Annotated in this window: 219 protein-coding genes (1 of these 219 cut by a window edge); 107 read left to right on the top strand and 112 right to left on the bottom strand. The window is 68.8% G+C overall.

The window, feature by feature from the left end:
- The 4 genes in view from C3942_RS04820 to C3942_RS04805 are tightly spaced (at most 34 nt apart) and all read left to right on the top strand, a layout consistent with a single transcriptional unit that may run on beyond the window.
- Positions 1–670, top strand: the 3' portion of a protein-coding gene (locus tag C3942_RS04820) for a DUF1365 domain-containing protein (RefSeq protein ID WP_104229229.1). 95 nt of this gene lie to the left of the window's left edge; only the last 670 of its 765 coding nucleotides appear in the window; the start codon falls outside the window, past its left edge; the stop codon is at positions 668–670.
- 34 nt (positions 671–704) lie between these two features.
- On the top strand, positions 705–2,009 hold the full coding sequence (locus C3942_RS04815; RefSeq protein WP_104229228.1) for an SAM-dependent methyltransferase: 1,305 nt from the start codon (positions 705–707) through the stop codon (positions 2,007–2,009).
- Entirely contained in the window at positions 2,006–2,368 is a 363-nt protein-coding gene (locus tag C3942_RS04810; protein ID WP_104229227.1) for a DUF1475 family protein, read from the top strand. Before C3942_RS04815 ends, C3942_RS04810 begins: the two co-directional genes overlap by 4 nt.
- On the top strand, positions 2,365–2,871 hold the full coding sequence (locus C3942_RS04805) for a DUF2062 domain-containing protein (RefSeq protein WP_104229226.1): 507 nt from the start codon (positions 2,365–2,367) through the stop codon (positions 2,869–2,871). Before C3942_RS04810 ends, C3942_RS04805 begins: the two co-directional genes overlap by 4 nt.
- A gap of 404 nt (positions 2,872–3,275) precedes the next feature.
- On the opposite strand, the gene tatC is transcribed toward C3942_RS04805, so the two are convergent.
- The 9 genes from tatC to dtd all read right to left on the bottom strand — a co-directional run bounded on the left by tatC (position 3,276) and on the right by dtd (position 8,651).
- Positions 3,276–4,058: a twin-arginine translocase subunit TatC gene (gene tatC, locus C3942_RS04800; protein ID WP_104229225.1), complete on the bottom strand. Its 783-nt coding sequence runs from the start codon at positions 4,056–4,058 to the stop codon at positions 3,276–3,278.
- A 112-nt stretch (positions 4,059–4,170) separates the two neighbouring features.
- On the bottom strand, positions 4,171–4,503 hold the full coding sequence (tatB, locus tag C3942_RS04795; RefSeq protein WP_104229224.1) for a Sec-independent protein translocase protein TatB: 333 nt from the start codon (positions 4,501–4,503) through the stop codon (positions 4,171–4,173).
- Positions 4,504–4,530: 27 nt separating this feature from the next.
- Positions 4,531–4,755 carry a Sec-independent protein translocase subunit TatA gene (tatA, locus tag C3942_RS04790; protein WP_104229223.1) on the bottom strand — a complete coding sequence of 75 codons (225 nt, stop codon included), beginning with the start codon at positions 4,753–4,755 and terminating at the stop codon, positions 4,531–4,533.
- A gap of 17 nt (positions 4,756–4,772) precedes the next feature.
- Positions 4,773–5,096, bottom strand: coding sequence for a phosphoribosyl-ATP diphosphatase (locus tag C3942_RS04785; protein ID WP_104229222.1), 324 nt, complete (start codon positions 5,094–5,096; stop codon positions 4,773–4,775).
- A gap of 50 nt (positions 5,097–5,146) precedes the next feature.
- Complete coding sequence (gene hisF, locus C3942_RS04780) at positions 5,147–5,917, bottom strand: imidazole glycerol phosphate synthase subunit HisF (protein ID WP_104229221.1); 771 nt, start codon at positions 5,915–5,917, stop codon at positions 5,147–5,149.
- 31 nt (positions 5,918–5,948) lie between these two features.
- On the bottom strand, positions 5,949–6,674 hold the full coding sequence (gene hisA / locus C3942_RS04775) for a 1-(5-phosphoribosyl)-5-[(5-phosphoribosylamino)methylideneamino]imidazole-4-carboxamide isomerase (RefSeq protein ID WP_104229220.1): 726 nt from the start codon (positions 6,672–6,674) through the stop codon (positions 5,949–5,951).
- Between the two features lie 142 nt (positions 6,675–6,816).
- The gene (hisH, locus tag C3942_RS04770; RefSeq protein ID WP_104229219.1) at positions 6,817–7,455 is read right to left on the bottom strand and encodes an imidazole glycerol phosphate synthase subunit HisH; all 639 of its coding nucleotides are present in this window, start codon (positions 7,453–7,455) and stop codon (positions 6,817–6,819) included.
- A 20-nt stretch (positions 7,456–7,475) separates the two neighbouring features.
- The gene (gene hisB, locus C3942_RS04765) at positions 7,476–8,069 is read right to left on the bottom strand and encodes an imidazoleglycerol-phosphate dehydratase HisB (RefSeq protein ID WP_104229218.1); all 594 of its coding nucleotides are present in this window, start codon (positions 8,067–8,069) and stop codon (positions 7,476–7,478) included.
- Between the two features lie 144 nt (positions 8,070–8,213).
- Entirely contained in the window at positions 8,214–8,651 is a 438-nt protein-coding gene (dtd, locus tag C3942_RS04760; RefSeq protein WP_104229217.1) for a D-aminoacyl-tRNA deacylase, read from the bottom strand.
- 9 nt (positions 8,652–8,660) lie between these two features.
- Between dtd and C3942_RS04755 the strand changes: the two genes are divergently transcribed.
- The 7 genes from C3942_RS04755 to C3942_RS04725 all read left to right on the top strand — a co-directional run bounded on the left by C3942_RS04755 (position 8,661) and on the right by C3942_RS04725 (position 14,801).
- Positions 8,661–9,533, top strand: a complete 873-nt coding sequence (locus C3942_RS04755; protein ID WP_104229216.1) for a lysophospholipid acyltransferase family protein — start codon at positions 8,661–8,663, stop codon at positions 9,531–9,533.
- 93 nt (positions 9,534–9,626) lie between these two features.
- The gene (locus C3942_RS04750) at positions 9,627–10,571 is read left to right on the top strand and encodes an ABC transporter ATP-binding protein (protein ID WP_104229215.1); all 945 of its coding nucleotides are present in this window, start codon (positions 9,627–9,629) and stop codon (positions 10,569–10,571) included.
- Complete coding sequence (locus tag C3942_RS04745) at positions 10,568–11,317, top strand: ABC transporter permease (RefSeq protein WP_104229214.1); 750 nt, start codon at positions 10,568–10,570, stop codon at positions 11,315–11,317. The genes C3942_RS04750 and C3942_RS04745 overlap by 4 nt, the downstream gene beginning before the upstream one ends.
- 10 nt (positions 11,318–11,327) lie before the next feature.
- Positions 11,328–12,674 (top strand): GldG family protein, encoded by a 1,347-nt coding sequence (locus tag C3942_RS04740; RefSeq protein ID WP_104229213.1) that lies wholly within the window; start codon positions 11,328–11,330, stop codon positions 12,672–12,674.
- Between the two features lie 10 nt (positions 12,675–12,684).
- Positions 12,685–13,572, top strand: a complete 888-nt coding sequence (locus C3942_RS04735) for a DUF4340 domain-containing protein (protein WP_104229212.1) — start codon at positions 12,685–12,687, stop codon at positions 13,570–13,572.
- A 3-nt stretch (positions 13,573–13,575) separates the two neighbouring features.
- Positions 13,576–14,394: a bifunctional DNA-formamidopyrimidine glycosylase/DNA-(apurinic or apyrimidinic site) lyase gene (gene mutM, locus C3942_RS04730; protein WP_104229211.1), complete on the top strand. Its 819-nt coding sequence runs from the start codon at positions 13,576–13,578 to the stop codon at positions 14,392–14,394.
- Positions 14,391–14,801 carry a hypothetical protein gene (locus C3942_RS04725; protein WP_104229210.1) on the top strand — a complete coding sequence of 137 codons (411 nt, stop codon included), beginning with the start codon at positions 14,391–14,393 and terminating at the stop codon, positions 14,799–14,801. The genes mutM and C3942_RS04725 overlap by 4 nt, the downstream gene beginning before the upstream one ends.
- Here C3942_RS04725 and C3942_RS04720 read toward each other — a convergent pair.
- A complete protein-coding gene (locus C3942_RS04720) occupies positions 14,798–15,346 on the bottom strand; it encodes a glutathione peroxidase (protein ID WP_104229209.1) in 549 nt (182 codons plus the stop codon). The genes C3942_RS04725 and C3942_RS04720 overlap by 4 nt on opposite strands.
- Before the next feature lie 138 nt (positions 15,347–15,484).
- Between C3942_RS04720 and C3942_RS04715 the strand changes: the two genes are divergently transcribed.
- Positions 15,485–16,783 (top strand): NADH:flavin oxidoreductase/NADH oxidase family protein, encoded by a 1,299-nt coding sequence (locus C3942_RS04715; RefSeq protein WP_104229208.1) that lies wholly within the window; start codon positions 15,485–15,487, stop codon positions 16,781–16,783.
- A 91-nt stretch (positions 16,784–16,874) separates the two neighbouring features.
- On the opposite strand, the gene apaG is transcribed toward C3942_RS04715, so the two are convergent.
- Together apaG and sufT are read right to left on the bottom strand one after the other, a co-directional pair.
- Entirely contained in the window at positions 16,875–17,261 is a 387-nt protein-coding gene (gene apaG / locus C3942_RS04710; RefSeq protein WP_104229207.1) for a Co2+/Mg2+ efflux facilitator ApaG/CorD, read from the bottom strand.
- A gap of 14 nt (positions 17,262–17,275) precedes the next feature.
- Positions 17,276–17,824 (bottom strand): putative Fe-S cluster assembly protein SufT, encoded by a 549-nt coding sequence (gene sufT, locus C3942_RS04705; protein ID WP_104229206.1) that lies wholly within the window; start codon positions 17,822–17,824, stop codon positions 17,276–17,278.
- Positions 17,825–17,901: 77 nt separating this feature from the next.
- Here sufT and C3942_RS04700 point away from each other — a divergent pair, with 77 nt between their 5' ends.
- The 3 genes from C3942_RS04700 to C3942_RS04690 all read left to right on the top strand — a co-directional run bounded on the left by C3942_RS04700 (position 17,902) and on the right by C3942_RS04690 (position 20,337).
- Positions 17,902–18,627 carry an SIMPL domain-containing protein gene (locus C3942_RS04700; RefSeq protein ID WP_104229205.1) on the top strand — a complete coding sequence of 242 codons (726 nt, stop codon included), beginning with the start codon at positions 17,902–17,904 and terminating at the stop codon, positions 18,625–18,627.
- A gap of 154 nt (positions 18,628–18,781) precedes the next feature.
- Entirely contained in the window at positions 18,782–19,249 is a 468-nt protein-coding gene (gene purE / locus C3942_RS04695; protein ID WP_104229532.1) for a 5-(carboxyamino)imidazole ribonucleotide mutase, read from the top strand.
- Positions 19,246–20,337, top strand: coding sequence for a 5-(carboxyamino)imidazole ribonucleotide synthase (locus C3942_RS04690; protein WP_104229204.1), 1,092 nt, complete (start codon positions 19,246–19,248; stop codon positions 20,335–20,337). The genes purE and C3942_RS04690 overlap by 4 nt, the downstream gene beginning before the upstream one ends.
- Positions 20,338–20,470: 133 nt before the next feature.
- On the opposite strand, the gene C3942_RS04685 is transcribed toward C3942_RS04690, so the two are convergent.
- The 8 genes from C3942_RS04685 to C3942_RS04650 all read right to left on the bottom strand — a co-directional run bounded on the left by C3942_RS04685 (position 20,471) and on the right by C3942_RS04650 (position 27,967).
- On the bottom strand, positions 20,471–21,217 hold the full coding sequence (locus tag C3942_RS04685) for a ParA family protein (protein WP_104229203.1): 747 nt from the start codon (positions 21,215–21,217) through the stop codon (positions 20,471–20,473).
- Positions 21,218–21,260: 43 nt separating this feature from the next.
- Positions 21,261–22,202 carry a DegV family protein gene (locus C3942_RS04680; protein ID WP_104229202.1) on the bottom strand — a complete coding sequence of 314 codons (942 nt, stop codon included), beginning with the start codon at positions 22,200–22,202 and terminating at the stop codon, positions 21,261–21,263.
- 91 nt (positions 22,203–22,293) lie between these two features.
- On the bottom strand, positions 22,294–22,821 hold the full coding sequence (gene aroK, locus C3942_RS04675) for a shikimate kinase AroK (protein WP_104229201.1): 528 nt from the start codon (positions 22,819–22,821) through the stop codon (positions 22,294–22,296).
- 70 nt (positions 22,822–22,891) lie between these two features.
- The gene (locus C3942_RS04670; RefSeq protein ID WP_243393517.1) at positions 22,892–25,054 is read right to left on the bottom strand and encodes a type IV pilus secretin PilQ; all 2,163 of its coding nucleotides are present in this window, start codon (positions 25,052–25,054) and stop codon (positions 22,892–22,894) included.
- A gap of 13 nt (positions 25,055–25,067) precedes the next feature.
- Entirely contained in the window at positions 25,068–25,598 is a 531-nt protein-coding gene (locus C3942_RS04665; RefSeq protein ID WP_243393516.1) for a pilus assembly protein PilP, read from the bottom strand.
- 13 nt (positions 25,599–25,611) lie between these two features.
- On the bottom strand, positions 25,612–26,289 hold the full coding sequence (locus C3942_RS04660; RefSeq protein WP_104229200.1) for a type IV pilus inner membrane component PilO: 678 nt from the start codon (positions 26,287–26,289) through the stop codon (positions 25,612–25,614).
- The gene (locus C3942_RS04655; protein ID WP_104229199.1) at positions 26,286–26,882 is read right to left on the bottom strand and encodes a PilN domain-containing protein; all 597 of its coding nucleotides are present in this window, start codon (positions 26,880–26,882) and stop codon (positions 26,286–26,288) included. The genes C3942_RS04660 and C3942_RS04655 overlap by 4 nt, the downstream gene beginning before the upstream one ends.
- Positions 26,879–27,967, bottom strand: a complete 1,089-nt coding sequence (locus tag C3942_RS04650) for a pilus assembly protein PilM (protein ID WP_104229198.1) — start codon at positions 27,965–27,967, stop codon at positions 26,879–26,881. The genes C3942_RS04655 and C3942_RS04650 overlap by 4 nt, the downstream gene beginning before the upstream one ends.
- Positions 27,968–28,178: 211 nt before the next feature.
- On the opposite strand from C3942_RS04650, the gene C3942_RS04645 reads away from it, so the two are divergent.
- Together C3942_RS04645 and C3942_RS04640 are read left to right on the top strand one after the other, a co-directional pair.
- Positions 28,179–30,581, top strand: coding sequence for a penicillin-binding protein 1A (locus C3942_RS04645; protein ID WP_104229197.1), 2,403 nt, complete (start codon positions 28,179–28,181; stop codon positions 30,579–30,581).
- Positions 30,582–30,689: 108 nt separating this feature from the next.
- Positions 30,690–31,274: a hypothetical protein gene (locus C3942_RS04640; RefSeq protein WP_104229196.1), complete on the top strand. Its 585-nt coding sequence runs from the start codon at positions 30,690–30,692 to the stop codon at positions 31,272–31,274.
- Positions 31,275–31,457: 183 nt separating this feature from the next.
- Here C3942_RS04640 and C3942_RS04635 read toward each other — a convergent pair whose 3' ends face one another.
- The 7 genes from C3942_RS04635 to rph all read right to left on the bottom strand — a co-directional run bounded on the left by C3942_RS04635 (position 31,458) and on the right by rph (position 37,435).
- Complete coding sequence (locus C3942_RS04635; protein ID WP_104229195.1) at positions 31,458–32,753, bottom strand: citrate synthase; 1,296 nt, start codon at positions 32,751–32,753, stop codon at positions 31,458–31,460.
- Positions 32,754–32,845: 92 nt separating this feature from the next.
- The gene (locus C3942_RS04630; protein ID WP_104229194.1) at positions 32,846–34,105 is read right to left on the bottom strand and encodes a malic enzyme-like NAD(P)-binding protein; all 1,260 of its coding nucleotides are present in this window, start codon (positions 34,103–34,105) and stop codon (positions 32,846–32,848) included.
- A gap of 163 nt (positions 34,106–34,268) precedes the next feature.
- The gene (locus C3942_RS04625; protein WP_104229193.1) at positions 34,269–34,514 is read right to left on the bottom strand and encodes a type B 50S ribosomal protein L31; all 246 of its coding nucleotides are present in this window, start codon (positions 34,512–34,514) and stop codon (positions 34,269–34,271) included.
- A gap of 196 nt (positions 34,515–34,710) precedes the next feature.
- Entirely contained in the window at positions 34,711–34,896 is a 186-nt protein-coding gene (locus tag C3942_RS04620) for a CPXCG motif-containing cysteine-rich protein (protein ID WP_104229192.1), read from the bottom strand.
- Positions 34,897–34,932: 36 nt separating this feature from the next.
- Positions 34,933–36,117 (bottom strand): radical SAM family heme chaperone HemW, encoded by a 1,185-nt coding sequence (hemW, locus tag C3942_RS04615; protein WP_104229191.1) that lies wholly within the window; start codon positions 36,115–36,117, stop codon positions 34,933–34,935.
- 3 nt (positions 36,118–36,120) lie between these two features.
- Positions 36,121–36,714: an RdgB/HAM1 family non-canonical purine NTP pyrophosphatase gene (gene rdgB, locus C3942_RS04610; RefSeq protein ID WP_104229190.1), complete on the bottom strand. Its 594-nt coding sequence runs from the start codon at positions 36,712–36,714 to the stop codon at positions 36,121–36,123.
- A gap of 4 nt (positions 36,715–36,718) precedes the next feature.
- Positions 36,719–37,435 carry a ribonuclease PH gene (gene rph / locus C3942_RS04605; RefSeq protein WP_104229189.1) on the bottom strand — a complete coding sequence of 239 codons (717 nt, stop codon included), beginning with the start codon at positions 37,433–37,435 and terminating at the stop codon, positions 36,719–36,721.
- Positions 37,436–37,551: 116 nt separating this feature from the next.
- Here rph and C3942_RS04600 point away from each other — a divergent pair, with 116 nt between their 5' ends.
- A complete protein-coding gene (locus tag C3942_RS04600) occupies positions 37,552–40,038 on the top strand; it encodes a penicillin acylase family protein (protein ID WP_104229188.1) in 2,487 nt (828 codons plus the stop codon).
- Positions 40,039–40,190: 152 nt separating this feature from the next.
- Here C3942_RS04600 and msrQ read toward each other — a convergent pair whose 3' ends face one another.
- Together msrQ and msrP are read right to left on the bottom strand one after the other, a co-directional pair.
- Positions 40,191–40,811 (bottom strand): protein-methionine-sulfoxide reductase heme-binding subunit MsrQ, encoded by a 621-nt coding sequence (msrQ, locus tag C3942_RS04595; RefSeq protein ID WP_104229187.1) that lies wholly within the window; start codon positions 40,809–40,811, stop codon positions 40,191–40,193.
- A complete protein-coding gene (msrP, locus tag C3942_RS04590) occupies positions 40,811–41,782 on the bottom strand; it encodes a protein-methionine-sulfoxide reductase catalytic subunit MsrP (protein ID WP_104229186.1) in 972 nt (323 codons plus the stop codon). Before msrP ends, msrQ begins: the two co-directional genes overlap by 1 nt.
- Before the next feature lie 113 nt (positions 41,783–41,895).
- Here msrP and C3942_RS04585 point away from each other — a divergent pair, with 113 nt between their 5' ends.
- Genes C3942_RS04585 through C3942_RS04565 form a run of 5 tightly spaced genes read left to right on the top strand, consistent with a single transcriptional unit; the run spans position 41,896 to position 45,404 of the window.
- Complete coding sequence (locus C3942_RS04585) at positions 41,896–42,315, top strand: SufE family protein (protein WP_104229185.1); 420 nt, start codon at positions 41,896–41,898, stop codon at positions 42,313–42,315.
- Positions 42,316–42,360: 45 nt separating this feature from the next.
- Positions 42,361–43,311 (top strand): SPFH domain-containing protein, encoded by a 951-nt coding sequence (locus C3942_RS04580; protein WP_104229184.1) that lies wholly within the window; start codon positions 42,361–42,363, stop codon positions 43,309–43,311.
- Positions 43,312–43,329: 18 nt separating this feature from the next.
- Positions 43,330–43,758 carry an NfeD family protein gene (locus C3942_RS04575; protein WP_104229183.1) on the top strand — a complete coding sequence of 143 codons (429 nt, stop codon included), beginning with the start codon at positions 43,330–43,332 and terminating at the stop codon, positions 43,756–43,758.
- On the top strand, positions 43,755–44,471 hold the full coding sequence (trhA, locus tag C3942_RS04570; RefSeq protein WP_207765995.1) for a PAQR family membrane homeostasis protein TrhA: 717 nt from the start codon (positions 43,755–43,757) through the stop codon (positions 44,469–44,471). The genes C3942_RS04575 and trhA overlap by 4 nt, the downstream gene beginning before the upstream one ends.
- A 42-nt stretch (positions 44,472–44,513) precedes the next feature.
- Entirely contained in the window at positions 44,514–45,404 is an 891-nt protein-coding gene (locus C3942_RS04565) for a PPK2 family polyphosphate kinase (RefSeq protein ID WP_104229182.1), read from the top strand.
- Between the two features lie 132 nt (positions 45,405–45,536).
- On the opposite strand, the gene C3942_RS04560 is transcribed toward C3942_RS04565, so the two are convergent.
- Entirely contained in the window at positions 45,537–46,187 is a 651-nt protein-coding gene (locus tag C3942_RS04560) for an NAD(P)H-binding protein (RefSeq protein WP_243393513.1), read from the bottom strand.
- 97 nt (positions 46,188–46,284) lie between these two features.
- On the opposite strand from C3942_RS04560, the gene C3942_RS04555 reads away from it, so the two are divergent.
- From C3942_RS04555 to C3942_RS04515, 9 genes are all read left to right on the top strand, one after another.
- Positions 46,285–46,755 carry an HIT domain-containing protein gene (locus tag C3942_RS04555; protein ID WP_104229180.1) on the top strand — a complete coding sequence of 157 codons (471 nt, stop codon included), beginning with the start codon at positions 46,285–46,287 and terminating at the stop codon, positions 46,753–46,755.
- A 293-nt stretch (positions 46,756–47,048) separates the two neighbouring features.
- The gene (locus tag C3942_RS04550) at positions 47,049–49,448 is read left to right on the top strand and encodes a hypothetical protein (protein WP_104229179.1); all 2,400 of its coding nucleotides are present in this window, start codon (positions 47,049–47,051) and stop codon (positions 49,446–49,448) included.
- Positions 49,449–49,455: 7 nt separating this feature from the next.
- On the top strand, positions 49,456–50,100 hold the full coding sequence (locus C3942_RS04545) for a hypothetical protein (protein WP_104229178.1): 645 nt from the start codon (positions 49,456–49,458) through the stop codon (positions 50,098–50,100).
- Positions 50,097–51,815 carry a hypothetical protein gene (locus C3942_RS04540; protein ID WP_104229177.1) on the top strand — a complete coding sequence of 573 codons (1,719 nt, stop codon included), beginning with the start codon at positions 50,097–50,099 and terminating at the stop codon, positions 51,813–51,815. Before C3942_RS04545 ends, C3942_RS04540 begins: the two co-directional genes overlap by 4 nt.
- Before the next feature lie 11 nt (positions 51,816–51,826).
- Positions 51,827–52,585 (top strand): hypothetical protein, encoded by a 759-nt coding sequence (locus tag C3942_RS04535; protein ID WP_104229176.1) that lies wholly within the window; start codon positions 51,827–51,829, stop codon positions 52,583–52,585.
- 1 nt (position 52,586) lies between these two features.
- A complete protein-coding gene (locus C3942_RS04530; protein ID WP_104229175.1) occupies positions 52,587–53,444 on the top strand; it encodes an Aq_1264-related membrane protein in 858 nt (285 codons plus the stop codon).
- Between the two features lie 126 nt (positions 53,445–53,570).
- Positions 53,571–54,539, top strand: a complete 969-nt coding sequence (locus C3942_RS04525; RefSeq protein WP_104229174.1) for an outer membrane beta-barrel protein — start codon at positions 53,571–53,573, stop codon at positions 54,537–54,539.
- Positions 54,540–54,816: 277 nt separating this feature from the next.
- Positions 54,817–55,125, top strand: coding sequence for an SH3 domain-containing protein (locus C3942_RS04520; RefSeq protein ID WP_104229173.1), 309 nt, complete (start codon positions 54,817–54,819; stop codon positions 55,123–55,125).
- A gap of 126 nt (positions 55,126–55,251) precedes the next feature.
- Positions 55,252–57,234, top strand: a complete 1,983-nt coding sequence (locus tag C3942_RS04515; RefSeq protein WP_104229528.1) for an SDR family oxidoreductase — start codon at positions 55,252–55,254, stop codon at positions 57,232–57,234.
- Positions 57,235–57,323: 89 nt separating this feature from the next.
- On the opposite strand, the gene C3942_RS04510 is transcribed toward C3942_RS04515, so the two are convergent.
- Positions 57,324–58,388, bottom strand: coding sequence for a 3-deoxy-7-phosphoheptulonate synthase (locus C3942_RS04510; RefSeq protein ID WP_104229172.1), 1,065 nt, complete (start codon positions 58,386–58,388; stop codon positions 57,324–57,326).
- Positions 58,389–58,593: 205 nt separating this feature from the next.
- On the opposite strand from C3942_RS04510, the gene C3942_RS04505 reads away from it, so the two are divergent.
- Entirely contained in the window at positions 58,594–59,556 is a 963-nt protein-coding gene (locus C3942_RS04505) for a DUF3187 family protein (RefSeq protein WP_104229171.1), read from the top strand.
- Positions 59,557–59,695: 139 nt separating this feature from the next.
- Here C3942_RS04505 and C3942_RS04500 read toward each other — a convergent pair whose 3' ends face one another.
- Positions 59,696–60,394 carry a pirin family protein gene (locus C3942_RS04500; protein WP_104229170.1) on the bottom strand — a complete coding sequence of 233 codons (699 nt, stop codon included), beginning with the start codon at positions 60,392–60,394 and terminating at the stop codon, positions 59,696–59,698.
- A gap of 104 nt (positions 60,395–60,498) precedes the next feature.
- On the opposite strand from C3942_RS04500, the gene C3942_RS04495 reads away from it, so the two are divergent.
- Entirely contained in the window at positions 60,499–61,413 is a 915-nt protein-coding gene (locus C3942_RS04495; RefSeq protein ID WP_104229169.1) for a LysR family transcriptional regulator, read from the top strand.
- A 5-nt stretch (positions 61,414–61,418) separates the two neighbouring features.
- On the opposite strand, the gene C3942_RS04490 is transcribed toward C3942_RS04495, so the two are convergent.
- A complete protein-coding gene (locus C3942_RS04490; protein WP_104229168.1) occupies positions 61,419–62,027 on the bottom strand; it encodes a TetR family transcriptional regulator C-terminal domain-containing protein in 609 nt (202 codons plus the stop codon).
- Positions 62,028–62,121: 94 nt separating this feature from the next.
- On the opposite strand from C3942_RS04490, the gene C3942_RS04485 reads away from it, so the two are divergent.
- The 3 genes from C3942_RS04485 to C3942_RS04475 all read left to right on the top strand — a co-directional run bounded on the left by C3942_RS04485 (position 62,122) and on the right by C3942_RS04475 (position 64,600).
- Positions 62,122–63,303, top strand: coding sequence for a magnesium transporter (locus C3942_RS04485; RefSeq protein ID WP_104229167.1), 1,182 nt, complete (start codon positions 62,122–62,124; stop codon positions 63,301–63,303).
- 140 nt (positions 63,304–63,443) lie between these two features.
- Positions 63,444–64,190: a sulfite exporter TauE/SafE family protein gene (locus C3942_RS04480; RefSeq protein ID WP_104229166.1), complete on the top strand. Its 747-nt coding sequence runs from the start codon at positions 63,444–63,446 to the stop codon at positions 64,188–64,190.
- Between the two features lie 2 nt (positions 64,191–64,192).
- Positions 64,193–64,600, top strand: a complete 408-nt coding sequence (locus C3942_RS04475) for a PaaI family thioesterase (protein WP_104229527.1) — start codon at positions 64,193–64,195, stop codon at positions 64,598–64,600.
- A gap of 6 nt (positions 64,601–64,606) precedes the next feature.
- Here C3942_RS04475 and C3942_RS04470 read toward each other — a convergent pair whose 3' ends face one another.
- The 3 genes from C3942_RS04470 to C3942_RS04460 are packed head-to-tail and all read right to left on the bottom strand — an operon-like array spanning position 64,607 to position 66,904.
- The gene (locus C3942_RS04470) at positions 64,607–65,233 is read right to left on the bottom strand and encodes a transglutaminase-like domain-containing protein (protein ID WP_207765969.1); all 627 of its coding nucleotides are present in this window, start codon (positions 65,231–65,233) and stop codon (positions 64,607–64,609) included.
- Position 65,234: 1 nt separating this feature from the next.
- Positions 65,235–65,978, bottom strand: a complete 744-nt coding sequence (locus tag C3942_RS04465; protein WP_104229165.1) for a DUF2238 domain-containing protein — start codon at positions 65,976–65,978, stop codon at positions 65,235–65,237.
- Positions 65,975–66,904, bottom strand: coding sequence for a LysR family transcriptional regulator (locus C3942_RS04460; protein ID WP_165797320.1), 930 nt, complete (start codon positions 66,902–66,904; stop codon positions 65,975–65,977). Before C3942_RS04460 ends, C3942_RS04465 begins: the two co-directional genes overlap by 4 nt.
- A 126-nt stretch (positions 66,905–67,030) precedes the next feature.
- Here C3942_RS04460 and C3942_RS04455 point away from each other — a divergent pair, with 126 nt between their 5' ends.
- The 3 genes from C3942_RS04455 (at position 67,031) to C3942_RS04445 (ending at position 68,618) form a co-directional block, all read left to right on the top strand.
- The gene (locus tag C3942_RS04455; RefSeq protein ID WP_104229163.1) at positions 67,031–67,252 is read left to right on the top strand and encodes a hypothetical protein; all 222 of its coding nucleotides are present in this window, start codon (positions 67,031–67,033) and stop codon (positions 67,250–67,252) included.
- Positions 67,253–67,356: 104 nt separating this feature from the next.
- Entirely contained in the window at positions 67,357–67,737 is a 381-nt protein-coding gene (locus C3942_RS04450) for a nuclear transport factor 2 family protein (RefSeq protein ID WP_104229162.1), read from the top strand.
- A gap of 29 nt (positions 67,738–67,766) precedes the next feature.
- Complete coding sequence (locus C3942_RS04445; protein WP_104229161.1) at positions 67,767–68,618, top strand: alpha/beta fold hydrolase; 852 nt, start codon at positions 67,767–67,769, stop codon at positions 68,616–68,618.
- Positions 68,619–68,704: 86 nt separating this feature from the next.
- On the opposite strand, the gene C3942_RS04440 is transcribed toward C3942_RS04445, so the two are convergent.
- The 13 genes from C3942_RS04440 to trkA all read right to left on the bottom strand — a co-directional run bounded on the left by C3942_RS04440 (position 68,705) and on the right by trkA (position 79,087).
- Positions 68,705–69,238 carry an RBBP9/YdeN family alpha/beta hydrolase gene (locus tag C3942_RS04440; protein WP_104229160.1) on the bottom strand — a complete coding sequence of 178 codons (534 nt, stop codon included), beginning with the start codon at positions 69,236–69,238 and terminating at the stop codon, positions 68,705–68,707.
- Complete coding sequence (locus tag C3942_RS04435; protein ID WP_104229159.1) at positions 69,235–69,540, bottom strand: antibiotic biosynthesis monooxygenase family protein; 306 nt, start codon at positions 69,538–69,540, stop codon at positions 69,235–69,237. The genes C3942_RS04440 and C3942_RS04435 overlap by 4 nt, the downstream gene beginning before the upstream one ends.
- A 16-nt stretch (positions 69,541–69,556) precedes the next feature.
- The gene (locus C3942_RS04430) at positions 69,557–69,967 is read right to left on the bottom strand and encodes a GFA family protein (protein WP_104229158.1); all 411 of its coding nucleotides are present in this window, start codon (positions 69,965–69,967) and stop codon (positions 69,557–69,559) included.
- A 76-nt stretch (positions 69,968–70,043) separates the two neighbouring features.
- Positions 70,044–70,649 (bottom strand): hypothetical protein, encoded by a 606-nt coding sequence (locus tag C3942_RS04425; RefSeq protein WP_104229157.1) that lies wholly within the window; start codon positions 70,647–70,649, stop codon positions 70,044–70,046.
- A 3-nt stretch (positions 70,650–70,652) separates the two neighbouring features.
- The gene (locus C3942_RS04420) at positions 70,653–71,105 is read right to left on the bottom strand and encodes a hypothetical protein (protein WP_104229156.1); all 453 of its coding nucleotides are present in this window, start codon (positions 71,103–71,105) and stop codon (positions 70,653–70,655) included.
- Positions 71,106–71,182: 77 nt separating this feature from the next.
- Entirely contained in the window at positions 71,183–71,542 is a 360-nt protein-coding gene (locus tag C3942_RS04415) for a nuclear transport factor 2 family protein (RefSeq protein WP_104229155.1), read from the bottom strand.
- Complete coding sequence (locus C3942_RS04410; protein WP_104229154.1) at positions 71,539–71,982, bottom strand: hypothetical protein; 444 nt, start codon at positions 71,980–71,982, stop codon at positions 71,539–71,541. Before C3942_RS04410 ends, C3942_RS04415 begins: the two co-directional genes overlap by 4 nt.
- Positions 71,983–72,017: 35 nt before the next feature.
- The gene (locus C3942_RS04405; RefSeq protein WP_104229153.1) at positions 72,018–72,341 is read right to left on the bottom strand and encodes a hypothetical protein; all 324 of its coding nucleotides are present in this window, start codon (positions 72,339–72,341) and stop codon (positions 72,018–72,020) included.
- Between the two features lie 25 nt (positions 72,342–72,366).
- Positions 72,367–73,668, bottom strand: a complete 1,302-nt coding sequence (locus C3942_RS04400) for an MFS transporter (protein ID WP_104229152.1) — start codon at positions 73,666–73,668, stop codon at positions 72,367–72,369.
- A gap of 165 nt (positions 73,669–73,833) precedes the next feature.
- Positions 73,834–75,126, bottom strand: a complete 1,293-nt coding sequence (locus C3942_RS04395; protein ID WP_104229151.1) for an MFS transporter — start codon at positions 75,124–75,126, stop codon at positions 73,834–73,836.
- Between the two features lie 44 nt (positions 75,127–75,170).
- Positions 75,171–76,109 (bottom strand): homoserine kinase, encoded by a 939-nt coding sequence (locus C3942_RS04390; RefSeq protein ID WP_104229150.1) that lies wholly within the window; start codon positions 76,107–76,109, stop codon positions 75,171–75,173.
- A 114-nt stretch (positions 76,110–76,223) separates the two neighbouring features.
- Entirely contained in the window at positions 76,224–77,714 is a 1,491-nt protein-coding gene (locus tag C3942_RS04385) for a potassium transporter TrkG (protein WP_104229149.1), read from the bottom strand.
- Positions 77,714–79,087 carry a Trk system potassium transporter TrkA gene (gene trkA / locus C3942_RS04380; RefSeq protein WP_104229148.1) on the bottom strand — a complete coding sequence of 458 codons (1,374 nt, stop codon included), beginning with the start codon at positions 79,085–79,087 and terminating at the stop codon, positions 77,714–77,716. The genes C3942_RS04385 and trkA overlap by 1 nt, the downstream gene beginning before the upstream one ends.
- A 273-nt stretch (positions 79,088–79,360) precedes the next feature.
- Between trkA and C3942_RS04375 the strand changes: the two genes are divergently transcribed.
- From C3942_RS04375 to C3942_RS04365, 3 genes are all read left to right on the top strand, one after another.
- Positions 79,361–81,172 carry a hypothetical protein gene (locus C3942_RS04375; RefSeq protein WP_133164230.1) on the top strand — a complete coding sequence of 604 codons (1,812 nt, stop codon included), beginning with the start codon at positions 79,361–79,363 and terminating at the stop codon, positions 81,170–81,172.
- Positions 81,169–84,114, top strand: coding sequence for a neutral/alkaline non-lysosomal ceramidase N-terminal domain-containing protein (locus tag C3942_RS04370; RefSeq protein WP_104229146.1), 2,946 nt, complete (start codon positions 81,169–81,171; stop codon positions 84,112–84,114). The genes C3942_RS04375 and C3942_RS04370 overlap by 4 nt, the downstream gene beginning before the upstream one ends.
- 355 nt (positions 84,115–84,469) lie before the next feature.
- A complete protein-coding gene (locus C3942_RS04365; RefSeq protein ID WP_165797319.1) occupies positions 84,470–86,788 on the top strand; it encodes a GH92 family glycosyl hydrolase in 2,319 nt (772 codons plus the stop codon).
- 193 nt (positions 86,789–86,981) lie between these two features.
- Here C3942_RS04365 and C3942_RS04360 read toward each other — a convergent pair whose 3' ends face one another.
- From C3942_RS04360 to C3942_RS04345, 4 genes are all read right to left on the bottom strand, one after another.
- The gene (locus C3942_RS04360) at positions 86,982–87,212 is read right to left on the bottom strand and encodes a hypothetical protein (RefSeq protein WP_133164229.1); all 231 of its coding nucleotides are present in this window, start codon (positions 87,210–87,212) and stop codon (positions 86,982–86,984) included.
- 355 nt (positions 87,213–87,567) lie between these two features.
- Positions 87,568–87,774, bottom strand: coding sequence for a hypothetical protein (locus tag C3942_RS04355; RefSeq protein WP_104229143.1), 207 nt, complete (start codon positions 87,772–87,774; stop codon positions 87,568–87,570).
- A gap of 30 nt (positions 87,775–87,804) precedes the next feature.
- Positions 87,805–88,446, bottom strand: coding sequence for a TetR/AcrR family transcriptional regulator (locus C3942_RS04350; protein WP_165797318.1), 642 nt, complete (start codon positions 88,444–88,446; stop codon positions 87,805–87,807).
- 115 nt (positions 88,447–88,561) lie between these two features.
- Positions 88,562–90,490, bottom strand: a complete 1,929-nt coding sequence (locus tag C3942_RS04345) for a DUF1302 domain-containing protein (protein ID WP_165797317.1) — start codon at positions 90,488–90,490, stop codon at positions 88,562–88,564.
- Between the two features lie 256 nt (positions 90,491–90,746).
- Here C3942_RS04345 and C3942_RS04340 point away from each other — a divergent pair, with 256 nt between their 5' ends.
- Entirely contained in the window at positions 90,747–91,301 is a 555-nt protein-coding gene (locus tag C3942_RS04340; protein ID WP_104229140.1) for a DUF1003 domain-containing protein, read from the top strand.
- An 8-nt stretch (positions 91,302–91,309) separates the two neighbouring features.
- On the opposite strand, the gene glmS is transcribed toward C3942_RS04340, so the two are convergent.
- The 6 genes from glmS to C3942_RS04310 are packed head-to-tail and all read right to left on the bottom strand — an operon-like array spanning position 91,310 to position 100,546.
- On the bottom strand, positions 91,310–93,142 hold the full coding sequence (gene glmS / locus C3942_RS04335; protein ID WP_104229139.1) for a glutamine--fructose-6-phosphate transaminase (isomerizing): 1,833 nt from the start codon (positions 93,140–93,142) through the stop codon (positions 91,310–91,312).
- A gap of 33 nt (positions 93,143–93,175) precedes the next feature.
- Positions 93,176–94,171: an NAD-dependent epimerase/dehydratase family protein gene (locus tag C3942_RS04330; protein ID WP_104229138.1), complete on the bottom strand. Its 996-nt coding sequence runs from the start codon at positions 94,169–94,171 to the stop codon at positions 93,176–93,178.
- Positions 94,168–95,355 (bottom strand): HlyD family secretion protein, encoded by a 1,188-nt coding sequence (locus tag C3942_RS04325; RefSeq protein ID WP_104229137.1) that lies wholly within the window; start codon positions 95,353–95,355, stop codon positions 94,168–94,170. The genes C3942_RS04330 and C3942_RS04325 overlap by 4 nt, the downstream gene beginning before the upstream one ends.
- Positions 95,336–97,798: a TolC family protein gene (locus tag C3942_RS04320; protein ID WP_165797316.1), complete on the bottom strand. Its 2,463-nt coding sequence runs from the start codon at positions 97,796–97,798 to the stop codon at positions 95,336–95,338. The genes C3942_RS04325 and C3942_RS04320 overlap by 20 nt, the downstream gene beginning before the upstream one ends.
- Positions 97,795–99,129: a glycosyltransferase family 2 protein gene (locus tag C3942_RS04315; protein ID WP_165797315.1), complete on the bottom strand. Its 1,335-nt coding sequence runs from the start codon at positions 99,127–99,129 to the stop codon at positions 97,795–97,797. The genes C3942_RS04320 and C3942_RS04315 overlap by 4 nt, the downstream gene beginning before the upstream one ends.
- Position 99,130: 1 nt before the next feature.
- Positions 99,131–100,546 carry a TackOD1 domain-containing metal-binding protein gene (locus C3942_RS04310; protein WP_104229134.1) on the bottom strand — a complete coding sequence of 472 codons (1,416 nt, stop codon included), beginning with the start codon at positions 100,544–100,546 and terminating at the stop codon, positions 99,131–99,133.
- 365 nt (positions 100,547–100,911) lie between these two features.
- On the opposite strand from C3942_RS04310, the gene C3942_RS04305 reads away from it, so the two are divergent.
- The 3 genes from C3942_RS04305 to C3942_RS04295 are packed head-to-tail and all read left to right on the top strand — an operon-like array spanning position 100,912 to position 104,121.
- The gene (locus C3942_RS04305) at positions 100,912–102,351 is read left to right on the top strand and encodes a sensor histidine kinase (RefSeq protein WP_104229133.1); all 1,440 of its coding nucleotides are present in this window, start codon (positions 100,912–100,914) and stop codon (positions 102,349–102,351) included.
- 28 nt (positions 102,352–102,379) lie between these two features.
- Positions 102,380–102,754: a hypothetical protein gene (locus C3942_RS04300; RefSeq protein WP_104229132.1), complete on the top strand. Its 375-nt coding sequence runs from the start codon at positions 102,380–102,382 to the stop codon at positions 102,752–102,754.
- Entirely contained in the window at positions 102,754–104,121 is a 1,368-nt protein-coding gene (locus tag C3942_RS04295) for a sigma 54-interacting transcriptional regulator (RefSeq protein WP_104229131.1), read from the top strand. Before C3942_RS04300 ends, C3942_RS04295 begins: the two co-directional genes overlap by 1 nt.
- A gap of 262 nt (positions 104,122–104,383) precedes the next feature.
- Here C3942_RS04295 and C3942_RS04290 read toward each other — a convergent pair whose 3' ends face one another.
- Positions 104,384–105,748, bottom strand: coding sequence for a sigma-54-dependent transcriptional regulator (locus C3942_RS04290; protein ID WP_104229130.1), 1,365 nt, complete (start codon positions 105,746–105,748; stop codon positions 104,384–104,386).
- Between the two features lie 174 nt (positions 105,749–105,922).
- On the opposite strand from C3942_RS04290, the gene C3942_RS04285 reads away from it, so the two are divergent.
- Positions 105,923–106,090: a DUF1328 domain-containing protein gene (locus tag C3942_RS04285; RefSeq protein WP_104229129.1), complete on the top strand. Its 168-nt coding sequence runs from the start codon at positions 105,923–105,925 to the stop codon at positions 106,088–106,090.
- Between the two features lie 110 nt (positions 106,091–106,200).
- Here C3942_RS04285 and C3942_RS04280 read toward each other — a convergent pair whose 3' ends face one another.
- The 3 genes from C3942_RS04280 to C3942_RS04270 are packed head-to-tail and all read right to left on the bottom strand — an operon-like array spanning position 106,201 to position 107,728.
- Positions 106,201–106,407, bottom strand: coding sequence for a CsbD family protein (locus C3942_RS04280; RefSeq protein ID WP_104229128.1), 207 nt, complete (start codon positions 106,405–106,407; stop codon positions 106,201–106,203).
- 38 nt (positions 106,408–106,445) lie between these two features.
- On the bottom strand, positions 106,446–106,883 hold the full coding sequence (locus C3942_RS04275; RefSeq protein ID WP_104229127.1) for a PA2169 family four-helix-bundle protein: 438 nt from the start codon (positions 106,881–106,883) through the stop codon (positions 106,446–106,448).
- 44 nt (positions 106,884–106,927) lie between these two features.
- Complete coding sequence (locus C3942_RS04270) at positions 106,928–107,728, bottom strand: BON domain-containing protein (protein WP_104229126.1); 801 nt, start codon at positions 107,726–107,728, stop codon at positions 106,928–106,930.
- A 375-nt stretch (positions 107,729–108,103) separates the two neighbouring features.
- Here C3942_RS04270 and C3942_RS04265 point away from each other — a divergent pair, with 375 nt between their 5' ends.
- Both C3942_RS04265 and C3942_RS04260 read left to right on the top strand, forming a co-directional pair.
- Entirely contained in the window at positions 108,104–108,544 is a 441-nt protein-coding gene (locus C3942_RS04265) for a hypothetical protein (RefSeq protein WP_104229125.1), read from the top strand.
- 187 nt (positions 108,545–108,731) lie between these two features.
- Positions 108,732–108,947 carry a hypothetical protein gene (locus C3942_RS04260; protein WP_104229124.1) on the top strand — a complete coding sequence of 72 codons (216 nt, stop codon included), beginning with the start codon at positions 108,732–108,734 and terminating at the stop codon, positions 108,945–108,947.
- A 25-nt stretch (positions 108,948–108,972) separates the two neighbouring features.
- Here C3942_RS04260 and C3942_RS04255 read toward each other — a convergent pair whose 3' ends face one another.
- From C3942_RS04255 to C3942_RS04245, 3 genes are all read right to left on the bottom strand, one after another.
- Complete coding sequence (locus tag C3942_RS04255) at positions 108,973–110,418, bottom strand: alpha,alpha-trehalose-phosphate synthase (UDP-forming) (RefSeq protein WP_104229123.1); 1,446 nt, start codon at positions 110,416–110,418, stop codon at positions 108,973–108,975.
- A complete protein-coding gene (otsB, locus tag C3942_RS04250) occupies positions 110,415–111,146 on the bottom strand; it encodes a trehalose-phosphatase (RefSeq protein ID WP_104229122.1) in 732 nt (243 codons plus the stop codon). The genes C3942_RS04255 and otsB overlap by 4 nt, the downstream gene beginning before the upstream one ends.
- A gap of 222 nt (positions 111,147–111,368) precedes the next feature.
- Positions 111,369–111,521, bottom strand: a complete 153-nt coding sequence (locus C3942_RS04245) for an entericidin A/B family lipoprotein (protein WP_243393512.1) — start codon at positions 111,519–111,521, stop codon at positions 111,369–111,371.
- Positions 111,522–111,743: 222 nt separating this feature from the next.
- Between C3942_RS04245 and C3942_RS04240 the strand changes: the two genes are divergently transcribed.
- On the top strand, positions 111,744–113,888 hold the full coding sequence (locus C3942_RS04240) for a hybrid sensor histidine kinase/response regulator (RefSeq protein WP_104229121.1): 2,145 nt from the start codon (positions 111,744–111,746) through the stop codon (positions 113,886–113,888).
- Positions 113,885–114,997 (top strand): hybrid sensor histidine kinase/response regulator, encoded by a 1,113-nt coding sequence (locus C3942_RS04235; RefSeq protein ID WP_104229120.1) that lies wholly within the window; start codon positions 113,885–113,887, stop codon positions 114,995–114,997. Before C3942_RS04240 ends, C3942_RS04235 begins: the two co-directional genes overlap by 4 nt.
- A gap of 456 nt (positions 114,998–115,453) precedes the next feature.
- On the opposite strand, the gene glnA is transcribed toward C3942_RS04235, so the two are convergent.
- Positions 115,454–116,863, bottom strand: a complete 1,410-nt coding sequence (glnA, locus tag C3942_RS04230) for a glutamate--ammonia ligase (RefSeq protein WP_104229119.1) — start codon at positions 116,861–116,863, stop codon at positions 115,454–115,456.
- Positions 116,864–117,181: 318 nt separating this feature from the next.
- Between glnA and glyQ the strand changes: the two genes are divergently transcribed.
- A complete protein-coding gene (gene glyQ / locus C3942_RS04225) occupies positions 117,182–118,075 on the top strand; it encodes a glycine--tRNA ligase subunit alpha (RefSeq protein ID WP_104229118.1) in 894 nt (297 codons plus the stop codon).
- Between the two features lie 69 nt (positions 118,076–118,144).
- Here glyQ and C3942_RS04220 read toward each other — a convergent pair whose 3' ends face one another.
- On the bottom strand, positions 118,145–119,053 hold the full coding sequence (locus tag C3942_RS04220; protein ID WP_165797314.1) for an aspartyl/asparaginyl beta-hydroxylase domain-containing protein: 909 nt from the start codon (positions 119,051–119,053) through the stop codon (positions 118,145–118,147).
- Positions 119,054–119,239: 186 nt separating this feature from the next.
- On the opposite strand from C3942_RS04220, the gene C3942_RS04215 reads away from it, so the two are divergent.
- Positions 119,240–120,313 (top strand): NHL repeat-containing protein, encoded by a 1,074-nt coding sequence (locus C3942_RS04215; RefSeq protein ID WP_104229116.1) that lies wholly within the window; start codon positions 119,240–119,242, stop codon positions 120,311–120,313.
- Positions 120,314–120,418: 105 nt separating this feature from the next.
- Here C3942_RS04215 and C3942_RS04210 read toward each other — a convergent pair whose 3' ends face one another.
- Entirely contained in the window at positions 120,419–120,847 is a 429-nt protein-coding gene (locus C3942_RS04210; RefSeq protein WP_104229115.1) for an organic hydroperoxide resistance protein, read from the bottom strand.
- A 75-nt stretch (positions 120,848–120,922) separates the two neighbouring features.
- Positions 120,923–123,097 (bottom strand): catalase/peroxidase HPI, encoded by a 2,175-nt coding sequence (gene katG / locus C3942_RS04205; RefSeq protein ID WP_104229114.1) that lies wholly within the window; start codon positions 123,095–123,097, stop codon positions 120,923–120,925.
- A 197-nt stretch (positions 123,098–123,294) separates the two neighbouring features.
- Between katG and glyS the strand changes: the two genes are divergently transcribed.
- Both glyS and C3942_RS04195 read left to right on the top strand, forming a co-directional pair.
- Positions 123,295–125,361, top strand: a complete 2,067-nt coding sequence (gene glyS / locus C3942_RS04200; RefSeq protein WP_104229113.1) for a glycine--tRNA ligase subunit beta — start codon at positions 123,295–123,297, stop codon at positions 125,359–125,361.
- A gap of 234 nt (positions 125,362–125,595) precedes the next feature.
- Positions 125,596–126,153, top strand: coding sequence for an HAD-IIIA family hydrolase (locus tag C3942_RS04195; RefSeq protein WP_104229112.1), 558 nt, complete (start codon positions 125,596–125,598; stop codon positions 126,151–126,153).
- A 202-nt stretch (positions 126,154–126,355) separates the two neighbouring features.
- Here the strand turns inward: C3942_RS04195 and folB are convergent, their stop codons facing one another.
- The gene (folB, locus tag C3942_RS04190; RefSeq protein ID WP_104229111.1) at positions 126,356–126,730 is read right to left on the bottom strand and encodes a dihydroneopterin aldolase; all 375 of its coding nucleotides are present in this window, start codon (positions 126,728–126,730) and stop codon (positions 126,356–126,358) included.
- Between the two features lie 12 nt (positions 126,731–126,742).
- Positions 126,743–127,768 carry a tRNA (adenosine(37)-N6)-threonylcarbamoyltransferase complex transferase subunit TsaD gene (gene tsaD, locus C3942_RS04185; RefSeq protein WP_104229110.1) on the bottom strand — a complete coding sequence of 342 codons (1,026 nt, stop codon included), beginning with the start codon at positions 127,766–127,768 and terminating at the stop codon, positions 126,743–126,745.
- Positions 127,769–127,873: 105 nt separating this feature from the next.
- On the opposite strand from tsaD, the gene rpsU reads away from it, so the two are divergent.
- The 6 genes from rpsU to C3942_RS04155 all read left to right on the top strand — a co-directional run bounded on the left by rpsU (position 127,874) and on the right by C3942_RS04155 (position 133,913).
- Entirely contained in the window at positions 127,874–128,089 is a 216-nt protein-coding gene (gene rpsU / locus C3942_RS04180) for a 30S ribosomal protein S21 (protein WP_104229109.1), read from the top strand.
- Between the two features lie 81 nt (positions 128,090–128,170).
- Entirely contained in the window at positions 128,171–128,617 is a 447-nt protein-coding gene (locus C3942_RS04175; RefSeq protein ID WP_104229108.1) for a GatB/YqeY domain-containing protein, read from the top strand.
- A gap of 231 nt (positions 128,618–128,848) precedes the next feature.
- Entirely contained in the window at positions 128,849–129,157 is a 309-nt protein-coding gene (locus tag C3942_RS04170) for a hypothetical protein (protein ID WP_104229107.1), read from the top strand.
- 76 nt (positions 129,158–129,233) lie between these two features.
- Positions 129,234–130,997 (top strand): DNA primase, encoded by a 1,764-nt coding sequence (gene dnaG / locus C3942_RS04165; RefSeq protein WP_104229106.1) that lies wholly within the window; start codon positions 129,234–129,236, stop codon positions 130,995–130,997.
- A gap of 103 nt (positions 130,998–131,100) precedes the next feature.
- Positions 131,101–132,999: an RNA polymerase sigma factor RpoD gene (rpoD, locus tag C3942_RS04160; protein ID WP_104229105.1), complete on the top strand. Its 1,899-nt coding sequence runs from the start codon at positions 131,101–131,103 to the stop codon at positions 132,997–132,999.
- A 200-nt stretch (positions 133,000–133,199) separates the two neighbouring features.
- Positions 133,200–133,913, top strand: a complete 714-nt coding sequence (locus tag C3942_RS04155; RefSeq protein WP_104229104.1) for a hypothetical protein — start codon at positions 133,200–133,202, stop codon at positions 133,911–133,913.
- Between the two features lie 63 nt (positions 133,914–133,976).
- Here C3942_RS04155 and C3942_RS04150 read toward each other — a convergent pair whose 3' ends face one another.
- From C3942_RS04150 to C3942_RS04130, 5 genes are all read right to left on the bottom strand, one after another.
- A complete protein-coding gene (locus C3942_RS04150; RefSeq protein WP_104229103.1) occupies positions 133,977–134,591 on the bottom strand; it encodes an outer membrane beta-barrel protein in 615 nt (204 codons plus the stop codon).
- 175 nt (positions 134,592–134,766) lie between these two features.
- Positions 134,767–135,384 (bottom strand): outer membrane beta-barrel protein, encoded by a 618-nt coding sequence (locus C3942_RS04145; RefSeq protein ID WP_104229102.1) that lies wholly within the window; start codon positions 135,382–135,384, stop codon positions 134,767–134,769.
- 256 nt (positions 135,385–135,640) lie between these two features.
- Positions 135,641–136,252: an outer membrane protein gene (locus tag C3942_RS04140; protein ID WP_165797313.1), complete on the bottom strand. Its 612-nt coding sequence runs from the start codon at positions 136,250–136,252 to the stop codon at positions 135,641–135,643.
- Positions 136,253–136,416: 164 nt separating this feature from the next.
- The gene (locus C3942_RS04135; protein WP_104229100.1) at positions 136,417–136,761 is read right to left on the bottom strand and encodes a c-type cytochrome; all 345 of its coding nucleotides are present in this window, start codon (positions 136,759–136,761) and stop codon (positions 136,417–136,419) included.
- 9 nt (positions 136,762–136,770) lie between these two features.
- Positions 136,771–137,094 carry a c-type cytochrome gene (locus C3942_RS04130; protein ID WP_104229099.1) on the bottom strand — a complete coding sequence of 108 codons (324 nt, stop codon included), beginning with the start codon at positions 137,092–137,094 and terminating at the stop codon, positions 136,771–136,773.
- A gap of 285 nt (positions 137,095–137,379) precedes the next feature.
- Here C3942_RS04130 and C3942_RS04125 point away from each other — a divergent pair, with 285 nt between their 5' ends.
- Positions 137,380–138,906 carry a Ppx/GppA phosphatase family protein gene (locus C3942_RS04125; RefSeq protein WP_104229098.1) on the top strand — a complete coding sequence of 509 codons (1,527 nt, stop codon included), beginning with the start codon at positions 137,380–137,382 and terminating at the stop codon, positions 138,904–138,906.
- Between the two features lie 162 nt (positions 138,907–139,068).
- Here the strand turns inward: C3942_RS04125 and ppk1 are convergent, their stop codons facing one another.
- Together ppk1 and C3942_RS04115 are read right to left on the bottom strand one after the other, a co-directional pair.
- The gene (gene ppk1, locus C3942_RS04120) at positions 139,069–141,132 is read right to left on the bottom strand and encodes a polyphosphate kinase 1 (protein WP_104229097.1); all 2,064 of its coding nucleotides are present in this window, start codon (positions 141,130–141,132) and stop codon (positions 139,069–139,071) included.
- An 80-nt stretch (positions 141,133–141,212) separates the two neighbouring features.
- Complete coding sequence (locus tag C3942_RS04115) at positions 141,213–141,872, bottom strand: glutathione S-transferase family protein (protein ID WP_104229096.1); 660 nt, start codon at positions 141,870–141,872, stop codon at positions 141,213–141,215.
- Positions 141,873–141,984: 112 nt separating this feature from the next.
- On the opposite strand from C3942_RS04115, the gene C3942_RS04110 reads away from it, so the two are divergent.
- The gene (locus C3942_RS04110) at positions 141,985–142,587 is read left to right on the top strand and encodes a hypothetical protein (RefSeq protein WP_104229095.1); all 603 of its coding nucleotides are present in this window, start codon (positions 141,985–141,987) and stop codon (positions 142,585–142,587) included.
- Positions 142,588–142,680: 93 nt separating this feature from the next.
- Here the strand turns inward: C3942_RS04110 and C3942_RS04105 are convergent, their stop codons facing one another.
- On the bottom strand, positions 142,681–143,400 hold the full coding sequence (locus C3942_RS04105) for a glycerophosphodiester phosphodiesterase (protein ID WP_104229094.1): 720 nt from the start codon (positions 143,398–143,400) through the stop codon (positions 142,681–142,683).
- Positions 143,401–143,415: 15 nt separating this feature from the next.
- The gene (gene pyk / locus C3942_RS04100; protein WP_104229093.1) at positions 143,416–144,849 is read right to left on the bottom strand and encodes a pyruvate kinase; all 1,434 of its coding nucleotides are present in this window, start codon (positions 144,847–144,849) and stop codon (positions 143,416–143,418) included.
- A 79-nt stretch (positions 144,850–144,928) separates the two neighbouring features.
- On the opposite strand from pyk, the gene purT reads away from it, so the two are divergent.
- Complete coding sequence (purT, locus tag C3942_RS04095) at positions 144,929–146,131, top strand: formate-dependent phosphoribosylglycinamide formyltransferase (protein WP_104229092.1); 1,203 nt, start codon at positions 144,929–144,931, stop codon at positions 146,129–146,131.
- A 16-nt stretch (positions 146,132–146,147) separates the two neighbouring features.
- Here purT and C3942_RS04090 read toward each other — a convergent pair whose 3' ends face one another.
- On the bottom strand, positions 146,148–147,074 hold the full coding sequence (locus C3942_RS04090; RefSeq protein ID WP_104229091.1) for a GGDEF domain-containing protein: 927 nt from the start codon (positions 147,072–147,074) through the stop codon (positions 146,148–146,150).
- 186 nt (positions 147,075–147,260) lie between these two features.
- On the opposite strand from C3942_RS04090, the gene typA reads away from it, so the two are divergent.
- Positions 147,261–149,099: a translational GTPase TypA gene (typA, locus tag C3942_RS04085; RefSeq protein WP_207765968.1), complete on the top strand. Its 1,839-nt coding sequence runs from the start codon at positions 147,261–147,263 to the stop codon at positions 149,097–149,099.
- Between the two features lie 63 nt (positions 149,100–149,162).
- On the opposite strand, the gene C3942_RS04080 is transcribed toward typA, so the two are convergent.
- The 3 genes from C3942_RS04080 to C3942_RS04070 form a co-directional block, all read right to left on the bottom strand.
- The gene (locus C3942_RS04080; RefSeq protein WP_133164228.1) at positions 149,163–149,825 is read right to left on the bottom strand and encodes a hypothetical protein; all 663 of its coding nucleotides are present in this window, start codon (positions 149,823–149,825) and stop codon (positions 149,163–149,165) included.
- Between the two features lie 179 nt (positions 149,826–150,004).
- Positions 150,005–151,174 carry an acyl-CoA desaturase gene (locus C3942_RS04075; protein ID WP_104229089.1) on the bottom strand — a complete coding sequence of 390 codons (1,170 nt, stop codon included), beginning with the start codon at positions 151,172–151,174 and terminating at the stop codon, positions 150,005–150,007.
- Positions 151,175–151,348: 174 nt separating this feature from the next.
- Entirely contained in the window at positions 151,349–152,314 is a 966-nt protein-coding gene (locus C3942_RS04070) for an SPOR domain-containing protein (protein ID WP_165797312.1), read from the bottom strand.
- A gap of 240 nt (positions 152,315–152,554) precedes the next feature.
- Between C3942_RS04070 and C3942_RS04065 the strand changes: the two genes are divergently transcribed.
- The 4 genes from C3942_RS04065 (at position 152,555) to C3942_RS04050 (ending at position 156,424) form a co-directional block, all read left to right on the top strand.
- The gene (locus C3942_RS04065; RefSeq protein ID WP_104229087.1) at positions 152,555–154,027 is read left to right on the top strand and encodes a RimK family ATP-grasp domain-containing protein; all 1,473 of its coding nucleotides are present in this window, start codon (positions 152,555–152,557) and stop codon (positions 154,025–154,027) included.
- Positions 154,027–154,470 carry a GNAT family N-acetyltransferase gene (locus tag C3942_RS04060; RefSeq protein ID WP_104229086.1) on the top strand — a complete coding sequence of 148 codons (444 nt, stop codon included), beginning with the start codon at positions 154,027–154,029 and terminating at the stop codon, positions 154,468–154,470. The genes C3942_RS04065 and C3942_RS04060 overlap by 1 nt, the downstream gene beginning before the upstream one ends.
- 86 nt (positions 154,471–154,556) lie before the next feature.
- A complete protein-coding gene (locus C3942_RS04055) occupies positions 154,557–155,909 on the top strand; it encodes a DUF1329 domain-containing protein (protein WP_104229085.1) in 1,353 nt (450 codons plus the stop codon).
- Positions 155,910–155,986: 77 nt separating this feature from the next.
- Complete coding sequence (locus C3942_RS04050; RefSeq protein WP_104229084.1) at positions 155,987–156,424, top strand: DUF4124 domain-containing protein; 438 nt, start codon at positions 155,987–155,989, stop codon at positions 156,422–156,424.
- Between the two features lie 95 nt (positions 156,425–156,519).
- On the opposite strand, the gene bamJ is transcribed toward C3942_RS04050, so the two are convergent.
- Complete coding sequence (gene bamJ, locus C3942_RS04045) at positions 156,520–157,347, bottom strand: BamJ family beta-barrel-assembly machinery protein (protein ID WP_243393510.1); 828 nt, start codon at positions 157,345–157,347, stop codon at positions 156,520–156,522.
- Positions 157,348–157,467: 120 nt separating this feature from the next.
- Positions 157,468–159,984 (bottom strand): glycerol-3-phosphate 1-O-acyltransferase PlsB, encoded by a 2,517-nt coding sequence (plsB, locus tag C3942_RS04040; protein ID WP_104229083.1) that lies wholly within the window; start codon positions 159,982–159,984, stop codon positions 157,468–157,470.
- Between the two features lie 58 nt (positions 159,985–160,042).
- Here plsB and C3942_RS04035 point away from each other — a divergent pair, with 58 nt between their 5' ends.
- Positions 160,043–160,537, top strand: coding sequence for a DUF4112 domain-containing protein (locus C3942_RS04035; RefSeq protein ID WP_165797311.1), 495 nt, complete (start codon positions 160,043–160,045; stop codon positions 160,535–160,537).
- A 70-nt stretch (positions 160,538–160,607) separates the two neighbouring features.
- Here the strand turns inward: C3942_RS04035 and C3942_RS04030 are convergent, their stop codons facing one another.
- A complete protein-coding gene (locus tag C3942_RS04030) occupies positions 160,608–161,930 on the bottom strand; it encodes an MATE family efflux transporter (protein ID WP_104229081.1) in 1,323 nt (440 codons plus the stop codon).
- Between the two features lie 50 nt (positions 161,931–161,980).
- Entirely contained in the window at positions 161,981–162,646 is a 666-nt protein-coding gene (locus C3942_RS04025) for a hypothetical protein (protein WP_104229080.1), read from the bottom strand.
- Positions 162,647–162,667: 21 nt separating this feature from the next.
- On the opposite strand from C3942_RS04025, the gene C3942_RS04020 reads away from it, so the two are divergent.
- Positions 162,668–162,940 carry an acylphosphatase gene (locus C3942_RS04020; RefSeq protein WP_104229079.1) on the top strand — a complete coding sequence of 91 codons (273 nt, stop codon included), beginning with the start codon at positions 162,668–162,670 and terminating at the stop codon, positions 162,938–162,940.
- Between the two features lie 286 nt (positions 162,941–163,226).
- On the opposite strand, the gene C3942_RS04015 is transcribed toward C3942_RS04020, so the two are convergent.
- Positions 163,227–164,210, bottom strand: a complete 984-nt coding sequence (locus C3942_RS04015) for an acyl-ACP desaturase (RefSeq protein WP_104229078.1) — start codon at positions 164,208–164,210, stop codon at positions 163,227–163,229.
- Positions 164,211–164,347: 137 nt separating this feature from the next.
- The gene (gene folE / locus C3942_RS04010; protein WP_104229077.1) at positions 164,348–164,914 is read right to left on the bottom strand and encodes a GTP cyclohydrolase I FolE; all 567 of its coding nucleotides are present in this window, start codon (positions 164,912–164,914) and stop codon (positions 164,348–164,350) included.
- A 49-nt stretch (positions 164,915–164,963) separates the two neighbouring features.
- Here folE and C3942_RS04005 point away from each other — a divergent pair, with 49 nt between their 5' ends.
- Together C3942_RS04005 and C3942_RS04000 are read left to right on the top strand one after the other, a co-directional pair.
- Positions 164,964–165,764 carry a ParB/RepB/Spo0J family partition protein gene (locus C3942_RS04005; RefSeq protein ID WP_104229076.1) on the top strand — a complete coding sequence of 267 codons (801 nt, stop codon included), beginning with the start codon at positions 164,964–164,966 and terminating at the stop codon, positions 165,762–165,764.
- Between the two features lie 253 nt (positions 165,765–166,017).
- Complete coding sequence (locus tag C3942_RS04000) at positions 166,018–166,776, top strand: M48 family metallopeptidase (protein ID WP_104229075.1); 759 nt, start codon at positions 166,018–166,020, stop codon at positions 166,774–166,776.
- A 321-nt stretch (positions 166,777–167,097) separates the two neighbouring features.
- On the opposite strand, the gene C3942_RS03995 is transcribed toward C3942_RS04000, so the two are convergent.
- From C3942_RS03995 to C3942_RS03970, 6 genes are all read right to left on the bottom strand, one after another.
- A complete protein-coding gene (locus C3942_RS03995; RefSeq protein WP_104229074.1) occupies positions 167,098–167,931 on the bottom strand; it encodes a hypothetical protein in 834 nt (277 codons plus the stop codon).
- Between the two features lie 98 nt (positions 167,932–168,029).
- A complete protein-coding gene (locus C3942_RS03990) occupies positions 168,030–169,409 on the bottom strand; it encodes a tetratricopeptide repeat protein (protein ID WP_104229073.1) in 1,380 nt (459 codons plus the stop codon).
- Entirely contained in the window at positions 169,393–170,223 is an 831-nt protein-coding gene (locus C3942_RS03985) for a D-alanyl-D-alanine carboxypeptidase family protein (protein WP_104229072.1), read from the bottom strand. Before C3942_RS03985 ends, C3942_RS03990 begins: the two co-directional genes overlap by 17 nt.
- Positions 170,224–170,371: 148 nt before the next feature.
- Entirely contained in the window at positions 170,372–170,941 is a 570-nt protein-coding gene (locus C3942_RS03980; protein ID WP_104229071.1) for a hypothetical protein, read from the bottom strand.
- Between the two features lie 110 nt (positions 170,942–171,051).
- Positions 171,052–172,944: a tRNA uridine-5-carboxymethylaminomethyl(34) synthesis enzyme MnmG gene (mnmG, locus tag C3942_RS03975; protein ID WP_104229070.1), complete on the bottom strand. Its 1,893-nt coding sequence runs from the start codon at positions 172,942–172,944 to the stop codon at positions 171,052–171,054.
- 212 nt (positions 172,945–173,156) lie between these two features.
- A complete protein-coding gene (locus C3942_RS03970; protein ID WP_104229069.1) occupies positions 173,157–173,468 on the bottom strand; it encodes an Mpo1-like protein in 312 nt (103 codons plus the stop codon).
- 289 nt (positions 173,469–173,757) lie between these two features.
- Between C3942_RS03970 and C3942_RS03965 the strand changes: the two genes are divergently transcribed.
- From C3942_RS03965 to C3942_RS03930, 8 genes are all read left to right on the top strand, one after another.
- The gene (locus C3942_RS03965; protein WP_243393509.1) at positions 173,758–174,198 is read left to right on the top strand and encodes a putative ATP-dependent zinc protease; all 441 of its coding nucleotides are present in this window, start codon (positions 173,758–173,760) and stop codon (positions 174,196–174,198) included.
- Positions 174,195–175,097, top strand: a complete 903-nt coding sequence (rimK, locus tag C3942_RS03960) for a 30S ribosomal protein S6--L-glutamate ligase (RefSeq protein ID WP_104229068.1) — start codon at positions 174,195–174,197, stop codon at positions 175,095–175,097. Before C3942_RS03965 ends, rimK begins: the two co-directional genes overlap by 4 nt.
- Before the next feature lie 172 nt (positions 175,098–175,269).
- Positions 175,270–176,325 carry a succinylglutamate desuccinylase/aspartoacylase family protein gene (locus C3942_RS03955; RefSeq protein ID WP_104229067.1) on the top strand — a complete coding sequence of 352 codons (1,056 nt, stop codon included), beginning with the start codon at positions 175,270–175,272 and terminating at the stop codon, positions 176,323–176,325.
- A 217-nt stretch (positions 176,326–176,542) separates the two neighbouring features.
- On the top strand, positions 176,543–178,360 hold the full coding sequence (locus tag C3942_RS03950) for an ABCB family ABC transporter ATP-binding protein/permease (RefSeq protein WP_104229066.1): 1,818 nt from the start codon (positions 176,543–176,545) through the stop codon (positions 178,358–178,360).
- A gap of 90 nt (positions 178,361–178,450) precedes the next feature.
- On the top strand, positions 178,451–179,302 hold the full coding sequence (locus C3942_RS03945) for a lysophospholipid acyltransferase family protein (protein WP_104229065.1): 852 nt from the start codon (positions 178,451–178,453) through the stop codon (positions 179,300–179,302).
- The gene (locus tag C3942_RS03940) at positions 179,302–180,264 is read left to right on the top strand and encodes an SDR family oxidoreductase (protein WP_104229064.1); all 963 of its coding nucleotides are present in this window, start codon (positions 179,302–179,304) and stop codon (positions 180,262–180,264) included. The genes C3942_RS03945 and C3942_RS03940 overlap by 1 nt, the downstream gene beginning before the upstream one ends.
- 88 nt (positions 180,265–180,352) lie before the next feature.
- Entirely contained in the window at positions 180,353–180,847 is a 495-nt protein-coding gene (locus C3942_RS03935; RefSeq protein WP_104229063.1) for a Dps family protein, read from the top strand.
- A 229-nt stretch (positions 180,848–181,076) separates the two neighbouring features.
- Positions 181,077–182,066 (top strand): ABC transporter ATP-binding protein, encoded by a 990-nt coding sequence (locus C3942_RS03930; protein WP_104229062.1) that lies wholly within the window; start codon positions 181,077–181,079, stop codon positions 182,064–182,066.
- Between the two features lie 148 nt (positions 182,067–182,214).
- Here the strand turns inward: C3942_RS03930 and C3942_RS03925 are convergent, their stop codons facing one another.
- Positions 182,215–182,988 carry a M48 family metallopeptidase gene (locus tag C3942_RS03925; RefSeq protein WP_104229061.1) on the bottom strand — a complete coding sequence of 258 codons (774 nt, stop codon included), beginning with the start codon at positions 182,986–182,988 and terminating at the stop codon, positions 182,215–182,217.
- A 182-nt stretch (positions 182,989–183,170) separates the two neighbouring features.
- Here C3942_RS03925 and C3942_RS03920 point away from each other — a divergent pair, with 182 nt between their 5' ends.
- Positions 183,171–183,383, top strand: a complete 213-nt coding sequence (locus C3942_RS03920) for a cold-shock protein (RefSeq protein WP_104229060.1) — start codon at positions 183,171–183,173, stop codon at positions 183,381–183,383.
- 53 nt (positions 183,384–183,436) lie between these two features.
- Here C3942_RS03920 and C3942_RS03915 read toward each other — a convergent pair whose 3' ends face one another.
- Both C3942_RS03915 and pdxH read right to left on the bottom strand, forming a co-directional pair.
- Complete coding sequence (locus tag C3942_RS03915) at positions 183,437–184,249, bottom strand: SDR family oxidoreductase (protein ID WP_104229059.1); 813 nt, start codon at positions 184,247–184,249, stop codon at positions 183,437–183,439.
- 34 nt (positions 184,250–184,283) lie between these two features.
- Positions 184,284–184,904, bottom strand: coding sequence for a pyridoxamine 5'-phosphate oxidase (pdxH, locus tag C3942_RS03910; protein ID WP_104229058.1), 621 nt, complete (start codon positions 184,902–184,904; stop codon positions 184,284–184,286).
- 60 nt (positions 184,905–184,964) lie between these two features.
- On the opposite strand from pdxH, the gene C3942_RS03905 reads away from it, so the two are divergent.
- The 3 genes from C3942_RS03905 (at position 184,965) to C3942_RS03895 (ending at position 189,832) form a co-directional block, all read left to right on the top strand.
- The gene (locus tag C3942_RS03905; protein ID WP_104229057.1) at positions 184,965–185,957 is read left to right on the top strand and encodes a YhdH/YhfP family quinone oxidoreductase; all 993 of its coding nucleotides are present in this window, start codon (positions 184,965–184,967) and stop codon (positions 185,955–185,957) included.
- A gap of 312 nt (positions 185,958–186,269) precedes the next feature.
- Positions 186,270–189,152 carry a parallel beta-helix domain-containing protein gene (locus C3942_RS03900; RefSeq protein ID WP_104229056.1) on the top strand — a complete coding sequence of 961 codons (2,883 nt, stop codon included), beginning with the start codon at positions 186,270–186,272 and terminating at the stop codon, positions 189,150–189,152.
- 239 nt (positions 189,153–189,391) lie between these two features.
- Positions 189,392–189,832, top strand: a complete 441-nt coding sequence (locus C3942_RS03895; protein WP_104229055.1) for an acyl-CoA thioesterase — start codon at positions 189,392–189,394, stop codon at positions 189,830–189,832.
- Positions 189,833–189,878: 46 nt separating this feature from the next.
- Here C3942_RS03895 and C3942_RS03890 read toward each other — a convergent pair whose 3' ends face one another.
- From C3942_RS03890 to C3942_RS03880, 3 genes are all read right to left on the bottom strand, one after another.
- Positions 189,879–190,307: a cupin domain-containing protein gene (locus C3942_RS03890; RefSeq protein WP_133164227.1), complete on the bottom strand. Its 429-nt coding sequence runs from the start codon at positions 190,305–190,307 to the stop codon at positions 189,879–189,881.
- Positions 190,304–190,807: a hypothetical protein gene (locus C3942_RS03885; RefSeq protein ID WP_104229053.1), complete on the bottom strand. Its 504-nt coding sequence runs from the start codon at positions 190,805–190,807 to the stop codon at positions 190,304–190,306. Before C3942_RS03885 ends, C3942_RS03890 begins: the two co-directional genes overlap by 4 nt.
- 254 nt (positions 190,808–191,061) lie before the next feature.
- Complete coding sequence (locus tag C3942_RS03880) at positions 191,062–192,516, bottom strand: aldehyde dehydrogenase family protein (RefSeq protein ID WP_104229052.1); 1,455 nt, start codon at positions 192,514–192,516, stop codon at positions 191,062–191,064.
- Positions 192,517–192,768: 252 nt separating this feature from the next.
- Between C3942_RS03880 and C3942_RS03875 the strand changes: the two genes are divergently transcribed.
- Entirely contained in the window at positions 192,769–194,169 is a 1,401-nt protein-coding gene (locus C3942_RS03875) for a WS/DGAT/MGAT family O-acyltransferase (protein ID WP_104229051.1), read from the top strand.
- 142 nt (positions 194,170–194,311) lie between these two features.
- Here the strand turns inward: C3942_RS03875 and C3942_RS03870 are convergent, their stop codons facing one another.
- On the bottom strand, positions 194,312–195,325 hold the full coding sequence (locus C3942_RS03870; RefSeq protein ID WP_104229050.1) for a ParM/StbA family protein: 1,014 nt from the start codon (positions 195,323–195,325) through the stop codon (positions 194,312–194,314).
- A gap of 79 nt (positions 195,326–195,404) precedes the next feature.
- Between C3942_RS03870 and C3942_RS03865 the strand changes: the two genes are divergently transcribed.
- Complete coding sequence (locus tag C3942_RS03865; protein ID WP_104229049.1) at positions 195,405–196,301, top strand: haloalkane dehalogenase; 897 nt, start codon at positions 195,405–195,407, stop codon at positions 196,299–196,301.
- A gap of 169 nt (positions 196,302–196,470) precedes the next feature.
- On the opposite strand, the gene C3942_RS03860 is transcribed toward C3942_RS03865, so the two are convergent.
- Positions 196,471–196,863 (bottom strand): VOC family protein, encoded by a 393-nt coding sequence (locus C3942_RS03860; RefSeq protein ID WP_104229048.1) that lies wholly within the window; start codon positions 196,861–196,863, stop codon positions 196,471–196,473.
- 119 nt (positions 196,864–196,982) lie between these two features.
- On the opposite strand from C3942_RS03860, the gene dapF reads away from it, so the two are divergent.
- The 7 genes from dapF to C3942_RS03825 all read left to right on the top strand — a co-directional run bounded on the left by dapF (position 196,983) and on the right by C3942_RS03825 (position 202,288).
- The gene (dapF, locus tag C3942_RS03855; protein ID WP_104229047.1) at positions 196,983–197,822 is read left to right on the top strand and encodes a diaminopimelate epimerase; all 840 of its coding nucleotides are present in this window, start codon (positions 196,983–196,985) and stop codon (positions 197,820–197,822) included.
- Positions 197,810–198,514 (top strand): DUF484 family protein, encoded by a 705-nt coding sequence (locus tag C3942_RS03850; RefSeq protein ID WP_104229046.1) that lies wholly within the window; start codon positions 197,810–197,812, stop codon positions 198,512–198,514. The genes dapF and C3942_RS03850 overlap by 13 nt, the downstream gene beginning before the upstream one ends.
- Complete coding sequence (locus C3942_RS03845) at positions 198,514–199,437, top strand: tyrosine recombinase XerC (RefSeq protein ID WP_104229045.1); 924 nt, start codon at positions 198,514–198,516, stop codon at positions 199,435–199,437. Before C3942_RS03850 ends, C3942_RS03845 begins: the two co-directional genes overlap by 1 nt.
- A 126-nt stretch (positions 199,438–199,563) precedes the next feature.
- Positions 199,564–199,818 (top strand): hypothetical protein, encoded by a 255-nt coding sequence (locus C3942_RS03840; protein WP_104229044.1) that lies wholly within the window; start codon positions 199,564–199,566, stop codon positions 199,816–199,818.
- Positions 199,819–199,958: 140 nt separating this feature from the next.
- Positions 199,959–200,501: an ATP-dependent protease subunit HslV gene (hslV, locus tag C3942_RS03835; RefSeq protein WP_104229043.1), complete on the top strand. Its 543-nt coding sequence runs from the start codon at positions 199,959–199,961 to the stop codon at positions 200,499–200,501.
- Positions 200,502–200,516: 15 nt separating this feature from the next.
- Positions 200,517–201,875, top strand: a complete 1,359-nt coding sequence (gene hslU / locus C3942_RS03830; RefSeq protein WP_104229042.1) for an ATP-dependent protease ATPase subunit HslU — start codon at positions 200,517–200,519, stop codon at positions 201,873–201,875.
- On the top strand, positions 201,872–202,288 hold the full coding sequence (locus C3942_RS03825; protein WP_104229041.1) for a gamma-butyrobetaine hydroxylase family protein: 417 nt from the start codon (positions 201,872–201,874) through the stop codon (positions 202,286–202,288). Before hslU ends, C3942_RS03825 begins: the two co-directional genes overlap by 4 nt.
- 111 nt (positions 202,289–202,399) lie before the next feature.
- On the opposite strand, the gene C3942_RS03820 is transcribed toward C3942_RS03825, so the two are convergent.
- Positions 202,400–204,550, bottom strand: a complete 2,151-nt coding sequence (locus C3942_RS03820) for a putative bifunctional diguanylate cyclase/phosphodiesterase (protein WP_165797309.1) — start codon at positions 204,548–204,550, stop codon at positions 202,400–202,402.
- Positions 204,551–204,683: 133 nt separating this feature from the next.
- On the opposite strand from C3942_RS03820, the gene ubiE reads away from it, so the two are divergent.
- Genes ubiE through ubiB form a run of 3 tightly spaced genes read left to right on the top strand, consistent with a single transcriptional unit; the run spans position 204,684 to position 207,689 of the window.
- On the top strand, positions 204,684–205,463 hold the full coding sequence (gene ubiE / locus C3942_RS03815; RefSeq protein ID WP_104229039.1) for a bifunctional demethylmenaquinone methyltransferase/2-methoxy-6-polyprenyl-1,4-benzoquinol methylase UbiE: 780 nt from the start codon (positions 204,684–204,686) through the stop codon (positions 205,461–205,463).
- 4 nt (positions 205,464–205,467) lie between these two features.
- Positions 205,468–206,079 (top strand): ubiquinone biosynthesis accessory factor UbiJ, encoded by a 612-nt coding sequence (locus C3942_RS03810; protein WP_165797308.1) that lies wholly within the window; start codon positions 205,468–205,470, stop codon positions 206,077–206,079.
- On the top strand, positions 206,076–207,689 hold the full coding sequence (ubiB, locus tag C3942_RS03805) for a ubiquinone biosynthesis regulatory protein kinase UbiB (protein ID WP_104229037.1): 1,614 nt from the start codon (positions 206,076–206,078) through the stop codon (positions 207,687–207,689). The genes C3942_RS03810 and ubiB overlap by 4 nt, the downstream gene beginning before the upstream one ends.
- 164 nt (positions 207,690–207,853) lie before the next feature.
- Here ubiB and C3942_RS03800 read toward each other — a convergent pair whose 3' ends face one another.
- The 3 genes from C3942_RS03800 to C3942_RS03790 all read right to left on the bottom strand — a co-directional run bounded on the left by C3942_RS03800 (position 207,854) and on the right by C3942_RS03790 (position 211,399).
- The gene (locus C3942_RS03800; RefSeq protein ID WP_104229036.1) at positions 207,854–208,798 is read right to left on the bottom strand and encodes a divergent polysaccharide deacetylase family protein; all 945 of its coding nucleotides are present in this window, start codon (positions 208,796–208,798) and stop codon (positions 207,854–207,856) included.
- Complete coding sequence (locus C3942_RS03795; RefSeq protein WP_104229035.1) at positions 208,795–210,135, bottom strand: S41 family peptidase; 1,341 nt, start codon at positions 210,133–210,135, stop codon at positions 208,795–208,797. The genes C3942_RS03800 and C3942_RS03795 overlap by 4 nt, the downstream gene beginning before the upstream one ends.
- Positions 210,136–210,196: 61 nt before the next feature.
- Positions 210,197–211,399, bottom strand: coding sequence for a murein hydrolase activator EnvC family protein (locus C3942_RS03790; protein WP_104229034.1), 1,203 nt, complete (start codon positions 211,397–211,399; stop codon positions 210,197–210,199).
- 55 nt (positions 211,400–211,454) lie between these two features.
- On the opposite strand from C3942_RS03790, the gene C3942_RS03785 reads away from it, so the two are divergent.
- From C3942_RS03785 to C3942_RS03770, 4 genes are read left to right on the top strand one after another with little or no spacing between them, the layout of a single operon-like run.
- Positions 211,455–211,877, top strand: coding sequence for a rhodanese-like domain-containing protein (locus C3942_RS03785; protein WP_104229033.1), 423 nt, complete (start codon positions 211,455–211,457; stop codon positions 211,875–211,877).
- Positions 211,878–211,879: 2 nt separating this feature from the next.
- On the top strand, positions 211,880–212,143 hold the full coding sequence (gene grxC / locus C3942_RS03780) for a glutaredoxin 3 (protein WP_104229032.1): 264 nt from the start codon (positions 211,880–211,882) through the stop codon (positions 212,141–212,143).
- Entirely contained in the window at positions 212,140–212,658 is a 519-nt protein-coding gene (gene secB, locus C3942_RS03775; protein WP_104229031.1) for a protein-export chaperone SecB, read from the top strand. Before grxC ends, secB begins: the two co-directional genes overlap by 4 nt.
- Complete coding sequence (locus C3942_RS03770; RefSeq protein WP_104229030.1) at positions 212,633–213,673, top strand: NAD(P)H-dependent glycerol-3-phosphate dehydrogenase; 1,041 nt, start codon at positions 212,633–212,635, stop codon at positions 213,671–213,673. The genes secB and C3942_RS03770 overlap by 26 nt, the downstream gene beginning before the upstream one ends.
- Before the next feature lie 172 nt (positions 213,674–213,845).
- Here C3942_RS03770 and C3942_RS03765 read toward each other — a convergent pair whose 3' ends face one another.
- Together C3942_RS03765 and C3942_RS03760 are read right to left on the bottom strand one after the other, a co-directional pair.
- The gene (locus tag C3942_RS03765) at positions 213,846–214,316 is read right to left on the bottom strand and encodes a tRNA (cytidine(34)-2'-O)-methyltransferase (RefSeq protein WP_104229029.1); all 471 of its coding nucleotides are present in this window, start codon (positions 214,314–214,316) and stop codon (positions 213,846–213,848) included.
- Positions 214,313–214,618, bottom strand: a complete 306-nt coding sequence (locus C3942_RS03760; RefSeq protein WP_104229028.1) for a putative signal transducing protein — start codon at positions 214,616–214,618, stop codon at positions 214,313–214,315. Before C3942_RS03760 ends, C3942_RS03765 begins: the two co-directional genes overlap by 4 nt.
- A 96-nt stretch (positions 214,619–214,714) precedes the next feature.
- Here C3942_RS03760 and C3942_RS03755 point away from each other — a divergent pair, with 96 nt between their 5' ends.
- Entirely contained in the window at positions 214,715–215,008 is a 294-nt protein-coding gene (locus tag C3942_RS03755) for a hypothetical protein (protein ID WP_104229027.1), read from the top strand.
- 200 nt (positions 215,009–215,208) lie between these two features.
- Here the strand turns inward: C3942_RS03755 and C3942_RS03750 are convergent, their stop codons facing one another.
- A complete protein-coding gene (locus tag C3942_RS03750) occupies positions 215,209–217,962 on the bottom strand; it encodes a M16 family metallopeptidase (RefSeq protein WP_104229026.1) in 2,754 nt (917 codons plus the stop codon).
- A gap of 92 nt (positions 217,963–218,054) precedes the next feature.
- On the opposite strand from C3942_RS03750, the gene ampD reads away from it, so the two are divergent.
- From ampD to C3942_RS03730, 4 genes are all read left to right on the top strand, one after another.
- Positions 218,055–218,609: a 1,6-anhydro-N-acetylmuramyl-L-alanine amidase AmpD gene (gene ampD, locus C3942_RS03745; RefSeq protein ID WP_366516589.1), complete on the top strand. Its 555-nt coding sequence runs from the start codon at positions 218,055–218,057 to the stop codon at positions 218,607–218,609.
- Positions 218,606–219,475: a regulatory signaling modulator protein AmpE gene (gene ampE, locus C3942_RS03740; RefSeq protein WP_104229024.1), complete on the top strand. Its 870-nt coding sequence runs from the start codon at positions 218,606–218,608 to the stop codon at positions 219,473–219,475. Before ampD ends, ampE begins: the two co-directional genes overlap by 4 nt.
- Positions 219,475–220,317, top strand: coding sequence for a cobalamin-binding protein (locus C3942_RS03735; RefSeq protein WP_104229023.1), 843 nt, complete (start codon positions 219,475–219,477; stop codon positions 220,315–220,317). Before ampE ends, C3942_RS03735 begins: the two co-directional genes overlap by 1 nt.
- Before the next feature lie 244 nt (positions 220,318–220,561).
- Positions 220,562–221,146: helix-turn-helix domain-containing protein (locus tag C3942_RS03730; RefSeq protein ID WP_165797307.1), on the top strand; the 585-nt coding region annotated here is incomplete at its 3' end.

Raw genomic sequence — 221,146 nt, 5'->3', positions numbered from 1 at the left:
CCTGCTGGTGGACATCGACCGGCTGGGGGAACTGCAGGGCCGCCTGCGCTTCTTCTCCTTCGAGCGCTTCAACCTGCTGAGCCTGCGCACGCGGGACTACGGCGACGGCCGCGGCCTGCGGCCCTGGGCGGAAGACCTGCTGCGCCGCCGCGGCATCGAGCTGGAGGGCGGCCGCATCCGCCTGCTGACGCTGCCGCGGGTGCTGGGCTGGGCCTTCAACCCGATCAGCCTCTGGTACTGCGAGCACCGTGACGGCAGCCTGCGCGCGGTGATCGCCGAGGTCCGCAATACCTTCGGCGAGAAGCACTGCTACCTGCTCGCATCCGGCGGCGCGCCGATGCCGTATGGACAGGTGCATGACAAGGACAAGTGCTTCCACGTCTCGCCCTTCCTGGATCGCGCGGGCCGCTATCGCTTCGAACTGGGCGAGCCCGGCGAGCGCCTGCGCGTGGCGATCCGTGAGAGCCGCGACGGCGCGCCGGTGATGGATGCCACGCTGGCCGCCGAGCGCCGTGCACTGTCCGACGCGGCCCTGCTGCAGCAGGTGCTGCGCATGCCCTGGATGGCGGTCAAGGTGATGGCCGGCATCCACTGGGAAGCATTGAAGCTGTGGCTGCGCGGCGCCGGCTACCGGCCCAAGCCGGCGCAGCTGCCGCAGGACCTGTCCTGAACCCCACGAACAACAACAGAACGAGCCGAGCACCATGAGCCAGGGACCCGAAGACAAGCGGCAGGAAGGACTCGACGATCCGCTGCAGCGCGTGCTGGGGCGCGACGGCTTCTCGCCGGACCTGCCGGCAGCGCTGGCGCCCCGCGCCGGCTCCCGGCGCCTGGGCCTGCGCCTGCAGCTGATGCTCTACATGCTGCGCGGCCTGCACTACGGCCAGCTCGAGGTGAACCTGCCCAACGGCGAGCGCCGGGTGTTCCGCGGCCAGGAGCGGCTGGAGCTGCGCGGCGTGCTCAACATCCGCAGCGAAGGCTTCATGGCGCATGTGCTGCGCGGGGGCGAGGTCGGCTTCGGCGAGGCCTATCTCGACGGCTGCTGGGACTCGCCGGACCTGGCGCCGCTGCTGGCGGTGATGTATCTCAACGAGCCCTACTACAAGGGTCCCTTCGAGGTGAACTGGCTGGGCAAGGTCTACGGCTGGTGGCAGCACCGCCGCCGCGCCAACACCCGTGCCGGCTCGCGCGAGAACATCCAGTACCACTACGACCTCGGCAACGGGTTCTACGAGCTGTGGCTGGACGAGACCATGGCCTACAGCTCGGCGATGTTCGCCGAGCCCAACCAGACCCTGCGCGACGCGCAGCTCAACAAGTTCCGGCTGATGCATGAGCGCCTGGACCTTCAGGCCGGGCACCACCTGCTGGAGATCGGCTCCGGCTGGGGCGGCTTCGCGATCTACGCCGCCCAGCATTCCGGCTGCCGCGTCACCAGCATCACCCTGTCCGAGGAGCAGCTCAAGGAGGCGCGTCGGCGCGCCGAGCAGGCCGGGGTCGCCGACCGCGTGCGCTTCGAGCTGCGCGACTACCGCGACATCGAAGGACAGTACGACCGCGTGGTGTCCATCGAGATGTACGAGGCGGTGGGCGCCGAGTACTGGCCGGCCTACTTCGCCGCCATCGAAAGGGCGCTGAAGCCCGGCGGCCGTGCCGCGATCCAGGGCATCACCATCGACGAGTCGATCTTCGCGCACTACCTGACCAAGCGCGACTTCATCCAGAAGTACATCTTCCCCGGCGGCATGCTGTGCCCGCCGCAGCGCTTCATGGACCTGGCGCGGAAGGCCGGCCTCCAGGCGCGGGACCCGCGCTACTTCGGCCGCGACTACGCCGATACCCTGGCGTACTGGCACCGCAACGTGCTGGCCGTGCGCGACCAGGTGGTGTCGCAGTTCGACGAGCGCTTCCTGCGCATGTGGCGCTACTATCTGGCCTATTGCGAATGCGGCTTCCGCGTGGAGCGCATCGACCTGATGCAGGTGACGCTGGAGAAGGGGCAGTCATGAGCGTGCGCGGCGGTTTGTTGCTGTGGTCCCTGCTGGTGCTGGCGGGCCTGGTCGGCGTTTCGGCCTGGGCCACCGGCATCGTCAGCATCGTTCCCGCGATCCAGGACCTGCTGCAGAATCCCGCCGCCGGCTACAACCCCTGGACCATCGCCACCCTGTTCGACGCCTACTTCGGCTTCCTGTGGTTCTGGCTGTGGATCGCCTACCGCGAGCGCAGCCTGGCGGCGCGTATCGCCTGGCTGCCGGCCGTGCTGCTGCTCGGCAACATCGCCATGGCCTGCTACATGCTGAAGGTGCTGTGGTCGCTGCCGCCGGGCGCCGGCGTGCGCGAGCTGCTGCTGCGTCCCGGATCGGCATGACGAGGGAGAGCTGGCGCGCCCGCATCCGGCGGGTGGTGGTGGCGCAGCTCACCCAGGGCGTGACGCCGCGCCGCGTGGCCTTCACCGTGGCGCTGGGCGCCCTGCTCAGCGTCTTCCCGATCTTCGGCGCCACCACCGCGCTGTGCGCGCTGGCCGCCTGGCTGCTGCGCCTCAACCAGCCGCTGATGCAGCTGGTCAACGCGCTGCTGGCGCCGGTGCACATCCTGCTGCTCTATCCCTACTACCGTGCCGGCGAGCATCTCTTCGGCCGCGAACCGGCGCCGCTGCTGGCGGTGACGGAACTCGCCGAGCGTTTCGCCAGCAGCCCCAAGCAGTTCGTGCTGGACTACGGGATGATCGCGGTGGGCGGCAGCGTGGTGTGGCTGCTGAGTGCGCTGGTAGCGGTGCCGCTGATGTACGTGATCCTGCGGCCGGTGCTGGAGGGCTTGGCGCGGGGCGTGAAGGCGGGGCGCGAGAAGATGCGCAGCGGCAACCTTGCCTGATCCAGGCGTTCCCTGCTCCCGCTTGCGGGAGAGGGGCAGGGGCCGAGGGCATGGATGCCCGAGGTAGGGCAACGCAGGATCAGTTGCCGACAAGGGCGGGATGCCCGCAGGTAGGGCAACGCAGGAGCAGTTGCCGACAAGGGCAGGACGCCCGCAGGTAGGGCAACGCAGGAGCAGTTGCCGAGAGCGGGAGCACATTCGCGGTAGCCATCCATGGCGGGACTTCACTCCCTGTATCGCGCCCCGGGGCATGTCTGGCTTACTTCGGCATGACATTGAGTCATGCCTCAGCAGGGCCAGACATTCCATGGCCTGCGATGGAGCACCCGTTCGCCCTGCCAGAAGTAGGCGCCTCCAGGCGAGCCTGTCGAAGGGTGAACGCTTCCGGGGAAGCCTCAGCGGGACTACTCGCCGCCCGACTTCTGCGCCTCGCGCTGCGCATCCACCGCTTCCGTCCCCGGCACCATCCAGCGGGCCGCGACGATGCCGACCTCGAACAGCAGGTAGACCGGGATCGCCAGCATCAGCTGCGAGATCACGTCCGGCGGAGTGAAGATGGCGCCCAGCACGAAGGCGCCGACCAGCACGTACTCGCGGTTGTCGGCCAGCTGCTTGGGCGTGACGAAGCCGGTCTTGACCAGCAGCACCAGCGCCACCGGCGTCTCGAAGGCCAGGCCAAAGGCCACGAAGATGGTCAGGACGAAGTCCAGGTACTTGCTGATGTCCGTCATCACCGACACGCCCTCGGGGGCGGCGCCGATGGTGAAGTGGAAGACCGTGGGCAGCACCAGGAAGTAGGCGAAGGCGATGCCGGCGTAGAACAGCAGGGTGCTGGACAGCATCAGCGGCGCCACCAGGCGGCGCTCGCTCTTGTACAGGCCCGGCGCCACGAAGCCCCAGACCTGCCACAGCACCCAGGGCATCGCCAGCACGAAGGCGAAGACGCCGGCGAACTTGATCGGGGTGAAGAACGGCGAGGCGACCTCGGTCGCGATCATCGTGGTGCCGGCGGGCATCAGTTTCAGCAGCGGCCGCGCCAGCAGGGCGTAGATGTCCTTGGCGACGAAGGCCAGCGGCAGGAACAGGGCGATCACGCCCAGCACGGCGTAGAGCAGGCGCTGGCGCAGTTCCAGCAGGTGGGCGATCAGCGGCTGCTCGGTGTCCTGGGAGGAATCCTGGTCGGTCATGGCGTCGGGAGCAGCGTGGAGGGCCCCGATGCAAGGCATGGGGATCCTGGCGTCGAGAGTCGACGCGGCCATGAAAGCAAAGGAGAAAACCGCCTGACAGGAAGCGAGGCTTTCATGGCCGCGGATCGCTGTCCTTGGCCAGCTGCTCCACCTCGGTCCGGGCGTCCTGGATGGACTCCTGGGCGGGCTTCATCAGCTTCTCGACGCCGGCCTTGGCCTCCTGGGCCTGCTCGGACAGCAGCTTCTGCGCTTCCTCGACCTGCTTCTTGAGTTCCATCAGGCGCGATTCACGATCCAGCTCGGTCGTGAGGTTGCGCATGTAGACCTTGGCCTGGCCGCTCCAGCGGCCGACGGTGCGCGCCAGCTTGGGCAGGCGCTCGGGGCCGAGCACCACCAGGGCGACGATGAAGCAGAGCAGCAGCTCGGAAAAGCCGACGTCGAACATGGATCAGGGCCTATCCCGCGGGCGGGCTCAGACCTTGGTGTTCTGCTCGGAGGAGGCGCTGTTCTGCTTCTGCTGTTCGGCGAGCTGGGCCGGGGTCTTGGCCGCGTCTTCCTCGCCTTCCTTCATCGCCTGCTTGAAGTTCTTGATCGCGCCGCCCAGGTCGCCACCGGCGCCGCGCAGCTTCTTGGTGCCGAAGACCACCAGAACGATGGCCAGGACGATGAGCCAATGCCAGATGCTGAAGGAACCCATGTTGCTATCCTCGTCGGTTACTTGCTGCGGGCGGCCTTCTCGGCCAGCCCGGATTGCCCGAAACGCCGGGCCAGTTCATCGGTCAGTGCGGTGAGCGGCAGGTCCTTGTGGGCCAGCAGCACGAGGCTGTGGAACCACAGGTCCGCCAGTTCATAGACCAGCGGGGCGGACTCGGGGTTCTTGGCCGCGATGATGGTCTCCGCCGCTTCCTCGCCGACCTTCTTGAGGATCGCGTCGGTGCCCTTGGCGTACAGGCTGGCGATGTACGAGCCCTGCGGGTCCGCGTTCTTGCGGGCCTCCAGGGTGGCGTACAGCTGGGTCAATACGTCGCCGGGGTTCATCAGGCTAGCCGTCCAGGGTTACAGGTTGGCGACAGTGTAACCCCTGGGGGCTACAGGCGGATGCGGACGCCCTTGTCTGCGAGATACTTCTTGGCCTCGCCCACGGTGTAGGTGCCCTGATGGAAGATGCTGGCGGCCAGCACGGCGTCGGCGCCGCCGGTGGCCAGGCCCTGGTAGAGGTGCTCCAGGTCGCCCACGCCGCCGGAGGCGATCAGGGGCACGCTGACGGCGGAGGAGATCGCGGCCAGCAGTTCGTTGTCGTAGCCGCTCTTGGTGCCGTCGCGATCGATGCTGGTCACCAGCAGTTCGCCGGCGCCCTTGCGCACCATGGTCTTGGCCCACTCGACGGCGTCCAGGCCGGTGGCGCGGCGGCCGCCGTGGGTGAAGACCTCCCAGCGCGGCGGCTCCTTCTTCTTGCTGACGCGCTTGGCGTCGATCGCCACGACGATGCATTGCACGCCATAGCGGTCGCCGGCTTCGGTGACGAAGTCGGGGTTTTCCACCGCGGAGGTGTTGATGCTGACCTTGTCGGCGCCGGCCGACAGCAGGGCGCGCACGTCGGCGCAGCTGCGCACGCCGCCGCCGACGGTCAGGGGGATGTAGATCTGGCGCGCCACCGCTTCCACGGTCTGGAACAGGGTGGGGCGGTCGTCAACGCTGGCGGTGATGTCCAGGAACACCAGCTCGTCGGCACCCTGGGCGTCGTACTTGCGCGCCACCTCGACCGGATCGCCCGCGTCCTGCACGTCCTCGAACTTGACGCCCTTGACCACGCGCCCGCGGTCGATGTCGAGGCAGGGAATGATGCGTTTGGCGAGCATGTTCGAAACAGCCTGTATCGTGAAAGGCGGCTCAGCCGCGTGCGACCCTGACCGCGTCGGCGAGCTTGAGCGTGCCTTCGTACAGCGCGCGGCCGATGATGGCGCCGGCGACGCCCTCGCCCTCGATTTCCTTGAGGCGGTGGATGTCGTCGATGGTGCTGACGCCGCCGCTGGCGAAGACCGGGGTCTTGATGGCGCTGGCGAGGTTGCGGGTGGCCTGGGCGTTGAAGCCCTGCATCATGCCGTCGCGGCCGATGTCGGTGTAGATGATCGCCTCGACGCCGTCGCGCTCGCAGTGGACCGCGGTCTCGATGACGTCGTGGCCGGTGATCTTGGTCCAGCCGTTGAGCGCCACGCGGCCGTCCTTGGCGTCCAGGCCGACGATGATGTGGCGCGGGAATTCCAGGCAGAGGTCGTGCAGGAAGTGCGGCGTGTTCACGGCCTTGGTGCCGATGATGACGTACTGCACGCCGGCGTTGAGGTACCGCTGCACGGTCTCCTCGTCGCGGATGCCGCCGCCGATCTGCACGGGGATGCTGATTGCCGCGGCGATCTGCTCCACCACCTTGATGTTGACCGGCTCGCCTTTGACGGCGCCGTCCAGGTCCACCAGGTGCAGACGCTCGGCGCCCTCGTCGACCCACTTCTGGGCCATGGCCACGGGGTCATCGGAGAAGACGGTGACGTCGTCCATGCGGCCCTGGCGCAAACGCACGCACTTGCCGCCCTTTAGATCAATCGCAGGAATCAACAGCATGAGCTGTGAGAACCATCAGGTAGGTTGCTGGAGGAGAGACCGGGAGAGGGCGTTTTGGGCGTGCGGCCTGGATCGGTGTGGAAAAACTCTGCCACCAACCCCTGCCGGGTGCAAGCCGTGTCTGTGGGGTGCCTGTCGTTGCTCAGGGGTCCCACTGGACGAAGTTGGCCAGCAGCGTCATGCCGGTGTTCTGCGACTTCTCGGGGTGAAACTGGAAAGCCACCAGGTTGTCCCGCGCCAGGGCGCAGGCAAAGGTCTTGGTGTAGTCGGAGGTGCCCAGCACGTGGTCGGCGCAGGCCGGCTCGGCGTGGTAGCTGTGCACGAAGTAGAACCAGGCATCGTCCGGGACGCCGTCCCAGATAGGGTGCTGCCGGGTCTGGCGCACGCGGTTCCAGCCCATGTGCGGCACCTTGAGGCGGTCCAGGGCGCCGGTTTCCGGCGGGTCCGGGAAGCGGGTGACCTTGCCCGGGAACAGGCCCAGGGCCGGCACGCCGCCGTTCTCGTCGCTCCACTCCAGCATGACCTGCATGCCCAGGCAGATGCCCAGCATGGGCTTCTTGCGGGCGGCCTCGATCACCAGCTGGTTCAGTTCCAGGCGCTGCAGTTCGCGCATGCACTCGCGCACGCCGCCCACGCCGGGGAGGACCAGGCGGTCGCACTTGAGGAGGGTCTCGGGGTCGTAGCTGATGACCACCCGCGTGCCCCCGGCGACGCGTTCCAGCGCCTTGCCGAGCGAGTGCAGGTTGCCCATGCCGTAATCGATGATGCCGACGGAAGCCATCTGAATCCCTGGAGGCTTTTCTACAGAGTGCCCTTGGTGGATGGCATCACGTCGCCGAGGCGGGTGTCGCGCTCCACGGCCATGCGCAGCGCGCGGCCGAAGGCCTTGAACACGGTCTCGATGATGTGGTGCGCGTTGCGGCCACGCAGGTTGTCGATGTGCAGCGTGACCTTGGCGTGGTTCACGAAGCCCTGGAAGAACTCGCGGAACAGGTCCACGTCGAACTCGCCGATGCGGGCGCGCGGGAACTCCACGCCGTACTCCAGGCCGGGACGGCCGGAGAGGTCGATCACCACGCGCGACAGGGCCTCGTCCAGCGGGACGTAGGCATGGCCGTAGCGGAAAATGCCCTTCTTGTCGCCCACGGCCTTGTCGAAGGCCTGGCCGAGCGTGATGCCGATGTCTTCCACCGTGTGGTGGTCGTCGATGTGCCGGTCGCCGTTGGCTTCCACGACGATGTCGATCAGCCCGTGGCGGGCGATCTGGTCGAGCATGTGATCCAGGAACGGAACGCCGGTCTGGAAGCGGGACTGGCCGCTGCCATCGAGGTTCAGTTCGACGCGGATCTGGGTCTCGCGCGTGTCGCGCGTGACGCTGGCTTTGCGTGCGTTCATTGACGCCGGCTGGCGAAAAGGGGCGACAAGGATACCCTGCACTGCAGCAAACTCAAAGCTGGCGCGCATTTGCGCCATTCCGGTGCGGATGAACGGTGGTTCCCCCCGGAGCGCCAAGGCCATGAAAACCGGCCCGAAACCGGTTCAGGCCTCCAGCCAGAAGGTCACCGGGCCGTCGTTGACCAGGGCCACCTTCATGTCGGCGCCGAAGCGGCCGCAGGCCACGGTGGGGTGCAGGTGGCGGGCCCGGTGCACCAGCCAGGCGAACAGGTCCCGCGCCATGTCCGGAGGCGCGGCGGTGGAGAAGCCGGCGCGGGTGCCGCTGCGGGTGTCCGCGGCCAGCGTGAACTGGCTGACCAGCAGCAGGCCGCCGCCGGTGTCGCGCAGGGAGCGGTTCATGCGGCCCTGGTCGTCCTCGAACACGCGGTAGCCCAGCAGGCGCTCCAGCAGGCGCTCGCCGCGGGCCTCGCTGTCGTCCGGCTGCACGCCGACCAGCACCAGCAGGCCGGGACCGATGCGGCCGATGATCTCGCCGTCGACCGTCACGGAGGCTTCGCTGACGCGTTGCAGCAGTCCAATCATAATGTGGCGATGAAATCCCTGACCCGGTTCCTGCTCAAGGCGCTCGGCTGCCTGCCGCTGCCGCTGCTGCATGCCATGGGCGCCCTCCTGGGAATGCTGCTGTGGTGGCTGCCGAACGGCCTGAAGGCGGTCACGCTGCGCCACCTGGAGCTCTGCCTGCCGGAGCTGGACCGGGAGCAGCGCCGGCGGCTGGCCCGCCAGAGTCTAGTCCAGTCCATGCAGGCCGTGCTGGAGGCCCCGGCGATCTGGTACGGGCCGGAGCGCCGCCTGCGGCGCTGGGTCGACGCGCCGGCCGCGCGCGACGAGCTGCTGGCGGCCTCGCGCCAGGGCGCGATCATCCTCTGCCCGCACATCGGTTCCTGGGAACTGGCCGGGATGTTCTGCGCCGCCCATGGCGGCATTGCCTCGCTGTACAAGCCGCAGAAGGGCGTGATGGACGAGCTGATCCTGGAAGGCCGCAGCCGGCTCGGCGCCAGCCTGGTGCCGACCAGCGCCGCCGGGGTCAAGGCATTGCTGCAGCAGCTCAAGAGCGGCGGCAAGATCGGCGTGCTGCCGGACCATGACCCGCCGGCGGGTTCCGGCGGCTTCGCGCCGCTGTTCGGCATCCCGGCCCATACCACGGTGCTGGTGTCGAAGCTGGCCGGGCGCATCGGCCTGCCGGTGTGGTTCTGCTATGCCGAGCGCCTGCCGGGCGGCCGCGGGTTCCGCATCCACCTGCGGTCGGCGCCGGACGGGGTGGCGCAGGACGGGGAGGCGGGCCTGGCCGCCCTCAACCAGGGCATCGAGAGCGTGATCCGGCACTTGCCGGGACAGTACTGGTGGAGCTACAAACGCTACCGTCGCCGGCCCCCCGGGGGCGGGAACCTCTACGCCGGGCTGTAGCCGGCCGGTCCTCGGCCCCGCGGAACTCCGGTCCCGGGCGGCCAGTCATACCGGCGCCCGGCACACCCGGTCCAACATTCCTAGAAAGAGAGCATGGAAAGCGAAGTCCTCATCGAGGCGCGCGCACTGACGCGGCGCTATGGCCCGACGCTTGCCGTCGATGGCCTCCATCTGACCCTGCGCAAGGGGGAGATCCTCGGACTGCTCGGCCCCAACGGCGCCGGCAAGTCCACCACCATGAAGATGCTGACCGGCAACCTCGCGCCCTCCGCGGGCGAGGTGCTGATCGGCGGCAAGTCGCTGCGCGAGGACGCCAAGGCGGCCAAGCGGGCGCTGGGCTACCTGCCCGAGCAGCCGCCGGTCTACGGCGAGCTGACCGTGGACGAGTACCTGGACTACTGCGCCAGCCTTCACGGCATCGCACGCAAGTCGCGTCCCGAGGCCGTGGCTTCCGCCAAGCGCGACTGCGGCCTGGCCGACGTCAGCCGCCGGCTGATCGGCAACCTGTCCAAGGGCTACCAGCAGCGCGTGGGCCTGGCCCAGGCCATCATCCACCGCCCGCCGGTGATCATCCTGGACGAGCCCACCGTGGGCCTGGACCCGATCCAGATCCGCGAGATCCGCGCGCTGATCGCGGCGCTGGGCCGCAACCATTCGGTGATCCTGTCCTCGCACATCCTGCCGGAGATCCAGGCGGTCTGTTCGCGCGTGATGATCATCAACCGCGGCCGTGCCGTGTACAACGAGCCGGTGACGGCGGTGAAGTCCGCCGCCTTCGGCGCCATCGCCGCGGTGTTCCGCCAGCTGCCCGATGCCCGCACGCTGGAGACGCTGGCGGGCGTGCGCCGCGTGCTGGCGCTGGGCGAGGGCCGCTACCGCATCGAGGTGGATGGCAGCGCCGACCCGCGCGAGGCCATCGCCGGGGCCGCCGTCGAAGGCGGCTGGGGCCTGCTGGAACTGCGCGCCGAAGCGCAGACGCTGGAAGAAATCTTCGTCGAGCTCACCTCGCGCGACGCCGCGCTGGCGGAGGCCGCATGAGCAACATCCTCAACATCGCGCGCACCGAGCTGAAGCGCATCTTCCTGTCGCCGCTGGCCTGGGCCGTGCTGGCGGTGGTGCAGTTCATCATGGGCTTCGTGTTCATCAACCTGCTGGTGGACTACGCCAACAATGCCGGCATGCAGCCCGACGACAGCATCGGCGTGTCGGACTACGTCGCCGGCTCGCTCTACGGCTTCGCCACGATCCTGCTGCTGCTGGTGATGCCGCTGATGACCATGCGGCTGTTCGCCGAGGAGCGCAAGGGCAACACCCTGGTGCTTCTGACCTCCGCGCCGGTGTCGATCACCGAGGTGGTGCTGGGCAAGTTCCTGGGCCTGCTCGGCTTCGTGCTGGCGGTGGTGCTGCTGATGGCGGCCATGCCGCTGGCGCTGCACTGGAGCACCAACCTGGACTGGGGCCGCGTGGCCGCCGGCCTGCTGGGCCTGTTCCTGATGATGATGGCCTTCGGCGCCGCCGGCCTGTTCGTGTCCTCGCTGACGCGCGAGCCGACCATCGCCGCGGTCGGCAGCTTCGGCTTGCTCCTGGTGGTGTGGCTGCTCAACATCCTGGCCTACAACGACAGCATCCCCTTCCGCGAGGTCTTCAACTACCTCTCGCTGATCGGCCACTACGACAGCCTGCGCCGCGGCATCTTCAACAGCGCCGACATCGTCTACTACCTGCTGTTCAGCGGACTGTTCCTGTGGCTGACCGTGCAGCGCCTCGACATGGAACGCAACTAAGAACAAGACCATGACCAGGAAACAGACCCTCATCCAGCAGATCGTCAGCGGCCTGCTGTTCCTCGCCGCCATCGTGCTGGTCGGCGTGCTCACCACGCGCTACAAGACCGAATTCGACTGGACTGCCGGCAACCGCAACACGCTGACCGGCGCCAGCCTCAAGCAGCTCCAGGCGATGCCCGGCCCGATCGTGTTCACCGTGTTCGCGCCTTCCGGTGCCGATGTGCGCCGCGAGATCGAGACCGACCTGGGCCGCTACACCCGCGCCAAGGCCGACATCCGCATCGACTTCATCGACCCCTCCGCCAACCCGCAGAAGGTCAAGGAGTACAACGTCTCCTCGGTCGGCGAGATCGTGGTGGACTACCAGGGCCGCCGCGAAAGCCTGCGCGCCACCACCGAGCCGGTGGTGACCAGCACGCTGCAGCGCCTGGCCTACGGCGGCGAGCAGTGGGTGCTGTTCCTGGAAGGCCATGACGAGCGCGCCTGGGAAGACGCCCAGAACCCGGCGGCGCTGGGCCGCTTCGCCCAGGTGCTGCGCGACAAGGGCCTGAAGGTCCGCGGACTCAACCTGGTGAAGGAGGCGCGCATCCCCGACAACACCAGCGTGCTGGTGATCGCCTCCCCGGCCAAGCAGCCGCTGGCGGGCGAGGCGCAGCTGCTGAAGGAGTACGTCGAGAAGGGCGGCAACCTGCTGTGGCTGGCCGACCCGGAGACCCCGGCCGGCATCGATCCGCTGGCGCAGGCCCTGGGCGTGGTCTGGCAGAACGGCATCGCGATCATGCCGGAGTACCAGGTGATCGGCACCGGCCACCCCGGCTTCTTCGCGGCGGTGGGTTATCCGCAGAACGCCGTGACGCAGGGCTTCGACCAGATCACGCTGTTCCCCTTCGCGCGTTCGCTGGTCGGCAACCCCGCGGCCGGCTGGTCGCTGGCGCCGCTGCTGATCAGCTCCGAGGCGGCCTGGCTGGAAACCGGCGACATCAGCGGTGGCAGCGTCGCGCAGGATGACAGGGACGTGCACGGCCCGCTGACCATCGGCCTGACCCTGACGCGCGAGCGCAAGGGCGCGGACGGCAAGGCGACCACGCAGCGCATCGCCGCCATCGGCGATGCCGACTTCCTGGCCAATGCCTATCTCGGCGAAGTGGGCAACCAGCAGCTGGGCCTGAACCTGCTGCAGTGGCTGGCCTCGCGCGACGCGCAGCTCAACGTGGACGTGCCCAAGGCGCCGGACACTTCGCTGCTGCTGCCGGGCTGGGCGCTGACGACCATCGCCGCGGTGTTCGTGCTGCTGCTGCCGCTGGGCCTGCTGGGCTGGGGCGTGGCGCGCTGGATGATCCGCCGCCGCCGCTGAGCCCGCGCCGATGAATCGCACCCATCTGAACCTGCTGCTGCTGGTCGCCGTCGCCGGGCTCGGCGCCGGCGTGTACTTCAGCCAGAAGAAGGAAGAGCCGGTCGTGCCGCTGACGGCGCTCACCGCCGATGTGCTGACGCGCATCGCCCTGGAGCATCCGGGCCACCCGAAGCTGGTGCTGGAGAAGCAGGGCGCCACCTGGAAGATCGTGGAGCCGGTCAAGGCCGACACCGACGAACTGGAGGTGTCCGCCCTGACCAACCTCGCCACGCTGGGCGCCAGGCGCAAGCTGCCCCTGGCCGAGGTGAAGCTGGCCGACCTGGGCCTGGCGCCGCCGGCCTACCGCATCACGCTCAACGACGTGGCGCTGGATTTCGGCGCGCAGGAGCCGATCGAGGCGCGCCGCTACGTGCTCACCGGCGGCGAGGTGGCGCTGGTGGACGATCCGCCCAGCGCCGCGCTGGACGCCGACTACTCCGACCTGGTGGCCAAGCCGCCGGTGCCGGCCGATGGCGAGATCGTGAAGATCGAGCTGCCTTCCGGCGTCAGCGTGGTGCTCGGCGCCGACGGCAAGAGCTGGGAAGCCGCTCCGCTTCAGCCCGACATCAGCGCCGATGCACCGCAGAAGCTGGCCCACGCCTGGAAGGACGCGCGCGCCATGTGGATGGCCGCCGACCTGCCCGAGGGCTCGCAGGGCGAGACCGTGAAGCTCACGCTCAAGGATGGCCGCGAGTTGCGCTTCGTCGTCGCCGAGCGCGATCCGCAGGTGGTGCTGGCCAGCCCGGAGCTGAAGGTGCGCTACGTCATGTCCAAGGCGCTGGAAAGCGAGTTGCTGCAGTTGCACAAGGCGGCCGTTGCGCCGCCTCCCGGCGCCACGCCGGCCTTGCCGAAGTTGTAGTCGATGCCTGAACTGCCCGAAGTCGAGACCGTACGCCGCGGCGTCGAGCCGCACGTGCTGGGCCGGCGCATCGGGCAGGTCATGGTGCGCGACGCGCGCCTGCGCTGGCCGGTGCCGGAGAATCTCCCCGTGCTGCTGCGCGGCCGGCGCATCGAGTCCACCTCGCGCCGCGGCAAGTACCTGCTGCTGCACCTGGACAATGGCGACCGCCTGATTGTGCACCTGGGCATGACCGGCCGCCTGCTGGTGCTGCAGCCGGGACACCCGCTGCGCAAGCACGACCATGTCGACATCGAACTGGAAGGCGGCGTGCTGCTGCGCTACCACGATCCGCGCCGCTTCGGCGCGGTGCTGCCCTGGAGCGCGGCCGAGGCGACGCACGAGTTGCTGGCCGGCATGGGGCCGGAGCCCTTTTCCGAGGAGTTCAGCGGCGACTACCTGTTCGCCCTGTCGCGCGGGCGCAGTGCGCCGCTGAAGAACTTCGTGATGGACGGCCGCGTCGTGGTGGGCGCGGGCAATATCTACGCCGCCGAGGCCCTGTTCCGCGCCGGCCTGCGCCCGGGCCGCGCCGCCGGACGGGTTACGCGCGCGCAGTATCAGGCACTGGCGGAGAAGATCCGCGAGGTACTGGCAGCGGCGATCGAGCAGGGCGGCACCACGCTGCGCGATTTCGCCGGGGCCGACGGCGAGTCCGGATACTTCCAGCAGAAGCTCTACGTCTACGGCCGCGAGGGCGAGGCCTGCCTGGTCTGCGGCAGCACGATCAAGCGGCTGGTGATCGGCCAGCGCTCGTCCTGCTTCTGTCCCGGATGCCAGAAATGAATGTCACCGAGCAGTGGCTGGGCCAGTTCCTGCTGCTGCTGGCCGCTGGCCACGTCGCACTGGGCCTGGCCATGCCCTTCGCGCTGCCGCTGTTGCCTGGCGTGCTGGCGCAGATGCCCTATGCCGAATCCGCCGAGGCCGCGCGCTTCTGGTCGCGCGTGTTCGGACCCACCGTCGCCGCCTGGGGCATGCTGGCCTTCTTCGTCGTGCGCCACGGCGTACAGCGACGCGAGCGCTGGGGCTGCGACGCGCTGATTTTCAGCGTGCTGTGCTGGGCGCCATTGGATGCCTGGCTGTGCTGGCAGGCGGGGTTCGCGGCCGGGATCGTGCTGGATGCCGTGGTGTCGGCGGCGATCCTGGGGCCGGCGCTGTGGATGAGACAGCGCTTCCCCGCCGCGTCCTGCTAGGCCTTCTTCGCCAGCTCCGCCTCGATCGCCGCCACCAGGCGCGGATCTTCGGCCGTCACATCCGGCGCGAAGCGGCCCACCACCTCGCCGTTGCGGCCGACCAGGAACTTCTCGAAGTTCCACATCACCTCGCCGTTGTCCGGCGCGTCGATGCCGTAGCGCTTCATGTTCTCGCGGAAGGGTTCGGCGCCCACGGCCTTGGGCTGCACGCCCGTCAGAGCGGCGTAGAGCGGATGCTGATCCACGCCCTTGACCGAGATCTTCGAGAACAGCGGGAAGTGCACGTCGTAGGTCGTGGAGCAGAAGTCCTTGATCTCGGCATCGCTGCCCGGCTCCTGGCCCATGAAGTTGTTGGCCGGGAAGCCCAGCACTTCCAGGCCCTGGGCCTGCCGGCCCTGGTAGAGCTTCTCCAGCCCGGCGTACTGCGGTGTCAGGCCGCACTTGGAGGCGACGTTGACCACCAGCATGACCTTGCCGCGGTAGTCGGCGAGGCGGGCGTCCGTGCCGTCGATCTTCTTCACGGGGATGTTCTGGAGCTGCGTCATGATCCGGCTCGCTGCTGGTGTGGGAGCGCTAGATTACCGGCCCCCCGATTCCCGGCAAGCCGCATCCGGACGATGTGAGGGATTTGCCATCGATCTCCTCGTTACATACTATTTGGTATGTAACGAGGAGATCCGACGATGACCGCCCTGCTGGCCCAGCCCTTCAAGCTTCCCTGCGGCGTGACGCTGCCCAACCGCCTCTGCAAGGCGGCGATGACCGAGGGCCTGGCGGACCCGCTGCTGCGGGCGACGCCGCGCCACGCCACCCTGTACCGGCGCTGGAGCGAGGGTGGGGCGGGCCTGCTGATCACCGGCAACGTGATGATCGACCGCCGCGTGCTGGAGCGTCCGGGCAACGTCGCCATCGACGGCAACGGTGGCCTCGACGAACTGCGGGCCTGGGCCCGGGCCGGTACGGTGGCCGGCAACCAGCTGTGGATGCAGATCTCGCATGCCGGACGCCAGTCGCCGCGCTACGTCGTCAGCCATCCCATGGGACCCTCCGACGTGCAGCTGGACCTGCTGGGCGGCTATGGCCGGCCCCGCGCGCTGACGGAGGACGAGATCCTGGACTTCATCCAGCGCTTCGCCCGCGTGGCGGTCACGGCGCGGGAAACCGGCTTCACCGGCGTGCAGATCCACTCGGCGCACGGCTATCTGCTCAGTTCCTTCCTGTCGCCGGTGACCAACCGCCGCACGGACGCCTGGGGTGGCAGCATCCAGAACCGCTCGCGCTTCCTGGTGGAGGCGGTGCGTGCCACGCGCAAGGCGGTGGGGGCCGACTTCCCGATCGCGATCAAGCTGAACTCCGACGACTTCCGCAAGGGCGGATTCACGCACGAGGACTGCCTGCAGGTGGTGCAGATCCTCAACGGCGAGGGCGTGGACCTGCTGGAGATTTCCGGCGGCACCTACGAGCAGCCGCGGCTGCTGGGCTTCGAGGGCCGAGCCGAGGATGCCACGCCGCGCCGCGAGTCGACCAGGCTGCGCGAGGCCTATTTCCTCGAGTATGCCGAGGCGATCCGCAAGGTCGCGCGCATGCCGCTGATGGTGACCGGCGGCTTCCGTACGGCTGCCGGCATGGAACTGGCGCTGCAGGGCGGCGCCGTGGACGTGATCGGACTGGGCCGCCCGCTGTGCACGCATCCGGACGTGCCGAAGCAATTGCTCAGCGGCGCGATGCAGGAAGCGCCGGCCTACGAGAAGCAGCTGGTGATGGCCAGGAGCGGTCTGCTCTCGCCGACCTCGCCGGTGCTGCTGCTCAAGCTGATCAACGTGCTGGGCGGACAGGGCTGGTACTACCACCAGCTCTACCGACTGGCGGACGGCAAGCCGCCGCGCCTGGGACTGGGGGTGTTCGGGTCCTTCCTGCGCTACTGGGTGGCGGAACTGGGGACGGCGATGAAGCTGCGGCGCGACAAGATAGGCGCTGCGTAGGCGGGACCTTGTAGGAGCGGCTGCCGGCGGCGGGCCAGGGCCAGGTTGTCAGCCGTCGTTCGCGGCTGACAGCCGCTCCTAGGAGTGGCAGCTAATTCAACGACCGCGGCGCCGCCAGCGTGAACGGGCTGATCAGTGCGTCGAAGGATTCCCGGGTGTCCGGCACGACCATGTTGAACTCGCCGTGCATGGTGCCCACCGGCGTGCCCAGCGGACAGCCGCTGGTGTACTGGAACTGTTCGCCCGGCTGCAGCACCGGCTGGTAGCCAACCACGCCGGGGCCGCGTACTTCCTCCACGTGGCCCTCGCCGTTGGTGATGACCCAGTGGCGCGAGAGCAGCTGCACGGTACGCTCGCCCTCGTTGCGGATGGTGATGTGGTAGGCGAACAGGTAGTGGCCCGCGGCCGGGTCGGACTGGTCGGCCACGTACTGCGGGCGCACGATGATGCGGATGCCTTGGGTGACGGTTTCCGACATGGGGAGCCTGTCCGCTAGAACATCCCGGTGGCGAGGCGGGCTTCCTCGGACATCATCGACTGGTCCCAGGGCGGATCGAAGGTCAGCTCCACGTCGGCTTCCGCCACGCCGGGGATGGCGGTGACCTTGGTCTTGACGTCGTCGACCAGGATATCGCCCATGCCGCAGCCGGGCGCGGTCAGCGTCATGCGGATCTTCGCGCGGCGCCGGCCGTCGTCGGTGCGCTCGAGCCTGCTTTCGTAGATCAGGCCCAGTTCCACGATGTTGACGGGGATTTCCGGGTCGAAGCAGGTACGCATCTGGTCCCACATGGCCTTTTCGATCTCTTCGTCGCTGGCGTCGGGGGAGATGTCGGGGCCGCGCACCACTTCCTTGCCGATGGCGTCGGCGTCCTTGCCGTCGATACGGAACAGGTGGCCCTCGACCTGGACGGTGAAGCTGCCGCCCAGGGCCTGGGTGATGGCGCCATTGGCGCCTTCCGGAAGCTCGACCTTGGTGCCCTGGGGGATCAGGATGCCGATGACGTCGCGCGTCAGGGTGACGGGTTCGTAGGTGTGACTCATGACAACTCGGGAGACAAGGAACTTAGTTTAAGCTCCCCCCGTCTGAGGCGCATCTGCCCCCTGCCCGAGAACAAAAAATGAACAAAGTCGCCGCCGCCCTGATGTCCCTGCCGCTGCTGGCCAGCGCCGCTGCCTACGCCGACCCGCCGCCGCAGCGCCGCAGCGTCAACGTCAGCGGCCAGGGCGAGGTCGCGGTGCGCCCGGACCGTGCCAAGCTGAATGTGGCCGTGGACACCATCAACGCCGACCCGAAGGCCGCCGAGGCGGAGGTCAACAAGGTGGTGCGGGCCTACGTGGCCGAGGCGCGCCAGCTCGGCGCCAAGGACGCCGACATCTCCACCGCCGGCATCAGCCTGACCCCGGAATACGTCTGGGACGACAAGGCCCGCCGCAACCGCCTGACCGGCTACCGCGCCCGCCGCGACATCACGGTGACGGTGACGGACCTGAACAAGCTGGGCGACTACGTGCTGCGCGCCACGCAGGTGGGCGTCAACAACGTTTCCCCGCCGACGCTGGAGGCCTCCAACGCCCGGGAGCTGTCGCGCGAGGCCCTGGTCAAGGCCACCGAGGATGCCCGCGGCAAGGCGCAGCTGCTGGCCGACACGCTCAAGGTGAAGCTGGGCGGCATCTACGCCCTGAACGCCAGCGAAGGCTATTCCCAGCCGCCGATGCCGATGATGGCCCGCGGCATGGCCAAGGCCGAGGCCTTCGACAGCGGCAACAGCCAGATGGGCCTGGAGCCGGGCGAGATCAAGTACACCGCCACGGTGAACGCGGATTTCGACCTGATCGCCCCGTAGCACGGGACCTGGGCGGTGGCGCCGGGGATCGCCCGGCGTCACCGACCGGTGGTACTACCCCCGACGTCGGTTTTTGCGATAATCCGCCCCTTTCCCGGCCGTACAGGCAGAGAAAGTGGCAAAAAAGCAAGCTAAGCCGCTGGTCGGCGTGATCATGGGCTCCCGTTCGGATTGGGAGACGATGGCGCACGCCGTCCAGACGCTGGAAGACCTGGGTGTGCCCTGCGAGGCGCGCGTCGTCTCCGCGCACCGTACCCCCGACCTCCTCTTCGAATACGCCGGCAGCGCGGTGAGCCGCGGGCTGCGCGTGATCATCGCCGGCGCCGGCGGTGCCGCCCACCTGCCGGGCATGTGCGCCGCCAAGACGCGGCTGCCGGTGTTTGGCGTGCCGGTGCAGTCCAAGGCGCTCAACGGCCAGGACTCCCTGCTGTCGATCGTGCAGATGCCGGCCGGCATCCCGGTGGGCACGCTGGCCATCGGCCGCGCCGGCGCCACCAACGCGGCCCTGCTGGCCGCCGCCGTGCTGGCCACCACCGATGCCGCGCTGGCCAGACGCCTGGACCGCTTCCGCGCCGAGCAGACCGCCAAAGTATTGAACGACGAGCCGCTGAAGCTGCCATGAAGATTGGTATCCTGGGGGCGGGTCAGCTCGGACGCATGCTGGCCCTGGCGGGTTATCCGCTGGACTTCGACTTCGTGTTCCTGGACCCGGCCACCGAGGCCTGCGCCGCGCCGCTGGGCGAACACATCCACGCCGACTACCAGGACGAGCGCGCCCTGGCCGAGTTCTGCGTGGCGGTGGATATCGCGACCTACGAGTTCGAGAACGTGCCGGCGAAGACCGCGGAGTTCGTCGCCGGCCGCATCCCGCTGCTGCCGGCGCCGGTGGCTCTGACGGTCGGCCAGGATCGCCTGTCCGAGAAGCAGCTGTTCGACAAGCTGAAGATCCCGGTGCCGCGCTACATGCCGGTGGCTACGCGCGAGGCGCTGGAACTGGCGGTGAAGAACGTGGGCCTGCCGGCGGTGCTCAAGACGCGCCGCCTGGGCTATGACGGCAAGGGCCAGGCCGTGCTGCGCAAGCCGGAAGACCTCGATGCGGCCTGGGGCCGCTTGGGCGGCCAGCCGCTGATCCTGGAGGCCTTCGTGCCGTTCCAGCGCGAGCTGTCCTGCCTGGCCGTGCGCGGCAAGGGCGGCGAGATGCGCTTCTACCCGGTGGTGGAGAACGTGCACCGCGACGGCATCCTGCGCGTGGCGATCCCGCAGGCCAGCGATCCGCTGCAGGCCGAGGCCGAGGACTACGCCCGCCGCGTGGTGGAGCACCTGGGCTATGTCGGCGTGCTGGCTTTCGAGTTCTTCGTGGCCGACGGCCGGCTGCTGGCCAACGAGATCGCGCCCCGCGTGCACAACTCCGGGCACTGGAGCATCGAGGGCGCGGTCTGCTCGCAGTTCGAGAACCACCTGCGCGCCATCGCCGGCCTGCCGCTGGGCGACACCGGGCTGCGCGGACATTCGGCAATGGTGAACTTCATCGGCGATGCGCCGGCCAACGAGGCCCTGGCCGCGATCCCCGGCGTGCACATTCACCACTATGGCAAGACGCCCAAGCCGCAGCGCAAGGTGGGGCATGCCACCGTGACGGCGGCCAGCGCCGAGGAACTGGCGCAGCGCGTGGCCATCGTCAGCCAGCTGGCGGATTCGGTCGGGGACTAGAGGCCGCGAATAAACCTGCTGTGCTGTCCGATCTTGCATCTCCGGTGCTGGCCGAACCTCGGTACGGCTCCGCTCCTCGATGCAACCTCGGGCATGCTCGCTACGGTTTCCTCGCATCCTCCGGGCAGAGGGTCTACAGCCCCAAGTCCCGCTTCAGCTCCAGCCACAGCTCCGCGTAGGCCAGCAGCGCCGGCTCGTCCGAGCCCGCGTAGGCGGCCAGCGGGGCGCGATGTTCGCCCATGCGCTCCACCGCCGAGGCATAGGGAATCACGGCTGGATAGCGCCGCGCCATCGCGGCGGGCGGGTTCTCCAGCAGTTCGCGGTGCAGCGAACGCCGCCGGTCGGCCATCGAGTAGAACGGGCGGATCTTCTTCGGCTCGAAACCCTCTGTCCTGAAGTAGGCCTGCACCTGTTCCAGCGCGCGCAGCGACAGCCAGGTGGGTACCGCCGGCACCAGCACGCGGTCCGCGGCGGCGAAGACGTTGTCGGCCAGGTGCGACAGGCTTGGCGGGCAGTCCAGCACGGCCAGCGCGTATTGCTCGGAGAACGGTTTGAGCAGGCGCCTGAGCGCTTCGCGCGGCGGCTCGACCTTCTTGAGGATGATGTCGAGGTAGCGGTAGGACAGGTCCGCCGGGATCAGCGAGAGCTGCTTGTAGGGCGAGGGCTTCACCAGCCGCCCGGCAGGCGAGGTGCCCTCGAAGACCTTCCTTGCCTTCAGTTCTTCCGCCTCTCCATGGAAGTACCAGCTGGAGGCGCCCTGGGGATCGAGGTCCCAGAGCAGGGTGGGGATGCCGTGGGCCGCGGCGAGATAGGCCAGGTTGACCGAGGCGGCGGTCTTTCCGACACCGCCCTTCAGGTTGTACAACGCGATGCTGCGCATGCCGGAACGCTCCTGCTGCGAATGCCGCGAAGATGACCGCTTTTCAGGCGAAGGGGTTCAGCTCTCCGCCCCAGGCGACGGCCACGCAGCCGCCGCCGGTGTTCACCGCGGCGGTGGCCGACATGATGCTGGTGAGAATCTCGATGCCGTGCGTGCGCGCGGCCTTGGCCAGCTCGTCGTAGCCGGGCAGGGCGGCAACCTGGTCGAGCGGACCGCCGTAGCTGATGCACAGGTGCTGGGTGCCGATGCCGCGCCGGATTTCGCCGGCCACGTGGCGGAACATCTTCTCCACCGCCTGCCTGTAGCCCCGGACCTTGGCCACCGGCTGTGTTTCGCCGCGGTAGCACAGGATGACCGGCTTGATGTCCAGCGCGGAGCCGATCGCATAGGTCAGCAGGCCGATGCTCTTCTCGCCCTTCTTGATGCCCCGGTTGCGGATGTAGTACAGGTCGTTGGGAACCATGTAGCCGACGATGTTCTCGCGCAGTTCGTCCAGGCGCTTGCGGATTTCGTTGGCGCCCACGCCGGAGCGTGCCAGCTTCGCGGCCTCGGCGGCCAGCACGCCGGTGCCGCAGAACATGCTCTTGCTGTCGACCACGCGCAGCGCGAAGGGGCCGCTGACGCCCTGGCGCGCACGCGCGTTCTTGTAATCGTTGAGGATCGCGAACGAGGCCTTGGTGGCATTCTCGAAGATCGCGCTGCGCGTGGAGGTGATCGTCACGCAGAAGACGTAGTCGTACTCCAGCACGATGTCCGCCAGGAATTTCTCGCGAATCTGCTCGGCGGTAAAAGGTACCGTGTGGGCATCCAGTCCCTTGGACGCCAGCTGGTCGGCATAGAAGCGGAGCGTGGCGTCAGGATCGCGCACGTCGTTGAGCACCTCGTCGCCGAGATGGATGGCCACGGGCAGGACGCCGATCTTGTGCTCCTGCAGGAACTCATGCGGCAGATCGCAGGTGGCGTCCGCAACGACTCCGATGCGCATGGCTCCCTCCCTCGGCCCGACGGGGCTATTTCTGGCTGTACTTTCCTATTATGCACAGCCGCGCAGGATCGCGTGGCTTCCGGTTCCGGATTCAGCTGTCGGGATCGGCCAAGCGGTCCTGGATTTCCTTGACCAGGGCCTTGGCGCTGCGCTCGTCGGTATCCAGGACCAGGTCGGCGATTTCCCGGTACAGGGGGTCGCGCTGGCTGAACAGCGTCTCCAGCACCTCGCGGCGGTTGGCGCTGTTCTTCAGCAGGGGGCGGTTGTCGGAGCGGGCGGTGCGGGCCAGCTGCTGGTCCACGCTGGCGTGCAGGTACACGACGAAGCCCCGTCCCGCCAGGCACTGGCGGTTGTCCGGGTCCAGCACGCTGCCGCCGCCTGTGGCCAGGACGATGCCGCTGCGCAGCGTCAGGTCGGCGATCACGGCCTTTTCGCGGCGCCGGAAACCGGGCTCGCCTTCCTTCTCGAAGATGTAGGGAATGTCGACCCCGGTGCGCAGTTCGATCTCGTGGTCGCTGTCGATGAATTCCAGCGCCAGGGTTTCGCCCAGCCGCTTGCCCACGGTGGTCTTGCCGGCGCCCATCGGGCCGACCAGGAAGATGCTCGCTTTCTTGTTCATGCGGCGGGCGGGGCAGGAAGCGTGCCGCGGAAGCGCCGGGGCCGGCTTCAAGCCGGCCCCGGGGATGCCGTCAGTTGACGCGCAAGCCTTCCTGCAGGACCTTCGGCGTGACGAAGATCAGCAGTTCACGCTTGATCGAGCTCTTGGAGTCGTTGCGGAACAGGCGGCCGAGCATCGGCACGTCGCCCAGCAGCGGGACCTTGGTCTGGTCATTGCTGCTTTCCTGGTTGAATACGCCGCCGAGCACCACGGTTTCGCCGCTGCGGACCAGCACCTGGGTGTTGAGGCGGCGGGTATCGATGGCCGGCGCGGTGCCGAGGCCCACGGCCACGTTCTGGCCCTGGCTGTCGTTGGTGATCGCAAGGTCCATGACGACGCGGTCGTCCGGGGTGATCTGCGGCGTCACCAGCAGGGACAGGACGGCCTTCTTGAAGGAGATGGTCGCGGCACCGCTGGAGGCCGATTCCTGGTAGGGAATCTCGCGGCCCTGTTCCACCGAGGCCTGCTTGCCGTTGGCGGTGACGACGCGCGGGGTCGACACCACCTCGCCGCGCCCCTCGGTCTGCAGGGCCGAGAGCTCCAGGTCCACCAGGTAGTCGGCGCCCAGGATCGCCAGGCCAAAGGAGCCGGCCGGATCGGTGACCGGCAGGTTGACGTTGTAGCGGTCATTCTGCGCGCCCAGGGTCACCGGGAAGCCGCCGTTCTGCAGGAAGCTGCCGACCGTGGTATTGGTTGCGGCGTTGGAGCCCGAAGTGGTGACCACGCCGCTATTGCCGTTGCGGGCGACGGTGGACACGCCGAAGCGCACGCCGAGCTGCTTGGAGTAGTCATCGTCGGCGATGACGATGCGCGATTCGATCAGCACCTGGCGCACCGGGATGTCGAGGCGCGAGACCAGGTTGCGGATTTCCTCGATCTTCTCGCGGGTCTCCAGCACGATCAGGGTGTTGGTGCGCTCGTCCACCGACAGGCGGCCGCGCTCGCTCAGCATGGAGGCGTTCTTGTCGCCGGCACGGACCAGGGCCGACATGTCCGTGGCCTTGGCGTAGTTCAGCTGGATGATCTCGGAGCGCAGCGGCGACAGCTCGCTCTTCTGCTTGGCGGATTCCAGCTCCACACGTTCACGGTTGGCCAGTTCCTGCAGCGGCGCCACCAGCATGACATTGCCCTGCTGCCGCAGGCCCAGGCCCTTGGTGCGCAGGATGATGTCCAGGGCCTGGTCCCAGGGCACGTTCTGCAGGCGCATGGCGATGTCGCCCGTGACCGAGTCGCTGACCACCATGTTGGTGCCGGCGACGTCGGCGATGATCTGCAGCAGGGCCCGGACGTCGATGTTCTGGAAGGACAGGCTGATGCGTTCGCCGGTGAACTGCGGCTGCTCCTTTTTCTTCTGCTCGACCTTCTCCGGTGTCAGCGCCTGGATTTCCAGCGTGAACTGGTCGCCTGTCTGGTAGGCGGCCTGCTCGTACTCGAGACCCGCGGCCGGCGTGACGCTGATCACCACGTTGCCGCCTTCGCGGCGGGTGTCGACGAATTTGACCGGAGTTGCGAAATCAAGCACGTCGAGGCGCTTGAGCAGGCGTTCGGCGATGCTGGCATCGCGGAAGGTCGCGATGACCTTTCCGCCTTCCTCGCGCACATCGACCGGTGTGCGGGCATTGGCCAGCTGCACCACGACGCGGCCTTCCCCGCGCTCGCCGCGACGGAAGTCGATGCTGCGCAGCGCGGCGCCGCTGCTCTCGGAGGCTGCGGAAAGCGTAGTGGCCGAGGTCAGCCGGGCGACCGGCGCGCTGGGGGCCGCGCCGCCGCCAGCCGTGGAACTGGCAGCAGACCCTTCCAGCACCACAAGGACCTTGTTGCCCTCCACGCGCAGGTTATAGGGGGTGAGCTGGCCCAGTTCCACGACGACGCGGGTGCGGCCCTTGGCTTCGGCGGCGGCGACGGAGCGGACATTGCCGACGTTGACCTTCTTGTAGCGCTCCGGGAGCGCGACCTGGGTTTCCGGCAGGTCCAGCGACAGCCGGGCCGGCTTGTCGATGGTGAACACCACCGGCTCGGGGGCGGCCGCCGACAGCGTCATCGTCAGCAGGACACGGTCACCGTCTTGGGTCGTGAAGTCGATGGACTGCAGGGCGCGTGCGCCCTGGGCCTGTGCGCCGCCGCCCAGCAGCAGGGCTGCCGACGCGATGGCAGCCCGCAGGGCCGCTTTGGTCATCTCACTGAGCTTGAACATCGCCAGTCACTCCCTATTGCTTTTGTTCCGCCAGCGTCAGGGACGCCGGGCGTTGAATCCATCCGCCGAAACCGTCCGCGACCAGCTCCATCAGGCCGACCTCGGCCTCGGAAATGGAAACGATCTCGCCGTAGTTCTGTCCCATGTGGTTCTTGACCGTGACCCGGTGCACGACGCCGTCCGGTGCCTTGATCAGCGCGAACACCTTGCCCTTGGTGTCGACGGTGCCGACCATGCGCAGGCCGTCCAGCGGGAACTCTTCCAGCGGTTCCTTGTTGCGGTTCAGGTCGGGCTTGATGCCGCTGTTGCTGGCCTGGCGCGAGGGCTGGATCGATGCGAACGGATCGCGCCGGCCGGCGGCGTCGTAGGTGAAGGATTCGTACTGCTTCATCTGCGGGATCGGTTCGATCGGCGCGGGCGGCCGGGCTTTGACTTCGGTGACCCAGGCTTCCAGGTCCTTTTGGCCATTGCCGCAGGCGCTTAGCATCGCGACCGACAGCAGCAAGGCGAGTGTGCGGAGTTTCTTCAGCTGTGCTGGCTTCACGGCTCCGTCTCCCCTACTTGGCCTTAGCCTTGGACTTGGAGCTGGCTTGGTCTTCTTCGACCTCTTCAGCCGCGAGCTCATCTTCATCGAGATAGCGATAGGTCTTGGCCAGAGCCTGCATGCGGAGAGTGCCCTCCGACATCTGCGTCTTTTCGTTCTTGCCCGGAACCGTGATCTCGACCTCTTCGATCGTTACGATGCGGGGCAGGGCTGCGACCGCGCTGACGAAATTGCCCATTTCGTGATAGCTGCCGGTCACAATGATCCGGTTTGGAATTTCCGCATAGAACTCTCGAGGATTGTCCGGCTGCGGTTGGAACAATTCCTCCTCCAGGCTGGACGCCACGCGAGCCTGGGAGATGTCGTTTAACAGATTTGCCACTTCGCTCTTGCTCGGCAACTGCTTGAGCATGGTGCCAAAGCTCCTTTCCATTTCAGCGAGCTGTGCCTTGAAGGCATCCAGCGCCGCGGCCTTGGCCTGGTTCTCCTCAAAGGCCTTGCGCAGCGTCAGTTCCTTGGCCTCCTCCCCCTTGAGCTCGTCATAGACCGGCTTGACCATGAAATAGATGCCAGCTGCGAGGACCAGCAGGCCTGCCAGCACCGAGGCAGCGATGCGAATCCACAGCGGCCAAGCACCGGGGTTGCGGGTATCCAGCGTCTGCAGTTCTGCAACGGCCTGCTGGACGTTCATTGCACAACCTCCTCGCCGCCGGCCTCGGCTGCGGCACTGCTATCGGAGGGAATCTTCAGCGCCTTCACCCGGAGCTGGAAGTCGCCACGCCGCAGCTGTTCCTGCTCACTGGTCTTGATCACCACCAAGCGCGGATCTTGGAACCAAGGCGAGGCTTCGAGGTTCTTCATATAGGTGGAGACACGGCCGTTGGACTCCGCCGTGCCATCAATGGTCACGCCTTCCGGGGTCTGCTTGATCGTGCGCAGGCTCACGCCTTCCGGCAAGGTGCTGACGAGTTCGTCGAAGAAATGCACCGAGGCGGATCGGCTGGCCTGCAGTTCCTCGATTACGCGCATGCGTGCCAGCAGGTTGTCGCGGACCTTCTCGAGCTCCTCGATCTCCTTGATCTTCTGCTCGGTTTCGTCGATCTGCCGCTGCAGGAAATTGTTACGCTCTTGTTGAGACGTTACAGCGCTGCTGACTGTACTCCAGGCCAAACCGACGATAGTGGCGCTGGCCAACATGCCTATGCCGAGCATGCTCAGGAACTGCTGCTTACGCTTCGCACGCCGCTCGGCGCGCCAGTCCAGTAGGTTGATGCGCGTCGTCATTTCGGCACCTCGTCAAACGCGCGGTAGGCCAGGCCACAGGCGATCAGCAGCGAGGCCTCTTCCTTGGCCAGCACGGCGGGCTTGGCCTTGGAGGAGACGCTCATGCCGGCGAAGGGCTTGGCGACCACGGTCGGGATGCGCAGCCGGTCCTGGATCGCGGCGTCGATGCCGGCGATATGGGCCGAGCCGCCCGCCAGGATGATCTGGTCGATCGTGTTGTACTGCGAGGCCGACGAGAAGAAGAACTGCAGTGATCGATCGATCTGCTGCGCCATGTCGCTGATGAAGTGCGTCAGCACCTCGGTCTGGTAATCGTCCGGCAGGTTGCCGAACTTCTTGGCCTTGCCGGCTTCGTCGAGGCTCATGCCGTAGTGGCGCATGATGTCCTCGGTGAGCTGCCGGCCGCCGAAGTTCTGGTCGCGGGTGTAGACGGTCTTGAGGTCGTGCAGGATCAGCACGGAAGTGGTCGTGGCGCCGACGTCCACGATGGCGACGGTGCGGCGCACGCCGCGGTCCGGCATCTGGTGCTGCAGGAACTGGCAGGCGTTCTCGAGCGCATAGCTCTCGATGTCGACGATCTTGGGCTTGAGGCCGGCGATCTCCAGCGCCGCGGCGCGCTGTTCGACCTGCTCCTTGCGGCAGGCCGCGAGCAGCACGTCGACGTTGTCCTTGGCCTTCTCGCTGTCTCCCAGCACCTCGAAGTCGATGCTGACTTCCTCGATGGGGTAGGGGATGTACTGGTCGGCCTCGACCTTGATCTGCTCCTCCATGTCGTCTTCCGACAGGCCCTTGGGGAGCTGGATGACCTTGCTGATGACGGACGCGCCGGCCACGGCCACCGCCGCGTTCTTGGTGCGGGTGCCGGCGCGGCTGAGCGCGCGCATGACGGCTTCGCCGACGACCTTCGGATCAGTGATCTGCTTGTCCGTGACGGCATTGGCCGGCAACGGTTCCACGGCATAGGTCTCGACGTGGAATTTTTCGCCCCTGCGCGACAGCTCAAGCAGCTTCACGGCACTGGAACTGATGTCCAGACCGATGAGCGCCTGATCTCCCCCGCCTAACAGCGATTGCACTATGGACATATCGCCTCACAGACTCGCGTTGACATTCCCCCCACGGGAATCGTGTGGAATTCCCTTGCAGGAATCGTGGTGACTCCTCCCGCATTGAGCCTTACTATAACGCAAACATTCTGCGATGCAACTATAAGTAGTGGCTCCAACTATCTGATAGTGCTTCATAAGCTGGAATGCGTTTCTGTAGGTTTTTGACGCCCCGGAAGGTAAGGATTCAATGAAGTGGAAGCTGTTGCTGTCGGTCCTGGCGGGCTTGCTGGTGGCCGGCGTCCTGGCGCTCTGGGGCGGGTTCCTGATCGCCCGGTCCTATTTCGAACCCGAGTTGCCGTCCGTGCAGAGCCTGCGCGAGCTGCAGCTGGCCCTGCCGCTGCGGATCTACTCGTCCGACGGCAAGCTGCTGGGTGAATTCGGCGCCGAGCGCCGCGCCCTGCTCAAGTACGACCAGTTCCCGCCGCGCGTGGTGCAGGCCTTCCTGGCCGCCGAGGACGACCGCTTCTTCGACCATCCGGGCGTGGACTGGATGGGTCTGGCCCGCGCCGCTTTCAGCCTGGCCGTGACCGGCCAGAAGTCGCAGGGCGGCAGCACCATCACCATGCAGCTGGCCCGCAATGTCTTCCTGTCCAGCGAGCGGACCTACGGCCGCAAGTTCAAGGAAATCCTGCTGGCGCTGAATATCGAGAAGGAGCTGAAGAAGGAGGAAATCCTCGAGCTCTACCTCAACAAGATCTACCTGGGCGAGCGCGCCTATGGCGTCGGCGCGGCGGCCTTGATCTATTTTGGCAAGAACATCAATGACTTGCGGGTTTCGGAGGCGGCGGTCATCGCCGGCTTGCCGAAGGCGCCGTCGCGCGACAATCCGATCGCCAACCCCGAGCGGGCCAAGGAGCGGCGCAACTACGTGCTGCGCCGCATGCACCAGCTGGGCTATATCTCGGCCGAGGAGTTCAAGGCCGCGACCGAGGAGCCCCTGATCGTCAAGCCCTACCGCGCCAAGGCCGAGGTCGATGCCTACTACGTCGCCGAGATGGTGCGCCAGGACATCCTCACCCGCTACGGCGAGGAGGCGGCCTACACCCAGGGCTTCACCGTCACCACCACGGTCGATTCCTACCGCCAGCTGGCGGCCAACGCCGCCCTGCGCAAGGCCCTGGACGACTACAGCGAGCGTCACGGCTGGCGTGGGCCGGAGGCGAAGATCGACCCGGCGCTGCTGGCCCCGGGCCAGGAGCAGAAGCTGATCGACGCCCTCGACGCCCGGCCCCAGGTGTCCGGCCTGTTGCCGGTGGTCGTGCTGTCCTACAACCCCCAGAAACTGTCCCTGCGGGCCCGTGACGGCGACGTGGACCTGGCGCCCGAGCATTTCAAGTGGGCCGGCTTCACGGCCAAGCGGGCACCGGCAGTAGGCGACCTGCTGCGCATCCGCGCCGGCGGCAAGGACGGACGGGAATGGGTGCTGGGGCAGCTGCCGCAGGCCCAGGGCGCCCTGGTGGCGCTGGATCCCCGTGACGGCTCGGTCCAGGCCCTGGTCGGCGGCTACGATTTCTTCCAGGGCAAGTTCAACCGCGTCACGCAGGCCCGGCGCCAGGCCGGGTCGGGATTCAAGCCCTTCCTGTACGCTGCGGCCATGGCACGGGGCTACACGCCGGCCTCGATCTTCCTGGACGCCCCCGTGGTGTTCAGCGTCCGCGGCCAGAAGGACTGGCGCCCGGAGAACTATGGCGGCGATTTCAAGGGGCCGATGACCCTGCGCGAGGCCCTGGTGCAGTCGCGCAACCTGGTGTCGATCCGCGTGCTCGAGGCCATCGGCGTCGACTACGCCCGCGACTACATCGCCCGCTTCGGCCTGCCCAAGGACCACATGCCGCGCAACCTGACGATGTCGCTGGGCACCGGCGACTTCACCCCGCTGGAGATGGCCCGCGGCTTCTCCACGATCGCCAACGGCGGCTTCCTGGTCGAGCCCTACTTCATCGAGAGCATCCGCGACGGCGCGGGCAAGTTGCTGTTCAAGGCCCAGCCGAAGATCGCCTGCTTCGAATGCGAGCAGCTGCCGCCCCCGCCGGAAAGCGCCGAGGACGATCCTTCCGCCAACGAATCCGAGGCCCCGCCGCCCGACATCCCGGAGAACGGCGCGCCGCGCATGATCGACGCGCAGACCATCTGGATGATCACCGACATCCTTCACGACGTGACCGTGCGCGGTACCGCCGCCAAGGTCAACGAACTGGGCCGCAGCGACCTGGCCGGCAAGACCGGCACCACCAACGACGAGACCGACGCCTGGTTCAATGGCTTCCAGAAGACCCTGGTGGCCACCGCCTGGGTCGGCCGCGATCAGCCCGCTCCCCTGGGCAAGGGCGAGGTCGGCGGCCGCGCCGCCCTGCCGATGTGGATGGATTTCATGCGGGCCGCGCTCAAGGACGTGCCGCAGGGCATGCTGCCGCGTCCCGCCGGGCTGGTCAGCGTGCGGATCGATCGCCGCAGTGGCAAGCTGGCGGGCGAGGAGGGGGACGCCGTGTTCGAGGTGGTCCCCCAGGACCGCATCCCCGACGCCGCCGACGCCCCGGCCGCCGAGGAAGAAGGCCGTCCGTCCGCCGGAGGGGTCGAAGAGCTGTTCTAGGCCGTTCGCGGAAAGCCCATCGTCTCCTTTCGAGGCCTCCGAAAGGGCGTGGTACTTCTGCGCCAAGCGCTGTGACTGCCCGCCGAGCGTGGGCCCGAAGGTGACGCCGTGCAATACAGCATCGTGCAGGAAGCCGCGCGCATCATCTGCGAGGAGCAGGTGACCGATTACCGCATGGCCAAGCAGAAGGCGGCCGAGCGCCTTGGCCTGCCGACGCGAACGGGATTGCCGGATAACGCCCAGGTGCAGCAGGCGGTGATCGAGTACCAGCGCCTGTTCGGCGGCGAAGCCTACCGCGAACGCCTGCGCCGCATGCGGCGCACCGCGCTGAGGGTGATGCGCCAGCTCGCCGAGTTTTCGCCGCGCCTGGTCGGCGGCGCCGTCAGCGGCGCCATCACCGATGCCCACCGGCTGCAGCTGCATGCCTTCGCCGACAAGCCGGAGGCCATCGACATCTTCCTGCACGACCGCCGCATCGACTTCGACCAGGACGAGCGCCGCTATCGCTACCCCGACGGCAAGGAGCAGCGCATCCCGCTGGCCTGCTTCGAGGTGGAGGGTGTGGGCGTGGACCTGGCGGTGTTTGCCGAGAACGAGCAGCGCCGCGCGCCGCTGAGCCCGGTGGAGGGGCAGCCGTTCCGCCGCGTGGACCCTGCGCAACTGGAGAAGATCATGGCGACGGAAGGTGACTAGCCGCGCTTTGGCGATGACTAAATGTCATCGCCTGCGGCTGGTCACGGGCGGCCATGGATGGCCGCCCCGTGGGTAGATAGGATGGCTGAGGTCCCGCCATGGATGGCGCCGACAAGTCCAGACTTCGCACCCTAACGAAAAAGCCCTCCGTAAGGAGGGCTTTTTCTTGCACCGCTGCTTCGCTCAGCGCTGCGCGATCGGCGTCACGTTGCGGTCGCCGGCACCGGTGTAGACCTGGCGCGGACGGGCGATACGCATCGTCGGGTCGGCGACCATCTCGATCCAGTGAGCCACCCAGCCGACGGTGCGGGCGATGGCGAACATCGGCGTGAACATGTTCACCGGGATGCCCAGGGCCTTGTAGATGATGCCCGAGTAGAAGTCGACGTTCGGGTACAGCGAGCGGGCCTTGAAGTAGTCGTCCGACAGGGCGATCTCCTCCAGCTTCATCGCCAGCTCCAGCTGCGGATCGCTGTCCTTGCCCAGGTGCTTGAGCACCTTGTGGCACTGCTCGCGGATGATCGTGGCGCGCGGGTCGAAGTTCTTGTAGACGCGGTGGCCGAAGCCCATCAGGCGCACGCCCGAGGTCTTGTCCTTGACCTTGGCCATGAAGGCCGGAACGTTCTTCACGTCGCCGATCTCCTCCAGCATCTTCAGCACGGCCTCGTTGGCGCCGCCGTGCGCCGGGCCCCAGAGGGCGGCGATGCCCGAGGCGATCGCGGCGTAGGGATTGGTGCCGGTGGAGCCGGCCATGCGCACCGTCGAGGTGGAGGCGTTCTGCTCGTGGTCGGCATGCAGGATGAACAGCACGTCGAGCGCCTTGGCGGCGATCGGGTCGACGTGGTACGGCTCGGCCGGCACGGCGAACATCATGTGCAGCAGGTTGCTGCAGTAGTCCAGGTGGTTCTGCGGGTAGACGAACGGCTGGCCGTAGTACTTCTTGTAGGCGGCGGCGGCGATCGTCGGGATCTTGGCGATCATGCGGTGCGCGAAGATCTCGCGGTGCCGCGCATCCTTGTTGTTGGTGGTGTCGTGGTAGAAGGCGGACAGCGAGCCGACGATGCCGGTCAGCATGGCCATCGGGTGGGCGTCGTAGTTGAAGCCGCCGAAGAACCCCTTGAGGTTCTCGTTGATCATGGTGTGCTTGCGGATGTTCATGTCGAACGCCGCGAGCTGGTCCTTGTTCGGCAGTTCGCCGTTGAGGATCAGGTAGGCCACCTCGATGAAGCTGCAGTGCTCGGCCAGCTGGGCCACCGGGTAGCCGCGGTACAGCAGCACGCCCTTGTCGCCGTCGATGTAGGTGATGGCCGACTTGGTCGAGCAGGTGGAGCTGAAGCCGGGGTCGTAGGTGAAGACGTCGAGCTTGTCGTAGACCTTGCCCACGTCGAGGCCGACCGGGCCGAGGGTGCCGCCGATGGCCGGCAGATCGGTCTTCTCACCGGTGGCGTTGTTGACCAGACTGTAGCTGACGTCGCTCATGCTTGCTCCGCAATACTTTTGTGGCGAATCCTGAAGCGAGAACCGTGCCGGCCCGCGCTCCCCCAGACGTTTCCCTGGTGACGAAGTCTTCCTCAGGCCGGATAGTGCGCGGGATAGGGCAGGCGGGCAGCGCCGCTGCTCACCGCCGCGCGCGCCACTGCCGGGGCGACACGGTCGCGCAGGCGGGGGTCGAGCGGCTTGGGGATGATGTAGTCGGGGCCGAAGGATAGCGACTTTTGCCCATAGGCCGCCAGCACTTCCTGCGGAACCGGCTCCCGGGCCAGGGCCGCGATGGCCCGGACCGCGGCGGTTTTCATGGCCGCGTTGATGTAGCGGGCCCGCACGTCCAGGGCGCCCCGGAACAGGAAGGGGAAGCACAGGACGTTGTTGACCTGGTTGGGGTAGTCGCTGCGGCCGGTGGCCATGATCAGGTCCTTGCGGACCGCCAGGGCGTCCTCCGGACGGATCTCCGGGTCCGGGTTGGACAGGGCGAAGATGACGGGCTTTTCCGCCATCAGCATCAGCCATTCCGGCTTCATCAGGCCCGGGCCGGACACGCCGATGAACACGTCGGCACCGGCCAAGGCGCCCGCCAGGCTGCGGCGCTCGGCTGCCGCGGCCGAGGCGAACTCCAGCTTTTCCTTGTTCAGCGAGGAGAAGTCCTCGCGGTCGCGGTGGATCACGCCCTTGCGGTCCACCAGCAGCATGTTCTCGCGGCGCGCTCCCAGGTCCACCGCCAGGCGCATGGAGGCGATGCCGGCCGCGCCGGCACCCAGGCAGACGATGCGGGCGTCCTCGATCTTCTTGCCCACCAGTTCCAGGGCGTTCAGCAGGCCCGCGCAGAGCACGATGGCGGTGCCGTGCTGGTCGTCATGGAACACCGGGATGTCGCAGCGCTCGATCAGCTTTTCCTCGATCTCGAAGCAGCTGGGCGCGGCGATGTCCTCCAGGTTGATGCCGCCGAAGGTCGGGGCGATGCGCGCCACCGTGTCGATGAAGTCCTTCGGCTCCTTCGCATCCACCTCGATGTCGAAGACATCGATGTCGGCGAACTTCTTGAACAGGACCGCCTTGCCCTCCATGACCGGCTTGCCGGCCAGGGCCCCGCAGTCGCCCAGGCCCAGCACGGCGGTGCCGTTGGAGATCACCGCCACCAGGTTGCCCTTGGCGGTGTAGCGGTAGGCGTTCTCGGGATCGGCCTGGATCTCGCGTACCGGCTCGGCGACGCCGGGGGTGTAGGCCAGCGACAGCTGGGCGGCCGTCTCAAAGGGCTTGGTAATGGCGATGCCGAGCTTTCCGGGGCTCGGAAACTCGTGATAGTCCAGAGCGGACTTCTTCAGCTGGTCGTTCATGCGCGCAGTGCCTTCTGCCTGGATACGCGTGGATGGAACGGCGGCTGGAACCTGGCCGGTACAGCGGTACTGCCCGGCAGGGTTCGGCTGCCGTGGTTTGAAGCGGGGGGTACAAACGGCAAGGCCGCCCAGGGGGCGGCCTTGCGTGAAGCTCGGGTGCGGCTTAGGACTTGCGCGCGTAGCGGGCGTTGAACTTGCCCACGCGGCCACCGGTGTCCACCACCTTCTGCTTGCCCGTGTAGTGCGGGTGCGAGGCGCTGGAGGTATCGAGGTTCACCAGGGGGTATTCCTGGCCGTCGAGGGTGATCTTGTCCTTGGTCTTCACGGTCGAACGGATGATGAAGTTCTGGCCGATGGACGAGTCGCGGAACACGACCGGGCGGTATTCGGGGTGGATGCCTTCTTTCATGACAGCAGCTTCCGGCAAAACTAAAAGGGCGCGCAGTGTAATGGTAAGGGCGGGCGGAGGCAAGGTGAGGCGGAGAAGGCGAAGGTCCAGCGGACCTTCGCCCCGTCGAAGCCCGGCCACGAAGGGCCGGGCCGCGGCCGGACCCGGTGATGAACTTCCGCCCTGGATGGCGCCCCGAGGGCCTCGACCGGGCGGCTCAGCCTTCTTCGGCTTCCACCTGCACCTCGAACCCGCCGTCTTCGCCTACCGTCAGCCGGACCGTCATCGGCCGGCAGCAGACAGGGCAGTCCTCGGCGTAAACCGCTGATCCACCGGACAGATCGAGCTCCAGCACGATCTGTTCCCAGCAAGCCGGGCAGGTGACGACGGCTTCTTCGAGCATGGTGTTCTCACAGCCGGCCGTGCGGCCGATTCTGGCTCAGAGGAACAGCTCCAGCAGCCGGTTCAGGTGCCGGTGCCCCAGCGCCGTGGGCCGCAGCAGGGCCGGATCGGCCTCCATCAGGCCCCGGCGACGGGCCTCGGCCAGGGGCAGGTCCAGGGCCGACAGCGGCAGGCCGGTGCGCTGTTCCCAGAGGCTTGCCGCCACGCCGGCGTTCAGGCGCAGCACGTTGAGCATGAATTCCACCGGCATTTCCTGGGCGGAGAGCCGGCGCTGCTCCTGCACGGCGGCCGGGGTCCCGGCGGTCTCCTGGTAGCGCCTCGGATGCTTGTGCCGGGCGCGGCGGACGACGCCGGCCGGGCCGCTGCGCTTGCCATGGGCGCCGGCGCCGATGCCCAGGTAGTCGCCGAACTCCCAGTAGTTCAGGTTGTGCCGGGCGCGGCGGCCGGGGCGGGCATAGGCCGAGACCTCGTATTGCGCGTAGCCGGCGTCGGCCAGGCGCTGCTGGCCGGCGTCGAACATCGCTGCCACGGCATCGTCGTCGGGCAGCGGCGGCGGGCGCGCGGCGAACTCGGTGTTGGGCTCCAGCGTCAGCTGGTACCAGGAGACGTGCTCCGGCTGCAGGGCCAGCACCCCGTCCAGGTCGGCCAGGGCCTCGGTTTGCGTCTGCTGCGGCAGCGCGAACATCAGGTCCAGGTTGATGTTGTCGAAGCCGGCGGCCCGGGCCAGGCGCAGCGCGTCCACGGCCTGCCCGGGATCGTGGATGCGGCCCAGCTTCTTCAGCTGCGCGGCATCCAGGCTCTGCGCGCCGATGGAAAGGCGGTTCACCCCGGCGGCGCGGTAGCCGCGGAAATGCGAGGCGTCGGCGGTGCCGGGGTTGGCCTCCAGCGTGATTTCGATGCCGGGCGCGAAGCTCAGGCGCCTGCCCACCTCTTCCAGCACGCGGCCGATGGCGCGTCCGGAGAACAGGCTGGGAGTGCCGCCGCCCATGAAGATCGAGGCCAGCGGGCGTCGCTCGCCGTCCTGCAACTCATGCTCCAGGTCGCGGACCAGGGCCTCGACGTAGGCGTCCTCGGGCGTCTCGCCGCGCAGGGCGTGGGAGTTGAAGTCGCAATAGGGGCACTTCTGGACGCACCAGGGGAAGTGCAGGTACAGCGCCAGCGGGATCGCCGGGTCTGGACCGGGGACGGGAGCTGCGCCGGGGCCGGCGGCGCCGGGGTTCATGTCTCAGTCACGCAGCATGTCGAGCAGCTCGGCCGCGGCCTGGGCACGGTGCGAGAGGCGGTTCTTCACGGCGGGGTCGAGCTGGGCGGCGCTGCAGTCATGGCCCGGCACCCAGAACAGCGGGTCATAGCCGAAGCCGCCTTCGCCCTGCGGCGTGTGCAGGATGCGGCCGCGCCAGGCGCCCTGGGCGATCAGCGGCGTGGGATCCGCCGCGTGGCGCAGGAACACCATCACGCAGACGAACTGCGCGCCGCGATCCTGCTCGGCCACGCCTTCCAGGGCCCCCATCAGCTTGCGGTTGTTGGCGCGGTCGCCGGCGCCCTTGGCGGCATAGCGCGCGGAATGCACGCCGGGCTGGCCGTCGAGGAAATCGACCTCGATGCCGGAGTCGTCGGCGATCGCGGGCAGGCCCGAGACCTTCGAAGCGTGGCGCGCCTTGATCAGCGCGTTCTCGATGAAGGTCGGCGCGCTTTCCTCCGGCTCCTCGTCGCTGAAGTCGGTGACCAGGCGCAGCTCCCAGCCCAGCGGCGCCAGCAGGGCCTGCATCTCCTTGAGCTTGCCGGCATTGCGGCTGGCGAGGACGACTTCGGTGGGCATGCCGCTACGCCTTCAACGCCTCTCGCTGCAACTCGATCAGCTGGAGGATGCCGGCCGTGGCCAGGTCCAGCAGGGCGTCGAGTTCCTCGCGGCGGAAGGCGTGGCCCTCGGCCGTACCCTGTACCTCGATGAACTGGCCGGCCTCGTTCATGACCACGTTCATGTCGCATTCGCAGCCCGAGTCCTCGGCGTAGTCCAGGTCCAGCACCGGCTGGCCGCCGGAGATGCCCACGGACACCGCGGCCACCTGCCCGAACAGCGGGTTCTTCTTGATCTGGCCCTTCTTCAGCATGGCGTTCACCGCGTCGGCCAGCGCCACGTAGGCGCCGGTGATCGCGGCGGTGCGGGTGCCGCCGTCGGCCTGCAGCACGTCGCAGTCCAGGGTGATCGTGTAGTTGCCCAGCGCTTCCAGGTTGACGCAGGCTCGCAGCGAGCGGCCGATCAGGCGCTGGATTTCCTGGGTGCGGCCGGACTGCTTGCCCTGCGCGGCCTCGCGGCGACCGCGGGTATGGGTGGCACGAGGCAGCATGCCGTATTCGGCCGTGACCCAGCCGCCTTCCTTCTTCCAGGCCGGGCCGCGCTCCTCCACGCTGGCGGTGCAGAGCACGCGGGTGTCGCCGAAGCTGACCAGCACCGAACCTTCGGCGTGGCGGGTGAACTGGCGTTGTATCGAAACCGGACGGAGCTGGTCCGGCGTGCGGCCGGAGACACGGGTGGGCATATGTAAATCTCGCCTAAGGGCCGCGAATTATACGGCGGGCGCGCCGGGCAGCGGCTATGATCGTGTCAGAAACATGACAGACCCCCGAAGGTCTGCAGTATTCCGAGGAGAGATTCATGCGCAAGGGGTTGGTGGGCGGCCTGGTGGCCGCGGTGGTGCTCGTGGGCGGTTGCAGCCGGTCCGATGAAAAGACCGCCACGGAAGGGCCCGGTCCGGGCGGGGTGAAGTACGGCGTCGACATCACCCGCACTTCCCTGGGCATTCCCCACATCAAGGCACAGGACTTTGGCAGCCTGGGCTATGGCTACGGCTATGCCTTCGCGGAAGACAACCTCTGCGTGATGCAGGAGGACTTCGTCACCATCCGCGGCCTGCGGGCGCGCTACTTCGGCCGCGACGGCAGCTATACGATCCAGCCCAACGGCACCACCGCGAACAACGTCGACAGCGACTTCTACTGGCGCAGCAGCGCCACCGACGAAGCCATCGCCCCGGCGCGCGACCACACCCTGCCGGACTACAAGGCCGTCACCAGGGGCTTCGTCGACGGCTACAACCGCTACATCCGCGAGCTGAAGGCCGGCGGCCACGAAGGGCGCCATGCCGCCTGCCGCGGTGCCGACTGGCTTTTCGAGATCGAAGAGAACGACATGTACCGGCGCTACTACCGCCTGGCGCTGATCGCTTCCGGCTCGGTCTGGATCAACGAGATCGCCACCGCACAGCCGCCGCCGCTGTCTCTGCCGGCCGCCAGCGCCGCCGCGGCGCGGGCCCGGCCGGCCGCCGAGCCCACGGCGGAGCAGAAAGCCGCCGCGCTGCGCAGCGATCCGGGCCCGTTCCGCTTCTTCCAGAAGGACCGGAAGTTCGGCAGCAACATGTACGCCCTGGGCAAGGACGCCACCACCGACGGGCGCTCGGTGGTCTACGGCAATCCGCATTTCCCCTGGATCGGCACCGAGCGGCTGTACCTGGCCCATGCCACGATCCCCGGCAAGTTCGACATCATGGGGGCCTCGCTCTACGGGGTGCCGGCGATCCTGATCGGCTTCAACGACCACGTTGCCTGGAGCCACACGGTCTCCACTGCCTACCGCTTCACCTTCTACGAGCTGACGCTGAATCCGCTGAACCCGACGCAGTATCTCTACGACGGTCAGATGCGCGACATGACGGCCGTGCCGCTCACCATCGACGTGAAGAACGGCGACGGCAGCCTCTCGCAGGAAACGCGCACGCTGTACAAGACCCACTACGGCCCGGTGCTGGTGCTGAAGGCCGCCGGCATCCCGATCCTGGGCTGGAACAACCTCAAGGCCTACGCGCTGCGTGACGCCAATGCCGAGAACGACAGCCTGATCAACCAGTTCGCGCGCTGGAACCAGGCGGCGAGCCTGGACGAGTTCATCCGCCTGCACGGCGAGGTGCTGGGCATTCCCTGGGTCAATACCGTGGCCAGCGGCCCCGGCGGCAAGGCCTACTACGGCGACATCAGCGTGGTTCCCAACGTCCCCGACTCCAAGGTCACCACCTGCCAGGCGGTGCCGCTGCACCAGGTGGTGCAGCTGCTGGCGCCGGGCCTGCCGCTGCTGGACGGCTCGCGCTCGGCCTGCGAATGGGACACCGACGAGGATGCGCCGCGGCCGGGCATCTTCGGCCCCTCGAACCTGCCGAAGATCCAGCGCGACGACTGGGTGCACAACTGCAACGACAGCTACTGGCTGACCAACCCGGCCGAGCCGCTGGAGGGCTACGCCGGCATCATCGGCTCGGAACGCAGTGCCCGCTCGCTGCGCACGCGCCTGTGCATCCAGCAGATCACCCGGCGTCTCGGCGGCACCGACGGCCGGCCCGGCAACCGCTTCGACATTCCCACGCTGCAGGACGTGGCGCTGTCCAGCCAGATCCTGTCGGCGCAGATGGAGCGCGATACGGTGGTGGGCACGCTCTGCCGCCTGCCGACCCTGGTGGGCAGTTCCGGCCCGGTGAACGTGGCCGCCGCCTGCGAGGCGCTGCGCAACTGGGACCTGAAGGCCAATCTGGATTCCAGGGGTGCGCATGTCTGGCGCGAGTTCTACCGCCGCGTCGCCGGCCCGCTGCTGCCGCTGCCGATCGGGCCCGAGAACCCGCTGCTGTACCTGACGCCGTTCTCGGCCAGCGACCCGGTCAACACGCCGCGCGGCATCAACGTGCTGCTGCCGACGGTGAGCGTGGCCTTCGCCGACGCGGTAAAGGCCGTTGCCGATGCCGGCTTTGCGCCGGATGCCCCGATGGGCGAGATCCAGCATCCCGGCTTCATCGACAAGGCCATCCCGATCTTCGGCGGCGAGGACTTCGAGGGTGCCTTCACCGTGGTGGTCGCCGGCCCGATCTCCGAAGAGGGCTACAACATCGACTACGGCAACAGCTACATCCAGACCGTGACCTGGGGCGAGGACGGCGTGGAGGCCGAGGGCTTCCTCACCTACTCCGAGTCCACCGATCCGGCCAATCCGCACTTCTCCGACTACACCCGCGAATACTCGGCCAAGCGCTGGCACAAGCTGCCGTTCAGGGCGGAGCAGATCGAGGCGGATGCGATCCGGAAATACCGGTTGAGCGAATAAGCGAAAGCTCCAGGGCCTGCCATCCCTTCCCCCGTCGCAGCGACGGGGAAAGGGATGGCAGGCCCCAGGAGTCCGTTCGTACCGAGACGGTCGAGGTACGGACGGATTCCATCGCCGGCGGTCAACGGGTTCCCGTCCACGGTCCGGCAGGCTCAGCGTGAACGGGAACCCTGCGCGTCCGAGGGGGCCTTGCCCCGCCGCCCCAGCCTGGCGGCAAGCAACACGGCCAGAATCCCCAGATACATCGCCGGCTCCCGCACATCCGACTTCACCAGCCACAGGAAATGCAGGCAGGCCAGGATCGCCGCCGGGTAGACCAGCCGGTGCAGCAGGGTCCAGCGGCGCCTGAGCCGCCGCTGCCAGCCGCGCGTGGAGGTCAGTGCCAGCGGCAGCAGCAGCAGCCAGGCCGAAAAGCCCAGGGTGATGTAGCTGCGCTTCACCAGGTCCTTGGCCAATTGCGCCGTCGACCACTCGAGGTCGAAGGTCAGATAGATCGCGAAGTGCAGGGTGATCCAGGCATAAGCCCAGAGGCCCAGCAAGCGACGGACCTGGATCGCCTCGGAGCGGCCGCTCAGCCGGCGCAGCGGCGTCATCGCCAGCGTGGCCAGCAGCAGGCGCAGCGACCAGAGGCCGGTCTGGTGTTCCAGGAATTCCACCGGGTTGGCGCCCAGGCGGGCCGTGGCCACGCGCCATGCCAGCCACAGCAGCGGGGCTCCGCCCAGCGTCCAGGCGGCCAGCCGCCACCACAGCAGCGGTCGCCGGAATGCCGCCATCAGTAGAGCTTCTTCGGATCCATGCCGGCGTAGAGCGGGGCCACCTCGGGATAGCCGTTGAAGGGCAGGGTCTTGCGCTTGAACAGCTCGCCCAGGCGCCGCTCCGTGGCCTGGCTCCAGCGCGGGTGGTCCACGGCCGGGTCCACGTTGGAGTAGAAGCCGTATTCCTGCGGCGCCATCTGGTTCCAGGTGGTGACGGGCTGCCTCTCGGTGAAGCGGATGCGTACCACCGACTTGATGCTCTTGTAGCCGTACTTCCAGGGAATGGTGAGGCGCAGCGGCGCGCCGTTCTGGTTCGGCAGGACCTTGCCGTACATGCCCACCGAAACGAAGGCCAGCGGGTGCATGGCCTCGTCGATGCGCAGGCCCTCCCTGTAGGGCAGATCCAGGCCGCTCCAGCGCGCCAGCGGCATCTGCTCCTTGTCGTACAGGGTCTCGAAGGCGACGTACTTCGCCTTCGAGGTCGGCTTGAAGCGCTTCAGCAGGTCCGCCAGCGGGAAGCCCAGCCAGGGCACCACGATGCTCCAGGCCTCCACGCAGCGGTGGCGGTAGATGCGCTCCTCCAGGGCGTGCGGCCGGATCAGCGCGTCCAGGTCGATGCGGCCCGGCGCCTCGCATTCGCCGTCCACCGCCACCGACCAGGGGCGGGTGCGCAGGCTGTGCGCGCTGCGCGAGGGGTCGCCCTTGTCGGTGCCGAATTCGTAGTAGTTGTTGTAGGTGCTGGTGGTCTCGAACGGGGTCACCGTCTCGCCGCCGGCCTGCTCGCTGCGGCGGGCGATCTTCAGGCCCGCGGCCGTGTTCGCGGGGGCGGCCGGAGCGGCGGGCGCCGCGGCGTCCCCGCAGCCGGCGGCCAGCAGCGCCGCCGCGCCCAGGCCCATGCGGGCCAGGATCTCGCGGCGCCGGTAGTAGGCCGGTTCCGGCGTGATGTCGCTGGGCGGTACGGCGGACGGCGGCAGGATACGGATCAGCATGGACGCTCCGGGCGGCTTCCTGGATGGCGCCAGTGTGACACCGCCGGATGCCCGCCGTTCGTCGCTGTCATAATGTCCGGACGCTGCAGCATGAAACGCGGACGAACGAGCATATGGAGCTGGACGAACTGATCGAAACCTTCGAGTTCCTGGGCGACTGGGAGGAGCGCTACCGCTTCCTGATCGACCTGGGGCGCAAGCTGCCGCCGATGCCGGCGGAGGAGCACACGGAGGCCAACAAGGTGCGAGGCTGCATGTCGCAGGTCTGGTTTGCGCACAGCCTGAGGCCGGGGACACCCCCCACCCTGGAATTCCGCGGCGATTCCGATGCCCATATCGTCAAGGGCCTGATCGCATTGCTGTTTGCGGTGGTTTCCGGCAAGACGCCGCGGGAGATCGCGGATTCCGACATCGGCGAGATCTTCACCCGCCTCGGACTGGAGAACCATATCACGATGAACCGCCGCAATGGCTTCTATTCTATGGTCGAGCGGATCCAGAACATCGCGCGCCAGGAGCTTGCGCGCGCGTAACACAGGGCCGATAGAATCGGCTCCATCCACAAAGGAGTAGCGGCGATGGGCGTCTTCTTCTTCTATGCACTGGTGATCTTCGCGATCGTCACCCTGTTCAAGGGTGTAGTCACCGTGCCGCAGGGCAAGGAATACACGATCGAGCGCTTCGGCAAGTACCGCGCCACCTTCACCCCCGGACTGCACTGGCTGGTGCCCTGGGTGGACCGCGTCGGCCGCAAGCTGTCGCTGATGGAGCAGGTGCTGGACGTGCCCTCGCAGGAGGTCATCACCAAGGACAACGCCATGGTCGGCGTGGACGGCGTGGTGTTCTTCCAGATCCTGGACGCGCCGAAGGCGGCCTACGAGGTGCAGAACCTGGAATTGGCGATCATGCAGCTCACCATGACCAACCTGCGCACCGTGATGGGGTCCATGGACCTGGACGAGCTGCTGAGCCAGCGCGACCACATCAACGCCAAGCTGCTGTCGGTGGTGGACGAGGCGACCACGCCCTGGGGTATCAAGGTCACCCGCATCGAGATCAAGGACATCCGTCCGCCGACCGACCTGGTCGATTCCATGGCGCGCCAGATGAAGGCCGAGCGCGAGAAGCGCGCCAACATCCTGGAAGCCGAAGGCTTCCGCCAGGCCGCGATCCTCAAGGCCGAGGGTGAGCGCCAGTCGCAGATCCTGATCGCCGAGGGCGAGAAGCAGCAGGCCATCCTGGATGCCGAAGGCCGCAAGGAAGCCGCCTTCCGCGACGCCGAGGCGCGCGAGCGCCAGGCCGAGGCCGAGGCCCGTGCGACCATGATGGTGTCGCAGGCCATCGAGAAGGGCGACGTGCAGGCGATCAACTACTTCGTCGCCACCAAGTACATCGAGGCACTGGGCCGCATCGCCACCAGCCCCAACGAAAAGCTGGTGCTGATGCCACTGGAAGCCGGCAACGTCATCGGCGCCCTCGGCGGCATCGCCGAGTTGACCAAGAAGGCCGCTTCGGGCGCCCCGAAGTAAGCGCAGCGGAGAGACGCGATGGACGTGCTTTACTGGCACTGGTGGGTCCTCGGGCTGGTGCTGCTGGTGGCAGAGATGCTGCTGCCCACCGGCTTCGTGCTGCTGTGGATCGGGGCTTCGGCGATCATCGTCGGTGCGCTGAGCTGGGTGCTGCCGCTGAACTGGGAGCTGGAGCTGGTGCTGTTCGCGGCACTGTCGCTGGCCAGCTTCCTGGTGTGGAAGAAGTTCCGTCCGCCGGCGCAGGAAAGCGACCAGCCCATGCTCAACCGACGCGGCCAGTCCTACATCGGCCGCAACTTCACGCTGAAGGACCCGATCGTGAACGGCGTCGGCAAGCTGCGCGTGGATGATTCGCAGTGGCGCATCACCGGCCCCGACGTGCCCGCCGGCACGCAGGTGCGGGTCACCCGTGCCGATGGCGCCACCCTGCACGTGGAGCCGGCATAATCGAGCCCGAACACGCCAAGGGCACCCCGCTGCGGCATCCGCTGCAGCCGCCGCACATCACCGGCGCCGAGAACCTGTACTCGCTGGGGGAGGAGATCAGCCATGCCGTGACCCATGGCCTGGGCGTCGTGCTGTCGATCGTCGGGCTGGTGGTGCTGGTGGCCAAGGCCACCCTCTACGGCGACGCCTGGCATATCGTGGCGGCGGCGATCTTCGGCAGCACCCTGGTGCTGATGTACGCCGCCTCCACGCTGTACCACTCGATCCCGCTGCCGGGTGCCAAGCGCGTACTGCGGGTGATCGACCATTCCCTGATCTACTTCCTGATCGCCGGCACCTACACGCCGTTCACGCTGATCACCCTGCGCGGACCCTGGGGCTGGGGCCTGTTTGCCTTCACCTGGGGGCTGGCCCTGGCCGGCGTGGTGTTCAAGATCTTCGCCACCGGCAAGTTCGAGAAGGTCTCGCTGGCCATCTACCTGCTGATGGGCTGGTGCGCGCTGGTGGCGATCAAGCCGCTGCTCGTGGCGCTGGAGCCGGCGGCGCTGTGGCTGGTGTTCGCGGGCGGGCTGACCTACAGCGGCGGCGTGGCCTTCTACACCTGGACCAGCCTGCGCTACCACCATGCGGTATGGCACCTGTTCGTGCTGGCCGGCAGCGTGCTGCATTTCTTTGCGATCCTGTTGTACGTGATTCCCGGGCCCCAGGACTGAGCGGCCGCAGGGCCCCAGACTCCCGGCAGAAGAGGAGAGCCCATGCCCAAGAACGGTTTCGCCGCGGTCCGCAGTCCCTACCTCGTCCCCTACGACGGCACGTTCCGCGTGGCCCGCGCGGCCACCAGGCCGCCGGCCAAGCGCGCCGACAAGGAGACCTGCAAGCTCTGGCTGGCGGAAGCGGTGGAGGAACTGTCGGCGCTGCAGCACATCCTCTACGCCAACGACTATCACAGCGTGCTGCTGATCTTCCAGGCGATGGATGCCGCCGGCAAGGACAGCACCGTCCGCGCCGTGCTCACCGGCGTGGACCCGGCCGGCTGCGACGTGCATTCCTTCAAGCGTCCCTCGCTGCAGGAGCTGGACCACGATTTCCTCTGGCGTACGTCCGCGCGCCTGCCGGAGCGCGGACGCATCGGCGTGTTCAACCGCAGCTACTACGAGGAGGTCCTGGCGGTGCGCGTGCACCCGGAGTTCCTCAAGTACCAGAAGCTGCCGCGCATCCCCAAGAAGCTGGACGATCTCTGGGAGGAGCGCTACGAATCGATCCGCGACCACGAGAAGCACCTGGCGCGAAACGGCACGCTGATCCTCAAGTTCTGGCTCAACGTGTCGCGCGAGGAGCAGCGCCAGCGCTTCCTCGCCCGCCTGGACGAGCCGGAGAAGAACTGGAAGTTCGAGAGCGGGGACATCACCGAGCGCGGCTTCTGGCGCGAGTACATGAAGGCCTACGAGGCCGCGCTCAATGCCACCTCGCGCCCCTGGGCGCCCTGGTACGCGATCCCGGCGGACAACAAGCCCTTCATGCGTGCCACCGTGGCCGAGCTGATCGTCTCCAGCCTCAAGAAGCTGGACCTGCGCTACCCCGAGCTGGAACCGGAGGAGAAGCTGCGCTTCGACGAGATGCGGGAGAAGCTGCGCAAGGATCGGTAGCCGGCCTGAGCCGCAGAGCGGAGCATCCCGCCTTCCGCGACAGGCGGGGACTCCCGCCCTCGTGGATCCGCGCATGTGATACGACGGCGCGGTGTCCGCCCTTAAACCCGACAGCGGAATGTGCCCCGGTGCTTATCCCCGCAGCGGCAGCGTATGAATCCTTGTCCCCTGGTAAGGCCGCCGCGACAGCGTCAGCAGCGCCTCGGCCACCGCCTGCGTCGTGATCGGCCGGTACTTGGCCAGCGGCCCCGCCAGCAGAGGCGACAGCAGGGGACTGAGCTTCTGGGCGAAGGCCTCGCCGGGGCGGTGCTCGTCGCGCTCGCCCAGCAGCAGCGAGGGTTGCACGATGCGCAGCGAGGGGTAGCCCAGTGCCGCCAGGCCCTGCTCCATGCGGCCCTTCACGCGCGAATAGAACGAGGGCGAATGGACCGAGGCGCCGATGGCCGACACGACCAAGAACTGGCGGGCGCCCTGTGCCAGGGCGGCGGCGGCCAGGGCCAGTACGTAGTCATGGTCCACCCGCTCCAGGCCGTCACGGCCGGCCTTGCCCTGGGTGGTGCCCAGGCAGCAGTAGACGTCGTCCGCCGCCAGGCTCGCGCCCAGCGCCGGCAGGTCGCCGAAGTCGCTGCTGATCGCTTCCAGCTTGGGATGGCGCTGGGCCGGCGGTCGGCGGCCGATCACCTTGATCCGGCCGTAGTCGGGGGAGGCGAGCAGCAGCGGCAGCAGCTTCTGGCCGACGGCGCCGGTGGCCCCGGCCAGCAGGGCGGTCTTGGTCTCGTTCACGGTGCTATCCTCAATCGATGGCCGGCAGTGTAACCGCCGGTATTGAAACTGCGGCGGCGTCGGCTGGTCAAAAGCGGCCTGACGCCAAGGATGGCCCATGACTTCCGTGTCCTTCACCCTTCATCCCCGACTCAACGCCGACTGCATCGTGGCCGGCGACTGGCCGCTGTCGCGGCTGCTGCTGATGAACGACAGCCGGTATCCCTGGTACATCCTGGTGCCGCGGCGCAACGACGTCCGCGAGATCCACGAGCTGGATGCGGCCGACCAGACCCAGCTGTTCCGGGAATCGATGATCCTGAGCCGCGCCCTGGCGCAGGCCTACAAGGGCGACAAGCTCAACATCGCGGCGCTGGGCAACGTGGTGCCGCAGCTGCACATGCACCATATCGTGCGCTTCACCACCGACGCCGCCTGGCCCTCTCCGGTCTGGGGCAAGCACCCGGCCAAGCCCTACTCGGAGGGCGAGGCGCTGGCGCAGATCGAGCGCCTGCTGCCGCGGCTGGAACTGCCGCTGATGCCGCTGCGCACGGTGGCTCCCGCCGTCACTCCGCCGGCCGACCAGTAGGGACCGTCAACTCCGCCGCGCTCGCTGCGACGGAGATCGTTTCGGCGCAGGGCGGCGCCCCGGGGCCGCTGATGTACGTCTTGTCCGCCGCGCGTCTCGGGATGCCGCCCTGCGCCAAGGCGGTCGCCCCGAAGGCTGCCCGCAGGGCGGCGCACCGATGGCGGCAGGGTTGGCAGTCCCTTGGCTTGCTTCCCCCCGTGGCGGGTCCCTAGACTGGCCCGGCACCGCCCGTCCGAGGCGGGCCAGGGCCATCCGGCTCCAGCACACCAAGAACGAAAGACGAGGGGATTGGCATGGTCAAGCGGCTGCTGTGGGCGCTGTTGCTGTCTTCACCCGTGGCGCTGGCCGCGCCGCCCGCCGCTCCCGCGCCCTATGCCTCGCCCGGGGGCGCCGGCCTCTATCCGGTGCCCGATGCGCCCTACACCGCCACCTACCGGTCCATTTCCCTGGACGACCTGGTCCGGCTGAACCTGACCACCGGCACCTGGCAGGGTTCGCCCAAGGTGCAGAAGGACCGCGCCTGGTACGACGCCCATTTCTACGACACCCTGGCCGCCCGCAAGGTCTGGCGCGACGGCAGCTCCCCGCCGCACTACCCGCCGTTCCAGGGGCCGATCACCTGGGACATCGTGCCGATCCCGCAGGCGCCGCCGCCGCCCTGCGACCAGCCGCAGCCCACCGGCTACGACGCCGAGTCCTGCCGCTACGTCAACCAGCTGTTCAAGGACCTGGCCAAGACCAACCCCGCCGCGGCCCAGCTGGCGCGCGAACAGGTGCGTCGCGGCCGCGACGTCTGGTTCAAGGGCAGCTTCGGCAACCAGGACGAGGAATACCTGCACACCACGCGCACCGTGGGCAAGGACAACGTCTGGTATCCCTGGCTCGATACGCGCGAGCGCAAGCACCGCTTCACCAAGTGGGGAATGATCAACGACCCGGATTGCACGGAAGGCGACGCCAGCACCCACTGGTACGACCGCTGCCCCGACGCCCACAGTTCCGGCGTGCTGGGCTACCGCAAGTACTACCAGGACCCGACCCGGGACGCCTCGGGCAAGGTGACCTTCGATCCGGCCACTTCACCCTACCGCAAGGACGAGCTGCAGAAGAACCTGCGCTACGTGCTGGGCGGGCCCTGCGTGCAGTGCCACGTGGCCTTCGACCCCACCAACCCGCCCAAGGACCCCAACCAGCCCAGGTGGGAGAACATCCACGCCACCATCGGCAACCAGTACACCATGCAGCCGATGCAGTACGTGATGGGCACGCCGCAGGACTCGCTGTCGCGGCAGGTGCTGGGCCTGGGTCATCGCGTGGGCACCATCGACACTTCGCTGGTGGCCACCGACTTCCAGCACAACCCCGGCACCCAGAACAACATCATGGACTTCTCGAACAAGCGGCTGTTCGAGGAGCAGATGAAGGATCCGGTCACCGGCAAGATCTCCAAGGCCCGCACGCGCCACGTGCTCAAGGGCGGCGAGGACAGCGTCGGCGAGCACCTGGCGCTGATCCGCGTCTACGTCAACATCGGCATGTGCACCGAGGAATGCTGGACGCCCAAGTTCCCCAAGCCGGGCACGTTCTTCGGCGACCAGGCGCGCCAGAAGCCCTTCGACATCGCGCAATGCGCCAAGGACTGCGAGGCCTGGAACTACGCCGACGCCAAGATGCCGGAGCTGGCCTCCTTCCTGATGACCGGCGGGCCGACCTACCTGCTGAAGGCCACGGACGTCGACGGCACGCCCGGCTCCGCCTTCATCGACCTGGCCAGGGTGCCGCAGGGGCGCAAGGTCTTCGCCCGCGAATGCGCCGGCTGCCACAGCTCCAAGTTCGCGCCGGACAATGTGCGTGCCGACAAGGCCGCGCTGGAGCGCTACTACGAGGGCCATGTCTTCGGTGCCGAGGACTACTGGCAATACGAGTTCAGCGAGGCCGAGCGCAACTCGGCGGCCTTCCAGGCCAAGTACCTGGCCAAGGACCCGCAGAGCGGCAGGCTGCGCCCGCGCCAGTTCGTCGGCAAGGATTTCCTCGGCCAGGACTGGCTGGCCAACGACGAGCCGGTGCCGTTCAACATCATCGGCACCAACATGTGCCGCGCGATGCATGACAACCACAACGCCGGGCACATCTGGGAGCAGTTCGCTTCCGAGACCTTCCGCCAGCGGCCCTCGCCGGGCTCGGTGCCACAGGTGCTCAACCGCATGGTCCCGGGGCTGGGCGGGCGCGTGATGGGCGAGAAGAAGATCGAGGGCGGCAGCGGCTACCTGCGCAATTTCTCGCTGCTGTCGGCCTGGGCCACCGCGCCGTTCCTGCACAACAATGCCATCGGCGAGCTGACGCACCTGAAGAACGGCGCGATCGACTACACCGTGCGTGGCCGCGTGAAGCAGTTCGAGATCGCCTTCGACGAGCTGCTGACCTCGGACAATCCCAACGTCACGCCGCACCGTCCGCAGAAGATCAGCGTCACCGACCGCGACATCAAGCTGGCGCCGCGCGAGGACCAGCAGGGCCCGATCCGCCTGACGGTCAAGAAGGGTACGCCGATCGCCGCCTTCACCTCCTCCGATCCGCACTCGCCGCTGTTCATGAAATGCGACGACCTGGTGGAGAACAAGGGGCACCAGTTCGGCGTGTCGCTGTCGAAGGACGACAAGCTGGCGCTGCGCGAATTCCTCAAGCTGATGTAGCGGACGCATGTTCGTCGGCCACTACAGCGCCGCCTTCGCGCTCAAGGCCTCGCAGCCGAGGGTGCCGCTGTGGGCGATGTTCCTCGCCGTGCAGGCGGTGGACATCGGCTGGGCGCTGCTGGTGATGGCGGGCATCGAGAAGGCGCGGGTGGTCCCGGGCTTCACCGCGGCCTTTCCGGTGGACCTCTACTACATGCCCTATACGCACAGCCTGCTGGCGACGGCGGCCTGGGCCGCGGCCCTGGGCCTGGCCTGGCATGCCCTGCGGCGCGGCGACGGCCGTGCGGCGGCGCTGGCGGTGGCGGCCGCGGTGGCCTCGCACTGGTTCCTGGACCTGCTGGTGCATGCGCCGGACCTGCCCCTGTACGGCAACCAGCACAAGCTCGGCCTGGGCCTGTGGAACTACCCGGTGCCGGAGCTGGCTCTGGAGCTGGTCCTGTTGCTCGGCAGCACGGCGCTGTACGCGCGGACCTTGCCGCGGCACGCGCGGCGTGCCTGGACGCTCGCCGCGGTGCTGTCGGTGGTACAGGCCGCGCATACGTTGGGACCCTGGCTGATGGACGATGCCCGCGCCGTCGCCGCGATGGCCTTGGCCGGCTACCTGGCCTTTGCCGCCGCCGCGGCCTGGGCCGAGCGCGGGAGCGCGGCATGAAGCGCGCCCTCGTGCTGCTGGTCGCTGCGCTGGGCGTCGCCGCCTGGCTGTGGCTGCGCCCGGCGCCGGGGCCGCGCGGGCCCGACATCGTCGCGCGCAGCGCGCAGCAGCCGGCGCAGGCCGCGCCGCGGCTGAGCGCGAAGCTGATCGCCAGCGAGGATCTGCCCCCGGCCGGCACGCGCTCGCTGTTCGACCACCTGGTGGCGCAGAACGACGGCTTGCCGTATCCCTTCGAAAAGCTGGTGGAGATGCTGCGCAAGCAGGATCCGGAAGGACGCATGCCGGTGACCCTGATGATCCCGCAGGGCCGCTCACTGCTGAAGGCACAGGCGGACTTCCGCCATCCGCGCGTGCTGGTGGCGGCCGATTTCCAGGCGCCGGGCACGCCGGCCTCGCTGGGCCTGGCGCCGCGCGGCCAGCTGTTCCTCGGCTTCGTCGAGGAGGCCAACGAGATCGAGGTGCTCAGCTACAACGAGGCGGCGGGCCGCTTCGAGTTCCAGCTGGTGCAGGACTACTCCGCCACCGGCGCGCGCCGCATCGTCTACGCGCGGCGCGCGGTCTGCACCACCTGCCACCAGGGCGCCACGCCGATCTTCCCGCAGCGTCCCTGGGCCGAGACCAACGGCCAGCCCGAGATCGCCGCGCAGATCGCCGCGGCGCGCCGCGGCGAGCCCTATCTCGGCATGCCCACCGCCCAGCCGCTGGCTTCGCCGGAGCGCTTCGATGAACTGACCGACACCGGGGCCTTCGTCGCGGTGACGCAGCAATTGTGGATCGACGCCTGCGGTGCCGGGGGCGCGGATTGCCGGCGCCTGATGCTCAAGCTGGCGCTGCGCTACCTCTCCGACCCCGGCAGCTTCGACGCGCAGGGGTCGCAGGCCGCAGAGCTGCGCCGGATGCAGGCCGCGGCCTGGCCTGCCGAAGGCATCGCCGTGCCGGAGTCCGACCTGCGCAACCGCGATCCGCTGGCTGAGCGGCGCGGCCTGCGCAACCGCATCCGCGGCCTGTTCACCCCGGAACCGAAGCCGGGCGAGGGCGCGCGCAACAACGAGGACCTGGTGGCCTTCGACCGCCTGCCGAAACTGCCTGCGTCCCTGGACCCGCTGACGCCGCGCCCGCCCAAGCGCCTGCTGACGGCGGCTGACATCGACGGCATCTATGGCCTGGCGGCGCTGTTCAGCGAGGGGGACCGCCGTCGCCTGGAGCAGGCCGGCGGCCTCGGTCCCGAGGCGCTGGAGGCCGCCGTGGACCGCCTGGACCCGGCACTGTTCCGCCCTGGCCCGTTCTCGCGGGTGAAGACGATGCAGGCCTTGCTGACCGTGCTGGGCGAGAAGACGGCGCCGGCCTACTGCTGCCTGGCCACCGCCGAGATGTCGCCGCCGCAGGCCAGCGGCGGCCCGCCGCTGAAGCTGGCCGCGGATTCGCCGCTGCATCCCTTCGAGGAGTACTGTTTCAGCTGCCATCGCGGCAACCCCGCCAGGCGCCTGGACTTCATGGGCGGGCGCAGCGAGGCCGAGGTGCTGGAGCAGGTCAGGGCCACCGCCAAGATCCGCGACGTGCTGGACTGGGAGCGCTACCGCGGCAGCGACAAGGCCCATACGCTGATGCCGCCGGCGGATTCGCCGCAGCGCACCGCGCTGGAGGCGGCGCTGAAGAAGGACCCGCAGCTGCTGGAGCGCATGCGCGCCACGGTGCCCGGGCTGTTCGATTTCTGAGGAGGGACGCGGTGAAGCGTTTGTTGCCCCTGCTGCTGGTTCTCGCGTTCCCCCAGGCCCAGGCCGAACCCGCCTTCGCCCGGATGTACAAGGCCGAGTACGGCTATGCGCCGTCCTGCAACGCCTGCCACAAGGACGGCGGCGGCACGCCGCTGAACGCCTACGGACAGCAGTTCAAGACTGCCGGCATGAACGCCGGGTCCTTCGCGAAGATCGCCGGCAACGATGCCGACGGCGACGGTGCCGCCAATGGCGCCGAGGCCCAGGCCCGCGCCAATCCCGGCAACCGAAGTTCCACGCCGGCCAGCAAGGGTGACTGGCTGGATACCGCCAGCCTGATCCCGCGCGAGGTGCAGGCTGCCTTCCCCGGCGTGCGCGAGTACCTGCCGCGCGACGCGATCCTGACCGAGGCCGACATCGCCCGGGCCAAGACCCTGGGCGCCGTCCTGGGCAAGGCCGACGAGAACACCATCTACGTGCCGCTGCAGGACAAGCGCCCGGCCGGTACCGCGCTGATCTTCCCGGCGGAGTTCAAGGGCAAGACCTTCTTCCTGCTGCTGGTGACCGACCGCCAGCTCAAGGTCACTCAGGTCAGGGCGATGAACAGCAGCCAGGTGCCCGCCGCGGCGCAGAGCAAGGTCTACGCGAAGTTCAGCGGCGTGGCCGTGGACCAGTTGCCCGCCGCGGCCGGCAGCGACCTGGACGCGGCGATCACCGCGGCGGTGAAGAAGGCCGGCACGCTGCTGTACGTGAGGCTCAAGAATGCGTAGCGTGCGGCCGGCCGGGAAGGGCGCCGTGCGCCTGTTCGAGTTCGGCGTGGCCGCCTTCTTCCTCGCCGTGTTCCTGCTGGCGCGCAGCCTCGCCGTGTCGGCGGCCGAAGCGGATGCCGCGCCGCCCGCGGCGGCGGAGCAGCAGGAGACGCCCGCCGGCGACGACTTCGACTTCTTCAGCGACAAGCCGGTGGAGAGCACGGCCATCGTCGAGTTGCCGCCCGAGAAGCCGCTGTGGCTGACCGTGGGCGGGCCGCTGGCGCTGATCGCGGTGTTCTTCGTGATCCTGGCGGCGGTCTGGTGGTTCATCCCCTTCGAGTCCCACAGCGTCGAGCTGAACCTGCGCGAGCTGCCGCCGGCGGCCAAGCGCGGCATCGCCATGGCGGTGGTGATGTTCGGCATCGCCTTCTGCTTCGGCGCCTCCGAGATCTGGTACCAGCTGCGCCTGCACGGCACGGCCCAGGCCTATTTCGAGCAGATGTCGCTGGGCAAGCTGATCGCCTTCACCCACGCCCACCTGTTCGGCTTCACCACCAGCTTCTTCATCATCGGCATCCCCTTCTCGATGCAGTTCAACCAGCTCCAGTCCTACCAGTGGATCTTCCCGGTGGGCCTGACCGCCTCGGTGGTGGACGTCATGTCCTGGTGGGGCATCAAGTACGTGGCGCCGAGCTTCGAATGGGTGTCGATGTTCTGCGGCCTCCTGTTCAGCTTCAGCTACCTGTTCATGCTGGTGGGCCTGCTGCGCGTGCTGCTGTTCCCCGACGTGATCTGGCGCTCGGACAAGGACCGGGCCCAGCGCCTGCGGCAGCGGGCCGAACTGCGCGAGGCGGCGAAGCACCACGAGGGCGACTACTGACGGAAACCACCCCGGCCGGGTTCCGGCGTATTAGCCATCCGGCTAGCTGTTTTTCCGACGTTATGACGGCAAGATAGAGTTGCGAAAAATCAGATCTGGCCGTCAGGCCATTCACCGGGGGGATGCATGAAGTTCGTGAACTGGCTGGGGCTGGGTGCCCTGGCGATGAGCGGCGTGGCGGTGGCGGGGCCTTATGTCGGCGGTGCCGGCACCTTCAGTCAGTACGAATACGAAGACGTGGACGACGCGACGAGCTTCGCGGCATTCGCGGGTTACCGGTTCGATCAGGTGCCGCTGATGCTGGAGGTGGCCTACACGGATGCCGGCAAGCACGATATCAGGGGACTGCCGTCTGGCGTGGGCCTCAAGTTCTCGGGGGTGCGCGGATCGCTGGGCTACTTCGCCAAGCTCGACTCCAAGGGCTCCGGCGTATGGCTCAAGGGTGGTTACTACGATGGCGATGCCGATCTGGAGCTGACCAATACCCCCTTTGCCGACAGGTCGGCTTCCTCCAGCGGATTCACTTACGGCCTCGGCGGTGACTGGAAGCTCACGCCCTGGTTCGGCCTGCGTTTCGATCTCGAGAACTATGTCGACGTCAGGGACTTCAGCGATTTCCCGGATAGCGATGCAGGGGAAAGCAACGTCACTGTTATAAGCCTGGGCGTGGTGCTGGAGCTTCCCAGCGGCACGTCGCGGCTGCCGTCCAGCTATGCGCCGGCACCTGCTCCGGCGTACCAGCCGGCCTACCCGCCTGCTGCGGCCCCGGCGCCGGTTGTTCCTGCCATCCAGTCCCAGCCGCCGCATCCTGCAACGGCCGCCCCCACCTCGATTCCGGCGGCTTCGCAACCCACGTCCGCTTCCAGCACCATCAAACCCGATCTGCCCGGCGGCATGGTGGCGGCCGGCGTACGCCTGACGGCCCAGCCCACCATGTTGCTGCGCCAGCCGCGCTCGGGTGCCCCCATCGACGGCAGTATCCCGGCTGGTGCCGAGCTGCAGCTGCTGCAGCGTGTGCCCAACGCTCAGGGTGTCTGGTGGTATGCGTCCTACAATGGCATGTCCGGCTGGGTCAGCGAAAGCGCGCTGAAGTAAACCGCGCAGGCGGCCCGCCATCCGGAGGGCCGCCTGCGCCGAGCCGACGGCGGCGGCCTGGGCGCGGTATCGCCCCTCGATGCCCTTCGATCCGCTCAGGCCCCCTGGCCACGGTGAACATCAAGCAGCGCCTGCCGAACGCCGGCGGTGCCTGGTGGTTCGAGGACTACAACGGCAGCACCGGCTGGCTGAGCGACAGCGCCCTCGTGCAGTAATAAGCTGTCGGGGCGGCCCGCCGGGGGGCGGGCCGCTTCAGACAACAAGCGGGGAGAACATCGTGAAGAGAATCCTGTGGGCCGCCGTGCTGGCGGGCCTGGTGCTTCCGGCGCAGGCGCGGCTGCCGGTGATGATCGTGGCGCCGCCGGTGGTCGCGCCGCCGCCGGCCCTGATGCCGGGGCCGGCGAAGACCCGGCAGGCCACCGTGCTGCGTGCGCGGCCGCAGCATCAGTCCACCGTCGAAGGACCGGTGCCGGCCGGCGCGGGCCTCAAGCTGCAGGTCCGCCAGTCCAATCGCGACGGCGCCTGGTGGTACACCGAGTACCAGCACTACAGCGGCTGGGTCCAGGAGTCCGCACTGTCACAGTGATCGCTGCAGGGTTCGTTTTACCAGCGCCGGCGGAAACCCCGCCGGCGTTTGTGTCTCTGCGGCCATGTCCTTCGGTAATATCGATCTCCCAGAATGAACCCAACATCACTTCGAGGGAGGTTGGCCGTGAACTATTTCGTGACGGGGGCGACAGGTTTCATCGGCAAGTTCCTGCTGGAACAGCTGCTGCGCCGGCCCGAGGCGCAGGTGCATGTCCTGGTGCGCGAGTCGTCCAAGGACAAGTTCGCGGCGCTGCAGGAACGCTACGGCGAAGCCGGCTCGCGGCTGCATGCGGTCTATGGCGACATCACCACGCCGGGCCTGGTCTCCGCGGCCGATTTCAAGAAGCTGCAGGGCAAGATCGATCACGTCTTCCACCTGGCGGCCGTCTACGACATGGGCATGGACGACGCCACCGGCGACCGCATCAACAACGAGGGCACGCGCAACCTCGTGGCCTTCGTCAACGATCTCGGCGGCGCGGTGAAGCTGCACCACGCGTCCAGCGTGGCGGTGGCCGGCGGCGACTTCAACGGCCGCTTCACCGAGGACATGTTCGACGAGGGCCAGCGCGTCGCGCACCCGTACTTCCGCACCAAGTTCCAGTCCGAACAGATCGTCCGGGAGGAATGCAAGGCGCCGTTCCGCATCTACCGCCCGGGTGCCGTGGTCGGCAGTTCCGAGACCGGCGAGATGGACAAGATCGACGGCCCCTACTACTTCTTCAAGACCATCCAGAAGCTGTCCTACGCGGTGCCCAAGTGGCTGCCGCTGCTCGGCATCGAGGGCGGCCGCGTGCCGCTGGCGCCGGTGGACTACGTGGCCAGGGCCATGGACCACATCGCGCACAAGGATGGCCTAGACGGCCAGGTCTTCTGCCTGATCCAGTCGGACTCGCCCACGGTCGGCAGCCTGCTGCAGACGCTGATGGAAGCGGCCCATGGCCCGCAGTTCGCCGCCAAGTTCGAGCTGCCGGCGATCCCGGCCGCCGCGCGCAACCTCGCCAACCGGCTCGGCGAGCGCATCCCGTCCTCCGTCGGCAAGAACATCTCCAAGGCCATCGGCGTGCCGGTTTCGGTGTTGGGCTACGTCACCAACCCGGCGGTGTTCGACGACAAGAACGCGCGCCGTGCCCTCAAGGGCTCGGGCATCAACTGCCCGGACATCAAGGATTACGCCGACAAGCTCTGGGCCTACTGGGAACAGTTCCTCGACATCCACGCCAAGGTGCCGAAGGGCGCCGAGCGCAAGCTGGCCGGCAAGGTCGTGGTCATCACCGGCGCTTCCTCGGGCATCGGCTTCATCTCCGCCAAGAAGTTCGCCGCCGCCGGCTCCAAGGTGATCCTGGTGGCGCGTACGCGCGAGAAGCTGGAGGAGACGCAGAAGATCATCCAGATGGCCGGCGGCGAGGCGCATGTCTATCCCTGCGACCTCAACGACATGCAGGCCATCGACAACTGCTGCGCCGAGATCCTGAAGGACTTCGGCCACGTCGACATCCTGATCAACAATGCCGGCCGCTCCATCCGCCGCGCCGTGTTCGAGTCGCTGGACCGCTTCCACGACTTCGAGCGCACGATGCAGCTGAACTACTTCGGCGCGATCCGCATGATCCTCAACTTCCTGCCGGGGATGGCCAAGCGCCGCGACGGCCACATCGTCAACATCAGTTCGATCGGTGTGCTGACCAACGCCGCGCGCTTCTCCGCCTATGTCGCCAGCAAGGCGGCGCTGGACGCGTTCAGCCGCTGCCTGTCGGCCGAGGTGAAGCATCGCGGCATCGAGGTCACCGCGATCTACATGCCGCTGGTGCGCACGCCGATGATCGCACCGACCAAGCTCTACGACTACGTGCCGGCCTGGTCGCCGGAGAAGGCCGGCGATACCGTGCTGGAGTCGGTGCTGCGTCGGCCGAAGTCCATCGCCACGCCGCTGGGTACCGTTGCCGCCGTGTCCTACGCGCTGTGGCCCAAGCTCAACGACAGCATGCTCAACCGCGGCTTCCGCCTGTTTCCCTCGTCCACCGCGGCGAAGGGACGCAAGGAAGGCGGCAAGCCGACGCTGGAGCAGGTGGTGTTCGCCAACGTGTTCAAGGGGGAGTATTTCTAGCCAGACCGTCCTGCCTCTCCCGGAGGGAGAGGGGGAAACGCAAAAGGCCCGCGAAAGCGGGCCTTTTGCTTGCAGCGAAGCAAAGACGGCTAGGCGCTCTTCACCAGCCGCTTGCCGCGCTTGGCCACGCTCGCCGCCAGGCCGCCCAGCACCTGGGTGGTGTCGTCCCAGTGGATGCAGGCGTCGGTGATCGACTGGCCGTAGACCATGTCCGGGCCGATGTCCTGGCGGCCTTCCACCAGGTGCGATTCGATCATCACGCCGACGATGCGCTCGTCGCCGCCGGCGATCTGGTGCCCCACGTCCTCGCCGACGTTGACCTGGCGCTTGTGCTGCTTCTGGCTGTTGGCGTGCGAGAAGTCGATCATCACCTGCGGCTTCAGGCCAGCCTTGGTCAGCGCGGCGCAGGCCGCGTCCACGCTCTTGGCGTCGTAGTTGGTGCCGCTGCTGCCGCCCCGCAGGATCACGTGGCAGTCGGCATTGCCGGCGGTCTCGAAGATCGAGATCTGGCCGTCCTTGGTCAGCGACAGGAAGCGGTGCGGGCTCTGCGCCGAGACGATGGCGTCCACCGCCACCTTCACGCTGCCGTCGGTGCCGTTCTTGAAGCCCACCGGGCAGGAGAGGCCCGAGGCCATCTCGCGGTGCAGCTGCGACTCGGTGGTGCGCGCGCCGATGGCGCCCCAGCTCACCAGGTCCGCCAGGTACTGCGGCGTCAGGATGTCGAGGAACTCGACGCCGGCCGGCACGCCCATGTCGTTGAGCGTCACCAGCAGCTTGCGCGCCACGCGCAGGCCCTGCTCGATGTCGTAGCTGTCGTTGAGCTTGGGGTCGTTGATCAGGCCCTTCCAGCCCACCGTGGTGCGCGGCTTCTCGAAGTACACGCGCATCACCACCAGCAGGTCGTCCTTCACCTGTTCACGGAAGGCCTTCAGGCGCGCGGCGTACTCCAGCGCGGCCTGGGGATCGTGGATCGAGCAGGGCCCCACGATCACCAGCAGGCGGCTGTCGCGGCCGTGCAGGATGTCCTGGATTTCCTTGCGGGTCTCGAACACCGTCCGGGCCGCATTCTCGGTCAGCGGGAACTCGGCCTGGACCTGGGCCGGCGTGGAGACGGGGCGGACGGAGCTGATCCGCGTATTTTCGGTGGCAAACATCGGCTAACCGCTTGTCAAGCAAAAGGGGAGGGCGATGCTATAGCAAAGGCCGGGGGGCGGCAAAACGCGCGGGGGCGGTTCCGTCGCCGGCTTGCGGCATACTGCGGCGGCGGCGCCGCCGCGCGGTGCTCCGCACAGGACCTTGCCGCTCGAGATTAAAAGAAATCATTTGATTCATTAATCAATAAATAATCACAGGAACCCCATGATCCGTCCGATCCTGCCGCTTGCGGCCCTGCTGGCGGCGCTGGCCCCGGCGGCCCAGGCCGCCCCTTTCGATACCAACAACCAGGGCGCGCTGGCGCAGGGCTTCGCCCTGCCGGTGATCGGCCATGGCCACGTGCTGGCGGAGGGCGACAGCGCCAGCCGCTTCAGCCTGGACCTGACCAGCGAATACACCACCGACACGGCGGGCACCGAAACCATCACCCTGGACGGCGAGACGGCCCGCCTCACCGGCCGCTACCGCGCCGGCCTCGGCGGCGGCTGGGAGTGGGGGGCGGAGCTGTCGGCGGTGCACGTCGGGGGCGGCTTCATGGACAGCTTCATCGAGGGCTGGCACGACTTCTTCGGCCTGCCCAACGGCGGCCGCGAGCTGGTGCCGCAGGACCGCTACCAGTACCGCTACGAGAAGGACGGCGCGGTGCGGCTGGACCGCACGGAAGAGGGCTGGGCCCTGGGCGACGTCCGCGTTTCCGGCGGCTGGGCCGCCAGCGAGAACCTCGCCCTGCGCGCGGAACTCAAGCTGCCCACCGGCGACGAGGACAAGCTCACCGGCGGCAACCTCGGCGGCGCGCTCTGGGCCGACTGGGCTCTGCCCTTCGATATCGACAGCCGCTGGAGCGGCTTTGCCTCGGCGGGCCTGTCGCTGAACCAGAAGGGCGACGTGCTGGAGGACCAGCAGGAAACCCTGGTGCCCTTCGGCGGCGCGGGGGCCTTCCTGCGCGCCACCCAGGAGATCGAACTCGGCGCCCAGCTCTATGCCCACGGCCCGCTCTACAAGGACTCCGCCCTGGACCAGCTCGACCGCGCCGGCCTGCAGCTGGTGTTCGGCGGGCGCTGGATCGAGAAGACCTGGGCCCTGGACATCGCCTTCCAGGAAGACCTGATCACCAAGTCCTCGCCGGACTTCTCGGTCCACGTCGGGCTGACGCTGGCGCCGCGGTAGGTGCTTGGAACATCATGAACCGTTCATGCCGAGTAGCCTCGTGAGCGCAGCGAGCGTGCGTATCGAGGCACGCGCCATGCGCACCTCGATGCGCGACGCTTCGCGGCGCTACCCGGTGTGAACGGCCCGGTTGTCGTCATCACGCCAAGTCGAACAGCAGCACCTCCGCCTCCCCGCGGCCCGTCACCGCCAGCTTCGCCTCGTCCTTCAGCGCCAGGGCATCGCCGGCCGAGAAGGTCTCGCCGTTGATCACGACCTGGCCGCGCGCCACGTGCAGGTAGTACAGCCGCTGCGCGTCCAGGGCCTTCTCCGCCACCTGGCCGTCGGCCAGCCAGGCGATGTCCAGGCGCGCGTCCTGGTTGATCTGGAACGGCGCGCCGCTGCCCTTCGGCCCCACCGCGGTGGCAAAGCCGCGGCGCAGCGCTTCGGCATCCAGCGGTGCCTGCTCGTAGCCGGCGGCATGGCCTCGGCGGTCGGGCTGGATCCAGATCTGCAGCAGGTGCGTGCGCTCCTGCGCCGAGGGATTGATCTCGCTGTGGGTGATGCCGCCGCCGGCATGCATCACCTGCAGTTCGCCATGGCGCAGGTCGCCGCTGCCGCCGGTGGAGTCGCGGTGGCGGATCGTGCCCTCCAGGACATAGGTGATGATCTCCATGTCCTGGTGGGAGTGCGGCGGGAAGCCCGCCGTGGGCACGATGATGTCCTCGTTGATCACGCGCAGGGCGCCAAAGCCCATGCGCTGCGGGTCGTAGTAGTCGCTGAATGAAAAGCTGTGCCAGGACTCCAGCCAGCCGCGGTCGGCGTGGCCGCGTTCATCGCTGCGTATCAGGGCTTGCATGGCGGGGCTCCGTCAATGAGTTTGAATGGTCAAACCCAATGTATGACTTGACCTAAGGTCAAAAAAGCGGAAAGTTTCGAAGCGAACATTCAAACGAGCTGAATATGCGCCTGACGCTGGAAGCCCTGGAGACGCTGGACGCCATCGAAGAGCACGGCAGCTTCGCCCGCGCGGCCGAGGCGCTGCACCGCGTTCCCTCCGCCGTGACCTACACCGTGCAGAAGCTGGAGTCGGACATGGGCGTCCCGCTGTTCGACCGCAGCGGCCGCCGCGCCAAGCTGACGGCGGCGGGCCGCGTGCTGCTGGAGCGCGGGCGCGAACTGCTGCGCCAGGCCGAGAGCCTGGAGAACTCGGTCAAGCGCGCCGGCCACGGCTGGGAGACGCAGCTGGTGATCGCGGTGGACGACATCATCCCCATCGAAGCCCTGTTCCCGGTGATCTCCGCCTTCGACGCGCTGATGACCGGCACGCGGCTGCGCTTCACCCAGGAGATCTTCGGCGGCACCTGGGACGCGCTGATCGACCGGCGTGCCGACCTCACCGTGGGTGCCGGCGGCGACGCCCCGCATGGCTACGGCCTGCTGACCCGGCAGATCGGCATCATTCCCTTCGTCTTCGTGGTGGCGCCGCATCATCCATTGACCGACGCGCCGGAGCCGCTGCTGCCGGAGATCGTGGCGCGCTACCGCAGCATCGCCGCGGCCGACTCCTCGCGCCGCCTGCCGGCGCGCAGCAACGGCATCCAGCCGGGGCAGGAGGTGCTGGTGGTGTCTTCGCTGGCCGCCAAGGCCGCGGCGCAGATCGCCGGCCTGGGCGTGGGATACCTGCCCGAGCACCTCGCCCGCCCGCACATCGAGGCCGGGCGGCTGGTGGAGCGGCAGGTGGCCGCCGAGCGCTCGCCGGTGACCATGCACCTGGCCTGGCGCTCCGGCGAGGAGGGGCGCGCGCTGCAGTGGTTCCGCGACCGCATCCTGGAGGAGCCGGCCATCCGGGCCCTGATGGGGCGTCAGCCGCCCTGAGGCGCTCAGGCGCGCAGTTGCTCCAGGTAGTCTCCGAGCCCGCGCATCACCGACTGCACGACCTGCGGCGACTGGCTCAGCTTGGCCAGGCCGAAGCCGCCCTCGATGCAGGCGATGACGAAGTCCGCCGCGGCATTCGCGTCGAAACCGCGGCGCAGCTGGCCGCGCTTCTGCGCCAGGCGCAGCGCTTCGGCAAGGCCTGCGCGCCAGTCGTCCAGGATCGACTCCAGGCGCGTGCGGAAGCCCTCGTCCACCGGCGCCATCTCGTTGATCAGGTTGTTCAGCGGGCAGCCGTAGGCCAACACCTTGTCGCCGCGCTCGCGCAGCAGGTCGCGGCTCAGGGCCAGCGCCGTACCGACGATGTCGTCGGTACCGATCAGGGGGCGCCAGCTCTCCTCGATCCAGGGGCGGACGATCTCGTCCACCACGGCATAGCCCAGCGCCGTCTTGTTGTCGAAATGGTGGTAAAGCGCGCCTTTGGTCACGCCGGAGTCGCGCAGGATCGCGTCGAGGCTGGCGGCACGGAACCCGCATCGGTATATCTCGTCGAACGCACATTCCAGCAGGCGCTGGCGGGTGACGTCGGGCTGGCGCTTAGGCGCGGCGGCGGGCATGTGGAAAATCCTGCATACCGGCTAGTATCTGGCCTGCCGCGACGATGTCAATGCTGCCCGGCATAATCCGGAAAACAGAGGGGAAAACAGCCTCATGGAAACCTCGTCGCATTCGCATACGGAGCTGCTGCGCGCTGTCCGCACGCGCGTCCCCCTGGATGCCGCCCAGCTGCTGAGCCGCGAGTCGGTGGAGACGGTGGCGGAAGTCCTGCGCGAGCTGCCGGCCCAGCTCGCCGCGGAGATCCAGCAGCACCTGCCGGATCACCTCTGCCCCGACGGACGCGGCGAGACCACCACGGAACTGGAGATTCCCGGCACCGTGGCCGAGATGATGGAGCCCGCGGTGGGCGTGCTCGACGCCGGCACCACGGTGGAGGCGGCCATCGCCTACCTGCGCGGGCACGACAACCCGCAGCAGATCACCTACCTCTACGTCACCCGCGGCAAGCGCCTGGCGGGCATGGTGGTGATCCGCGACCTGCTGCTGGCGCAGCCTGGGCAGACGCTGGCCAGCGTGATGCTGCCCGATCCCTTCGCGCTGACGGCCGACATGCCGGCCGGCGACGCGATCAAGGCCGCGGTCTACCGCCACTACCCGGTGTATCCGGTGGTGGACGCCGAGGGCGGGCTGACCGGCATCGTCCGCGGCTGGAAGCTGTTCGAGCGCCAGGCGGTGGAGATCAGCGCGCAGTCGGGCACCATGGTCGGCCTCGACAAGGAAGAGCGCGTGCAGACGCCGCTGTGGCAAGCCTTCCGGCAGCGCCATCCCTGGCTGCAGATCAACCTGCTCACCGCCTTCCTCGCTGCCTTCGTGGTCGGCGCCTTCGAGGACACCATCTCCAAGGTCGTGGCGCTCGCCGCCTTCCTGCCGGTGCTGGCCGGCCAGAGCGGCAACAACGGCTGCCAGACGCTGGCGATCACCCTGCGCGGCCTGACGCTGGGCGACATGGACGGCTTCCCGCTGCGCAAGCTGCTCGGCAAGGAGATGCTGCTGGGCGGGCTCAACGGCTTCCTCACCGGCCTCGTCGCCGGCGCCGCCATGTGGTGGACCGCCGCGCGCGACGGCAACGAGCAGGCGCCGCTGCTGGGCGCGGTGATCCTCGCCGCCATGACCGGCGCCTGCGTGCTCAGCGGCCTGTTCGGCGTGATGGTGCCGCTGACGCTGCGCCGCTTCGGTGCCGACCCGGCCACGGCCTCCAGCATCTTCCTGACCACCGGCACCGATATCGCCGGAATGGGCCTGATGCTGGGCCTGGCGGCGGCCTTCGTGCTCTAGAATATGCGCTGTGATTCCCCTCTCCCTCCGGGAGAGGGGCAGGGGTGAGGGACACGCTTGAATCCAGACGTTGTAGCCAGATCAGGCCGAGCCCCTCACCCGGCCTGCGGCCACCCTCTCCCGGCGGGAGAGGGCAAGACATGACCGACCTCCCCCTCATCGCCGTCATCACCCTCGCCGGGTTCCTGACCTCCGCGCTGTCCGGCGCCGCCGGCCTCGGCGGAGGCACGATCCTGATCGGCTTGTTCTACGCCATCGGCATGGGCACGGCCGAGGCGGTGCCGCTGTTCGCGGCGGTGCAGTTCGTCTCCAACACCTCGCGCACCGTGGCCTACGTAAGGCACGTGGAGTGGAAGGCCGCCGGCTGGTTCCTGCTGGCCGCCGTGCCCACCACCTTCCTCGTGGCGCCCCATGCCGTGGGGGTGGACGCCAACTGGGTGCAGTTGCTGCTGGCCGGCCTGATCCTGGCCTCGCTGGCGCCGGGGCGCGGCGACCGGGCGCTGATGCCGCCGACGCCGGCTTTTCTTACCGCGGGCGCGCTCAACGGCGTGCTCGGCATGTTCGTCGGCGCCACCGGCCTGTTCGTGGGGCGACTGTTCTTCCTGCCGCAGTGGCGCAAGGAAACCGTGATCGGCACGCTGGCGCTGACCCAGATGTTCGGGCATGGGCTGCGCGTGGCGGCCTTCGGCTGGGTCGGCTTCAGCGCGCTGGCGCAGCCGGAACGGCTGCTGCCGCTGTGCGCCTCGGTGATCGCCGGCACGGCGCTGGGCAAGCATTTCAATGGACGCATCGACCAGACGCAGTTCGACCGGATCTTCAAGCTGATCCTGGTCGTGCTGTCGCTGAAACTCTTGTGGGACGCATCGAGGGGATTGGGGTGGATCTGAAGCTGACGGCGGAACAGGTGCAGGCGCTGATTCGCGGCGGCCTGCCGGCGGTGGGCAACAGCGGCTTCACGGTGGAGGAGGTGCGTCCGGGCTATGCGCGCGTGCGCCTGCCCTTCCACGAGAAGATGCTGCGGCCCGGCAACGTGATCTCCGGCCCCACGCTGTTCAGCGCCGCGGACTCGGCGATGTACGCCCTGGTGCTGTCGCACGTCGGCCCCGAGCTGATGGCGGTGACGTCCAATCTCAACATCAACTTCCTCAACAAGGGCCGGCCGGGCGACGTGCTGGCCGAGGCGAAGCTGCTCAAGCTCGGGCGCCGGCTCGCGGTGATGGAAGTGTCGATCACCACCGGCGGCGACCCGATGCCGGTGGCGCATGTGACGGGGAGCTACGCGTTGCCGGTGAAGTGATGCGGCTCAGGCGGGCTTGAGCCCGAGCGACCCGTACTCCCCCGGCTCCACGTCCGGTAGCCGCTTCAGCATCGCGTCCCAGCTGGTTCCCGCCTGCAGCGCCTGCACCACCACCGGCAGCGGCTCCGCCAGCACGTTGGCGAAGGTGCACTCCCCGTACAGCTTGCCGCCGAAGGCCAGGGAGTCGTTCGGCGGATCGAAGCGCGTGTCGAGGCCGGGCCGGTTGCCGCGGGCATCCACGCGCACCCAGCCCCAGGGCTGCAGGTAGAGCGCGTTGAAACCGTGCAGGGAGTAGGGCGCGCCGTCGTCGTTGATGCTGAGGCGCAGGTAGCAGAAGCCGGCGGGGATGTGGTTGGCGCGCAGCAGCGCGGCCAGCAGGTGGCTCTTGGCGTAGCAGTAGCCGGTGCGGTGCTGGATCACCTCCGAGGCGGTGCAGGTGACCGGGTTGCGGCGGTGGTCCGCGCTGTGCAGCACGCGGTCGCGGACCCACTCGAAGCAGTGGCGCGCGGTATCCACGGGCTTGGCGGCGGACAGGGTGCGGGCCTGCGCCAGCACCTGCGGCTGCTGCCAGTCGATCACGGCCGTGGGCCGCAGGTAGGGCTGCAGGTGCGGTTCGGCGATCAGCGCGGCCAACTCAGGGGCCCTCCACCCGCTCGTCGAGCATGCGCTTGATCTCGTTCTCGCCGTAGGGGCGCGAATCCTTCACCTTGAGGCTGTTGCTCCAGTCGCGGGCGAAATCGCGCTGCAGGGCGCGATTGATCGCGGCGGTTATCAGCATCGCCAGCAGGGCGCCGCTGCCGGCCAGGGCCATGTCCTTGTGCGCGTCCCAGATGTCGCCCTGGGTGCCGAGGTAGGCGGCGCCCAGCTCGCCGCCGAAGACCTCCGCGGCGGCCCATTCGATCAGCTCGTAGATCGCCGAGGTGGCCAGCGTGAATTCCAGCGGCAGGAAGTAGCCCCAGAAGCCGCGCGCTTCCGCCACGCGCAGGAAGATCTCGCGCAGCGGATAGGCCAGCAGCAGGCCATAGGAGAAGTGCACCAGCCGGTCGAAGTGGTTGCGCTCCCAGCCGAACAGGCTGTTGAAGGTATGGCCGGTGAGGCTCTCCCACCACTGGTCGTAGGGCACCATGGCATAGGTGTAGTGCGACCCGATGGAGTGCAGGCACAGGAACACGAAGATCAGCGTGTAGGACACGCGCGAGAACACGAAGGCCCGGCGGCTGGCCCACAGCGCCACGCCGAAGACCAGCACCAGCACGTTCTCCAGGATCCAGTCCTTGCGGTGCAGCGGGGCGATGCCCAGCCACAGCCACAGCAGGGAGTAGGCGACGATCAGGCCGCCGACATAGTTGCGCCAGGCTTGCGTGCGTTCGACTCTCATGCGGCCCCCTTGCTGATGTCCAGCCCCCGGTCCCAGTACGGCGGATCGCCGATGCACTGCTGCAGGTAGTCGACGAAGGCCCGCAGCTTGGGCGAGCCGTAGCGGTTGGGCAAGTGCACGGCATAGACCGAGGTGGCGTCGGAGCCGTACCAGCCGCGCAGCGGCGCCACCAGGCGCCCCGCGGCGAGGTCGGGGCCGATGCAGTAGGTCGGCAGCAGCGAGATGCCGGCGTGGGCCAGCAGCACGGTGCGCAGCGCGTTGATGTTGTTGACGCGGAAGTTGCCGGCGATGGGCACGGTGAAGGCCTCTCCGTCGCGCAGGAAATGGAAGTTGCGCTCCAGGGGACTGGGGAAGCCCAGGCAATTGTGGCCGCGCAGGTCGTCCGGGTGCTGCGGCGTGCCGTGGCGGGCCAGGTACTCCGGCGTGGCGCAGACCACGAAGTGGATCGGCGCCAGCTTGCGCGCCACCAGCAGCGGGCCCGGCGCATGAGCCAGGCGCAGCGCCATGTCGAAGCCTTCCTCGGCCAGGTCCACGGTGCGGTCGTTGGTGACGATCTCCAGCTCGATCTTGGGATAGCGCCGGAAGAACTCCGGCAGCAGCGGAGCCACCACCGCGTCGACGAAGGAGTTGAGGCTGCTGACGCGCAGCTTGCCGCTGGGCTCGGCCTGCAGCCGCGCCACGGCATGCTGCGACTGCTCCAGTTCCTCCACGATGCGCGCGCAATGCTCGAAGTAGGCGCTGCCGGCATCGGTCAGCGAGAGCTTGCGCGTGCTCCGCTGCAGCAGCCGCGCGCCCAGGGATTTCTCCAGCTTGGCGACATGCTTGCTGACCACCGAGGGCGCCAGCTTCAGGCGCTCGCCGGCGGCGGCGAAGCTGCCGGCCTGCACCACGCGGGTGAAGGTCAGCACGTAGTTCAGGTCTTCCATGGTCCCCACTCCCGATCCTGCCGGATCATTCATTCCATGGCGGAAACAATAAAAGTCTTATACCCCATCTTATCAATGCTGCGGAAGTAAATAGTCTAGGCATCAGTCCGAACCCGGAGTGACGCCATGACCCGCAACCTGTTGACCGTGACCGGAGCTGCCGCAGGGCTGGTCCTGCTGACCCTGGCGGCCGCGGAGGCCAGCGCCGCCGAGCCGACGGCGGCAGCGGCGGGCGGCGCCGACTCCGTGACCGTGGTCCGGGGCCCCGACGACCGCCTGCAGCAGGCGCGCACCCGCCGCGAGCAGGTGATCCGCCGACTGTCGCCGGCTTTCCAGATCGTTCCCTGACCCATCCCTTTCCCGCCCGGTCCGCCCACGCCGACCCTCCTCCTCTCTCCCCCGCGTCTGCGCGGGCGGGCCGGACCGGAAACCCGACGAGATCCAGAAATCCCATGCCTCATCGCGAACGTGTCGCCGCCCTGGTCGCCCTCGTCGAGGAGGGCATGCTGATCGACGCCCTGCACGAGTTCTACGCCGAGGACGCGCGGTCGCAGGACAACCAGGAGCCGCCGCTGCTGGGCCGCCACCGCCTGATCGCCAACGCCCAGCACCTGCTGCGCTCCGTGCGCGGCCTGCGGGTCCGGGCCGCGGACTGGATGCTCGACGGCGACCGCACGCGGATCCGCTGGATCTACGAGTTCACGGGCCACGACGGCCGCCGCCACCGCCAGGAGGAAGTCGTGCATCAGCACTGGCGCGGCGACCGCATCGTCGAGGAACACATCCAGTACGACCCGGCGCAGCCGGCCGCGGTCGCCCTTCAAGTCGCGTGAAAGAGGTTCTCGGTAACCGGAGCATCGCCATGGCCAGTCTCAGCACCCTGCAGACCTATCACACCCTTGCCGGCCTGTTCGCCCCGCAGTTCGCGGTGCGCTCGGCGCGCCGCCTGATGATGCGGCCGCGGCGCCTGCCGCCGCGGGACTGGGAGCAGCCGGCGCTGGCCGCGGCACAGCGTATCCATTTCCGCTTCGGGCTCTCGGGCCTGCGCTGGGGCAAGGCCGGGGACCCGGTGGTACTGATGCTGCACGGCTGGGAGGGCCGCCCCTCGCAGTTCGGGCGCTTCGTGGCGCCGCTGCTCGCCGCCGGCCGCCAGGTGATCGCGCTGGAAGGCCCGGCGCATGGCCAGTCGCCGGGCGACGAGGCCAACGTCGTCAGCTTCGCCTATGCCCTGATGGAGGTGGTGCCGGAGATCGAGAAGCTGGAGGCCGTCGTCGGGCACTCGATGGGTGCCGGCGCCGTGGTCTACGCCCTGGGCCAGGGGCTCAACGTGGATCGTGTCGTGCTGCTGGGCGGCCCGTCCTCGCTGCGCGGCGTGCTGCACCGCTTCGCCGGATTCGTCGGCCTGCCGCAGGCGGCGCACGCGCGCTTCCTGCAGGAAGTCGAGGACTACACCGGCGTGCCGCTGGACGACCTCGACGGCGTGCGCACCGCGCCGCGGCTCAGGCCTGCCGCGCTGATCGTGCATGACCGCGACGACGACACCGTGCCCTACGGCGACGGCGCCGCGCTGGCGTCGGCCTGGCCGGGTGCGGAGCTGTACAGCACCAGCCGCCTCGGCCACTGGCGAATCCTCACCGACGAGCGCGTAGTGCAGCGGGTGATGGCCTTCCTGGCGCCCGAGCGGGTTGCGCCGGAGTTGCCGCGCGCCGCCTGATCCTTTGTCCCTCGCGCGCGTCGCACCGCGCGGACTCCTCTCCCGCCCGTTCCTGCTCATCGTCAGGCCGGGCGGGTTCCTTTTTTTCAGCTCGCGCTCAGTTCCCAGAGCAGCATGCGGCCGGCTTTCCAGTGGCCCAGGCCGCTGGCCGCGTTGATATGCCCGCAGGGGCCCACCGAGCGGTACAGGCTGCCCCAGGCGCGGGCGGCATTGCGCGAGAAGGCGATGCTGCCGTAGGGGTCGTTGCTGCTGGCCACGACCATGCTGGGGAAGGGCAGCCTCTGCTGCGGCAGGGGCGCGAAGCTGCGCGCCGCGGCGGGGAAGGCGGGCCCCGAAGGGTCCGGCGGCGCCACCAGCATCGCGCCGGCGATCTTCCGCCGGGTCTGGAGGCCCCAGTGCGCCACCAGCAGGCAGCCCAGGCTGTGCGCCACCAGGATGGCGTCGCCGGCGGTGCCGGCCACCGCGGCTTCCAGGGCCTCCTGCCAGTCCTTGAGCTGCGGCTGCTCCCAGTCGTGCTGGCCCACGCGGCGCATGCGCGGCTCGGCCTGCTGCCACAGCGTCTGCCAGTGGTCGGGCCCGGAGTTGCCGATCCCGGGAAGCAGCAGGATCGGCTGGCTCACGGCGACCCGTACTCCCGCTGGATCGCGGCCACCTGCACGCGGTACGAGCCGTACCAGCGCTCGCGGCCGAGACGCTGGGCCATCAGGTGGTCGGCCTGCGCCTTCCAGCGGCGGATGTCGGCCTCGTCGCGCCAGTACGACAGTGCGATCTCCTGGTCGCCCTCGGTGGCGGCGACGAATTCCAGGCAGCCGAATTGCGACAGTGCCAGCTCGCGCAGCTGGGCCGCCAGCGCGCCGTACTCCGCGTCCATCCGGCGGACGCGGGCGCGGAAGATGACCACATGGCGGGCGGCGGGATTCATCGGCAATCGCAGCGGCTCATTCGAACGGCGGCAGCTCCGGGAAGCGCGGCAGGCCGTCGGCGAATTCGACCCAGCCCAGGTGTTCCGAGTGCCAGTAGTGCAGGGTCGGCGCCACCGCCTCGGGGCGGTCCAGGCTGCCGATGGTGATGTCGATCAGTCCCGGCAGGAAGCTGGCGGTGAAGCTGATCTGCGTGCCGCAGCGCGGACAGAAGCCGCGCCGCGCTTCGGGCGACGACGCGTATGGCTGGGGCTGTTCGCCGGTGAAGCGCACCTGATCCTGCGCGTACATGGCCCAGGCCACTGCGGGGGCGGCGTTGGCGCGCCGGCACATCGTGCAGTGGCAGATGGCGGCCAGCATCGGATCGCCGCTGATCCGGTAGCGGATGTTGCCGCACTGGCAACCGCCCTCGCGTCCTTGCTGCTCCATGGCGCTCCTGCTGGTCTGGTGCCGGAAAGTGTTTGAAGTTCAGCATGCCGCAGGCAGGCCGTCCAGCCCGTTGCCGTCAGGTCCGGAAGGTTCGCGCGCCAGGTCCGGCCGGCGGGCCGCGGCGGCGCCAGGCCAGCAGGATGACCAGCGCCACGCAGGCCAGGCCCACCGCCGCCGGGAACAGCGCGGTGGTCGCGGAGCAGCGCTCCAGCGCCAGCAGCACCAGCAGGTTGCGGACGGCCCCCAGCGCGTAGAACCACAGCGGCTCCTCGCATGGCCGTTGCCAGGCCTTGCGGAAGGTGGGGCCGAAGCCGGCAAGGTCCACGCCGGTCAGGATCACCACCGCCCACAGCGGATCGGAGGTCAGCAGCCAGCAGGGCAGGGCGGCGAGCGCCGCGGCGAAGAACAGCCGGTCGCCGCGCGTGATCTCCAGGTCCGCGCGCCGCCGCCAGGCCAGCACCGCGATGGCCATCGTGATCAGGCCCGACACGCCGATGGGCCAGGCGCCGATGCCGGCACCGCCGGCCAGCTGGGCCAGGAACACCACGAAGGTGCCCAGCGCCCAGATCACCCAGGAGAACACATGCGGCCGGGTCCGGCCGCGGTGGACCGACAGGGCGTACGGCAGGAAGATCGCCAGCGTCAGGGCGATGCCGGCGGCGCTGAGCAGCTCCTTGGACACGGCCTACTCCCGGACGGCGATTTCCGCCTGGATCGGCTTGCCGCCGGTGCTCAGTTCCTGGTGGGAGTTGGCATTGAGCGTGACGCGCAGCCGGTGTTCGCCCGCGCCGAGCGCTTCCAGGTGGAACCAGGGCGCATAGAGGCGCGCGCGCTTCACGCCGTCGACGTAGAGATGGGCATGCCCTTCGCCGGGGACATTGGCCTGGTTCACGTGCTCCGGCGCGAAGCGGAAGCCCGGCGTATCGATGCGCAGGTTCCAGCCGCCCATCGGATCGCGCTCTGCCTTCAACGAGACGGAAGGTGCGCTCTTCGCGTCCAATTCGAGCGCGCTGTGGTCGTGATGATGATGTTCATGCCCCTGGGGCGCTTCGCCCGCCGGGGTGGCGGCGGCCCAGGCCAGGGCGACCCCTGCGAGCAGGCAGGCAGAGGGCAGCATCATGCGGCGGATGGCAGGCATCGGGAGTTCTCTCGGTCGAAGGCTCTTGGACGGCAGATGATGTAGCAGATTGGCTGCCGGACGACGGGTCTGCCGGTTCAGTCCGCGTACTGCGCCGCGGAGCGGATCACCTTGCCGTCCGCGCCGAACTCGAACCACTCCGCCGAGCGGCGACCGTCGAAGCGCCGGTAGAAGATCACCAGGCTGTGCATGCCGCGCAGCACCGACTCTCGCTCGAAGCGCAGGTCCGGGATGCGCTGCAGGGCCGCGGCCCAGTAGGCGCCCACCGCGGCATGGCCGCGCAGGCGCCCCGAGGGTTCGCCCGCGATCTGCACGATGAAGGGCGAGGAGAACTCGAAGTCCTCGGCGTAGTGCGACAGGATGCGCGCCAGGTCATGGCTGTTCCAGGCGGCGATCCATTCGGCGGCAAAGGTCTCGGCCTGCTCGGGGGAGATCATGGCGCGGTTCCGGCCTCGTCCGCGGCGATGTAGGCCTCGATGCGCGGCGCGACCACGGGGGCCTTGTCCTTCATCAGCGCGCTGCAGCGCTCGGAGCGCGACTGCAGGAACCGCAGCACGGCTTCCTCGCCCTGGGCGTCGGCCTGCCGCAATTCCTCGGAGAAGCCGTTGCGGGCCACGGACGAGGCCAGCCGCGCTTCGTCGCGGCCGACCAGGGCCAGCGCCGCCAGGCGGCTGAAGTTCTCCAGCTCCTTGACGCTGGCGAGCTGTTCGCCCTGCGCATTCCGGTCGGACAGCGAAGGCAGCAGCGCGAAGTAGTAGCCGCAGTCGAGGAACCGGGCGGCCAGGCCGGCATCGTCCTGGCTGGCCGGGGCCTGCGCGGCGGCGGGCAGGGAGAGCGCGAGCAGCAGCGCGGCAACGGGAGGGAAGGATCGGGACATGCGTTTCCTGGGTGTCGGGAGTGGCGGGAGCGGCATCAGCCCAGCTCGGCGATGCGCTGCTCCGCCTTCTGGGCCGTGGCTTCCTCGCTGGGCGAGCCGAAGCCCTCGTCGCGCAGCCGGCGGCGCATCTCGCGCTTCCAGGACTCGGCGCTGCGGTCCTCCGTCTCCAGCGCGCGCGTGTAGCGCTCCTCCAGGCGGTGGAAGGCCGCGATATCGGCGTAGGCCTGCAGCAGCCTGCGCTTGTAGCGCTCGCTCTGCTCCTGCTTCACGGAGGTGATGTAGGTGAACCAGCCGGTGACCAGGCTGCCGAGCACGGCGAAGCCTCCTGCCACCAGCGCCAGCGTCAGTCCTTCGCTCATGCGCACTCCCTTGCCGTGGGCGGCGTCAGTCCGCCAGCCGCTGTCCCTTCGTCTCGATCACCCAGGGCATCATCAGCAGCGCCGCCAGCGGCACCACGCCCACCCAGAACAATACGCCCACCGCCGCATCGACACCCCGCGCGGCGATGATGCCCACCAGGAAGGGGCCGGCGGCGGCGAACACGCGGCCGGCGTTGTAGCAGAAGCCGGCGCCGGTGCCGCGCAGGCGCGTCGGGAACAGTTCCGGCAGGTAATAGGTGAAGCTGCCGAACACGCCGAACACCGACAGGCCGATGGCGAAGTACATGTAGAGGCGCGTCTCGCCCGGCAGGTCCAGGCCGAAGACGGCGAAGATCGCGGCGGCGGAGGCGGCGAAGTAGATCGCGAACATCGCGCGGCGGCCGAGCAGCTTGGCGGCCGGGATGGTCAGCAGCGTGCCGACCAGTCCACCGAAGTTGAAGGCGGCGGTGGCGGTGAGCTTCCAGCTTTCCACCAGCGCCAGCGTGCCGGCCTTGTCCAGGCCGCGCAGCGCGGCCTCGCTCTGCGCCAGGCCGGCGGAGACCACCGGGATGAAGGCGTTGCAGCTCCACCAGGTGATCAGCGCCACCAGGGCCATGAGAAAGCCGCTGAGGGTGTAGCGCCGCACGGAGGGGCCGAACAGCTCGGCGATGCGCGGCGGCCGCGTGTTCTCGCGCGCCTGCGTCCAGCGTTCCGGCTCCTTCAGGAACAGGCGCACCAGGAAGGCGATGGCGGCGGGCAGCAGGCCGAACAGGAAGACGTAGCGCCAAGAGGTCTCGGGGCTGGCGGCCATCCAGTTGCCGGCCACCTGGAAGTTGACGAAGGTGGCCAGGAACAGGCCGAAGGGCGCGGCGGTGTAGAGCAGGGCGCCGGCCTCCACGCGCTTGTCCTCCGGCACCACCTCCGCGACCATCGAGGCGCCCGCCGCCCACTCGCCGCCGATGCCCAGGCTGGCGACGATGCGGAACGCCAGCAGCATCCAGATGTTGTCGGCGAAGGCGCAGGCCGCGGTGCCCAGCGCGTACATCAGCATGGTCAGCAGCAGCGTGCGGGTGCGGCCGATGCGGTCGCAGACCCAGCCGAACAGGATGCCGCCGGCGGCCCAGCCCAGCAGCAGCACCGAGGTGAGGATGCCGGTCCAGTACAGCGTGGCCTGCTTGGCCTCGGGCGATCCGATGGTCAGGCCCAGCAGCGTCGGCACGCAGTTGGGCGCGACGTAGTTGAACAGCAGGCTGTCGAAGATGTCGAAGCCCCAGCCCAGCCAGGCGGCGAACAGGACGGTCCACTGGTAGCGGGTCATGTTGAGCATTGCGCTGGTATCTGGCTGCTGGTGGTATCCGCAGGAGGACCGTTCACCCCGGGTAGCGCCGCGCAGCGTCGCGTATCGAGGGGCGGCGCCAGTGCGGCTCGATACGCACGCTCGCTGCGCTCACGAGGCTACTCGCCATGAACGGACCGGCTGCGATGGAGGGGCTCAAAGCACGTCGTCCTTGGTCTCGCGCGTGGCCCACAGCGCGGCCAGCGTCAGCAGCGCGGCGGCGCTGAGATACCAGCCCACGGTGTGCAAGCCGTACTTCGTCGCCAGCGTGGTGGCGATGTAGGGTGCCAGCGAGGCGCCGAAGATGCCGGCGAGGTTGAAGGTCAGCGAGGAGCCGGTGTAGCGCACGGCGGTCGGGAACAGTTCCGACAGCACGGTGCCCAGCGGGCCGTAGGTCATGCCCATCAGCGCCAGGCCCAGCGCCAGGAAGGCCAGCACCCCGGCCAGGCTGCCGCTGCCGAACAGCGGCGTGAACAGCAGGCCGAAGCCGGCGATGGCGGCGCTGACCCACATCAGCGTGCGGCGGCGGCCGTGGCGGTCCGCCAGCACGGCGGACAGCGGGATGGTCAGCGCGAAGAACAGCACGCCGAACAGCTGGATCATCAGGAATTCCTGGCGCTTGTAGCCCAGGGCGCTGGTGCCCCAGGTCAGCGCGAACACCGTCATCAGGTAGAACAGCACGAAGGTGGCGATGGCCACCACGGTGCCCAGCACCAGCGCGCGGCCGTGTTCGCGGAACACCGTGAGCATCGGCACTTCCACGCGCTCGGCGTGGTCGATGGCCTTCTGGAACACCGGCGTCTCGCTGATCGACAGGCGCACCCACAGGCCCACCAGCACCAGCAGGCTGCTGGCGATGAAGGGGATGCGCCAGCCCCAGCCGAAGAACTGCTCGTCGGTCAGCGTCTCGGCCAGGATCAGGAAGGAGCCGCCGGAGAGGATGAAGCCCAGCGGCGCGCCCAGCTGCGGGAACATGCCGTACCAGGCACGCTTGCCCGGCGGGGCGTTCTCGGTGGCCAGCAGCACCGCGCCGCCCCACTCGCCGCCCAGGCCCAGGCCCTGGCCGAAGCGGCACAGCGCCAGCAGGACCGGGGCGAGCACGCCGATCTGCGCATGGGTCGGCAGCAGGCCGATGACGACGGTGGACAGCCCCATGGTCAGCAGCGCCGCCACCAGGGTGGCCTTGCGGCCGATGCGGTCGCCGAAATGCCCGAACAGCGCAGAGCCCACCGGCCGCGCGAAGAAGGCGATGGCGAAGGTGGCCAGCGACTGCAGCGTCGCCGAGGTGGGATCGGCGGCGGGGAAGAACAGCTTGGGAAACACCAGCACCGCGGCGGTGGCGTAGATGTAGAAGTCGAAGAACTCGATCGTGGTGCCGATCAGGCTCGCGAACAGCACCTTGGCCGGAGAGTTGCCGGACGGCGCCGCGCCTGCTGCAGTGTTGCTCATCCCTTGTTCCCCTCAGATCCGTGTCTTGCGCCTCTCGGGGCGTTTCAGAATGCCGGCGGCGGCGTATTGCGGTGATGCTCCAGGATCCGGCGGTACTGGTTGGGGTCCTTGATGTGCACCATGTCGCCGCCGCGCGGGAACACCCAGTCGTACAGGCGCGACAGCCAGAAGCGCAGCGCGGCCGCGCGCAGCACCAGGGGCCAGGCGGTACGCTCGGCGGCGGTCAGCTCGCGGCGGCCGCGGTAGGCGGAGAGCATCGCGTCCCAGCGTGCCGGGTTCAGCTCGCCGTCGGGTTCGAAGCACCAGTCGTTGAGCGTCACGGCCAGGTCGTAGGCCAGCGAATCGTTGCAGGCGTAGTAGAAGTCGATCACGCCCGTCAGCCGCTGGTCCACGAACAGCACGTTGTCGCGGAACAGGTCGGCATGGATCACGCCTTGGGGCAGGGTCGACAGGTCCAGCTTCTGCTGGGCCGCCAGCTCGTCCTCGATCAGGGCCCGGGCGCCGGCGTCCACCTTGGGGGCGATCAGGCGGCCGGTTTCCAGGCGCCAGGCCGCGCCGCGCGAGTTCTCGCAGCGGCCGGCATAGGACTGGCCGTCGATGTGCAGTTCGGCCAGCGCCCGGCCCACCTGCCGGCACTGCTCGATGTCCGGGAACAGCACGCTCTGGCCGGTCAGGCGGCGCACCAGGGCGGCCGGCTTGCCGTTGAGCGTGGTCAGCGACTTGCCCTCGTGGGTATGGGCCGGCATGGCGCCCGGGAAGCCGCGGGTGGCCAGGTGCTCCATCAGGCCCAGGAAGAAGGGCAGGTCGGCGTAGTTGAGGCGCTCGAACAGGGTCAGCACCCAGCGTCCGTCGCTGGTATCGACGAAGTAGTTGGTGTTCTCGACCCCCTCGCCGATACCCTGGAAGCCCAGCAGTTCCCCCACGGGGTACTGGCGCAGGAATTCCTGCAGTTCGCTGTGGCTGACCTTGGTGAAGACGGACATAAAAAGGGGGCGGATGGCCGGGGAGAGGCCGAATTAGAGCAAAGTCCCCCTTGGTTCGTCACCCGCGCCGGCCGTTTCCGCCGTTTCGTCCCCTTACGAGGGGCATGCCGGCTGCTACCGCCGCCAGAACGCCGGGGTGAACAGCACCAGCAGGGTGAAGACCTCCAGGCGGCCGGCCAGCATGGCGAAGATCAGCACCCACTTGCCGAAGGGGGTGACCGTGGCGACGTTGGCGCTGACCTCGCCCAGGCCGGGGCCGGCGTTGTTGATGCTGGCCGCCACGGCGGAGAAGGCGGTGATGCCGTCCATCCCCGTGGTCAGCATCAGGCCGGTCAGGGCCAGGGTCATGCCGATGTAGACCGAGAAGAAGCCGCCCACGGCGTAGACCACGTCGTTGGGCACCACCTTGCCGTCCAGCTTGATCGAGACCTCGGCATTGGGGTGCACCAGCAGCTTCAGCTCGCGGAAGGCCTGGCGCACGAACAGCATCAGGCGCACCACCTTGACGCCGCCGCCGGTGCTGCCGCCGCAGCACATCATGAAGGTGCACATCACCAGCAGCAGCGGCACGTACATCGGCCAGGTCGTGGGGTTGTCGGTGGCGAAGCCCGCCGTACTGCCGTAGGCGATGACCTGGAACATGCCATGGCGCACGGCCGTCAGCGGGTCGTCGTAGGGGCCCGCCAGGATCAGCGGCACGCAGACCAGCACGCCCATGGCGAAGTAGAGCGACAGGAAGACGCGGAACTCGCCGTCCCGAAGGTAGCTGCCCAGGCTGCGGCGGCTGAAGGCGATGTAGTGGAGGGCGAAGTTGGTGGCGCCCACCAGCATGAAGAACATCGCCACCAGTTCAACGCGCAGGGTGCCGTAGTGGCCGATGCTGTTGTCGTGGGTGGAGAAGCCGCCATTGGCGATGGTGGAGAAGGCGTGGCAAAGGGCGTCGAAGGGCGTCATGCCCGCCCACCAGTAGGCCAGTCCGCAGGCAATGGTCAGGGCCAGGTACACCAGCCAGAGCGCGCGCGCCGTGCTGGTGATGCGCGGCGTCAGCTTGGCATCCTTCATGACGCCCGGCGTCTCCGCCTTGTACAGGCCCATGCCGCCGACGCCCAGCATCGGCAGCACCGCCACCGCCAGCACGACGATGCCCATGCCGCCCAGCCAGTGCAGCTGGCTGCGGTAGTACTTCAGCGAGTGAGGCAGTTCATCCAGGCCGTTGGCGATGGTGGTGGAGCCGGTGGTGGTCAGGCCGGACACCGACTCGAACACCGCCTCGGAGATGCTGTGCCAGCCTTCATCGGAGAAATAGAAGGGAATCGAGCCGAACAGGCCCAGCACCGCCCAGAACAGGGTGGTGATGAGGAAGCCGTCGCGCACCTTCAGCTCGCTGCGCTCGTGGCGCACCGGCCACCATAGCAGCGCGCCGGTGGTGAGGGTGATCCACAGGCCGCCGAGGAACGGCGTGGTGGTCTCCTCCGCCCAGAACAGGTCCATGGCCAGCGGCGGCAGCATGGACAGGCTGAACACCATGAGCAGGATGCCCATGATGCGCTGCACGCCCGCGTAGCGGTGGTAGCGGGGCCGGCCGTTGGACAGGGTGCGCGGCATCAGAGGAAGCGCAGGCCCAGCTGGAACAGCTTCTCGACCTCGCGCGCGTGCTTCTTGTCCACGATGAACAGGATCACGTGGTCCTCCGCCTCGATCACCGTGTCATGGTGCGCGATGATCACCTCGTCGCCGCGCACGATGGCGCCGATCGTGGTGCCCGGCGGCAGCTTGATCTCGTCGAGCCGGCGGCCAACCACCTTGGAGTTGTGGCGGTCGCCGTGGGCCACGGCCTCGATCGCCTCGGCGGCGCCGCGGCGCAGCGCGTGCACCTTGACCACGTCGCCGCGGCGCACGTGCGCCAGCAGGGCGGAGACCGTGGACTGCTGCGGCGAGATCGCGATGTCGATCGAGCTGCCCTCCACCAGGTCCACGTAGGACACGCGGTTGATCAGGCACAGGGCCTTGCGCGCGCCCAGGCGCTTGGCCAGCATCGCCGACAGGATGTTGGCCTCGTCGTCGTTGGTCACCGCGCAGAACACGTCGATGTCCTCGATGTTCTCCTCGCGCAGCAGCGCCTCGTTGGCGGCGTCGCCGCAGAGCACGATGGCGTGGTTGAGCTGGCCGGAGAGATGCCGCGCGCGGTCGCGCGAGCGCTCGATCAGCTTGACCTGGATCTTGTCCTCCAGGCCGCGCGCCAGGCGCAGGCCGATGTTGCCGCCGCCGGCCAGCATGATGCGCTTCACCGGCTTGTCCTGGCGGCGCAGCTCCGCGATGATCTTGGGAATGTGGTCGCGCGCGGCGACGAAGAACACCTCGTCGTCGGACTCGATCACGGTGTCGCCCTCCGGGATGATCGGGCGGCCGCGGCGGTAGATCGCGGCGACGCGGGCATCCACGCCCGGCAGGTGGCCCGGCAGCTCCTTGAGCTGGCGCGACACCAGCGGGCCGCCGAAATGCGCCTTGACGCCCACCAGCCGCACCTTGCCGTCGGCGAAGTCCACCACCTGCAGCGCGCCCGGGTACTCGATCAGGCGGCGGATGTAGTCGGTGACCAGCTGCTCGGGCGAGATGTGCATGTCCACCGGCAGCGCGCCGGGGCCGAACAGCCGCGGCTCCTTGAGGTACTCGGCGGCGCGCACGCGCGCGATCTTGGTCGGCGTCTGGAACAGCGTGTAGGCGATCTGGCAGGCGAGCATGTTGGTCTCGTCGCTGTCGGTGACCGCGATCAGCATGTCGGCGTCGTCGGTGCCGGCGCGGCGCAGCACGTCCGGATGCGCCGCGTTGCCCTCCACCGTGCGGATGTCCAGCCGCTCCTGCAGGTCCTCCAGCGAGGACACGCTCTGGTCGACGACGGTGATGTCGTTCTGCTCGCTGGCGAGATTCTCGGCCAATGTCGTGCCGACCTGTCCCGCACCAAGGATGATGATTTTCACGACAGGGACTGTCCCATCATGCCGTCAAGGGCGCGCACGTTAATCCTCTTGTTGCACCGCCGCAAGAACCCAGGCGCCGAATGGCGGCTCGCCTTCGAGGTCGAATTTACTATGTGACGCCCCCCGGCGGCGACCTAGACTCCCTTGTAACAAAAAGAGAATTCCGCGGCAGGACGGCGCGGAAGCGGGCGGCCCCGGGCCGTCATCAGAAGATCCAGAGGGGGCGACCGGCGGCGATCCGCGGCGTACCCCCGCGCTGGGGGAGAACTCAGGATGCGGATGTTGCGGATGGGGGCGGCCCTGTCGCTGGCGATGCTGGCGGGCTGTCACAGCAGTGAGCCCGTGGACGGCGCCGCCGGCCACGGGGCGGCGGCCACGCCCTGCGAGGCGGGCGCTTGGTGCGTGGGGGCGGCCAGGGCCATCGTCAGTCCCAGCCAGGAGCAGATCGACGGCATCGAGGAATCGCGCCTGTTCCTCGGCACCAAGCTGCAGCAGTTCAACCTGGGCGGCTACGGCATCAACCCGATCCAGAACCTGCCCAACCCCTTCGCGCAGCTCGGGCCCAGCCTGACCCAGCCGGCGCAGGAGCGGGTGCACCGCAGCCCGCGCTACCGCGACGACGAGCACACCTGGCTGCGCCTGGCGGTGGTGGAGCAGGGCGGGACGCGCATCGCCTTCGTCACGCTGGACGCCATCGGCGCCGGCAACCTGATCCAGGACGGCCTGCGCGCCGCCGTGGTCGAAGCCAGCTGTGCGCTGGAATGGTGCATCGAGGCCGACCACGTGGTCTTCGGCCAGACCCACACCCATGCCGGCGCCGACCTGCAGGGCCTCTGGGGCGGCGTGCCGCAGCAGTGGATCACCGACGTGCTCTATGCCGGCGCCGCGCAGGCGACGAGGGAGGCCATCGCCGGCCGCGCCCGCGCCAGGGCCAGCCTGGGCCAGGGCATCAACTCCGACTTCAACAACTACCGCCGTCCGCGCGTGAACCCGGCGGACGATGCCGATCCGGCGGTCAGCCTGCTGCGCTTCGAGGATGCGCGCAGCCGCCGGCCGATCCTGCAGATCCTGCAGTACGCCGCGCACCCCACCAGCATCGACGAAGACCCGCGCATCCCGCATGCCGACTATGTCTACGGCGCGATGAAGGAGCTGGAGCGCCAGGGCGGCGTCGGCCTGTACTACAACGGCCCCATCGCCGACGCCTCGCCGCGCGGCGGCGAGTGTCCCTTCGCCGAGCCCGATGCCTACGAGAGCGTGCGCTGCCGCGGCCGCGACCTCGCCGCCTTTGCCCTGAAGCAGCCGCGCCGCGAGCTGGCGCCGGAACTGTCGCTGCGCAACGCCAACGTCATCCTGCCCGTGACCAACCCGCTGTTCGCGGTGGCCGCGCCGCTGGGCGCCTTCAACCGCTACTACGACTTCACGCCGCGCCAGCTCACCGACATCCCGGTGCTGCACGAGATCCTCGGCACGGTCACCACGCAGATCGGGCAGGCGCCGCTGACAGCGGAGACGCTGGTGACGCGCATCAGCCTGGGCGGCGCCGGGGGGCTGGAGATCGCCACCATCCCCGGCGAGGCCACCAACACCTTCGGCCAGTTCATCCGGGGCCTGGCGGAAGGCGCCAACCCCGGCGCCGGCGTGATGCTGTTCGGCCTCACGCAGAACTCCTTCGGCTACATCCTGCCGGAAGAGGAGTTCAGCTACATCGACGCCTCCGGCGACACCGGCTTCCTGATCCCCTTCACCGGCTACGAGGAGTTCGTGTCGATGGGCCCGCTGACGGCGCCGCTGCTGCGCCTGCAGGGCTACCTGCCGCTGTTCGACGCCTCGCCCATCGAGTACCTGCCGGCCAACCTCCGCGCCTGCACCGCGCCGGGCAGCGGCGACTGCATCGTCAGCGACATCGCCCTGCAGCTGGAGTACGTGCAGACGCAGTTCGCGCAGAACTGCATCGACGCCGGCGCGCCGGAAGCCTTCTGCGGCCTGATCGATCCGAAGCTGCCCGTCACCAGCCTCTGCAGCCTGCTGAGCCTGTCGCCGGCGATCTGCGGCCTGCTCGACGACGACGAGTCGCTGCAGTGAACGCCGAGGCGACCCGCGGCCATGGCCTCCTGCTCCCGGAGGGAGAGGGGAGACGTGCGCGCTGGCTGGTTTCAGCGCTCTGTGCCACGGCGCTCGCGCTCGCCGCCTGCACCGGCCGCAGCGACTCCGTGAGCGGCGAGGACAGCGGCCAGCCGCCGGCCGGTGCCCCGAAGGTCCGGGCCGGCGTCGGCGTGGCCGACATGACGGCGGACATCGGCTACTGCGCCGGCCAGTACTGCGAGTACGCCACCGACACGCTCGGCGGCCTCATCAACGGCGACTTCGATCCCTTCCTGACGCACAAGCTCAAGCACGCCAGCTATGGCGTGCAGTCGCGCCCCACGGCGCGCGCCATCGTGGTGGAAGGCAGCAACGGCAAGCGCATCGCGCTGCTGAAGACCGACAACTACCTGGCGCAGGACATGCTGCTGCGCCGCGTCGGCCAGCTGCTGGACCAGGGCGATTCCGGCATCGGCTACGACCAGATCCTGTACCACGTCACCCACGACCACAGCTCCGCCTACGCCTCGACGCTGGCGGTGGGCCTGTTCGTGTTCCAGGACGTGTTCGACGCGCGCTTCTTCGAGCACCAGGCCCGGGCCATGGCCAGCGCCATCGAGAGCGCGGCGGCCAGCCTCAAGCCCGCGCGCATGGGCGCCACAGAGATCCGGCACCGCGTCTACAAGGGCAATGTCGTGCGCACCGCCACGGCCGACGACGGCACGCCGGCCGGCTATCCGCGCGAGTACAACGACCACGGCCTGGTGGTGATGCGCTTCGACGACCTCAGCAATCCGGCGCAGCCGAAGCCGCTGGCGGTCTGGGTCAACTGGGGCGAGCACCCCGAGAGCCTGGACCCGCACGACCTGCACAGCGCCGACTACCTGGGCCCCCTGGAGCGCTTCATCGACCGCGAGATCGGCGCGCCGCTGGTATTCAGCCAGGGCGACGTCGGCAGCGCCGAGAATAGCGGCGACCCGGAGGAGATGCTCGACGACCGGGCCCGCGTCTGCGGCCGCTGGAAGGGCGACGCCGAGGCGCCGGAGCGCAACGGCTGCCCGCCTGGCCAGGGCGTGATCCGCGACTGGCAGCACTCGGGCTACGTGCAGACCGAGCGCAATGCCCGCTATCTCGCCGATGACATCCGCAAGGCCTGGCAGCAGATCGGCGGTCCGCAGGCGCGGGTGCCGCTGTCCGGCGACTTCGAGGTGGACCACCTCACCGCCTGGGTGCCGGGGCCGCTGTCGCATCCCTATCCCAGCGTCTCCAACTGCCGCACGGAACCCACCGCGGGGGGGGACATCGGGGTGCCGGTGATCGGCCTGCCGGACTGCACGCGCATCCAGATCCCGGGCGCCGACCCGATCCTGGGGCGCGCCGGCCAGCTCTACGCCCTGCTGAAGGCCGAGAACATCCCGGTGCCGGACCACTACGACGCGCCCTCGGCCGGCGTGGTCGAGGAGAACCTGCGGCTCAAGCTGCAGACCTTCCGGCTCGGCGACGTGCTGCTGGCGTCCTGTGCCTGCGAGGCGCAGTCCGACCTCATCCTCAACCTGGAATCGCGCCTCAACCGCAGGCGCGGCGACATCTACGCCGGCTTCGACTGGGCCTGCCTGATCCCGGAGTTCAAGGACGATCCGGCCTATGCCGCCGCCTGCGCGATCCAGGAGTCCTACTTCGATCCGGCCGATCCGGAGAACGCCACGGCCATCCCCGGCGACAACTTCGCGCCGGAGGCCATCGCGCGCATGCGCGCCCAGGTGCACAACGATGCCCGCGGCTGGGACCTGCCGCAGAACGCGCTGGCCGCCAACAGCGAGCCCGCGGACATCACCCGGATCTGGGGCAACTTCACGCGCGAGGAAGTGCAGGACCTCGACGCGCCGGGCTACAAGCTGGCCGTGGGCATCGGCCATGCCGGTGACTACAACGGCTACACGCTCAGCTACCGGGAGTACATGAACCGCGACAGCTACCGCAAGGCGCTGACCTCCTACGGCGCGCACACGGCCGACTACATGGTCACGCGCCTGGTGCGCATGGCGGCCTACATGCAGGGCGGCGCGGCGCTGTCCGGCGAGCTGCTCGACCCGCTGGCGGCGGTGGACGAACTGCGACAGCAGATCGTCTCGACCACCGTGGGCGCGCTCAGCGGCGCGGCCTACGAGGCCTGGAACGCGGGCTTGCCGAACGACGCCGGTACCCCGGAGGCGCTGCAGCAGCCGCAGTCCATCACGCGCTTCCAGGCCGCGCACTTCCAGTGGCGCGGCGGCTCCACCGCGGTGGACAACCCGCGCGTGCGGGTGGAGCGCGAGTCCGCACCCGGCGTGTGGCTGCCGCATGCCGACCAGAGCGGCGAGATTCCCGTGCGCGTCGAGTTCCCCGACGGCCTGCCCGGCGTGCTGCGCACCTACACCGGCATGCAGGAATGGGTCTGGAGCGCCAGCTACGAGGCCTACACCGCCTTCCCGGCGCGGCTCGGCAGTACCGCGCCCGGCCACTACCGCTTCTGCGTGGAAGGCAAGTCGCGCCAGTCCTTCAGCACCGTACCCTACGCCTTCTGCTCCGAACCCTTCGCCGTCACGGTCTGGGACGGCATCGGCTTCGCCAACGTCTCGGCCGGTGCCGACGCGGTGAGCTTCGACGTGGCGGACATCGTCTACCCGCGCAGCTACGAGGGCAGCCCCTTTCCCTTCGTCTCCGACAACGGCGACCCGCGCATCTGCGACCAGTGCACGTTCCGTCCCTGGGCGCAGCGCGGCTGGTTCCAGCGCGCCGAGCTGCTGGTGACGCGCGCCGGCGGCGCTAGCGAGACCCTGGCCGCGTCCTGCAGTGCGCGAGGCAAGGCCTGCCGCGTCAGCGTGAAGCTCGGCGACGGCGACCATGCGCGCCTGCGCGCAGTCGACCAGGACGGCAACACCGGCACGCACGAACTGCGCTGACGGTGCCGGGCAGGCCTGCGGTGCGTCGGGGGGCGCGCCGCAGGCCCTGCTTTTTTGCCGCTGCCCGCGGCCCGCAGCAGGGCTGACAAAAGTCGAAATTTACTATCGGGGCGCCGGCCGCCGCGGTCCTAGACTCGAAGCCATACGAATACAGCGATGCCGGGCATGCCCAGGCATCCGGGTGGGGAGGAGAGGCGGGGAAGCAGCCGGCGCGTATCCCGGAAAGGATGCGCGCCGCGCCTGCGACCGCCGTGGGGAGGCGATCGCGATCATGATTTTTCCCCGTGGCAAGAAGGGGACACCGGCTCGTGCAACGTCGGGGGGCGTTTTGCGGGTCCGGACTTTATTCGCCGCCGTGCTGGCGGCCCTTTGGCTGTCGGCCTGCGGCGCGCGCAGCGGCGCGCCGTCCTCGGGCGATGGCGCGGCCTCGCCGCCGGACACGCCGCCCGCGGCCCGCGGCGACCTGGCGGCCCATGTCGATCCCTTCATCGGCAGCTTCCCGCCCGGCTTCGTGAACCCCGGGCCTTTCGCGCCCTTCGGCATGGTGCAGCCCGGGCCGGATACCGAGGGGCCGCTGAACTACGGCGGCTACTCCGTGCAGAACCTGCTGGTCACCGGCTTCTCGCAGGTGCACATGTCGGCCGGTGCGCCCAAGGGCGGGCAGTTCGCGCTGCTGCCGTTCACCGGCGAACTGACGCCGGGCGACCTGTCGCAGCTCGGCTGGCCCAACCCGGTGCCGGCCTACGCCTCGCCGCTGAACCCGCTGGATCACCGCGCGGAGGCGGGCTACTACCGCGTCGGCCTGCTGCGCTACGGCACCACCGCCGAGATCACCGCCAGCGAGCGCGTGGCGCTGCACCGCTACCACTACAGCCGCGGCGCGCCGCGCCTGCTGCTCGACGTCTCGCGCGATCTCGCCGGCTACCACCCGGCGCGGGCGCAACTGGAGCCGGACGGCCTGGTCTCCGGCAGCGTCGATACCGGCGACGGCTACACCCTGTATTTCGCCCTGCAGCTCGATGCGCCGTTCCGCGCCGCCACGCGCGAGGGGCAGGCGCTGCAGCCGGGGGCCGTGGTGGAGGGCGAGCGCCTGGCCCTGCTGCTGGACTTCGACGGCGCTCCGCGGACGCTGCAGGCGAAGATCGCCGTGTCCTATACCGACCTGGCCGGCGCGCGGCGCAATCTCGCCGAGCTGCCGCACTGGGATTTCGACGCGCAGCGCGGCCGGCTGCGCGAGCAATGGCAGGGCGAGCTGGCGCGCGTGGAGGTGGAGGGCGGCACGGAACTGCAGCGCCGCTCGCTGTATACCGCGCTGTACCGCATCCAGCAGTTTCCCAACCTGCACGGCGACATCGACGGCCGCTACCGCGGGCCCGACAACGCCGTGCATGCCTCCGTGCGTCCCCACTACAGCCAGTATTCGCTGTGGGACAGCTACCGGGGCCAGAACCAGATGCTGGCCGAGATCCAGCCCGCGCGATACCGCGACATGGTGCTTTCGCTGCTGGACTTCCACGTCCAGGGCGGCCGGCTGCCGCGCTGGCAGCAGGGGCCGGTGGATGCCTCGCACATGTCCGGCGATCCGGTGATTCCTTTCATCGGCGAAGGCTGGTGCCGCGGCCTGCTGCCGGCCGCCGAGCGCGCGCCGCTGCTGGCGGCGATGCAGGCGCTGGAACGCTCGCGGCGCGAGGCCCTGGCGCCGGGCTACCTGCCGGTGGAGAAGCCGGCGAATCCACTGGCGGTCTTCGCCGGCGGTGCGCGCGAAGCCGGCACCACGCTGGAGTACGGCATCGCCGACTTCGCCCTGGCGCTGATGACGGCCAGCAGCGGCGACGGAACCGAGGCGCAGCGCCTGGCACAGCAGTCGCTCAACTACCGCAACCTGGTCGATCCGCAGAGCGGCTTCATCCGTCCTCGCCACGAGGACGGCAGCTGGCTCGCTCCCTTCCTGCCGGAACTGCCCTACGGCTTCCAGGAGGGCACTTCCTGGCAGTACAGCTGGCTGGCGATGCACGACCTGCCGGGGCTGTTCGAGCGCATGGGCGGCAATGCCGAGGTGCAGCGCCGGCTCGACACCTTCTTCCTGCTGCCGGCGAGCCTGCTGCCCGGGGCCTGGCCCTTCGTGCAGAACCAGCTGACGCTGTTCGGCCTGTTCTACTACGGCAACCAGTACGCGCCGGGCAACGAGCACGACCTGCAGGCGCCCTATCTCTACAACTACGCCGGCGCGCCCTGGAAGACGCAGGTGGTGGCGCGGTCCGCCGCCGCGCTGTTCGCGCCGACGCCGCTGGGGCTGCCCGGCAACGACGATCTCGGCGCGCTGTCCGGCTGGCTGGCCTGGACGCTGATCGGGCTCTACCCGATCAATCCCGGTGCGCCGCTGGCGGTGGTCGGCAGCCCCGCCTTCGAGAAGGTGACGCTGCATCGTCCCGGCGGCGACCTGGTGATCGAGGCGCCCGGCGCCGGCCCGCTGCAGCCCTTCGTCGACGGCCTGTCGCTGGATGGCGAGGCGATCGGCGGCAGCTGGCTGCGGTTGCCTCGCGGCGCGGCCACGGTGCGCCTGCAGACCGCGGCGCTGCCGGACCCCGGCTGGGCCGCGGATTCCGCGCCGCCTTCGGTGAGTGCGAACGGTCTGGAGGATTTCGGATGCGAGGCAGGCAGGATCGCTCGATGAGGCATGAAGGACCCTGTCGTGCCTCTCGCCTGCACCGGGAAGCGCCGGGAAACCCTGACGAAGTTGCCGTTCGCGCTGAGCCTGTCGAAGGGTGGGCGGTAACTCGTTGACCCGTGGAGCAGAGAGCCCGCCCGTGCTTCGGCAGGCTCGATACCAACCGACTTCTTCGGGGCCTGCCTGGGGCTGTTGCGGTTCAGGCCCGCTCGCGCGCCTTGGCCAGTGGCCGCCGCCGCGGCGCGGCCGCGCCCATCCAGGCGCTGACCTGCTCGATCAGGAAGACCGCCAGCCCCAGCAGCAGCCAGACCTGCCAGCCGCCCGGCTGCACGAACAGCAGGTCCATCAGCGCGCGGAACAGCAGCGGTACGGCCACCAGCCCGGCGAGCAGGGCCAGGACGATGGCGGCGGCAGTGATCTGGTTCTTCATGTTCATTCCCCCGTGGTTGCAAGGCTCAGGCGCAAGCTCCTTGCCACCACGAACATGGCGTTATCGTCAGGCTTTTTCGCTTGGATTTCAGTTAGCTGCGTCACAGACGGCGGGGAGCGCCCGACCGTCGGGCGTGCAAGCCGCAAGCCGCTGCGGCGGGACGCCGTGCAGAACGCGGAAGACGCCTGCAAGTGGACGAGGTGCCGGGGAGAGCCGCTGGCCGACAATGGCGGCCATGACGTTTCCTCCTCCATCCGGAAGCACCGGATGACTGCCGGCGCCCCCATGCGCCGGCTTTTTTATGGGCGGCGCAGCGGCGGCCCCGGAAGGGGGCAGGGGAAGGACGGTGGCCGGCTCAGGCCGCCCGGGCCGAGGGAGCGGAGCGCTCCAGCAGCTGCAGGCCGCGGGACGTGACCAGGTGTCGGCCGCTGCCGGCGCGCATCAGCAGGCCGAGGCGTTCCAGACGCGCCAGGACCGCCAGGCCGGCATCGGAGACGGAAGCGCCGCGGGCGGCGCGCAGGAGGCAGTGCCACTCGGGCAGCTGGAGGTATTGGGTATCCATGACGAAATATTCAGTGCAACGGCCATGCCATCAGGCCGGTTTGCCGAGGCCCTGGAACAGCATGTCCACGTAGGTTTCCAGATAGACCCTGGGATCGATGGAAGGTTTCTCGAACAGGCCCAGGGAGTGCTGCCAGATCGTCAGCAGGGTCAGGGGAGCCGTCACCACCGCCAGGTAGGCCTCCGGGTCGATGTCCCGCAGCTCGCCGCGCTCGATGCCCCGCCGCAGCAGGCGCAGCCAGAAGGCACGGCCGCGCTGCATGACCTCCTCGCAGTAGAAGTGCCCCAGCTCGGGGAAGTTGCGGCATTCCGAGACCAGCAGCTTGAGGATGCCGCGGCTGGAGGAGCGGCTGTTGTCCTCCATCCAGTTGGCCGCGATCAGGCGCAGCATGTCGCGGGTGCTGCGCTCGGAGCGTTCCATGACCTCCTCGGCGAACTGCAGCTTGGGCTGCACCGCGAGCCGGATCGCCGCGCGCATCAGCTCTTCCTTGGAGCCGTAGTACAGGTAGATCGTGCCCTTGCTGACGCCGGCGCGCTGGGCCACGTCCTCCAGCCGGGTGGCGGCGTAGCCGCGCTCCACGAACAGTTCCAGGGCCGCCTGGACCAGCTCGCCCGGACGGGCTTCGCTGCGGCGGGACCAGCGGGCGGGTCTTTTTTCGATGGCGACGGTCATGTGCATTTGTACTCCAAGCACGGTACGCCGACGCCCCCCCCGAATGGGGCGTGCGAAATCAAAAAAGGCGGCGTCCGCCGGGAGCGGACGCCGCCTCATGGTGCGCCGGATCAGCTCAGAACAGGTACTTCATCGTGAACGCGGCGAAGTCGCGGTCGGCATAGGGGCGCTTGCGGAAGTGCGGGTCGCCCAGGTAGGCGTTGTAGCTGACGCCCACGGTGAACTGCTGCAGGCGCGTGAAGTTGGCGCCGACGCTGGCGCGGCGGTCACCCTCGCCCATCAGCGAACCCAGGCCCGACAGCATCGAGGACTGGCCGTCGCCGATGCCCTGCCAGAACAGCGGAATCTGCAGGTCCCAGCCGTCGACGACGTTCTTGCGGTCGATCAGCACCAGCAGCGAGTAGCCCCAGGCATCGGTGTTGTAGGTCAGGTCGTTGGAGCAGTTGGTCGGGCCGCAGGCCTGGTCCACGTCCAGCACGTGGATGTAGCTGGCCTCGCCGACCAGGGTCAGCGCGTCCCAGAACAGCGCCGGGCCCATCGTGTAAAGGCCCGACAGCAGGCCCTGGGCGACGTCGCCGCGGCTCGGCGTGGGCACCGGGCCCAGCAGGCCGCCGTCCACGTCCACCAGCAGGTCGATGCCCTCGCGCAGGATCGCCTCGCCGCCCACGCTGACGCCGAACAGCGTCGTGGAGAAGCTCATGGCGGTCATGTCGATGCCGTCGAAGTAGCGGATGTTGTAGGTGGTGGGCACCTTCAGGCCCAGCGCCTGGGTGGTCAGCGGCGGCAGGCCGCCGCTGCCCGGCAGCAGGACGGCGTAGTCGTAGTTCTGCACCGGTGCCGGCGTGGTGTTGTGGTAGCGCAGGCGGTAGAGGCCGACATTGGTCTCCGGCGTCACCTGGTACTTCAGGCCCACGCCCCACTGGCCGTGGTCGCTGGGACGGATGTCGTGCTTGCGCTCCACGTTGATGTAGCGCGGCGTGTTCGGCTGCTGGATCGCGCCCAGCGGCAGGTTGAGGTCGGGCAGCAGCGGGTCCAGGCGATCCAGCAGGCCGCCGAGGAGCCCGGTCACGCCCTGGATCGGCAGGTTCAGGTTCAGCAGGTCGTTGAGCAGGTCGACGGTCTCGGGCAGGTCCGAGGACAGCAGGTTCAGGTCCGAGAGGTTGGCCAGGTACAGCGGGTTCTCGATGCCCCAGATGAATTGCGCGCCCGGGCCCACCACGTCGCTGACCGAGAAGAATTCGCCCACCGGATTCAGCTCGGTGGCCTTGTACTCCAGCTTGTACTGGCCCAGCAGGGTCCAGTCGCTGTTGAGCGCGAACTGCATCGACACCTGGTTGACCGGCAGCAGGATGCTTTTCACGTCGGCGCCCGGTACCGCGGCCTTGGTGGCGTCGGCCGGCGACTGTGCCAGCGCGATGCCGGAGAAGAACAGGCTCTCGCCCCAGGCTGCGATATGGCGGCCGATGCGCAGGTTCAGCGCGCCCGAATCGCCGACGTACCACGAACCGTAGGCATAGGCGTCCAGCAGGCGCGCGCGGCGGCCGTCGTAGAACGCCGCCTCGTCGGAGAACTCGTCGGCCCGGCCCACGTTGGGGAAGTTGTGCCGCCCCTCGGTGCGGTTCATCGTGTCCAGGGAGTCGTTGTCGTTGAAGCCGCGATAGACGCGATCGTAGAAGGCGTCGCCGCGCAGCAGCACGCCGTAGTCGTCGCGGCTGAGCTGCAGCTCGCCGAGGAAGGACACGCGGTTGTTGACGATGGAGCCGCGCTTGAAGTTGCGATCGCCGTCGTCGTAGTTGTGCGACTCGTTGAACTTGATGAAGTCCGGGATCGGGATCTTCGGGCTCGGTGGCGTGTTGATGATGCCGTCATGCGGCTTCTCGGTGCGTACCGCCAGGGCATAGCTGCCCTGCAGCTGGTAGCTGGCGTCCAGCCCGAACAGCTCGAAGGATCCGGCGGCGGCAGGGGCTGCCCAGCCGGCGGCCAGCAGCAGGGTGGCGGGCGCGGCAAGGCGCGGCGCGCGGGCAGGGGGACGGCTCGGCGACATCTCTTCCTCCATGGAACGCGCCGGTCCGCCGCGATTGTCGCGGCGGCCGGCGATTAATTGACCATGGGGATAGTTGCATCGCCCGTAGGATTTAACCTACTTAAATTGAAGTAGTTTTTCCCTGAGCGGTATTGCTAGGCGGACAGGCGGTTGCGGCTGGCCCCGGAAGAATGTGCGCTTGCGCAGGCCGCAGGACTCCCGGCTTCCGTGCGCGGCGGGAAGGCATCAGGATGGCGCCGTGCCCCTGGAGACCGCGATGTCCAAGACGAAAGCCTCCCTGAACTACCTCGACGCCGCGGCCCGCTGGTTCGGCCGCAGCCCGGACGACCTGGGCGAGGCGGAGCGCCGGGCGCTCGCCCATGCGGCCCGGCGCCAGGCGGCCACCGAGGATCCCAACCGCCTGCTCGACGAGCAGGCCCGCTTCGGCGAGCGCCTGGCGGACCGCGTGGCGGCCTTCGGCGGCTCCTGGCTGTTCATCAGCCTGTTCGCCTGCTTCCTGCTGGGCTGGGCGGTGCTCAATACCGAGATCCTGGGCAAGACCGCCTTCGATCCCTACCCCTACGTCTTCCTCAACCTGGTGCTGTCGATGCTGGCGGCCGTGCAGGCGCCCCTGATCCTGATGAGCCAGAACCGGCAGTCCGGCAAGGACCGCCAGATGGCCGCGCACGACTACGAGATCAACCTCAAGTCCGAGATCGAGATCATGGCCCTGCACGACAAGCTCGACGCCCTTCGCCTGGAGCAACTGGCCGAGCTGGTCGAGCGCCAGCAGAAGCAGATCGAGCTGCTGACGGAGATGCTGAGGAAATAGCGCCGCCGCTACTCCACCGTCACCGACTTCGCCAGGTTGCGCGGCCGGTCCACGTCGGTGCCGCGCAGCAGCGCCACATGGTAGGCCAGCAGCTGCAGTGCCACCGTGTAGCTCAGCGGCGCCAGCAGTTCGTCGGCCTCCGGCATCGCGATCACCTGCATGCCGGGGCCGTCCTCCATGCCGCAGGCGCGGTCGGCGAAGACATGGATGCGGCCGCCGCGGGCGGCGATCTCCTGCAGGTTGGATTGCAGCTTGTCGAGGCAGTCGTTGTGCGGCGCCAGCGCGATCACCGGCATGTGCTCGTCCACCAGCGCCAGCGGACCGTGCTTGAGCTCGCCGGCGGCGTAGGCCTCGGCATGGATGTAGGAGATCTCCTTGAGCTTCAGCGCGCCCTCCTGGGCCACCGGGTACATCGGTCCGCGCCCGACGAACAGCGCGTGGTTGTGCCGTGCGATCTGCCGCGCCAGCTTCTCGATCTGCGGCTCCAGCCGCAGCGCCGCTTCCACCGCGGCAGGGGCCCCGGCCAGGCGCCGCAGGATGCTGCCCTCGGCGCTGGCGATGGGTCCGTTGCGGCGCGACAGCAGGGCGGTGAGCAGCAGCAGGGCGCTGAGCTGCGTGGTGAAGGCCTTGGTGGAGGCCACGCCCAGTTCAGGGCCGGCGCGGGTCAGCAGGCCCAGGTCGGCTTCGCGCATCAATGAGCTCTCGGCGACGTTGCAGATCGCCAGCGTCGAGAGATAGCCGGATTCCTTGGCGTAGCGCAGCGCCGCCAGCGTGTCGGCCGTCTCCCCGGACTGGGAGATGCCGACGAACAGGCAGCCGCGCGGCACGGCCGGCAGGCGGTAGCGGAACTCGCTGGCCAGTTCGACGCTGCAGGGCAGGCCGGTCATCGCCTCCAGCCAGTAGCGCGCCACCAGTCCGGCGTGGTGGCTGGTGCCGCAGGCCACCAGATGGATGGCGCGGACGCGCTTCACCAGGCCGCGCGCATGGAAGCCCAGGCCATCTTCCAGCACGCGGGCTCCGGTATGGCGGTCCTGCAGGCTGTCGGCCAGCGCGCGCGGCTGCTCGTGGATCTCCTTGTGCATGTAGTGGCGGTAGGCGCCCTTGTCCACGTCTTCGCTGGACAGGGCCAGCTGCCGCGGCGGCCGCTGCGCCGGCGCGCCCTCCTGGTCGCGGATCGAGATCGCGCCGCGGCTCAGCTCGGCGACGTCGCCTTCTTCCAGGAAGACGAAGCGCCCGGTCACGGGCAGCAGGGCCGTGACGTCCGAGGCCACGTAATGGCCGTCTTCGCCGATGCCGATCACCAGCGGGCTGCCGCGGCGCGTCACCACCAGCGTCTCGGGGTCGGACACCGCCACCACGGCGACCGCATAGGCGCCCTTCAGCTCGGCGCTGGCGGCGCGCAGCGCCTCCACCAGCGGCTGGCGGTCCTGCAGGTGCCGGTGCACCAGGTGCGCGATCACCTCGGTGTCGGTGTCCGACAGAAAGACGTAGCCCTCGGCCTGCAGCGCGCGCTTGAGCTCGCGGTAGTTCTCGATGATGCCGTTGTGCACCACCGCGACCTCGCCGCGGGAGACGTGCGGGTGCGCGTTGCGCTCCGCCGGTTCGCCGTGCGTGGCCCAGCGCGTGTGGCCGATGCCCAGGCCGCCGCGGAGATCGACGCTGCCGAGGCGCCGCGCCAGTTCCGACACGCGGCCGACGCAGCGTTCCACGGCGACGCCGCGGCCGCCGTCCAGCAGGGCGAGGCCGGCGGAGTCGTAGCCGCGGTACTCCAGGCGCTGCAGGGCGTCCATCAGGACGGGGACGACATTGCGGTCTGCGACCGCGCCAACGAGTCCGCACATGGGAAATCTCCGGGTAGGGTTTCGGAAGAAGGATCAGGGAAAGGCGAGGCGGGGGCCGCGGCGCGGCAACGCCGGCGGTGGCAGCGACAGGCTGGCGACCAGGTCGGCCAGCCCGTCTTCCAGGCTGCGCCCGGCGACGACGCCCAGTTCCTGCTCCAGCCGCGTGGCGTCGCCGCAGGAGTCGCGGATGTCGCCCGCGCGTTCCGGCTCGAATTGCGGGCGGACGGCCGCCCCCAGGCAGTCGCCGAGCAGGCGCAGCAGCTCCAGCAGGTCGCTGCGGCGGCCGGTGGCGACGTTGCAGACCCCCTGGCAGCCGGCCTCCAGGGCCAGCGCGTTGGCGGTGGCCACGTCGCCGACATGCACGAAGTCACGCGTCTGCCGGCCGTCGCCGAACACGGTCGGGGCCTCGCCGGCGGACAGGCGCTCGACGAACCGCGAGATCACGCCGGAGTAGGGCGAGGACGGGTCCTGGCGCGGACCGTAGACGTTGAAGTAGCGCAGCCCCAGGCTGCTGGTGCCGTGCAGGCGCCGGTAGAGGTCGGCATAGAGCTCGTCGACGTATTTCTCCAGGCCGTAGGGGTTGGCCGGCCGCGCGGCGGCATCCTCGGCCAGCGGCAGCGAGCGCGGCTCGCCGTAGATCGCCGCCGAGGACGCATAGACCAGGCGCGGCACGCCGGCGTGCCGCAGCGCCTCCAGCACGTTGATGAAGCCCAGGACATTGCGGCGGGCCGAGGCCAGGGGTGCCTCGACCGAGCGCGCGGCCGAGACCTGCGCCGCCAGGTGGACGCAGCCCTCCACCCCGAGCATGGCGGAGTCCACCGTCTCGCGCTCCAGGATGCTGCCCACCCGCAGCTCCAGGCGCGGATGGCCCAGCGGCAGGTTTTCCGCCTTGCCGGTGGACAGGTCGTCGAGCACCCGCACGACACGGCCGCGCCGCAGCAGGGCCTCGACCGTGTGGGAGCCGATGAAGCCGGCGCCGCCGGTGACCAGGACGCGGCGCAGCCGCGCGTGTTTGCCGGAGTTGTTCATAGCGAGTCCTTGCCGTTGACCGAGGGTGGCGCCGCGGTGTCCGCGGCGAAGCGTTCGCGCAGCGCGCCGAAGGCGTGGTCGAGGCGGGCCACCACCTGCTTCGGCAGTGGCGCCTCGTTCCAGCCGTTGTCGAAGCGGACGCGGATCGGCAGTCCGTTGCTGATGCGGCCGTGCATGGCATTGCCGTCGACGAAGCGCATGCGCACCAGCACGCCGACCTGGTTGTCGCCGAAGCGCTGGCCGTAGCCGGTCGGCAGCTCGCGCGCCACCTCCGGTATCGCCGCGATCTGCGCGTCGCGTCGGCTGCCGTCCGGAAAGATGACGGTGCCGCGCTGGCCGTCGCGTGCGTAGCTCGCGTACTTCGGCGGCACGTAGGTATCGATGTGCAGCTCGCCGCCGACCGGCGCCAGCATCGCCACCTTGCCGCCCAGCGCGAGCTGGTCTCCGCTGACCACGGCCAGGTCGACGATGCGGCCGTCGCGCGGCGCGCGCACCAGCTGGCCTTCGAGCTGCTCCTCCAGCTTGGCCTGCTCCGCGCGCAGCGACAGCACGCGGGTGCGCAGCTCGGTGTTGGGTACGCTGGGCGGACGCTGGTTCTGCACCGCCATGGCCTGGTAGAGCTCGGCGATGCGCGCCGAGGCCTGCTGCTCCTCGCGCCGCGCCTCGGCCAGTTCGCCCTCGGTGGCGGCGCCCTCGTCCACGAGCTGCTGCAGCGAACTCATGCGCTGGTTCTGGTAGCTCTTCTGCTCGCGCGCGATCTCGATCTGGTCCTGCAGGTTCACCGTGGGGCCGGCCGGCGCACTGATGCTGGCGGGGATGCCCTGCAGCGCCTTGAGCTCGGCGCGGATCTGGCTGGCGCGCACCGCCAGTTCCGGGTTGTTGAGGCGCACGATCGGATCGCCCTCGGCGACCTCGTCGTAGGGCTTGACGTAGACCTCCTCGACGTAGCCCTGTGCCATGGTGCGCACGGTCAGCTGCTCCTGGGCGATCACGCCGGGGGCTTCCACCGCCACCGAGGACCACAGCGCCTTGCCGACGAAGTAGAGCAGCGGGCTGCTGACCACCAGCAGGATCAGGTACCAGCGCCAGCGCGCAAGGTGGCGCTTGCCCGGCGCATAGGGCACCTGGATGCCGCGGTCGCGGGCAGGGTCACCCTGCTCCGGCTTAACGAATCTCACTTTCATAGCCCATCCTCATCAGGTCTGCCCATGCCTGCACGACGATGCCGTCGGCGTTTGCCTGCGGCTGCAGCAGCTGCTGCAGCCGCTCCATCGAGTTCTCGAAGTCCGCGCGGCTCTTCCTTGCGTGGCTCTCGGTGGCGTCGAGCTGAGGCTCGACGCTCTGCGCCACGCGGAAGCGCAGTTGCGGTGCCGCCGCCAGGATCGGCTTGGCCACGCCGGCCACGTTCTCCGGCTTCGAGTTGAAGATCATCAGGGTCACGTCCTCGACGCCGGCTTCGCGCAGGCGCTCGGCCAGGCCCCAGTCCCGGTAGGGCGCATCGCGGAAATAGCGCGGATGCACGCTGATCGCGGTGGGCCAGGGCGAGGCCTTGGCGGCCGTGGTCATGCTCTTGACCCAGTTGTCGAACTGCTCGCGCGACAGCGGCTGCCGGTAGATCTGGTCCGGCTCGATATCCAGGTGCAGGCCGTCGAAGGGAAAATCCCAGAGGCCGGCGATCAGCTCCACCAGCTGCTCGCGCCCCTCGGGCTCGATCCAGGTCGGCTCGCCGAGCAGCAGCTCCACCTTCACCCCGCGCTTGCGCGCGTTCTGCAGGAAGCCGCTCAGGGGCGCCGGGCGCTGCCGCAGTTCGGCGATCTGGGCCGCGTCCAGCGACACCAGCAGGCGGTCGATCGACAGGCGCCGCAGGAACTTCCAGTAGCGCTCGCGGTTCTGCAGCCGGCTGAAGAGCTCGCGGCTGTCCCAGACGTAGACCGCCATGTCGTCGCCCTTGCCGCGCGACACCACGGCGCCGCGGCTGGCCGCGTGTCCGGCCGCGATCCCGGCCGCGTCCGGCACCGCCGCCGTCGTGTGCGCCACCGGCATGGCCTCGGGCGGCATGGCCGCGTCCATCGAGGCGGCCACCGGAATGGCGGCGCCGCCTTCCATGGCGCTGGCCAGCTGGAAGCGCGCCAGCGGCCTTGCCTCCACCGGCTTGAGCCAGCGCGAGGGATCGATGCCGACGTCCTTGCGCGCCGGCGGCAGCTCCGCGCGCAGCGGGACCGGCGCCGCCCCGGTGCCGCCGGTGTCGGTCTCCGGCGTGCGCGGCGCGGACTGCGAGCGGCTGCTGCCCAGCTGCTGCGTCACCGCGGCGATCGGTTCCGCCAGCCGCAGGCCCAGCGCGGCCTCGGGCAGCGGCGGGCGCCGCGGCGGCGTGGCGTCCTCGGCCACCGCCAGGGCATAGGCCCGCGCCTCGACATTGGCGATCCAGCCGCGCGTGCGGGCGTCGATCTCCGACAGGGCTGCGGCGTAGTAGGTCTGCAGGCGTCCGCCCAGGGCCTCGATCCCGTCCTCGGCGAAGACGCCGCTGCGGCGCAGGCGTTCGCGCAGGGCCTCGTGGGCGCCGCGGGTGCGTTCGCCCGCGGCGGCAGTCTCCTCCCGCAGCTGCGCCAGCTTGTCGCGCGCGCCGCTGATGTCGGCCACCAGTTCCTCCTGGCGCTGCCGGTAGCGCAGCGTCAGCGTCTCGGTTTCGGCGTTGAGGCGGTCGCGCTCGGCGCGGCGTGCGCTGCCCAGCGACAGCGGCGCGCTGAGGTTGACGCCGACGAAGGCGTTGCCGCCGGTTTCCGAGTTGGTGGTGTCGTGGACCGTGTTGGCGTTGACGTTGAAGGCGCCGTCGAGGCCGTACCAGCGGCTGTCCTTGAGCTGGCGCTGCAGGGTTTCGCGCTGCAGCTGCAGTGCCGCCAGGTCGGGGTGCCGCTGCAGCGCCGGTCCGGCCGGCAGGTCGATCTCGTCCGGCAACTCGGTGGCGCGGGCCTCCAGTTCCGCCAGCTTGCGCCCGGTCAGGCGCTCCAGCCGCGCGCGCGCGGCATTGCGCTGCGCCAGCAGTTGCGCACGGTCGCTGCGCGCGCGGGCATAGCCGGCACCGGCGTCGATCAGCTGCGAGCCCAGCATCATCCGCTTGTCCTGGCGCTGCTGCAGGCGCGGCAGCAGCAGCGGCTCGCTCTCCAGGTAGCTGTCCACCACGCGCAGGCCCTCCTGAGCGCCCCAGTAGCGGGCGTACTGCGCCTCCAGCTCCAGCTGCGCCAGGCGCCTGGCCGCCTCCAGGCGCAGCTTCTTCTCGTCCGCCTTGCCGCTGGACAGGCCGATGGCGCGCGCCTGCTTCTCGGAGGAGCCGAACAGCGGATAGGCCAGGCCGAGCTGCGCCTGGGCCGCCTGGTAGGAGATCGATCGGCCCTCGTCGACCACGTCCTGGATATGCCCGTAGCCGGCCGCGCCAGTCATGCGCCAGCCCTTCTCGGCGCGGTCCCGCTTCAGTTCGCTGCCGGCGGCATTGAGCTCCGACTCCGCCTGCAGCACGCTGGCGGCCTTGTCGGTATCGCCAAGCAGGTTCTCGAGCAGCAGTTCCTCGGCCCGTGCCGGGGCGCCGGCGAGCAATGCCAGCAGGGTCGTGGTGGTCAGCAGGCGTCTCATCGGGGGCCTCCCTGGCGGATGACCCACCACGGCCCCATCGGGGAATCCTGGTGGGCGCGGTTGAACCATTCGTGGAACGTGGCGACGACGCTCCAGACACGCGCCGACACCATGAACAGCGGCATCAGCGGCAGCACCCAGAGATACGGCGCGTCCTGCGCGGGGCGTTCGGACAGCAATGCCAGGAACAGCAGGAACTGCAGCACCGTGATGGCCAGGTAGAAGCAGTAGACCAGCAGCATCGTGCCGATGAAGAACGGCACCGGCTGGAAGACCAGCATCCAGGCCAGGAAGCCCACCTGCAGCATCGGCAGGAAGATCTGGAACAGCAGGCCGTACCAGGTATTGGCGATGAAGTTGCGCCAGCCGATCATCGGCGAGAAGGCATGCCAGTGCTTGCGGAAGTAGACGTAGGACAGGTCGCCATCCCAGCGCAGGCGCTGCTTGTAGAACATGGAGAAGGTGTCCGGCACCTCGGTGTGCGCCACGGCACCGGGGGCGAACACCAGCTTCAGCTCCGGGTGCCGGCGCAGGTACTGCTTGACGCGCAGCGTCAGGTCCAGGTCCTCGCCGGTGCCGGTATTCCAGCCGCCGACATGATCGAGGATCGACTTGCGGTAGATCATGAAGGCGCCGGGCAGGTTGTTGATCAGGTTCCACTCGGCCAGGCCGACCTTGCCCAGGTAGATCGCCAGCATGTACTCCACCGCCTGCAGCCGCGTGATCAGCGCCTTGCGGCCGTTGCGCGCGCGCAGCGGGCCGGTGGCGGCGACGACGTTGGGATTGGCGAAGGGCTTGATCGCATGCGCCACCATCTCGTTGTCGAAGGACGTATCGGCGTCCAGCGCCATCACGATCTCGCCGGTGGCGTAGAGCAGGCCGGTGTTGGTGGCGGAGACGCGGCCGCCGCGCTGCGGCTTGGGGATGAAGCGCACCGAGCGGTTGTGGCGCCCGCCGAACTGCGGCACCAGTTCCTTGATCGCGTCGTAGGTGGCGCGGTTGGCGACGGCGCCATCGAGCACCAGCAGCAGCTCGATGTGCCCGGGATAGATCTGCTCCAGCAGCGAGCGCACCGAATACTGCACGTCGCGGCCCTCGGCATAGGCGTTGCAGATGCAGGTCACGCGAGGGTAGTAGGGGATCTCCGCCGGTGGATCGCTGTGGCGCCGCCACAGGTAGTGCATCACGCCCAGCCAGGTCAGCAGGTACAGCGGCATCTCCAGCAGCAGCGCAAAGGGCGCGAACTTCAGCGCCAGCGTCTGGGCATCGCCGCTGACCATCGCCAGGAACACGGCGAGGCCGGAGGCCAGGTTGTCGAACAGGGCATCCATCTCAGGCGGCCACCCGCGCTTCCGCGGGGCCTCCCAGCCGTTGTTCCAGCCGCGCCAGCAGGCGGCCTGCATCGGTGTCCGCGGAGTCGGGGGACATCTCCGCCATCCCCCACTGGGGGCCGATGCCCTCCGGCTGCAGCGCGCGCTGCTGCAGTTCGCCCAGCTGCCGCTCCAGCTGCTTCAGGCGCTTGCGGTCGGCGCCCGGCAGCAGCAGGCACAGGGTTTCCTGGTCCAGGCGGCAACCGAGATCGGCCTCGGCCAGCAGCTCGCGCAGGCGCTCGGCGAAGCTGTCCAGAAGCTGCGCACAGCGGCCGCCGCCGAGTGCCGCCGCCAGCTCGCGGCCGTTGCGCAGGCGCAGACCCACCAGGGCCAGGCGCGTGCCCTGGCTGCGGCCGATCTTCAGCAGCCAGTCGAGGCTGTGCAGGAAGTGCCCGCGGGTGGCGTAGTGCTGGGTATCGAACAGCGCCGGCGACTGCGCCTGGCTGCGGCCCTGCGCCACCAGGCAGCCGAGGCTGCTGAGGCGCCAGGACCACAGCTTGTGCAGCCGCAGGGCCGTGGGTGCCATCGAGTGATCGCAGATCGCGCAATGGGCCACCACCTCGCCTTCGACGAATACATGCTGGCAGCTGCCGCAGGCCGTGGTCTCCAGCGGGCGGTCGTAGTCGGTGCCGATATGGCGCAGGTGGCTGCCGCACTTCGGGCAGCAGCGGCCGCCGCCGTGCGTGAAGCGGTCTTCCGGCGCGACCAGGCCGCAGGTGAAGCAGTGCAGGGCGGCATGCTGGTCGATGTCGATGGAGCGGCAGCTCGGGCAGACGTCGATGAAGCGCAGGTGCGCGCTGCCGCAGAAGTCGCACTCGCGCTGGCGCGCGCGCAGCTCGCCGCGGGTCAGCAGGCCATCGCGGTCCAGCTGCTGCAGCCAGTCCTGCGGGTCGGCATCGCCGCGTTCCAGCGCATCGAGCAACGGATAGTGGTACAGCCGGGGATGCCGCCAGTCGGCGCGCGGTTCCAGCACCGCGCCAGGCCGCAGCCACAGGTATTCCAGCAGCAGCGCGGCCGGGCTGCGGTCGTCATCCTTGCCGCGGATGGCCTGGGCCCGTGCCGCACTGGCGTCGATGCGTTCGGTGAGCGCCGTGACGCTGTCCGGCAGCGGTCCATCGCCGATCGCCGCATCGGTGTCGGAGACGGCGCCTTCCACGAAGACCAGCCGCGCGGCGTGATCGGGGTCCCTGCGGACCTGCCGCAGCCAGTCGCCGGTGGCCGCGGCGTCGGTGCAGCGGATGATGAACGCTGCCGGCTTGAGGCCGGATTCGCGGAACTCGCGGTAGTCGTCGAAGCAGTGCGCGACACGACCGGCCAGCAGCAGGCGTCCTCCATCCGGTCGTCGGGGGGCAAGTATCGCGATGTCGTTGCTGGTCACGGTCAGCCTCTCCTGTCCTTGGAAAGCCGTTCATGGGGACACGGCACGCCCGTCCTGGGCTTGAGGTGAACAGGGCAACGGCCGTGCCATGGCCGTGGCAATCGAGATCAAACAAGCACTTGGCCCGCACCGGGGCGAGGCTGGAGCCGCGGCGGGCCCACGCGCCGTCGCGTAAGCGTCGCCGAATCCCGACAGCCCGGCGGCGCTTGCCGCGCAAACCCTCGCCGGCACGCGCTTTTCCGTCCGTCGCCGATCGCAGACGCGGAGCGCCGCGAGGCCCGGGGAACTGTTGCCAGCCGGCACCAGTCACAAGGCTGTGGCGCAAGGATGTCGCCACCTGCTTCCAAGGACCGGATGTGCCGTCGATGCGCCTGCCGCTGCCCCGGACGATGACCGTGCTGGTAACCACCGGCTGCGTGTTCGTGGCTCTGCCGCTGCTGGCCGCGCTGGCGCTGGCGGACCTGGCGCTGCAGCGCCATGCGCGGCAGGCTGACCGCCTGATGCAGGAGAGCATGACCCTGGCGCTGCTGGGCAGCGACCTGCGCGACAACCTCAGCCAGCTGGAACGCAATGCCCGCCAGTACGTGGCGCTCGGCGATCCGGCCTTGCTGGAACTCTTCGCCAGCCGCCTGGCGGACATCGACGCCACGCTGGACCGCCTGGAGCGGCAGCGGCAGGAGCCGGAGGACGAGCGCCTGGGCGTGCCCCTGGCGCGCCTGCGCCAGGGACTGGCCGAGGCCGCCAGCGCCTGGTCGCGCAGCATCGGCTCGGAGGCGCCGCTGGCGGAGGTCGTCACGCGCCTGCACACCCTGTCCTACGACATCGATCCCATCGTCACCGAGGCGCGGCGACAGGCCGACGAGCGCATCGCGCAGCTGCGCCGCGAGGCCGCGGAGGCGCGGCGCACCATGCTGTGGCTGGCACTGGCCCTGGTGCCAATGACCGCCCTGCTGGCGGTGTGCTTCTCCATCGCCGTGTCGCGGCCCCTGCGCAGCATGGCGCGCGGTGTCGCGGAGATGGGGCACTCGCGCTACCAGAAGCCCATCGCCGTGGAGTTCCCGCTGGAGCTCAAGAAGCTGGCCGAGCGGCTCGACTGGCTGCGCCTGCGCCTGGCGCAGCTGGCTGCCGACAAGGACCGCTTCCTGAGGCACGTCTCGCACGAGCTGAAGACCCCGCTGGCCAGCATCAGCGAGGGCGCGGCGCTGATGCGCGAGGGGTCGCTGGGCGAGCTGACGCCGCGCCAGGCCGAGGTGGCGGCGATCCTGACGGAGTCTTCCGAGGACCTCGAGAAGCTGATCGACAACCTGCTGGCCTATGCCGAGTGGCGCAACGACCGCGTCGAGGCCTCCATGGAGTGGTTCGACGCCGCGCCGCTGCTGGCGGAGGTGATCGCGGCCCATCGCCTGCCGCTGGCGCGCCGCGGCCTCCAGGCCTCCGTGGAACTGTCCTCGCCGCGCCTCCATGGCCAGCGGGCGCAGCTGCGCACGGCCCTGGACAACCTGCTGACCAATGCCATCAAGCACGCGCCGGCGGGAAGCACCATCGACCTGGCCGCCGGCATGCGCGGAGGCCGCTGCGAACTGCAGGTGCGAGACCGCGGGCGCGGCGTGGTGGAGGCGGAGAAGGAAAAGATTTTCGAGCCGTTCGTGCGCGGCGGCGAGTCGGAGGAATCCGGCATTCCCGGCACGGGCGTTGGGCTGTCGATCGTGCGCGAGACCGCGCAGGCGCACAGCGGAATCGTGGAGGTGGCGGATGCCTGCCCTGGTGCGCGTTTCAGCATGGTTTGGCCTGCTCCTGCTGTGTAGCCTCTCGGGCTGCGCCAGCATGGAGCCGATGTCCTGGCGGCTGCCGATCGGCGGCCCCGGGCCGGAGCCGGTGGAATTCCTGGCCGACGCCCTTGCGGCCAGCCCGGCCCGGCGCGAGTCCCTGTGGCAAGAGCTGCGCACGGCCGATCCCGGCACCGACCAGAAGCTGCGCGTGGCGCTGATGCAGAGCGTGCCGGATCACTCCGGCTACAACCGCGCCGTGGCGCAGAAGCGCCTGCGCAAGCTGCTGTCCCAGCACCTCAGCCCCGGCCAGCGCGCCGCGGCCCAGGTGCGCCTGAGCGAACTCGACAGCGCCAGCCAATGCCAGGTGGAAGTGCAGAGCCTGCGCCAGCGCATGGCGGCGGTCGTCGAGATCGAACGCCGTCTCAATGGAGGACGATGATGCTGAATCCCAGAACCGCCGAGCGGCCGATCCTGCTGGTGGACGACGATACGCGCCTGCTGCGCCTGCTGGCGCTGCGGCTGGAAAGCGAGGGCTATGCGGTGGCCGTGGCCAGCAGCGCGCCGGAGGCCCTGCAGCGGCTCGGCGAGCTGCGGCCGCAGTTCGTGCTGGCCGACCTGCGCCTGCCCGACATCGACGGCTTCGAGCTGCTGTCGCGCATCCAGGGACACAGCCCCGGCCTGCCGGTGGCGATTCTCACGGCGCATGGCGACATCCCGGACGCGGTGAGGGCGACGCAGGCGGGCGCGGTGGATTTCCTCACCAAGCCGGTGGACCGGGAGCGCCTGCTGAGCTGCATCCGCACCCATCTCGGCGGCGGCACGGCCCCGGGCGATGACGACTGGCGCAGCGGCGTCATCACGCGCAGCCCGGTGATGGAAGCCCTGCTGGACGATGCCGGGCGCGTCGCGCGCATGGATTCCGCGGTGCTGCTCACCGGCGCCAGCGGCAGCGGCAAGGAAGTGCTGGCCCGCGCCATCCACCGCGCCAGCCGCCGCGCCGCGCGGCCCTTCGTGGCGATCAACTGCACCGCGGTGCCGGCGGAACTGCTGGAGTCCGAACTGTTCGGCCACCGCCGGGGTGCCTTCACCGGAGCGCATGCCGACCAGCCGGGCCTGTTCCGCGCCGCCGATGGCGGCACGGTGTTCCTCGACGAGATCGGCGACATGCCCTTGCCCCTGCAGGCCAAGCTGCTGCGCGTGCTGCAGGAGCGCGAGGTGCGCCCGGTGGGCGAGACGCGCACCCTGCCGGTGGACGTGCGCGTACTGTCGGCCACCCATGCCGACCTCGAGGAGCGCGTCGCCGACGGCCGCTTCCGCGAGGACCTGTTCTACCGGCTCAATGTCGTGCGCCTGCAGCTGCCCGCGCTGGAACAGCGCCGCGAGGACATCCCGCTGCTGGTGCAGCACCGCCTGGCGCAGCTGGCGCAGGCCGGGGCGCCGCGGCGCCTGTACTCGGCGGAGGCGATGGAGGCGCTGGTCGCCGCGCCCTGGCCCGGCAACGTGCGGCAGCTCTTCAACGTGGTGGAGCGCAACGTCGCGCTGGCACCGGGCCGCGTCATCGGAGCCGCGCTGGTCCGCGCCTCGCTGGGCAAGCGCAGCATCGGCCTGGCCTCCTTCGACGAGGCGCGCGCCGAGTTCACGCGCAACTACCTGCGGCAGATGCTGGAACTGGCGGGCGGCAACATCAGCCGCGCGGCCCGGCTGGCCGGGCGCAACCGCACCGACTTCTACAAGCTGCTGAGCCGTTACAGCGTCGATCCCCGCCCAGGGCGGCGGCAGGACGGGCCGCCGCCGGCCGCCGGCTAGGGCCTGTTAACACTACGGCCGTCGGTGCGATGCCACCAGATTTGCCGCCAGGCAAGGCGCGAGGAGGTCGCTTATCGGGAATAAGAGACCGAGGAGCAACACCGCATGGCGGCAAATCTGGTGGCACCCGGAGGGCGGGACCGTTTTGGCGCAGGGCGTTGTCCCGCCCCGCTGATGTACGTCCAGTACACGGCGCGTGCCGGGACTTAGCCCTGCGCCAAAACGGTCTCCGTCGCACCGACGGCCGTAGTGTTAACAGGCCCTAGGGCATGTTGTACTGCTTGCGCTTGCGATACAGCGTGGAGCTGTCGATTCCCAGCGTGCGCGCCGCCGACTCCATCGTCGGCGAGATCGCCAGCAGCGCCTGGATATGGGCCTGTTCCAGTTCCTGCAGGCTTACCGGGTCGCCCACGCGCAGGCCGCCGCCCAGGCCGCGTGCGTTGTTGGAGAAGGGCAGGTGCTCGGGGCCCACGGCCTCGCCCTGGCACAGGATCACCGCGCGTTCCACCACGTTGCGCAGTTCGCGCAGGTTGCCGGGCCAGTCGTAGGCCACCAGCAGGGACGTCGCCGCCTCGCCGAAGCGGCGCGCCGGGCGGTCGTACTGCCGCACGAACTTCTCCAGCAGGTGCGTGGCCAGCCGCGCGATGTCCTCCCGGCGCTCCCGCAGCGAAGGCATCGTCAGCGTGACCACGTTGAGGCGGTAGTAGAGGTCCTCGCGGAAGCGGCCGTCCGTCACCATTGCCCGCAGGTCGTGGTTGGTGGCGGCGATCACACGCACGTCGGCCTTGCGCGTGTGGGGATCGCCCACGCGCTCGTACTCGCGCTCCTGGATGAAGCGCAGCAGCTTCGGCTGCAGCGCCGACGGCATGTCGCCGATCTCGTCGAGGAACAGCGTGCCGCCGTCGGCCACCTGCACGCGTCCCTGGCGGTTGTCGGTGGCGCCGGTGAAGGCTCCGCGCACGTGGCCGAACAGCTCGCTGGCCAGCAGCTCCGCCGACAGCGAAGGGCAGCTGACGGTGGCGAAATTGTTCTTCGAGCGCGCGCTCCAGTCATGGATCGCGCGCGCCAGCACGTTCTTGCCGACGCCGCTCTCGCCCAGGATCAGCACGGTCGCGTCGGTGGACGCCACCTGCCGGGCGACCTCGTAGGTGGCCAGCAGCTGCGGATTGCGCGTTTCCAGGTCGATCTCGGAGCGGCCGTCGTCGGCATTCTTCTCCAGCGCCTCGATGCGCTTCTCCAGCCGGCGTGCCTCGGCCTGCTGCGCTACGGCATGCACCAGTTCGTCGGGAGAGCAGGGCTTCACCAGGTAGTCGCTGGCGCCGGTGCGCAGGGCGTTGACCGCGAGCGTCGCGTCGTTGAGCGCGGTGGCCATCACCACGCGCATCCAGGGCGCCGCCTCGCGCAGCCGCGGCAGCAGGTCCATGCCGGAGTCCTCGCCCAGGTTCACGTCCAGCAGGCAGATGTCGAACACCGCGCGCGCCAGCGCGGCTTCCGCCTCCGCCGAGGACTGCGCGGTCTCGATACGGTAGCCGACCTCGTCCAGGGCACGCCGGAAATTGCGCAGCATCGCCGGGTCGTCGTCCACCAGCAGCACGCCGATCGGCTGCACATCCTGACGGTCGCTCATGGGCGGGCTCCTTGCCTGCAAGCTGCACGAATGGACTTTACCGGGCCCTGCAAGGCGCCGGAACCGCGGCCGTGGCTTCCAGCCACCTGATTGATTCCAGGGAAGTTTCCAGATGGCACGCGGCTTGGTACCTGGATGCTGTCGTACCCGCTCCAACCGAGGAGGAGAAATTCCATGCTCTACTACTCCATTGTTTTTCTGGTTATCGCGCTCATCGCGGCGGCGCTGGGCTTCGGCGGCATCGCCGGCACCGCCACCGGCATCGCCAAGCTGCTGTTCCTGGTGTTCCTGGTGCTGTTCGTCATCTCGCTGGTGCTGGGTCGCCGCCCGCCGGCCACCTGAGCAGCCTCCCTGCATTCTGACCGACAGCCTGCCGGGTCGGTTCCTGCCTCTCCCTGACCGGCGAAATCCCGCACACCTTCCGGTGTGCGGGATTTTTCCTGCCCCGGCCGTCAGTGCCTGGGCAAGCGCTGCTCGAAGTCGCGGATCTCGGCGGCGGCCTTGTCCTTGGCCAGGCCGTAGCGTTCCTGCAGCTTGCCCTCCAGCACGTCGCGCTTGCCCTCGATCAGGGTGAGGTCGTCGTCGGTGAGCTTGCCCCACTTCTGCTTGACCTCGCCCTTCAACTGCTTCCACTGGCTCTTGATGATGTCCTGGTTCATGTCGTCACTCCTTCCTTGAAGTTGATGAAACGCGGCCTTCAGGCCGCCAGACGCTGCTTCAGCGCGCGCATCCGCTCATGACAGTCGCGCACGCGGGGCAGATAGGCCTCGAGCTGACCCAGCACCGAGGGATCGTCGGTTTCGCGGATCGCGCGGCGCATGTGCTCCAGCAGGCGATCCTCCGCATCCTCGAGCTGGCCTACCCAGGCACGGTTCTCGTTGCGCGCCAGCGCGGTGCGGACCTGGCCGTAGACCTTCTGCAGGCCGCCCACCAGCGTGCCGCCCTGGGGCACGTCCTCCCCGCTGGCGGCGATGCTGGCGGAAAGGCCGTTGATCAATTCGCGCTTGGCGGCGGCCATGCCGGCGAACAGGTTGCGCAAGGGCGCGTCGTCCACGTGGCCGATGGCCTGTTCATAGAATTCCGCGCCGTCGCGGGCCACCTGTACCAGCTCCTTCAGCTGGTTCGCATTCTTCATGTCAGCACTCCTTTGCTCGTGAATGAAGGGGCGGCGCGCGGGCTTCAACCGCTGTTCAGCGCGCCGGCGTCCACGCTGCGGACGCCTCCGATGCCCCGTGCGATCTCGATGGCGGCCGAACGCTCCGCCGGCGTGGCGACGCGGCCGCTCAGGCGTACCGCGCCGCGGCTGGTGGCAACGGCGATCGCATGGCCGTCCACCTCGCGGGAAAGCAGCAGCGAGGACTTCAGCCTCGCCGTGATCCAGGCGTCGCCCAGCGATGCGCGCGGCGCCTCCAGCTCCGGCGCCGTTCCGGGCGGCGGACGCAGGGCGATGCGCGGTTCCACCTCGCGCACGCCGGGCGTTGCGGCGGCAATCCGGATCAGCCGCTGACGCTGCTCGACGCTGTCGGCGATGCCGTCGAGTCGCGCTGCGCCGGACACGGCGTCGACATTGACGTCGAGCGCGCCACCGGGGTCCTGCCGCAACAGCCGCAGCTTGACGCGCATCGTCACCCAGCCATCGTGCAGACGCTCGCGCAGGCCGCGCCGCGGAGCTTCGGGGGGCCGCTGCAGCGCCGTGGCCTGTCGTGCGTCCACCTCGATGCGGTTGTCCACCTGCGCGGCGCCGCTGTCCCGTGCCACCTGCTCCGCCAGCTGCTTCTGCTCTTCGCTCCGGGCCACGCCATTGAGCACGACACGCTCGCCCTCCACGCTGACGGTCAGGCCCAGCGGGCGCAGCGCATCCGTGGTGGCGAAGGCCGCGTAGACCTGCGTCTCGCGGCCGATCTCGTCGAGGCTCGCCGCCGGTACCGCCAGGGGCCATGAGGCCGCCCACAGCGCGAAGGATGAGAGCCAGGTTCGCATTGGGGTCTCCTGTGCTTTCCTGGCTTTGAGGCGCAAGCCGCGTACCAAGAACGGATTCCAGGGTATTCAACGGCTTATGGAGCCAGGCGCGGGCCGCGGTCCGGCAAGACGCAATCCGTGGCCCGGCGGGCCATGCAAACTGCAATAAGACCCGGCGGCCATGCAGATTCCCGGAAATCCTCCTCCGTGCCCTTGCGAAATGCATGGTCTTCTTCGGGACGAGCACAGAAGCGACCCATGAAAATCAATGGCTTGGATGACTGTCCGGGTTGGCATGAAGCCTGCGCCCTGGAATCCGGCCGGTGGCAAGGACGCCGCCGTTTTCCCCGAAAGAGGAGCCCACGAATGAGACACGGATGTTTACGGCAAGGATGGATGATCCCGCTGGCCCTCGCCGGTCTGGTCGCCGTTTCCGGCTGCAAGCGCGAGGACGCCTCGAATGCCTCGGAAATCACCGAGGCCCGCAGCGAAGGACAGGAGGCCGTGGCCACGGCCAGCGCCCAGGCGCAGCAGGACATCGCCGCGGCGCGCCAGGCCGAAACCCAGGCCACGCTGGATGCGGCCCGCAATCCGGATCCGGCCGACGCCGCTCGCAACAACATGGAGGCGCGTGCCGAGACGCTGAAGCAGGAGGCGCAGGGCCGCTACAAGGTGGAAGCCGCCGAGATCGAGGCGGCCTACAACACGGAGAAGCAGCGCTGCAACAGCCTGGCCAGTGCCGAGCGCAGCGCCTGCATCGACACGGCCAAGACGGAGTACGAACGCAAGCTCGGAGAGGCCGAGTCCCGCCGGGACAGTACACCGGGCGCCGGCTGAGCCGAGCGCCCCGACTGATCGCCTGTTGATGCCGGAACCCCTGCCGACACGGATCGTTGGCATATCGGAGAAGGAACTCCCTCAGAGCGCCGCCCCCACGAGCGCTCCTCTCTCGCCGGCGCGGCTCCCCACCGCGCCGGCTTTTTCTTTTCCTGGACGTCGCGCGCGGCGCGGCGGGAGCAGACCGATGAAGCAGCCTCGCAAGACCGACGCGGGCATCGTTGCCGGAGAAGTCACGGAAAGACACCGCGGCCCGCCGCCGCGCGCACCCAAGGACGGCAAGGGCGCACGCTTGGGGCCCAGCCGCATGCCGCGCCGGGAGGAGGCCACCGACGAAGCGATCGGCAAGGGAGAAGAGATGCTGCAGCCGCGCAAGCCCGCGGACCGCAAGCGGGGCCAGTGACCCGAGGCAGGGCGCAGGCCCGCTCTCAGGCGGCTTGCGCCCTCGGTGAAGCCGGCGACTCCTCGCCGGGCGCGCTGCAGCGCTGGAGCGCGTCCAGGAAGGACTCGCGCCAGGCGCCGGCGTCATTGCGCAGGAGGCCCTGCATCAGTTCCGCGTGGCGGTTGCGCCGCTCTTCCAGCGGCATGTAGCGCGCCGTCTGCAGCGCATCGGCCACGGCGGTCGCGTCATAGGGACTCACGATCAGCGCCGCGCGCATCTGCTGCGCCGCGCCGGCGAAGCGCGACAGCACCAGCACGCCCGGGTCGGCGGGATCCTGGGCGGCGACATATTCCTTGGCCACCAGGTTCATGCCGTCGCGCAGCGGTGTCACCAGTCCGATGCGGCTGGCGCGGTAGATGCCGGCCAGCTGGCGTCGGCCCAGCGGCCGATTGATGTAGCGGATCGGCGCCCAGTCGAGCTGCGCATAGAGGCCATTGATGTGGCCCGCGATGCGTTCCAGCTGTTCGCGGATCGCCATGTATTCCGGGACCTCGCCGCGGCTGGTGGGTGCGATCTGCAGCAGCTCCACCTGGCCATGCGTGTCGGGATAGCGCTCCAGCAGGCGCTCCATCGCCTGGAACCGCTCCGGGATGCCCTTGGTGTAGTCCAGCCGGTCGACGCCCACGATCACCGTGCGGCCCGGGCGCGGGTCGCGTACGCGCTGGAACTCCAGCCGCGCCGCCGGCGAGGTGGCCAGCTGCGCGAACTCGCGCGCATCGATGCCGATGGGAAAGGCCTTGGCCACCAGGCGCCGTCCGAAGGCGGTCACGCTGTCGCCGCGCAGCTGGGCGCCGAACTCGCGTACGGCGCAGTCGCGGAAGCGCTGCACGTCGTCCTCGGTCTGGAAGCCCAGCAGGTCGTAGGAGAACAGGCTGCGCATCAGCTCGCGATAGTGGGGCAGCGCCGTCAGCATCTCCGGGACCGGGAAGGGGATGTGCAGGAAGAAGCCGATCTGCTGCCGTGCGCGCTGCTCGCGCAGGGCCTCGGCGAAGGGCAGCAGGTGGTAGTCGTGGATCCAGACCTGGTCCTCGTCCTGCAGCAGCGGCCACAGTGCGCCCGCGAGGCGGCGGTTGACGCGCATGTAGCCGTCGTAGTGCTGCGGATCGAACGCCGCCAGGTCCAGCCTCAGGTGAAACAGCGGCCACAGGCAGCGATTGGCGAAGCCGTTGTAGTAGGCGTCGTGCTCGGCCTGGCTCAGGTCCAGGGTGGCGAGGCGGATCGGCCCCGCTTCGGCCACCGCGGGTCGCGAATCCGGCTGGTCGGAAATCTGCCCGCTCCAGCCGAACCACAGGCCGCCGCGCTCGCGCAGCGCATCGAGCAAGGCCACCGCCAGTCCGCCGCCGCGGGCCGCGCCGCGCGGATGCACCACGCGGTTCGACACCGCCACCAGCCGGGGGCGCTGGCCTCCAGCCTTTCGCAGCGCCGGACTCATGCGAAGTTCCGCAGCCCTGCCGCCGAGGCGAGCCAGCGGTGCACCGCGCCGACGCTGCCCAGGCGATAGCGCGCCGCGCTGGGACCGGCGCCGACCTTCACGCCGTAGCCGCCCATCGCCTGCGCCACCAGGATGCCGTTCTCGTCGGTCAGATCGTCACCCACGAAGACCGGCCTGCGTCCGGTGAAGGGCGGGCGGGTCATCAGTTCCTGCACGGCCTGGCCCTTGTTGGCCTGCGGCGGCAGGACCTCGATCACCATCTTGCCCCGCGTCGCCGACAATCCCATCGCCGAGGCCAGGGCCGAGGCCACCGCCTCGCATTCGGCGGCGCGCTCCGGCGCCTGCCGGTAATGCACCGCCACGGCAATGCCCTTGTCCTCGATCAGGATGTTGGGATCGTCGCCGAAGTAGCGTCGCAGCGCATCGGCGAGTCCGTCCGTCGCGGCCGGGCGGGTTTCGATGATCGCGCCCTCGCGCCGCAGCTCGGCGCCATGCAGGCCCGCGCCTGCCAGGCGCAGCGGATACAGCAGGCGATCCAGCGCCTGCAGCTGGCGGCCGGTGACGATCGCCAGCGCGCCGCCGAAGCGGCCTTGCAGGCTCTCCAGCAGGCCGCGCAGGTACGGCGCCACCACCACGTCCTCGGGGCGCGGCGCCAGTTCCAGCAGGCTGCCGTCGAGATCATGGAACAGCGCGACATCGTCGCCGAGGGGGGGCGGTTCCGGCGGCATCGCACCCAGGGGCCGGGCGGCACGTCCCTGTGCCGCGCTCCGGCCATCCCTTGCGCCGGCATCCTGCCGGCGTAACTGTTCGCTCGAAGAATTCATCTGATGTCCCTCAGCGCCGGGCTGCGGTGCTGATGTCCCTGGGCGATCCCGCATTCCTTCGCGGCGACCGCACCGTCCCTGGCATTGCACGCCCAGGGGCATCAGCACCGCAGCCCGGCATGACGGCTACCGCTGGTCACCCGGCTTGGCTGCGTCCTGCACTTCCTGCCCACCGCGTTCCATGTCCTTGCCCGCGCCTTCCATCGTGTTGCACGCGGCCAGCAGCGTGCTGCTGCCGAGCAGCAGGGCGATGACGAGCTTCTGCATCCATTGCGTCATGTCACTCTCCTTGTCGGATTCCAAAGCGGCGCGGCAATGTAGGTACACTGCGGCGACGGCACAGCAGACCCATGTTCCGTGCCAGCGGCAACAACTCTTCAAGCTTTTGATTTGAAAGGCGTAGCAGACCACGGGCGACCTGCTTCGCATGCACATCGCAAAACTTCGCGGAGAGCGGCCCTGCAAAACGCAGGGCGGCGGCGAAGGACGGGACCGGAAGGCATGGACGCATACAGCACCGCAGAGAAAGTCGAATCGCCGGGCCGGCAGCGCATGCTGCTGGTCTGGCTGGGGCTCGGCTTCCTGTGGCTGCTGGTGCTGGCGCTGGTGCTGAGCGGCACGCGCCTGGCCTACTACTCCAAGAGCCGCTTCAGCGAGAAGCTGGAGCGGGTGCAGCGCCTGCAGGAGGCCTTCAAGGAGACCTCGGTGCTGATGGGCCTGGTCGTGGAACTCGAGAGCGGCCAGCGGGACTGGCTGCTGCGCCAGGACCAGGCCGCCCTGAAGCGCTACCGCGAGGCCGAGACCCAGCTGCCGCACCAGCTCGGGCGGCTCGACGAGATGCTGCGGGGCCGCGCCGAATTCAGCCCGGAGATGCAGAGGCTCGCCCGGCTCGCGCAGGACGAGCACCAGGCGCTTTCCGGCCTGCAGGGCCTGGCCGACAGCGAAGGCAGCGACGAGGCGCTGCAGCGTTCGCGCAGCCTGCCGGAGATCCCCGCGATGGACGCCACGCGCACCGCCGTGGTCAACCTGCAGATGCACCTGGTGGAAGTCGCCACCCGCGAGCAGGACCTGCTCAACGACGTCATCACCCGCCGCAACATCGCGATCTACCTCACGATCCTGCTGGGCGCGGTCGGCGCCCTGGGCGCGCTGTTCCTGCTGCGGCGCTACTACGTCATCCTGCACGGCGAGGAACGCCTGCGCGCCCGCATGCTCGAATCCCAGCGCGAGAGCCTGCGCAAGAGCAGCTTCCTGGCCACCATGAGCCACGAGATCCGCACGCCGATGAATGCCATCCTCGGCTTCAGCCAGCTGCTGCTCGACCGCACCGGCGACTCCGTCAGCCGCCGCTACGTCGAGGCGATCACCGTCAGCGGCCGCTCGCTGCTGGCCCTGATCGACGACATCCTCGACCTGTCCAAGGTGGAGGCCGGCAAGGTCGAGATCCGTGCCCTGCCCACCAGCCTGCGCGAGGTCGCCGACGGCGTCGTCGCCGTGTTCTCGCAGCAGGCCGCCGACAAGCGCCTGCAGCTGTCCGCCAGCGTCGACGCCGCGGTGCCGGAATCGGTGCTGGTGGACGTGGCGCGCCTGCGCCAGATGCTGTTCAACCTGGTCGGCAACGCGGTGAAGTACACCGATCGCGGCAGCATCGCGCTGCGCATCACGGCGCGCCCGAATCCGGAGGAGTCGCAGCTGCTCTCCTGCGTGTTCGAGGTGCAGGACACCGGCGTCGGCATCGCGCAGGCCGAACTGCAGCGCATCTTCGAGCCCTTCGTCCAGGCCGAGGCGGGCCGCGCCGCGCCGCGCGAGGGCAGCGGCCTGGGCCTGGCCATCACGCGGCAGCTGGCCCAGTACATGGGCGGCAGCCTCGAGGTGGAAAGCGCGCCCGGCAAGGGCTCCACCTTCCGCATCCTGCTGCCGCGCATCGCGGCCGCGGGCGCGCCGCCGCCGGAGGAGCCGGCCAGCGGCGAACTGCGCGAGGAAGGCTTCCGCATCCTGGTGGTGGACGACGTGGAGCTCAATCGCGACCTGATCCAGGCCATGCTCAAGGATTCGCCGCACGACCTGCTGTTCGCCGCGGACGGACCCTCCGCCCTGGCGCTGGTGCGCGAGCAGTCGCCGCAGCTGATCCTGCTTGATTTGTTGATGCCGGGCATGGACGGCTTCGAGACGCTGCGCCGCCTGCGTGCCGAGCCGCTGCTGGTGCCGCCGCGCGTGATCGCGGTGACGGCCACCAGCCTGCGCGGCGAACAAGCCGAGCTGCGCAAGCAGTTCGACGGCTATGTCGCCAAACCCTTCACGCGCGATAGCCTGGTGGCCGAGATCCGGCGCGTGATGGCACTGGGTACCCGCGACGTTCCCGAGGAGGCGGTGTCCTTGCCGGAAGCGGTGCGCCAGCGCCTGGAGCGGCTGCTGGTGCGCGACTGGCCCGCCGTCTGCGCCGCGCCGGCGATGCGCGACGTCAAGAATTTCGCGCAGGCGCTGGACGAGGTGGCGCTGGCAGCCGGGCGCACGGAACTGCGCGACTATGCGCGCGAGCTCAACGACGCCGCTTTCGCCTTCGACGCGCTGCGCGTCGAGGCCCTGCTGGAAGAATTCCCGCAGCGCGGCGGCGCGCTGCTGGCCAAGGCCAAGGAGAACCGATGAACGAATCCGCCGACAGGGATCGTCCCGCGCCGCTGGTGATGGTCGTGGACGACAATCCCGCCAACGTGCAGCTGCTGGGACAACTGCTCGACGGCGCCGGCTACAACGTGGTGCCGGCCACCAGCGGCGCGCAGGCCCTGGAGCGCGCCGCCTCGCGCAGGCCCGACCTGGTGCTGCTGGACATGATGATGCCGGGCATGGACGGCAGCGAAGTGATCCGCCGCCTGCACGCGCTGCCGGGCCTGGCGGACCTGCCGGTGATCTTCGTCACCGCGGCGGAGGGCGTGGACGAACTGGCCCGCGGCTTCGAGCTCGGCGCGGTCGACTACCTCACGAAGCCCTTCGTGGCGCGCGAACTGCTGGTGCGCGTGCGCACGCACGTGGAACTCAAGCGTGCACGCGACCACCTGCAGATGGTGCTCCATGAGCGCGACGAGATCGTCAACATCGTGGCGCACGACCTGAAGAACCCGCTGACCTGCATCCGCTTCGCCAACCAGCTGCTGTCGCGCACCGAGGATCCGGCGCGCCGGTCCGAGTTGATGCAGGAGATCGAGGAATGCAGCGAGGAGGCGCTGAAGTTCGTGCAGCGCTTCCTGTCGCAGCGCGCCGAGGGCGAGGCCTTGCGCGAGCTGCACAGCGAGCGCATCGACCTGTGCGCCATGGCCGCGCAGGCGCTGCGCCTGCAGCAGGCCGAGGCGGAGGTGCGCGGACTGCGGCTGCGCCTGGAGTCCTCCGAAGCCGAGGTTGCAGCCCTGGGCGATCACATGGCGGCGCGCAACGTGCTGCAGAACCTGCTTTCCAACGCCATCCGCCATTCCCCGGAAGGCGAGGAGATCCTGGTGGTGCTGTCCAGCATGCGCGGAGGCAATGCCCGCTGCCTGGTGATGGACCGCGGACCCGGCATTTCCGAGGCCGACCAGAAAAAGCTGTTCCAGCGCTTCGCGCGCATCGTCACCGCGCGCGCCGCGCCGGAGTACTCCTCGGGCCTGGGCCTGGCCATCGCCAAGCACGACATCACGCGCATGGGCGGGCACCTCTGGTACGAGCCGCGGCCGGGCGGCGGCAGCGTGTTCGGGTTCGAGTTGCCGCAGCAGCGTGCCCCCTGAAGCTTTACAGCCGTTCATGCCGAGTTCCGCGTAGCGGCGTATCGAGGCACGCACCGCGCCACGCCCTCTCCCGCGAGCGGGCAGAGGGTTGGGGTGAAGGGCGGAGACGCGAAGCATCCGCGCAACAGGGGCTCGTACGTCAAAAAGCATCTGCTTCCGCTCATGCAGACTTCGGATGAGTGATTCCAGAGTTTCCTCGTCGATCTCTGCTGGCCGGGGAGAAAAGCAGAACCCCTCTCCCCTTGCGGGAGAGGGCAGGGACCGGGGGCGTGGATGCCCGAGGCAGGGCAGCGCGGGAGCGGTTGCCCGGAGGGGGAACGTGAAACGGCTGACCCAACCGTTCGCCCCGAAGTCCTGGGCCTGCCGAACGAGATCGCGCCATCGCGCGACGGATCACCCAAAGGAAAACGCCCCGCTTTCGCGGGGCGTTCTTGAAGCAAGCGACAGCAGGCGCGCTTAGAGCGAGTAGTACATCTCGAACTCGATCGGGTGCGTCGTCATGCGGAAGCGGGTCACTTCCTGCATCTTCAGCTCGATGTAGGCGTCGATCAGGTCGTCCGTGAACACGCCGCCCTTCTTGAGGAAGTCGCGGTCCTTGTCCAGGGCTTCCAGCGCCATGTCCAGGCTGTGGCAGACGCGCGGGATCAGCTTGTCCTCTTCCGGCGGCAGGTGGTACAGGTCCTTGTCCTGGGCTTCGCCCGGGTGGATCTTGTTCTGGATGCCGTCGAGGCCGGCCATCATCATCGCGGCGAAGGCGAAGTACGGGTTGGCCGTGCTGTCCGGGAAGCGCACTTCGATGCGGCGGCCCTTCGGGTTGGCGACGTACGGGATGCGGATGGAGGCCGAGCGGTTGCGGGCCGAGTAGGCCAGCATGACCGGCGCTTCGAAGCCCGGCACCAGTCGCTTGTAGCTGTTGGTGCCCGGGTTGGTGAAGGCGTTCAGGGCCTTGGCGTGCTTCAGGATGCCGCCGATGTAGTACAGCGCGGTCTCGGAGAGGCCGCCGTACTTGTCACCGGAGAACAGGTTCTTGCCGCCCAGCGAGAGCGACTGGTGCACGTGCATGCCCGAGCCGTTGTCGCCGACGATCGGCTTCGGCATGAAGGTGGCGGTCTTGCCGTAGCTGTGGGCCACGTTCTGGACCACGTACTTCAGCTTGAGGACTTCGTCGGCCTTCTTCACCAGCGAGCCGAACTTCACGCCGATCTCGCACTGGCCGGCGGTGGCCACTTCGTGATGGTGCACTTCGACCGGCATGCCGACGGCTTCCAGCGTCTCGCACATGGCGGAGCGGATGTCCTGCAGGCTGTCGACCGGGGGAACCGGGAAGTAGCCGCCCTTGACGCCCGGACGGTGGCCCATGTTGCCGCCTTCGTAGGCCTTGCCCGAGTTCCAGGCAGCGTTTTCGGCGTCGATCTCGACGAAGCAGCCCTTCATGCCCGAGTCATAGCGGATGCTGTCGAAGATGAAGAATTCGTTTTCCGGGCCGAAGAAGGCCTGGTCGGCGATGCCGGTGGACTTCACGTAGGCTTCGGCGCGCTTGGCCAGCGAGCGCGGGTCGCGCGAGTAGCCTTCACGGGTGGACGGCTCGAGCACGTCGCAGGTCAGGACCAGCGTGGTGTCTTCGAAGAAGGGATCGACGAAGGCGGTGCTGGCGTCCGGCAGCAGGATCATGTCGGACTCGTTGATGCCCTTCCAGCCCGCGATGGACGAGCCGTCGAACATCTTGCCGTCGACGAACAGGTCTTCATCGACGGTGGCGGCCGGCACGGTCACGTGCTGTTCCTTGCCGCGCGTGTCGCAGAAGCGGAAGTCCACGAACTTCACGCTCTTTTCCTGGATGAGCTTCAAAACGTCTTTACCCGACATGGGCTACTCCTGTCACGGTGTGGTGAGAATGGTGTTATGGCTGGGCTGCCCCAGCGTGCGCCAAAAAGATGCACGTAGCATGCCAATTGGGCGGCCGAGCGGGAGCGGCGGGCGCTGCATGGTAGCGGAAAACCGCTTCCGGCGCCCCCGGCACGGCGGAAAAGCCGCCGCGGCGAAGCTTTTGTTTAATAACCAAAAACTCCTATATTTAATTTAATGAATACTCACAAATGGCCGCGGCGGCGGAGTCCTGGCGCCGGCGGAGATATACTCCCGCCCCTTCGCGCCCGCGCGGGCGAACCCTTTTGAGTCTTCGCAATGACCTTTCAGGACCTCATCCTCAAGCTCCAGCAGTTCTGGGCCGGCCACGGCTGCGTGATCGTGCAGCCCATGGACATGGAAATGGGCGCCGGCACCTTCCACTGGGCTACCTTCCTGCGTGCCCTGGGCCCCGAGACCTGGAACACCGCCTACGTGCAGCCCAGCCGCCGCCCCACCGACGGCCGCTATGGCGAGAACCCCAACCGCCTGCAGCACTACTACCAGTTCCAGGTGCTGATGAAGCCCTCGCCGGCCAACATCCAGGAGCTGTACCTGGACTCCCTGCGCATGCTCGGCTTCGACCCGCTGACCCATGACATCCGCTTCGTCGAGGACAACTGGGAATCGCCGACGCTCGGCGCCTGGGGCCTGGGCTGGGAGGTCTGGCTCAACGGCATGGAAGTCACCCAGTTCACCTACTTCCAGCAGGTGGGCGGCATCGAGTGCCGGCCGGTGGCGGGCGAGATCACCTACGGCCTCGAGCGCCTGGCCATGTACATCCAGAAGAAGGAAAGCGTCTACGACCTGGTCTGGAGCGACACCGGCGGCCGTGTCGTGACCTACGGCGACGTCTACCACCAGAACGAGGTGGAGCAGTCGGCCTACAACTTCGAGCATGCCGATACCGCCACGCTGTTCGAGCGCTTCAACAAGGCCGAGGCCGAGTGCCAGCGCCTGCTGGCGCTGGACCCGCCGCTGCCGCTGCCGGCCTACGAGCGCACGGTGCAGGCTTCGCACAGCTTCAACCTGCTCGACGCCCGCGGCGCCATCAGCGTGACCGAGCGCCAGGCCTACATCCTGCGCGTGCGCACCCTGGCCCGCGCCTGTGCCGAGGCCTACTACAACTCGCGCGCCCGCATCGCCGGCTTCGCTCCGCTGAAGGCCGCCTGAGCCGGACCTCCAAGACAGCAACGCCGGGGCGACCCGGCGTTTTTTTTGACCTCCGCCTGCCGCCGCGGGCTACAGCGCCCAGGCCACGATCAGGCCCACCAGGCCCAGGTGCAGCGCCCACTTGCCGAGCTTGTAGCTGCGGGGGTTCTTCTTCTTCAACCCCTTCATGGTCGCCTTGTAGCCGACCACCGTGCCGCTGAGCCGGTTGCCGATGCCCGAGATGTTGCTGTCGAGGTTGTCGATGTAGAACAGGCTGTTGAAGAAGCGCGCGAAGCGGAAGTAGAACCACTGCACCGGCGCCAGCTTCATCGGGCGGTCGATGTCCGTCATCAGGATCAGGCGCGGCGTCTCGGTGTCGTTGTAGGCCGAATGGATGTAGGTCTCGTCGAACAGCACGCCGTCGCCGTCGCGCCAGGCGTAGTGCTCGCCGTTGATCATCAGGCCGCATTTCTCGGAGTTGGGCGTCGACAGGCCCAGCGAGTAGCGCAGGCTGAAGGCGAAGGGGTCGTGGTGCTGCGTCAGCCGCTTGCCGGGCATCAGCACGGCGAACAGGGCCAGGTTCATGCCCGGCACCTGGTCGATCAGCGCGCGCGTCTTCGGTGCCAGCGCCCGGGCCGAGGGGATGTCCAGGTCGTAGATCTTCAGGTAGAAGCTCTTCCAGCGGTTGTCGCGGTAGAAGCTGCTGCCCGGCAGGTCGTTCTTGACCGCGATGTGGCCCTGGCCATACAGGGCCAGCGCCTCGTCCCGGATGGTTTCCCAGTTGTCCTGCAGCAGCTTCAGCTGCGGGAAGGTCTGCACCGGCGGCAGCCGCGAGCGCGTCGACACCCGGGACAGCAGGTAGGCCGGCAGGTTGAGCGGCACCGTGAAGGTCGAGAAGTCGGTCAGCTGGCGGCCCAGCGGCAGGTGCACGCGGTTTCTCAGCCGCACGAACAGCAGCGACCCGGCGTAGATCAGGAACAAGGCAATCAGAACGGTCACGGGGCTTCCCTGCGGCAGGACATCATCATAGTCCGGACCATACAGGATGACAGCGGCAGATGACCGCCGCATGGCTCACGGTGCCGCCTGCGGGCGTGACGCAGTTTGCGCCTGCGCCGGTCGCGCAGGCCTATGATGCCCCGGCAGGGCCTGGGAACCCTGCGATACGACCACAGGGGGCTTTCCATGCGCGACGCAGCTGCCGTAACGCGGTTTCTCACTCATCTCCTGCGCGCGGCCCCGCTGTTCGCCGCCGCCGTCCTGGGCGCCTGCCATGACGTCGACGACGGTGGGCCCGACGGCAGCGCCGCCGCCCGCCCGGCCGTCCTGGGCGGCGGCCCCGCCGGCCTGGTCAACGGCCCGGCGGCAGCGGCCCGCTTCGACAACCCGGTGAACGTCGAACTGGGGCCGGACGGCACGATCTACGTCGCCGACTTCGGCAACGACGCCTTGCGCGCCATCGCCCCGGACGGCGAGGTGCGGACGCTGCTGGCCAGGCCGGGATTCGAGCGGCCCTTCGGCCTGGCGCTGGCGCCGGACGGCAGCCTCTACGTGCAGACCGACACCAACGACTCGGGCCTGCGGGACGGCACCACCGGCACCGTCTGGCGCGTCGATACCCGCACCGGCGCCGCCGCGGTGGTCGTGCGCAATGTCGGCCGGCCGCGGGGCCTGCTGGCCCTGGCCGACGGCCGCATCGTCCTGAGCGACATCGTGCGCCACGACCTGCGCCTGCTCACTCCGGCGACCGGCGCCATCGCGCCCCTGGCGGGCAACAACGGCTCGGCGGGCTTTGCCGACGCCACCGGCGCCGACGCCCGCTTCGACCGCCCCTACGGCCTGGCGCTGGCGGCGGACGGCAGCATCCTGGTGGCGGACCAGAACAACCATCGCATCCGCCGCGTCACCCTGGCGGGCGCGGTCACCACCTTCGCCGGCACCGGCACGGCCGGCCGCGCCGACGGCGCCCTGGCCACGGCCACGTTCAACGGACCCCAGGACGTGGCGACGGACGGCAGTGCGGTCTACGTCGCCGACACGCTCAACTACCTGGTGCGCCGCATCGCCGGCGGCAGCGCCAGTACCATCGCCGGCACCGGCGCGCGCGGCTTCGCCCCGGGCGAGGGCTTGTCGGCGCAGTTCTACGGCCTCGAGGGCTTCGACCTGGCCGATGACGGCAATACCCTGTGGATCGCCGACGGCACCGGCGGCGACGAGGACGTGGATTTCAACCGCGTGCGCCGCGTGCGCGTCCGCTAGGGCCTGTCGACGCTGCCGCGATTGCGGCAGTGCTGACAGGCCCTGGCCGTCCGCAGGCATGAAAAAAGCCGCCGGGGCGACCCGGCGGCTTCCGGCCATCCGGCCTCAGACCACGATGGTCTTCAGTCCCACCTCGATGTTGCCGCGGGTGGCCTTCGAGTAGGGGCAGAACTGGTGTGCCGCCGCGATCAGCTTCTCGGCCTCGGCCTGCTCCAGGCCACCGACCCAGGCGGTGATGTCCGCCTTCAGGCCGAAGCCGGTATCGTCCGTGCCGATGCCCACCGCCACCTCGATCTCCACCGACTTGGGCTTGAGGCCCAGCTTGCCGGCGAGGAAATCCACCGCGCCGCCGAAGCAGGCGGCATAGCCGGCCGCGAACAGGTCCTCCGGCGTGGTGGTGCCGGGCTTGCCGGGGCCGCCCATCGCCTTGGGAACGGACAAGTCCGCCTTGACCACGCCGTCGCGGGATTCGGTGTGGCCGTTGCGGCCGCCGGAAGACACCGCGTGGGCGGTATACAGCACGTTGACTGCCATGTTCGTCTCCTTGAAGGGTTCTCTCGTTCCAGTGGTTTCCGCCCGGCCCCGGATTCCCGGGGCCGGGCAGGGGCCTCACTTCAGATCATAGCGATCCAGGTTCATCACCTTGGTCCAGGCCGCCACGAAGTCCTGCACGAACTTCTGCTGCGCGTCGGCGCTGCCGTAGACCTCGGAAACCGCACGCAGCACCGAGTTCGAGCCGAACACCAGGTCGGCGCGGGTGCCGGTCCACTTCTTCGCGCCGGTCCTGCGGTCCAGACCCTCGTAGACCGCGGGATTGCCGGCCGAAGGCTTCCATTCCGTGTCCATGCCCAGCAGGTTCACGAAGAAATCGTTGCTCAGCGTGCCGGGGCGCCCGGTGAAGACGCCATGCGCCGAGCCGCCGGTGTTGGCGCCCAGCACGCGCAGGCCGCCGACCAGCACGGTCATCTCCGGCGCGCTCAGCGTCAGCAGCTGGGCCTTGTCGACCAGCAGCACCTCGGCCGGCACGCGGTGCGGACCCTTCAGGTAGTTGCGGAAGCCGTCGGCCTCCGGCTCCAGCACGGCGAAGGAAGCGACATCGGTCTGCTCCGGCGAGGCATCCATGCGCCCCGGCGAGAAGGGCACGGTCACGGCCTGGCCGGCCGCCCGGGCCGCCTGCTCCACGCCGGCGTTGCCCGCCAGCACGATCAGGTCGGCCAGCGAGACCTTCCTGCCGCCGGAAGCGGCGCCGTTGAATTCGCGCTGGATGCCTTCCAGCACGCCGAGCACCTTGGCCAGCTGCTTCGGCTGGTTGGCTTCCCAATCCTTCTGCGGGGCCAGGCGGATGCGCGCGCCGTTGGCGCCGCCCCGCTTGTCGGAGCCGCGGAAGGTGGAGGCCGAGGCCCAGGCCGTGGACACCAGTTCCGCCACGCCCAGGCCCGAAGCCAGCACCTTGGCCTTGAGCGCGGCCACGTCCTGGTCGTTCACCAGCGGGTGGTTCACGGCCGGGATCGGGTCCTGCCAGATCAGTTCTTCCTGCGGCACTTCCGGGCCCAGGTAGCGGGCACGGGGCCCCATGTCGCGGTGGGTCAGCTTGAACCAGGCACGGGCGAAGGCGTCGGCGAACTGCTCCGGGTGGGCCAGGAAGCGCCGCGAAATCTTCTCGTAGGCCGGGTCGAAGCGCAGCGACAGGTCCGTGGTCAGCATGGTCGGCGCGTGGCGCTTGCCCGGGTCGTGGGCGTCCGGGATGGTGCCGGCGCCGGCACCGTTCCGGGCAATCCACTGGTGGGCGCCGGCCGGGCTCTTGGTCAGCTCCCACTCGTAGCCGAACAGGTTCTCGAAGAAGTTGTTGCTCCACTTCGTCGGCGTGGTCGTCCAGGTCACCTCCAGGCCGCTGGTGATGGCGTCCGCCCCCTTGCCGCTGCCGTGCCGGCTGCGCCAGCCGAAGCCCAGCTCCTCGATGTCGGCGCCTTCCGGCTCCACGCCCACCAGGGCGGCGTCGCCGGCGCCGTGGGTCTTGCCGAAGGTGTGGCCGCCGGCGATCAGGGCCACGGTCTCTTCGTCGTCCATCGCCATGCGGGCGAAGGTCTCGCGGATGTCGCGCGCCGCGGCGACCGGGTCGGGCTTGCCGCTGGGGCCCTCGGGGTTCACGTAGATCAGGCCCATCTGCACCGCGCCCAGCGTCTGCGCCAGCTCGCGGTCGCCGGTGTAGCGGTCGTCGGCCAGCCACTTCTTCTCGGCGCCCCAGTTCACGTCCTGGTCCGGCTCCCAGACGTCCGCGCGGCCACCGGCAAAGCCGAGGGTCTTGAAGCCCATCGACTCCAGGGCGACGTTGCCGGCCAGGATCATCAGGTCGGCCCAGGAGATCTTGTTGCCGTACTTCTGCTTGACCGGCCACAGAAGGCGGCGCGCCTTGTCCAGGTTGCCGTTGTCGGGCCAGCTGTTGAGCGGCGCGAACCGCTGCTGGCCGCCCCCGGCGCCGCCGCGGCCATCACCCACGCGGTAGGTGCCCGCGCTGTGCCAGGCCATGCGGATGAACAGCGGGCCGTAATGGCCGAAGTCCGCCGGCCACCAGTCCTGCGAGTCGGTCATCAGGGCGGCCAGGTCCTTCTTCACCGCCGCCAGATCCAGGCTGTTGAAGGCCTTGGCGTAGTCGAAGCCGGCGCCCATGGGGTCGGACTTGGCGGAGTGCTGGTGCAGCAGGTCCACGCGCAGCTGGTTGGGCCACCAGTCGCGGTTCGACGTGCCGGTGGACGTCTGGTGGAAGGGACATTTGGCTTCGGTCATGGCTTTCTCCTCGGAAGTGAGCGGAAGTGGCTGGAACGAATGACATCCTGAACCCGGCAGACCGATAAATAAAATTGATTGTTTGTTTTATGTCGATAGTATTTTCGTTTAATTGATCGCCGGGGCGGATTGGCGTAAATGCCGCTGATCCCGGAGAATTGCGCGCTCTTTTTTACCTCAAACAGCGTTAAGAACCCATGGCGCGTGACCTGCTGCTCGAACTGGGCACCGAAGACCTCCCGGCCCGCTACGTCCTCCCGCTGGCCGAGGCCCTGCGCGGCGGCGTGGCCGGCGGCCTGGAAAAGCGCGGCATCGCCCCGGGCGAGGTGAAGCTGTTCGCCACCCCGCGCCGCATCGCCGTGCTGATCGCCGGCGTCGCCGACACGCAGCCCGACCAGGCCATCGAACGCACCGGTCCGGCCCTGGCCGCGGCGCTCAAGGACGGCCAGCCCACGCCGGCCGCGCTGGGCTTTGCCAAGTCCTGCGGCGTCGAGTTCTCCGCCCTGGGCCAGAAGGACGGCAAGCTGCACTTCTCCAGGACCGCCCCGGGCCGCGCCACCGCCGCCCTGCTGCCGGAGATCTTCGAGGAAACCCTCCGGCAGATGGACGAGCTGGTGCCCAAGCGCATGCGCTGGGGCTCGGGCGAGGAAACCTTCGTGCGCCCGGTGCAGTGGATCGTCTGCCTGTTCGGCAGCGACGTGATCACGCTGCAGCGCTTCGGCCTTACGGCCGGCAACACGACCTTCGGCCACCGCTTCCACGCGCCTGCCCCCATCCTGCTGAAGACGCCGGCCGACTACGCGCCCGCGCTGCGCGCCGCCTCCGTCTGGGCCGACGTCGCCGAGCGCAAGGCCGAGATCCGCAAGCAGATCGAGGCCGAGGCCGCGAAGCTGAACGGCCATGCCCGCATCACCGAGGACCTGCTCGATGAGGTGACGGCCCTGGTCGAGCGCCCGGTGGCCATCACCGGCCATTTCGAGGAGCGCTTCCTGGAGCTGCCGCCCGAGGTGATCGTCGCCACGGTCGAGACCAACCAGCGCTACTTCACCGTGTTCAGCGACGCGGCGCAGACCCAGCTGACCAATGCCTTCATCACCATCTCCAACATCGAGTCGCGCGACGTGGCGCAGGTGATCGCCGGCAACGAGCGCGTGGTGCGCCCGCGCCTGACCGATGCGCTGTTCTTCTGGCAGCAGGACCTGCGGCAGCCGCTGGCCGCCTACGGCGAGAAGCTGGCCACGGTCACCTTCCAGAAGGAGCTGGGCAGCACCGGCGACAAGGTGGCGCGCGTGCGTGCCCTGGCCGGACGGGTCGCCGGCGAACTGGGCGCCGACACGGCCACGGCCGAGCGCGCCGCCGCGCTGTGCAAGGCCGACCTCGTCACCAAGATGGTCTATGAGTTCCCCGAGCTGCAGGGCCTGATGGGCGGCTACTACGCGGCGCGTTCCGGCGAGAGCGCCGCCGTGGCCCGGGCCATCCGCGAGCACTACCTGCCGACGCAGCAGGGCACTCCCATCCCGTCCACGCGCGAGGGCCAGATCCTGGCGCTGGCCGACAAGCTCGACACCCTGGCCGGCATCTTCGCCATCGGCCAGAAGCCGACCGCCAGCAAGGACCCCTTCGGCCTGCGCCGCGCCGCGCTCGGCGCGCTGCGCATCTGCATCGAGGGCGAGTTGCCGCTGGACCTGCACGCCGTGCTGAAGAATGCGCTCGATGCGCAGCCGGCCGGCAAGCGTGACGCCGCGCTGGTGGAAGAACTGGTGGAGTTCGCGATGGAGCGCCTGCGCGCCTGGCTGGTCGGCCAGGACATCGGCGGCCATCCGGTCACCGTGGAGATGTTCGAGTCGGTGCGCGCCATGGGCATCAGCCAGCCGCTGGATTTCCAGCGCCGCGTGCAGGCGGTGCTGGCCTTCGTCGCCCAGCCCGCCGCGCCCAACCTGGCCGCCGCCAACAAGCGCGTCCGCAACATCCTCAAGCAGGCCGGCCATGCCGGCGGCGCCGTCGACCCGGCGAAATTCCAGCATGACGCCGAGCGCGCCCTGCACGCCAGGCTGGGCGAGGTCGAGGCGCAGAACGCCAGGACCGCCGACTACACCGCGCAGCTGGTGAACCTCGCCGCGCTGCGCGAGCCGGTGGATGCCTTCTTCGACGGCGTGATGGTCAATGCCGACGACGCCGGCGTGCGCGCCAACCGCCTTGCGCTGCTGGCGCAGCTGGACCGCGCCTGCCGCTCGGTGGCGGACCTGTCGCAGCTTCCCGGCTGAAGGACCTGCGGGGCTTCGTTGGCTGTAATGTAGGAGCGGCTACTGGCCGCGACTGCGCGCCGCGGCCAACAGCCGCTCCTACATGAAACTCGTAGGCTAGGCTCGTGAAGCTGGCAATCCTCGACCGCGATGGGTAAGCCGGGGTTGTCGTGAAGCGAAGCTTCGCGCCGGCGAACGCCCGGCCATGGATGGCCAGGCAGGGCTAGGCGCCATGGATGGGTATGGAGGTGAACTGTGAAATTGGTGATTCTCGATCGGGATGGAGTGATCAACGAAGAGCTCACCGATCCCGTGCGCTCGGTTGCCGAGTTCCATCCCATCCCCGGCAGCCTGGAGGCCATCGCGCGCCTGACCCAGGCCGGCTTTCGCGTGTATCTCGCCAGCAACCAGCCCGGCCTGGGCCGCGGCGAGGTGAACTACGAGGGTTTCGCCGAGCAGAACGGGCACCTGCAGAAATCCCTGGCCGAACTGGGCAGCCGCATCGACGGCAGCTTCTTCGCTCCGGACCATCCCGACCGCCCCGGCCCGATGCGCAAGCCCAACCCGGGCATGCTGCTGGACCTGGCCAAGCGCCTGGGCATCAGCCTGGACTATGTGCCTGCGGTGGGAGACTCGATCTGGGATATCGACGCCGCCCGGGCCGCCGGGGCTCGCCCTGTTTTGGTGCGCACCGGCAACGGGGTTCGCACTGAAAAAGAGCATGCACTAAAAGGGGTCGCAATCTATGACGACCTCGCGGCTTTCGCCTCCGCGCTGATTGCGGCGCAGCAGGCGCTGCCGGCGGTGAACTGAAGACCCGCCATCGTCGTGCCGGCGCAAGCCGGATGAGATGGGGCACGCGAATGTCCAGTGGACATTCGCCCCGCCGGACGCCCGGCCAGGGATGGCCGGGCAGAGGTTCGATCGAGTCGCGAAGTCCGCCCCGGATGGCGTCACGGCCTGCCGGGACGGGTACCGGCTTTCGCCGGTATGGCGGAGCTGCAACCGGAGCGGGTCAAAAGCCGCAGGCTGCGTAGTCTTCCCGCCGCCGGTCGATCTCCACCCCCATGGCCTTCACCCCCGGCACCGCGCCCGGCTTGTTGATCGCCAGGCGCAGGCTGAGGATCGGGAACTGCTGGAACAGCTGCCGGGCCAGGCGCTCGGCCAGGGTCTCCAGCAGGCCCACCTGGGTCTCCGAGACGAACTTCACCACCGCGGCGCTGACGGCCGCGTAGTCGATGGCGTCGCGTACCTGGTCGCTGGAGGCAGCCTCGCGGATGTCGGTGCCCATCTCCAGGTCCAGGATCAGCGGGCGCGGCGCGCGCTGCTCCCAGGCATGGATGCCGATGATGGTCTCGACTTCGAGGCCGCGCAGGAAGATCTTGTCCACGGTTCGGGGCTCTTATGCGGTAGCGGGGGTGGGGGGCTGCAGTTCGCTGATGGCCCAGCGCGGCGTGGTGAACAGCTTGCCATGCGGCAGGCGGCCCTCGCTGCGGCGGGCCCAGCCGGCATAGGCGATCATCGCCGCGTTGTCGGTGCAGAATTCGTGGCGCGGAAAGTACAGGCGCAGGCCCTGGCGGCGCGCCAGCTCGCCCAGCTTCTCGCGCAGGCGCTTGTTGGCGCCGACGCCGCCGGCCACCACCAGCTGCTCCAGTCCGGTCTGCTCCAGCGCGCGGGCGCACTTGATCGCCAGCGTGTCCGTCACCGCCTCCTGGAAGGCCCAGGCGAGGTCGGCGCGGTCCTGTTCGTTGCGGGCCTTCGGCAGCGCGGTCAGCACGGCGGTCTTCAGGCCGCTGAAGCTGAACTCCAGTCCGGGACGGTCCGTCATCGGCCGCGGGAACCTCCAGGCCTTGCTGGCGCCTCCGCCCTCGGCCAGCCGCGCCAGGTGGGGGCCGCCGGGGTAGGGCAGGCCGAGCAGCTTGGCGGTCTTGTCGAAGGCCTCGCCCACCGCGTCGTCCAGGCTCTCGCCCAGGATCTCGTAGCGGCCCACGCCCTGCACGTCCACCAGCAGGGTGTGCCCGCCGGAGACCAGCAGCGCCAGGAAGGGGAATTCCGGGCGCGGGTCCTCCAGCATCGGCGCCAGCAGGTGCGCCTCCATGTGGTGGACCGGGATCAGCGGCAGGCCATGGGCGGTGGCGATGCCGGCCGCCACCGAGGCCCCCACCATCAGCGCCCCGATCAGGCCCGGGCCGGCGGTATAGGCCACGCCGTCCAGGTCGGAGGGCCTCAGCCCGGCCTGGGCCAGCACCTCGCGGATCAGCGGGTTGATGCGGCTGACGTGGTCCCGGGACGCCAGCTCGGGCACCACCCCGCCGTACTCGGCGTGCAGGGCGATCTGGCTGTGCAGGGCGTGCGCCGCCAAGCCAGCCGGTCCATAGATGGCGGCGGCCGTCTCATCGCAGGAGGTCTCGATCCCGAGGATATTCATCAGGATATTGTAGCGGGTGCATTGCCTTTGCCGCCGGCTGCGCATAGAATCTGCGCCCCCTTACCTTGGGGGCGGTGCCCCTTTTGTCCAAAGCGAGTGATTTGAATGCCTTCTGTCCGCGTCCGCGATAACGAACCGTTTGAAGTTGCGATCCGCCGCTTCAAGCGCACCTGCGAAAAGGCCGGCGTTCTGACCGACCTGCGCAAGCACGAGTTCTTCGAGAAGCCGAGCCAGGAGCGCAAGCGCAAGCGCGCTGCCGCCGTGAAGCGTCAGGCCAAGAAGGTCCAGCGCGAGTCGAACCGTCGTATTCGCCTGTACTGAGGCGGTTTCGCGGTAGATGTCCACGTCAGGGCGCACAGCGCCCTGAGTTGTTTATCAGCAGCCCCTAACTGACCTCTTGCTATGTCCGACCTGAAGACTCGCATCGGTGAAGACGTCAAGACGGCCATGCGTGCCGGCGACAAGGCGCGCCTGGGACTGCTGCGCATGCTCACCGCCGAACTCAAGCAGCGCGAGGTGGTGGAAAGCATCGAGCTGACCGACACCGTGGTCCTGGCGGCGATCGAGAAGATGCTCAAGCAGCGCCGCGATTCCGAGTCCCAGTTCCGCGCCGGCAACCGGCCCGAGCTGGCCGACAAGGAAGCCGAGGAAATCCGCGTGCTTTCCGAGTACCTGCCGCAGCAGCTGACGGCGGAAGAGCTCGACGCCCTGCTGGCCCAGGCCGTGGCCGAAACCGGCGCGCAGGGCGGCAAGGATATGGGCAAGGTGATCGGCTGGCTGAAGCCGAAGGTCCAGGGCCGCACCGACATGGGCAAGCTCTCCGGCCTGGTGAAGGCCAAGCTCGGCTGAGCGGTCCGGCCGGCTGCAGGCTGACGACGGCGCCTCCGGGCGCCGTTTCCATTTCCGGCCGCGCCAGGGCGATCTGCGCGATGCCGCCTCCCCTCCTGTTGCAATCTGCGCACTCGCTGCTTCGCAAGCCATTGTTTTTGCTTGGTGGCAGCGGGGCATGGTTCTTGGGTCATGGGTCATGTCCCCGTCAAGGCGGGGCAGCATCCCATCCCCAGAAGGAGGATTTGATTAATGGCTAACCAGAACCAGCGCCCGGATCAGAACCAGCAGGATCGCCAGGGCCAGAACCAGATGCGCAACCAGCCGGGCCAGCAGCCGGGGCAGCCGCAGTCGGGCCAGGGCCAGCAGCATCAGGCCGACCGCCCCTCGGGCCAGCAGGGCTCGCCGCAGCAGGGCAACCAGCAGAACCAGGCCGGCCAGCGAAGCGGCCAGCAGGGCCAGCAGGGCCAGAAGAGTCAGAAGGGCGGCCAGCAGAGCCAGAATGCGCAGCGCGGCAGCCAGCAGGGCTCCTCGCAGCGCGATCAGGACGAGGAGTACTGATCCGGGTCCGCAACCAGGAAGCCGGCCGGCGCCCTGCGCGCCGGCCGGCTTTTTCACGGGCGTTTAGAATGCGGCGGTGAGCGGCCGCATCCCCGAATCCTTCATCCACGATCTGCTGGCGCGCACCGATATCGTCGAGATCATCGGGGCGCGGCTGGACCTTAAGCGCGCGGGCAAGGAATACAAGGCGCGCTCGCCCTTCACCAACGAGAAGTCGCCCTCCTTCTTCGTGTCGCCGTCCAAGCAGATGTTCTTCGACTTCAGCTCGGGCAAGAACGGCACCGCGATCAGCTTCCTGATGGAGTATGACCGCCTGAGCTTCGTCGAGGCGGTGGAAGAGCTGGCGCAGCGGGCCGGCGTGGAGGTACCGCGCGAGGGCGGGCGCAACGACCGCGTGGTGATGGACGGCCCGCTGGACGCGCTGGCGGCGGCCCAGCGCTTCTTCCGCGAACAGCTGCGCAGTGCCCAGGGCGCCATCGACTACCTGAAGAAGCGCGGCGTCAACGGCGAGACCGCCAAGACCTTCGGCATCGGCTTCGCGCCGGACTCCTGGGACGCGCTGACCCATTTCCTGCAGGACCCGAAGCACGCGGTGGAAGCCGGCCTGCTGATCCAGAAGGACTCGGGCGGCGTCTACGACCGATTCCGCAACCGCGTGATGTTCCCCATCCGCGATACCCGCGGACGCGTGATCGGCTTCGGCGGCCGCACGCTGGGCAACGACCCGGCCAAGTACCTCAACTCGCCCGAGACCGCGCTGTTCCACAAGGGCCGCAACCTCTACGGCCTCTACGAGGCGCGCCAGTCGGCCAAGTCCAACCTGCCCTACCTGCTGGTGGTGGAGGGCTATATGGACGTGGTGATGCTGGCGCAGCACGGCATCCCCGAGGCGGTGGCCACGCTCGGCACCGCCACCACGCGCGAGCATCTGGGCCTGCTGTTCAAGGCCACCAACAAGGTGGTGTTCTGCTTCGACGGCGACCGGGCCGGGCGCGCCGCCGCCTGGCGCGCGCTGGAGCAGGTGCTGCCGGAGATCGACGGCACCCGCGAGTGCGTCTTCATGTTCCTGCCCGACGGACACGATCCGGACACGCTGGTGCAGGAGATCGGCGCCGAGGCCTTCCGGGCGCTCGTGGGAGAGGCCCAGACGCTGTCCCAGTTCCTGTTCGGTGAACTGGGCCGGCAGGTCAATCTCGGCAGCATGGACGGACGCGCCAAGCTCGCTGCCCTGGCGCGCCCGCACCTGGAAAAGCTGCGCGAGGGGCCGCTGCGCGTGCTGATGCTGGGCGAGCTGTCCAATCTCACGCGGATCCCGCGGGCCGACCTCGAGTCCATGCTCAAGGCGCCTGCGGCCGCGGAGGCCGGCACGCCGGAGGCCGGGGAACCGGTTTCCACCCGCCAGCGCCCCTCGGGCAACGCCCATCGCCCGGTCCGGCGCGTCATGCAGCTGCTGCTGGAAGACCCGCGCCTGGCCGACCGCATCGACAACCTGGAACTGCTGGCGCAGGCCGAGGTGCCCGGCATCGAGGTACTGATGGAAGCGATCGACTTCTTCCATGCCCATCCCGAGGCCACCGCCGCCCACCTGCTGGAGTTCTGGCGCGGCACCCCCAAGGGCAAGGGCGTGGAGAAGCTGCTGCTGCAGGGGGCGGAGGCGCCGGTGGGCGAGAGCGGCCTGGAGGCGGAACTGCGGCAGATCGTCGGCATGCTCACCCAGCGGGCCTTGAAGGCCCGGGTGCAGCAGCTGCTGGCGGAGAGCCGCCTGCGGCCGCTGACGGAAGCGGAAACCAGGGAAATCAATGCCTTGATGCAGCAGCAGAAGGGCCGGGTGGGTTCCTGAAAAAGTTGGCGAAAATCTCGCCGCCTTGACAGATTTTTGTTACAATCTCCGATTCCGCGCATTGCGTCCGCAGTTTGGGCGCCCATCCAGAGTGATCATCCGCATGAGCAATAGCACTGAGAAAGCCGACAAGGCTGCCGCCGATATTCAGGCCGCCCAGAAGCAATCCCAGATCAAGGTCCTCATCGCCCTCGGCAAGGAAAAGGCCTACCTGACCTACGCCGAGGTGGCCGACCACCTGCCCGAGATCGTCGATACGGAGCAGATCGAGGACATCATCAGCATGATCCAGGCGATGGGCATCCCGGTCCACGAGGAAGCCCCGGATGACGAGCAGCAGCTCTTCTCCGAGCCCGCGGTCGTCGCCACCGCCGAGGAAGAGGAAGAGGCCGCCGAAGAAGCCGCCGCCGCCATCGCCGCCAGCGACGACCAGTTCGGCCGCACCACCGACCCGGTGCGCATGTACATGCGCGAGATGGGCAGCGTCGAGCTGCTGGACCGCGAGGGCGAGATCCGCATCGCCAAGCGCATCGAGGAAGGGCTCAACGAGTCCATGTTCGCGATGGCGCAGTACCCGGAGACGGTGGCGATCCTGCTGGAGTCCTTCGAGCTCTACAAGCAGGGCAAGAAGCGCCTGGCCGAGATCGTGACCGGCTTCTTCGACCCCAACGCTCCGGAAGAGCTGCCGCCGGCGGAGATGCCGGAGGAAATCGAAGAGGAAGAGGAAGAGGCCGACGAGAAGGGCGAGGGTGACGGCGAGGAAGAGGAAGCCGTCGACACCGGCCCCGATCCGGTCCTGACCGCCGAGAAGTTCGCCGAACTGCAGGCGTTCTACGACAAGGCCTGGGAAGCGCTGCTGAAGAAGGGCGCGGCCGATCGCAAGACGCAGGAAAAGCGCGAGGCGATGGCCACCCACATCATGACCTTCAAGCTCTCGCCGAAGATCGTCGACGAGATCACGCAGAACCTGCGCGGCAAGGTCGACCAGGTGCGCGAGACCGAGCGCACCATCATGCGCATCTGCGTGGCCGACTGCGGCATGACGCGCGAAGAATTCCTGCGCATGTACAAGGAAGACAACGGCGCCACCAGCCCGGACTGGATCAACAAGGCGATCCGCGCCAAGCGCAAGTACTCCGCCGAGCTCAACGGCCGCAAGGACGAGATCTTCGAGCTGCAGGAAAAGCTGCGCAAGATGGAAGGCGACAACCTGATCTCGCTGGACGAGATCAAGGACATCAACCGCCGCATGAACGTCGGCGAAGCCAAGGCCCGCCGCGCCAAGAAGGAGATGGTGGAGGCCAACCTGCGTCTGGTGATCTCCATCGCCAAGAAGTACACCAACCGCGGCCTGCAGTTCCTGGACCTGATCCAGGAGGGCAACATCGGCCTGATGAAGGCGGTGGACAAGTTCGAATACCGCCGTGGCTACAAGTTCTCGACCTACGCCACCTGGTGGATCCGCCAGGCCATCACCCGCTCGATCGCCGACCAGGCGCGCACCATCCGCATCCCGGTGCACATGATCGAGACCATCAACAAGCTCAACCGCATCAGCCGCCAGATGCTGCAGGAGATGGGCCGCGAGCCCACGCCGGAAGAGCTGGCCAAGAAGATGGAGATGCCCGAGGACAAGATCCGCAAGGTGCTCAAGATCGCCAAGGAGCCGATCTCGATGGAAACGCCGATCGGCGACGACGAGGACTCCCACCTCGGCGACTTCATCGAGGACACCGCCGCGGTCTCGCCGCTGGAATCGGCCACCTCGTCCTCGCTGGCGGAAGCCACCCACCAGATCCTGGCCAGCCTCACCCCGAGGGAGGCCAAGGTGCTGCGCATGCGCTTCGGCATCGACATGAACACCGACCACACCCTGGAGGAGGTCGGCAAGCAGTTCGACGTCACCCGCGAGCGCATCCGCCAGATCGAGGCCAAGGCGCTGCGCAAGCTGCGCCACCCCAGCCGCGCGAATTATCTGCGCAGCTTCCTGGACGAGACCTGATCGCGGGCCCGGGCCATGCCCGGGCGTGTCCGGTCGGAGAAAAGGGCCCTTCGGGGCCCTTTTTCGGGTCTGCCTCCGGAGCAGCGGCGTCGCCGGACCGACCAAAGTGCGGCGGCTACGATGACGCCGGCCGGCCGGCATGCTTAAATCGGCCTCCAGGGATGTAACCCAACAATCGACGTCCAAAAGCCGGGGAACCCATGCGGCCAGCCCAGTTACTCGCAGTCTCCGCCCTCCTCCTGAGTGCGAACGCCTACGCGGCCTCCTTCGACTCGCTCGACCTGTACTACAGCAGCGCTGACATCGACGTGAAGGGCCGCGCCGGCGCGATCGACTATGCCGGTGACGTTGGCAGCCTGGACGGTTTCGGCGCCAAGTTCCGGGGCTCCATCGCCGAGGACTTCTTCTTTTCCGGCGAGTACCAGGACGCCGAGGCCGAGCGCTCCGGCTTGGAGCTGAGCGATAACACGGGCGCGGCCGTCACCGCCGACGACGGCGTGGACCTGGACTACACCGAGTGGCGCCTGGGCGCCGGCCTGCCGTTCTACCGCGAAGGCTCGCTGACGCTGTTCGGCCTGCTCGAATATGTCAGCACCGAGCTGGAGGCTTCGTTCGACGTCACCGATTCCGATGGCGTGACCACCCACTACAGCTCCACCGAGAAGCAGGACGGCGTCGGCGGCCATGCCGGCGTGCTGTTCAACCCCACCGCCGGCTGGAGCCTCTATGGCCAGGTCGGCTACCTGCGGCTCGACGATGTCGACGGCGTCGAATACCTCGCCGGCACGGCGCTGCAGGTGCACCGCTATGGCGGCCTGTTCGCCGAGTACCGCAACAGCGACCTCGAGGGCGACGGCGGCGCCAAGGTGGAGCTGACGCCCTGGCGCTTCGGCGTGTACCTGCTGGTGCAGTAAGCGCCGGAAGCCAACGAAAAACCCCGCGGATCGCGGGGTTTTTCGTTGCAGCGCTTGCCGGCTTCAGAAGGTGAAGCGGACGCCCAGGTGCAGGTCCTCGGCCTTCAGGCCGACATCGTCGTCTTCCACGTCGGTGATGCGGTAGTCGGCGACCAGGCCGAACTGCTCGTTGAGGTTGAAGACCGCGCCCACGGTGTACTCCGGGCCATCGTAGTCGCCGACGTCGATCCAGCCCACGTCGCCGAACAGGCTCAAGCCGGGAATCGGGCGGAAGGCGGCACCGACATGCAGGCCGTAGCCGCTGTCGTCGATGTCGATGCCGGCCGGGAAGTCCTCGCCCTCGACGTCGATGAACTCGGCGCGGGCATCCAGGCTGGTGTCCGCATCCTGCCAGAGGCCGAAGCCCAGGCCGGCGCGGATGGTCTTCAGCTCGCCGTCCGTATCGTCGTACTTGTTCTGCTCGTACTGGCCGAAGACGAACACCTTGTCCGCCACCTTGCCCGAGCCGCGGATGCCGAAGCCGTCGCCGGAGTCGTCGCCCGAGAGCGGCCCGTCGAGTTCGAGGTCGGCGTCGGTGTAGTAGACATCCAGATGGCCGGTAGGTCCGCCGCTGGCGGCCATCGAGGCCATCGGGGCGGCGGCGAGCAGCGCAGCGAGCAGCGTCTTCTTCGTTTTCATGGGGCACTCCGTGCTTGTTCATGGGGCATGGGAGGACAACCACCTCTCCAGGCCTGATCTTAGCAAGCGCATCTTTACGGTGTGCAGGCAGCGGAAGTCCCCGTACCGCAGACCCCTGACGCCGGGCGGCAACAAAAAAGCCCCGCGCCGGGCGGGGCCTTTCCGGCGGGGATCTTCAGAATCCGAGGCGAATGCCGAGCTGCAGGTCCCGCAGGTTCAAGCCGGCATCGTCATCGGATTCCAGGTCGCTGAGGCGGTAGCCGGCGACAATGCCGAACTGGCCGGTGACGTCGAAGCTCGCCCCGATGCTGTACTCGGGGCCGCTGAGGTCGCTGACGTCAACGTAGCCGATCTCGCCGAACAGGGCGATCGTGCCGGAAGGCCTGAAGGCGACGCCCGCATGGGCGGCCCAGCCGTTGTCCTCGGCATCGGCGACGTTGGAGTCGAGTTCGAAGTTCAGGTACGAGAGCTTGCCGTAGAAATCCAGGGATTCCGAGCGGCTGAACAGGTAGCCCAGGCCGAAGCGGATCTGTTCGATGTTGAGCTCGACGGGGCCCACGCGGTCGTATTCCGCATGCTGGAACTCGCCGAAGGCGAAGGCGTTCTCGCCGACCCTGGCGTCGCCGCGAATGCCAAAACCGTCGCCGTCGAAGTCCACGGTATCGTCGGCTTCGAGCTCCAGACTGGAGTCGAGGTAGTAGGCTTCAAGATGGCCGCTCGGGTTGGCGGCCATGGCCGGATATGGCACGGCCGCCAGCAGCGCCGCGGCGAGCAGCGTTTTCTTCAGATGCATCCGGGACTCCCCTGTATCGTTATGTGCGAACGAAGAGCGCGCTCTTCGCGTCCGATCTTACAAGTCCCGCTTGAGGTGCTGCGGGCGCCGGCGCCCGGAACTGCCAACGGCGTCAAGAAAAAAGCCGGGAAAATCTGCCGTGCCGTGCCGCGGAGCCCGGTCCCTGGAATGGCGGTGCGTCCGGTGCCGCAGCGTCGGCCGGCCGCAAAGCAGAAAGCCCCGCCGATGGCGGGGCTTTCCGGTGCCGCGGGATGCCTCAGAAGCGGAAGCGCACGCCCAGCTGGATGTCGTCCACCTTGGTGTCGAAGCTGCCGCCGCCGAAGTCGCCGTCTTCCAGGTCGGTGACGCGGTAGTTGGCCACCAGCGAAATGGCCGGGGTCACGTCGAAGGAGGCGCCGAGGTTGTACTCCAGGCCGTCGCCGAAGTCGCCCACGTCGAGATAGCCCAGCGAGCCCAGCAGCTGGAATTCCGGGGTGACGTTGAAGGCCAGGCCGCCGTGCACGCCGAAGCCGCTCTCGGATTCATCGGCGCCGCCGCCGTCTGCCTTCAGGTTGATGAACTCCAGCTTGCCGAAGAGATTCAGGGCGTCGCTCTGGCTGAAGCCGATGCTGGCGCCGGCGCGGATCTGGTCCAGATCGACGTCGCTGTCGTCATAGTTGACGGTCTGGTATTCGCCGTAGAGCTTGATGTTGTCCGCGACCTTGCCGGCGATGCGTGCGCCGAAGCCGTTGCCGTCCTCATCGGAACTGCCGTCATCGATGCTGCTGTCGACGTAGTAGACGTCCAGGTTGGCGCTCGGGGCCGGAGCAGCGGCCATGGCCGAGGCCGAAACGGTGGTGAGCAGTGCGACGATCAGCGTCTTGTTCATGTGCATCGTGACTCCGTTTTGTGCTTATGGGGTTGGTGGAGAACGACCCTCTCCGGTTCCGATCTTAGCAATTGCCCCGTTCTGGTGCGCAAGCGGCGAAAGCCGGCCAAAGCAAAAGGCGCGCGGGTTTCCCCGCGCGCCTTTGGTGCAGCTTGTCGCCGGGCTTACTCGGCCTTGCCGTGCACGCTCGGGGTGTGCAGCTTGCTCGACTGCGCGGCGAAATGGCGCGACAGCAGGCGGATGTCGGCGTCGCTCAGGCTGGTGACCTGGCTGGCCATCACCACGTTCTTGCGCTTGCCGGTCTTGTATTCCTTCAGCGCGTGCTCGAGGTAGTTGGCGTACTGGCCGGCCAGCACCGGATAGGCCGGCGTGGTCGGGTTGGCGCCGTTCTCGCCATGGCAGGCGGCACAGGGGGCGGCCAGCGTGGCGACGTCCTTCTGGGGCTCGGCGTCCTTGGCCTGGGCGGTGCCGGCCAGGGCCAGCAGGGAGATCAGGATAATCCGCTTCATGAGTTGACCTTAACGGTGGGCCGGGGCGTGGGCGAAGAACGCCGCGATGTCGGCCATGTCCTTGTCGGACAGGTTGGAGGCCTGGGCGCGCATCGTCAGGTGGGGGCGTTCGCCGTTCTTGTAGCCCTTGAGGGCCGCGACGATGTAGGCCTCGCTCTGGCCGCCGATGCGCGGGACGCGATAGGTCGGATAGACGTTGTTGTAGTTCGGGATGCCGTGGCAGCCCATGCAGGTGTTGGCCTTGACCCGGCCTGCCTCGACATCGCCGCCTTCGGCGTGCGCAGGCAGTGCCATCGCGACGAGGGCCAGCAGGCCCCAACGCGCTAACTTCATGAGAAAACTCCCGGAATGAATCTGGCGGACAGCTAGATGCAATATGTTCGGGCATTGAGCGTTTGGGGTCAACGTGAACCCCGTCCGCCCGCCCGCCGCTCGCCTCGTGGGGGCGGGCTCCGTATAGTGGCGAGAGCGCCTCCGCGCCGCGGGGCGATGTAATGAAAAATAAACATTAATTTGTTTTATTTTATAAATTAAAACACATGGATGCTATCGCCCGATGAGTCTTCCCTCCCGCGGTTTGCGCGGCCGCAGCGCCGTCCCCGCAGCCGGGCGCCCTGCATGACCACGGCGCGCGGGCGCAAGGCCGGGACCGGGGAGCACGGCTTCGAGATCGCGGCGGTGGACCTGGGCTCCAACAGCTTCCACATGATGGTGGCGCGCTCCAACGGCGGCGACATCCAGGTGGTCGACCGCCTGCGCGAGCCGGTGCGCCTGGCCTCGGGCCTGGATGCCGACAAGCGGCTGCGCCCCGACGTGGCCCTGCGCGCACTGGAATGCCTGCAGCGCTTCGGCCAGCGCCTGCGCGGCATCCCGCCGGAACGCGTGCGCGCGGTGGGGACCAACACCATGCGGCGCATGCGCCGCGGCGCCGACTTCCATGCCGCCGCCGAGATGGCGCTGGGCCACGGCATCGAGATCATCGCCGGCCTGGAGGAGGCGCGCCTGGTCTACGGCGGCGTCATCCACGGCATGGGCCGCGGCCGGCCCAGGCGGCTGGTGGTGGACATCGGCGGCGGCAGCACCGAGGTCATCATCGGCCACCACTCCACGCCGAAGCTGATGGAGTCCGTGTCGCTGGGCTGCGTGGTGCATACGCAGCGCTTCTTCGAGGACGGCGAGATCAGCCGCGCCCGCTTCCGCAAGGCGCGCCTGGCCGCGCGCATCGAGCTGGAGTTCCTCGAGCGCCAGTACCGCGAGGCGGGCTGGGACCTGGCCATCGGCTCTTCCGGGACGGTGCGCGGCGTCTGGCGCGTGATGCGCGAGCAGGGCTGGTGCGAGAACGAGATGAGCGCCGCCGGGCTGGAAAAGGTCATCGACCTGGCCATTGACCGCGGCCATGTCGACCGCCTGGATTTCCCCGCGCTGCGCGAGGACCGCCGCCCGGTCTTTCCCGGCGGCTTGGCCGTGCTGGCCGGCGTGTTCGACTCGCTGGGCGTGCAGCGCATGGAGACCTCCGAGCGCGCGCTGCGCGAGGGCCTGATCTACGATCTGCTGGGCCGCCTGTCGGACCACGACGTGCGCGACGAGTCGGTCCTGGCCCTGGCCAAGCGCTACGGCTGCGACCCGGAGCACGCCGCCGGCGTGGAGCGCACCGCGCTGAAGATCCTGGACCAGGTCGCCAGGCCCTGGGGCCTGGAGCCGAAGTTCTCCGCCATGCTGCTGGGCTGGGCCGCGCGCCTGCACGAGATCGGCCTGGCCATTTCGCATGCCTCGTACCACAAGCACGGCGAGTACATCCTGCGGAACTGCGACCTGCAGGGCTTCTCGCAGACCGACCAGAAGCTGCTGGCGGCGCTGGTGCGCCTGCACCGCGGCAAGTTCGCGCTGCAGGCGCTGGACGACCTGCCGACGACCTGGGCGGAGCCGGTGCGCAAGCTGGCGGTGGTGCTGCGCATCGCCTACATCCTGCACCGCTCCCGCGGCGAGAACCTGAAGCCGCCGATCCGCGTGGCGGCGCAGCGCCGCTCCGTCGACCTGGCCTTCACGCAGAAGCGCTGGCTCGACAAGCACCCGCTGACGCGGGCGGAGCTGGAGCAGGAGATCGAGACGCTGGCGGCGCTGCAGATCCGGTTGCGGCTGCAGTAGGCGAGGCGGAAGAGGATGAATGTCCGGTGGACATCCATCCCGCCGAACGCCCGGCCAGGGATGGCCGGGCCGTGGGTCGATGGGCGGGATGACGTCCCGCCATGGACGGTGCCCCCGCTTTCCTTGCTTTCTCGCGAGCGGGAGGGGGAATGAACCGCCCCCTTACGGCGCCTCGTCCATCAGCTTCTGCTGGATCGCCTTGCCCTCGCCCTTGTCCGGGCGCAGGTAATTGCCGTCGGCCTGCAGGATCCAGCTCTGCGCGGTGTCGGCCAGGTAGCCGTTGAGGTCTTCCAGGATGCGGGCGCGGATCTTCTTGTCCTCCACCGGGAAGGCCACTTCCACGCGGCGGAACAGGTTGCGCTCCATCCAGTCGGCGCTGGACAGCCAGACTTCCGTCGAGCCGTCATTGTGGAAGCTGAATACGCGATGGTGCTCCAGGAAGCGGCCGACGATGGAGCGCACCGTGATGTGGTCCGACAGGCCCTTCACGCCGGGTCGCAGCGAGCACATGCCGCGCACGATGCAGTCCACCTGCACGCCGGCCTGCGAGGCGCGGTACAGCGCCTGGATGATCTCCGGCTCCACCAGCGAGTTCATCTTGGCGATGACGCGGCCGGCCTTGCCCTTCTTCACGTTCTCGATCTCGCGGTCGATGCGGGCGTGGAAGCCCTTGGCCATCGTGAACGGCGACTGCAGCAGCTTGTGCAGCTTGGTCACCTTGCCCAGGCTGGTCAGCTGCAGGAACACGGCGTGCACGTCCTGGCAGATCTGCTTGTCGGCGGTGAACAGGCCGTAGTCGGTGTACATGCGCGCGGTGCGCGGGTGGTAGTTGCCGGTGCCCAGGTGGGCGTAGTGCTTGAGCCCCGTTTCCTCGCGGCGCACGATCAGGCACATCTTGGCGTGGGTCTTGTAGCCCACCACGCCGTAGACCACGTGGGCGCCCACGTCCTGCAGCTGTTCGGCCAGGTCGATGTTGGCTTCCTCGTCGAAGCGGGCGCGCAGTTCCACCACGGCGGTCACTTCCTTGCCGTTGCGGGCCGCCTCGATCAGGGCCTCGACGATGGCCGACTTCGGGCCGGTGCGGTACAGCGTCTGCTTGATCGCCAGCACGTTGGGGTCGCGCGCCGCCTGGCGCAGGAACTCCACCACCGGGGCGAAGGACTCGTAGGGGTGGTGCAGCAGCTGGTCCTTCTGCCGGATCGCCGCGAACAGGTCGCCGGTCAGGGCCTTGGGCGTGCGCGAGGCGAAGGCGGGATATTTCAGCTCCGGCCGGTCCACCAGGTCCGGCACCTGCATCAGGCGCATCAGGTTCACCGGGCCGTTGCAGGAGTAGATGTCGATGGCCTGCAGCTGCATTTCCTCGGCCAGGTAGCTCACCAGCTGCTCGGGGCAGTTGTGGGCCACTTCCAGGCGCACCGTGTCGCCCCACTGGCGCTGCGCCAGGACGTCTTCCAGTTCCTCCAGCAGGTCGTCGGCCTCGGCCTCGTCCAGCGCCAGGTCGGAGTTGCGGGTCACGCGGAACTGGAAGCAGCCGCTGGCCTCCATGCCCGGGAACAGCTCGTCGACGTAGGCGTGGATCACCGAGGACAGGAACACGAAGTCGTGCGGACCGCTGCCTTCCACGGTCTTGGGAATCTGGATCAGGCGCGGCAGGGCGCGCGGCGCCTGCACGATGGCGTAGGGCGTGCTGCGGCCGAAGGCATCCTTGCCGGACAGCGAGACGATGAAGTTCAGCGACTTGTTGAGGATGCGCGGGAAGGGGTGCGCGGGGTCCAGGCCGATCGGCGACAGCACCGGCGCCAGCTCGTTCTGGAAATAGCTGCGCAGCCAGGCATCCTGCTCGGTGGTCCACTCGCTGCGGCGCACGAAGCGGATCTTCTCGTTCTCCAGCGCCGGGATCAGCACCTCGTTGAACACCCGGTACTGTTCTTCCACCAGCCCGTGGGCGCGGCTGCCGATGGCCGCCAGCAGCTCGCCCGGCGTCTGCCCGTCGGACCCGCGCTGGTTGGGATTGATCTCCGCCATCTGCTGCAGGCCGGCCACGCGGATCTCGAAGAACTCGTCGAGGTTGGAGCTGGAGATGCACAGGAACTTGAGCCGTTCGAGCAGCGGCACCGTCTCGTCCAGCGCCTGCGCCAGCACGCGGCGGTTGAACTCCAGCAGCGAGAGCTCGCGGTTCAGGAACAGCTCGGCAGGGGTGAGCTCGAGCGCAGGGGGATTCTTCATGGGATCGTTCGCGGGAGATTCGGCCGGGACCCGGACGTTTAGCGCCGCAATGTTGCGTTCCTGTGACATGCGCCTCGTGCCTAGCGGACGACGATGTTCTGCGCGCTCTTGACGATCTCTTCCTGCGAGACCTTGCCGGGGATGGCCAGGCCGCGCTGCACGGCGGGGCGGGCGGCGACCTTGTCCATCCAGGCGCCCAGGTGGGGCAGGTCGCGCACCTCCACGCCGGCCCAGCCGTGGATCTTCACCCAGGGATAGGTGGCGATGTCGGCGATGGAATAGTCGCCGGCCAGGTACTCGCTGCGGCCCAGCTGGGTATCCAGCACCTCGTACAGGCGCCGGGTCTCCTTCTGGTAGCGGTCGATCGCGGGCTGGATCTTCTCCGGGAAGTAGCGGAAGAAGACGTTGGCCTGGCCCTGCATGGGGCCGATGCCGCCCATCTGGAACATCAGCCACTGGAGGGCCCGCGAGCGTCCCTGGACGTCGGCCGGCAGGAAGCGGCCGTACTTCTCGGCCAGGTAGATCAGGATGGCGCCCGATTCGAACACCGCGAAGTCGCCGGCCTCGCGATCCACGATGGTGGGGATGCGGCCGTTGGGATTCAGGAGCATGTACTCGGGGCGCTTCTGGTCGCCGCGCGAGATGTCCACCGGGATCACCCGGTACGGCACGCCCAGTTCCTCGAGCATGATCGAAGCCTTGTGGCCGTTGGGAGTGGGGGCCGTATAAAGGTCAATCATTTGTCACAATTCCTGGTCTGTCACAAAGCCCTGTCATGGAACTGCAAAGCAGGATCGGCATGCTTTTGCGGCTTATCACCGAATTTCCGCAAGTTTCCCAGGGAGAAAATCAATGTTGAACGAGCTGCGTATCGGCGTGGTCGCCGTTGCGATGGTGGCCCTCAGCGGCTGCGCTGTCAAAGACGGCTGGAAGGGCGCGTCCGCCGAGAGCGCCTACGACAAGGAGCTCGCCGCCATCCGCCTGGCGGAGGACCTCAACAACGACGACTACTGGGAAATCCAGCGTCCGGAAGAGAACCGCATCTACGTCATCGCCGACCTGAAGAGCTACCAGGTCTGGCTTTCCACCGGCGAAATCCCGCTGGTGTCCTCCAAGATCGGCGTCGGCCCCAACGGCGAGACGCTCAAGCTCGCCCTGGTCAAGGACGAGGCCAAGGCCATGGAGACCAAGGTCGGCTTCAAGGGCGGCGCCGAGCGCATGTACTTCGGCGAGACCAAGGGCCTGGACAAGGGCTTCTACGGCGAGGTCCACAAGGCCGGCACGATCTACGTCTTCAACAAGTGGGCCGAACTGGAGGCCTTCAAGAAGGGCGCTCCGGCCAGCGGCCAGACCCAGTCCGGTGCCGGCCCCAAGGGCGAGACCGTGGTATGGGTGGGCGGCGCGGGCGCCGACGCCGATACCAAGGCCAAGTTCGCCAAGGCCTACGGCAAGTAAGGCGGCGCCAGCCGGTAGCCGGCGGCTTGCAGCAGCGACAAGGCCCGCGAAAGCGGGCCTTGTCATTTCTATGGGGGACTGGACGGCGACGAGCTAGCGACCACCGATTGCCTTGAGCGCCCGGTCCGGAAAGTCCGTGAAGATGCCGTCCACCCCCTGGGCCCTCAGTGCGCGCACGTCGTCCGGGTGGTTCACGGTATAGGCATAGACCTTCAGGCCGCGCGCATGCGCGTCGGTCACCAGCTTGTCGTCGACGAACTCGTCGGAGATGTTGAGGCTGGCTGCGCCCAGTTCCGCCGCCGCACCGGCCCAGTCCAGCGGCACGCCGCAGACCAGGGCGCCCACCGGCACCTCCGGCAGCAGCTGGCGGAACTCCCAGAGTTCCGGCAGGTGGAAGGACGACACCTGCAGCCTTTCCGCCGGCCAGCCGTCCGCCAGGTAGTCGCGCAGCACGCGCGCCACCGCGCTCGCGCAGCCGCCCCAGGTCTTCAGCTCGATGTTCACGCCGACGCGCTGGTCCACCAGGTCCAGCGCCTCCTGCAGCGTGGGAATCTGCTGGCCCTGGCCGGCGTCGAGCCGGCGCAGCTCCTCGAAGGTGTACTCCGCCAGCAGGCCGCGGCCGTTGGTGGTGCGGTCCAGCCGGAGATCGTGCATCAGCAGCAGCTCGTCGCCGAGCTGCTGGACGTCGAGCTCCACCCAGTGGGCCCCGAGCTTGATGCCGATGTCGATCGACAGCAGGGTGTTCTCCGGCGCATGCCCGCGCGCGCCGCGGTGGCCGATCACCAGGAATCCGGAAGCTGCGCCTGCGCTCATGCTCCACCCCCTCGTCTAGAACTCTCCCACCGTCACGATCTTCATGGCATTGGTGCCGCCAGGGCCGGTGAAGTCGCCCTTGGTCATGATCACGCGCTGACCCCGGATGACGCTGCCGCGCTTCTCCATGTGCGCGATGGCCTCCTTCAGCGGCGCCAGCGTGTCGAGCTCGGTCGGCGTGAAGTCCACCGGGAACACGCCGCGGCACAGCGCCATGCGCCGGCGCGTCTTCTCATGGCGGGTCAGGGCGAAGATCGGGATGTTCAGTTCGCTGCGCGACATCATCAGCGCCGTGCTGCCGGACTCGGTCAGCGACAGGATGGCGTCGGCGTGCATGTTGCGCGCGGTCCAGGCGGTGGCCATGGCGATGGCCTCGTCGGTGCGCTCGAAGTGCGCGTCGAACGGGCGGCGGAAGCGGTTCGGCCGGCTGGGCATGGCGCTCTCGGCGCCGATGCAGACGCGCGACATCGCCTCCACCACCTTCACCGGATACTTGCCGCTGGCGGTCTCGGCCGAGAGCATCACCGCGTCGGTGCCGTCCATGACGGCATTGGCCACGTCCAGCACCTCGGCGCGGGTCGGCACCGGGCTGGTGATCATGGACTCCATCATCTGCGTGGCGGTGATCACCATGCGGTTCTGCTCGCGCGCCTCGCGGATGATGCGCTTCTGCCAGCCGGGCAGCTCCGCGTCGCCGATCTCCACGCCCAGGTCGCCACGCGCCACCATCACCACGTCGGAGGCCGCCACCAGCTCCACCAGCTCCGGCAGCGCCTCGGCGCGTTCGATCTTCGCCACCAGGGCGCAGTCGCCCCCGGCTTCCTTCACCAGCTCGCGCGCCTGCAGCATGTCCTGCGCCGAGCGCGGGAACGACACCGCGATGAAGTCCACGCCGATGCCCACCGCATAGCGCAGGTCGGAGCGGTCCTTGTCGGTCAGGGCCTCGGCCGAGAGGCCGCCGCCCTGCTTGTTGATGCCCTTGCGGTTGGACAGCGTGCCGCCGAGCAGCACGGTGGTATCGATGCGGGTCGCGCCCACGGCGTCCACGCGCAGCGAGATGGCGCCGTCGTTGAGCAGCAGCGTATCGCCGGGAACCACGTCGCGCGGCAGGTCGGCGTAGGCGCAGCCGACCACGGTCGCATCGCCGGCCTCCGAGCCCAGGGCCGTGTCCAGGGCGAACTTCTGGCCCTCGGCCAGTTCCACCGGGCCGCCCGCGAAGGATTCGATGCGGATCTTGGGGCCCTGCAGGTCGGCCAGGATGCCCACGTCCAGCCCCAGCTTCGCCGCCGTCTCGCGCACCGCCTGCGCCCGGCGGGCGTGGTCTTCCTGCTTGCCGTGCGAAAAGTTCAGGCGGACCACGTCGACCCCCGCGGCCAGCAGGCGCTGGAGCACCCCGGGCTGGTCGGTGGCGGGGCCGAGGGTGGCGACGATCTTGGTGCGGCGGGCCATGAGTTCTCCGATAATGTCGTCTCCCAGTCTACTCCCCGCACCGCGCCCGGCGCGCCTGCCCCGACGAAACATCACGATCATGACCACGCTCGGCACCCCGCTGTCCCCCAACGCGACCCGCCTGCTGCTGCTGGGTTCCGGCGAGCTCGGCAAGGAAGTGGCGATCGAGGCGCAGCGCCTGGGCGTGGAATGCATCGCCGTGGACCGCTACGCCAATGCCCCGGCCATGCAGGTGGCGCATCGCAGCCATGTCATCCGCATGCTCGACGGCGCCGAGTTGCGCCGCGTGATCGAGTTGGAGAAGCCGCACTTCATCGTGCCGGAGATCGAGGCGATCCATACCCCGACGCTGCTGGAGCTGGAGGCCGAGGGCTACCACGTCGTCCCCACCGCCCGGGCCGCGCGCCTGACCATGGACCGCGAGGGCATCCGCCGCCTGGCCGCCGAGGAACTGGGCCTGCCGACCTCGCCCTACCGCTTCGCCGACCGCTACGAGGACTACGAGGACGCCGTGCGCGCGCTGGGCATGCCCTGCGTGGTCAAGCCGGTGATGTCCTCGTCCGGCAAGGGCCAGAGCGTGGTCAAGGCCGAGGGCGACATCGCCAAGGCCTGGGAATACGCCCAGGCCGGCGGCCGCGCCGGTGCCGGCCGCGTGATCGTCGAAGGCTTCATCGACTTCGACTACGAGATCACCCTGCTGACCGTGCGCCACGTCGGCGGCACGCAGGGCTCCACGGCCGTGAAAACCTCGTACTGCGCGCCGATCGGCCACCTGCAGGTCGACGGCGACTACCGCGAGTCCTGGCAGCCCCATCCCATGAGCCCGGCGGCCCTGGCCAAGGCCCAGGCGGTGGCCGACCAGATCACCGCGGCGCTGGGCGGCCGCGGCCTGTTCGGCGTGGAGCTGTTCGTGCGCGGCGACGAGGTGATCTTCTCCGAGGTCTCGCCGCGCCCCCACGACACCGGCCTGGTGACCCTGATCTCGCAGGACCTGTCGGAGTTCGCCCTGCACCTGCGGGCCATCCTCGGCCTGCCGGTGCCCAACATCCGCGGCCGCGGCCCCGCCGCCTCCTGCGCCCTGCTGCTGGAGGGTGACCGCCCGGCCCCGGCCTTCGCCGGCCTGGCCGCCGCGCTGGCGGAGCCCGACACCCAGTTCCGCCTGTTCGGCAAGCCCGAGATCGCCGGCAAGCGGCGCATGGGCGTGGCCCTGGCGCTGGGCGAGAGCATCGACGAGGCGCGGGCCAAGGCGCGCCGCTCGGCGGCGGCGGTGCAGCTGGCCTAGGTATCTTCCCTGCAGGCTAGCGCTCCCGCAGCAGCGCGCCGGCAATGGAGTAGATCTTCGCCGCCCCCGGCACGGCGTCGGCCGGCGGCGGACGTGTCTCCATGCATTTCTCCAGGCGCAGTTCCGTCTCCAGGCGCTCGACGAAGTCCTTCAGGGTCTCATGCTTGCGCAGTTCCGCCAGGCCGACGTTGATCTTCAGCGGCCCGCCCGGGAAATCCTGCATGCGGCGCCCGAACTCGCGCCGCAGGTTTTCCAGGTACTCCGCGGCCTGGTTGTGCTCGCTGAACATCACCGCCAGGAACTGATCCTCCTGCCAGCGGCCCAGCCAGTCGCTCTTGCGCTTGAGCCACTGGCGCAGGAAGGTTCCCAGGCCGCGGATCGCCTGGTCGCCGGCGTCCATCCCGCCCTGCTCGTTGACCCGGGAGATGTGCTCCGGATCGACCAGGGCCACGGTCAGGCGCGCCCCGGTGCGCTCGGCGACGTGCACCGCCAGGCGCAGGTACTCGGCGGCGAAACGCCGGTTGGGCAGGCCGGTCAGGGCATCGTCCAGGCTCAGGGCCTGCAGGCTCTGGCCCTGGGAGACCTCCGCCTCCAGTGCCCGGCGCACTTCCCGCAGCAGCTCGCCCATGTCGCCGCCGAGGTCGGTCGGCAAGGGCTGGACCCGGCCCTCGGCGGCCCGGAGCCGCAGGGCGGCCTGCGCCATGCGCAGGGGGGCCAGGAGCTGCTGCACCCCCCATAGAGCCAGGCCGGTCCCGGTCAGCACCCCCAGCAGGACCAGGCTGGCCCGGGGCGCCCCGGGCACCAGCAGGCCTGCCAGCAGGGCCAGCAGCGGCAACAGGCCGGCCAGGCCCACCAGGGCGGAAAGCTGGGCCTCCAGCTGCCGGAAGGGCAGCCAGCGGGCCAGGCGGCGGTAGGGGGCGAGGGTAACGGGGGCAGGCTTCATCGGCGGACTCCGCGCGGGCCGGCACGGCCCCGCATGGCTGGAAAATAGCCAGCCCGGCCCCCTTTTGGGGCGGCCGGCGGGCCAAAGGGCGCCGGGGGCCGATAAAAGCCGTTCATGCAGCGTCACGGGCTCTCGCGTACAATTCGCGACCTTTTTTGCGCACCGCAGCAATCGGACCCCAGCCCCGTGAGCATCCAGAACCTCCGCAACATCGCCATCATCGCGCACGTCGACCATGGCAAGACCACCCTCGTCGACAAGCTCCTGCGCCAGTCGCAGACCCTCGATGCCCGCGAACAGCTCGGCGAGCGCGTCATGGACTCCAACGACCTGGAGCGCGAGCGCGGCATCACGATCCTGGCCAAGAACACGGCGATCCGCTGGACCGACAAGCGCAACGGCACCGAGTACCGCATCAACATCGTCGACACCCCGGGCCACGCCGACTTCGGCGGCGAGGTCGAGCGCGTGCTGTCCATGGTGGACTCGGTGCTGCTGCTGGTGGACTCGGTCGACGGCCCCATGCCGCAGACCCGCTTCGTCACGCAGAAGGCCTTCAACATGGGCCTGAAGCCGATCGTGGTGCTGAACAAGATCGACCGCCCCGGCGCGCGTCCGGACTGGGTCGTGGACCAGGTGTTCGAGCTGTTCGACCGCCTCGGCGCCACCGACGAGCAGCTGGACTTCCCCTTCATCTACGCCTCGGGCCTCAACGGCTATGCCGGCAACTCGCCGGACATCCGCGAGGGCGACATGACGCCGCTGTTCGAGACCATCGTCGACAAGGTGCCGGTACCCGACGTGCACCCGGACGAGCCGTTCCAGATGCAGATCACCTCGCTGGCCTACTCGACCTACGTCGGCGTGATCGGCACCGGCCGCGTCAAGCGCGGCCGCGTCAAGGCCAACCAGCAGGTCACCGTGGTCGGCCGTGACGGCTCCACCCGCAACGGCCGCGTGCTGCAGGTGCTGGGCTTCATGGGCCTGGACAAGCACGAAGTGCCCGAGGCCGAGGCCGGCGACATCATCGCCATCACCGGCGTGGAAGACCTGGGCATCTCCGAGACCGTCTGCGATCCCAAGACCCCGGAGGCGCTGCCGACCCTGCAGGTCGACGAGCCGACCATGAGCATGATGTTCGAGGTCAACAAGTCGCCGTTCGCGGGCAAGGAAGGCAAGTTCGTCACCAGCCGCCAGATCAGCGACCGCCTGCAGCGCGAGCTGCGCACCAACGTTGCGCTGCGTGTCGAGCCGGGCGACAGCCCCGACCAGTTCCGCGTCTCCGGCCGCGGCCTGCTGCACCTGGGCATCCTGCTCGAGAACATGCGCCGCGAAGGCTACGAAGTGGCCGTGTCGCGTCCGCAGGTGATCCTCAAGGAGATCGACGGCGAGATCTGCGAGCCCTACGAAACCCTGGTGGCCGACGTGGAAGAAGCCAACCAGGGCGGCGTGATCCAGGGCCTGGCCGAACGCGGCGGCAAGATGAACAACATGGTGCCCGACGGCAAGGGCCGGGTGCGCCTGGAATACATGATCCCCTCGCGCGGCCTGATCGGCTTCCAGACCCAGTTCATGACCATGACCTCGGGCACCGGCCTGCTGTTCCACAACTTCGACCATTTCGGCCCGAAGACGGAGTCCAGCGACATCGGCCAGCGCCACAACGGCGTGATGATCTCCAACGACCAGGGCAAGGTCCCGGCCTACGCGCTGTTCAACCTGCAGGAGCGCGGCAAGATGATCTCCTCGCCGGGCGACGAGGTGTACGAAGGCCAGATCGTCGGCATCCATTCGCGCGACAACGACCTGGTCGTGAACGTGCTGCGCGAGAAGAAGCTGACCAACATGCGCGCCTCCGGCTCGGATGAAAACGTCATCCTGACGCCGCCGGTGAAGATGTCGCTGGAGCAGGCCCTGGAGTTCATCAACACCGACGAACTGGTGGAGCTGACGCCGCAGTCGATTCGTGTCCGCAAGAAGTTCCTCAAGGAGCACGAGCGCAAGCGCGCCGACAAGGACGAGTAAGCCCGCCCTGTTCGCGAAGAAGCCCCGCATCGCGGGGCTTCTTTCGTTTCTGCGGTCGTCTGCCTAGAACCTCCAGCGCATCCGCAGCTGCGGCACCCGCTCGTCCAGCCTGTCCCCCAGGTTCTCGCGATCCTCGCGCGAGGTGCCCTTGAGGTCGTGGATCCAGGGCGTGTACTCCACGTACAGCTCGGCGCTGCCGTGGCTGTCCAGCCAGCGGTCCACGTCCAGGCGCAGCTGCGGCGTCAGCAGCATGCGGCGGCCGTCGCTGTCGTCGGCCGGCGCCAGCGACAGGCCCAGGGCCCAGAGGGGGTGCTCGCCCTGGCGGCGGCTGGACAGGCCGTCCGGCGTGAAGGCGTAGCGCGCGCCTTCGCCGCGGCGGCGCTTGGAGGTGGAGACGCTGGCCTGCAGCAGGCCGGCGCCCGGCAGCTGCAGGTCCAGGCCGGCGCCGTAGCGCCAGCGGCGCAGCAGGTCCTCGGTATCGGTGCGGGCGTCGAAGCGCAGGCGCATGCGGTGGCTGGCGTACTGATCGCCGTTCCATTCGGCCAGGCGGAAGCCGGCTTCCAGGGGCGCGGAGCCGGCGCCGCCGGTCCAGCCGCTGCTGAGCCGGGGCGTCTCGGGCGCGCAGCCCAGCCAGCGGAAGCCTTCCTCTCCCAGGCAGTCCGCCGCCGCCGGTCCGCAGCACCCCAGCATCACCAAACCCGCAAGCCCCTTGCCGCACCGCTTCATGACGCCCCCCGATTGCTCAGGCATCTATCGTCAGTCTTCGGCAAAACCCCGTGGGAAAGTTGACCGTTCGCGCGCCGCGGATGACCGTTCGGGTGGTCGGGAAACTGCGCTCCGACAGCCCCTACGGAAAAGCCCCGCCGGAGCGGGGCTTTTTCCTACAGCGATCCTGCCGGGCCGGATCAGGCGGCGGCCTGGGCAGCCTGCAGGCTCAGCAGGCGCAGGCGGCGGTGCTGCTGGTGCAGGGAGTCCTCCAGCGCGCGGATGCGGGCGCGGGCCTCGCTGTTCTCCCACTGCTCGGCCAGCTGGCGCTTGGCGGCCTCCAGCTTCTCCTGCTGCAGCTTGGCCCACTCCGAGGCGATCTCGGCGTAGTGCTTCAGCTCCTGCTCCAGCAGGGTCTGCAGCGCGGCCAGGCGGCCCGGCTGCGCCTCGGGCTGGGCCTTGGCCAGCTGCTCCTGCGCGCGCTCGAGCTGGCGCTGCACCATCTGGCGGCGGATGACGAATTCCGGCACGCGCTTGAGGTTGTAGGCCAGGCCGATGCGGGCCGCGCCGGCGATCATCCACTTGGTGGGGTCCCACTGCCACCAGCGGATGCCGTTGCGGTAGTCCCACTGAAAGATGTGGTGGTAGTTGTGGTAGCCCTCGCCGTAGGTGAACAGGGCCAGCACGTCGTTGTCGCGGGCGCTGTTCTCGGTGGTGTAGGGCTGGCGGCCCCAATAGTGGGCCAGCGAGTTGATGAAGAAGGTGAAGTGCTGGCTCAGCACCAGGCGCAGCAGGCCCACCAGCATCAGGAAGCCGCCGACGTCGCCGTAGGCCCAGCCCAGCAGCGCCGGCACGGCGATGTTCATGAACAGCGCGATGCCCAGGTAGTGCTTGTGCTGGAACATCACGATGGGGTCTTCCATCAGGTCGCGCGCGTTCTTGTAGTCGAGCGCGGAGCTGGGGTAGTTCCGCAGCATCCAGCCCATGTGGGAGAACCACAGGCCGCGCTCGGCGGAGTAGGGATCGCGGTCGCGGTGATCCACTTCCTTGTGGTGGATGCGGTGCATCGAGGCCCAGATCAGGATGCTGTTCTGCAGCGACATGGCGCCCAGCAGCATGTAGACGATCTTCAGGCTCCAGTGGGCCTGGTAGGCGCGGTGCGCCCACAGCCGGTGGTAGCCGCCGGTGATCGACATGCCGGTGCCGTACATGAAGACCACGAACCACACCCAGGCGGCCGTGCTGAAGTCGTGCGTCCAGGCATACCAGGGGAACACCGTGAGCATGCCCAGCGTGGTCAGGCTGAACAGGATGACGGCCGGCCAGTTGAGCGGCGCGCGCTCCCAGGCGGAATCCGAAACGGATGACATACAGCGATTCTCCAGAAAGACGTTGCGGCACTGACCGGCCGCTCGCAGGGCTTCAGGCGCCATGCATGAACCCCGGGGGGGCACGGCATCACTATACACTTGTACAGAAACGTCGTGGCGGTTTCATGACGCAATCTCCCGCCCCTTGCAGGGTGCAGCAAATCCCGGGCCGCGCTACTCCGGCAGGGGCATCACCCAGGCCTCGGCGGCATCGAGCTGGCGGCCCCGCAGCTCGGCCAGGGCGGCCCGGGCCTGGGCCAGCTCGGCGTAGTCGCCCACCGTCAGGCGGTAGCGCACCCCGGAGGGGGTGTCGGAGCGGCGCACCTGCGGCGTTTCGCCCTGGCCGAGCCAGCTGCGCACCGCGTTCTCCGCGGCGGCCGGATCGGGAAAGGAGGCGAGCACCAGGGTCCAGCGCGGACCGGCCACCGCGGCCGGCAGCGGATCCCCGGGCAGGGGCAGGGGCGCGCCGGGGTCGGCCGGCGGCAGCGCCTCGGCCGGCGGCTCCGGGGTCTGCTCGGCCAGCGCCCGGGCGTTGATGTCGTCGGCGAAGGCGGTGCGCAGCAGCTTTCTCGGCAGCGCTTCGCCGCCGTCGCCCCGCACCGGCAGGCGGCCCGCCAGGCCGAACAGCAGGCAGCTGCCCGGCTCGTCCAGGCGCTCGCCGCCGGTATCGGTGACGATCTCCACCGCGCCCGACAGCAGGCAGACGTTCTCGCCGCGGGCGGTCAGTTCGGTCCAGGCCTCGCCGCCGAACACGCGCAGGCGCAGGCGGCCGACGTTGAGGCGGTAGTCCTGGGGCGGCCGGCCTGAGCGGCCCCGGGCGTCCAGGCGCAGGGCCCCGCGTTCCAGGATCAGCTTGGCGACACCGCCGTTGCCGGGCCCGGGCGGCTCGACGCTGTGCAGGCGCAGCGTGCTGTCGCCGCCCAGCCGCAGGGCGCCGCCGCCGTAGAGCTGCAGGGCCACGCGGCCCTGCGGGCCGGTGACGATGCGGTCTTCCGGCCGCAGCGCTATCCGGCTGCGCAGTTCCAGGATGTCGTCGCCGCGCCGCAATTCCGCCGTGGGGGCGACGCGCGAAACCGCCAGCGGCAGCGGGGGCTGCGCCTGCGCCGCTGCGGCGGCGGCCAGCAGCGTCCAGCCGGCCATCGACGGAATTGACTTTTTAATAAATTCCAAAATCATTTTAAAACAAATAATCACAATCGCCCGATCACGCCGGAGCAGTGTACGCCGCCTTTCGCCCGTGCTTCGCATGCTAGGATGGCGCCGCGGTTTTTTCCTTCAAGATCGATCGACCGCCTCCCACATGCCCGAAGATTCCCAAGGCCCCAAACGCGGGTCTGAAAGCGTCGTTACGTTCCCGGCCACCCCGCGCAGAGCACTGCCGTGAGCGGCATCGTCGTCGTGGACCAGCGCTCCGACTGGCCGGCGAACATCCCGGGCATCGAGGTGGTGACGGCCTGGGACTACCTGACCGACGAGTCGATGACGCGCGCCAAGCGTTCGCGCATCTACAACCTCTGCCGGTCCTTCAGCTACCAGACCACCGGCTACTACGTGTCGCTGCTGGCCAGTGCGCGCGGTCACAAGCCGCTGCCGGAGATCACCACGATCCAGGACCTGAAGCTGGCGGAAAGCCCGTCGGTGATCAACGACGAGATCGAGGAACTGATCCAGCAATCGCTGGCGCGCATCGGTTCGGGCGAGTACATCCTCAACGTCTACTTCGGCCGTTCCATCGCCAAGCGCCACGAGCGCCTGGCGCGGGCGCTGTTCAACCTGTTCCCGGCGCCACTGGTGCAGGCCCGCTTCATCTACCGCGGTGACGAGTGGCGCGTGGAAACCCTGGGGCCGATCGCACTGGGCGAGGTGCCGGCCGCGCATCACGAGTTCCTCTACGAGGCGGCGCGCGACTACTTCTTCATGAAGCGCCGCCACCCGCGCACCAAGCGCGATTCGGCGCGCTACGACCTGGCGATCCTGGTCAACGAGGACGAGAAGGAGCCGCCGTCCAACGCCCGTGCGCTCAAGGCCTTCGAGAAGGCGGCCGAGGAGCAGGGCTTCGACGTCGAGTTCATCGACAAGAGCGACTACGGACACGTCGCCGAGTTCGACGCCCTGTTCATCCGCGAGACCACCGCGGTCAACCACCACACCTACCGCTTCGCCCGCCGCGGCGTGCGTGAAGGACTGATCGTGGTGGACGACCCGGTGTCGATCCTGCGCGCCGCCAACAAGGTGTTCCTGGCGCAGCTGATGGAACGCCACCGCATCCCGCAGCCCAAGACCGTGCTGATCCACCGCGGCAACATCGCCACGGCGGCGCGGGAGCTGGGTTTCCCCTGCGTGCTCAAGCAGCCCGACTCGCAGTTCTCCAAGGGCGTCATCAAGGTGGAGAGCGAGGCCGAGCTCAAGCGCCAGACGCGCGACATGCTGGAACGTTCCGACCTGGTGATCGGGCAGTCCTTCGAGCCCACCGAGTACGACTGGCGCGTCGGCGTGCTCGACGGCCAGCCGCTCTATGCCTGCCGCTACTACATGGCGGAGGGCCACTGGCAGGTGGTCAAGCGCAACGACAAGGGCGCCAAGCAGGAAGGCAACCACGAGACGGTGGACGTCAAGGACGTGCCGGCCCAGGTGCTGAAGATCGCGGTGGATGCCGCCCGCGCCGTGGGCAACGGCCTCTACGGCGTCGACCTCAAGCAGTTCGGCAAGGTGGTCAAGGTCATCGAGGTCAACGACAACCCCAACATCGACTTCGGCGTGGAGGACCTGGTGCTGAAGGAACTGCTGTACCGCCGCATCATGGAATTCTTCGTCCGCCGGCTGGAATCGCGGGCGCGCGACGCGGTGCGCTGATGCAGGTCCGCCGCGCCGGTCCCGCCGACCTGCCGGCCCTGCTCGCCCTGGAGCAGAATTTCCCTGGCGACCGCATGTCGGCACGCTCGATGCGCCGGCTGCTGGCCGCGGACAGCGCCGCCATCTGGGTGGCGCGCTCGGGGGGGCTCACCCTCGGCTCTCTGGTGCTGCTGACGCGCCGCAACAGCGCCGTGGCGCGGATCTATTCGGTGGTGGTGGACCCCGCCGCCCGCGGCCAGGGGATCGCCGGCCGGCTGGTCAACGCCGCCGAGCGGCACGCACGGCTTGGTAAAAAGGCACTAATGTCCCTGGAAGTGCGTGCGGACAATGCCCCGGCACGGGCACTCTATCGCCGCCTCGGCTACGCCGAGACGGCGGTGTTGCGCGCATACTACGAGGATGGAGCGGACGGCCTGCGCTTGCGCAGGCCGCTGTCGGGCTGAGCGAACCGGCCCGGCCGCCGTCTGGAACGAGCGCTGCTTCTGCACTATCGTTCGCCACGCGAAGAATTTTCGAGGAGTTCTCAATAATGAAGATCAAAACCTGCATCGCCCTGGCGCTGACGCTGGTGGCCTTGCCGGCCGCCGCCAAGGTCAGCCAGGCCGAGGCCGACAAGCTCAAGTCGACCCTGACGCCGATGGGCGGCGAGCGGGGCGCGAACAAGGACGGCAGCATCCCGGCCTGGGACGGCGGCTACACCCAGACCCCGTCCTGCTACCAGGGCGAGGGCAAGCGCCTCTGCGATCCCTTCCCCAGCGACAAGCCGCTGTACACCATCACCGGCAAGAACTTCGCGCAGTACAAGGACAAGCTCAGCGCCGGCCAGCAGGCGATGTTCGCCAAGTACGGCGACAGCTACAAGCTGAACGTCTACCCGACGCGCCGCACCGCGGCCTATCCGGACTTCGTCAACGAAGCCACCTACCAGAACGCGCTGAAGGGTGACCTGGGCGGCGGCGGCGAGGCCCTGGTCAACACCATCACCGGCATTCCCTTCCCGATTCCCAAGAGCGGCGTCGAGCCGGTCTGGAACCACAAGGTGCGCTACCGTGGCCCGGGCGGCCGTCGCTGGAACAACCAGGCGGCCGTCACCACCAGCGGCGACTTCAACCTGGTGAAGATCCGCGAGGACGTGCGCTTCACCTACAGCCAGAAGGGCGCCACGCCGGACTCGCTGCAGAACGTCATCATCTACTTCCTGCAGGTGGTGGCCCAGCCGCCGCGCCTGGCGGGCCAGATCACCCTGGTCCACGAGACCATGGACCAGGTCAAGGAACCGCGCCGCGCCTGGCAGTACAACCCCGGCCAGCGCCGCCTGCGTCGCGCCCCGAACGTCGGCTACGACAACCCGGGCACGGGTGCCGACAACCTGCGCACCAACGACCAGACCGACACCTTCAACGGCGCCACGGACCGCTACACCTGGAAGATCGTCGGCAAGAAGGAGATGATCATCCCGTACAACTCCTATGTCGTTCACAGCGACAAGTACAAGTACAAGGACATCATCAAGCGCAACCACATCAACCAGGACCTGCCGCGCTACGAGCTGCACCGCGTCTGGGTGGTGGAGGGCACGCTCAAGCCGGGCACCTCGCATGTCTACGCCAAGCGCGTGTTCTTCCTGGACGAGGACAGCTGGCAGATCTCGCTGGTGGACATCTACGACCGCCGCGGCGAGCTGTGGCGCTGGCAGGAAGCCCACCCGGTGCAGGCCTACAACAAGACCTTCCAGTCGTCGGTCATGGAAACCATCTACGACCTGCAGAGCGGCCGCTACCTGGTCCAGGCGATGAACAACGAGGACGAAGAGGCCTACGAGCAGGTCTTCGATCCTTCCTACTTCGACCCGGCCAACGTGCAGCGCCAGGCCACCAAGTAAGGCGGTCCCGCCACCAGGAAAACGCCGCCTCCGGGCGGCGTTTTCTTTTGTGTCCGGATTGGCTCTAAGCTGTGGCCATGAAGAAACACGCCCTGCTGCTGTCCCTGCTCCTTGCGCTGCCCGGCCTGGCCGGTGCCGAGATCTACCGTTCCGTGGACTCCCAGGGGCGGGTGACCTACAGCCAGACCCCGCCCGCCGGCCGCGCGGCCGACAAGGTGACGCCGCGGGTGTCGCCGGCCAACCCGGCCGAGGCCGATGCCCTGCAGCGGCAGCTGGAGGCGCTGGACAAGGAGCGCGGCGAGGCGGCGAAGAAGGAGGCCGAAGGCGAGGCCAAGGCCGCCGAACGGGTCAAGGCCTGCGCCGAGGCGCGGGCAAGGCTGGTCCTGCTGGCCCAGAGCCCGCCCAACCGCCTGATGTCGCGCGACGACCAGGGCAACATGGTGCGCTGGACCCCGCAGAAGCACGACGAGCAGCGCCGGCAGGCCGAGGAACTGGCCGCTTCCAGCTGCGACTGAGCAGCGGGCGCGGCGCCCGCCGGCGCAGGCGGCTTCGGCCAAGAAAAAGGCCGGCTTGCGCCGGCCTTTCTGCTGCGGGGAACCGGGTGGTTCCCTTACTTCTTCTCTTCGCCGACCGACAGCAGCTCGACCTCGAACACCAGGGTCTCGTTGGGGCCGATCTTCACGCCGGCGCCGCGCTCGCCGTAGCCGAGCGCCGAGGGGATGTAGAACTTGTACTTGGAGCCCGGCGTCATCAGCTGCACGCCCTCGGTCCAGCCCGGGATCACGTTGGCCAGCGGGAAGGTGACCGGCTGGTTGCGCGAGTAGGAGCTGTCGAACTCCTCGCCGTTCAGCAGCGTGCCCTTGTAGTGCACGGTGACGGTGTCGGAGGCCTTCGGCTTGGTGCCCTTGCCCTCGGTGATGACTTCGTACTGCAGGCCCGAGGCGGTGGTCTTCACGCCCGCCTTCTTGCCATTCTCGGCCAGGAACTTCTCGCCGGCGGCCTTGGCGGTCTCCGACTGCTTGGTGCGCTCGGCGACCTGCTTCTCCTGGAGCTTCTTGGCGACGTTCATCTTCACTTCTTCGCGCTGCTTCTCGTCGAGCTTGATGCCCGGCAGCTTCTCGGCCTCGGCCAGGGCTTCCTTCAGCTTGGCGTCGTCCGGCTTGGCGGCCAGGGCCTTCTTGGCTTCCTCGACCTTGGCGGCGGCCTTGGCGGCGTCATCCAGGCCCGCCTTCAGCGCCTCGATGTCCACGTCCTCGCGCACCGGGGCCAGGGAGCGGCCCAGGTCCACGCCGATCGAGTAGCCGAACTTCTGGGCGTCGGTCTGGAGATCGCCCGACGGGGCGGCGCTGCCGCCCTCGGCGCCGCCTTCCTTCTTGGCGCAGCCAACGAACAGGCTGGACGCGACGACGGCGGCCAGAACCAGCATTTTCTTCTGCATAGGAATCTCGTAGGTATGAAAAAAGGGGGCGAAGCCCCCGGGCGACCCGGATTATAGCGAGTCCTTCCCGGGCGTCTAACGGCCGTTCCGAAGGGGCCTCGGGAGGCCTCCAGGCCCCTATCAGACAGGGTTTGGCGGGGTCGGTTCCTTGGCCTCGGGGGTGGCCGTTTCGGCCATCTTCCGGCGCGACAGCAGCTGCAGCAGCATCTGCCGGGTCTCGTCGGACAGCATCTCCAGCGAGCGTTCGGACATGCGCTCGATGCGGGCATCCACGGCCAGCGAGCGGTCGCCGGTTTCCACCACCAGGCCGACCTCGATCAGGGTGTTGAGGTAGCCGCGGAACAGGGCCTTGTCGAAGAACTCCGGAGCATCGCGGCCGGTGAGGATCGCCATGCGCTCGGCGATCAGGCGGCAGTCTTCCTCGAAGCGCTCGCGCTTGAGCGACTGCTGCGTGCGGCGCTCCTCGGCCAGCAGCAGCGCGGTGATGCAGTAGCGCTCCAGCGTCTCGCCCATCACGCGGCCCAGCATGGCCAGCGTGGAGAAGGCCGGGCTGGTCACGTCCGGCCGCTGCAGGCGGTCGCCGCTGCGGTTCAGCAGCCCCAGCTGCAGCATCACCTCCAGCCAGTGGCGCGTCACCGACTCCACCTCCTCCGGCTGCCAGCGCAGGAAGAACTCGGTGCGCAGGAACGGATACAGCGCGCGCACGCCGAGCACGATGGCCTCCTCGGTCAGCAGCATGCGCGTGCGGAACTGGTTGGCGATCATCGAGGGGATCGCGAACAGGTGCTGGATGTTGTTGCGGTTGTAGGTCAGCGCGACGGCATCGTTGTCGGTGATGGCGTGCAGGTCGCCCCACTTGTGCGGCACGCGCAGGATGCGTGCGATCGGCGCGCTCAGCTCCACGATGGTCTTGGGCGCGGTCTCGGGAATGTAGAGGTTGCCGGCATCGGGGCTGCCCTTGAGCAGCCAGACCAGGTGGCCGATCTGCTCGACGAACTCGTCCTCCGACACCGCGCGCTGCGGCGAGGCCAGCAGCGCCACCGCCGCCAGGCCCACCGGGTTGGCCACGGCATTGGCGTTGATGTCGCGCATGTGCTGCAGCGCCAGCTGGCCGACGAAGGCCTTGTACTGCGGCGGCAGCTCGTCCTTGTCGGCGGCGAAGGTTTCGCGCCAGCCGGGCAGGTGCTTGTCGGCATGGTCCTGCAGCACCGTGGGCTCGCCGAAGCTGATGTAGGCCTTGCCGTAGGACTTGCCCAGGATCTTGCCGGCCTTGAGCAGGCCTTCGGCGGACTCCTTCTGCTTCTTGGCGCCCTTGAGTTCCTTGGCGTAGCTGGCCACCTCCCAGCACTTGTCGTAGCCGATGAACACCGGCACCAGCGCCACCTTGCGCGTGCGCTGCTTCAGGCCCGCCTCCACCACCATCGACAGCATGCCGGTCTTGGGTGCCAGCAGGCGGCCGGTGCGGCTGCGGCCGCCCTCGGGGAAGAACTCGATGGCGTAGCCGCGCTGGATCAGCGAGTCCACGTAGGCGCGGAACACCGCGCTGTAGATGTAGTCGCCGGCGAAGCTGCGGCGCAGGTAGAACGCGCCGGCTCCGCGCAGCAGGCCGCCCACCGGCCAGAAGTTGAGGTTGACGCCGGCCGCGATGTGCGGCGGCACAAGGCCCGCGTGGTACAGCGTGTACGACACCAGCAGGTAGTCCGCGTGCGAGCGGTGCGAGGGCATGTAGACGATCTCGTAGCCCTGCTGCGCCCACTCGCGCAAGCGCTCCAGGCCGCGCACGTCGATGCTGCTGAAGACGCGCTTGAACAGGATCGCGCCGAGGAAGCGCTCCAGGAAGACGATGACGTTGTTGGTGTAGTCCGCCGCGATCTCGTCGGCGCACTTGCGTGCGTGCGCCAGCGCCTTCTCGCGCGTCATCGAGCCGCCCTTGGTCGCCGCCTCCACCGCTTCCAGCACGTTCTGCTTCTGCAGCAGGCCGTTGATGACGACATGGCGCGCCAGCAGCGTCGGCCCCAGCGCAGCGGTGCGCGCGCGCAGGAAGTGGAAGTGCAGCGTGCGGGTCAGCTTGCGGATCGCCCGGGTGGCATCGGGTTCGCGGCTGACGAACTCGCGGAACGCCAGAGGCAGGCCGAAGTTGGCGAACACGCTGCGGCCGTTGGCGAGCATGATGAAGAACTTGCGCACCATGCCGGCCTGCACGCTGTCGGCGAACAGCAGCTCGAACCAGCTCTTCTCGCGGCCCGGATCGCGTCCCCAGAACACCGACACCGGTACCAGCTGCGCGTCGAAGTCCTGCGTGGCGATGCCGGTCTCGATCAGGCGCGTCAGCTCGGTGGGACGCATGCGCGTCTCCAGCAGGGCCGGCAGGTAGACCACGCCCGCCTTCTCGATGGTGGGGAAATTGGAGCCGGTGCGGTTGGGCCGCGGCAGCACCAGGTCCTTGCAGATGCGGTCCAGCACGAACAGGTCGGCCCAGGAGCGCGTCGCCAGGATGTAGACCACCGGCCGGGTCGGGTCCAGCTTCAGGCTTTCGCGCAGCGCCGCCGGCGTGGTGGTGTAGTGGATGTACCGGTTGAACGGCCGGAAAATCCAGTAGGCGAGCAGGAACATCAGTTTGTACAGCAGTGCTCGCATGGCCCCGGGTATCCTGTATGAAGCTGGTTATGCCTATAGGTTAGCGACAAATCGGGTCATGGACACTACTACGAACGGCGCTTTGCCCCCCCTGGCGCAGGTACAGGCTTCCCGTCAACGCCTGCAGCGCCTGTCGCGCCTGCTGGACGAGGCCATCCGCATTCCCGGCCTGGGCTGGAAGGTCGGCGTCGACTCCCTGGTCGGCCTGGTGCCGGTGCTGGGCGACATCCTGGGGCTGGCGCTGTCCGGCTTCGTGGTCTACGAAGGCGTCAAGGTCGGTGCGCCCCGGCCGCTGCTGCTGAAGATGACCGGGTTCGCCGCGCTGGACGCACTGGCCGGGCTGGTGCCGCTGCTGGGCGACGTCTTCGACTTCGCCTTCAAGGCCAACCGCATCAACGCACGGCTGCTGGAGGAATACCTGCAGGAGCAGGAGCGGCGCCACGGCATCGTCGTGGCCGGCCCCGGACAGCGCCGCATGGGCGTGGCGGTGCTGGTGCTGGGCATCGCCGCCATCGCCGGGCTGGCGATCTGGGCGGCACGGCACTTCTTCTGACGAATCATCGGGCGGGCAGGTCAACGGACGCGGGAGCGGCTGACAGCCGCTCCCGCGGGTTTGGCGGTCGCTATACCCTTATCGCCGCCCAGCTGCGCTCCTGCCAGGCCAGGGTGAAGATCAGCGCCTGCAGCAGGCGGTAGCCGCCCATCGCCAGCCACAGCGCCACCAGGCCGTGGCCCAGCACCGGACCCAGCAGCCAGGCCAGCGGCAGGAACAGCAGCCACTGCAGGCCCACCGCCACCTTCATCACCAGCTTCGCCGCACCGGCCCCGAGCAGCGCCTGCATCATGATCAGGCCCAGGCCGTCGAGCGCGACCGTGGCGCCGACCAGCTGCAGCGGCAGCCGGCCCAGTTCCACCAGCGCCGGATCGCGCAGGAAGAACGACAGAATCGGTCCCGGCAGCAGCAGCATCGGGATCGACAGCGCCGCGAACACCCACAGCGCCACCCGGTAGGTATCCCAGGCCCAGCGCTGCGCGTCGTCGGGATCGCCGCGGCCGAGTGCCTGGGCGCAGAGCGTGGCGGCGGCCAGGCCGAAGCCCATCGCCGGCAGCACCGCCGTCAGGGTGATGTTGATCAGCACGTTGGCCACCGCCAGCTGCGGCGTGCCGATCTTGCCGACGATCCAGAACAGCATCAGGAAGCCGCCGGAGAACAGCAGCTGCTGGATGCAGGACGGGATGCTCAGGCGCACCAGGCTGCGGAACTGCTCGGGCGTCGGCCGGCGCCTCAGGAAGCCGTGAGGCCTGGCGTGGCGCGAGGCCAGGAAGAAGTAGATGCCGGTGCCGGCCAGCGTCGCCAGCGTGGTGCCCAGGCCGGCGCCCGCCGTGCCCATCGCCGGCAGGCCGAAGTGCCCGTAGATCAGCGAATAGCTGAACAGCACGTTGAGCGCATGCATCTCCACCAGCGTCAGCAGGTAGAGCCGCGTCATCTTCACCGCGCTCCAGTAGCCGCGGAACGCGAAGTTCATGCCCACGGCCGCCACCGCCACCAGGCGCCACTGCAGGTAGGGCGTGCCTTCGCGCACCACGTCGGGGTCCGTGGTCAGCGCACCGAGGATCTGCGGCGTCAATGCGATCAGGATCGCCGACATCGGCACGCCGATCGCCAGCGACAGCAGCAGGCCGCCGTTGAGCGGCACCGCCAGCTCCGAGGTGCTGCCCTCGCCGGCGCGCCGTGCCGCGATGGCCTGCACCGCGCTGGCGAAGCCCATGATGAAGGCGAAGGCGATGAAGTTGACGAAGTTGGCGATGCCGGTGGCCGCCAGCGCATCGGGCCCCAGGCCGCCCACCATCCAGGTGTCGGCCAGGTTCAGCAGGTTCTGCGAGGCCATGCCGCCGATGATCGGCAGCGCCAGCTGCAGCACCTCGCGCGAGCGCGTGCGCGCCATCAGCCGGCCTTGATCGCGTGGGTCATGCGGCTCCCCCGACCGTCGGACCGCTACTTCTGCTGCGCCGTGTTGACGATGGCCGCCGCCAGCTGGAAGGGCTTGTCGCCCAGCCGCTGCGCCAGGCCGGGCGGCAGGTGACGCTTGTCGATCTGCAGCAGCGACACCTGGGCGAAGCCGTCGGCCGCCTGGCCGCTCCAGGTTTCCGCCACCGGCTGGTCCCCGGCGCGGCGCGGCTGGATGCCCAGCGCCGCCAGCTTGTCGCTCTGCGGGATCAGTTCGCCCGCGCCGGCGTCGAGCGAGGCGGTGGAGGCCTGCACCTCGATGAAGGTGTTGAAGTCGTTGTTGAGCAGCGGCTCGGCGAAGGTGCGTACCGCCGGCAGGTTCAGCACGCGGTTGGCGGTGCGCTGCACCAGCGAGCCGGTGCGCTCCGCCAGCGTCAGCGCGCGGCTGTCGGACAGCGCCACCGGCGCGCCCAGCGCCGGCTTCAGCGCCGAGGCCAGATTGGTCTGGATGCGGGCGCGCAGGCGCAGGCGTTCGCCGTCGGCATGCGGTTCGGTGGTGACCTGCACGTCGATCTGCCACAGCGGCGCGCCCGAGGGACCCACGGGGATCGCGGCCGAGAAGGCGGCCAGCTCGGGTTCGCCTTCCGGCAGCGGGGTCCCCCGCAGTTGCCGGATCGCGGCCACGCCGCGGCGGATTTGAGAGATGATGCCCATGAGACCACCCATTGTTCAGCTATGCGCGAATGTTACCGCTTCATCGTGTCCGGCCGCGTGCAAGGCGTGTTCTTCCGCCAGAGCACCGCCGACAAGGCCAACAGCCTGGGTCTGGACGGCTGGGTCCGCAACCTGCCCGATGGCCGGGTCGAGGGTATGGCAGCGGGCACTCCGGGCGCATTGGCCGAGTTGCGCGGCTGGCTGGACGAGGGGCCACCGGCGGCCAGGGTGGAGGGGGTGGAGTGGGTCGCAGCGGGTGAGCTGCACGGAACCGGGTTCGAGGTGAAACGGTAGGGAATGGAGACGAAGTGCGGGGCGGCGCAAGTCGCGATCTCTTGCTCCTGAACTCAAGAGATCGCGACTTGCGTCGCTCCCGCTACGGCGGTCCGCGGTGGCGCCACAGGGCGGGACGTGTTTGCCACGGCCGAAGGCGCCTACTTTTGGTCCCGCCCTACTGGAACATTGAGGGTGCAGAGGGAGAAGGCCAGATTGTTGGCCAGTCCGTTCGGCCCTCCATGGCCGCCCGTGATTCGCCGCAGGCGATGACGATGACATCGAGTCATCGCCAAAGCGCGGCGAATCACCCGCCCGCCATCTCGAACGCCCGCTGGTAGATGAACTCGAACGAGAAGCTGCGCGAGTGCGCCTTGGACTCGACGTAGTCGGCCATGCGCGACAGGCGCTTGGGCAGTTGCATCACCTTGTCCTGCGCGGCGCGGCCCATCGCGGAGAGGCCGTCCATCTTGTCGATGGCCCAGTGCTTGACCAGGTCCTCCACCAGCCTCAGGTACTCGCGCGGGCCGTAGATGCCGGCGCGGCGCTCCACCTCGGACATCTGGGCGAAGCCGGCGATGTTGTGGCCGGGCATGGCCAGCGCCGGGGCCACGGCCGCCAGGGCGTGCAGGGCGCGGTTGCTGTCCAGCTTCATCACGGCGGAGAAGGAGTCGCGGTAGAACACATAGTGGCGCGACTCGTCGGCGCAGATGTGCGCCAGGATCTTCTGCAGCTTGGGCTCGTAGTTGCCCGCCAGGCGGCCGGCGTTGGCGTGCGAGGTCTGCGTCGCCTTCTCCTGCAGGCTGGTGTAGGCCAGCAGGCGATAGGGGTCGTCCTTCCAGTCCGGGTTGAAGCCGGACTCGATGTACTGGAACTGCATCTCCTCCAGCGCCTTCATGTTGAAGACCCGGGCGTCGCGCACGTAGTCGCGCAGCACGCAGCCGTGGCGGTCTTCCTCGGCGGTCCAGAGGTTGTTCCACTCGGCCCAGGCGCCGTCGTGGCCCATGTACACGGCCACCAGGCGGTGGAAATGCGGCAGGCCTTCCTCGGTCAGCAGGTTCAGGGCGATGGCCACGCGCACGCCGTCGGGCAGGCCGCGGGCGCGCTCGCGCAGGGCACGGAGCTCTTCCTCGTGGTTGGGCTCGGACTGCTCGTCGGCCGGCAGCAGGTCGCTGGGCATCCACAGCTTGCGGCTGTCGCGGTGCTTCTGCATCAGCTCGCGTACCGTCGGCTCGAGCGACTGCAGCACTTCGCGCTGGGCAGGCAGGTCGGGGTTGATTCCGTTCAGCATGGCGTCTTGACCGTTAGCAATACAATGACTTGGCGTGAGGGACGGGCATCGTTGCCGCAGCAACCGTCATGCCGTCCATACGCAGTTTAGCCCGGTTCGGATCAGCCTATACAACTGTCCTTTAAATGACCCGGGGTCTAGTTCTGACGCCGGATCAGGTCCAGGAATTCCTGGCGCGTGCGGTGATCCTCGCGGAACCGGCCCAGCATGAAGGACGTCACCATGCTGGAATTCTGCTTCTGTACGCCCCGCATCATGGCGCAGAGATGTTTCGCTTCAATGACCACGCCCACGCCCTTGGCGTCGATCGTGTCCTGCAGGCACTGACCGATCTGCTGGGTCAGGTTTTCCTGGATCTGCAGGCGCCGGGCGAACATGTCGACGATGCGCGGGATCTTGGACAGGCCGATCACCTTGCCGTTCGGCAGGTAGGCGACATGGGCGCGGCCGATGAAGGGCAGCATGTGGTGCTCGCACATCGAGTACAGCTCGATGTCCTTGACGATCACCATCTCGTCGTTGTGCGACTCGAACACCGCGCCATTGACGATCTCGCCGACGTCCTGCTCGTAGCCCTGGGTCAGGAACTCCATGGCCCTGGCGGCGCGATGGGGGGTGCGCAGCAGGCCTTCGCGCTCGGGGTTTTCGCCGATGGCTTCGATGATCGCCCGGAATTGTTCTTCCATGCCGTTGTTCTCCTTCATATTCGGGGGATTATCCCATGCCCGGGGCTTGGGGCCGTACAATAAACGGATGAGCAAGAAGCGGTCTGCCGGCGTCATCCAGGAAATCCCGATCGACCTGATCCGCCCGGGCAGCCAGCAGGCCCGGCGGCACTTCGACCCCGACGCCCTCAAGGAGTTGTCGGAGTCGATCCGCGAATCGGGCGTAGTGCAGCCCATCGTGCTGCGCACCCGCGTCTGGGGCTATGAACTGCTGGCCGGCGAGCGCCGCTGGCGCGCCGCCCAGCTGGCCGGCCTGCACGAGATCCCCGCGGTGATCCGCGACGACCTGTCCGACGACGAAGCCTTCGTCGTCGGACTGATCGAGAACCTCCAGCGCGAGTCTCTCACGCCCATGGAAGCCGCGGCGGGCCTCAAGCGCCTGGGCGAGATCCATGGCATGACCCACGAGGAAATCGGCCGGCGCATCGGCAAGTCCCGCGAGTACGTCAGCAATTACCTGCGCCTGCTCAACCTGTCGCCGCCGGTGCAGGAGCTGGTCAACGACGGCCACATCCTGCTGGGCCATGCCAAGGTGCTGGCCGGCCTGCCGCTCAACGAGCAGCTGCGCTGGGCGGACGACGTCATCCGCCTGAAGCTGACCGTGCGCGGGCTGGAGAAGCGCATCGCCAGCGAGCGCGACAGCAAGATCGTGTTCCGGCCGGCCAAGCCCAGCGACTGGCAGCGCCTGGAGCGCGAGCTGTCCGACCATCTTGCCTGCACCGTGGTCGTGCAGGCCGACGGCAGCGGCAAGGGCGAACTGCGGCTGGCCTTCCATTCGCTGGACGAGCTCGACGGACTGCTGGCCAAGATGGGCTACCAGGCTGGTTAGCAAGCCAGCTAACTGTCATCTGGCCTAGTGTTTTTTATCGACAGGCGAGGGGGATAAGCCTGTGGATAAAAGCCCTGTGCAGCGCAGCAAACGCTGCAAGGACGGGGCTTCGCTACGGTGGTGACGCATTTTTTGCCGTTTGGTGAAACGGCGCCGGCAGGGCTGTCATGGATGGTTCCCATGCGAGCGTTCGTTCCGCCAGGCCTGTGATCAATGTTTTTTCAATCCAGCTTTATTCGATTAAAGTAAACAGGTGTCCGAAGCCCCCGCGACCACCCAGTTCGAGTTGTTCCAGGAGGAATACCGCCTCGTGGAGCGGCGCAGCCCGCGCTCGCGCAACCTGAAGATCGAAATCCGCTCCGCCACCGAGGTGCGCCTGGTCTATCCGCGCTGGGTATCCCGCGCCCAGGCGCTGGCCTTCCTGCAGGAGCGGCAGGGCTGGGTGCGCGAGAAGCTGGCCGAGCTGCGCGAGCAGCAGGCGCGGCGCGGGGCGACCGGCCTGCGCTGGGATGGCCAGGGCGAGCTGCTGTTCCAGGGCCAGCGCCTGCCGCTGCGCCTGGTGCCGGCCAGCGGCCTGCGGCCGCAGGTCCGCTTCGGCCCTGAGGAGGTTTCCCTGTTCGCAGCACCCCAGCTGGGCCTGCAGCCGCGCCACCTGGAGCTGATCCTGCGCCGCGCCCTGCTGCAGCGCGCGCGCCAGCAGGCGCGGCTGCTGCTGGACGAAGAGGGTGCGCGGCTCGGGGTGCCGGCCAGCGGCCTGCGCGTCAACGATCCCCGCACGCAATGGGGCAGCTGCAACCCGGGTGGCCTGATCTGCCTGTCATGGCGCCTGCTGCTGGCCCCGCCCGAGGTATTCCGCTACGTCGCCGTGCACGAGCTCTGCCATCTGGTGCACCGCAACCACTCGCCGCGCTTCTGGGCGCTGGTGGAGCGGCAGATGCCGGGGCATGACGCGCAGCGGGAATGGCTGCGGGAGAACGGCTCGCTGCTGCAGGAGTGGCTGCCGAAGAGCTGAGGCCTGCCGCAGCCCGGGTTCGCGCAGTGGAGCCGGGGCGTCGGGGCCCTGGTCGCTTCGGGATGCGAAGCCGACGGCGATCCCGGCTTGCCTGCGGCAAAACGGGCTACGGAGGTGCAGGAGCGGCTACCGAAGAGCCGAGGCGAATGATGCCGCCCCTTCCAGCCGTTCGCCCTGAGGCTGTCGAAGGGTGAACGGCCGCAGACGCGGTCGCCGGAGTCCGTCCGCACTTCGACAGGCTCAGCGCGAACGGACTCTCAAGCCAGGGCGCGGGCCCAAAAAAAGCCCCGCCAACGGCGGGGCTTTTTTTCCGCAATCCGCTTATCGGCCGAACAGCGAGCCGAAGGCCTTGTCCACGGCCTTGCCGACCGCGCTGTCCTTGGCCGAGTCCACCATGCCGGCCACGCCCGGCGCGCGCGGACGTCCGCTGTAGGAGCGCGAGCCGCCGGTGGCGGCCATGCTCAGCTCCGGCTGCACGCGGCCGCAGATGGTGTAGGCGTCCTGCCAGAGGTGCTCGGCGTTCTCCAGCTTGGAGACTTCCGGGTCGGCCTGGCTGGCGATCAGCTCGCGCATCGAGCCCTTCAGCTTCGACACGTGCGCGGTGTAGCGCTTGCTGTAGCCGGCGTTGCAGCGCAGCGCCGTGGCTCGGGTCTTGGCCACGGCCTGGTTCAGTTCGCCGAGGTAGGCCGGCGAGGCAGCCTGGAAGGCGCTGGTGTCGCCCGGGACGGCGGTGCTGATCTTGGCCTTGAAGCTGGCGCTGGCGGCCTGGTACGGCGGCGCAATGGCCTGGCTGGTGCCGCTGCTGGAGTTGGAGCTGCCCAGCGCGATGCAGTCGGCGTCGGTTTCGCCCAGGCTCAGCTGGCCCTGGCCCATCTCGCTGTACTGCTGGATGGCGGCGTAGTTGCCGCTGGCCATGGCAGCCTGCATCTCGGCCTGCATCTTCGGCGTCAGCGCGTCGGCCTTGTTCTGGTTGGCCTCGCGGCGCGCGTCGAGCTGCTGCCGCACGCTTTCGCGGCCCTGTTCGTAAATCTCGCAGTTCAGCGCCGTGTAGTCGGTCGGGAACGGCGGAACCGCGTACGGGTCGGCGGCATGGGCCGGCACGGCGGCCAGCATTGCCAGGGCCAGCAGGCTGCGACGGTAGATCCCCTTGTTCATCTGATGCACTCCCTCGAAGGAAAGATATTGGGCGGGCCGGCGGCTCCGCAGGGGCGCCAACTTAATCGGAACCCATGGCGGAAAAGATGACGTGCTTCTCACTGAATGTGCATTCCAGCCGCCGGGGGCGAACTGCTTGGCAGTTGCGGCGGCAGGCCGAGGTTCTGCCGCGCCGCGGCAAAGCCGGGGTCCAGCTCCAGGGCGCGGGCATAGGCGGCGCGGGCCTCCGGAACGCGGCCGGCCATGCGCAGCGCCACGCCGTAGTTGTTCCAGGCGCGGGCCTTGTGCGGCGACTGCTCCAGGGTGGCCTGCCACAGGCGGATCTCGCTGCGGTAGTCGGCATTGCGCTGGGCGGTCGACAAGCCCAGCACCAGCAGCAGGGCGGCCGCGGCGGGCCAGGCCAGTGCGGCGCGCGAGGCCGTCCAGCGTGCCAGCATCCCGCCTGCGGCCCAGGCCACCCCGGCCAGCGGCAGGTACCACTGGCGGTCGTTGGCGACATCCAGCCGCGGCATCAGCGAGTTGGTCGGCAGGAACTGCAGCACGACCCAGGCCAGGCAGAAGCCCAGCCAGGGCCGGCGCCGGGCCACCGCCAGGCCCGTGCCGAGCAGAGCCAGCAGCAGGCCGGCTTCCGCGAAGAGCGCGGCACCGGCGCGGTCGATCACCGGCAGATCGGGGTCGAAGTTCGGCGCGCGCAACAGCAGCAGCCCGCGCAGCAGCCAGACCAGCGCATGGATCTGGCTCATGGCGTTGTGCCACAGCGGGCGCTCGGTGAGGCTGGCGATGGCGAACTCGGCATAGCCGGTGCGGGGTACCGCCACCAGCAGGGCGGCGCTGGGCAGCAGCCAGAAAGGCGCATGGCGCAGCAGCCGGGCGCGCCAGCCGTCGCCCGGCCGGCGCAGCGACTCCCACAGCAGCAGCACCACCGGCAGCGCCAGCGCCGGCTCCTTGGTCCCGGCGGCGGCCGCGAAGGCCAGCCAGGCCAGCACCGCGTCGCGCAGGCGCCGGCCGGCCAGGTAGTGGTCCCAGCACAGCAGTGCCGCCAGGCAGAACAGCGACATCAGCGAGGTGGAGCGGCCGCAGAGGTAGGTGACCGCCTCGGTCTGCAGCGGATGCAGCGCGAAGATCGCGCCGGCCAGCAGGGCCGCGCGCGCGGCCTCGGCGTCATCGGGGCCGTGGATGCGCCGCGCCAGTGCCCAGACCAGCAGCACGTTGCCCAGGTGAACCGCCAGGTTGAAGGCATGGAAGGCCAGCGGGGAGCCGCCGCCCGTGACCCAGCTGAACCAGTAGCTGAGCTTCAGGACCGGCCGCAGCCCGTGGCCGAAGTCGGCGCTCAGCGCCGCCCAGGAATGCACCACCGGGTTGTCGACGATCACCTTGAAGTCGTCGTACTGGAAGGCGCCGCCCCAGCTGCCGGCATAGGCCAGGGCCACCAGCGCGGCCAGCAGCCCGGGCGCGTGGCGTTCAGCGAGCGGCGGCATCGCCATCCAGGGCCTGGTCGAGCAGGGCGCCGGCCGTCCACCAGCGCTCGCGGGCATCGAGCATCACCAGCAACGCGCTGTGCTCGCCGCGCATCGCGAACGCGGCCAGGCAGCGGCCGGCCCGGGGTGTGGTACCGCTCTTCACGCCGATCACGCCGGGGTGGCGGCCTACCAGCTCATTGCGGTTGGCCAGGGCGAAGACGCGCGGCGGCCGGTCGCGGCTGCTGATCGTGGTCTGCGAGGTGGCGGCCAGCCGGCGGTAGCGCGGGTCGCGCATCACCGCCAGCGCCAGCGCGGCCAGCTCCCGTGCCGTGCTGAAGTGGCGGTCATCGTCGTGCCCGCAGGGATTGGTGAACCGGGTCTGTTCCAGGCCCAGCGCGCCGGCGCGGGCGTTCATGCGCCGCACGAAGCCTTGCTCGTCGCCGGCCAGGACCAGGGCCAGCGCCCGGCAGGCGTCGTTGGCCGAGGCGATGACGGCGGCGGCCAGCAGGTCGCCGAGCGTCATGCGCTCGCCGGCCCGCAATCCCAGGCGGGTACCGGTATCGCGGGCGGCCGCGGCGGGCACCGCCACCACCTCGTCCAGGGAGCGTCCGCTTTCCAGCACCAGCAGGGCCGTCATCATCTTGGTCAGGCTGGCCATCGGCTGCGGGCTGTCGGCGTTGTGCGCTTCCAGCACCCGGCCGTCGCGCAGCAGCAGCCAGGCCTTGGCCTCGACCGGCGGCTGCTTCGCCGCGCGCGCCGGCGGCCAGGCGCCGGACAGCAGGCCGAGCAGCAACAGGCGCCGCGCGGGATCGGGCAGGGAGGAGCGGGACATGATGGCCGCCGATGATCGGCGGCGCGGGCTCCGGCGGGCAAGCGCCGCCGCCCCGGAAGGCGGCGGCCCGCGCGACACCCGTCACGCCGCGGCCACGAAAAAGCCCCCGCGGTATCCCGCGGGGGCCTGGGGGTACGGCGGCGGGCGCTTACTTCTGCGCGCCGGCTTCCACCGAGCCGCCGACGCTGGCGCCGTTGGCGCTGGCGTTGGCATTGGCCGAGGCGGCGGCCGAGCCGGTCAGGGCGGCGCCGGCCTTGTTCAGCACGTTGCCGGTGGCGGTCAGGCCCTGGCCGGTGACTTCCTTGGTCTTGGCGACGCCGGCCTTGGTCTTGTCGGCGCCCTTCTTCGCCAGCTTCTTGCCGCCTTCGACGGCGGCCTTGCCCTTCTCGGCGGTGTAGTCGGCAGCGGCGCCGGCCTTCTCCTTGGTGTAGTCCTTGGCGGCGGTGCCCTTCTCGACGGCGTAGTCCTTGGCGTTGCCGGCGGCATCGACCGTGGCGTCCTTGGCGGCGCCGGCCTTGGCGCCCAGGGTCTCGGTCAGCGTCGGGCCGCCGGAGGCGCCATTGCCCTGCGCGCCGGCATCGGCGTTGGCATTGACGTTGACGCCCTGGCCGTTGACCTGCACGCCGGCGTTGAGGCCCAGCTTGGCATCGGCGGCAAAGGACGGGGCGGCGGCCAGCGAGCCGGCAACGAACAGGGCGGTGAGGATCTGCTGCTTCATGGTGTTACTCCCTTGGGTAATCGTGAACATCGTTTGAGACGGTGGGCGCAGCCTAAGCGGTGGCGATGAACCGAATCTGAATACGGTTTGCGGATTCCCGGGAGCCCTGCTCAGGCCGACTTGCGCAGCTGGCCCGCCTTTTTCAGGTGGATCAGCAGCAGCGACACCGCCGCGGGGGTGATGCCGGAGATGCGGCCTGCCTGCGCGACGGTGTCCGGGCGGTGGTCGATCAGCTTCTGGCGCACCTCGTTGGACAGCCCGGCCACCGCGCGATAGTCGAAGTCCGGCGGCAGCGGCGCCTCCTCGTAGCGGCGCGCGCGGTCGATCTCCAGTTGCTGGCGCTCGATGTAGCCGGCGTACTTGCACTGGATCTCCACCTGCTCGGCCACGGCGGCGTCGAGGTCCGCAGGCGCCAGGCCCAGGTCCTTCAGCACCGCGTAGCTGCCCTCGGGGCGGCGCAGCAGGTCCAGGCCGGAGAGGCCCGAGGACACCGGCGCGGCACCGAACACGGCGACCATCTCCGGCTGCGACAGCTGCGCCGGCTTGAGCCACAGCTCCTGCAGGCGGCCGCGCTCGGCGGCGATGGCCTCGCGCTTGCGCTCGAAGGCGGCCCAGCGCGCCTCGTCCACCAGCCCCAGCTCGCGGCCCTGGGGTGTCAGGCGCAGGTCGGCGTTGTCCTCGCGCAGCAGCAGGCGGTGCTCGGCGCGCGAGGTGAACATGCGGTAGGGCTCGGTGGTGCCGCGGCTGACCAGGTCGTCCACCAGCACGCCGATATAGGACTCGTGGCGCTGCGGCACCCAGGCCGGTTCGCCGCGGGCATGGCGGGCGGCATTGATGCCGGCCAGCAGGCCCTGGGCCGCCGCTTCCTCGTAGCCGGTGGTGCCGTTGATCTGGCCGGCGAAGAACAGGCCGGACAGGGTCATGGTCTCCAGCGAGCGGTGCAGGTCGCGCGGGTCGAAGTAGTCGTACTCGATGGCGTAGCCGGGGCGCACGATGCGCGCCTGCTCCAGGCCCTTCATGCTGCGCACGAAGCGCTCCTGCACGTCGTAGGGCAGGCTGGTGGAGATGCCGTTGGGGTAGATCTCGTGGGTCGTCAGGCCCTCGGGCTCCAGGAAGATCTGGTGCGAGGTCTTGTCGCGGAAGCGGTTGACCTTGTCCTCCACGCTCGGGCAGTAGCGGGGGCCCACGCCCTCGATCACGCCGGTGAACATCGGCGAGCGGTCGAAGCCGCTGCGGATGATCTCGTGCGTCTGCTCGTTGGTGTGCGTGATGTGGCAGGGCACCTGCCGCGGATGGTCGGCCTGCGAGCCGAGGAAGGAGAACACCGGGCGCGGGTCGTCGCCCGGCTGCTCCTGCAGCGCCGCCCAGTCGATCGTGCGGCCGTCGAGCCGCGGCGGCGTGCCGGTCTTGAGCCGGCCGGTGCGCGGCATCAGCTCGCGCAGGCGGGCGGACAGGGCGTTGGACGGCGCGTCGCCAGCGCGGCCGCCCTGGTAGTTGGACAGGCCGATGTGGATGCGCCCGCCCAGGAAGGTGCCGGTGGTCAGCACCACCGCGGGGGCGGAGAAGCGCAGGCCCATGCGCGTGACCACGCCCGCCACGCCACCGCCCTCCACGATCAGGTCCTCGACCTCCTGCTGGAACAGGTCGAGGTTCGGCTGATTTTCCAGGGCGGAGCGGACAAAGGCCTTGTACAGGATGCGGTCGGCCTGCGCGCGGGTGGCGCGCACCGCCGGGCCCTTGCTGCCGTTGAGCGTGCGGAACTGGATGCCGGCATGGTCCGCGCCGCGCGCCATCAGTCCGCCCAGGGCATCGATCTCGCGCACCAGGTGGCCCTTGCCGATGCCGCCGATGGCCGGGTTGCAGGACATCTGCCCCAGCGTCTCGATGCTCTGCGTCACCAGCAGGGTCCGGCGACCCATGCGGGCAGCCGCCAGCGCCGCTTCGGTGCCGGCATGGCCGCCGCCGATGACGATCACCTCGTACTGATGCAGTTCACTGTTCATAACTACCTTCTGGGGCGGTACCGTCGGTTTCTAAGCTCCGGCTCGCCCGGCATGGCCGCCGCCGATGACGATGACTTCGCAGGGATGCTGGTCCATGACGGCCATCCTGTAACGCTAGGAGCGGCTGCCGGCCAACGGCCGCTCCTGCATCGAACCCGGGATAAATGAAAACGCCCCGCGATGCGGGGCGCGATTTTACCGCTATTCCGGCCTCAAAACTTGATTTTTCCGGTAAGCATCTGCCACCACATCTTCCAGTCGCCCAGATAGGAAAGCCAGGGGTACTGGAAGGTGGCGGGCTTGTTGTGCTCGAAGAAGAAATGTCCCACCCAGGCAAAGGCATAGCCTTGGATGAAGGCGGCGGCGATCAGCCACCAGGTCTGCGTGGCCACGGCATAGACCACCAGGGCCAGGCCCAGGCTGGTGCCGATGAAGTGCAGGCGACGGCAGGTGCGATCGGAATGCTCCTGCAGGTAGTAGGGGTAGAACTGCTCCATGTTGCGGTATTCGGCGGGCTGGCTCATGGCGGGCTCCGTGGAAAGGGGACTGTGGCCAGTATCTGCCCTGGAATGGGGCGGCTCAAGCGTAAATTTCCCTTACGGGAAGGCCCCTGTCCCCTTGCGGGAGAGGCGGGGGGAGAGGGGCGGCCTTCAAACTGGCGCGATGCGCGCGACCGCCAGCCAGCCCCTTCTTCCTCAGTCCCTCTCCCGCAGGGGGAGAGGGAGGCAGGAAAAACGCCGAAGGGTTAGTGCGGCGTCCATCTTCCTGTTGTCTAATGCCCTCATAAGACAACACAAATCGACGGGACCACGCTTGCGGATCGACAAACCCCTGCTGCGGCCGCGCATGCTCGGCTGGCGCGAATGGATCGCGCTGCCGGAATTCGGCGTGCGCCAGATCAAGGCCAAGATGGACACCGGCGCGCGCAGCTCGGTGATCCATGCCTTTGCCATCGAGCGGCCGGCGCCGGGCCGGCTGCGCTTCGGCCTGCACCCCCTGCAGAACTCCGGGCGGGAGGTCTGGTGCGAGGCCGAGATGATCGACGAGCGCTGGGTCACCGACTCCGGCGGGCACCGCGAGCTGCGGCCCTTCATCCGTACCCCCGTGACGGTCGGGCACGACAGCTGGGACGTGGAAATCTCGCTGACGGCGCGCGACACGATGAGATTCCGCCTGCTGCTGGGCCGGACGGCGCTGGCAGGGCATTATGTCGTCGATCCCGCGTCCTCCTACCTGTTGGGCAAGCGCCGATGAAGATCGCCATCCTGTCGCGCAACCGCCGCCTGTACTCCACCCGCCGCCTGATCGAGGCCGCCGAACAACGCGGCCACGACGTCAGCGTGATCGATGTGCTGCGCTGCTACATGAACATCCTGCCGCATGCCCCGGAGATCCACTACCGCGGGCAGAAGCTGCAGCGCTACGACGCGGTGGTGCCGCGCATCGGCGCCTCGGTGACCTTCTACGGCACGGCCGTGGTGCGGCAGTTCGAGATGATGGGCGTCTACTGTCTCAACGAATCGGTGGCCATCACCCGCGCCCGCGACAAGCTGCGCGCGCTGCAGCTGCTGGCACGCAAGGGCATCGGCATGCCGCGCACCGGCTTCGCCCACTCGCCCGACGATACGCACGACCTGATCGGCCTGGTCGGCGGCGCGCCGATGGTGATCAAGCTGATCGAGGGCACCCAGGGCCAGGGCGTGGTGCTGGCCGAGACCGACAAGGCGGCGGAGTCGGTGATCGACGCCTTCCGCGGCCTGGACGCCTACTTCCTGGCGCAGGAATTCATCGAGGAGGCCAAGGGCAGCGACATCCGCTGCTTCGTCATCGGTGGCAAGGTTGTTGCGGCGATGATGCGGACGGCCAAGCCCGGCGAGTTCCGCTCCAACCTGCACCGCGGCGGCACGGCGCAGGCGGTGAAGATCACCCCGGAGGAGCGTTCCACCGCGGTGCGGGCGGCCAAGGTCATGGGCCTGAACGTGGCCGGCGTGGACATCCTGCGCTCCAACAAGGGTCCGGTGGTGATGGAAGTGAACTCCTCGCCGGGCCTGGAGGGCATCGAGGCGGCATCGGGCGTGGATATCGCCAGCAAGATCGTCGAATTCATCGAGAAGAACGCGGCACCGGGGAAGACCAGAACCAAGGGCGGGTGAGGCCTCCCGGTGCCCAAAGGACACCGGGGAGCTTGAACGCACGGCCATGGAATGCTTGGCCGGGCTGAGGCATGACTTGATGTCATGCCGAAGTAAGCCATGCAGGGGCCGGGGGTGGATCAAGAGACGAGGTCTCGCCATGGACGGCCACCGCGAAGCTAAAAGGAGTGCCATGAAGAACAAGAGCACCAAGGCGGACCTCTTCGAGATCGGCGGCGAGCGGATCGGCTGCGGCGAGCGCCTGAACATCCAGCTGCCGGTCGCCAACCTCTACACCAACACCCCGGTGACGCTGCCGGTGCGCGTGGTGCGCGGCCGCGAGCCAGGCCCCACGGTGTTCGTCAGCGCCGCCCTGCACGGCGACGAGATCATCGGCGTGGAGATCATCCGCCGCCTGCTGGTGTCCAGCCGCCTGGAGCAGCTGCGCGGCACGCTGCTGGCCGTGCCCATCGTCAATACCCTGGCCTTCCTGCACCAGTCGCGCTACCTGCCGGACCGCCGCGATCTCAACCGCAGCTTCCCGGGCAGCGAGCGCGGCTCGCTGGCGGCCCGGCTGGCCAACCTGTTCCTGCGCGAGATCGTCGGCCGATCCGACTATGGCATCGACCTGCACACCGGCGCCATCCACCGGCCCAACCTGCCGCAGATCCGCGCCGACCTGTCCAACCCGGACACCCTGCGCCTGGCGCGTGCCTTCGGCGCGCCGCTGCTGCTGGACTCGCAGCCCACCAAGGGCACGCTGCGCGAGTACACCACCAAGAAGGGCATCCCGGTGCTGCTCTACGAGTCCTCCGAGGCGCTGCGCTTCGACGAGGTCAGCATCCGCATCGGCGCCCGCGGCGTGCTCAACGTGCTGGAAGCCATCGGCATGCTGCCCCCGCCGGCGCGCAAGTCGCGCGCGGCGGTGATCAAGCCGGTGCTCGCCACCCGCGACTCCTGGGTGCGCGCGCCCGCCAGCGGCATCCTGCGCGCCCAGGTGGCGCTGGGCGAGCCGGTGGTGGAAGGCCAGGTTCTGGGCATGATCGGCGACCCCATGGGCGAGCTGGACGCCCCGGTGCTGAGCAGCACCGACGGCGTGGTGATCGGCCGCGTGTCCATGCCCCTGGTGCACGAGGGCGACGCCCTGTTCCACATTGCCGAACTGGCCGAGCCGGACAGCGCCGGCGGCGTGGCCCGGCGCATCCGCCAGGCCGAGCAGCAGAAGAGGAAGCATCCGCGGATCGTGTAGCGGGCGGGTGAAATGCCCGCCAATCCGTTCATGCCGAGTAGCCTCGTGACCCCGAGTGCCGCGAAGCGGTGTATCGAGGGGGAGCGTGCGTATCGAGGCACGCGCTGTGCGCAGCTCGATACGCGACGCTGCGCGGCGCCACTCGGCGTGAACGGCTCGGGGGTGTTTGCTCTGGGCCCTTGAAGCGAGCCGCCTCAACCCTCATCCTCACCGCTTCATGTCCCGCCGCCTCGCAGCCGAAAGCCACGACGATGCCGCCCCCAGCGCCGACTGGCGGGTGCTGCGCACGCTCTGGCCCTACCTGACCGAATTCCCCGTCCGGGTGGCCCTGGCCATGGGCTTCCTGGTGCTGGCCAAGCTGGCCGGCGTGGCCCTGCCGATGCTGCTCAAGCACCTGGTGGACTCGCTGGACATCAAGGACGGCGGCCTGTTCCTGCTGCCGCTGGGCCTGCTGCTGGCCTATGGCGCCATGCGCTTCGCCGCGGCCCTGTTCGGCGAACTGCGCGACCTGGTGTTCGGCCGCGTCAGCGAGCGCGCCATGCGGCGGGCGGCGCTCAACGTGTTCCGCCACCTGCACCGGCTGGACCTGGACTTCCACCTGACGCGCCGCACCGGCGGCCTGTCGCGCGACATCGAGCGCGGCATCAGCGGCATCAGCTTCCTGCTGCGCTTCACCCTGTTCAACATCATCCCGACCCTGCTGGAGATCGGCCTGGTGGCGGCGATCCTGCTGTTCAACTACGGCGCCAGCTTCGCCCTGATCACCGGCCTGTCGGTGGCGCTGTACGTGTTCTTCTCGGTGGTGGTGACGGAGTGGCGCACGCGCTACGTGCGCGAGGCCAATGCCCTGGACTCGCGCGCCAACACGCGCGCGGTGGACTCCCTGCTGAACTACGAGACGGTGAAGCTGTTCGGCAACGAGAAGTACGAGGCGGCGGAGTACGACCGCTTCCTGGCGCAATGGGAGACCGCCCAGCAGCAGCAGCGCCTGTCCCTGGGCGCGCTCAATGCCGGCCAGGCCCTGATCGTGGCCGTGGCCCTGACCTGGATGATGGTGCTGGCGGCGCGGCAGGTGGGTACCGGCGCGATGACCCTGGGCGATTTCGTGGCGGTCAACGCCTACATCATCCAGCTGTTCGTGCCGCTGAACTTCCTCGGCTTCGTCTACCGCGAGATCCGCCGGGCCATGACCGACATGCAGCGCATGTTCGGCCTGCTGCAGCAGCGGCCCAAGGTGGCCGACGCCCCGGGGGCGGCGGACCTGGCACTGTCCCCGGACGAGGCGGGGCTGAGCTTCGACAATGTGTCCTTCGGCTACAGCGGCAAGCGCCGGATCCTGCACGGCGTCAGCTTCGAGGTGCCGCCGGGCCGCAAGATCGCCGTGGTCGGGCCCAGCGGGTCGGGCAAGTCCACGCTGGCGCGCCTGCTGTTCCGCTTCTACGACCCGGACCAGGGCGCGGTGCGCATCGGCGGGCACGACATCCGCCAGATCAGCCAGGACAGCCTGCGCCGGCTGATCGGCGTGGTGCCGCAGGACACGGTGCTGTTCAACGACACGCTGCGCTACAACCTGGCCTACGGCCGGCCCGGGGCCACCCAGGAGGAGATCGAGCGGGTGGTGCGGCTGGCACACCTGGACGGCTTCATCGCGCAGCTGCCGGAGGGCTACGACACCCGCGTGGGCGAGCGCGGCCTGAAGCTCTCCGGCGGCGAGAAGCAGCGCGTGGCCATCGCCCGCGCCCTGCTCAAGAACCCGGCGATCCTGGTGTTCGACGAAGCCACCTCCTCGCTCGATTCCGGCTCGGAGCAGGCCATCCTGTCGGCCATCCGCGAGGTGGCGGCCCGGCGCACGGCCCTGGTGATCGCCCACCGGCTGTCCACCATCACCGACGCCGACCAGATCCTGCTGCTGGACCACGGCCGCATCGCCGAGCGCGGCAGCCATGCCGAGCTGCTGGCGGCCGGCGGCGCCTATGCCCGCCTGTGGAAGCTGCAGCAGCGCGACGGCGCGGAAAATATCCCCGCCAAGGGCTGAATCCTCCCTTCCCGCTGGCGGGGTTTTCGCATACCGTGTGAACGAAAAATCAGGGGAGGCCGGCACGAGCCGGCACGAAGGCAAAAGACGATGGCCATCAAGGATGTACTGAAGGGACTCGCCGGGTTCAGCCCCAGCGAGTCGTTGTATCGCCGCATCGTGACCCCCGCGGTCGAGGCGGCGATCGAGAAGATTCCCAAGCCGGTCGGCAGCTTCGGCTACGACCCCTGGGGCTACAACGAGAACGCGGTCAAGGTGTCGCTGGGCGTCACCAAGTGGCTCTATGACCACTATTTCCGCGTCACCGCCAACGGCCTGGAGAACATCCCGGCCAACGGCCGGCTGCTGATCATCGGCAACCACTCCGGCCAGCTGCCCATGGACGGCGTGCTGCTGGGCACCGCCCTGGCCACCAACCCCCACGGCCCGCGGGCGGCCCGGGCGATGATCGAGCGCTTCTTCCCGACGGTGCCCTACCTGGGCAACCTGCTGAACTCCATCGGCGCGGTGATCGGCGACCCGCTCAACTGCGCCAAGATGCTGGAGTCCGAGGAAGTCATCATCGTCTTCCCCGAGGGCGTTCGCGGCTCCGGCAAGCTCTACAAGGACCGCTACAAGCTGCAGCGCTTCGGCAACGGCTTCATGCACCTGGCGCTCACGCACAAGACGCCGATCATCCCCGTGGGCATCGTCGGCTGCGAGGAGACCATGCCCGCGGTGGCCAACATCGCGCCGCTGGCCAAGATGCTGGGCGTGCCCTACGTGCCGATCGCCCCGCCGTTCCCGCTGCCGGCGCGCGTGCACCTGAACTTCGGCAAGCCCATGCACTTCCAGTGCAACATGGAGAGCGAGGACGAGGTCACCGCCCTGGTGGAACAAGTGAAGACCGAAATCCGGCGCCTGATCGCGCTGGGCCTGGAACAGCGCAAGGAGATTTACTGATGGCCGCCCGTCCCGCACAGGCCAAGAAGACCATCCTGGTCACCGGCGCCGCCGGCTCGCTGGCCAAGCGCGTCATCGCGCGGCTGCATGGCCGCTACCAGGTGATCGCGGTGGACTTCCGCCAGAAGGTCGAGACCGACGCCAACATCCCCTCCTACAAGGTGGACCTGCACAAGCGCGGTTTCGAGGACATCTTCCGCAACCACAAGATCGATGCGGTGATCCACATCGGCCGCTTCTTCGCCCACGAGCAGGACCGCCAGCGGCGCTACAACGCCAACGTGCTCGGCACCAAGAAGCTGCTGGAGCTGTGCCGCAAGTACTTCGTCAAGCAGGTGATGATCCACTCCACCTACTACGTCTACGGTGCCAGCCCCTACAACCCGGCGCTGCTGGACGAGGACGCCCCGCTCAAGGCCAGCGAGGTGACCCAGGACCTGGTGGACTCGGTGGAGCTGGAAAGCCTGGCGCAGATCTACCTGTGGAAGTATCCCGAACTCAACATCACCATCCTGCGCCCCTGCAACGTGCTGGGCCCGGGGGTGCGCAACAGCATGTCGCTGCTGCTGTCGCGCGGCATCGCGCCGGTACTGCTGGGCTTCTCGCCGATGATGCAGTTCCTGCACGTGGACGACATGGCCGACGCCATCATCGTGGCCTTCGAGCAGAACAAGCCGGGCATCTACAACGTGGCGCCGGAGGACTGGGTGGCCTTCCAGGAGGCCGTGACGCAGAGCGGCTGCAGCAAGCTGCCGATCCCGTCGATCCCGCCGGTGCTGCCGAAAATGTGGAGCAACCTGCTGAACTGGAACGCCTTCTTCCCGCCGTACCTGATCAACTATTTCAAGTATCCGGTGATCATCGACGGCCGCCTGTTCCGCGACACCTTCGGTTGGAAACCCCGGCGCAGCCTCAACGACATCTTCAGCTACTACCGCAAGAGCAAGCTGCTGGCGGCATAGTTTCGCTTAATTGTGGATGAAGGAACTATTCAATGGCTTCCCTCGTCCATCGCTGGCTAAACTCGGGAATCCCCACAGGAGAAGGCTCATGGCCAAGGACAGCAAGAAGCAGAAGGCGAAGATCGACATCGGCATCGGCAAGGACCAGCGCAAGGCCATCGCCGACGGCCTTTCGCGCCTGCTGGCCGACGAGTACACCCTGTACCTGAAGACCCACAACTTCCACTGGAACGTCACGGGGCCGATGTTCAATACCCTGCACCTGATGTTCGAGACGCACTACAACGAGGCGGCCCTGGCGGTGGACCTGGTGGCGGAGCGCATCCGCGCCCTGGGCTTTCCGGCGCCGGGCACCTACAAGCAGTACGCCGCCCTGTCCTCCATCAAGGAGACCGAGGGCGTGCCGGAGGCCATGGCGATGGTGAGGCTGCTGGTCGAGGGCCACGAGGCCTGCGTCAAGACCGCCCGCAGCATCTTCCCGCTGGCCGACGAGGCCCACGACGAGCCCACCGCCGACCTGCTGACGCAGCGCATGCAGCTGCACGAAAAGACGGCGTGGATGCTGCGGGCGCTGCTCGAATAAAGTCCCGAGCCGCGTAGAGGGGCCCCACGCCAAGAGGCGTGGGGATCCTAGCGTAGCGAGTGGGCGGGTTCTGTTAACTGCACCTGCAGTCGGCATAAACGCACTTCCGGGGCGCTGATTGATTCGACGTCAGTCCGCGTCCGGCGTTTTGCCCGCTGCTTCTTCCTGCGTCTTCCTCCGCCCTTCCAGGGCGTGCCGGAACGCTCCGGTTCCGATAGCCTAGGCTGCCATGAACGCCGTTCTCGCCCCCGCCTCCTCCCCGCTGCTGTCCGTCCGCCGCCTGCGCGTGCATTTCAGCCTGCGCGGCAGCTGGCCCTGGAGCAAGCCCAGCATCCTGCGCGCGGTGGAGGAGGTGAACTTCGACCTGGCGCCCGGCGAGACGCTGGGCATCGTCGGCGAATCGGGTTGCGGCAAGTCCACGCTGGCGCGCAGCCTGGTAGGCCTGCAGCCGGTGACCTCCGGCGGCATCCTCTACGACGGCAAGCCGCTGCAGACCCTTGACGCCGAGGGCTGGCGCGCCATGCGCCGCGAGATCCAGATGGTGTTCCAGGATCCGCTGGCCAGCCTGGATCCGCGTATGACCGTAGGCGACATCGTCGCCGAGCCGCTGCGCTCGCTGTGCCCCGAGATCGACGCCGCCGAGCGCGAGCGCCGCGTGGCGCAGTGGCTGGAGCGCGTCGGCCTGTCGGCGGCGCACCGCAACCGCTACCCGCACGAGTTCTCCGGCGGCCAGTGCCAGCGCATCGGCATCGCACGGGCGCTGGTGGTGCGGCCGCGCCTGCTGATCTGCGACGAGCCGGTGTCGGCGCTGGACGTGTCGGTGCAGGCGCAGATCATCAACCTGCTGCGCGACCTGCAGAAGGAATTCGGCCTGTCGATGCTGTTCATCGCGCACGACCTGTCGGTGGTGCGCCTGATCAGCCACCGCGTGCTGGTGATGTACCTGGGCCGGATCATGGAGCAGGGCCCGCGCGAAACCCTGTTCACCCAGCCGCTGCACCCCTACACCAAGGCCCTGATGGCGGCCGTGCCCGGGCAGCACCTGGGCGAGCGCGAGCTGGTGGCGCGCGGCGAGATTCCCAGCCCGCTGAGCCCGCCGCTGGGCTGCGTGTTCACCACCCGCTGCCCGATCGCGGATCCGCACTGCACGCGCCAGCCGCCGCCGCTGAAGTCGCTCTCGCGAGGGCGCGCGGTGGCTTGCCACTTCGTGGGCGGGTGAACGCCGGCCACGTTCCGGCGTGCGGGAGCGGCTTCAGCCGCGGTTGCCGATCTGGCGGCGCAGAAGATCGCGGCTGAAGCCGCTCCCACGAGGTTGTTCTGTCTGTAGGAGCCAGCAAGCTGGCTCCTACAGGTTTACCTGCATCGTCTCAGGAACAGCGCGGCTTCTTGCCGGCCGCCACCGCCTGCTCATACAGCGGCACGGCCTTGGCCAGGTGCGCGTTGAGATCGCGGATGCGCGTTTCGTTGGCGGGGTGGGTGGACATGAACTGCGGCGGGGCGTTGCCGCCGCTGGCCTTGGCCATGTTCTGCCACAGCGCGACCGACTGGCGCGGGTCGAAGCCCGCGCGCGCCATCAGTTCCTCGCCCAGCACGTCGGCCTCGGTCTCGTCGCCGCGCGAGAAGGGCAGCACCAGCAGCAGGTTGGCGCCCATGCCGATCATGTTGGCGTCCACGCCGGAAGCGGCGCTGAGGATCGACACACCCAGCTGCGAGGCCATCTGGTTGGAGACGCGCGAGGCCGAGTGGCCGGCCAGCACATGGGAGACCTCATGGCCGATGACCGCGGCCAGCTGGTCCTGGGTCGTGGCCACCTTGAGCAGGCCGGTGTAGACGCCGATCTTGCCGCCGGGCAGGGCGAAGGCGTTGACCTGCTTGTCCTCGAAGACCTGCACCTCCCACTGCCGGCCGCCCGGCACCTCGCGGGTGATGGCATTGGCCACGCAGTTGACGTAGGCGCTGGTCTTGGCGTCCTTGGTCGGAGGCGTCTTGGTCTTCATCTCCTGGAAGGCGGTCACGCCCATCTGGTCCATCTCGGAGTCGGAGACCAGGCGCAGCTGGCTGCGGCCGGTGGGTGAGGTGGCGCAGGCGACGACCAGGGCGGCAAGGCTGGCGGTGGCAAGCAGGGCGAGGCGGCGGTTCATGGGAGGGTCCGTGATCCTTGGGTTGTGCCGAATGATAGATCAGCGCCCGGATTTTGTGCGCTGCAAGATTGCTCCCCAAAAAATGGATTCGCTACAGTGAATCCGGGCTGAACGCCCAGGTGCGTGCCGCGCAACGATCGCGGCACCGGAGACAGAGACAGATAAGGGGAAGGGTTTTACCAATGTCCAATCGTGAAAGCGGAACCGTGAAGTGGTTCGACAACGCCAAGGGATACGGCTTCATCCAGCGTGGGGCGGGTGACGACGTGTTCGTGCACTTCCGGCAGATCCAGGGCAACGGCTACCGCACGCTGCAGGAGGGCCAGCAGGTGCAGTTCAACGTGGTGCAGGGCCAGAAGGGACTGCAGGCGGAGAACGTATCCGTACTGGCCTGAGCGAGCCGGGGTGCAACGGAGAAAGGCCGGAGCGATCCGGCCTTTTTTGTTTCCTACTTCTTCCCTGCCGACAAGGCTTGCTTCATCCCCGCACTCGCCACGCTGGTCCCGCCCAGCGACCAGCCGCCGTCCACCGGCAGCACCACCCCGGTGACGTAGCTGGCCATCGGCGAGGCCAGCCACAGGCAGGCGTCGGCGATCTCCTGCTTGCTGCCGTAGCGGCCCATCGGCACGGACTCCCGGGTCAGCCGCTCGGCCTCGGCGTTCGGCGCCAGGCGCGTCATGCCCTCGGTGTCGGCGATCGGGCCGGGCACCACGGAGTTGATGCGCACGCCGGCCGGGCCCCATTCGATGGCGCCCACGCGGGTCAGCATGTCCACGCCGGCCTTGGCGGCGCAGACGTGCATCTGGAACTCCATGGGGTTGTAGGCCTGCGGCGCGGAGATCTGGATGATCGAGGCGCCCGGCTTGCGCAGCAGCGGGAAGGCGGCGCGCAGCACGTGGAAGCTGCCCAGCAGGTCGATCTCCACCACCGCGCGGAAGCCGTTGGGCGAGATGCCCAGCGCCGGGGCGGGGAAGTTGCCGGCGGCACCGCTGACCAGCACGTCGATGGCACCGAGACGGGCATGGGCGGTCTTCAGCGCTTCCTCCACCCTGGCGGGATCGCGCACGTCGGCGGAATAGCCGGCCACGTCGCCGCCATGGGCCTGCAGCTCCTTCACGGCGGCATCCACCTTGTCCTGCGAGCGCGACATCACCGCCACCCGGGCGCCGGCGCGCGCGAAGGCATGGGCGATGCCCAGGTTGATGCCGCTGGTGCCGCCGGAAACGAAGACGGTCTTGCCGCTGAAGTCGAAGGGGTTCATGAAGGGCTCCTCGTGGTGCTGGATGCCGCCATCTTCAGGGTTCCAGCCGCTCGATGCGCCATTCGTTTGCGCCGGAGCGCGTGTAGCGCAGCCGGTCGTGCAGGCGGCCGCGGCGGCCCTGCCAGAATTCCAGGCTCGCGGGGACCAGCCGGTAGCCGCCCCAGAAGGAGGGGAAGGGTACCTCGGCGCCGGCATGGCGCTGCGCGTTCTCTTCCCAGCGCCGGTCCAGCTCCTCCCGGCTGGCCACCACCGCGCTCTGGCGCGAGGTCAGGGCGCCGATCTGCGATTCCCGCGGGCGGCGGTAGAAATACTCGCGCGACAGCGACTCCGGCAGCTTCTCCACGGCGCCCTCGATGCGCACCTGGCGTTCCAGGCGGTCCCACCAGAAGGTGGCGGCGCAGCGCGGGTTGGCGGCCAGCTCGCGGCCCTTGCGGCCCTCGTAGTTGGTGTAGAAGCTCAGGTCCTGGCCGACGAAGCCCTTGAAGAGGACGATGCGGACCGAGGGCTGGCCGTCCACACTGGTCCCCAGGGCCATCGCGGTGGGCTCGATCATGCCGGCCTCCTTCGCGTCGTCCAGCCAGGCGGCGAGCTGGGCGATGGGATCCGGCAGCAGTTCGCCGTCGCCCAGCGGGGAGTTCTTGGTGTACTGGCTCATGTCAGCCCCGATTAATATGGCCGCCCATCATCCCATAGCTGCACGCACAGGAACCGTTCCATGACGTCATTCAAGGCCATCCGCGTCCATGCCAAGGACAAGGGCACCGAGGCGCGGATCGAGGACCTCACGCTGGCCGACCTCAACGCCGGCGAGGTGGTGATCCAGGTCCACTACTCCAGCCTCAACTACAAGGACGCCCTGGCCGTGACCGGCAAGGGCCGCATCATGCGCCGCATGCCCTGCGTCGCCGGCATCGACCTTTCCGGCGTCGTCGCCGAGAGCGCCGATCCGGCCTACCGGGCCGGCGACCCGGTGCTGGTCACCGGCTGCGACATCGGCGAGCTGCACGACGGCGGCCTGGCCCAATACGCCCGCGTCGCCGCGTCCTCGGTGGTGCCGTTGCCGCAGGGCCTGTCGCTGAAGGAAGCGATGCAGCTCGGTACCGCCGGCTTCACCGCCGCGCTGGCGCTGCGCCGCATGCTGGAGAACCACCAGTCGCCGGAGATGGGCCCCATCGCCGTCACCGGCCCTACCGGTGGCGTCGGGTCGGTGGCGCTGTCGCTGTTCAAGCGTGCCGGTTTCACCACCGCCGCCATCACCGGCAAGCCGGAGGCGGCGCGGGACTACCTGCAGGCCGTGGGCGCCGACGAGATCGTGGACCGCAACACGCTGGACCTGGGCAAGCGCCCGATGGAGTCCGCCCGCTGGGGCGGCGCGGTGGACAACGTCGGCGGCGAGACGCTGACCTACCTGACGCGCACGGTGAACCCCTGGGGCAACATCGGCTGCATCGGCCTGGCGCAGTCGCACGAGCTGAACACCACCGTGATGCCGCTGATCCTGCGCGGCGTGTCGCTGCTGGGCATCCACTCCGTGCAGATGCCGCGGGCCTGGCGACTGGAGGTCTGGCAGCAGCTCGCCGGCCCCTGGAAGCCGGCCCGGCTCGACCTCATCGCGCCGCGCGAGGTGACGCTGGAACAGGTGCCCGCCGCCTGCGCCGAGATCGTTGCCGGCAAGGTCACCGGGCGCAGCGTGGTGCGCCTGGCCTGAACGCTGCGGCGGCGACGGAAAAGCCGGCCTTCATGGCCGGCTTTCCCGTCGCTCGCCTGCGAGCGCGAATCATCCGCAATCAGAGTGCGCGCGGCAGCGGCGGTGTTTATTAATTAATAACATTGTTGATTATTTTTAACTAAATAAAACAAGCAAAAATGCTGCTTTGCGATGGGAGCGGATTTACTAGTGCCGCCCCTGCGGGCCCGGCGAATACTGCGGACCTGACGACCGAGTCAGCCACGAACAGCCAGCGGTTACCGTCTCCCCCCGGATGACGGAGCCGCCGCAGCCAGAGAGCCCGACATCTCCATGAACCTGCGGTTGCGGTCCTGCCTTGCGGTAATGCTGTCCTGCGGACTGGCCCTGGGCGTGGCCGCCTGCGGCAGCCGTTCCGACGGCAAGCCCGGCGGCGGTACGGGCGGCGGCAACGGCGCCAAGGCCTACAAGGTCTGCGATCCGGCCAACGTGCGGCGCGATGCGCTGATCGCGTTCTTCGAGGCGCGCGAGGGCGACGTCATCGAGTTCTGCGAAGGGACCTACGACCTGCCCACCGGCCTGATCCTCAACGGCAAGCGCGGCATCACGATCAAGGGTGCCGGCAAGGACAAGACCATCCTGTCGTTCAGGAACAGCGACAGCGCCGAGGGCATCAACGCCTCGCATTCCGACGGCATCACGATCCAGGGCCTCACGGTGGAGGACACGCCGGGCAACGGCATCCGCGTCTTCCGCTCCCGCTATGTGACTTTGCGCGACGTGCGCGCCCGCTGGCGCGACGCCGAGGGCCGCACCGAGAAGGACGCCGGCTACACGCCGCGCGAGAGCCATGGCGCCTACGGCCTCTACCCGGTCGAGGCGCGCCATGTGCTGATCGAGGACTCCGAGGCCCACGGTGCTTCCGACGCCGGCATCTATGTCGGCCAGACCAGCGACGTGATCGTGCGGCGCACGCGCGCCGAGTACAACGTCGCCGGTTTCGAGTTCGAGAATACCTACCGCGCCGTGTTCGAGGACAACGTCGCCACCAACAACGTCGGCGGCTTCCTGGTGTTCGACCTGCCGGGCCTGTCGCAGTACGGCGAGAAGAACATCGTCCGCAACAACAAGTCGTACGGCAACAACACCGACAACTTCGCGCCCATCGGCAACATCGTGGGCCTGACGCCGCGCGGCACCGGCATGCTGATCCTGGCCTCCGACCAGCTGGAGATCTACGGCAACGAGGTCCACGACAACGACACGGTCGGCATCGCCATCGTCAACTTCGCGCTGGCCGATCCCAACCAGCCGGACAAGAAGTACGACTTCTTCCCGGAAGGCATCGAGATCCACGGCAATGCGTTCCGCGACAACGGCGGCAATCCGCAGCAGCCGGACCCGGAGCGCGGCGAGGGCTCGCTGCTGCCGCTGCTGCTGCGCATCAAGAACCTCGGCCGCGGCGCCCACATCGTCTGGGATGGCGCCGAGGACAAGCCCGCCGACTGCGCGCCGCCGGTGGACGAGCAGGGGGTGCCGCTGACACAGCCCAATCCCAGCCAGCAGCGCGAGGAGCCGCGCACCGACGAGCGCGGCCGCCCCAACTTCCAGCGCAGCGACCCCGAGCCGGAGTGCAAGTACAACGCCTGGAAGTTCGACGCCGAAGGCGACCTGAAGAAGCCGGAGAACGGGCTCTGCATTGCCGAGGACAACACCTACGAGAACAGCAAGCCGGCGACGCTGCTGACCACGCCGTTCCTTAACGCCAAGCTGACCTCCAGCTCGCTGCCGCAGCTGCTGCTGGACCTGCTCAAGCCAGCGTCCAACAGCCTCGCTCCGCATCGCTGCGACCTGCCCACGCGGCCCGATCCGGTGCTGCAGCTGCCGTACAAGCCCAGCGGCGCCAGCGACCCGCGGCCCTCCGAGGCCGAGGTGGCGCGGCTCTGCGGCAAGGGCGGCAGCACGCCCAACTTCGAGGCCGCGGCCCGGGTCAATTGCCCGCGCCTGGACCAGTACGGCCTGTTCGCCGATCCGCAGGACCCGACGAAGAACGCCAGCGGCGGCGGGGTCGGCTACGACCTCAACTCCGCGCTGTTCTCCGACTACGCCAGCAAGTACCGCTTCATCTACCTGCCGCCCGGCACCCAGGCCCGGTACAAGGACCACAACAACGGTCCGCAGGCGACGCTGGAGATGCCGGTGGGCACGGTGATCGCCAAGACCTTCGCGTTCCGCAAGGAGGCCGCCGACGGCGCGCTGATCAGCGAGAACGTGGTGGAGACGCGCCTGCTGATCAAGCGCCAGACCGCGCAGGGCGTGAACTGGGTGGGCTTGCCCTACATCTGGAAGACCGAGAACGGCCGCCGCGTGGCGGAGCTGAAGGTCGAGGGCGGCGAAGCCAGCGTCGAGTACGACTACCTCGACCACGATCCGGACGTGAAGACCGCCGGCGGCCAGCGGCGGCGCTACACCGGCTCCGCGGCGCGCTACGGCATCCCCGCCGCGCTCAACTGCGTCACCTGCCACGGCGGCGACGACAAGGAGCCGGGCGCCGCGCCCATCGGCCTGAAGCCCCGCTTCATGAACAAGACCGCCCGCTACGGCAGCCAGGACGTCAACCAGTTGCAGCACCTCAAGGATCTCGGCCTGCTCGAGGGCTTGCCGGTGGATGCGGCCGGCATCGAGAAGGCGCCGCGCTGGAACGTGCCCGGCGACAGCGGTGCGCTGCCGGATTCCGCCGACGACATCCACCAGCGCGTGCGCGCCTACCTGGAAGTGAACTGCGCGCACTGCCACCAGCCCAACGGCGGTGCCTCCAATTCCGGCCTGTTCCTCGATGCCTATCGCGCCGTCGACATCCACTACGGCATCTGCAAGAAGCCGGTCGCGGCGGGCCGCGGTTCCGGCGGCAAGCTCTACGACATCATCCCCAAGGACGCCGCGGGCTCGATCCTGCCGTTCCGCGTCGGTTCCGCCGAGCCCGGCGTGCGCATGCCGCCGATTGCCCGCAGCGTGGTGCACGGCGAGGCCGCCAACCTGATCACGAGCTGGATCGACACCGTGCTGCCGACCGAGGACACCGCCGACGAGGAAGCCTGCACCGGCGCCGGCCTGCCGCTGGGCGCGCTGGGCGCGGTGGCGCCCAAGGCTAAGGCCAGGGCCCTGCCGCTGAAATCCAACGACCAGCGCCAGGCCGAGGCCCGGCGCAAGCCGTAGTCACCGATCAAGAGGGGGGAGCGCTAGGCCCCGCGCGGAGCGATCCGGCGGGGTCATTTTTTTCCCTCCAGGCTTTCAGGGGACCGGCCTGCACCCTCTCCCTTCGGGAGAGCAGAAGGGGACGCGGGTCAAAGCGAGGGCCGTCGCCCGCCGCACGCGCTCCCCTTCCTCGCGCCCCGGGCGCGAGGAATCCTTTCCTCCCATGTCCTAAGCTTGGCGCATCGAACTCCGGAGCTTCCATGTCCCAGCCCTTCCGCTACTACCTGCGCGTGCGCTACGGCGAGTGCGACGCGCAGAAGGTCGTGTTCAACGCGCGCTACGGCGAGTACGTCGACCTGGCGGTGTCCGAGTTCATCCGCGCCATCGGCTACGGGGCCCAGATGGTCAGCAGCGAGCTGGACTTCCAGCTGGTGAAGCAGACCACCGAGTGGAAGGCGCCCTCGCGCTACGACGACGTGCTGGAATGCCGCGTCGCCACGCGCCATATCGGCAACACCTCCTTCACCATCGGCGTGGAGTTCCGCCTGGCCGGCGAGGAGGCGCTGCGCGCCAGCTCCGACACGGTCTACGTGATGGTGGACCACCGGCTGGGCAAGACCCCGGTGCCGCCGGCTTTCCGCGCCGCCCTGGAAGACGGCGCGAAAGGCCGCAGCATCGATCACGCGGCCTGCGGGCGTTGAGGGTCACGCCGGCCTTCCGGCGGCGGAGTCCCGAGACCCGACGCGCTCAGGGCTGCGCTACCGGCTCCAGCGCGGTCGGCCCGTCGCCGCTCTCCTGCACGATGACCTCGCCCTCGGGCGCCGAGGAGAAATGCGGGGTGCCGGCCGGTACCACCAGCAGGGTGCCGGGGCCGTGGCCCTCCAGGGCCCGGGGGTCGAAGCGCGTGCCGGTGGCGAAGAAGTAGCGGCCCTTGAGCACCGTGATCGTGCGGGTGTCGGGGTGGCGATGCGGCGCTGAGCGCGCGCCCTGCTCGAAGCGCGCGCGGATCACGTAGGGTCCCGTCCGGGGATCGCCGTGCACGACCGCCACGACGGCGCCCGGCGCGGCCGGCTCGCCGCGCCAATGGAGGCTGTCGGGGCTGACGATCTCGACACCGCCGGCCAGCGCGGCCGATGCCGCCAGCGCCAGCAACGATGCCGCCGCGGCCCGCCTCATGCCGGACCGTCGCCGCCGACGAAGGCGGCGCCATGCGGCAGCGGAGCGCCCTTGTAGACCTTCCAGGCGCCGGGCACTTCCAGGATGAAGGTGGCGGCCACGCCGAGCACGACCAGGCCCATGGCGACGCGGTCGGCCCACCAGCGCATATCCAGCACCGCGGCCAGCAGCGCCACCACCAGGATGGAGGCGATGAAGCCGCCCATCGACATCGCCAGGAACTGGCGGCGGTCGTTGCGATCGCTGTCGAACCTGAACAGGAACACCGCCGCCAGCGTCGGCGGCAGTTCCACCCGGCTGCCGCGGGACAGCGCGCCGAGCAGGTGCCCCCACTCGTGCACCAGGTAGCCGCTCACCGCCACCAGGGCGCCGCCCAGCACGGCCACCGGCCAGTGCAGCGCCGCGCCCACCTCCTGCAGCCGGTGGCTCCAGGCCACCAGGGCCAGCGTTGCGGCGACGATCGCCAGGTCACGCGCCGCCAGCTTGGGCATCATCGACATGTTCCTTCTCCTCGGCGCCTCTATCGGGCGTATCCCATTGGAGACCCGTCGGCGCCGGGGCGCCTCGTCCACATGTGGGAGCGGGCTTGCCCGCGATCTTTTGCCGCACGTCCAACAGATCGCGGGCAAGCCCGCTCCCACGGAGCCCGGCAACGAAAAAGCCGGGCTTGCGCCCGGCTTGTGCGGTACGGCTTAGGGGCTGCTGACTCCGCCGCGGTCGCAGCGATCGCGGTGGCGTCAGCAGCCCCTCACGGTCAGGCGAGGATCTTCGCCAGCTTCTTGATCATGCCGATGATCTTGAGCGTGAACGGGGAGTAGGGCGGGAAGAACAGCTTGGCACCCATGATGCGGGTGCGGACCACGCCACGTTCATGCGAGAAAGCCTTGAAGCCGTAGAGGCCATGGCCATTGCCGATGCCGGAGTTGTTGACGCCGCCGAAGGGGAGGTTGGCGTGCAGGAACTGCACCACGGTGTGGTTGATGCAGGTGCCGCCGGCGCTGGTGTTCTGCATCACCTTCTTGATGTTCGATTCGGTCTTGCTCCAGATGTACAGCGCCAGCGGCTTGGGCTGGTCGTTGATCTGCTGGATGACCTCGTCCAGGTTGCGGTAGGCGATGATCGGCAGCAGCGGCCCGAAGATCTCCTCGGTCTGGATCTTGGCGTCGGCCGGGATGTTGTCGATCAGCGTCGGGGCGATGAAGCAGGCGCCCTCGTCGACCGCGCCGCCGGTCAGCACGCGGGCGCCGCGCTGCTGCGCGTCGGACAGCAGGCCGGCGATGCGCTGGGTGTGGCGCTGGTTGACCACGCGGGCCAGGTAGGGGCTGTTCATCTGCTCCTGCGCCGTGCTGCCGTAGGCATTGCCGATCACAGCGCGGCATTCCTCGATGAACGAGTCCTTGACCGACTCGTGCACGAAGATGTGATCCGGCGCGATGCAGGTCTGGCCGTTGTTGGTGAACTTGCCCCAGAGGATGTTGCGGGCCGCCAGGTTCAGGTCGGCCGAGGCGTCGACGATGGTCGGCGACTTGCCGCCCAGCTCCAGCGTCACGGAGGTCAGGTGCTTGGCCGCGGCCGCCATCACCACCTTGCCGATCGCTGGCGAGCCGGTGAAGAAGATGTGGTCGAAAGGCAGGGACAGCAGCGCGGTGGAAACCGCGGCGTCGCCCTCGAAGATCGCCACTTCATCCTCGGAGAACAGCTCGCGCGTGATCTTGACCATCAGCGCCGACAGGTGCGGCGTCATCTCGGAGGGCTTCAGGATCGCGGTGCAGCCGGCGGCGATGGCGGACACCAGCGGGCCGAAGGTGAGGTTCACCGGGTAGTTCCAGGGCGAGATGATCAGCGAGCGGCCCTTGGGCTCGTACTGCACGTAGGCCTGGGTGCCGAGCATCAGCGGCGTCGGCATCACGCTCTTGGGCTTCATCCACTTCTTGAGGTGGCGGATGGCGTCGTTGGCCTCCACCACCACGGTGACGATCTCGGTGAGGTCCACTTCCACCGGCGGCTTCTTGAAGTCCTTGTAGCCGGCCTCGTGGAATTCCTCGCTGCGCGCCAGCAGCGTGTCGCGCAGCTTCTTGATCTTGGCGATGCGCTCCTCGGCGGTGGAAGTGCGCAGCCGCAGCGCGGTGGCCCGCTGGCGGTCGAAGACGCGCTTGATTTCGGCTTCGTTGGCGCTGATGCCGGGCAGGTAGGACACCGCAGTGTTCATGGGCTTCTCCTCGAGGGCTCGGCAGTCGTTGCTGAACGAGCGTTTAAGAACAGGAAACCAGTATAGGCCGAAAATGCCCCTCCAGACACTATCAATTGTTAGGCTGGGATTGTGATTTAATAATTTATATAAAATCTTTTTACAATAAAATAAAAAGGCATGGGGGCCTGCGCACCAGGCCTCGTAGGCCCTGCGGCCAATCTGTGCTTTCATGCCGGCACCAAAAGGAAAACAAACTGGCTGAGGAGCCGCATGAAGACCCTGAACCCGCTGGACGCGACCTGGCTGTTCGTCGACAGCGCGCGCACGCCGATGCACGTCGCCAACCTGTCGATCTACTCCATGCCCGAGGATGCGCCCGACACCTGGTTCAACGACATCGTGTCCAACCTGCGCCAGACCCGGCACTTCGCGGCGCCCTTCAACCTCCGGCTGACCTCGCCGCGCCTCAAGTCGGTGTTCCCGACCTGGAGCGAGACCGCCGACATCGACATCGACTACCACTTCCGCCACTCCGCGCTGCCGCGGCCGGGCGGCGAGCGCGAGCTGGGCGTGCTGATCTCGCGCCTGCACTCGCATCCGATGGACTTCACCCGCCCGCTGTGGGAGTGCCACCTGATCGAGGGCCTGGAGAACAACCGCTTCGCGCTGTACGTGAAGATGCACCACTCGCTGGTGGACGGTGTCGGCGGCATGCGCATGCTGACCAAGATGCTGTCCTTCGACCCCGCCGCGCGCGACCTGCCGCCACCCTGGAGCGTGGGCACCGGCCGCGACGGTCCGCGCCCCCCGCGGCCTGGCGCCGGCCGCACGCCCTGGGAGAAGCTGCGTGCCGGCCTGCAGCGCCAGGGCGAATCCATGCCCGAGCTGTCGCGCGCCTTCGCCGACCTGACCCGCCAGGCCGCGAAGCACGAGACCGCCGACTGGGTGCTGCCCTTCGAAGGTCCGAAGTCGATCCTCAACGGCAAGGTCTCGGCGCAGCGACGCTTCGCCACGCAGCACTATTCGCTGGACCGCGTGAAGAAGGTGGCCAAGGCGGCCGGCGTCACCGTCAACGACGTGTTCCTGGGCCTGTCGGCCGCCGCGCTGCGACGCTACCTCGGCGAGCTGGACCAGCTCCCGTCGAAGTCGCTGACCGCGGGCCTGCCGGTGTCGGTGCGCCCGGCGGACGACGAGCATTCCGGCAACGCCATCAGCTTCATCATCTCCAGCCTGCACACCGAGATCGCCGATCCGGTGGAGCGCCTGAAGGCGATCCACGCCTCGACCCAGGTGGCCAAGGAGCATCTGCAGAGCCTGCCCAAGGCCGGCATCAACAACTACACGATGCTGTACATGTCGCCCTACGTGCTGCAGCTGCTCACCGGACTGGGCGGCGTGACGCGGCCGATGTTCAACCTGACCATCTCCAACGTGCCGGGCCCGGACCGTCCGCTGTACTTCAACGGCGCGCGGCTGGAGCAGATGTACCCGGTGTCGCTGCTGTCCGACGGGCAGGCGCTGAACATCACCAGCGTGAGCTACGCGGGGCAGTTCAACATCGGCTTCACCGGCTGCCGCGACATCCTGCCGTCGATGCAGCATCTCGCCGTTTACACGGGCGAGGCGCTGGAAGAGCTGGAGGCGGAGACGAAAGCGAAGCGGGTGGCGTAACAGCCACCCGTTCATGCCGAGTGCCTCGCAGCGGCGTTTCGAGGCAGGACCCTGAGGCGGCGGTCCCGGATTTGTCTCCATCCGGAAAGAGAAAAGCCCCTTGCGGGGCTTTTTCACTACGCCTGGCCGGCGCGCAGCGCCGTCAGGCGCCCCACAGGTTCATCCCGTACTTCCAGTACCCCATCACGTTGTTCAGGCGTGCGTCCTGGTCGGCCGGCACCGGCAGCACCTCGCCTTCCAGCAGCGGCGTCAGGAACGGCGCCAGGGCCGCGCCGCCGCCGCCGGTGATGACGATGGCGTCGATGTCCCAGTCGTCGGCCCAGAGGCGGTTCACTTCCTGGGCGATGCGCGAGGCCAGCTGGCCGAAGGCGGCCTGCGAGATGGCGTTGAGGTCGTAGCGCTTGCCCTTGATCTTGATGCTGCCCTTGGAGATGCCGTCGTAGAGGCGGTACAGCTCCACGTTGATGCCGCTCTTCTCCAGCAGGGCGTTGGCGATGGCGGTGTAGGCCACCGAGATGCCGGAGTCGCTGGACTGGCTGCCGCGCTCGGAATAGCGCGTCTTGTCGCTGATGGTGTAGTCGGCGGTGCGGAAGCCGATGTCGATGATGCCGATCTTCTCGCTGACGAAGCGCTGGCTGGCAGGCTTGCCCACGTCGTTGAGCATCAGGTTGAACATGGAGCCGAAGGGCTGCGGGATCACGCGCACGCGCTCCACGTAGATCACCTTCTCCTCGCGTTCGCCGCTGCCCGGCTTCACCACGGTGACCGGGTGGCGGTTCTGCAGCAGCGTGGTCAGGGCGTCCTTGTGCTTGCGGAAGTAGCTGATCGGCAGGCCGGCCACCAGGCGGATGGGGTCGCCGCTGTCGACGAAGGGCGCCAGGGCGGCCAGCGCCAGGGTCTTCTTGTACTGCGTCAGGAACTGGGTCTGGTCCAGCGTGAAGCCGCGGCCGCGCGACTGGGTCTCGGCGAGCTCGCCGACGAACACCGACTGGCCGTTGATGATCAGGTGGCGCGGGAACAGCGGCTGGCCCGGCAGCAGGCTCTCGCCGAACTGCGACTCGTTGGCCTCACCGACGATCGACTTGAAAATCTGGTGCTGCTTGCCGTCCGTGGCCTTGGTGTAGCCGAACCCGATGTCAGCCCCGAGCACTTTCACTGGATGAACTCCCTCTCGTCGAATCAAAGATTTCTAACACGGTGGTCCGGGGTGGTCAAAAACCGTATGCTCCGGCGCCATGAAAGTGTTCCGCACGCCCGAGGCGCGTTTCGCCGACCTGCCGGGCTACCCCTTCAAGCCGAACTACCTGCTGCTCGACGACGGCCTGCGGCTGCACTACGTCGACGAGGGCAGCGCCGCGGCGCCGCCGGTGCTGATGCTGCACGGCGAGCCGAGCTGGTCCTACCTCTATCGCAAGATGATCCCGCTGTTCGCCCAGGCCGGCTACCGGGCCCTGGCGCCGGACCTGGTGGGCTTCGGCAAGTCCGACAAGCCGCTGGAGCCGGAGCTGTTCAGCTACCAGGCCCACGTGGACTGGCTGACGCAGTGGATCCTGAAGATGGACCTGCGCGACATCACCCTGGTCTGCCAGGACTGGGGGGCGCTGCTGGGCCTGCGCATCGCCATGGAGCAGCCGGAGCGCTTCGCGCGCATCGTCGTGGCCAACGGCTTCATGCCCACCGGCGACCGCAAGGCCCCGGCGGCCTTCAGGCTGTGGCGGGCGTTCGCGCTGCACTCGCCGTGGTTTCCCGTCTCCGGCGTGATCCGCTCCGGCTGCAGCCGCAAGCCCTCCCCCGAGGTGCTGGCGGCCTACGACGCGCCGTTCGCCACGGAGGCCTCCAAGACCGCCGCGCGCCGCTTCCCGGCGCTGGTGCCCACCACGCCCCAGGATCCGGCCACGCCGGCCAACCGCCGCGCCTGGGAAGCCCTGGGGCGGTGGCAGAAGCCCTTCCTGACGATCTTCGGCGACCGCGACAAGATCACCCGTGGCGCCTTCAAGGTCCTGCAGAAGCAGGTGCCGGGCGCCCAGGGCCAGCCGCACGAGATGCTGGAAGGGGTGGGGCACTTCATCCAGGAAGATGCGGGTGAAGAACTGGCGGCGAAGATACTGGCCTGGATGAGGCGGATCAGATGAATGTCCGGCCATGGGGCGTTTGGCCCCGGCCGCGACTGGAAGTCGCTTCGCGCTGAGCCGGACGCGGCCGGGGTGAAATGGGCGAGCGGGAGTCTCGCCACGGGTGGCGTCATCGCGGCCGCAGGGGCCGTCGATGCCTCGGCAGGTCCAGCGAACGGCTGGGGTCCGGTCAGCCGAAGAACTCCGCTCCGCCCTCGGCTCGCCGCTCCACGACATTGAGCACCGTGCCGGCCGGGTCCATCACCGAGAACGAAAGTTCTCCGCCCGGGTGCTCGCCGAGCTGTCCCAGCAGCTCGAAGCCCCGGGCCAGCATCAGCGCATGCGCCGCGCGCACGTCTTCCACTTCCAGCGCGAGGCAAAGTCCGCGGGTCAGCGCCGTATGCGCGAAGACCGGCAGCCGGCGCGGATGGCTGGGGTGCAGGAAGCCGATCTCCCAGCCGTCCACCGACAGGTGCAGGTACCAGTCCTGCTCGAACAGCACCCGGGCCCCCAGGGCCTCGACGTAGAAGGCCCGGCAGCGCGCCAGGTCGGGCGTGGTGACGATGGGGTAGAGGTGCCTCATGCGGCGGGACGCCCCCGGGCGCCCTGCGCGGCTCGTTCCTTGCTCATGGTCCCGCCAATATTCCCCTTGTGTTCAAGAGCATACGCTCCCGGCCCGGCGCGGGACAGTAGAATGCGCGGATGAAGCTTTCGTTCACCAAGATGCACGGCGCCGGCAATGACTTCGTGGTCATCGACGCCACGCGCGCGCCGTTCCGGCCGACCCCGGCCCTGCTGCACAAGCTGACCGACCGCCGCTTCGGCGTCGGCTGCGACCAGGTGCTGGTGATCGAGGCGCCCACCGCGCCGGACATCGACTTCAACTACCGCATCTTCAACGCCGACGGCTCGGAAGTGGGCCAGTGCGGCAACGGCTCCCGCGCCCTGGCGCGCTTCGTGCGCGAGCGCGGCCTGTCGGACAAGGACAGCATCCGCGTCCGCACCAGCACCAGCACCCTGGAGCTGCGCCAGCTGCCCGACGGCCGTGTGCGCGTGAACATGGGGGTGCCGCGCCTGGCGCCGGCGCAGGTGCCCTTCACCGGGGCGGCCGCGCAGGCGCCGCTGTACCGGCTGGAGCTGGACGGCCAGCCCCTGGAGTTCGGCGCCGTCAGCATGGGCAACCCGCATGCCGTGCTGGAAGTGCCGGACGTGGACGCTGCCCCGGTGGGCGAGCTGGGGCCGCGGCTGCAGCGGCACCGCGCTTTCCCGGAGCAGGTCAACGTCGGCTTCCTGCAGATCCAGGGCCGCGACCACGTGCGCCTGCGCGTCTATGAGCGCGGCGCCGGCGAAACCCTGGCCTGCGGCAGTGGCGCCTGTGCCGCGGTGGTGGCCGGCCGCCTGTGGGACCGCCTGGGCGAAAAGGTGGACGTGGAAGTGCGCGGCGGTATGCTGACCATCGAATGGGCGGGCGAGGGCCAGCCGGTCTACATGACCGGGCCGGCCGAGACGGTTTTCACGGGGGAATTGGAATGGCCGAACTGAAGGCACAGAAAGACGCAGCCGAAGCGCCCAAGCTCAACGAGCGCGAGGTCGTCGCCTTCCTCAAGGCGCATCCGGACTTCCTTACCCGCCATCCGGACCTGCTGGAGGCCATCGAGATGCGCCACAAGGCCGGCTCGGCGGTGTCGCTGATCGAGCGCCAGGTGGACATGCTGCGCGCCAAGAACCAGCGCCTGGAGGACAAGCTCGAGCGCCTGCTGGCGGCGGCGCGCGACAACGAGAAGCGGGCCGAGAACGTGCAGCGGCTGGCCCGCACGCTGATGCGCGCGCCCTCGCTGGCGGCGGTGGCCGTGGGCCTGGCCAAGTGCATGCGCGAGGACTTCGGCATCGAGGAAACCTTCATCGGCCTGTCCAGCACGCAATACAAGCGCCACGACATCGACGGCCTGGCCTCGGTGGAGCCGGAGGGCAAGATCGCCCGGGCCTTCGAGAATTTCTTCCGCACCCGCCTGATCGAATGCGGCCCGCTGGCCGAGGACAAGGCGAAGCTGCTGTTCCCCAAGGCCGAGACGCTGCCCACCTCGGCCGCGATCATCCCGCTGGAGAAGGAAAAGCACCTGGGCATGATCGCCCTGGGCGCGGTGGACCCGGAGCGCTTCCAGCCGCGCCAGGGCAAGCTGTTCCTGGAAATGACCGCCGAGCTGGTGGCCGCCGCGGTGCGCGCGCGCCTCTGATGACGCCGCCCGCGCCCGCGCCCTTCGGCGCCGAGATCGCGGAGTACCTGTCCTACCTGCGGCACGAGAAGCGCTACTCGCCGCATACCCTCGCCGCCAGCCGGAAGGACCTGGACGCCTTCGCCGCCTACTGCGCGCAGGCGCGGATCGGCCAGCTGGCCCAGGTGGACCAGCACACGGTGCGCGGCTTCGTCGCCGCCCGCCACCGTGCCGGCATCGAGCCGGCCTCGCTGCACCGCTACCTCTCCAGCCTGCGCGGCTTCTTCAAGCGGCAGGTCCACGCGGGGAGGCTGCAGGCCAATCCCGCCACCGCCGTGCGCGGGCCCAAGCTGCGCCGCAAGCTGCCCGCGGTGATCCCGCGGGAGGACCTGAACGCCGCCCTCGATGCGGGCGTGGACGGCAGCTGGGCCGAGCGCGACCAGGCCATCGCCGAGCTGTTCTATTCCACCGGCATGCGCCTGTCCGAACTGCACGATCTCGACCTGGCCCAGGTCGCCGGCGGCCAGGCCGAGATCACGGTCAACGGCAAGGGCGGGCGCCAGCGCATCGTCATGATCGGCTCCAAGGCCCGGGCGGCCCTGCAGGCCTGGCTGGCGCAGCGGCCGATGGCGGCCGCGCCGGGGGAGGCGGCGCTGTTCGTCGGGCGCAACGGCCAGCGGGCGTCGCGCGCCGTCATCGGCCAGCGCCTCAAGCTCTGGGCGCAGCGGGCCGGGCTGGGCACGCACCTGCACCCTCACCGCCTGCGGCATTCCTTCGCCACCCACCTGCTGACCGAGACCGGCGACCTGCGGGCGGTCCAGGAAATGCTGGGGCATGCCAATCTCAGCACCACCCAGATCTACACCCACCTGGACTTCAAGCGGCTGACCGAGGTCTACGACCAGGCCCACCCCCGGGCAAGGCGCAGCAAAAAAGTTCCCTGAGCCGCGGCTCAGTCTTGTGCGATGCAAAAAAATGCGTATGATTTCGCCCTTAATCGGGGCAGATTACGGTCTGTCCTGATTACTAGCTAGGTAACTTAATTTTTCAAACCCTTGGGAGTTGTTCAAATGCGTAACGTTCTGATCGCCGCTGGCCTCGCCGCCGCCCTGGCCCTGGCCGCTTGCAAGAAGGAAGAAGCTGCTCCGGCTCCGGAAGCCGCCCCGGCCCCGGCCGCTGAGGCCGCCCCGGCCCCGGCCGAGCAGCAGGCTGCCGACGCCGCCGCCGCTCCGGCTGCCGAAGCCCCGGCTGCTGACGCCGCCGCCCCGGCTGCCGACGCTGCCGCTCCGGCCGCCGAAGCTGCCCCGGCCCCGGCCGCGCAGTAAGATTCGCTCCGCGCCGCAAGGCGCAGCGATGTGAAGAAGGCGCCGCAAGGCGCCTTCTTCTTTTGTGCCGCCCGGATGCGGCAGCTTGAATACCGCGGCTTGCGTCCCCACCATCCAGTCAAATCAAGATGGGGTCAGCGATGCAGCAATTCGACGGAACCACGATCCTCTGTGTACGGCGCGGCAACCAGGTGGCCCTGGGCGGCGACGGCCAGGTGTCGATGGGCAACACCCGCGTCAAGGGCAATGCCCGCAAGGTGCGGCGCCTGTACAACGGCAAGGTCATGGCCGGCTTCGCCGGCGGCACCGCCGACGCCTTCACGCTGTTCGAGCGTTTCGAGGGCAAGCTCGAGAAGCATGGCGGCCAGCTCACCCGCGCCGCCGTGGAGATGGCCAAGGACTGGCGCACGGACCGCTACCTGCGCCGCCTCGAGGCGCTGCTGATCGTGGCCGACCGCGAGGCCTCGCTGATGATCTCCGGCAATGGCGACGTCATGGAGCCCGAGCCGCACGGTGTCATCGCCATCGGCAGCGGCGGCAGCTTCGCCAGCGCCGCGGCCCGCGCCCTGGTCGAGAACACCGAGTTGGGCGCCCGCGACATCGTCGAGAAGGCGCTGCACATCGCCGCCGAGATCTGCATCTACACCAACCACAATCTCACGCTCGAGACGCTGGACATCTGAGCGGAGCAGGAAGAAATGAACGCACAGCCCCCCGCCGCGTCGGTCAGCATGACGCCGCGTGAAATCGTCGCCGAACTCGACCGCCACATCGTTGGCCAGGCCGCCGCCAAGCGAGCGGTCGCCATCGCCCTGCGCAACCGCTGGCGCCGCCAGCAGGTCGACGGGCAGATGCGCAGCGAGATCCACCCCAAGAACATCCTGATGATCGGCCCCACCGGCGTCGGCAAGACCGAGATCGCCCGGCGCCTGGCCAAGCTCGCCAACGCGCCCTTCATCAAGGTCGAGGCCACCAAGTTCACCGAGGTGGGCTACGTCGGCAAGGACGTGGACAGCATCATCCGCGACCTGATGGATGCGGCGATCAAGCAGACCCGCGACCAGGCCACCCAGCGCCTGCGCGACAAGGCCGAACTGGCCGCGGAGGAGCGCGTGCTCGATGCGCTGCTGCCGCCGCCCAAGGACTTCGGAGAGCCCAGCGCGCAGCGCCAGAGCGAGAACGGCGCCGCGCGCCAGGTGTTCCGCAAGCAGCTGCGCGAGGGCAAGCTCGACGATACCGAGATCGAGATCAAGGTCAGCAGCCTGCCGCCCAACGTGCAGCTGATGGGCCCTCCGGGCATGGAGGAGATGACCCAGCAGCTGCAATCGCTGTTCGCCGGCATGGGCCAGGGCAAGCAGCGCGCCAAGAAGATGAAGATCCGCGAGGCGCTGCAGCAGCTGGTGGAGGAAGAAGCCGCCAAGCTGGTGGACGAGGAGGCGATCAAGGCCGAGGCCCTGCGCAACGTCGAGGAGAACGGCATCGTCTTCATCGACGAGATCGACAAGGTGGCCAAGCGCGGCGAGTACGCCGGCGCCGACGTTTCCCGCGAGGGCGTGCAGCGCGACCTGCTGCCGCTGGTCGAGGGCAGCACCGTCAGCACCAAGTACGGCAGCGTGCGCACCGACCACATCCTGTTCATCGCTTCCGGCGCCTTCCACCTGTCCAAGCCCTCTGACCTGATCCCGGAACTGCAGGGCCGCCTGCCGATCCGCGTGGAGCTGGACGCGCTGAAGACCGGCGATTTCCTGCGCATCCTCACCGAGCCCAACTACTCGCTGACCGAGCAGTACCGCGCGCTGATGGCGACCGAGGGCGTCACGGTGGACTTCACCGCCGACGGGCTGGAGCGCCTCGCCGCGATCGCCTACCAGGTCAACGAAAGCACCGAGAACATCGGCGCCCGCCGCCTGCACACCGTGATGGAGCGCCTGATGGAGGAGACCGCCTTCGACGCGCCGGACCGTGCCGGCAGCACGCTGACGGTCGACGCCGCCTACGTCGACGGCAAGCTCGGCCGGCTGGCCGCCGACGAAGACCTGTCGCGCTACATCCTGTGACGGCGCCGCGCGTCACCGCGCTGAAGCTGCACCGCGGCTCGCGGCAGCTGGAGGTGGCCTTCGCCGACGGCAGCCGCCACAGCCTGCCCTGCGAGTACCTGCGCGTGTTCTCCCCCAGCGCGGAGCTGCGCGGCCATGGCCTGTCCGAACCCATGCTGGTGGGCGGCAAGCGCGGGGTGAACATCGCCCGCGTCGAGCCGGTGGGCAACTACGCCGTGCGCCTGGTGTTCGACGACGGCCACGACACCGGGCTCTACACCTGGGAACTGCTGCATGAACTGGGCCGGGATCAGGAGAAGAACTGGGCCCGCTACGAGCAGCGCATGGCCGAGGTCGGCATGTCGCGCGACCGCGACGTGACCAAGCTGGCGGCCCTGGTGAAGACCTACACGCCGCCCAAGCCGGGCGGCTGAGTCCCGCGGATAGCCCGGCTCGCGGGAGCGGCCGTTGGCCGCGAACGCCGCGCATCGCGATCAACGGCATTCGCGGCTGGCAGCCGCTCCTGCGGGACCGGCGCGCCGCCTTCAGAACAGCGTCGGCGTCTCGTCCAGCAGTTCCCGCAGCGGCGAGGCCACGTGGAACAGGTGCCCCTGGGCGTTGCGCACGCCCAGCGAGGTCAGCGCCTCCAGGGTCGGCTGGTCCTCCACGCCCTCGGCGATCACCTCCAGGTTGAGGCACTGGCCGATCTTGCAGATCGACTGCACGATGGTCTGGTTGACCGGATCGTGCACCAGGTCGCGGGTGTAGCTCTGGTCCACCTTGATGCCGTCCACCTGCAGCGACTTCAGGCATTCGAAGGACGTGAAGCCGCTGCCGAAATCGTCCAGCAGGATGCGATGGCCGCGCTCGCGCAGCGCTTCCAGCAGTTCCTTGGCCGCTGCCTGGCGGCCGAAGGCGGTGGCCTCGGTGATCTCGAAGCCGATGCGGCTGGGGTCGGCGCGGGTCTCGCGCAGCGTATCCAGCAGCAGCGGCTTGAAGTCGGGATCGGCGATGCTGCTGCCGGAGAGGTTCAGCGTCAGGTAGGAGTAGCCTCCCATGCCCTCCGCGGTGGTGCGCCCGCGCTGCTGCAGGAAGGACAGCGTGCGCTGCACGATCCAGCGATCCAGCTTGCCCGCCAGGCCGAAGCGGATCGCCGCCGGGATGAACGCGCCGGGGTAGATCAACTGGCCGCAGGGTTCGCGCAGGCGGATCAGCACTTCCAGTCCCGGGCTGCGGCGGCCGTCCAGCGCCACGATCTTCTGCGCGTGGAGCTGCATGCGGTCCTCGTCCAGCGCCTGCTCCAGGCGCGAGGCCCAGTCCATGTCGTTGTGCGCCTGCCGGACTTCCTCGTCGCTCTGCTGGTACACCTGGGCGCGGTTGCGGCCGCGCTGCTTGGCGATGTAGCAGGCGGTGTCGGCGCGCTTGAGCAGCTCCGCGCTGCTGCGCGTCGTGTCGTCGGCCACCGCGATGCCGATCGACAGCCCAAGCTGGAACTGCCGGTCCTCCCAGACCAGGCGGTAGGCCCCCACCACCTGGATCAGGCTGGTGGCCAGGCGCATCGCCTCCTCCACCCCGGCGCAGTCCGCGATCACGGCGAACTCGTCGCCGCCCAGGCGCGCCAGCAGGTTGCCGCTGCGCAGGCGCTCGCTGAGCAGGCGGCTGAGCTCGCGCAGCACGCGGTCGCCGGCCTGGTGGCTGCAGGTGTCGTTGATCAGCTTGAAACGGTCCAGGTCCAGGTACAGCAGGGTCTGGCGCCGGCGGCCAAGGCCGCCGCTGTAGAGGCGCTCGTCGAGCACGTCCTCGAAGTAGCGGCGGTTGGGCAGGCCGGTCAGCGCGTCGTGGTGCGCCTCGTGCGTCAGCGAATCCTCGTAGCGCTTGCGTTCCGAGATGTCCTGGATCTGCGAGATGAAGAACTGCGGCCGGCCCTGCGGGTCCCGCTTGAGCGAGACGTCGAGCTGGATGTCGACGACATGGCCCTGCTTGTGGATGTAGCGCTTGTCCAGCGTGTAGCCGTCGCGCTTGCCCGCCAGCACCTGCTCCAGCAGCGCCAGGTCGCTGTCCAGGTCGTCGGGATGCGTGATGTCCTGGAAGGTCATGTCCAGCAGCTCGCGTTCGCTGTAGCCGACGATGCGCGGCAGTGCGCGGTTCACCGCCAGCCAGCGTCCCTCCGGCGACACCAGGGCGATGCCGATGGGCGCGTTGTCGAAGGTGTGGCGGAACAGGGTCTCGCTCTCGCGCAGCGCGATCTCGGCGTCGCGCCGGCCGCTGATGTCGCGCCCCTCCGCGATCAGCAGGCTGATGTGCCCGGCCGGGTCGCGTACCGGCTTGATCGAGAAGTCGATCGCCAGCAGCCGGCCGTTGAGGCCCCTGAGCTCGGTCTCGTAGCGCACGAACTCGCCCGCGGCGGCGCGCTGGATCGCCCGGCGCAGCTGCTGGCGCGCACCCATGTGGGTCTGCCACCAGGCGGTCCGCCAGAACGGCCGCCCGTTCACCTCGGCCGGCGTCACCCCGGCGAAATCCAGCGCCGTCTCGTTGATCTCGATCACGCCGCCGTCCGGTTCCAGCAGGCAGATGAACTGGAACATGGAGTTGAAGATCGCCCGGAAGCGCTGTTCCCAGGGGCTGGCGCTGTCGGTCCCTTCCCGCGGGGACGGGGCCGGCGGCGTCGCGGTCGGGGTCTTCGGGGACGGCTTCATGGGCGGGATAGCGGCCGCGGCCGGGTTGCCTGAAGGGGGGGCGGGCGGACGGTCGTCCGGCGGCGACGAACGGCGGCAAACGGCGCCGGCCGGCTTGCCGCTACAATGCCCGCCTGTCGTCCCGAGCGCCCCCATGTCCGAGAACAACCCCGCAGGCAAGGCCCCAGACCAGCCGGGCCATACCCACTTCGGCTACGAGTCCGTGCCCACCGCGGAGAAGCAGAAGCGCGTGGCGGGGGTGTTCACCTCGGTGGCCGGCAGCTACGACATCATGAACGACCTGATGTCCTTCGGCGTCCACCGCATCTGGAAGCGCTTCGCCATCGACCTGGCCGGCGTGCGGCCCGGCGAGCGGGTGCTGGACGTGGCCGGCGGCACCGGCGACCTGACCCGCGAGTTCGCCCGCCTGGCCGGCCCGCGGGGGCAGGTGATCCTGACCGACATCAACGCCGCGATGCTCAACGAGGGCCGCCGCGCCCTGGCCGACCGCGGCGTGGTCGGCGTGCCCCTGGTGCAGGCCAATGCCGAGAAGCTGCCCTTCGCGGAAGCTTCCTTCGATTGCATCACCATCAGCTTCGGCCTGCGCAACGTCACCGACAAGGATGCCGCGCTGCGCTCGATGAAGCGCTGCCTCAAGCCGGGCGGGCGCCTGCTGGTGCTGGAGTTCTCCAAGCCGCAGAGCGAGCTGCTGGGCAAGGTCTACGACCAGTACTCTTTCCGCCTGCTGCCGCTGATGGGCCAGCTGGTCGCGCGCGACGCCGATTCCTACCGCTACCTGGCCGAGTCCATCCGCATGCATCCGGACCAGGAGACGCTCAAGGGCATGATGCAGGACGCCGGCCTGTCGCGCGTGCAGGTCTACAACATGACCGGCGGCATCGTCGCCGTGCATCGCGGCTTCCGCCTGGACTAGGCCCTTGAAAGCCCCTGCCTTGCTCTGCGCCGCCGTCGAGGTGGCGCTCAACCGCACGCTGCGGCTCGAGCCCGCCGTGGCCGAGGAATGCGGCCGCCTGGCCGGGCGCGTGATCGCGCTGGACGTGGAGGGCCCCGGCTGGAGCTTCTTCATCGAGTTCGCCCCGGGCGGCGTGCGCGTGCTGGACGAGCTGGCCGGCGAACCGGATGTGCGCGTGGCCGGAGGCCTGACCACGCTGATGCGCCTGGCCTGGCAGGTCACCCAGGGCGAGGCCGGCGTGCCGCAGGGCCTGCGCGTGGACGGCGATACCGAACTGCTGAGCCGTTTCAACCGCCTGCTGGCCCAGGCCGGCTTCGACCCCGAGGAACTGGCCGCCAAGGTCGTCGGCGATGCCGGCGCGCACCGCCTCGTGCAGGGCGTGCAGAAGCTGTTCGGCTGGGGCCGCCAGACCGCCGCGACGCTGGGCCTGGATGCCGCCGAGTACCTGCGCGAGGAAACCCGCGACCTGGCCCGCGCGGCCGACGTGGAACAATGGATGGACGCGGTGGACGAGCTGCGTGGCGGCGTCGACCGCCTGGAGGCGCGCCTGCGCCGGATCGAGGAAGCCCAGCGATGAACTTCGTGCGCCTGCGGCGCCTCTGGCACATCCAGCAGGTGGTGCGCCGCTACAACCTGCGCGTGATCCTCAAGGGCGGGGAAGACCGCGACCCGCGCCCGCGCGGCGAGCGCATCCGCATGGCGCTGGAAGAACTGGGCGCCGTGTTCATCAAGTTCGGCCAGGCGCTCTCCACGCGCCCGGACATCGTGCCGGCCGACATCGCCCTCGAGCTGGCCCGGCTGCAGGACCGCGTGCCGCCGTTCCCGGGAGAAGAAGCGGTGGCGATCATCGAGCGCGAGCTCGGCAAGCCCATCCGCGAGCTGTTCGCCGAGTTCGACCCGCAGCCGATGGCCTCGGCCTCGGTGGCCCAGGTGCATGCCGCGCGGCTGTTCCCGGCCGCGCCCGGCGAGCCGGGCCTGCAGGTGGTGGTGAAGGTCATCCGCCCGGGCATCCGCGACAAGATCGACAGCGACGTGCAGCTGCTGCACACGCTCGCCGACCTCGCGGAGCGCTTCTCGCCGATGGCGCGGCGCCTGCGCCCGCGCGAGATCGTCGCCGAGTACGAGAAGGTGCTGTACGACGAGCTGGACCTGATGCGCGAGGGCGCCTCCGCCGCGCAGCTGCGCCGCAACTGGCTGGGCTCGGAGCTGATCTACCACCCGCTGGTGTTCTGGGACTACACCCGCCCCAGCGTGCTGGTGATGGAGCGCATCTTCGGCATCTCGATCCGCGAGCTGGACCGCCTGCGCGCGCTGGGCGTGGACTTCGAGGCGCTGTCCGAGCGCGGCGTGGAGATCTTCTTCAAGCAGACCTTCCGCGACAACTTCTTCCACGCCGACATGCACCCCGGCAACATCTTCGTGGATGCCAGCAACCCGAGGAAGCCGAGCTACCTGGCGGTGGACTTCGGCATCGTCGGCTCGCTGACGCCGGCCGACCAGCGCTATCTCGCCGAGAACTTCTACGCCTTCTTCAACCGCGACTACCGCCGCGTGGCGGAGCTGCACGTGGAGAGCGAGTGGATCCCGCCGGAAACCCGCGTGGAGGAATTCGAGTCCGCCATCCGCACGATCTGCGAGCCGATCTTCATGCGGCCGATCAAGGACATCTCCTTCGGCTTCTTCCTGATGCGCCTGTTCCAGGTGGCGCGGCGCTTCAACTACCAGGTGCAGCCGCAGCTGGTGCTGCTGCAGAAGACCCTGCTGCAGGTCGAGGGCCTGGGGCGCCAGCTCAACCCCGAGCTGGACCTGTGGAAGACCGCCAAGCCGATCATGGAAGACTGGATGCGCCAGCGCATCGGCCCGCGCGCCACGCTGGAGCGCATGCGCCGCGAAATGCCGGCGCTCACCGAATCGCTGCCCGAGCTGGCGCACCACGCGCTGCGGCAGCTGCAGAAGGGCGAGGGCCTGGGCGGCCCCGGCCGCCGCGAGCTGCAGGCCCTGCGCCTGGAGATCGAGGCCTCGGGCCGCCGCACGCGCCGCAGCGTGCTGGCCGGCGCCAGCCTGCTCGGCGCCGTGCTGGTCTACGTGCTGGCGCCGCAGGCGCAGCCGCAGCTGCTGGGCGCGCCGTCGCTGGCCTGGCTGCTGGGAGCGATTGCCGCCCTGATGGCCTGGCGCGGGCGACGCTGAAGGGCGGTCGTTCCGGGCGACATCGACCTTGCCGCCGGCAAGCGGCCCCTGCGTCCGAGGCCCTCTCGCACGCGGGCGCCGTCCGGGCAGCCCTGCCTCTCCCGCCTTCTGCGTGTCATTCCCCGGCCCAGGCTGCTTGACGGCAGGGCGGCCGGGAGCCGGCGCTACTCGGCGGGACCGCCGCCCGGCGCCGCTTCCTGGGTCGCCGCCCCGGTCGCCGTGGCCGTCACCGGCGCGGGATCAGCCACCGCGGCTTCGATGAGCGCCGCCGCCGGATCCGGTTCTGCCGGTTCTGCCGGTTCTGCCGGTTCGGCCATCGCCAGGCTCAGCCGCAGCGGCTGGGCCGACACGCGCAGGCTGCGCGTGGTGCCCTGCTCGCGGATCAGCGCGGAGGGCGGGATCAGCCGGATGCCCTGCGACTGCAGCCGCGGGATTTCGCGCTGCAGCAGCGCCAGGGTCTCCGGATAGGGGTGGCCGATCGCCAGCGCGCTGCCGTTCTTGCGTGCCAGCGCCAGCAGCCGCTGCCATTCCCCCTGGACCGCGGCCGCGCCGCGGCTGTTGTCGAGGAACACCTGGCGCCGCGTGGTCGGCAGGTCCTGCCGCCAGGCCTCGGCCTCGGCCTGCGTCGCCGCGCTGGTGCGGCTGTCCACGAAGTACAGGCCGCCGCGCGCGCGCAGTTCGCCCATCAGCCAGCGCATCGGCTCGCTCTCGCTGGTCAGGCGGCTGCCCTGGTGGTTGTTGACGCCGACCGCCTGCGGCACCGCCGCCAGCGCGCGCTGCAGCAGCGCATCGCGCTGCGCGGGGCTGGCCGTGTCGAGGATCGTCAGCGGATGGCCGCGGCCCTGGCCGGGCTGCAGCGGCAGGTGCAGCATCACTTCCTTGCCGCGCGCCTGGGCCAGCGCCGCCACCTGCGGCGTGTAGGGGGACTCCGGCAGCATCGCGCAGGCCACCGGGCCGGGCAGCTCGGCGGCGGTGCGGCTTTCCGCCAGCCGGTCGCCGAGGTCGTCGATGATGATGCTGATCGCCGGCGGCCGCGCGCCGGCGATGCAGGGCAGCCACAGCAGCAGGGCGGCGCCGGCGGTCCGGCGCAGGGGCCGGCGCGGCCTCACCTCGCGCGGACGATGACCAGGCCCTTGAGCAGGTTCAGCGCCTCGTAGAGCGCGTAGTCGCTCTCGGCCAGCTGCTCGGCGTCCTTCGCCTCCTTGGCCTTGGCCTCCTTGTCCTTCAGGGCCTCTTCCTTGTCCTTCTTCTTGGACTTGTCGTTCGACAGGCTGCCCTTGAGGTCGGCCTCCTCGATGCCCTCGAAGGCGGCCTGCTGCTCGTCCTTGGCCACCTTGAGCTGGCGGATGGCGATGTCGGGCTCGATGCCCTCGCCCTGGATCGAGCGGCCGTTGGGGGTGTAGTAGCGCGCCGTGGTCAGCTTGATGGCGGCATCGCTCTGCAGCGGCATGATGGTCTGCACCGAGCCCTTGCCGAAGCTCTTGGAGCCCACCACCACCGCGCGCTTCTGGTCCTGCAGCGCGCCGGCCACGATCTCCGAGGCCGAAGCCGAGCCGCCGTTGATCATCACCACGATCGGTGCGCCCTTGAGCAGGTCGCCCGGCCTGGCGGTGAAGTCGCGGGCGCTGGCCAGCTCGCGGCCCTTGATGCTGACCACCGAGCCGCTCTCCAGGAAGGCGTCGCTGACCTTGACCGCGGCGTCGAGCACGCCGCCCGGGTTGTTGCGCAGGTCCAGCACCAGGCCCTTGAGATCGCCGCCGTTGTCCTTCTTCAGCTTCTCCATCTCGCGTTCCAGTGCCGAGCCGGTCTCGGTGGTGAAGCTGCTGATGCGCAGGTAGCCCATGCCGGGCTCCAGCATCTTGCTCTTGACGCTGGCCACCTTGATCTCGGCGCGCACCAGGTCGACCACCACCGGCGCATTGGCGCCTTCGCGGGCGATGGTGAGCTGCACCTTGGTGCCCGGCTCGCCGCGCATCTTGTCCACCGCCTCGGCCAGGGTCAGGCCCTTCACCGAGGTCTCGTCGATCTTGATGATCAGGTCACCCGGCTGGATGCCGGCCTTGGCCGCGGGCGTGTCGTCGATCGGCGACACCACGCGCACGAAGCCGTTCTGCATCTGCACCTCGATGCCCAGGCCGCCGAACTTGCCGGAGGTGCTGATGTTGATGTCCTGGAATTCCTTCTCGTCCAGGTAGGCCGAGTGCGGATCCAGGCCGGCGAGCATGCCGCGCACGGCATTCTCCAGCAGGGTCTTGTCGTCCACCGGCTCGACGTAGTCGCTCTTCACCCGGTTGAGGATCTCGACGAAGGTCTGCAGGTCACGGAAGGGCAGGGCCTCGGTCTTGGCGGTGGCCTTGTCGGCCAGCACGCCCTGGGTCAGCGTGATGCCGGTGCCAATGGCGATGCCGGCCGCGAGCACCAGCGGCGTGCGATAGGTCTTGAGCATGGTTCGGAAGGGGGTTTTCAAGCGTGGGAACGACGATAGCACAAGGCCACGGAAGGGGTTTTCAGCGGCTCAGCCAGAGTTTCGGGTCGAGCGCCATCGTGCCCTTGCGGACCTCGAAATAGACGCCGGATTGCTCGTGCCCGCCGGTGTTGCCGGCCTGGGCGATGACCTCGCCGGCCCGGACCAGGTCGCCGGCGCTGTGCGCCACGCCCTGGTTGTGGCCGTAGAGGGTGAAGTAGCCGCCTTCATGCTCCAGGATCACGATCAGGCCGTAGCGCTGCATCCAGCCGGTGTAGACCACCCGGCCGGCGGACACGGCCCGTACCGGGGCGCCCGCATCGGCGCCGATCCAGTTGCCGTTCCAGGACAGGCGCCCGCCCGCCTTGGGCTGCCCGTAGGCCGCCAGCAGCGGGCCGCGCAGCGGCCAGGCCAGCTTGCCCTTCTGGCTGGGGAAGGGGCGGTCGCTGAACGGCTCCGGCCCGCGCGCCGCTTCCGGCTCCTGCTGCGGCTTGGGGCGGGCGGGTGCCGCCGCGGCCGCCGCCTCGCGCAGGGCGCGCTGGATGGCCTCCAGGGTGCGCTTGACCTCGCGCTCGGTGTCGCGCAGCTGGTTGAGCTGGCTTTCCTGGTCGCCCAGCTTGAGCTGCAGCTGGGACAGCTGGGTGGAGCGGCTGTTGCGCAGGCCGCGCTGGCGCGCCAGCGCCGCCTGCTGCTCGGCGCGCAGCGCCGCCAGGGTTTCGGCCTCGTCGTCCAGCTTGTCGCGCAGGGCGCGCAGCTTGTCGGCATGGGCCAGCATGCTGCGCATGCGGCTGGCTCGGGAGCGGGCCAGGTAGTCGTAGTAGGTGACCATGCGGTCCACCTGCTGCACGTCGCTGAGGTTCAGCAGCAGCCGTGCCGCCGGGTTCTGGCCGATCATGTAGGCCGCCCGCACCTGGGCCGCCAGGGCCTTCTTCTGGCCGTCCAGCTGGCGCTCGGCCTCGTCCAGTTCCGCCTGGGCGCGCCGCACCCGGGCCAGCTGGGTCTGTTCCTTGCGCCGCAGCAGCCCGATCTCGGTCTGGGCTACCGCGATCTTCTTCTCCACGGTCTCCACGTCGCGGCGCAGGGCATCCTCGCGGCTCTTGTTGCCCTCGATCTCGCCCTGCAGCTCCTCGATGCGCCCCCGGACCTCCTCCAGGCGCTTCCCGCCGGCCTCGGCATCGCCGGCGTCGTCCTCGGCAAGGACGGCGGCCGGCAGCAGCAGGGCAAGGGCGATGAGGGCTCGGATCATGCGATAATGATAGGACCTAGCTGTACCCGACCGGAATGGCCTTGAAGCGGTAGATATGGACCAGTTGATCACCTTCGTGCAGAACCACCCCGGCCTGTTCGTGGCCCTGGCGGTGGTCGTTGTCCTCCTCGTCGCCAACGAGATCCACGGCAACCTGGCCGGCGGCAAGCGCCTGACCGCCCTGGAAGCGGTGCGCTTCATCAATGACCGCGACCCCGTGATCATCGACCTGCGCAACGCCGCCGACTTCAAGCGCGGCCACCTGCTCAACGCCGTCAACGCGCCTTTCGCCAAGTTCGACGAATACGTCGGCCAGTTCCGCGACAAGACCCGTCCGGTGCTGCTGTACTGCGCGCTCGGCACCATGGGCAGCAGCGTCGCCGAGAAGCTGCGCAAGCAGGGCTATGCCGAGGTCTACCCGCTGCGCGGCGGCATCAACGCCTGGCTGATGAACAGCCTGCCGGTGACGGTGAAATAAAGATGAAACCGGTGCGCATGTACACCACGCGGGTCTGCCCCTTCTGCGTGATGGCCAAGCGTCTGCTGACCGCCAAGGGCGTGGCCTACGAGGAAATCCGCGTCGACGAGAGCCCTGGCGTGCGTGAGGAGATGATGCGCATCAGCGGCCGCCGCACCGTGCCGCAGATCTTCGTCGGCGACACCCACGTCGGCGGATTCGACGACTTGTCCGCCCTCGACCACGCGGGCAAACTCGACCCGCTGCTCAACGACTCCAACTCATGACCGATACCGCCCCGAATCCCGCCGCCACGGCCGGCGCCGCTCCCGCGCGCCAGGTGCTGCTGCAGAAGATCTACCTCAAGGACGCCTCGCTGGAGGTGCCGCTGGCGCCCGACGTCTTCACCCGCCAGTGGCAGCCGCAGCTGGACGTGCAGGTCAACACCGAGCTCAAGCCGCTGCCGCAGGACCATTACCAGCTGATGCTGTCGGTGACGGTCACCGCCAAGCTCGGCGAGGACGTGGCCTTCCTGGCCGAGGTCCACCAGGCCGGCGTGTTCATCGTGCGCGGCTTCGACAATCCCGCCGAGAAGCATGCCGTGCTCGGCGCCTTCTGCCCGGGCCAGGTCTTCCCCTTCGCCCGCGACGCGATCGCCGACCTGGTGCAGCGCGGCGGCTTCCCGCAGCTGCTGCTGCAGCCGATCAACTTCGAGGCGCTGTACGTGGAACACCAGCAGAAGGCGGCCGCGGCCGCCCGCACGCAGGCCGAGACGAATGGCGCCGCCGTCGCAACCCACTGAGGACACCGCCGCCGCGCACGGTCCCATCACCGTCCTCGGCGCCGGCTCCTTCGGCACCGCGCTGGCGGTGCACCTCGCGCGCCGCGGCTCCGACACCTTTCTCTGGGGCCGCAACGCCGACAAGATGGCGGCGATGGAAGCGGCGCGCGAGAACGCGCAGTACCTCCCGGGCTGCCACTTCCCGGCGCGCCTGGCTGCCGTGTCCGACCTGGCCGCCGCCGTGCGCGACAGCGAGGACCTGCTGATCTCCACGCCCAGCTACGCCCTGCGCGAGACCCTGGAGAGCCTCAAGCCCCTGCTGCGGCCGGACCAGGGCATTGCCTGCGCCTGCAAGGGCCTGGAACCCAATACCGGCCGCCTGGTGCACGAGGTGATCCTCGACGTGGTCGGCGCCCGCAATCCCATCGCCGTGATCTCCGGTCCCACCTTCGCCAAGGAACTGGGCATCGGCCTGCCCACGGCGGTGACCATCGCCGCCCAGGACGAAGGGTTCACGCGCCGCCTGGTGGGCCGCCTGCACGGCGACGGCTTCCGCGCCTATTCCTCCGAGGACTTCGCCGGCGTCGAGATCGGCGGTGCCGCCAAGAACGTGATGGCGATCGGCGTCGGCATCGCCGACGGCCTGAGCCTGGGTGCCAACACCCGCGCCGGCATGATCACCCGCGCGCTGGCCGAGATGATGCGCCTGGGCAAGGCCCTGGGCGGCAAGCCCGAGACCCTGATGGGCCTGGCCGGCATGGGCGACCTGGTGCTGACCTGCACCGACAACCAGTCGCGCAACCGCCGCATGGGCCTGCTGCTGGCCCAGGGCAAGACCGTGCCCGAGGCGATCCAGGAGATCCAGCAGGTGGTGGAAGGCGTCCGCGCCGCCCCCGAGGTGGTGCGCCTGGCGCGCCGCCTGGAGGTGGAGATGCCGATCACCGAAGCGATCAACGCCGTCATCCAGGGCGAGATCACGCCGGTGCAGGCCGTGATGCAGCTCGCCACGCGGCCGGCGCGGGCTGAGTTGGAGTGATCGCCGCGCGTTGGCGATGCCTAAATGGCATCGCCTGCGGCGCATCACTGCCCGGCCACGGATGGCCGGGCCGGGATTAGCGGGGCGCACGGAAGTCCCGCCATGGATGGCGCCACTGCAGCCGTAATCTTTCAGGAGATCGCGGCCAAGGCCGCTCCCACGAACGGATCCGCTAGACCTCTTTCGCGCCGTCGAAATTCATCTGCCGCCAGGCCTCGAACACCGCGATCGACGCGGCGTTGGACAGGTTCAGGCTGCGGTTGTCCGGCCGCATCGGCAGGTAGACCCGCTGTTCCGGCGGCAGCTCCTCCAGCAGGGCCTGCGGCAGTCCGCGCGATTCCGGGCCGAACAGCAGCACATCGTCCTCCCGGTACGCCACCCGGTCATAGCGCTGCGTCCCTCGCGTGGTGAAGGCCAGCAGCCGCGAGCCGGGCAGGGCGGCACGGAAGGCCGCCCAGTCGGCGTGGTGGCGGATGTCCACGAACTCGGCGTAGTCCAGCCCGGCCCGGCGCAGGGAGGCGTCGTCGGTGCGGAAGCCCAGGGGGTGGATCAGGTGCAGCCGCGCCCCGCTGTTGGCGCAGAGGCGGATCAGGTTGCCGGTGTTCGGGGGGATTTCCGGCTGGTACAGGGCCAGGTGGATCATGACGGCTGCGGCTCCCCGCAGCTCCAGCAGGTCTCGAAGCTCACCGGGGAGTCCTCGCCGCAGCCGCAGTGCCATTCCGCGTGGGAGTGGCGCCGCCGCTCGTACTGGCGCAGCAAGTCCTCCGCCCGGGGGCGGTCGCGGTCGTCCTGCAGGCACAGCCGGGGGTAGGCGTCCACCGCCAGGTCGCCCCGGGCGCTCCACAATCCCGCGCCCAGCACGCTGCAGCCGATGCCGTGCGCCGCCAGGTACTCCCGGAGGATTTCGGCCTCGATCGGGTCGGCGGCGAGGTAGAGGGTCTCCATGGCCCGGATTGTAGGGTGGGGCCTACTTGATTGACAGCTTTCGAAGCGGCGCCTAAGCTGCTGACGCTGCATGAAATTCGAGGTTGGGGGAAAGCCATGAAACTGTCTCACGTCGCTGCCGCTGCCATTCTCGCCCTGAGCGCCAACCTGGCGCAGGCTGACGAGTACCGCGAGGACGCCGGCACCACGCCGACCGCCGCGGCCATGGCGGCCGATCTGATCCTCGTGCGCCCGCTGGGTGCGGTCGCCACGGTGCTGGGGGTGGGCCTGTTCGTGCTCAACCTGCCGCTGTCGATCGTGCAGGGCGAGCCGCCGGCCGCGCCGGCGCAGCGCTGGATCGTGGAACCCGCGCGCTTCACCTTCTCGCGCCCGCTGGGCCAGATGGAATAAGTCCATCGCATCTGCATGAAAAAAGCCGCCGGGGACCCGGCGGCTTTTTTGTTGGGCGGCAAACCGCGCCAGCCCTGCCGTTCGCCCTGAGCCTGTCGAAGGGGTGAGGCGGAAGAAGATGAATGTCCGGTGGACGTTCATCCCGCCAAACGCTCCATGGGCGAGGTGAAGTCTCGCCATGGACGGCGCCACCGTTGCGGCTAGCGCAGTACCTTGCCGTCACTATCCAGCACCGTCACCTCGCCCAGCTCCAGCTTGCGCACGCCCGCCTCGATCTTCTCCAGGTCGCCGACGATCAGCCAGGTCAGGGCCTGCGGCTGCACCAGGCGTTTCGCCGCCGCGTTGACCGCCTCCGCATCCAGCGCTTCCACCTTGCCGACCAGGTCGTTCCAGTAGCTGTCCGGCAGTCCGAACTTGAGCAGCGTGCCGTAGGACCCCGCGATCTCGCCCGAGGTCTCGTTGGCGCCGGGCAGGCGGCGCACGGTGCGGTCCTGCGCGTCGCGCACTTCCTGCGCCTGCAGCGGCCGCTGGCCGGTCAGTTCCTGGTACTCGCGCAGCAATTCCTTGATCGACTCCACGGTCTTGTCGGTCTGCACCGGGGCGCGCAGCGCAAAGGGCCGCTGCGCCTGCGTGGCCATCACCTCGCTGCGCACGCCGTAGCTCCAGTGCTTGTCCTCGCGCAGGTTGAGGTTCACGCGGGACAGGAAGTCGCCGCCGAAGGCGTCGGCCGCCAGGCGCATGGCGATGTCGTCCGGGTCGCGCAGCGGCGGCGCCAGGTGCGCGGCCAGGATGTAGGACTGCTGGCTGCCGCTGCGGTTGACCAGGAACACGCGCGGTTTCTGCGGCAGGGCCACCTCGGCCAGCTGCTTCTGCGGCGCGGGTTCCGCCGGTGCCTTCCAGGCGCCGAGATACTGCTCCAGCAGCGGGCGGATCTGTGCCTCGCGGGTGTCGCCCACCACCAGCAGCGTCGCCTGGTCGGGACGCATCCAGCGGGCGTAGAACGCCCGCAGGTCGGCCACCGACAGCTTCGCCAGCTGCTCCTCGCTGCCCAGGCCGCTGAGCGGGCCGGAGTAGGCATGCCCCTCGCCGTAGATCAGCCGCGGGTAGAGGCGTCCGGCGATGCCGGCCGGCTGCGCCTTCTCCTGCTGCACGGCGGCGATGATCTGCTGGCGGATGCGGTCCAGCTCCTTCTGCGGGAAGGCCGGGCGCAGCAGCACGTCGGCGAACAGTTCCAGCGATTCCGGCAGGCGGCCGCTGAGCGCGTTGAGCGAGACCAGGAAGCTGTCGAGGTCGGCCATCGCCGCCAGTTCCGCGCCCAGGGTTTCCTTGCGTGCCGCGATCTGCAGCGCGTCGCGCGTCGGCGTGCCCTCGTCCAGCATCTCCAGCATCAGCCGCGCGGTGCCCGGCGTGCCGCCGAGATCCGCGGCGTAGCCGGCGTCCACCAGCAGGCTCAGCTGCACCACCGGCGCGGACGGGTATTCCGCCAGTGCCACCTTCAGGCCGTTGGACAGCGTGAAGCGCTGCAGCGGCGGCAGGCGCAGGCCCGGCGCCTTGCCGCGCTCGGGCAGCTTCGAGCGGTCGGCGCCCTGGTCGGCCGTGCTGTATTCGGGGAAGGGCTCCACGGTCAGCGTGAAGGCGCCGTCGTCCAGCCAGGCCCGCGCCGCGCGCTGCACGTCGGCCGGGGTGGCCTTGCGGATCAGATCGGCTTCACGTGCCAGCGCGTCCGGCGAGCCGCAGTAGACCTGGTAGGTGGCCAGCACCCCGGACTTGCCGGCGCGGCCGTCGATCTGCTCCAGGCCGCGCACCCGCGCCGCGAAGTAGCGCGTCTTGGCGCGCTGCAGCTCGGCCGGCGTCGGGCCCGTGCGCAGGAAGCGCGCCAGCTCCTCCTCCATCACACGGTCCACCGCCGCGGCGTCGCCGCCGGGCTGCACGTAGGCGTCCAGCGTCATCGGCGCGGCGATCTCGAAGGGGTAGCTGGCGCTGGATACCGAGGTGGCCGTGCGGTCGCGGTAGACCAGCCGCTGGTAGAGGCGGCTGGTGCGTCCGTCGGCCAGGATGCTGCCGGCCAGGTTCAGCAGGGTGCTGTCGCCGTCGCAGAGACCCGGCGTGTTCCAGACCTTGATGATGCGCGGCTGCGGCACCCGGTCCTGCAGCACGCTGCGCTTGGCGCCCTGGCGCTTGGCCGGCCAGGCGTCGATGCGCTCGCGCACGGGGCCGGAAGGGATGTCGCCGAAGTACAGCTGCACCTTCTTCAGTACCTCGGCCGGGTCGATGTCGCCGGCCACCACCAGGGTGGCGTTGGCGGCGCCGTAGTGCGCGCGGAACCAGCTCTTCACGTCGTCCAGCGTGGCGGCGTTGAGGTCCTTCTCCGAGCCGATCGTGGTCCAGGAATAGGGGTGCCCGGCCGGGTAGATCGAGCGCGAGATCACGTCCCAGACCCGGCCGTAGGGCTGGTTCTCGCCCTGGCGCTTCTCGTTCAGCACCACGCCGCGCTGCTCGTCCAGCTTGGCCTGGTCCACCGCGCCCAGCAGATGCCCCATGCGGTCGGATTCCAGCCACAGCACACGGTCCAGGGCCGGCGTCGGCACGTTCTGGAAGTAGTTGGTGCGGTCCATCCAGGTGGTGCCGTTGATCTTGGTGGCACCGGCCTCCGCCAGCGGGCGGAAGAACTCGTCGTTGTAGTGCTCCGAGCCGTTGAACATCAGGTGCTCGAACAGATGGGCGAAGCCCTGGCGGCCCGGCGGCTCGTCCTTGCTGCCCACGTGGTACCAGACGTTCACGGCGACGAGCGGTGCCTTATGGTCCTCGTGAAGGATCAGCGTCAGGCCGTTCGGCAGGATATGCTTCTCATAGGGAATGCGCAGGTCCGGGAAGGCCGGCTGCGCGGGCGCGGCGGCGGTGGCGTGACCCTGCGACAGCAGCAGACCCAGCGCGGCGAGCAGCGCTTTTCTCATTGGCGGTATCCCCTGGGAATCTCTGGAAATCTTCGGACGGTTATAGCGTGACCGGCTCATCGACACCACAGCGGGCGGGCGGTTCCCCGGCGATCTCGCCGCAGGGCTGGCTGGCCGGCGCCCGGCCGCTGCCCTCGCCCAACCAGGATGAACGTCCCGACCCCCAGGACATCAGCCTGCTGGTGATCCACAACATCTCCCTGCCGCCGGACCGCTTCGGCGGCCCCTGGATCGACGCGCTGTTCACCAACAGCCTCGATCCCGGCGCCCATCCCTACTTCGAGACCATCCACCAGCTGCGCGTGTCGGCGCACCTGTGCATCTTCCGCGACGGCCGCGTGACGCAGTACGTGCCTTTCGGCCGCCGCGCCTGGCACGCGGGCGTCTCGCGCTTCGAGGGGCGCGAGCGCTGCAACGACTTCTCCATCGGCATCGAGCTGGAGGGCTGCGACAGCAAGCCCTTCACCGCCAAGCAGTACGCGCGCCTGGCGCGGGTCACGCGGGCCCTGCTGGCCGCCTATCCCCGCCTGGCGCCGGAGCGCATCGCCGGGCACTCGGACATCGCTCCCGGCCGCAAGACCGACCCCGGCCCCTGTTTCGACTGGGTGAGGTACCGCGCCCTGCTCGCGGGTAGAGTACGCGCATGAACCTCATCGGCATCCTCATCGCGCTGGGACTGGAGCGCCTGCTCGGGCAGCTGCCCGGCTGGGGACGCCCCCTGCTGTTCCTCGGCTACGTGAGGGCGCTGATGGCCCTGCTGCCGTTTCCGCCGCTGTGGCGTTCGCCGGTGGCGCTGCCCCTGCTGCTGCTGCCGCCGCTGCTGCTGATCTGGGGCCTGTCGGGCGTGTTCACGCATCCGCTGGCGGACCTGGCCTGGTCCTCGCTGCTGCTGCTGCTGTGCCTGGGGCCGCGCGACCTGGCCGAGGACGTGCACCGCCTGGTCGAGGCGCGCGAGGCCGGCGACGGCGAGACCGCGACGCAGCTCGCCGCCGCGCTGCAGCGCGGCCCGCAGCCGGACGCCGGCCACCGCTCCCTGCTCGGTGCCCTGTTCATCCAGTCGCACGAGCGCCTGTTTGCCGTGCTGCTGTGGTTCTTCGCGCTGGGCCCGCTGGGCGCGGTGCTGTACCGCTGCCTGAGCCGCCTGCCGCGCATCCTGCGCGAGACCGTGCCCGACAGCCCCGCCGTGCGCCTGGCCGACCTGCTCCACGGCGCCTTCGCCTGGCTGCCGGCGCGCATCACCGCGCTGCTCTACGGCATGGCCGGCAGCCTCGACGACGCCATGCAGACCTGGCGGCAGCTGCTGGCCGAGCGCCAGCACGGCTGGCGCTCGCACACCTGGGCGGTGCTGGCCGAGGTTTCCAGCGCCTCGATGCGTGCCGAGGAGCCGGACGGCCGCGTGGTGGTGCCGGCCTCGCTCGAGGCCAGCCTCGACGAGGTCCTGCGCATGCAGACGCGCGCGCTGCTGATCCTGCTCGCCTTCTTCGCCCTGTTCGCCACCGGCAGCATGTTCTGATGAAACGACTCCCCGCGGCCGCCCTGCTGGCCCTGTTCCTGTTCCTGCCGGCCGCACAGGCCGCCGAGCGCGTCGTGACGCTGGCCCCGCACCTGGCCGAGCTGGTCTGCGCCGCCGGCGCCTGCGACAAGCTGGTGGGCGTGGCGCGCTACACCGACGAGCCGGGCGCCCGCGGCAAGCCGCAGGTGGGCGACGCCTTCACCGTCAACATCGAGGCGCTGCTGGCGCTGCGCCCCGACCTGGTGCTGGCCTGGGGCGGCGGCACCTCGCCGCAGTTCATCCAGCGGCTGCAGGCCGTGGGCATCCCGGTGCGCTGGGTCACGGTGCGCAAGCTCGACGATGTCGGCTCCGCCGTGCAGCAGCTCGGCGTGCTGCTGGACACGCGCCCGGCCGCCGACAAGGCCGCCGCGGCCTACCGCAAGCGCCTGGCGGCCCTGCGCGAGCAGTACCGCGGGCGCGCGCCGCTGAAGGTCTTCTACCAGGTGGAAGTGAGCCCCATGTTCACGCTCAACCAGAGCAGCCCGATCAGCGAGGCGATCACGCTCTGCGGCGGCGTCAACGTCTTCGCCGGCAGCCGCAAGCTGGCCGGGCCGGTGAACGTGGAGGCGGTGCTGGCGGCGAGCCCCGACGTGATCGTGTTCGGCCGGCAGGACATGGCGGCGAAGATCCGCGAGTTCTGGAAGAAATGGCCGCTGGTGCGCGCGGTGGCGCACCGGCAGCTCTACGAGATCGACGCCAGCACGCTGACGCGCCAGTCGCCCAAGGTGCTGGATGGCGTGCAGGAGCTGTGCAAGGTGCTGGATACGGCGCGGCCGGTGTACCTGGACCTGCCGAAGAGCTAGACCCTTTCCCCGAACCGCTCATGCCGAGTGCCGCGGAGCAGCGTATCGAGGCACGCGCGCAGCTTGCCGGTGGTGGCGGTCCCAGACCGCTCAGGTGATTTAGATCTCTGAAGGTTTATTTCGCCTGGGGGCGACTTACCTTTCTTTGCTTGTGTGTTCAGACCGGACACATGGTTAACAAACGTGCCAAGACATGGTTTACACCCCAGACGCCGACGTCAGGCGTCGTTTGGGGAGAGCCACCATGCCCTGGCACGAGGTTTCGGTCGTGGAACAGCGTCTGGAGTTTGTGCGCCTGGCCAGGCAGCAAGGCGTCAGCCTTGCTGAGCTGTGTCGGCGTTTCGGGATCAGCCGGGTCACGGGCTACAAGTGGCTGGAGCGCGCCGGCGCTGGGCAAGCGCTGACAGATCGCTCGCGACGCCCGCAGAGCAGTCCACGGCGGACCGCCGAAGAGATCACAGAGCAGGTCCTATCCCTGCGCCGGCAGCATCCGGCCTGGGGTGGACGCAAGCTGGCCCACCGCTTGATGCGGCTGGGGCATGAAGACGTGCCGGCTCCCAGCACGATCACCCACATCCTGCGCCGTAACGGCCTGATCGGTGCCGAGCAGAGCGCTGAGGCCATGCCCTGGCAACGCTTCGAGCATGCCGCCCCCAACGACCTCTGGCAGATGGATTTCAAGGGCGACTTTGCGGCCGGCAATCGCCGCCGCTGCCATCCACTCACCGTGCTCGACGATCACTCGCGCTACAACCTGGTCCTGCAGGCCTGCTCCAGCCAAAACACGGCCGAGGTCCGAGGGCATCTGACCCGCAGCTTCCAGCGCTAT

Source organism: Solimonas fluminis, assembly GCF_002930645.1.
Lineage (GTDB): Bacteria > Pseudomonadota > Gammaproteobacteria > Nevskiales > Nevskiaceae > Solimonas_A > Solimonas_A fluminis.
The sequence above is the reverse complement of the archived record's forward strand: the minus strand, read 5'-3'. Positions and strand labels throughout refer to the sequence as shown.

Excerpts from the sequence above, each read along its gene's own strand:
- C3942_RS04660 (WP_104229200.1), bottom strand. The coding sequence starts at position 26,289 with ATGAACGTCCAGCAGGCCGTTGCAGAACTGCAGACGCTGGATACCCGC.
- tsaD (WP_104229110.1), bottom strand. The coding sequence starts at position 127,768 with ATGAATATCCTCGGGATCGAGACCTCCTGCGATGAGACGGCCGCCGCC.
- C3942_RS04265 (WP_104229125.1), top strand. The coding sequence starts at position 108,104 with ATGATCCCGCTGGCCCTCGCCGGTCTGGTCGCCGTTTCCGGCTGCAAG.
- hisA (WP_104229220.1), bottom strand. The coding sequence starts at position 6,674 with ATGCTGTTGATTCCTGCGATTGATCTAAAGGGCGGCAAGTGCGTGCGT.
- C3942_RS03915 (WP_104229059.1), bottom strand. The coding sequence starts at position 184,249 with ATGAACCCCTTCGACTTCAGCGGCAAGACCGTCTTCGTTTCCGGCGGC.
- C3942_RS03755 (WP_104229027.1), top strand. The coding sequence starts at position 214,715 with ATGAAACTGTCTCACGTCGCTGCCGCTGCCATTCTCGCCCTGAGCGCC.
- folE (WP_104229077.1), bottom strand. The coding sequence starts at position 164,914 with ATGAAGGAGAACAACGGCATGGAAGAACAATTCCGGGCGATCATCGAA.
- C3942_RS04435 (WP_104229159.1), bottom strand. The coding sequence starts at position 69,540 with ATGAATCCCGCCGCCCGCCATGTGGTCATCTTCCGCGCCCGCGTCCGC.
- C3942_RS04345 (WP_165797317.1), bottom strand. The coding sequence starts at position 90,490 with ATGTCGCCGAGCCGTCCCCCTGCCCGCGCGCCGCGCCTTGCCGCGCCC.
- C3942_RS04305 (WP_104229133.1), top strand. The coding sequence starts at position 100,912 with ATGCGCCTGCCGCTGCCCCGGACGATGACCGTGCTGGTAACCACCGGC.
- hslV (WP_104229043.1), top strand. The coding sequence starts at position 199,959 with ATGCAGCAATTCGACGGAACCACGATCCTCTGTGTACGGCGCGGCAAC.
- C3942_RS03785 (WP_104229033.1), top strand. The coding sequence starts at position 211,455 with ATGGACCAGTTGATCACCTTCGTGCAGAACCACCCCGGCCTGTTCGTG.
- C3942_RS04270 (WP_104229126.1), bottom strand. The coding sequence starts at position 107,728 with ATGCGAACCTGGCTCTCATCCTTCGCGCTGTGGGCGGCCTCATGGCCC.
- C3942_RS04550 (WP_104229179.1), top strand. The coding sequence starts at position 47,049 with ATGGTCAAGCGGCTGCTGTGGGCGCTGTTGCTGTCTTCACCCGTGGCG.
- C3942_RS04035 (WP_165797311.1), top strand. The coding sequence starts at position 160,043 with ATGGACACTACTACGAACGGCGCTTTGCCCCCCCTGGCGCAGGTACAG.
- C3942_RS04260 (WP_104229124.1), top strand. The coding sequence starts at position 108,732 with ATGAAGCAGCCTCGCAAGACCGACGCGGGCATCGTTGCCGGAGAAGTC.
- C3942_RS04050 (WP_104229084.1), top strand. The coding sequence starts at position 155,987 with ATGAAGAAACACGCCCTGCTGCTGTCCCTGCTCCTTGCGCTGCCCGGC.
- C3942_RS04070 (WP_165797312.1), bottom strand. The coding sequence starts at position 152,314 with ATGGCCGGCTGGACGCTGCTGGCCGCCGCCGCAGCGGCGCAGGCGCAG.
- C3942_RS03760 (WP_104229028.1), bottom strand. The coding sequence starts at position 214,618 with ATGGAGACCCTCTACCTCGCCGCCGACCCGATCGAGGCCGAAATCCTC.
- C3942_RS04685 (WP_104229203.1), bottom strand. The coding sequence starts at position 21,217 with ATGCGCAGCATCGCGTTGTACAACCTGAAGGGCGGTGTCGGAAAGACC.
- C3942_RS04620 (WP_104229192.1), bottom strand. The coding sequence starts at position 34,896 with ATGCTCGAAGAAGCCGTCGTCACCTGCCCGGCTTGCTGGGAACAGATC.
- mutM (WP_104229211.1), top strand. The coding sequence starts at position 13,576 with ATGCCTGAACTGCCCGAAGTCGAGACCGTACGCCGCGGCGTCGAGCCG.
- C3942_RS04445 (WP_104229161.1), top strand. The coding sequence starts at position 67,767 with ATGGCCAGTCTCAGCACCCTGCAGACCTATCACACCCTTGCCGGCCTG.
- C3942_RS04785 (WP_104229222.1), bottom strand. The coding sequence starts at position 5,096 with ATGAACCCCGGCGACGTATTGACCCAGCTGTACGCCACCCTGGAGGCC.
- purT (WP_104229092.1), top strand. The coding sequence starts at position 144,929 with ATGACCACGCTCGGCACCCCGCTGTCCCCCAACGCGACCCGCCTGCTG.
- tatB (WP_104229224.1), bottom strand. The coding sequence starts at position 4,503 with ATGTTCGACGTCGGCTTTTCCGAGCTGCTGCTCTGCTTCATCGTCGCC.
- C3942_RS04355 (WP_104229143.1), bottom strand. The coding sequence starts at position 87,774 with ATGGATACCCAATACCTCCAGCTGCCCGAGTGGCACTGCCTCCTGCGC.
- hisF (WP_104229221.1), bottom strand. The coding sequence starts at position 5,917 with ATGCTCGCCAAACGCATCATTCCCTGCCTCGACATCGACCGCGGGCGC.
- C3942_RS04460 (WP_165797320.1), bottom strand. The coding sequence starts at position 66,904 with ATGGAAGACCTGAACTACGTGCTGACCTTCACCCGCGTGGTGCAGGCC.
- C3942_RS04450 (WP_104229162.1), top strand. The coding sequence starts at position 67,357 with ATGCCTCATCGCGAACGTGTCGCCGCCCTGGTCGCCCTCGTCGAGGAG.
- hslU (WP_104229042.1), top strand. The coding sequence starts at position 200,517 with ATGAACGCACAGCCCCCCGCCGCGTCGGTCAGCATGACGCCGCGTGAA.
- C3942_RS04155 (WP_104229104.1), top strand. The coding sequence starts at position 133,200 with ATGCGGCCAGCCCAGTTACTCGCAGTCTCCGCCCTCCTCCTGAGTGCG.
- hemW (WP_104229191.1), bottom strand. The coding sequence starts at position 36,117 with ATGAACCCCGGCGCCGCCGGCCCCGGCGCAGCTCCCGTCCCCGGTCCA.
- pyk (WP_104229093.1), bottom strand. The coding sequence starts at position 144,849 with ATGGCCCGCCGCACCAAGATCGTCGCCACCCTCGGCCCCGCCACCGAC.
- C3942_RS04140 (WP_165797313.1), bottom strand. The coding sequence starts at position 136,252 with ATGAACAAGACGCTGATCGTCGCACTGCTCACCACCGTTTCGGCCTCG.
- ubiE (WP_104229039.1), top strand. The coding sequence starts at position 204,684 with ATGTCCGAGAACAACCCCGCAGGCAAGGCCCCAGACCAGCCGGGCCAT.
- msrP (WP_104229186.1), bottom strand. The coding sequence starts at position 41,782 with ATGCTGATCCGTATCCTGCCGCCGTCCGCCGTACCGCCCAGCGACATC.
- C3942_RS04170 (WP_104229107.1), top strand. The coding sequence starts at position 128,849 with ATGGCTAACCAGAACCAGCGCCCGGATCAGAACCAGCAGGATCGCCAG.
- C3942_RS04815 (WP_104229228.1), top strand. The coding sequence starts at position 705 with ATGAGCCAGGGACCCGAAGACAAGCGGCAGGAAGGACTCGACGATCCG.
- C3942_RS04245 (WP_243393512.1), bottom strand. The coding sequence starts at position 111,521 with ATGACGCAATGGATGCAGAAGCTCGTCATCGCCCTGCTGCTCGGCAGC.
- dapF (WP_104229047.1), top strand. The coding sequence starts at position 196,983 with ATGAAGCTTTCGTTCACCAAGATGCACGGCGCCGGCAATGACTTCGTG.
- C3942_RS04600 (WP_104229188.1), top strand. The coding sequence starts at position 37,552 with ATGCGCAAGGGGTTGGTGGGCGGCCTGGTGGCCGCGGTGGTGCTCGTG.
- C3942_RS04635 (WP_104229195.1), bottom strand. The coding sequence starts at position 32,753 with ATGAGCGACGTCAGCTACAGTCTGGTCAACAACGCCACCGGTGAGAAG.
- rdgB (WP_104229190.1), bottom strand. The coding sequence starts at position 36,714 with ATGCCCACCGAAGTCGTCCTCGCCAGCCGCAATGCCGGCAAGCTCAAG.
- C3942_RS03885 (WP_104229053.1), bottom strand. The coding sequence starts at position 190,807 with ATGTCGATGATGCCCAAGCTGGCGGCGCGTGACCTGGCGATCGTCGCC.
- C3942_RS03980 (WP_104229071.1), bottom strand. The coding sequence starts at position 170,941 with ATGAAGCAGCAGATCCTCACCGCCCTGTTCGTTGCCGGCTCGCTGGCC.
- C3942_RS04235 (WP_104229120.1), top strand. The coding sequence starts at position 113,885 with ATGAACGAATCCGCCGACAGGGATCGTCCCGCGCCGCTGGTGATGGTC.
- C3942_RS03985 (WP_104229072.1), bottom strand. The coding sequence starts at position 170,223 with ATGTCCCGCTCCTCCCTGCCCGATCCCGCGCGGCGCCTGTTGCTGCTC.
- C3942_RS04390 (WP_104229150.1), bottom strand. The coding sequence starts at position 76,109 with ATGTCCGTCTTCACCAAGGTCAGCCACAGCGAACTGCAGGAATTCCTG.
- C3942_RS04360 (WP_133164229.1), bottom strand. The coding sequence starts at position 87,212 with ATGAAGAACCAGATCACTGCCGCCGCCATCGTCCTGGCCCTGCTCGCC.
- C3942_RS04655 (WP_104229199.1), bottom strand. The coding sequence starts at position 26,882 with ATGACGACGCGCATCAACCTACTGGACTGGCGCGCCGAGCGGCGTGCG.
- C3942_RS04110 (WP_104229095.1), top strand. The coding sequence starts at position 141,985 with ATGTTGAACGAGCTGCGTATCGGCGTGGTCGCCGTTGCGATGGTGGCC.
- C3942_RS03845 (WP_104229045.1), top strand. The coding sequence starts at position 198,514 with ATGACGCCGCCCGCGCCCGCGCCCTTCGGCGCCGAGATCGCGGAGTAC.
- C3942_RS03750 (WP_104229026.1), bottom strand. The coding sequence starts at position 217,962 with ATGAGAAAAGCGCTGCTCGCCGCGCTGGGTCTGCTGCTGTCGCAGGGT.
- C3942_RS04405 (WP_104229153.1), bottom strand. The coding sequence starts at position 72,341 with ATGAGCGAAGGACTGACGCTGGCGCTGGTGGCAGGAGGCTTCGCCGTG.
- C3942_RS04750 (WP_104229215.1), top strand. The coding sequence starts at position 9,627 with ATGGAAAGCGAAGTCCTCATCGAGGCGCGCGCACTGACGCGGCGCTAT.
- C3942_RS04300 (WP_104229132.1), top strand. The coding sequence starts at position 102,380 with ATGTCCTGGCGGCTGCCGATCGGCGGCCCCGGGCCGGAGCCGGTGGAA.
- C3942_RS03935 (WP_104229063.1), top strand. The coding sequence starts at position 180,353 with ATGGCCAAGGACAGCAAGAAGCAGAAGGCGAAGATCGACATCGGCATC.
- C3942_RS04215 (WP_104229116.1), top strand. The coding sequence starts at position 119,240 with ATGCGCGACGCAGCTGCCGTAACGCGGTTTCTCACTCATCTCCTGCGC.
- C3942_RS04810 (WP_104229227.1), top strand. The coding sequence starts at position 2,006 with ATGAGCGTGCGCGGCGGTTTGTTGCTGTGGTCCCTGCTGGTGCTGGCG.
- C3942_RS03820 (WP_165797309.1), bottom strand. The coding sequence starts at position 204,550 with ATGAAGCCGTCCCCGAAGACCCCGACCGCGACGCCGCCGGCCCCGTCC.
- C3942_RS03930 (WP_104229062.1), top strand. The coding sequence starts at position 181,077 with ATGAACGCCGTTCTCGCCCCCGCCTCCTCCCCGCTGCTGTCCGTCCGC.
- C3942_RS04690 (WP_104229204.1), top strand. The coding sequence starts at position 19,246 with ATGAAGATTGGTATCCTGGGGGCGGGTCAGCTCGGACGCATGCTGGCC.
- C3942_RS04105 (WP_104229094.1), bottom strand. The coding sequence starts at position 143,400 with ATGAGCGCAGGCGCAGCTTCCGGATTCCTGGTGATCGGCCACCGCGGC.
- C3942_RS04060 (WP_104229086.1), top strand. The coding sequence starts at position 154,027 with ATGCAGGTCCGCCGCGCCGGTCCCGCCGACCTGCCGGCCCTGCTCGCC.
- ubiB (WP_104229037.1), top strand. The coding sequence starts at position 206,076 with ATGAACTTCGTGCGCCTGCGGCGCCTCTGGCACATCCAGCAGGTGGTG.
- rph (WP_104229189.1), bottom strand. The coding sequence starts at position 37,435 with ATGCCCACCCGTGTCTCCGGCCGCACGCCGGACCAGCTCCGTCCGGTT.
- C3942_RS04350 (WP_165797318.1), bottom strand. The coding sequence starts at position 88,446 with ATGACCGTCGCCATCGAAAAAAGACCCGCCCGCTGGTCCCGCCGCAGC.
- C3942_RS03865 (WP_104229049.1), top strand. The coding sequence starts at position 195,405 with ATGAAAGTGTTCCGCACGCCCGAGGCGCGTTTCGCCGACCTGCCGGGC.
- C3942_RS04290 (WP_104229130.1), bottom strand. The coding sequence starts at position 105,748 with ATGAGCGACCGTCAGGATGTGCAGCCGATCGGCGTGCTGCTGGTGGAC.
- rpsU (WP_104229109.1), top strand. The coding sequence starts at position 127,874 with ATGCCTTCTGTCCGCGTCCGCGATAACGAACCGTTTGAAGTTGCGATC.
- C3942_RS03995 (WP_104229074.1), bottom strand. The coding sequence starts at position 167,931 with ATGAACAAGGGGATCTACCGTCGCAGCCTGCTGGCCCTGGCAATGCTG.
- C3942_RS03795 (WP_104229035.1), bottom strand. The coding sequence starts at position 210,135 with ATGCTCAAGACCTATCGCACGCCGCTGGTGCTCGCGGCCGGCATCGCC.
- C3942_RS04075 (WP_104229089.1), bottom strand. The coding sequence starts at position 151,174 with ATGTCATCCGTTTCGGATTCCGCCTGGGAGCGCGCGCCGCTCAACTGG.
- ppk1 (WP_104229097.1), bottom strand. The coding sequence starts at position 141,132 with ATGAAGAATCCCCCTGCGCTCGAGCTCACCCCTGCCGAGCTGTTCCTG.
- C3942_RS03895 (WP_104229055.1), top strand. The coding sequence starts at position 189,392 with ATGTCCCAGCCCTTCCGCTACTACCTGCGCGTGCGCTACGGCGAGTGC.
- C3942_RS04295 (WP_104229131.1), top strand. The coding sequence starts at position 102,754 with ATGCTGAATCCCAGAACCGCCGAGCGGCCGATCCTGCTGGTGGACGAC.
- C3942_RS04280 (WP_104229128.1), bottom strand. The coding sequence starts at position 106,407 with ATGAACCAGGACATCATCAAGAGCCAGTGGAAGCAGTTGAAGGGCGAG.
- C3942_RS04125 (WP_104229098.1), top strand. The coding sequence starts at position 137,380 with ATGACCACGGCGCGCGGGCGCAAGGCCGGGACCGGGGAGCACGGCTTC.
- rpoD (WP_104229105.1), top strand. The coding sequence starts at position 131,101 with ATGAGCAATAGCACTGAGAAAGCCGACAAGGCTGCCGCCGATATTCAG.
- C3942_RS03945 (WP_104229065.1), top strand. The coding sequence starts at position 178,451 with ATGGCCATCAAGGATGTACTGAAGGGACTCGCCGGGTTCAGCCCCAGC.
- C3942_RS04055 (WP_104229085.1), top strand. The coding sequence starts at position 154,557 with ATGAAGATCAAAACCTGCATCGCCCTGGCGCTGACGCTGGTGGCCTTG.
- C3942_RS04420 (WP_104229156.1), bottom strand. The coding sequence starts at position 71,105 with ATGCCTGCCATCCGCCGCATGATGCTGCCCTCTGCCTGCCTGCTCGCA.
- C3942_RS04130 (WP_104229099.1), bottom strand. The coding sequence starts at position 137,094 with ATGAAGTTAGCGCGTTGGGGCCTGCTGGCCCTCGTCGCGATGGCACTG.
- C3942_RS04455 (WP_104229163.1), top strand. The coding sequence starts at position 67,031 with ATGACCCGCAACCTGTTGACCGTGACCGGAGCTGCCGCAGGGCTGGTC.
- C3942_RS03925 (WP_104229061.1), bottom strand. The coding sequence starts at position 182,988 with ATGAACCGCCGCCTCGCCCTGCTTGCCACCGCCAGCCTTGCCGCCCTG.
- C3942_RS04490 (WP_104229168.1), bottom strand. The coding sequence starts at position 62,027 with ATGCCCGCCGCCGCGCCTAAGCGCCAGCCCGACGTCACCCGCCAGCGC.
- C3942_RS03765 (WP_104229029.1), bottom strand. The coding sequence starts at position 214,316 with ATGATCCACCTGGCCCTGTACCAGCCGGAAATCCCCCCGAACACCGGC.
- C3942_RS04755 (WP_104229216.1), top strand. The coding sequence starts at position 8,661 with ATGAAATCCCTGACCCGGTTCCTGCTCAAGGCGCTCGGCTGCCTGCCG.
- C3942_RS04495 (WP_104229169.1), top strand. The coding sequence starts at position 60,499 with ATGCGCCTGACGCTGGAAGCCCTGGAGACGCTGGACGCCATCGAAGAG.
- hisH (WP_104229219.1), bottom strand. The coding sequence starts at position 7,455 with ATGGCTTCCGTCGGCATCATCGATTACGGCATGGGCAACCTGCACTCG.
- C3942_RS04275 (WP_104229127.1), bottom strand. The coding sequence starts at position 106,883 with ATGAAGAATGCGAACCAGCTGAAGGAGCTGGTACAGGTGGCCCGCGAC.
- C3942_RS04670 (WP_243393517.1), bottom strand. The coding sequence starts at position 25,054 with ATGTTCAAGCTCAGTGAGATGACCAAAGCGGCCCTGCGGGCTGCCATC.
- C3942_RS04400 (WP_104229152.1), bottom strand. The coding sequence starts at position 73,668 with ATGCTCAACATGACCCGCTACCAGTGGACCGTCCTGTTCGCCGCCTGG.
- C3942_RS03990 (WP_104229073.1), bottom strand. The coding sequence starts at position 169,409 with ATGCCGCCGCTCGCTGAACGCCACGCGCCCGGGCTGCTGGCCGCGCTG.
- dtd (WP_104229217.1), bottom strand. The coding sequence starts at position 8,651 with ATGATTGGACTGCTGCAACGCGTCAGCGAAGCCTCCGTGACGGTCGAC.
- C3942_RS04145 (WP_104229102.1), bottom strand. The coding sequence starts at position 135,384 with ATGCATCTGAAGAAAACGCTGCTCGCCGCGGCGCTGCTGGCGGCCGTG.
- C3942_RS04645 (WP_104229197.1), top strand. The coding sequence starts at position 28,179 with ATGAAGTGGAAGCTGTTGCTGTCGGTCCTGGCGGGCTTGCTGGTGGCC.
- C3942_RS04575 (WP_104229183.1), top strand. The coding sequence starts at position 43,330 with ATGGACGTGCTTTACTGGCACTGGTGGGTCCTCGGGCTGGTGCTGCTG.
- C3942_RS03790 (WP_104229034.1), bottom strand. The coding sequence starts at position 211,399 with ATGATCCGAGCCCTCATCGCCCTTGCCCTGCTGCTGCCGGCCGCCGTC.
- C3942_RS04480 (WP_104229166.1), top strand. The coding sequence starts at position 63,444 with ATGACCGACCTCCCCCTCATCGCCGTCATCACCCTCGCCGGGTTCCTG.
- rimK (WP_104229068.1), top strand. The coding sequence starts at position 174,195 with ATGAAGATCGCCATCCTGTCGCGCAACCGCCGCCTGTACTCCACCCGC.
- C3942_RS04625 (WP_104229193.1), bottom strand. The coding sequence starts at position 34,514 with ATGAAAGAAGGCATCCACCCCGAATACCGCCCGGTCGTGTTCCGCGAC.
- C3942_RS03875 (WP_104229051.1), top strand. The coding sequence starts at position 192,769 with ATGAAGACCCTGAACCCGCTGGACGCGACCTGGCTGTTCGTCGACAGC.
- pdxH (WP_104229058.1), bottom strand. The coding sequence starts at position 184,904 with ATGAGCCAGTACACCAAGAACTCCCCGCTGGGCGACGGCGAACTGCTG.
- C3942_RS04210 (WP_104229115.1), bottom strand. The coding sequence starts at position 120,847 with ATGGCAGTCAACGTGCTGTATACCGCCCACGCGGTGTCTTCCGGCGGC.
- glyS (WP_104229113.1), top strand. The coding sequence starts at position 123,295 with ATGGCGCGTGACCTGCTGCTCGAACTGGGCACCGAAGACCTCCCGGCC.
- glmS (WP_104229139.1), bottom strand. The coding sequence starts at position 93,142 with ATGTGCGGACTCGTTGGCGCGGTCGCAGACCGCAATGTCGTCCCCGTC.
- otsB (WP_104229122.1), bottom strand. The coding sequence starts at position 111,146 with ATGCCGCCGGAACCGCCCCCCCTCGGCGACGATGTCGCGCTGTTCCAT.
- C3942_RS04285 (WP_104229129.1), top strand. The coding sequence starts at position 105,923 with ATGCTCTACTACTCCATTGTTTTTCTGGTTATCGCGCTCATCGCGGCG.
- C3942_RS04330 (WP_104229138.1), bottom strand. The coding sequence starts at position 94,171 with ATGAACAACTCCGGCAAACACGCGCGGCTGCGCCGCGTCCTGGTCACC.
- C3942_RS03900 (WP_104229056.1), top strand. The coding sequence starts at position 186,270 with ATGAACCTGCGGTTGCGGTCCTGCCTTGCGGTAATGCTGTCCTGCGGA.
- C3942_RS04150 (WP_104229103.1), bottom strand. The coding sequence starts at position 134,591 with ATGAAAACGAAGAAGACGCTGCTCGCTGCGCTGCTCGCCGCCGCCCCG.
- C3942_RS03850 (WP_104229046.1), top strand. The coding sequence starts at position 197,810 with ATGGCCGAACTGAAGGCACAGAAAGACGCAGCCGAAGCGCCCAAGCTC.
- C3942_RS03890 (WP_133164227.1), bottom strand. The coding sequence starts at position 190,307 with ATGAGGCGGGCCGCGGCGGCATCGTTGCTGGCGCTGGCGGCATCGGCC.
- C3942_RS04135 (WP_104229100.1), bottom strand. The coding sequence starts at position 136,761 with ATGAAGCGGATTATCCTGATCTCCCTGCTGGCCCTGGCCGGCACCGCC.
- C3942_RS03920 (WP_104229060.1), top strand. The coding sequence starts at position 183,171 with ATGTCCAATCGTGAAAGCGGAACCGTGAAGTGGTTCGACAACGCCAAG.
- C3942_RS04805 (WP_104229226.1), top strand. The coding sequence starts at position 2,365 with ATGACGAGGGAGAGCTGGCGCGCCCGCATCCGGCGGGTGGTGGTGGCG.
- C3942_RS03905 (WP_104229057.1), top strand. The coding sequence starts at position 184,965 with ATGACGTCATTCAAGGCCATCCGCGTCCATGCCAAGGACAAGGGCACC.
- C3942_RS04740 (WP_104229213.1), top strand. The coding sequence starts at position 11,328 with ATGACCAGGAAACAGACCCTCATCCAGCAGATCGTCAGCGGCCTGCTG.
- plsB (WP_104229083.1), bottom strand. The coding sequence starts at position 159,984 with ATGCGAGCACTGCTGTACAAACTGATGTTCCTGCTCGCCTACTGGATT.
- hisB (WP_104229218.1), bottom strand. The coding sequence starts at position 8,069 with ATGAACGCACGCAAAGCCAGCGTCACGCGCGACACGCGCGAGACCCAG.
- C3942_RS04015 (WP_104229078.1), bottom strand. The coding sequence starts at position 164,210 with ATGCTGAACGGAATCAACCCCGACCTGCCTGCCCAGCGCGAAGTGCTG.
- tatA (WP_104229223.1), bottom strand. The coding sequence starts at position 4,755 with ATGGGTTCCTTCAGCATCTGGCATTGGCTCATCGTCCTGGCCATCGTT.
- C3942_RS04320 (WP_165797316.1), bottom strand. The coding sequence starts at position 97,798 with ATGAGACGCCTGCTGACCACCACGACCCTGCTGGCATTGCTCGCCGGC.
- C3942_RS04080 (WP_133164228.1), bottom strand. The coding sequence starts at position 149,825 with ATGAAGCGGTGCGGCAAGGGGCTTGCGGGTTTGGTGATGCTGGGGTGC.
- C3942_RS04505 (WP_104229171.1), top strand. The coding sequence starts at position 58,594 with ATGATCCGTCCGATCCTGCCGCTTGCGGCCCTGCTGGCGGCGCTGGCC.
- C3942_RS04385 (WP_104229149.1), bottom strand. The coding sequence starts at position 77,714 with ATGCCGCGCACCCTGTCCAACGGCCGGCCCCGCTACCACCGCTACGCG.
- C3942_RS03880 (WP_104229052.1), bottom strand. The coding sequence starts at position 192,516 with ATGAACACTGCGGTGTCCTACCTGCCCGGCATCAGCGCCAACGAAGCC.
- C3942_RS04395 (WP_104229151.1), bottom strand. The coding sequence starts at position 75,126 with ATGAGCAACACTGCAGCAGGCGCGGCGCCGTCCGGCAACTCTCCGGCC.
- C3942_RS04630 (WP_104229194.1), bottom strand. The coding sequence starts at position 34,105 with ATGAACGACCAGCTGAAGAAGTCCGCTCTGGACTATCACGAGTTTCCG.
- C3942_RS03840 (WP_104229044.1), top strand. The coding sequence starts at position 199,564 with ATGCGTAACGTTCTGATCGCCGCTGGCCTCGCCGCCGCCCTGGCCCTG.
- apaG (WP_104229207.1), bottom strand. The coding sequence starts at position 17,261 with ATGTCGGAAACCGTCACCCAAGGCATCCGCATCATCGTGCGCCCGCAG.
- C3942_RS04540 (WP_104229177.1), top strand. The coding sequence starts at position 50,097 with ATGAAGCGCGCCCTCGTGCTGCTGGTCGCTGCGCTGGGCGTCGCCGCC.
- C3942_RS04465 (WP_104229165.1), bottom strand. The coding sequence starts at position 65,978 with ATGAGAGTCGAACGCACGCAAGCCTGGCGCAACTATGTCGGCGGCCTG.
- C3942_RS04430 (WP_104229158.1), bottom strand. The coding sequence starts at position 69,967 with ATGGAGCAGCAAGGACGCGAGGGCGGTTGCCAGTGCGGCAACATCCGC.
- C3942_RS03770 (WP_104229030.1), top strand. The coding sequence starts at position 212,633 with ATGGCGCCGCCGTCGCAACCCACTGAGGACACCGCCGCCGCGCACGGT.
- C3942_RS04585 (WP_104229185.1), top strand. The coding sequence starts at position 41,896 with ATGGAGCTGGACGAACTGATCGAAACCTTCGAGTTCCTGGGCGACTGG.
- C3942_RS04510 (WP_104229172.1), bottom strand. The coding sequence starts at position 58,388 with ATGTTTGCCACCGAAAATACGCGGATCAGCTCCGTCCGCCCCGTCTCC.
- C3942_RS03940 (WP_104229064.1), top strand. The coding sequence starts at position 179,302 with ATGGCCGCCCGTCCCGCACAGGCCAAGAAGACCATCCTGGTCACCGGC.
- C3942_RS04545 (WP_104229178.1), top strand. The coding sequence starts at position 49,456 with ATGTTCGTCGGCCACTACAGCGCCGCCTTCGCGCTCAAGGCCTCGCAG.
- C3942_RS04025 (WP_104229080.1), bottom strand. The coding sequence starts at position 162,646 with ATGGGCATCATCTCTCAAATCCGCCGCGGCGTGGCCGCGATCCGGCAA.
- msrQ (WP_104229187.1), bottom strand. The coding sequence starts at position 40,811 with ATGGCGGCATTCCGGCGACCGCTGCTGTGGTGGCGGCTGGCCGCCTGG.
- C3942_RS04090 (WP_104229091.1), bottom strand. The coding sequence starts at position 147,074 with ATGAAGCCTGCCCCCGTTACCCTCGCCCCCTACCGCCGCCTGGCCCGC.
- bamJ (WP_243393510.1), bottom strand. The coding sequence starts at position 157,347 with ATGCAGAAGAAAATGCTGGTTCTGGCCGCCGTCGTCGCGTCCAGCCTG.
- C3942_RS04175 (WP_104229108.1), top strand. The coding sequence starts at position 128,171 with ATGTCCGACCTGAAGACTCGCATCGGTGAAGACGTCAAGACGGCCATG.
- C3942_RS04680 (WP_104229202.1), bottom strand. The coding sequence starts at position 22,202 with ATGCGCATCGGAGTCGTTGCGGACGCCACCTGCGATCTGCCGCATGAG.
- C3942_RS04410 (WP_104229154.1), bottom strand. The coding sequence starts at position 71,982 with ATGTCCCGATCCTTCCCTCCCGTTGCCGCGCTGCTGCTCGCGCTCTCC.
- C3942_RS04240 (WP_104229121.1), top strand. The coding sequence starts at position 111,744 with ATGGACGCATACAGCACCGCAGAGAAAGTCGAATCGCCGGGCCGGCAG.
- C3942_RS04650 (WP_104229198.1), bottom strand. The coding sequence starts at position 27,967 with ATGTCCATAGTGCAATCGCTGTTAGGCGGGGGAGATCAGGCGCTCATC.
- C3942_RS04005 (WP_104229076.1), top strand. The coding sequence starts at position 164,964 with ATGAGCAAGAAGCGGTCTGCCGGCGTCATCCAGGAAATCCCGATCGAC.
- purE (WP_104229532.1), top strand. The coding sequence starts at position 18,782 with ATGGGCTCCCGTTCGGATTGGGAGACGATGGCGCACGCCGTCCAGACG.
- C3942_RS04325 (WP_104229137.1), bottom strand. The coding sequence starts at position 95,355 with ATGAAAGTGAGATTCGTTAAGCCGGAGCAGGGTGACCCTGCCCGCGAC.
- glyQ (WP_104229118.1), top strand. The coding sequence starts at position 117,182 with ATGACCTTTCAGGACCTCATCCTCAAGCTCCAGCAGTTCTGGGCCGGC.
- C3942_RS04580 (WP_104229184.1), top strand. The coding sequence starts at position 42,361 with ATGGGCGTCTTCTTCTTCTATGCACTGGTGATCTTCGCGATCGTCACC.
- sufT (WP_104229206.1), bottom strand. The coding sequence starts at position 17,824 with ATGAGTCACACCTACGAACCCGTCACCCTGACGCGCGACGTCATCGGC.
- C3942_RS04720 (WP_104229209.1), bottom strand. The coding sequence starts at position 15,346 with ATGACGCAGCTCCAGAACATCCCCGTGAAGAAGATCGACGGCACGGAC.
- C3942_RS04735 (WP_104229212.1), top strand. The coding sequence starts at position 12,685 with ATGAATCGCACCCATCTGAACCTGCTGCTGCTGGTCGCCGTCGCCGGG.
- C3942_RS04715 (WP_104229208.1), top strand. The coding sequence starts at position 15,485 with ATGACCGCCCTGCTGGCCCAGCCCTTCAAGCTTCCCTGCGGCGTGACG.
- aroK (WP_104229201.1), bottom strand. The coding sequence starts at position 22,821 with ATGAACAAGAAAGCGAGCATCTTCCTGGTCGGCCCGATGGGCGCCGGC.
- C3942_RS03970 (WP_104229069.1), bottom strand. The coding sequence starts at position 173,468 with ATGAGCCAGCCCGCCGAATACCGCAACATGGAGCAGTTCTACCCCTAC.
- C3942_RS04725 (WP_104229210.1), top strand. The coding sequence starts at position 14,391 with ATGAATGTCACCGAGCAGTGGCTGGGCCAGTTCCTGCTGCTGCTGGCC.
- grxC (WP_104229032.1), top strand. The coding sequence starts at position 211,880 with ATGAAACCGGTGCGCATGTACACCACGCGGGTCTGCCCCTTCTGCGTG.
- tatC (WP_104229225.1), bottom strand. The coding sequence starts at position 4,058 with ATGACCGACCAGGATTCCTCCCAGGACACCGAGCAGCCGCTGATCGCC.
- C3942_RS04340 (WP_104229140.1), top strand. The coding sequence starts at position 90,747 with ATGTCCAAGACGAAAGCCTCCCTGAACTACCTCGACGCCGCGGCCCGC.
- C3942_RS04525 (WP_104229174.1), top strand. The coding sequence starts at position 53,571 with ATGAAGTTCGTGAACTGGCTGGGGCTGGGTGCCCTGGCGATGAGCGGC.
- C3942_RS03735 (WP_104229023.1), top strand. The coding sequence starts at position 219,475 with ATGAAACGACTCCCCGCGGCCGCCCTGCTGGCCCTGTTCCTGTTCCTG.
- C3942_RS04315 (WP_165797315.1), bottom strand. The coding sequence starts at position 99,129 with ATGGATGCCCTGTTCGACAACCTGGCCTCCGGCCTCGCCGTGTTCCTG.
- C3942_RS04255 (WP_104229123.1), bottom strand. The coding sequence starts at position 110,418 with ATGAGTCCGGCGCTGCGAAAGGCTGGAGGCCAGCGCCCCCGGCTGGTG.
- katG (WP_104229114.1), bottom strand. The coding sequence starts at position 123,097 with ATGACCGAAGCCAAATGTCCCTTCCACCAGACGTCCACCGGCACGTCG.
- C3942_RS03860 (WP_104229048.1), bottom strand. The coding sequence starts at position 196,863 with ATGAGGCACCTCTACCCCATCGTCACCACGCCCGACCTGGCGCGCTGC.
- C3942_RS03950 (WP_104229066.1), top strand. The coding sequence starts at position 176,543 with ATGTCCCGCCGCCTCGCAGCCGAAAGCCACGACGATGCCGCCCCCAGC.
- C3942_RS04500 (WP_104229170.1), bottom strand. The coding sequence starts at position 60,394 with ATGCAAGCCCTGATACGCAGCGATGAACGCGGCCACGCCGACCGCGGC.
- C3942_RS03955 (WP_104229067.1), top strand. The coding sequence starts at position 175,270 with ATGAAGAACAAGAGCACCAAGGCGGACCTCTTCGAGATCGGCGGCGAG.
- C3942_RS04115 (WP_104229096.1), bottom strand. The coding sequence starts at position 141,872 with ATGATTGACCTTTATACGGCCCCCACTCCCAACGGCCACAAGGCTTCG.
- secB (WP_104229031.1), top strand. The coding sequence starts at position 212,140 with ATGACCGATACCGCCCCGAATCCCGCCGCCACGGCCGGCGCCGCTCCC.
- glnA (WP_104229119.1), bottom strand. The coding sequence starts at position 116,863 with ATGTCGGGTAAAGACGTTTTGAAGCTCATCCAGGAAAAGAGCGTGAAG.
- C3942_RS04745 (WP_104229214.1), top strand. The coding sequence starts at position 10,568 with ATGAGCAACATCCTCAACATCGCGCGCACCGAGCTGAAGCGCATCTTC.
- ampE (WP_104229024.1), top strand. The coding sequence starts at position 218,606 with ATGAACCTCATCGGCATCCTCATCGCGCTGGGACTGGAGCGCCTGCTC.
- C3942_RS04485 (WP_104229167.1), top strand. The coding sequence starts at position 62,122 with ATGGAAACCTCGTCGCATTCGCATACGGAGCTGCTGCGCGCTGTCCGC.
- C3942_RS04700 (WP_104229205.1), top strand. The coding sequence starts at position 17,902 with ATGAACAAAGTCGCCGCCGCCCTGATGTCCCTGCCGCTGCTGGCCAGC.
- C3942_RS04415 (WP_104229155.1), bottom strand. The coding sequence starts at position 71,542 with ATGATCTCCCCCGAGCAGGCCGAGACCTTTGCCGCCGAATGGATCGCC.
- C3942_RS04375 (WP_133164230.1), top strand. The coding sequence starts at position 79,361 with ATGCGGATGTTGCGGATGGGGGCGGCCCTGTCGCTGGCGATGCTGGCG.
- C3942_RS04565 (WP_104229182.1), top strand. The coding sequence starts at position 44,514 with ATGCCCAAGAACGGTTTCGCCGCGGTCCGCAGTCCCTACCTCGTCCCC.
- C3942_RS04555 (WP_104229180.1), top strand. The coding sequence starts at position 46,285 with ATGACTTCCGTGTCCTTCACCCTTCATCCCCGACTCAACGCCGACTGC.
- C3942_RS04030 (WP_104229081.1), bottom strand. The coding sequence starts at position 161,930 with ATGGCGCGCACGCGCTCGCGCGAGGTGCTGCAGCTGGCGCTGCCGATC.
- C3942_RS04020 (WP_104229079.1), top strand. The coding sequence starts at position 162,668 with ATGCGCGAATGTTACCGCTTCATCGTGTCCGGCCGCGTGCAAGGCGTG.
- mnmG (WP_104229070.1), bottom strand. The coding sequence starts at position 172,944 with ATGAACAGTGAACTGCATCAGTACGAGGTGATCGTCATCGGCGGCGGC.